Consider the following 228,461-nt stretch of genomic DNA (forward strand, 5'->3'; position numbering starts at 1 on the left):
CCGCCGTGCCCAATCAGGACCAGTGGACGGGGACCGGAGCCTTCGGCGGGCGTCCAGAGCACTCCAGGGATGTCGCCGACCATGAAGAGCTGTTCGCTTGCTCAACGCCCACACAAACCCGAGTAGTCGCGCATGCGTTCGACGTCCGGCCTCGTTCCTCCGGTGTGGGAAGCGCGGTCAGGACGGGCACGCTGCCGACCGAGTCGGTGAAGCCCGACGGGTCGAGGTTCGCGCTGATGGCGGTCACTGATCGCACCCGCCGCGGGTGTTCGAGGGCGAGCGGGAGCCCGATGATCGCACCGTCGCTGTAGCCGGCCACGTGCGCGGACCCCAGGCCGACGGCGTCGAGACAGGCCAGGGTGTCGGCGAGGCCGCGGGCGTAGCCGTACTCCCCCTCGATGTCTGCGGACCGGCTGTGGCCGGCCCGTTCGAAGGCGTGCACCCGGTGGCTCGTCACAAGGGCGTCGGACTGCGCCCGCAGCGACTCCAGCGAGCAGAAGCCGCCGTGCGGGAGAAGGACCGGCTCGCCGTCGCCGTCGATCTCCGAGTAGAGGCCGGCGTCGCCGATCCGCAGGTGACCCGTCTGCCCACGCCACCATTTTCGATCACCGACGCGGCAGCGGCCTGACCGGGTGAAGGTTCAGAGGATCATGGATGTCGGTGGCGGTGTGGTTCTGGCGGGGTAGGGCGGTCCCGATCCCGGCGTGCGGCGCCGGCGGGATGTCGGCGATGCTGTGAGCGTGGAGTACGTGTCCCGAGTGCCGCGACCGCCGCTGGACGGGCTGATCGACGACCTCTACTACCTGGAGGGCACACCGCCGTACGCCCGGCTGATGCTGCCGGCGAGTCCGGCGGCGTGGCTCATCGTCAACCTCGGCGCGCCGTTTCACATCCGCGGCGGCACCGACGTCGCGGCGGCCGAGTACGCCGACGGCTGCGTGGTCACGACGCCCACCCGTGCACTGGAGTTCGGCTACCCGGTCCCGACCCGGTCCGTCGGCGTGCACTTCAAACCGTGGGGGCCGGCGGCGTTCCTGCCGATGCCCGCGGCCGAGCTGTGCGACCGGCCGGTGACGCTGGAACAGGTCTGGGGCCGGCCCACCGTCGCCGAGCTTCGGGAGCGGCTGGCCGGCGCGGACCGGCCGGCCGACATGCTGACGTTGCTCGAGGAGGAGCTGACGCGGCGGCTGGGCGAGACCGCCGGCCTGGGGCTGGTCCGCCATACGAGCAGCATCATCACGGCGACCGGCGGGGCCGTGGCGATCGGCGATCTGGTGACGGCGGCCGGTGTCAGCAGCACCCATCTGGCACAGCGGTTCAAGGAGCTCATCGGCGTCACGCCCAAGCGGCTGGCACGCTCACACCGCTTCGCCGCCACCATGCTCGCGGTCGACCCCGCCGGACCGATCGACTGGAGCGAGCTCGCCAGTGGCGCGGGCTACTTCGACCAGGCCCACTTCGGCCACGACTTCCGGGCGTTCACCGGACTCACGCCGACCCGGTACGTCGAGGAGCGGCGCCGGTTCCTGCGCGAGCATCCCGGTCACGTGCTGGACGGCTGGCCACTGCCGGCCGATTGATTTCCTACAAGAGCGGCAGCCCACGACACGCTAATTTGAGGCGTTGCCAAGCAGAGGAGAGCCCCGTGGGCAAGGTCGTCATGTACAGCACGGTGTCCGTGGACGGCTTCATCGCCGACGAGAACGACCAGCCCGGACCGCTGTTCGACTGGTTGACCGGCGGTGACGTCCCGCTGGACGACAGCGGCTTCGTGAAGGTGTCGCAGGTCTCCTACGACCACACCCGGCCGTACTGGGACCAGATCGGGGTGACGATCGTCGGCCGGCACGTCTTCGACCTGACGGACGGCTGGGACGGGAAGCCGCCGAGCGGGGTCGACCACGTGGTCGTCGTGACGCACCGGCCCGCGCCGGAGGGCTGGGACCCCGGAGCGCCGTTCCACTTCGTCGAGGGCGTCGAGGCGGCCGTGGCCAGGGCGCAGGAACTCGCGGGTGACCGCGTCGTCGAGGTCGCCGCCGGTGACGTCGGTGGCCAGGTGCTCGCCGCGGGCCTGGTCGACGAGGTACGCATGGACGTCGCGCCCGTCGTGCTGGGCTCCGGCAAACGCTTCTTCGGTCCGGTCGGCGGGCAGCACCTGCTGGAGGATCCGGAGGTGGTGATCCGGGGCGACCGGGTGCTGCACCTGATCTATCGGGTACGCCGCTGACCGGGACCACCGGCGGGGGCGGGCGGTCCCGGTCGGCGTGGGGTCAGCAGGCGATGCGCGTACGCCCGGACTTGTTGCCCCACTTGCAGGTGTCGTGGGTCTTGCCGGCCTTCGTCCGCAGGGTGGCGGTGTCGCCGGTGTTGTTCCAGACGTAGTTGCCGGAGCCCCAGTACAGGTGGGTCTTCGAGTTGGTGCCCTTGCCGGTGTGCAGGTAGACCTTGCCGCCCTTGCCGGCGATGGTGACGTTGCCGATGGTGTAGGTCTTCGACTTGTCGATGATCTTCCAGCCGGACAGGTTCACCGCCGTGGAGCCGGTGTTGACCAGCGCGATCCACTCCGCGTTCAGCGAGGTGTTCGAGCGGGTGTCCTTGCCGGGCGAGTCGTACTGGGTGGAGTGGAACCGCAGGGCGGGCGCGGCCTGGGCGGGCGCGGCGGCGACGAGGGTGCCGGCGGCGATGGCCAGGGCGCTGATCGTCCCCAGCATGGTGCGACGCATGTGTGTGGGTCTCCTTGTTTCTCGGTGGGAGACAAGGATTCTTTCGCCTGCTCAGGCCGGATGGGGCCGGATCGGTTCGAGTGTCCGGTCAAGATCGTCAGCCACCCGGCGGCGATCGGCACACGATCGGCCGACCCCGGCCCGCCTGCGGGCCCGCTGGGTGGTGACGGGCTTCTCTTCGGCTCGCTTTCGGTGCCGGCTGGTGTTCTGGTCACCTCGGGCGCCCGGTGATTCTCCCCCCTCGAAGGCCGGGCGCCCGCCCGTACCGGCACGGCCGTGAGGATTTCGATGACTGACACGCAACTGCTGGAACAGACGCTGTTCGAGGTCAAGAAGGTGATCGTCGGGCAGGACCGGCTGGTGGAGCGGCTGATGACCGCGCTGCTGGCCGGCGGGCACTGCCTGCTGGAGGGTGTGCCGGGTGTGGCCAAGACGCTGGCCGCGGAGACGCTCGCGATCGCGGTGGGCGGCACGTTCCACCGCATTCAGTTCACGCCGGACCTGGTGCCGTCGGACATCCTCGGCACCCGTATCTACCGGGCCAGCCGGGAGAGCTTCGACGTGGAACTGGGGCCGGTGATGGCGAACCTGGTGCTGGCCGACGAGATCAACCGGGCGCCGGCGAAGGTGCAGTCGGCGCTGCTGGAGGTGATGGCCGAGGGGCACGTCTCGATCGGCGGGCGCACCCATCCGGTGCCGCGGCCGTTCCTGGTGCTGGCCACTCAGAACCCGATCGAGAGTGAAGGTGTCTACCAGTTGCCGGAGGCGCAACGCGACCGGTTCCTGATGCGGGTGGTCGTCGGCTACCCGAGTGAGCAGGACGAGCTGGGGATCCTCTATCGGATGGGCGGCGTACGGCCACACGCGTCACCGGTCCTCGACCCCGACCGGCTGATCGCGCTGCAGGAGCGCGCCCGCGACGTGTTCGTGCACCACGCCCTCGCCGAGTACGTGGTCCGCCTGGTCGTGGCGACCCGCGACCCGGCCCTGTCCGGTCAGCTCGCCTACGGCGCGAGCCCGCGGGCCACGCTCGGGCTGGTCGCGGCCGCCCGTGCCCTGGCCCTGCTGCGCGGCCGCGACTACGTACTGCCCGCCGACGTGATCGACATCGCGCCGGACGTGCTGGCGCACCGGCTGGTGCTCAGCTTCGACGCCGTCGCCGACGGCGTGTCCCCGGAGAGCGTCGTGCAGCGGGTCCTGCAGGACGTGCCACCGCCGGTGATCGCACCGGCCCAGGAGGAGGCGATGGCGGCGTGAACGAGGGTGCGTCGATCAACGAACTGGCGCCGCACCGGCGGCTGCGCCGTCTGGAACTGATGATCACCCGGCGCCTCGACGGGCTGCTGCACGGCGACCACCTGGGGCTGCTGCCCGGCATCGGCAGCGAGCCGGCCGGCAGCCGCGAGTACCGGGCCGGTGAGGACGAGGTCCGGCGGATGGACTGGTCGGTCACCGCCCGGACCACCGTGCCGCACGTGCGGACCGTCGACGCCGACCGGGAACTGGCCACCTGGGTGCTGGTCGACGCCAGCGCCAGCATGGACTTCGGCACGGCCGAGTTCGAGAAACGCGAACTCGCGGTCGCCGCCGTCGCCGCGGTCGGGTTCCTCACCGCGGGCTCCGGCAACCGGCTCGGCGCACACGTGGTCGCGCCCGACGGGGTCCGCAAATATCCGGCACGCGGAGGGCGTACCCACATCCTGGGTTTGTTGAAAGCCCTGCTGGAGGCGCCCCGGGCGACGCCGGCCACCGCCGATGTCGCGCTCGCCGACGCCGTCGACGCTCTCGCCCGGGGGGTGCCGCGCCGCGGGCTCATGGTGGTGGTCTCCGACTTCCTCGACGGACTCGACTCCGACGGTCTCGGACCGGAGGCACCACGGTGGGAGCAGCCACTGCGCCGGCTGGCGGCACGGCATCAGGTGCTGGCCGTGCAGGTGGGCGATCCGCGCGAGCGGGAACTGCCGGACGTGGGACTGCTGACGCTGGTCGACCCGGAGACCGGACGGCGGCGGGAGGTGCCGACGGCGAGCCGGAAACTCCGGGAGCGGTACGCGGACGCGGCGCGCCGCCAGCAGGAGGCCATCACCGCCGCACTGCGCCGGGCCGGGGCCGCACACCTGCGGCTGAGCACGGACCGTGACTGGGTGGCCGACATCGTGCGCCACGTGCACGCCCAGCGTCGCCTGGCACGGGCCCACCGCAAGGGGGTGACCGCGTGACGTGGCTGTCGCCGGAGCGGTTGTGGCTGCTCGCGGCAGTCGCCGCCCTCGCCGGCGCGTACGTGCTGGCCCAGCGCCGCCGCAGCCGGTACGCCGTCCGGTTCACCAACCTCAAACTGCTGGACCGGGTGGCACCGAAGCGGCCCGGCTGGCGCCGGCACGTACCCGCCGGGCTGTTCCTGGCCATGCTGGCCCTGCTGGTCGCCGGTTTCGCCCGCCCGCAGGCCGAGGTCCAGGTGCCCCGGGAACGCGCCACCGTGCTGGTCGCGGTGGATGTCTCCCGGTCCATGCTGGCCGCCGACGTCGCCCCGGACCGGCTCACGGCTGCGAAGGCCGCGGCCCGCGAGTTCGTGGCCGGGCTGCCCGAGGAGTTCAACGTCGGACTGGTCGGGTTCGCGGGTTCCGCGTCGGTGTTCGTGCCGCCGACCGTCGACCGGGCCGCCGTCGGCACCGGCATCGACCGGCTCTCCGAAGGCGCCGCCGGGCTGTCCGGCACCGCGATCGGTGACGCGATCGCCACGTCGCTCGGCTCGATCCGCAGCCTCGACGCGACCGCCGGCGAGGACATCCCGCCGGCCCGGGTGGTGGTGCTGTCCGACGGCGCCAACACCTCCGGGCAGGACCCGGGCGAGGCCGCCCGGCTCGCCGTCGAGGCGGCGGTACCGGTCGACTCGATCTCGTTCGGGACACCCACCGGGGTTCTCGGCGGCGGTCAGGCCGTACCGGTCGACGGGCAGACTCTGCAGGCCGTCGCCGAGGCCACCGGCGGCAACTACTTCGAGGCTGCCAGCGCCGACGAGCTGCGGGCCGCGTACGCCGACATCGGCAGCTCCGTCGGGTACCGGACCGAGATCCAGGACGTCTCCGCCCGGTTCATCGGCGGCGGGCTCGTGCTGGCCGTACTCGCCGCCCTGTTCTCCCTGCTCTGGTTCGCCCGCCTGCCGTAGAAGGGACCCGCATTGACCACCATCGGACTCGGCACCCCTCGGGGGCCGGAATTCGTGTCCCCGGTTCCCGGCCACCCGGCCCCGGCGGCCCCTCTCCCCCGCGCCGCACGACGATGGCCGGTCGCCGTCATCCTGCTCAGCGGGCTCACGGGGCTCGCCGGTGCCGGCGGCTACATGCTCGGACACGGCGACACCGAGCCGGCACCGGTGATCGGCAGCTCCCCCGGCCTGGTCGCCGCCGCCGCGCGTGCACTGCCCGGTGTCGTGTCGGTGCAGGTCCGCACCGGCTCCGGCGGGGCGTCCGGGTCGGGTTTCGTCTTCGACGACCGCGGCCACATCGTCACCAACAACCACGTCGTGGCCGGCAACGGCTCGGTCAGCGTCGTCGGCGCCGACGGCCGCCGCCTGGTCGCCGAGGTCGTCGGCACCGACCCGGCCAGCGACATCGCGGTCCTGCGGGTGCCGTCCTCGGCGGCCCTGCAACCCCTGACGGCGGCCGATCCCGCGACCACCCGCGTCGGCGAGCCGGTCCTGGCCGTCGGATCGCCGCTCGGGCTGTCCGGGACGGTGACCGCCGGGATCATCAGCGCGCTCGACCGGGAGGTACGCCTCGGCGGCAGCGCCCGCCAGACCGCCGTGCAGACCGACGCCTCGATCAACCCCGGCAACTCCGGCGGCCCGCTGGTCAACGCGCGTGGTGAGGTCGTCGGCGTCAACACGGCGATCGCCACGCTGGAGGGCGGCGGCAGCATCGGCATCGGGTTCGCGGTGCCGATCGACCGGGCCGGGCGGGTGGCCGCCGGCATCATCGGGCGTGGATAGTCGACAGATGCGGCTGCTGGTGGTGGAGGACGAAGAAGACCTGGCCGAAGGGCTGCGGGTGGGTCTGGCACGCAACGGTTACGCCGTCGACGTGGCCGGGGACACGACCCAGGCGTACGACCGGCTCACGGTCAACGAGTACGACCTGCTGCTGCTCGACATCAACCTGCCCGACGGCGACGGGTTCACGCTGTGCCGGGCGCTGCGCGACGGCGAGTTCACGACCCCGGGCGACACGGAACCGCGGGTACTGATGCTCACGGCCCGCGGCACCCTCGACGACCGGGTGCGCGGTCTCGACGGCGGCGCCGACGACTACCTGGTCAAGCCGTTCCATCTGGCCGAGTTGCTGGCCCGGATCCGGGCACTGCTGCGCCGCGACTCCGGCGGCGGCACCGCTGTCCTGACCGTCGGCGGCCTGGCGCTCGACACCGCCCGGCACACGGCAGCCGCCGGCGGGGTGCCGCTGGCGCTGACGCCGAAGGAGTTCGGCGTGCTGGAGTACCTGATGCGCCGGCCCGGCCATGTGGTGTCCAGCGAGGAGCTGCTGGAACACGTGTGGGACGCCAACGCCGACCCGTTCACCCAGACCGTGCGGGTGACCGTCGGCACGCTGCGGCGCAAACTCGGCGGCGGATCGATCGAGACGGTCGTCGGGCGCGGGTACCGGCTGCGGGAGCCGGCGTGAGGCGGCCCGAGATCTTCCGGTCGATCCGGTTCCGGCTCACGGTCGTCTACTCGACACTGCTGTTCGCGCTGGCCGGGGTAACCCTCGCGATCACGTATCTGGCCGTCGCGGAGACGACCCGCCCGCAGCCGGTGACCGAACGCACCGCGAAGGTCTACAACGACAACAAGCAGTACATCGGCACGATGACCGTCGCCGAGGTCAGCCAGATCGAGGCGGCGGTCAACTACAACACGCTGCGCGGGCTGCGCGACTACACGCTGATCGCGCTGCCCGCGCTGTTCCTGGCGAGCCTCGGCATCGGGTGGGTGCTGTCCGGGCGGGTGCTGCGGCCGGTCGGCGCGATCACCCGTACCGCCCGCGACATCCAGGCCACCGACCTGACCCGCCGGATCCGCCTGCACGGGCCCCGCGACGAGCTGCGGGACCTCGCCGACACCATCGACTCGATGCTCGACCGGCTCGACGACGCGTTCCGGGCCCAGCGGCAGCTCATCGACGACGCCTCCCACGAGCTGCGCAGCCCGCTCGCGATCATCCGGACGCATCTGGACGCGACGCTCACGACCCCGGACGCCTCCGGCGACGAGCGGCTCCGGGCGGTCGCGATCGTCGACCGGGCCACCAACCGGATGTCGCGCCTGGTCGAGGATCTGCTGGCGACGGCTCGGCGCGACGCGGACGCGATGAACGACGCCGACGTGGACCTGTCGGCGATCGCCCACGAGGCGGGCGAGGAGGCGTTCCTGCCGGACCGGCCGCTGCGGCTGCGCTACGAGACCCCGGACGGGCTGCGGTTGATCGGGGACGCCGACGCGCTGCGGCGGGCCGCGGCAAACCTTCTCTCCAATGCGGTACGCCTGGCGCCCGCCGCGTCGACGGTGACGATCGCGACCGGGCGTACCGGATCATGGCTGTGGCTTGCCGTCGCCGACCAGGGGCCCGGCATCTCCGCGGAGGATCTGCCGCGCGTCTTCGACCGGTTCTGGCGCGGCACGGCCAGCGCGGCAGCGAGCCGGGAGCGGCGTACCGGCCTCGGCCTGGCCATCGTGCGGCAGATCACCGAGTCGCACGGCGGGCAGGTCGCCGCATTCTCGCAGCTCGGAGTGGGTAGCACGTTCGTGTTGTGGCTGCCGGCCGCGGACCGTACCGGCCAGGAGCCCCCACCGGCCGTGACACCCTGGCCGTGATCGTCTTTGAAAAGGAGCAGAATGCGCAGAACCCTCGTGCCCGTCCTGGCCGTCGTCCTCGCCGCTGGCCTCGCCGGTTGCGGCAGCGATGACGCCGGCCGTGCCGCCGCCGCACCCGGGCCGATCTCTCCCGGGCCGATCTCTCCCGGGCCGGACGCGCCCGTGGAGCTCGCGCGGGGCCTCGACGTGCCGTGGGGGCTGGCGTTCCTGCCCGGCGGCGACGCGCTGGTCGCCGAACGCGACACCGGGCGGGTTCTGCGCCTGGCCGCGGACGGCGGTACCCCGGCCGAGGTACGCACGATCGACGGTGTGTCCGCGGCCGGCGAGGGCGGTCTGCTCGGCCTCGCCGTCTCCCCCGGCTTCGCGAACGACAACCTGGTGTACGCCTACCTGACAGCCGAGAACGACAACCGCATCGTCCGGTTCCGGCTCGGCGGCGGCGCCCAGGAGGTGGTGTTCGACGGCATCGAGAAGGCCGGTAACCACAACGGCGGCCGGATCGCGTTCGGCCCCGACGGCATGCTCTACGCCGGCACCGGTGACGCCGGCGACACCGCCACGTCGCAGGACCCGGCCAGTCCCAACGGCAAGATCCTGCGGCTGACGCCCGACGGTGACCCGGCGCCCGGCAACCCGTCCGCGAACTCGCCCGTCCTCAGCCTCGGCCACCGCAACGTGCAGGGCCTGGCCTGGGACACCGAGGGCCGGCTGTTCGCCGCCGAGTTCGGCCAGAACGAGCTCGACGAGGTCAACCTGATCCGTCCCGGCGCGAACTACGGCTGGCCGGAGGTGGAGGGCGAGGGCGACACGCAGGGCGGCCGATTCACGAACCCGCTGGTCACGTGGTCGACGCGGGAGGCATCCCCGTCCGGCATGGCGATCACCGGTGGGACCGTATACGTGGCGGCGCTGCGCGGTGAACGGCTGTGGACCATCCCGTTGCAGGGCGATCGCCTCGGCACCCCGGTGGCGGAGTTCATCGGCGTGTACGGCCGGCTGCGTACCGTCGAGGTCGCCCCCGACGGCGCCGTGTGGGTGACCACCTCGAACACCGACGGCCGGGGCGACGTCCGTGACGGTGACGACCGGATCCTGCGCCTACCGGCCCGCTGACTCCGGTGTCGGTGGCAGCGGGCCGGAGCCGCGGCCTCAGTCCGGAATCGGGCGGAACAGCTGCTTGATGTTGCCGTCGCAGTCGAAGACCCGGACCTCGTTCTTGTTCGCCGAGGTGTCGTTACGCATCGACAGACATGCCCCGCTGAAGTTCACCAGCAGGAACCCGCCGAACGGCTGCTCCTCCCACCGCCACCACTGCCGGGAGTCCTCGGCCAGGCACTCCTGGTTACTGGCGGTGATGTGTCCCCACACGTGCAGCAGGCACCCGCCGCTGGCCCGGTTGGCCAGCATGAAGTAGCCGTTGCCGAGATCCACCTGGCGCCACCGCTGGCGCGGGTCCTGTCCGCACCGATACATGCGGATGTTCACGCTGTTCACCTCGACGCAGCTGGAGGTGTAGATGGCGTGACGGATGGTGATGTCGCCGGGTGCGGCGGAAGCGGGTGCCGCTAACACGGCACCACTGATCGCCAGGGCGATGAAGGTGGCCGTGACGGTCAGTAGTCGTCGTAGTCTCATGACTCTCCTATCTGGATGGCTCGCTGTGCTGACGACCCTCCGCCAGGCCGAGGACTGCTGACAGAAACCCGGTCGAATCCGGTTGCGGACACTTCCGGACGCGCGGCTTCCGTACCGTCGAAGCCTTGTATCCGGTCCGGGAGGTCACCGTTGACGCAGACAGGGACGGCGGCCGGCGTCTTCACGGCACTTCCCGACCCGGGTACGGCCACCGGTCTCGACGACCTGATCGAGCGTCTGCGCCTGCTCAAGGTCTGGGCCGGTAACCCGTCGAACGGGTCGATAACCGACCGCGTCAACGCGGCGTGGGAACGCGCCGGACGGCCACCCGGCGACCGGGTCGCGCGTAACACCGTCACCGACTGCTTCCGCACGGACCGGCGGCGCCCGAACACGGAACTCGTCACGGCCATCGTGCGGGCCCTGCACCCCGACGAGGGCTACGTCACCCAGTGGCGACAGGCGTTACGCGTGGTCACCGGGCGCGCCGAGGCGGCCGCGCAGGTCCGCGTCCAGGACCGGCTCCCCGACGACCTGGCCGGCTTCACCGGCCGCTCAGACGAGACGGCCACCATGCTCACCTCGCTCACCCGGCCCGGCGCGGGGCCCTGCGCCGTGGTCGGGATGGCCGGGATCGGCAAGACCCGGCTGGCCATCCACCTCGGGCACCGGCTTCTGCGGGAGCGGGCCGCCGACCGGGTCCTGTTCGTCAACCTGCGCGGCTTCCACCCGGACCCGGCACAGCCGCCGGCCGACCCGGCCGCCGTGCTGGACGGTTTCCTGCGGCTGCTCGGGGTGTCCGGGCAGATGGTCCCCCACGGTCTGCGGGCGCGGTCGGCCGCCTACCGTGAACGGCTGGCCGGGACGCGGACGCTGATCGTGCTGGACAACGCCGCGGATGCCGAGCAGATCCGGCCCCTGCTGCCCGCGTCGGCGGACTGTCCGGTCCTGATCACCAGCCGCCGCGACCTCGGCGGGCCGCCCGACGGCGACCGGCTGAGGCTCGCGCCGTTCGCCACCACCGATGCCGTGGCGCTGCTGACCGCGGCCGCGCCCGGCATCGCGGCCGGGGACGATCCGCAGGCGGCGGCCCGCATCGCCCGGCGCTGCGGCCACCTGCCGCTGGCGCTGGGCCTGGTCGCGGCACACCTGCGCGACCGGCCGGACTGGACTCTCACCGACCACGCCGACCGGCTCGACCGACGCCATCATGACCGGCGGCTCGACGCCGGTGTCCACCTCGCGCTCGACGTGTCGTACCACCATCTGCCGGCGGATCTGCGGCGGCTGCTGCGGCTGGCGGCGCTGCACCCGGGGCAGGACTTCGACGCGTACGCCGCGGCCGCGCTGGCCGGGACCGGTCTGGACGCCGCCGAGGCGGGGTTGCACGACCTGAGCGCACACCACCTGCTCCAGCAGACGACCCACGGCCGGTTCACGCTGCACGATCTGGTCCGCGCGTACGCCAGCCTCCGAGCCGACGACGAGGAGCCACCGGCCCGCCGCCACCAGTCCCTCACGCGCCTGTTCGACTACTACCTCGCGGTCGCGGCCGACGCCATGGACCGCCTGCACCCCCACGAGGCCCACCGGCGGCCCGAGGTCCCGCGCCCGGCGACGCCGGTCCCGCCCCTGACCGACGAGGCCACCGCCCACGACTGGCTCAGCACCGAACGGCCCACGCTGGTGACCGCCGCCAGCGCCGACCGGCCGGTGCACACCGTCCGGCTGGCCGCGGTCCTGTTCCGCTATCTCATCGGCGGGCACCTGGCCGACACCCTGACCGTTCACGAGCACGCGCTGCGGGCCGCCCGGCACCTCGGTGACGACGCCGCGGAGGCGCAGGCGCTGACCGGCATCGGTGTCACCCATCTGCGGCAGGGGCGTCCCGGGGCCGCGGTGGAACATCTCGAACAGGCCCTGGACCTGCACCGCCGGGCCGGTGACCGGGCGGGTGAGGTCTTCGCCCTCAACTGCCTGGGTGAGAACGAGGCGCGGGCGGGCCGCCACGACAGCGCCGAGCAGCGCCTGCTGAGCGCCCTGGTGCTCAGCCGCCGGCTGCGTAGCCGTACCGATGAGGCGAACGTGCTGGACAGCCTCGGCTTCCTCATGGTCGCCTGGGGCCGGCCCGCCGCCGCCGACGCCCGGTACCGGCAGGCCCTGGTCGCCTTCCGTGCTATCGGCGACCGGGACGGCGAGGCCTGCGCACACACGGGCCTCGGCGGGATCGCCCTGGCCACCGGCCTGACCGCGGAGGCGCTCGCCCACTACGAGGCGGCACGCCGCACCGCCGCCGACGTCGGCGACCGCTACCGGCTGGCGCTGGCCCACGAGGGTCTCGGCCGGGCACATCACGAGCTCGGACGCCCGGCCGGCGCCCGCCACCACTACCGGCAGGCGCTGCACCTCTGCACCGAGCTCGGCCTTCCGGACGCCGACCGGATCCGATCACGTGCAGGCGCCGGGGGTGGCCACCCGACCACGACGGTCCGCATCGAGCCTGTCTGATGCCTGGTGATCATCTACCGAAGCCGTCCACCCGATCCGGTTCGGGTCCCTAAAGTCCAGATATGAATAGGAATCGGATAATCGGGGCTCTGGTCACCGCGACCACGCTGGGAACCGGGGTTCTCGCGGCCCCCGCACAGGCTGCGGCGGTCTACCACGAGATCGTCGCGCGGCACAGCGGCAAGTGTGTCGACGTGCGGGGCGCCAGCAGGATGGACGAGGCCGACGTTCTGCAGTACCGCTGCCACGGCGGGGACAACCAGCGATGGCGCCTGGTCAACCGCGGCGGCGGCTACTACGAGATCATCGCCGACCACAGCGGCAAGTGCCTCGACGTGTGGGGCTCGAGCCAGGCCGACGAGGCGGACGTGCGGCAGTACCGCTGCAACGGCGGAGCGAACCAGCGGTGGCGGCTGGCCCCACGCGGCGGCGGCTACCAGGAGATCATCGCCCGGCACAGCGGCAAGTGCCTCGACGTGTGGGGCTCGAGCCAGGACGATGACGCCGACATCCAGCAGTACCGCTGCAGCGGTGCGGCCAACCAGCAGTTCCGGCTCCGTTAGCGCACCGCCCTCAGCCGGGTGGCGAACCCGGCAGGGTCTCGCAGGTGCGGGAAATGCCCTTCACCGAGACGTACGTTGCGTGACCGCCGGCCGGTCGGCTCACCGCACCAGCCGTGATAGACCTCCAGCAGCGCCGGGTCGGGGCGGGCGACGGCGAACTGGCGGTACGCCTCGGGCACGCCGTCGAGCAGCGGATCCGGTGACGCGCCGCCCACGGTGATCACCGCGTGGGTGGCGTACCGGTCGGCGAACGACGCGGCGAAGCGGGCCGACTCGCCGTGGCCGACCACGATCGGGGCCCGGCGCAGATCGAGGCGGTGCACGAGCATCGCCAGATCGTGGGCGAGCAGTCGCAGGCCGGACCGGTCGCGGGCGGCGGACTGGCCGTGGCCGGGCAGGTCGACGGCCACGGCGGTGAAGTCGTCGCCGAGTTCGGCCGCGACCGGCCACCACATGGTCCGGTCGTAGCGCAGGCCGTGCAGCAGCAGGACCGGCCGGCCGAAGCCACCCCAGCGATCGTGCACGAGCAGGTTCTTCGGAGTGCCGTAGGCGTGGGTCGTACGCCGTGGTGGTTGTGGATGCATTTCGGGTCGTCTTTCTCATGCGCCGGGGAACGCGGATACGCGCCATCGGCGGCGGACGACCGCCGATCGCGAAGGTGGCTGAGGAGCGACCCGCTCCTATATCCGCAACAGTCCCAACCGGCTCAGGACGACGTCGGCGCGGGCGGTGTCGGCCGCGCCCGGCGGATCGACGCGAGCCGTCAACGGCGGCAGGCCCACGACCATGGGGAGCATGATGGCGCGCAGTCGCTGATTGAGCCGGGGCGACCAGCCGTTGCCGTGCTCGTGATCGTGTTCGCCGGCCAGCTCCGGCACCTGCGGGTGACCCGCCCGCGACTCGGCCGCGACCGCGGCGGTGGTGTCGCGGTGGTGGTGGGCGCTGCTCGCGGAGAACAGCGCGGTCGCGGCGAGCAGGAGCAGCAGCATGACCATGACCGCGGGCCGGGTGCGGCGGCTCGGATTCACGGTCACCACACAAGCCTACCGGTATTCGGTACTACCGAGTACCGGTATTCGGTGGTACGTTGTACCGGTACTCGGTGACACCGAATACCGACCGGGAGAGGAGCCGCCGTGGAGGACCTGACAGAGATGCTCAAGGGGACCCTCGAAGGCTGCGTGCTGGAGATCATCGGCGGCGAGGAGACCTACGGCTACGCCATCACCCGCCGGCTCAACGATCTCGGCTTCACCGACGTCATCGACGGGACGGTCTACACCATCCTGGTGCGGCTGGAACGCAACGGCCTGGTCCAGGTGACGAAGCGGCCGTCCGAGGTGGGACCGCCGCGCAAGTTCTACGCGCTCAACGACGCCGGGCGAAAGGAGCTCGCGACGTTCTGGGCCAAATGGGAGTACGTCTCCTCACGCATCGACAGACTCAAGGAGGGCGGGCGATGAGCTTCTGGGACACCGTGACCGGCAACGACCTCAGCCGGGACTGGAAGGCGTTCGAGACCCGGGCGCAGGCGCTACCCGACGACTACCGGGCGGCATGGGAACAGATCAAGGGCAACCTCTTCGCGTACGGGGACTTCTCCGGCCGCAATCTGACCCCCGTCGCCGACACAGCGCTGGGGTTGCTCGAGGAGTCCTCGGCCGAGGGGCAGAGCGTGCAGGAGGTGCTCGGCGACGACATCCCCGGCTTCTGCGCGGCTCTGGCCGGCGGCAACGGCGCTCACACCTACCGCGACCGGTGGCGCGAACAGCTGAACACCACCGTCGCCCGCAAACTGGCCCGGCTGGGAGGCTGACCATGGGGATCCACGACATCATCGAGGGCAAGCGGCACTGGCGGGCCCACGTGGCCCGGGTCAAGGCGCTGCCGCCCGACTACCGGATCGTCTACAACGAGATGCAGAAGTACCTGTTCAAGGTGGGTCCGGTCGACCTGGCCGACGGGAACCTGCTCGCCGGGATCGTCGACTTCTTCGCCGAGGGCGCCGCCGCGGGCAAGAGCGTCACACAGCTCATCGGCACCGACGTCGCCGCCTTCGCCGACGGCCTGATCAAGGACTCACGCACCTACGCGGAGCTCTACCAGGAGTCCCTCCGGGCGAAACGCTGAACCACCGGTCAGCGGCGGGCCAGCCGGCGGGCTCCGGAGACGCCGGCCTGGTACGGCAGTCCGTAGTGCGCGAACACGGCGGGCTCGTCGCCGGCCTCCAGTTCCCCGTCGACGCCGATACTGGGCGCGTCACCGACCAGCTTCTTGCCGTAGCGGACCCGTACCGCCTTGGGGCTGACGGTCGCTCCGGCGAGCGGGACGAAGACCAGCCGGTGCCGCCCGATGAATCCGACCCGGACCGTCGCGAACGCCGGCTGGTCGTCGATCGTGTCGACGTAGACGGCCTCGAGCTCACCGATCTTGTCGCCGTCCGGGTCGACGACGTTCTCGCCGCGCCACTCACGCAGATTCTCCGCAGGAAACATGCCGTCGGAATGCCCCGTGCGGCCCTCCGGAAACCGCGCTCACCCCGGCAACGTCTCCAGATCGGGCAAACGGCTGAACAGGTCGGGCAGGCCGCGCAGCCCGTTGCGGACGGCCTCGTGTGACAGCGCCAGGTCAGGCCCCGTGCCGGTCTCGACTCCGGCGAGGCAGCGCAGGACGTTCCACCTGGTGTGTCCCAGCCATCCGCTGATCATGAACACGAACCAGCTCGGACCCGGCGGCGGCAGCACTCCCCCGCCCGCGACGTAGCCGTCGAGGACCGTACCGAAGATGCCGGGGTCGATGTCGTCGAAGCCGGGTCCCTTCGCGAGGCCCAGCGCCGTCGAGCCGAGTTCACCGGACAGGTCGAGCATGCCGGAGAGTTCCCAGTCGAGCACCACCGGACGGCCGTCGCGGGCGAGCAGGTTCCACGGCTGGATGTCGCGGTGGGTCAGCACGACGGGGCCCGGCCGCTCGCATTCGTCGACGAAGCGGGCGATCGTGAGGAGCGTCCCGGCGTGGGAGGCGAGCTCGTCGGCCCACGGCTGCCCGGTCGCCGCAGCCCGCTCGGCGAGGTCGGGCCAGTCCCGTGCAGCCGGGCCCTCGGTCGCGGCGTCGTCCCACGTGACGTCGATGGCGTGCAGGCGCGCCAGAATCTCGCCGACCTCGAAGGCGTACCCGGGCGACACGGGCGATTCCGGGATCCTGTCGCCCTCGGCCCACCGGTGCACGAGCGTGTGCCGGTCGGCCGCGATCGGCTCCGGCATCGGAATTCCGGCGGCGAAGGCGGCCCGCTCGAACCGGAACACGTCGCCGGCCCGGTAGGGCCATCGGCGATCGAGGCCGTTCATCTCCTTGACCGCGAATGATCCCTGGTCGGTGTCGAGCCGGTACAGCCGGTTGGCGTACCCGCCGTGGATACGGGTCATCGGGCCGACCGGCGTGCCGAGGCGGGAGAGATCCATCCCTCGCAATCTATGACCGGGCAGCCGATCGGCGCATCCGCTTATCCGGACCTGCGTCCCGCCCGCACGGGCCGCCCGGCCCTGCCCGCCGCGCCTCGGCAGGCGTGCGATGGAAGGAGAACGGTCGGACCCGGCGCCGTGCTCCCGGCACGGCGAACGGCTCAAGGGAGGAGGTCCGTACCGTGCAGAAGAAGATCATCGTGGGGTACGACGGCTCGCCCGGCTCCCATGCCGCGACGGCCTGGGCGCTGGAGGAGGCGGAACGCGCCGAGGCACCCGTCGAGCTGCTCTACGCCGACGAGTGGCCGGTGTACGCACCCGCGGCAAGCATGATGCCGTCGCCCGCGCTGCGGCCGCAGAGCTACGTGGACGAGGTCATCACCGGCATGATGGACCGCGCGGTGGCCGGGGCGGTGAGCACGCATCCGCTGGTCGACGTGACGGCCACGACAGTCCGCGCGCAGGCCACCGCCGCTCTGATCGAACGCTCGCGGCACGCGCGCCTGATGGTTCTGGGCGTACGGGCGAACACCGTCGTCGCCGGACTGTTCGGGTCGGTCGTCTCCGCGGTCGCGGCACACGCACACTGCCCGGTCGTCGTCGTCCGTGGCGATCCGCCCGGACACGCTCCCGTGGTCGCCGGCGTGGACGACTCGGCCGCCGCGCCGGGCGTGCTGGCGTTCGCCGCACGGCAGGCCACGGCACTCAAGGTTCCGCTGCAGGTCATCCACGCCTGGCCGGCGGCGACCGGCACGGTGCCCGACGCGGATCGGCAGTCGTTCGCCGCCCTGGTCGCCGAGATGCGGGAGTCCTTCCCGGACCTGCGGATCGAGGCCGAGGCCGTGGTGGACGACCCGGCCGGCGCACTGACCGCCGCGGGGACCGCGGCGCAGGTCCTCGTGGTCGGGAGCCGCGGCCGCGGCGCGTTCCTCGGCCTGCTCGGCTCGGTCAGCCAGCACCTGATACGCCACAGCGCCTGCCCGGTCGCGGTGGTCCACGGCTGATGTTCCACGGCTAGGAAAAGGCGCCGTCCATGCGGGCCGGTGGCGGCGAATCACGGAAGGTGAGGGCGGACGACCCGCCCTCGTGACGAGGGCGAGGTACGACGATGTCCCGCTATGTTTTCGACTTCTCCGACGGCAGCAGGGAGCTCAAGGACCTGCTCGGCGGCAAGGGCGCCAACCTCGCCGAGATGACCCGGATGGGTCTGCCGGTGCCGCCCGGTTTCACCGTCACCACCGACGCGTGCCGCGAGTATCTGCTCACCGGCAGCCTGCCGGCGGGGCTCCTGGCCGAGGTCGAGGACCACCTGCGACTGGTGGAGGCGCGTCTGGGCAAACGGCTCGGCGACCGGCACGACCCGCTGCTGCTGTCGGTGCGGTCCGGCGCCAAGTTCTCGATGCCCGGCATGATGGAGACGATCCTGGACATCGGCCTCAACGATTCGACCGTGCCGGGTCTGGCCGCGGGCAGTGGTGACGACCGCTTCGCCTGGGACTCCTACCGGCGGCTGATCCAGATGTTCGGCCGGACCGTGTACGACGTGCCCGGCGACCTCTTCGAGGCGGAGCTGTGCTCCTCCCGTACCGCCGCGGGGGTCGAATCCGACGCGGACCTGGACGCCGCCGCATTGCGTGAGCTCGTCGTCTCCTTCAAGAAGGTCTTCGCCGCCCACACCGGCCGGGACTTCCCGCAGTCGCCGCACGAGCAGCTCTACGCGGCGATCACCGCGGTGTTCCGTTCGTGGAACGCCGACCGCGCCGTCCTCTACCGCCGGCAGGAGCGCATCCCGCAGAACCTGGGGACCGCCGTCAACGTGATGGCGATGGTGTTCGGCAACCGCGGATCCCGGTCCGGCAGCGGCGTCGCGTTCACCCGGGACCCGGCGACCGGCCGGCGTGGCGCCTACGGCGACTACCTGCCGTGCGCCCAGGGCGAGGACGTCGTCGCCGGGATCCGCAACACGATGAGCCTCGCCGACCTGGCCCGCATCGACCCGGCCTCGCACGTCAAGCTCCTGTCGATCATGGAGAAGCTGGAGCAGCGCTACCGCGACCTGTGCGACATCGAGTTCACCATCGAGGACGGTGAACTGTGGATGCTGCAGACCCGGGTCGGCAAGCGCACCCCGGCCGCCGCGTTCGTGATCGCCGCGCAGCTCGTCGAGGAGGGCACCATCACCCTCGACGAGGCGGTCAGCCGGGTCACCGGTGAGCAACTCGCCCACCTGATGTTCCCCGCTTTCGACGCCGGAGCCGCGCCGGAGCCGCTCACCACCGGGATCGCGGCCTCCCCCGGTGCCGCGTCCGGCGCGATCGTCTTCGACTCGGCGGCGGCAGCCGCAGCGACCGTGCCGGTCGTGCTGGTCCGGCACGAGACCAACCCCGACGACCTGCCCGGCATGATCGCCGCGCGGGGCATCCTCACCAGCCGTGGCGGCAAGACCTCGCACGCCGCCGTGGTCGCCCGCGGCATGGGTAAGACCTGCGTCTGCGGCGCGGAGGAGATCGTCGTGGACGCGGCCGCCGGCACGCTCACCGTCGGCGCGAACGTGCTGCGTGCCGGGGACGTCATCTCGATCGACGGCACGACCGGGCACGTGTACGCCGGTGCCGTCCCGGTGCGGCCCTCTCCCGTGGTCCGCTGGTTCGAGGGCGAACTGTCCGCCCTCGGCGACCCGCTGCTGTCCGCCGTCCAGCGGATCATGACCCACGCCGACCACCTCGCCCGGCTCGGCGTGCACGCCAACGCCGACACCGCCGACGACGCGCGCCGGGCCCGCCGGTTCGGAGCGACCGGCATCGGCCTGTGCCGTACCGAGCACATGTTCCTCGGCCCGCGCCGTGAGCTGGTGGAACGCCTCATCCTGGCCGAGGACGACGTCGGCCGCGAGGACGCGCTGGCGGCGCTGCTGCCGTTGCAACGCGACGACTTCACCGCCCTGTTCGCCGCGATGGACGGGATGCCGGTCACGGTCCGGCTGATCGACCCGCCGCTGCACGAGTTCCTGCCGCCGCTGGCGGAGCTGACCGCTGCCGTGGCCCGCGCCGAGGCGCTCGGTGCGGATACGGGACGCGACGGGCGGCTGCTGGCTGCGGTGCGGCGCATGCACGAGCAGAACCCGATGCTGGGACTGCGCGGCGTCCGGCTGGGCCTGGTGGTGCCAGGCCTGTTCGCGATGCAGGTGCGGGCGGTCGCGGAGGCCGCCGCGGCACGCGTCGCCGCGGGCGGCGACCCCCGGCCCGAGATCATGGTCCCGCTGGTCGGCTCGGTTCAGGAGCTGGAGATCGTACGATCGGAGGCGCTCGCGGTCCTGTCCCGCGTCGACGGTGCCCCGCCGATCCGGATCGGCACCATGATCGAGGTGCCGCGGGCCGCGCTGACCGCCGGCGACATCGCGCACGCCGCCGACTTCTTCTCCTTCGGCACCAACGATCTCACCCAGATGACCTGGGGTTTCTCCCGCGACGACGTGGAGTCGGCGTTCTTCGGCCGCTACCTGGACCTCGGTGTGTTCGCGGCATCACCGTTCGAGACCCTCGACACGTCCGGGGTGGGCGAGCTGGTCCGCATCGCGGTGGAACGCGGCCGCGCCACCAGGCCCGGCCTGACCGTCGGCGTCTGCGGTGAGCACGGCGGCGACCCCGCGTCCGTCCGGTTCTTCCACGACGCCGGCCTCGACTACGTGTCGTGCTCGCCGTTCCGGGTGCCGGTCGCCCGGCTGGAGGCGGGACGCGCCGCGAGCCCGGCGACCGGCTCGGACAGCCGGTAGGAGCAGGTCATGACCACCTCACTCGATGTCCGGCAGGCGGACGCGGTCAGCGTGACACCGGTTGCCGTCGGCGGTCGCGAGATCGGTGCCTGGATCACCGGCCCCTCGGGCACGTACTACCGGCCGGTCATCGACGTCACCTGGCTGGCCGGGGCGGTCCTCGCGGCCACCGCCACGGTGGCGGTCGCCGCCACCGTCGTGGCGGCCCGGCCCCGACCGGCCATCGGGCAGGTCACCATGGGTCCCGGCGGATGGGTGAGCCTCAGAGGACTGCCGCGTCCCCGCCCGCAGCCCGAGGCCCCGCGACCCTGGTGGGCGCACCTGCTTCGAGCACACCGCTTCACGGGCAGCCGATGACTGCTCTCCCGCCGCTGACCCGGCGCCGGCCTCGCACCGGCGCCGGGTCCGGGCGTACGGGATTCACGTGTAGATGACGGTGGTGGTCCGGGCCGCGCTGTTCCAGATGATCGCACCGTGCCGGAAGTTGCTGCGCCGGCCGACCGCGACCGTGTATTCGTCGCTGGTCGGCGGCCCGAGCCTGCTTCCGGTTCCGCCGAGAGCCAGATAGCGGGTCAGGATCGCACCGTGCACCTCGTGGGCCCCGTTGCTGCTGTTCCAGTAGACGTTGCCGTGCTGGAACCGGGAGGCCCGGCCGACCGAGACCGCAACCTCGTCGGACTGCGGATATCCGAGGATTCCCGCCTCGGCGCCGAGAGTGAACCATTTCGTACGGATCGCACCGTGCACCTCGTGTGCTCCGGTCGCCGGCAGCCAGTAGACCGACCCGCCCTGGAAGGTGCTGTAGTAGCCACCCGCGGCCCCGTGCCGTTCGTCGGCTGTCGGGTAACGCAGGAACGAGGTGACCGTGCCGAGAGAACGGTACTTGCTCAGAATCGCGCCGGTCACGAAGTGGGTGCCGCTGGCGGGCGAGTGGTAGAACCGCCCGCGCTGGAACCACTGCACCGCGGTACCGGCGGTCGTGGCCTGCATCGGTGCGGTCGTCGGCGCGCCGAACACCGACGAGGGCCCGCCCGCGCCGAAGTAGGCCGTCCGGATCGGCGCACGGGTCACCGCGTGGTAAGGGCTGGTGAAGCCGTACCCCATGCCCTTGAGCTTGTCGATGATCAGCTGGAGGTTGCCGGGGTCCGTGGACGGCGTGGTCACGTGCATGACGATGATCGCGCCGGGCACCGTGTACCTGTCGATACGGCTGCTGACCGTGGCCCAGTCCGCCGCCCGGTAGCCGGTGGTGTCGAAGGTCCAGTCCAGGTTGATGTAGTAGCCGCGCAGCGCCAGATCACGGTTGACGCCGGCGTTCATGTATCCGGACCGGTACGGTGTCCGGAACCAGCCCGCCGAGTTGACGCCCGCGGCCCGGAACGCCGCCTCGGCCTTGTCCAGCTGCGCCCACCGCTGAGCCCGGGTCAGGGTCAGGAAGTCCGGATGGCTGTAGCTGTGGTTGAAGATCTTGTGTCCACGCGCGGCGATGTCGCGCGTCTCCGCCGGGTTCTGCTCGGCGAACCGTCCGGTCACCCCGAAGCCTGCGGTGATGCCGTTGGCCGCGAACACCCGCAGGACGGTTTCCAGGTTGGTCCTGCTCACCGCGTTCTCGGCCGGAGTGCCGGTGCGCCAGTCCAGGTCGAACGTCAGCGTCGCCAGCTTCGTCGTGTCGTAGCCACGGGTGAACACCTGCGCCTGGTACGGGGAGCTGTCCGCCGCCGACGCGGGCCGCGCCACCGCCACGCCGATTCCGGTGAGGACCACAGCGGCCAGGACACTCAATCCGGAACGAAGCGTCGACCACCGATTGTTCATGGAGATCACCTCCGTGCGCGGGCACCGTTGCCCACGCCTCACCTCCACCGTCCGGCGGCACGCGGGTGCATCTCAGGGCCGTTGGTCCCGAATCGCCCAGGTGCGTTCGGGATTTCCGCGGAGACGGTACGCGGTGGCCGGCCATACGGCTTCACGATCGCGGGGGCGCGCGGCGGTCCGCCCCTTTGCGGCGCACCGTCCATCGTCGTCAACGGGGCGCGGGCAGGTCGGCGGGCAGCAGCACGTCGTTGAGCGGACGCCGCGGAGTACGTCCGGTCGTCTTGCCGTAGCCGACTCGCAGCACCATCTGTGCCGGCCGGCGGGTGAGCCGTTTACGGATCTCGGGCGCCTCGACCGGCTGGCTGATCGGTGTGGTGGCCAGGCCCAGCCAGGTCGCTGTAAGCAGCACGCGCTGCATGGCCTGCCCCGCTGCCAGCCAGTCACGTGCGGTGTCACCGTCGGTGGTCAGGATCATCACCGTAGAGTGCGGCTCGAACGGCTCACGTGGCCGGGGCAACGGCGTCAGACCGGCGAAGTCCCGGACCGGCATCACCTCGAGGGCATCCCACGGACCGGCCGCCCACACAGGAACGCCATGATGACGTACTCCTCGGCCGCTCCACCGGCTGATCTCCTCCCCGTAGTGAGGCCGTTCCCGCAGCCAGCGATCGGCGGCCCTGGCCAGGCCGAGAATGGCGTCGCGGCCGATCGGGTCCGCGACCGTCAATGCGGCGCCCTCGCCACGGGCCGCGGCTCGCAGCCTTTCGATGACGTCCGCCGGAACCGCAACCCGCGCAAACGGCCACCGATTGGTGTGCCGGTACGGAATCGCCGCGGCGAGCGCCTCGGTGACCTGGTCGGCAGCCAGCGGGCGGCCCGCGGTCACGCGGGCGGCCAGCAGAGGTTTGCCGGGATCCGGCAGAAGCTCGTACTCCACGTCGTAACCGGCGCGCCGGATCGCCAGGCGCAACGTGACGATCGCGGCCCCGACGCTGATCAGATGTTCCCGGCCGTCGGGGTCCACCACCGGCAGACGGCGGTCAGGATCGGCGTACACCCACACCGTGGGCGGCTCGACGCGGAACATCCACGGCTGGCTGTTGTGCAGCGACGGTGCGGTGATGGCCGACCGCACGCAGTCAGTCAGGACCGCCCGCGACGGCGGGACGAACGACGTGCCCATCACGGCTCCCTCCAGTCACCGGCCGGGTACGGCCGTTGTCTCTCCACCAGACCGCGATCAGAGGCACCGGGCCAGTGCCGTTGGTCCCGCTCAGCGGAGCCACGCGGCGCCGGCCGAATCGGCAGGCGGCCGAGAGGCTGGCTGATGTGCCGGCCGGCGGTACCGGGAGGACCTCGGATCGGCGCCCGGGGCCGTATCGAAATGGGTTCGGAGCACCGTGACCACGGCCGACCTCGGCCGCGGTCACGGTCGCCACAGCGGTACCCGCAGTCGCGGGCGAGCTGTCACCGGGTGAGCAGTACCTTCAACGCGCCGGTCTGGCCCGGCCGGGCGAACACGTCGTACGCCTCCTCGATCTCCTCGAGGGCGAACCGGTGGGTGACCAGTTGTGTGACGTCGATCTGCCCGGCCGCCAGCATGGCGAGCAGTCTCGGCGTCGAGTGGGTGTCCACCAGTCCGGTGGTGATGGTCAGATTGCGGATCCAGAGGTCTTCCAGGTGCAGGGTCGCGGGCTTGCCGTGGACGCCGATGTTCGCGACAGTTCCGCCCGGACGCACGAGCGTGGTGCACAGTTCGAAGGTCTCGGGGCTGCCGACGGCTTCCATGACGACGTCGGCGCCCAGCCCTTGGGTCAGCGCGCGGATCGCGCCGAGCGCGACCCGCTCCGGGGTCAGGGTGACGTCGGCCCCCAGGATCTTCGCTGCCTGCAGGCGGCTCTCCGCCTTGTCGATCACGACGATGTGGGCGGGTGAGAACAGCTTGGCGGTGATGATCGCCGCGAGCCCGATCGGCCCGGCCCCGACGACGACCACGGTGTCGCCGGGACGTACCCGGCCGTTGAGCACGCCGACCTCGTAGGAGGTGGGCAGGATGTCGGCCAGCATCACCGCGTTCTCGCTGCTGACCTGGCGAGGAAGCCGGTAGGTCGAGAGGTCGGCGAACGGGATGCGGGCGTACTCCGCCTGAACTCCGTTGATGGTGTGGCCGAGGATCCAGCCGCCGCCGGACAGGCACTGCCCGTAGGTCGCCTCACGGCAGAACCGGCAGCTTCCACACGCTGAGATGCAGGAGGCGAGAACGCGGTCGCCGACCGCCAGCCCGGTCACCGCCGGTCCCCGCTCGACCACAGTGCCTACCGCCTCGTGGCCGAGCACCCGCCCGGGTGTCACCTCGGGCACGTCGCCGGCCAGGATGTGCAGGTCAGTCCCGCAGATGGTGACCGCATCGATCCGGATCACCGCGTCACGCGGGTCACGGATGTGCGCGTCCGGGATCTCCGTCCAGGTTCGTTGGCCCGCTCCGCCGTACACGAGTCCTTTCATTTTCCTCTCCTTCTGGCGTCGAAGGAACCGCTACGTGCCGAAGGATGCGCCGGCGCAGAAGTATCGGTAAGGGCCGAAGGACCGGAAGCTGACGTGCCGTGGTGACGGCCGCGCGTTCCGGACCGAGGGCCCTCCCTCCGGGGTCCCACCGGCTGAGGCCCTGGAACGCGGCCAGGGCCTCAGGTGATCAGCGGCCGGTGGCGGCCATCTGCAGGGTCAGATCAACCAGCCGATTGGTGTAACCCCACTCGTTGTCGTACCAGGCGAAGACCTTGGCCAGCCGGCCGTGTGCCTGCGTCAGGCCCGCGTCGAAGACACAGGACGCCGGATCACCGACGATGTCGGCGGAAACGATCGGCGCCTCGGTGTAACGGATGACACCGCGCAGGTCCGGCTCCGCGGCGGCGGACGCGACGGCTTCGTTGATCGCAGCCGCGTCGACCTCCGCATCCAGGATCAGCGACAGATCGCTGATCGAGCCGTCGACGACCGGCACACGCAGGGCCACACCGTCGAGCCGCCCGGCCAGCTCGGGAATCACGGCACCCACCGCCTTCGCCGCGCCGGTGCTGGTCGGGATGATGTTGACGGCGGCGGCGCGGGCCCGGCGCATGTCCTTGTGCGGCGCGTCGAGGACGTTCTGGTCGTTGGTGTAAGCGTGCACCGTCGTCAGGAATCCGCGCTCGATGCCGAAGGCCGCGTGGAGGACCTTGAGCAGCGGTGCAACACAGTTGGTGGTGCACGAAGCGGCAGAAAGAACCTCGTGGCGCAGCGGGTCGTAGGTTCCCGCGTTGACGCCTGGCACCAGGGTGGCGTCGACGCCTTTGCCGGGCGCCGAGATGAGCACTCGTCTAGCGCCGGCCTTCAGGTGCAGGGCCGCGTCCTCCCGGGTACGCATCTTGCCGGTCGACTCGATCACCAGGTCGATACCCAGGTCTGCCCAGGGCAGCGCCTCCGGCGTGCGCGAGGAGAAGGTACGGATCCGCTGCTCGCCCACGGTCAGCGTACTGCCGTCCGCCGCGACGCCGAGGCCGAGACGTCCGAAGGTGGAGTCGTACTCGAGCAGATGCGCGAGAGTCGCCGGGTCGTACAGGTCGTTGACCGCCAGCACGCGCAGATCCTTGTCGGCGAGGTCGTCCCCGAGAAGACGGCGCAGATAGTTGCGGCCGATCCGGCCGAAACCGTTGATCGCAATGGAGAATGTCATGGCTTACCTCCTGTCATCGCTTCCAGCTGGGAGCCCGTCGGCCGTACGAAACAGGGCCGGACGGCATGTCCCGCCGCACCGGGCACCTGGTGAACGACCTCAGGTGGTGGCGTCAGGGCGGTCGTTGCCGGGCAACGGCATCGGATTGCGCTCATCGTCGCGGGCCGCGAGGCCGCCCACGGCCTGGTGATACTGCCCTCGGCTGATCTCACCGCGGAGCAGCTGTGCCACCAGGGCGCCCTCCAAGGTGGTGGGCACGCGCTCCCGCCGGCCGCCGTCGTCCCCGGTACCGGCGCTCGCCGCGACCTTGTCTGCCGCGGTGGCGTCGGGCATGGGCCAGAGAATCGCGGTGGTCACCACGAGCAAGAGCAACACAGTGATGATCAGGGCCACCATTGTCATCACCTCCGTGTCTGCATCGTCGTCCGCATGAGCGGCGACTCGGCAGGGACCAAGGTCCCGCATCGAGGTGCCGCGTGGCCGGCCGGACAGTCTCGCCGGCCGGCGAACCGATCAGAACCAGGACGTGCCCGCCACCGTCGCACGCGGAAGCCCCACCCCGGACCATCCCGGCGGGATGAGCAGGACCGGGCACAGCCGCCGCTCGCTCGGGGAGGACCGGCCGATGTGGTACAGCATCTCCACGAGCCAGCCCTTGTGGCCCCGGCCCGCCACCAGGAGCCGCCCGCGGCGTGACGCCCGTTCCACCGTGTAGGGCACGTCGGCGTCGCTGAGCAGGAGGCGGTTCACGATCACGTCGGGCCAGGTTCGGGCCGCGCGGGCGAGCGTCCGGCGCATTCGTTCCTCTGCCGACCGGCGCTCGGTGTCGTCGTCCCCGCTTCCGGTGGTCCACACATGGGCCGCCGCGAGGGGGCAGCCCGCACGGGACGCGGCTTCGAAGGCAGATCCCACCGTGGCGGTGGGCCGGCCGGAGGTCGCCACCACGACGGGGCCCTGGCCACCTGTCGCGCCGCGGAAGACGAGCAACGGGCAGTGACTGTGGTGGGCCACGTACGCCGCGGTCGAGCCCCATCCGTGCCCGAGCGTCGACTCGTCCCGATGTCTCAGCACCAGCAGGCCGGCCCGGCCCGAGTGCCGGATCAACGCCTCGGCGGCGCTGTCGTCGGCCAGCTCGGTCCGCACGGTGACCCCGGGCGCGACGCGCCGGGCCCGCAGCGACGCCAGATCCAGAAGGTGCCGGCCGTCTGCGGGGTCCGGCCGGAGGGCTCGATGCCGCGGCATTCCACCGTGGCGTCCGGGCCAGGCGTGCACGATCCTCAGCGGCACGCCGACACGCGCGGCCTCCGTGGCCGCGATATCGACAATCTGCAGTCCGTCCGGCACGTCGTCGACGCCGACCACGACGGGCAGCTTCTCCTCGACTGACACGACACTGTGCATACTTCGTACGCTAGGCACCCCCCTGGTCGGAACGGCACGGCTGACCGGAATCAGATCAGGGTCCTTGCGCCCGTCCCGCCGATCAGGACCAACGACCCTGGGCGCCGCCCCGGCGATGCGCGAGGCTTCAGCCAGACGCCCACCGCCGGACCTGGCTCACCGGCTCACGGCAGACCGAAACGGATGGCCGTCGCGCCACCAGACCCACCGTCGTCAAGACGGCACCGGATCCGGTGACCACGGTTCCGGCGATGGGCGTCCGAGGAACTCCGCCATTGCCGGCTCGTGACGACAACCGATCGGCGGCCGGCTGCCGCAAGCCCCACAACGACGGGACCTAAGACCCTGCCCCCGTACGTATCGACGGGTGTGCCATGGGTGGGAGCAGCGGTCGGACCCGGCGCAGCGCTCCCCGCGTGGCGCACGGCAGCGGAAAGGAGGTCCGTACCGTGCACAGAGAGATCATCGTCGGATACGACGGCTCACCGCACTCTCAGGCCGCCCTGTTGTGGGCACTGGACGAGGCCGCCCGCACCGGCGCCTCCGTCGAACTCGTCTACGTCGACGGGTCCCCGGTACTGGTGCCCGCCGCTCGGCTGATCCAGTCCCCGCCACTGCCCGCGGACCGATACCTCACGGAGGTCGTCAACGGCACGCTCGAGCGGGCCGTGGCCACGGCGAAGAAGACCCAGCCACGGCATCGACGGCTCGGCGGCGGCCGCGACGGTCCTCACCTTCGCCGCTGAGCAGGCGTGGGCCCGCAAGGCCCCGCTGCGGGTGATCAGGGCCTGGCAACCGGTGACCGGGCTGTGGGAGGAGACCCCGATGGTCACCAGGACGGTCACCGAACACGAACGCGAACCGTTCGACGCCCTCGTCACGGTCGTCCGTAACGCCTTTCCCGGGGTGGCTGTCGGGGCCGAGGCGACGGTGGCTCATCCGGCCGAGGTTCTCACCCACGCCAGTACCGGCGCGCAGCTGCTGGTGGTCGGCAGCCGGGGGCACGGCGCTGTCAGCGGCCTTCTGCTGGGCTCGGTCAGTCAGCATCTGCTGCGGCATTCCGCATGCCCGGTCGTGGTGGTCCGCCCGAGGACCTGAGACGACCTGAGACCCGGCGAGCAGGGAGGCGACGATGAACATGATCCCGCACGACATGACGCCGCTGCCCGACCTGCTGCACGACGACGCCGTGTTCGTGGCCGCTGGCGCCACCTGTCCCAGCGGATCGACATCCCGGCGCCCGGAGCCGGCTCGCCCGGGAGGAGGTGGACTGGCACTGGCAACTGTACGAGGAGATGGCGGCACGCGGCGTGGACCGGTTCCCCGCCGACGCCCGCCCGCACCGGTCCCGGATCACCAGGGGGAGCCATGGACAGGAATCTGAACAGCATCGCGGTCGACCGGCTGGCCGCCGCGGTCCGCGCACGCCTGCGCGACGACCTGGCAGACCATGTCCGCGGGTTTCCGGAGCACGGCGTCGTGGAGGTGACGACGCCGTCCCCGCCGCGCGGCGCGGTGGTCGTCGCCGCCGTCTCGGGGGACGCCGGCTCCTGCGCAGTCGTCAGGTATGCGAACCACCGGGCACTCGACCTCGGCGTGCCGCTACGGGTTGCACATGCCTGGAGCGGGCGATCCGCCATGGTGACCGACCTGTTGCTGACGTCGGTGCTGTTCGAATGTCTCGGTCCCCACGACGCGGCAGCCGCCGAGCGGGCGATTCTGCACGATCCCGATGCCGGAAACGCCCTGCGCGCCCTCAGCCACGAAAGCCGCCTGCTCGTGGTCTCGTCCGCGACGGGATTGACCGGCTCCCGTCTGCTGGGCGACACGGTGGTCTCGCTGATCGGGCACACCGCCTGCCCGCTGGCGATCGTGCTGCCTTCGGCGGGCACGTCCACGGCATCCTCATGGGCCACCAGGTCCGGGGCCGCAGGGCTGAACCTCTGATCGCGATGATCGACCCGGCTCGGCGGGACACGGGTCCCGCCGCCCGCACCCGCGGGACCAATCGCACTGCCCGAACACGTCGGGTCCGGCAACCCTGGAACCAGGGGCGATCAGGGAGGAATCATGCAGACCGGGACCGTTGTCACGGCTGGCGACGGCACCGTGCCCGGTGCCCGGAGCGAGCCGGTTCACGCGCTGACAGCCGACGGCGGCATCGTCGCGATCCGGCCGGTCAGGCCCGAGGACGCCTCGGCGGTCACCGGGATGTACGAGGCTGCCTCGGCCGCCAACCTGCGGCTGCGGTTCTTCGCCCAGCCCAGCCCGGCCACGCTCAGCACCGAGGTGAAGCGGCTGTGCCGGCCCGAATCCAACCAGCACGTCAACGTCCTCGCCTACGAAGGCGACACACTCGTCGGGGTCGCCTCCGCCGAGCGGCTCGGTGACCGCCCGGCCGCCGAGTTCGCGGTATTCGTCGCCGATCGGCAGCACGGCCGCGGCATCGGCACACTGCTCCTGGAGCACCTGGCCGCCCGCTGCCGGCGGCACGGGATCACCGAACTGATCGGCGAGGTGCTGCCCGGCAACGTCGACATGCTCCGCGTCGCCCGGAATCTCAGTTCGCACGCCCGCAACCACCTGGACCGCGGCGTCGTCGACGTGAGCGTGCGGATCGGCGACGGACTCGCCGACCCGATCGTGGACGAGCGCGAGCGTACCGCTGAACGTGCCTCGCTGCGCGCCCTTCTCAGCCCGTCGTCGGTGGCGGTGGCCGGTGCGGGCCGGCGGGCCGGCAGCGTCGGCCGGGAGACGCTGCTGTCGCTGGTGGAATACGGTTTCACCGGAACCCTGTACGCGATCAACGGCCGTGGCACACCGGTCGGGCCGGTGTCCGGCTATCGCAGCCTGCTCGACCTGCCCGGCCCGGTCGACCTGCTGGTCATCGCCGTACCCGCCGATCAGGTCGCCGGGGTGCTGGCCGACGGCGCCCGGGCTGGTGCGCACGCCGCTGTGGTGCTCAGCGCCGGCTTCGGGGAGGCCGGACCGGACGGCCGCGAACGGCAGGCCGACCTGGTGCGGCTGGCACGTCGTCACGGCATCCGCCTGGTCGGCCCCAACTGCCTCGGTGTCTTCAACTCCGATCCGCGGGTGCGTCTCGCGGCCGGATTCGCCCCGCAACTCCCGCCAACGGGCGGCCTGGCCGTCGCCGCGCAGTCCGGCGCTGTCGTGATCGCCGCGCTGGACCACGCCGTGCGGACCGGCACGGGACTGTCCACAGTGGTGTCACTCGGCAACAAGGCCGACATCAGCGGTAACGACCTGATCGCCTACTGGTACGACGATCCGGAGACCCGGGCGGTCGCCCTCTATCTCGAGTCGTTCGGCAATCCCCGGAAGTTCGCCCGCACCGTACGGGCTCTGGCCCGCCGCAAGCCTGTCCTGGCCCTCAAGAGTGGCAGCTCGGTGGCCGGAGGGCGTGCCGGCGCCTCCCACACCGCGGCGGCCGCCGCCCCTGCGGCCACCGTCGACGCCCTGTTCGCGCAAGCCGGCGTGATCCGTACCGAAACCCTCGGAGAACTGCTGGACACCGCACGGCTGCTGACCGCCGGCCCGCTGCCGGCCGGACCCCGGCTCGCGGTGGTGAGCAACTCCGGTGGGCTCAACGTGCTCTCCGCCGACGCGGCCGAACAGGCCGGCCTGCAACTACCGGTGGCCGGCCCCGACCGGCCGGAGAATCCGCTCGATCTGGGCGCCGGCGCCACACCGGACCAGTTCTCGGCCGCCACCGAGACGGCCGCCACCGCCGGCACCGCCGACATGCTGCTGCTCGTCGTGGTCTGCACACGGGCCAACCGGCCCGCGGACGTCCTCAGCGAACTCGGCCGCGTCATGGACCGCCATCCGGACCTGTGCGCCGCGGCGGTGGTCACCGGAGCAACCGGTTTGCCGCATCGAATCGGTGAGCGCGGTATGCCCGTCTACGAACTCCCGGAACAAGCGGTGCGGGCACTCGCCCACGCCGCGGCCTACGCCGCCTGGAGGCAGCGCCCGCTCGGCGGCTGGGCCGACCTGCCCGGCATCGACCGCGCACGCGCCCACACGCTCGTCGAGCAGGCCTTGGCCACTGGGCCGGGCTGGCAGGACTACGCCACCACCAGTGACATCCTGGCCGCCTACGGCATCGGGATAGTCCCCGCCGAGGTCGCCCTCGACGCTGGCGCCGCCGTGTCGGCAGCCGCGCGGATCGGCGGCCCGGTCGTGCTCAAATCCGCCGATCCGCAACTGGTGCACAAGAGTGACACCGGTGGCGTGCGGATCGGACTGGCCGACGGCGCCGCCGTCGCCGGGGCTTTCGAGACCGTCGCCTCAGCGGGCCGCCCCGGATCAGGTGTGCTGGTGCAGCCCCAGGTCGGTGGCACCGTCGAGCTGGTGGCCGGCCTGGTGCACGACCCTCTCTTCGGATCCGTGGTGCTGCTGGGACTCGGCGGGGTCCGCACCGACCTGCTCGCCGACCGCACCCTGCAACTCGTGCCCATGACCGATCTGGACGCCGGCCGGATGTGGCGTTCCCTGCGGTGTGCCGCACTGCTGACGGGCTACCGGGGCACGGCACCGGCCGACACCGCCGCGCTGGAGGACCTGCTCCTGCGGCTGGGCCGGCTCGCCGAGGAAAATCCCGAGATCGCCGAGCTGGACCTCAACCCGGTGTTCGCCGGACCGGACGGGATTCACGCCGTCGACGCCAAGCTGCGGCTGTCACCAGTCGGCGACGAGCCTGACCCCGTGCTGCGGAAGCTACGCGAACCCGGGTAGCGGTACGCACCGGTCCCGGTCGTGCCGCATCACACCCTCGGCGAGCACAGGCTCGACCGTTCGCCCGGTCTCCCCCGCAGCGGCAATCGTCGATCATTGCTCTCATGACACCGGCCCCGATCAGGCACCCCCGCGCCGTGCCGCCGGGCTATCCGACCGAGTACGAGCGGGACCTGCGCCTGCCCGGCGGCCGAACGGTCCTCGTACGCCCGATCATCCCCGCCGACCGCGGCCCACTGGCGTACGCGATCCGCACCGCCGACCCGGACACCGTCCATCGCCGGTTCCTCGGCTCACCGCCACGCATCACCCCACGCCTGCTGACCCACCTGTGCACTGTCGACTACCGGAAGCGCTTCGCACTGGTCGCCCTGGACCCGGCGACCGGCGCGGGAATCGGCATCGCGCGATACGAGGCGACCGAGGAGGACACCGCCGAGGTCGCTGTCGCCGTGACACCGGCATGGCGGCGCGCGGGCCTGGCGACCGCGCTGGTCGAGGTGCTCGCCGAGGCCGCGATGGACCGCGGGATCCGGGCGTTCAGCGCCTACTATCTCGCCGACAACCGCCCGGTCACCGCACTGCTCGACCTGGTCGGCTCACGCGATCGCACATCGGTCCATGAAGGGTTCGCAGAGGCGGCGGTGGCGCTGGACCGGGACAGCGTGACAGCGGCCGTCGAGAACCTCACCGCGGAGCCTCCGCCGAGCCGCGATCCGTGACCTAAGACCCTGCCGCGGCCGCCGGAAAGGGACTCTCCTGGAACTGATTCTGGGAGGTAATTGATGGACCTTTACCCGCTGCGGGTGGAGGCGCGCCGCGACGAATCCCTGAGCCGCTGGCTCTGGCTCGTCAAATGGCTACTGCTGCTCCCGCACTATCTGGCTCTGGCGGTCCTCTGGACCGGCCTGGTGGTACTCACCGTGGTGGCCTATCTGGCAGTGCTCATCACCGGCCGCTATCCGGAGCCGATCCGCGCCTACAACGTGGGTGTGCTGCGCTGGACCTGGCGGGTCGGCTACTACGGCTACCAGGCGCTGGGAACCGACGCCTATCCCCCGTTCACGCTCGCCGACGATCGGAGTCATCCGGCCCGGTTGCACCTGGACCCGCACGAGCCGCCGCCCCGATGGCTGCCGCTGGTCGCCTGGCTCCTGGTGGTGCCGCACCTGATCGTCCTCACTGCCCTCTACGGCGCTGCCAGCCGCCAAGCCGACACACCCACCCCGATCGGGGTGACTGCGGCACTACTGCTCATCGCCGGGATGGCGCTGCTGTTCACCGGCCGTTACCCGCGTGGCCTTCACGACCTGCTCGTCGGTGTGGCCCGCTGGAGCCTGCGCGTGACGGCCTACATCGTGCTGCTCGTGCCGCGCTACCCTCCGTTCCGGCTGGACCAGGGTGGCTCCGAGCCCGATCCGGCTCCGTCCGGCCCTGTCGCGGAACAACAACCCCGTCCGGCCCCGCAGTCGTCGATCGCCGGGTCGGTGATCGCCCTGGTGGGCGGTGTTCTGCTGCTCCTGCCGGCGGCTGGTCTCGGCACCGGCGGCGGGGTACTGCTGGCAGTGAACGCCGCACGCGACAGTGCGGGCTACGTGACCAGCCCGGTCGAACGGCTGGAGACGTCGACGTCGGCGATCACTGCCGAGCACGTCACGATCACAGGTGCCGGAAGGTGGACCCGGCAGACGACCGACCTCGGTGATCTGCGGCTCGAGGTGACCTCACCGTCCGGTCGTCCGGTGTTCGTCGGCGTCGCGCCCCAGTCCGCGGTGGATGCCTGGCTCGCCGGCACCGCACATGACGAGCTGACCGGTTTCGACTCGGGCACGCCCCGGTACGACCGGTCGGGTGGACAGGTCCGGCCGGTCTCCCCGCCGGCCGCGGAGTCGTTCTGGATCGCCGAGGCCACCGGCTCGGGCACCACGACCCTGCAGTGGACCGCAACCGGCGGAGAATACGCCGTGGTCGTGGCGAACGCCTCCGGAGCCTCCGCGGTTTCGGTCGACGTCCGCGGGGCGGCCCGGGTGCCCGACCTCACCGGAGTCGGCGGAGGACTGCTGGTCGTCGGCATTCTGATCGGCCTGATTGCTGTCGGCCTGATCGCCGTGGGCGGAATCGGACTCGGCCGCCGGCACGGCGGACCGCCGCCGGGAAGTCCACCAATCGGGCCGCCGCCGCGCCTCACTCCGCCGGTCGCCACGGGATCGTGAGCCGGCACCGTCCATGGCCCAGGGGTGAGCGCGGTCGCAGCGGCAGAGCGGCTCGGCTGTCCGGTGACGATCCGTCCGGCCGCCGGTTCGGCCACGCGTGCGCGCCGCGGTGGCGGCCGGGACGGACTGACCACCGCGGCCGCCGGACGTGAGACGTTCGACGCGGTGATCCGGTCCGGTGGGCCGGGTAACGGGGTACTGGTACAGCATCACCTCGAGGCCGCGATGGAACTGACCGACGGGATCAGGCGGATTCCCGGTTCCGGGCCCATCGTCGATGCCGGATCGGAACAGCACCGTGACGAGGTGCGCCCTGGCAGACGATCACCCCGAGATCGCCGAGTTTGAGCTCAGCCCTCTTGTGGCCGGCCCGAACGGAGTCGTCGCCACCGATATCCGGCTCCGCCTGGGCACGGCCGCAGCATGCCGCCCACCCGTGGCGGGCCGATATCAGGGCACAACGGCTCGCCCCGGCAGGCCGGGTCGCCCTGCCGTCACGCGTCGTCGCGAATCAGGCTGAAGGCCAGGACGGCAAAGGAGGCGTCATGGACACCCCGACGATCGTCGTCGCAGTCGACGGCACCGACCCCGGCATGACGGCCGTAAGATGGGCCGCGCTGGAAGCGCAACGCAGCAACCGGAACCTGGTGATCGTCCACGTTCTGGACTGGGACTGGGCCACCGCCCGGTACGAATCCGGCGGTCAGCAGTTCGCGCTCGCCAAGCAGCTGGCCGAGAGCCTCACCGCCCGTGCCGCCCACGACGCGAGGAACGCCGCACCGCCGATCGAGATCGGCACCGACGTACTGATCGGCAATCCGGTCGCCCAGCTCGTCGTCGTTTCCGAACAGGCGGACCTGCTGGTCGTCGGGAACCGGGGCAGCGGTGGATTCACCGGGCTCGGACTCGGCTCGGTCAGCCAGCGAGTGGCCACCCACGCGCACTGCCCCGTCGTCGTGATCCGCGGCCGCGCCGGCGCCGACGGGCCCGTCGCGGTGGGTGTCGACGACGCGGACACTGCCGACGAGGTGCTGGAGATCGCATTCACCGCGGCCCGGGAACGCGGCGCCAGCCTGATCGCGATCCGCTCCTACCTGCCGGTTCTCCCGCTCTACTACGACCGGTTCCCGCCCGCCGAGATCACCGCGCCGGAGCAGGACGCCACCGAACGCGCCCGCTTCCATGAGAAGCTCGCGCCGTGGCGTGTGAAGTACCCCGGCGTGCCGGTGGAGGCCCTGCTGTCACACGGCAGCGCGGCGAGCGTGCTCAACGGCGTCTCCCACACCGCGCAACTGATCGTGGTCGGCAGCCGGGGGCACGGCGTGCTCGCCGGCACCCTGCTCGGCTCGACGGGCCTGCAGCTACTGCACCACGCCGACTGCCCGGTGCTGATCGTGCGCCCGCACGGCAGGACGGCCGCACAGGCTCCGTTCCCGGAGCGGTGAGGCGGGTGGCGCAACAGGTCCGCCGGGATCTCCTGATCGGCGTCGCGGACGCGTGCTCCGCGCACTGATCAGGAGACGCTCGTCAGGCTGCCCCCGAACGGCGGCAAGGCCGGCACGTGACCGGCCTGACGGCCTGTGTCACGTGCCGGCCACGAAGGGCCGTCTCAAGTCAGCGTGAGACCTCGGCGAGTGGCCGTATTCCGTTGATGCCGGCGGCCTCCGGGCCGGGCGCGGCCTGGGCGGACTCACGGTCGGGCTCGGTGAGCCGGTCGAAGAACCGCAGCAGCTCCACCGGGAACGGCATCACGAGCGTGCTGTTCTTCTCCGCCGCCACATCGACGACGGTCTGCAACAGTCGCAACTGGAAGGCGCCAGGCGTGGCGGCCATCGCGTGGGCGGCGTCCGCCAGCCGCTTCGAGGCCTGGAACTCGCCGTCGGCCGCGATGACCCGCGCCCGGCGCTCGCGCTCGGCCTCGGCCTGGCGCGACATCGACCTCTTCATGCCGTCCGGCAGAGCCACGTCCTTGACCTCGACCCGCTCGATCAGCACGCCCCACGGCTTCTCGGTCGGGGCGTCGATCGCCGCCTTCAGCTCGGCGTTGATGCGCTCCCGGTCGCTGAGAAGCACGTCCAGGTCGGCGCGGCCGATCACCGACCGCAGCGACGTCTGCGCCACCTGCAGGACCGCGTCCCCGTAGGCGCGCACGTTGACGAGCGCGCGGATCGGATCCACGACCCGGTAGTAGACGACGGCGTCGACGGTCAGGGTCACGTTGTCCCGGGTGATGGCGCCCTGCGCCGGAACCGGCATGACCACCGTCTGCATGGTGACCTTCACCATCCGGTCCACCAGGGGGATGATGAACCGCAGTCCCGGTTCACGGACGCGGTCCTGCACCCGCCCGAACCGGAACACCACTCCACGCTGGTACTGCTGCACCAGCCGTACGCTGAGCCCGAACAGGATCAGCACGCCGAGAACGACGATCCCGGCAATTGACCAGCTCTCCATCTCTCCTCGATTCCCCGGCACGGCGAGGCATCGGGTACGACACCCGGTGTCACCTTCAGCCTCAGCGGTTCCACGGTGGCCGGACAGGGCCGATCGACCCGTCAAGCGGCTGCGAACCGCCATCCGGGCGGCACCAGAAGCACCGGGCACAGCAGACGACCACCCGTGGCGGCATTGGCGGCGCTGTACAGCTGCTCGACGAACCAGCCCTTGTGGCCCCGCCCGGCAACCAGCAGGCGGCCTCGCCGCGAGGCTCGCTCCGCGGTGTACGGGATATCGCTCTCCCTGATGAACAGCCGCTCCACGGTGACACCGGGCCAGTCACCCCGCGCCCGTTCCAGTTCATCGTCGGCACCGGGCTCGGCCTGCTCGCGAACATGAACCGCGACGAGCCCGCTCGAGAAGGACGACGCGGCGTCGAAAGCAGAATCGACGGTGGCGGTACGGCGGCCGGAGGCGGCCAGCACGACAGGTCCCTTTCCCGGCGACGGCCCGCGGTACACCAGCAGCGGGCAGGCGCTGTGGTGGGCCAGGCAGGCGGCGGTCGTTCCCCAGCCGTGTCCCGTACCGGCGTCGTCACGGTGTCCCACCACCAGCAGGTTCGCGTGCTCGGAGGCTCTCAGCAGCGCCTCGGCGGGACTGTCGTCGGACAGCTCGGTACGGACCCTCAGCCCCGGGTACGTGTGGCCGGCGCGGAGCGCAGCGAGTTCCAGCAGGTGACGGGGTTGTTCCGGGACCGACGCGACGAACCGCCGGTACGGATTCCGCGGATACTGGCCCGCCCACGCGTGCACGATCCGCAGTGGCAGCCTCCGGCGAACCGCTTCCGCCGCGGCGACGTCGACGACCTGCAGATCGTTCGGCGGGCCGTTGACGCCGACCACGACGGGCGGATTCTCTTCGATCGGGACGAAGGGTTGCATACCCGTACGCTAAAGAGCCTGCATCAGGCCCGGCAGGGCCGACCGGCATCGAACCGGAGCCCTGATGACCCTCTCGGCACCCGGACGGGGCCTCACCGGACGGCGTGGGAATCGCGGCGGGCGAGATCAGCCATGGCTGCCCGATACTGTTCCCGGCTGAGCCTGCCTGACGTCAATCGGCTGAGCAGGACCGTCTCCCCGTCCGGCCGGCCGGGCCGCGGTCCGGCCCCGCGCTGCGCCCCCGTGGCGGGTGGCAGGCCCTGCACCGGCCCCAGGCAGGGGTCCACACGCGGCGGGACCGGACCGGCCGTCGTGTCGGCCCGATCCGCCAGGATCAGCACCACGAGTCCGACGAGCCGCATGAACAGCAGCGCCCCGGCGATCACCAGCAGTGCGTCCATGATGTTCACCCCACCAGGAAGACCGGGCACCGGGCGTTCTGTGCCAGTTGGGCCGCCGCCGGGCGCAGCAGCGAGCCGGACCGGCCGCCGCGGCGGTAACGCCCGACCACGATCGCGGCGGCCCGGCCCGATTCCTCGATCAGCGCAGCGATCGGGTCGCCCGAGAGGATCCGGTGGTGAACCGGGACACCGTCGCGGGTCTCCAGCCGCCTTGCGAGATCCATCCGGTCTCCGACGACATGCAGCAGAGTCAGCTCACAGCCACGCACCCGGGCTTCGGCGAGCGCGAAGTCCACGGCCTCCCGCGCGGGCGCTGATCCGTCCACCGCGGCCACCATCGGCCGCCGGCCGAAGTCGGCACCGCCGGGCCAGCCGGGCATCCGGACGAGCAGGACAGGCCCGCGGTGATGACGTGCGAGACGGTCGGCGACGCTGCGTCCCAGCGCGGTCGTGGTGGCACCGTGCCGATGGCCGACCACCGCCAGCGCGGCACCGTCGGCCTCGGCGATCAGCACCGGCGCCGGACTCGGGGCGACGACGATCGCGCTGCTGACGGCCACCGTGGCGGAACTGGCGTGCACCCGCTCGGTCAGCCGCTGCAGCAGGGCCGGGCCGGTGTCGTCGGCGGCACGGTGCCGTACCGTCAGCAGCCGCAGATCCCAGCCGTGCAACTCGGCCTCGATCGCGGCGTGGTCGGCCGCCACAAAGCTGATCGGGCTGTCGTCGACGCCGGCGAGGACGAACCCGCGGGCCTCGATGGCCGGCGGGAGCTCCGAGATCGGGGCGGGCAAGGGCCGGACAGCGTACGGGTCGGGGTAGTTCACCGCCCCGAGATAGCGGTTGATGACCTGACTGAAGCGGTTCTCTCGCAGCACGGCGCCGGCGTGGCGGCGCGCTTCGGTCTCCGCCTTGAAGTTGCTCAGATCGCTCATGGCGGCACCTCCGGGCCAACGGCGGGAGCACCGGTGAGGCGCCGGCGCCCTCTCCCTCCATGGCACCACCCGGTGGCCTCCGGCGGCAGTGCCTTTGGACCCGCTCTGCGGCACTTCACCCCGGCACGATCGTCTCTGCACGCCCGGCCCGCAGGCGGGCCCAACGGCCCTGTCGATCACCTCACGCGGTCACGAGAGTGGGAAGGAGTGCGGGACCGCGCTGCCCGGATCTCCCGCTCAGACCGTGTGAGGGGAGGAATCATGCAGACTCCTGCCGTCGTCGTGGGCACCGATGGCACCGAGCCCGGCACTGCCGCCGTCCGCTGGGCCGCGACCGAGGCCGCGTACCGCCGACTGCCTCTACGGGTCGTACACGTCCTCGACTGGGACTGGTCGGTGAGCCGCTACGACTATCAGGGCGAATATTTCGACAGCGCACGCCGGCTGGCAGAGAGGACCGTCCGGGAGGCGGCCCGGCGGGCGAAGGACCTCGTACCGTCGCTGACGGTCGAGTTCCAGGTCGCCGTCGGGCGGCCGGTCACGTCGCTGGCTCGGCTGTCGAGATCGGCCACCCTTCTGGCGGTCGGCAGCCGCGGCGAGGGCGGATCGGCCGGCTGGTGGCTGGGGTCGGTGAGCCGGCGCGTCGTGGCCCATGCCCGCTGCCCGGTCGTCGTCGTGCGCGGCCGCCATGCCGGCCCCCGGGACCCGGTGGCGGTCGGTGTGGACGACTCCGGCGACGCCGAGCCGGTGCTGCAGGTGGCCTTCACCACTGCCCACCGGCACGGTGTCGGTGTGGTGGCCGTCCGCTCGTACCGTCCCGCACGGCTGCCCGCCGGCGATGCCGGGAGCCCGGAATGCGACAGCGTCGAGCGCGACCTCCTGACGGCCCGGCTCGTGCCGTGGCGGGCGAGGTTCCCCGACGTGCCGGTGGACACGCTGGTATCGACCGACAGTGTCGCCGCGACCCTCGCGGAGGTGTCGCACGGTACCCGCCTCGTGGTGCTCGGCAACCATGCGCACGGCCTGTTCAGCGCGGCGTTTCACGGCTCGGACGCCACCCGGGTGCTCCGGCGGGCGCACTGCCCCGTGCTGGTCGTACAAGAACCGAGAACGAGGAAGGACCATCATGAAAGCACGTATCGGTGACCGCGTCGTCGTGGAGGCTCTCCGCCTCGGCGCGGAACGGCGCATCGGCATCGTGACCGGTGTCGACCACGAGGACGGTAGCCCGCCGTACCGGGTGCATTGGCTGAGCGACGGCCGTATCACCCTGTTCTACCCGGGTCCGGAGACACATGTCGAACCAGGACACGGAAAACCGGGAATCGCGACCTGAGAGCCTGGCCGGGGCCGGGCCCCGTCTCGCCGCCCTTGCAGGCGGAATCACTGATAGGCCCTTCGGCCCGGTCGGCTCAGGCCCAGCGGCACAGGTGACCATGCGGACCGCAGCGAATAGTCAGCCATGTAAATCAATCGGTAAGGAGGCAACCATGACAGCCACCGGCCGTGAGACGGCCACCCCCCTGGACCAGGCTCCGGCCCCCGGCACCGCGCTCACCACGACGGCCGCCCGCGCACTCGCCGTCCTACGGATCTCGCTCGGATTCGTCTTCCTCTGGGCGTTCCTCGACAAGACCTTCGGCTGGAACTACGCCACCCCGGCCGAGCGCGCCTGGATCGAGGGCGGTTCACCCACCAAGGGCTTCCTCTCCGGCGTCGACGCCGGACCCCTCTCCGGGTTCTTCAACGACATCGCCGGACAGGCCTGGGCCGACTGGCTGTTCATGCTCGGCCTGCTCGGCATCGGCGTGGCCCTGATCCTCGGCATCGGCATGCGCATCGCCGCCGGCGCCGCCACCCTCATGATGGTCCTCATGTGGCTGGCCGAATGGCCGCCCGCCCAGACCGACAACGCCGGCGAGGCCACCCACTCCACGAACCCGTTCATGGACTACCACCTCGTCTACGCCCTCGGCACCATCGTCACAGCACTCACCTACGCCGGGCACACCTGGGGCCTCGGCCGCCGGTGGGCACACCTGCCGCTGGTCCAGCGCAACCCCTGGCTGATCTGACCGCCGGCACCACCTCCAACCCCTCCCGGACGGTCGCCACAGCGACCGTCCGGTTTCTGGTCCGGCCGATCCGCGTGAGGGGCGCCGCACCGTCCATCGCGAGCCGGTCGCCTGGGCTGAGGCCGTCCGACGGGTGCCGCGATGGGACCAACGGCCTGTCCGCTGTTCCCCCCGGCGCGCGACGCTTCGACCAGGCACCCCCGCATGGTCAACCGGGCGCCGACGCCATGACGACACGTCGGTCATGGTCATGACCGACCGGTACGGCCACCGCGAACGGCCGGAAGGGACGGCGATGATGACAAACCCGATCACGTCGGCCGACACCGCCGCACGGGGTCTGTCCGCCGCTCAAGCAGCCCGGCGACTGGCCGAGAGCGGCCCGAACGTCGTGACCGCTCCCCCGCGCCTCGGCATCGCCCGCCGGGTCGGCCGGCAGCTGGCCGACCCGCTGGTGGCCCTGCTGATGGCCGCCGGCCTGGTGACCGCGGCACTCGGTGACGTTCCGGACACCGTGATCATCCTGATGGTGGTCGTCGTCAACACGGTGATCGGCGTGGCGCAGGAGGTGCGCGCGGACGCCGCCATCGCCGCGCTCGACCGGCTGGCCGCCCCGTCCGCCCGAGTCATCCGCGATGGCCGTGACCAGGTCGTACCGGCGGCTGAACTGGTCCACGGCGATCACGTCCGCCTGGAGGCCGGCGACGTGGTGCCGGCCGACCTGGAACTCACCGAGGCGCAGCGCGCGACGTTCGACGAGTCCGCACTGACCGGCGAGTCGGTGCCGGTGCTCCGCGGCAGGTCGGAGCCGGCCGGCGCCGGAACGGTGCTGGCCGCCGGGCGAGCCGCCGGAACCGTGGTGGCCACCGGACCGGCCAGCGCGCTCGGCCGGATCTCCGACCTGGTGTCGCGAACCCGGCCGGGCCCCACGCCGTTGCAGCGCCGGATCACCGCTCTCGGACGGGTCCTGGGAGTGACCGCCGTGGTGGTGTCGTCACTGGTGTTCGCGGCCGGCGTGCTGGCCGGGCAGCCGGTGGTGCGGATGGCGATCACCGCGGTGAGTCTCGTCGTCGCCGCCGTCCCGGAGAGCCTGCCGGCCGTCGTCACGCTCGCGCTGGCACTCGGTGCCCGCCGGATGGCCCGGACCAGGGCGATTCCCCGGCGGCTGCACGCCGTGGAGACCCTCGGATCGGTCACCGTGATCGCCGCCGACAAGACCGGCACGCTCACGGAGAACCGGATGACCGTGCAGTACGCGATCACCGCGGACGGATCTCGGCACGCGATCTCCGGAACCGGCTACGACCCGACGGGAGACGTCGACGGTCGCGGCGGTGAGCCGTTGCGGACACTGGCACGGGCCGGTGCGCTCTGCAACGACGCCGCACTGCTGCCGCCGGACGCCGGCCACCCGGACTGGGCCGCGGCCGGCGACCCGATGGAGGCCGCACTTCTGGCCTTCGCCGGGCGCTGTGGCCTGGACGTCGACGCCGAACGCGCTGCGGCGGTCCGCGTCGCGGAACACCCGTTCGACCAGGACAGCCGCCGGATGGTCACCGTTCACCGGCTGCCGTCCGGCGGCTACCTGGTCGCCTGCAAGGGCGCCCCCGAAGCGGTGCTCGACCCCCGCACCGATGCCGGCCTGCTCGACGCCGCGGCCGAGCTGGCCGCCGACGGGCTGCGGGTGCTCGCGGTGGCGACCGCCGCCTGCGGGCAACGGCCCGACCCGGCAGCGCCGCCGCCGCTGACCGTGGCGGGAATCGTCGGCATCGGCGACCCGCTGCGCGCGACCGCGCGGGACACCGCCGAGGCGTTCACGCGTTCCGGCGTACGGCTGGTCCTGATCACGGGCGACCACCCGCACACCGCGTCCGCGATCGGACGCCGTCTGGGCATCCTCGGACCGGGCGACGTCGTCGCCCACGGCGACCAGGACGATCTCCGGGGTACGGACGTGGCACACGCCAGAGTGTTCGCACGTACCCAGCCGGAGCAGAAACTCGACATCATCAGCGCGTTGCAGCAGCGTGGCGAGGTGGTGGCGATGACCGGTGACGGGGTCAACGACGCACCGGCCCTGCGCCGCGCCGACATCGGTGTCGCGATGGGTGGCGGCACCGAGGTGGCCCGGCAGGCCGCCGATCTGGTTCTGTTCGACGACAACCTGGGCACCGTCGCGGACGCCATCGGTGAGGGCCGCCGCATCTACGACAACATCCGCCGATTCCTGCGCTACGGGCTGTCCGGAGGTGCCGCGGAACTGCTGGTGATGCTCGCCGGCCCGCTGCTGGGCATGCCGCTGGCACTGTTGCCCGCCCAGTTGTTGTGGATCAATCTGCTCACCCACGGCGTGCCGGGCGTCGCGCTCGGCGCCGAACCGGCCGAGGCCGACGTGATGCACCGGCCGCCGCGTTCTCCGCAGGAGTCCGTACTCGGCGCGGGCCTGCTGCGCGGTGTGCTGACCGGGGCCGGGCTGCTGGCGGCGGTGACAATGGCCGCCGGTGTGGTGGCGCAGCAGACCGGCCGGCCCTGGCAGTCGGTGATGTTCCTCGTTCTCGGGATCGCCCAGCTGGGAGTCGCTCTGGCGGTGCGGGCGAAGGCCGCGCCGGGAGCGGAACGGAACGTGCTGCTGCCGATTTCGGTGGGCGTCTGCCTGCTGCTACAGCTCGCCGGGGTGCTGACCGAGCCGCTGCGCCTGTTGCTGGGAACCGAACCCCTGGACGCGTCGACGATCGCGGCCTGCTGTGCCGTCGCGGCGCTGCCCGGGGTCGCGTTGCGTCTGTGGAACCGAAAGGCGTCCGGCGTGTAGTGACGCGGACGGCCGGCAACCGAGGTCCCGCCGGGGCCACCGGCACGCCTGGACGGGTCCTGCGTCACTACCGCTCGCCGCGGCGGCGGATGACGCTGGAGGTATGGCGGCCATCGAAGTCGGTGAGCTTTCACGGGCGTACGGCCCGGTCCGTGCTGTCGATCGGATGAGTTTCTCGGTCCGCGACGGCGAGATCTTCGCGCTGCTGGGACCCAACGGTGCCGGCAAGACCACCACGGTCGAGATCCTGGAGGGCTATCGGACCCGGGACAGCGGCACCGTGCGGGTACTGGGTGTCGATCCGGCGCTCGGCGGCTCGGCATATCGCGCACGGATCGGTGTGGTGCTGCAGTCGGCCGGGTTCGAGGAGGAGTTCACGGTCCGCGAACTGGTCCGGATGCAGACCCGCCTGTATCCGAGGGGCCACCACCCCGACGAACTGATCGATCTGGTCGGTCTCGCCGACAAGCGAGCGACCCGTGTCAAGAGGCTCTCCGGCGGGCAACGGCGGCGGCTGGACCTGGCGCTGGGTCTGGCCGGAGCGCCCGACCTGCTCTTTCTCGACGAGCCGACCACCGGTTTCGACCCCGCCGCCCGCCATCACGCCTGGGATCTGATCAGCGGGCTGCGGGACCGGGGTACAACGATCCTGCTGACCAGCCACTACCTCGAGGAGGCGCAGCAGCTCGCCGACCGGGTCGCCGTCATGCGCGACGGGCGGCTGGTCGCCGTCGGCACGCCCGACGAGCTGCGCGCCGGTTGTGACCTGCCGACGGTCATCGGTTTCGAACTGCCGGACGGGCTGACCGCCGCTGATCTGCCGTTGCTGAGCGCGGCGCCCTCGATGGCACGGCAGCAGGTGCGGGTGCCGTCGCGGGCGCCGGTCGAGGACTCGTGGCGGCTCACCGGGTGGGCCGGCGGCCACGGCGTCCACCTGCACGACTTCACCGTCGCCCCACCGACCCTGGAGGACGCGTACCTGGCGTTGACCCGGGACGGCTCACGATGAGCGGCCGGAGGGCGGCGCTCGCGCTGCGGGTGCTGACCGGGCACGCCGTACACGCCTTCTTCCGCAACCCGATGGCAGCGTTCTTCACGCTGGCCTTCCCGCTGGTCTTCCTGATCATCGTGGCGTCGATCGTCGGTGATCAGGACGCCGGCGGTGTTCCCATCGCCCAGTACCTGGTCGCGCCGTTCGCGGTGTTCGGGGTGGCGCAGGCGTCGTTCGTCCTGATCGCCGTGGACACCGCGTCGCTGCGCGACACCGGAGTGCTGCTACGGCTGCGGGCGGCACCGGTGCCCGCCTGGACGGTGCTCGGATCCCGGATCGGCGCATCGCTGGCCGTGTCGGGGCTCGCGGTCGCGCTGCTGGCCACGGTGGGCGTACTCGGCTACGACGTACAGATCATCTGGCGCAAGGTTCCGGCCCTGCTGGCGACGCTGCTGCTCGGCATCGCCTGCTGCGCCGCACTCGGCCTGGCCCTGGCCGCGGCGACCCGCACGGTCCTGGCCGCCCAGACCCTGGCACAGGGGTTGCTGATCAGCCTGGCTTTCATCTCCGACGTGTTCATCGTCGGCGCCGAACTGCCCCGCTGGCTGGACGTCCTCGGATCGCTGCTGCCGTTGAAGCACTTCGCCCTGGCGATGGCCGGGACGTTCGAACCCACGGGCGGGTCCGGGTTCGCCGCCGGGCACCTCGTGGTTCTCCTGGCGTGGACCGTCGCCGGGATGCTGGTGGCCCGCGCCCGTTTCTCCTGGCAGCCGGCCGGGACAACCGCCGTGCCCCGCCCGCCCCCGGCACCGGCCGCACCGCGGCCGGTGGGCCTGTCGCCGCCTTCGGTACGCCGTGGCGCGGAAGGTTCCCCGCTGGCCGGGCAGATCAGCTATGCCCTGCTCGGGCTGCGCCGCGATCCGTTGTCGGTCTTCTTCTCGATCGTCTTCCCCACGCTGCTGCTGGTGCTGTTCCCCACCGTGTTCGGCGACGGCCGGGTGCACGGGATGGAAATGGCTCAATACCTTTCGGCCGGCATGATCGCCTACACCGCGGCACTCACCGCATTCGTCGACATGCCGGAGTCCGTGGTCGGCGCCCGCGCCGCCGGGGTGCTCAAACGGCTGCGGGGCACCCCGTTGCCGTTGCGGTGGTACTTCACCGGCCGGGTGACGGCGGCCCTGATCGTCGCTCTGCTCGCGGCCGGTCTGCTGATCCTCGTCGGTGGTGTTCTTCTGGACGTACGTTTCGCGACCACGCGCATCCCGGCCTTGCTGCTGGCCGTCGTGACCGGCTCGCTGTGTTTCGGCGCGCTCGGCCTGGCGACCGTGGCCCTCATGCCGGCGGCCCGCTCGGTTCTGGCCGTCACTCTCGGAACGTTGCTGCCGCTCTGCTTCGTCTCGGAGATCTTCGTCGTCGGCGACCGGCCACTGCCCGGCTGGCTGACCACCGTCGCCGACGTGTTCCCGCTGCGTCATCTGCTGCGCGCGGTGCTGACCGCGACCGATCCCTCGGTCACCGGCACCGGGATCGCAGCCGGGCAGCTCGTCGTCCTGCTCGCGTGGACCGTGCCGGCCCTGGCGGTGCTGTGGCTCCGCCGGGCGGCGCTGACCTGACCGGAAGGACCCCGCACGGGCCCTTACGACCCTGCCGTGCCCGTGCATCCGCAAGCACAGTGGAAAGTGACGGGAAGGTGGTCATGATGACCGTCATCTGGCTGATCGTCTGGTTGATCCAGGGCACACCCTCGGTCCTGTCCTGGGGACCGTGGAACGGCTGGGGCGTCGCTCTCTTCGTCTGCCTCGCCATCGACCTGATCGGTGCTCTCGGCCGGGGTTCAGGTTCCCGTGCGTTGCGCCGGAACTGACCGTTGCATCAGCTTCCCGGCGGTCGCCACCGCACAACCCGCCGAGATCGCCGGCCGGCGTCACCGCGTACCCCACGCGGCGTACGGCTTCACCGAAGGAGGTCCGTACCGTGAACAAGAAGACGGTGTCCGCGGACGCAGCCGCGTCGCGGGCCTGTTCGGGTCGGTCGTCTCCGCGGTCACCGCTCGCGCCCGCTGCCCGGTCGTGGTCGTCCACGACCCGGTCGATGAGCTGTGACGGAAACAGCAGGGGGCGCCGGGTGTCCGGCGCCCCCTGCTGTTGCGTTCACGCGACAACCTCGGTCTCCGGTTCCAGGAGCACGGTGGCCACACCGGGGACGGTCCGGGCGAGCACGGTGACGACCGCCTGCTGCTGCTTGTTGGCGATTCGCCCGTGCACGGTGGCGACTCCGGAGACCACGTCGGCGGTCCACAGCCCGGGCCGGCCGGCGTAGTCGTCGAGGCGTAACTGCACATCGGCGGCGAGCGTACGGTCATCGCGGACCATCGCTTTGAGGATGTCACGGCGGCTGATGATGCCCACCAGCCGGCCGTCGTCGAGTACCGGCAGGCTGCGCACGTCGTGGTCGAGCATCAGCTGGGCCACGTCGGCGACGTCGGTGCGCGGTGCGGTGGTGATCGGGTACTCCGACATCACCTCCACCACCACGCCCGGCCGGCGCGCCGGCGGTACGGCGTCAGGATGGCGGCGCGGATCGCCGTGCGGCTCGGCCGGCACCCGGTGCCACAGCAGGTCGCTGTCGCTGACCATGCCGATCAGCCGGCCGTCGGCGTCCAGGACCGGCAGGGCGGTGACCGCGTGGGTGGTCATCAGTTCCGCCGCGCTCTCCACGGGCGCGTCATGGGCGATCACCTGGACGGGACTGGTCATGAGGTCGCGGACTCGCATGATGGTTCCTCCTTCGTGACATCGGCTCCGCGGCGGCGTGCCCGGGCGCGGAAGATCTCGTCGGCACCCCACACCAGCAGCGGGAAGGGCGTCAGGAACAGCAGTTCGGCGACACCGAGAGCAGCGGTGCCGAAGACCGCCTGCAACGGCGGCAGATAGATGACAGCGGCGGTGAAGGCCAGCTCGAAGGCGATTCCGCCGAGCAGCAGCGGGTTGCTGAACACCCCGATCGAACGCAGTGACGCATGATCGGTGCGGGCGGCGAACGCGGTGCCGATCTGGCACGCGACGATGCCGGCGAACGTCATCGTGGTGGCTTGCGCGTACACCGGATCCGGCATGTCGATGCCGGGCTGCCAGCCGGCCCGCCACAGGACCCAGAGAAACCCGGCCGTCACCAGCACAGCGGAGGCGACGCCCAGCACACCCCAGGCCCGCAGCAGCAGACGTGCGTCGATGACCCCGGCCTTCGGCGACCGCAGCGGCCGGTCCATCAGCCCGGGCTCGGCACGCTCGCGGCCCAGTGCCAGCGCGGGCAGGGTCTCGGTGCCGAGGTCGATGGCAAGGATCTGCAGGACGGTCAGCGGCAGCGGGACAGCCCCGCCGGACAAGGCGAAGATCAGGAAGGGCACGACCTCGGGTACGGCGTGCGCGAAGATGTACAGCACGAACTTGCGAACGTTGTCGTAGACGCGCCGCCCGGCCTCGACGGCCCGCACGATCGTGGCGAAGTTGTCGTCGGTGAGCACCATCGTCGCGGCTTCCCGGGCAACGTCGGTGCCGGAGCGGCCCATGGCGATGCCGATGTCGGCGCGGCGCAGGGCCGGGGCGTCGTTGACGCCGTCGCCGGTCATCGCCACGATGTGGCCCTCGGAGCGCAGCGCCTCGCAGATGCGCAGCTTGCCCTCGGGTGACGAGCGGGCGAAGACGATCTCCTGGCCGCCGGCGAGCAGCCGGTCCAGGTCGGCGTCGCCCATCTGCTCCAGCTCGGCGCCGGTGACCACCCGCTGGCGGCCGTCACCGATGCCCACCTGTGCTGCGATCTCAGCGGCGGTGGGCCCGTAGTCTCCGGTGATCACATGCACCCGGATGCCGGCCCGGTGAGCCGCGGAGACCGCGGCGGGTACCGCCTCACGAGGTGGGTCGACCATGGCCACCAGCCCGAGCAGCGTCAGTTCCCTCTCGGCGGCTTCGCGGCCGGCGGCGAGCAGGTCCGGCTCGGCGATGCGCTGGGCGACCGCTAGGACCCGCAGGCCGGTGGCGGCCCAGGCGTCGACCGCGGCACCCACCTCGTGGCGTACCGAGCCGGTCAGTGTGGAGAATCGGCCGGAGCCGTCGAGATACCTGGTACACAGCGGCAACACCGACTCGGGGGCTCCCTTGACGTGCAGGCGACCGCCGGTGACGGTGGACATGCGCTTGCTGCGCGGGTCGAAGGCGTACAGGACGCTCCGTGCGGAGTCACGGGAGTTCCCGCTCACCGGCACACCCAGCCCCGCGGCCAGGCGGAGCAGAGCCAGCTCGGTCGGGTCTCCGCCGGCGGCCGGCGCCCCGTCGCCCGGGAGGTGCGCCGTGGTGCAGGTGGCCGCCGCAACGGCGAGCTCACGGCACAGCCGATCCCCGCCCGCGGTGGCCGGCTCCCGCTGTCGGCCGGCCACCCACAGATGGGTGACGCGCATACGGTTCTCGGTGAGTGTCCCGGTCTTGTCGGTGCAGATGACGGTGGTTGAACCGAGCGTCTCCACCGCCGACAGGCGTTTCACCACCGCGCCGGACCGGGCGAGCCCCGGACACCCGCGGCGAGGGCAAGGGTGATCGTCGGCAGCAGTCCTTCGGGCACGTTGGCGACTATCAGGCCGATCGAGAAGGTGATCGCGGCCGCCCATCCGAGCCCGGCGAGCACACCGATCGGCAGGAAGGCCACACCGGCGGTGACCGCGACGGCCGCGATGATCCAGGTCGCCCGGCGCACCTGCCTCTCCAGAGGGCTCGGCTCGGTCTGCCCGCGCTGGGACAACGCGGCGATCCGTCCGATCTCGGTGCGCATCCCGGTGTGGGTCACCACGGCCCGGGCCTGCCCTGCCGTGCACGAGGTGCCGCTGAACACCAGCTCCCGGGCCTCCAGCAGGGGGCCGGGCACGTGTTCGGTGTCCGCGGCCCGGATCGCGGGCAGCGACTCACCGTTGAGGGTGGACAGGTCCACGGCCACCGACCCGTCGATCAGCCGTGCGTCGGCGCAGATCCGGTCGCCCTCGGCGATCTCGATGACATCGCCCGGAACCAGTTCCCGGCCCGGAGCCTCGACCAGTGCACCGTCACGCATGACCCGCGCGGTCAGGGGCAGGTAGGCGGCCAGGGCCTCGACGGCGCGTTCCGCTTGCCGCTCCTGGACGAACGCGAATCCGGCGTTGAGCAGGATGACCGCCACCACTGCCGCGGCCAGCGCCGGGGAGTGGCCGGCCCAGGCGAGTGCGGCGGCCACCATCAGCAGGACGGCCAATGGCTGGGTGAACTGGGCCACCAGTTGCCTGAGCCAGTCACGGGTCTGGTGGCGGAACAACTCGTTGGGGCCGTACACGGTCAGCCGGCGGGCCGCCTCCCGGGAACGCAGGCCGCGGGGAGTGGAGCGCAGATGCCTGAACAGTTCGGTCGGCGGCTGGCGTTCGTCGACCTCGGCCGGGGCCGTAATCGTCTGTGCCATACCTTCGAGCATCTGCTCGCCGCCGGGTCAGAGGCAGGGCCGGAAGGCCCGCGCGCCCGTGCCGGATGTTGCACCGGCCGGGCACGCGGGCCGGCCGCCTCGGTCAGGCGCCCCGAACCACCACGACCGGGCACCGCGCGTGCTGGACGCACTGCTGACTGACCGAGCCGATCAGCGTCCCGGTGAAGGCGCCGTGGCCGCGGCTGCCTATCACCAGGAGCCCGCCGTGAGCCGACATGTCGATCAGCACCTGCGCGGGATGGCCCGGCATGACGCTCTCGACGAGGTCGAGGTCCGTTCGATCATCGCCGAGCACGCTGTGCACCGCGGTGGTGAGAACCTTCCCGGCGGTGGAGGCCAGATCCTCCTCGTACGGCAACATGGGCGCCCAGCCGTAGTAGGACGGCATCTCCCAGGCGGTCACCGCGTGCAGGCGCCCACCGGTCAGCCTGGCCTGCCTCACCGCCCAGCGCAACGCGGCTTTGGCAGACGGTGATCCGTCGACCCCGACCACGATGTCACCGACACGCACACCGGAGGGACTTCCTTCTTCGAAACCGTGTCATCACCCACCTCCCGAGTTCCGGCTTTCCTCCACGATGCCCGTGGCGGCCCGCCCTGCGGCAGGGCCTAACGGCCCCGCTCGCTCACTGATCAAGGCAACCCCCGGGAATGCAGAACCGGCTTCACCGGCCGGTGCCGCGATGCGGCACGACCAGTACCGGCCGGCCGGCGTGATGGAGCACGGCCATGGTGACGCTGCCGAGGACGATCTCCAGCAGGGCCGACCGGCCGAGTGAGCCGACGGTGAGCAGGGCTGCACGTTCCGCGCGGGCCTGACCGGAAAGGGCGGCGGCGATCGCCCGGCCGTGCTCGGCGACGAATCCGGTACGCGGCAGCCTCGTCAACCGCTCGGGCGTCCGGCCTGACGGCGCGTCTCCGTCGTCGACGAGGACGGGCACGACGTGGTGGTGCGGGAACAGTTTCCCGGCCACCTCGAGCGCGGCATCGGATCCCACCGAGCCGTCCCAGCCGACCACGACCGGGCCGTCGGGGAGTGCCGACCGCTCCGGCTGCAGCAACGGATGCGGCACGACCAGCACGGGACACGAGGCGTAGTGCACGATGACATCGGAGACGCTGCCGAAGACGGCCCGCGCCCCGCCCAGCCCCCGTGCCCCCGTCACGATGAGGTCGGCTCCTACACGTTCCGCGGCCTGCACCAGATGCAGTCCCTCACCCCCGAAGGCCCGTTCGACCAGCGGCTCGGCCTTCCAGCCGTGCGCGGCTGCCACGGTTACGCCCATGGCGGCCAGGCGATGGGCTTCGGCTGCGCCTTCCCGTTCGATCGCCGCGACGAAATCGTCGATGCTGTCGGTGTCACGCCGAAGCCGGTGCCGTACCGGGTCGCTGGCGTACGGCGGTGTCCACGCCACCGTGACGACGGCGAACGCGTCCGGCAGGAGTGTGGCCGCGACCTCGATCGCGGCCGCCGCCGGGACGGATCCGTCGTAACACACCAGAACTCTGGAGGTGCCGCTTCCCATGACCGTGCCTCCTCTGCGACGCCGTTGCTCAGGCTACGAAGATCGCGGGGCCCGGCTCGACCAGCTTGCGGTCGTCGAAGTCGAACCTGACGTCGTCGATCACCTCGACGGCGCCGGGGACGAGGGCGGCCAGACGCGCGATCAGCACCTTCGTGGACCATCGATCCACCTGGCCCGCGAGGGTGACGACACCCCGTTCGACGGTGGTGCGTACGGTCGCCGAGTTCTCGGTCATCACGACCTCGCGAACCGCCGACCGCACCTCGGCGTCGATGTCGGCGTCGGCACGCAGGTGCTCCTTGAGCAGGTCGCTGCGGGTGACGATGCCGACGAGCCGGCCCAGGTAGTCCACGACCGGCAGCTGCTTGACGCCGGACTCGTCGAGAAGGCGCGCCGCGGTCCGGATGCCGGCGCCCGGTGTGAGGGTGATCGCTGGAGCGGTCATCAGCTCCCCGGCCGTGCGGGCGGCCGCCTTGTGGTGCTGCTCGCGGCGGCGCCGCTCGAACCAGCGAGGCTCGCCCTCCCCCACGAACTCGATCTTTCGGAGCAGGTCCGACTCGGACACCACCCCGATCACCCGGCGATCCCCGTCCACGACCGGAACGGCGTTGATCCGCCGGCCGATCAACAGGTCGACCACGTCCCGGTACGGGGTGCCCGGCCCGGCGGAGACGACATCGGCCGTCATCACGTCGCTGACATGCCAAGTCTTCATCTCAATACCTCCACCCCCAACGCTAGGGACGGCCGCTCCCGGCCGGCAGGGGCGATCATCCCGGCGAGGTGGGTCCACCGGCACTGCCGGAGTTCATGGTCCAGCCGGCCCGGTTCAGACCAGGGCGCGGACATCCTGCGCGACGAACCGCACGAAGCCCTCGAGGTCCGGTTCGTCGGCGGTGGGCTGCAGGATGACGGCGTCCGCGCCGGCGGCCTGGTAGCGCTTCACGACGGCTGCCACGGCGGCGGCATCACCGACCGCCGTGGTGTCGGTCCGCTCCGACTCACCCCAGGACTCCAGCTCACGGGCCATCCGCTCGGCCGCGTCGGGCCCGGTGGCCGCGTACACGTACACCGTGATGGCTTTCGCCGCCTCCCTGACGGCCGCGACCTCGTGCGCGTAGGTCCCGGCCGTCAGCAGGATGCCGTCGGCGACCTCGCAGGCCAGCGCGCGGGTCTTGGGGCCGGTCGCACCCGCGTAAACGGGAGTCGTTCCCAGCGGCGGGTAGTCGAGCTTGACCTTGTCGAGCTGCACGTAGCGGCCCGTGGTCGTGACGGTCTCGCCGGCCAGCAGCGCCTTCAACGCCTCGATGTGCTCGCGCAGCAGGGTCATCGGTGAGTCGACCCGTGCGCCGACCTGACCCATCCAGTCCTGGACGCCGTGGCCGAGCGTGATGATCGCCCGGTCCGGGAAGAGCCGCTGCAGCGTGGCGGCCTCCATGCCCATCACGGCGACGTTGCGGAACGGCACCGGCAGCAGGCCGATGCCGACCTTCAGCCGCTCGGTCCAGGCCAGGGCGGCGGTCATGGCGGCGATGCCGCTCTCCAGGAAGCAGTCCTCCCAGAGCCACAGCTCCTCGAGGCCCGCCTCGTCGGCGGCGCGGGCGACGGATCGGAGGCGTTCAGGCGGGTTCTGCGGACGGAAGACCACACCGAGAGTCGTCATGCATCCCGATACTAGGTCGCGGCCGTCATCGGCCGGTCAGGCACGCAACCGTACGGTGCCCGCCGTCGGTCTCCTCGGTGACGCCGTGCGTGATGCCCGTGAAGCCGGGCCAGCGTGCGGCGAGGATCTGCTCGTGGCGCAGGAAGCGAACGATCGACGCACTGATCCGCTCCCCCGGGACCAGCAACGGAATACCCGGCGGGTACGGGGTGAGCAGCACCGCGGTCGTGCGGCCGGCCAGCTTCTCCACCGGCACGTGCTCGACGCGCCCGGCGGCCATGGCGGCCCACGCCTCGGCCGGCGTGGTCACCTGTTCGACCGGTTCGGTGTAGATCGCGGTGGTCAGCTCGGCGAGGTCGGCGTCACGGTAGGTCGCGTGCAGGGCGTCGCAGAGGTCGCGGAGGCCGCGTCCGGCGTACATCGGGAAAGCGGTCGCGAAGGCCGGCATGAGCCGTTCGATGGTGGCGTTGCCGTCGTAGGCGCTCTTGAACCGGTGCAGCTCCGCGACCAGCGAGTTCCAGCGGCCCTTGGTGACGCCGATGGTGAACAGCACGAACAGCGAGTACAGCCCGGTCTTCTCCACCACGACCCCGTGCTCGGCCAGGTAGCGGGCCAGCACCACGCCCGGGATACTGGGCGTTCCCGGTGTGCTGAACTCGCCGTGGACCGTGAGGCCCGGCATGGTGAGCGTGACCTTGATCGGGTCGAGCATCGTGAAGCCGTCGTCGACCTGCTCGAAGCCGTGCCAGCCGGCGTCGCCGGTCAGTTCCCACTCGGACCGTTCGGGCAGCCCGGTGCGCGGTGGGGTGTCGGGACCCCAGACGCCGAACCACCAGCCGGAGCATTCGGTGCCGATGCGGATGACGGTGCGGCGGAACTCCATCGCCTCGGTGATCGACTCCTCGACCAGGGCGCGGCCGCGTTTGCCGGCCATCATCTCGGCCGACACGTCGCAGCTGGCGATGATGGCGTACTGCGGGCTGGTGGAGGTGTGCATGCGGTACGCCTGCGCGAAGACCCGCTCGTCGAAGTGCCCGCCGGAGGTGTCCTGGACCAGGATCTGCGACGCCTGCGACAGCCCGGCGAGCAGCTTGTGGGTGGACTGGGTGGCGTAGACGACGGTCCGCCCGGTGCGTTCGCGATCGTTGGCGACGCCGTGCATCCCCTCGTACAACTCGTGGAAGGAGCCGTGCGGCAGCCACGCCTCGTCGAAGTGCAGCGCGTCAACGACCCCGTCGAGGTTCGCGCGCAGCTCGTCGGCGCGGTAGATGATGCCGTCATAGGTGGACTGGGTGAGCGCCAGCAGCCGGATCCGCCGGGTCTTGTCGGCGATCAGCGGGCTGGCGTCGATCTTGGCCCGCAGTGCCTCGGGGGTGAACTCGCTGCGCGGGATCGGCCCGATGATGCCGGCCTTGTTACGGGTCGGCATGAGATAGATCGGTACGGCTCCGGTGAGCACGATGGCGTGCAGGATCGACTTGTGGCAGTTGCGGTCCACCGCGACGATGTCACCCGGCCCGACCAGCGAGTTCCACACGATCTTGTTCGACGTGGAGGTGCCGTTGGTGACGAAGAACAGGTGGTCGGCGCGGAACGTCCGGGCGGCCAGGCGCTCGCTGTCGGCGATCGGCCCGCTGTGGTCGAGCAGCTGCCCCAGTTCCTCCACGGCGTTGCACACGTCGGCGCGCAGCAGGTTCTCACCGAAGAAGTCGTGGAAGACCGTGCCGACCGGGCTCTTCAGGAACGCCGTACCGCCGGAATGTCCCGGGCAGTGCCAGGAGTAGGCACCGTCGTTGGCGTAGCGCATCAGCGCCGCGAAGAACGGTGGCGCGAGCTGGCCGAGGTAGTGCCCCGCCTCCCGTTTGATCTTGCGGGCCAGGAAGTCGGGGGTGTCCTCGTAGGCGTTGACGACCCCGTCGATGCGTGACAGCACCGACTGCGGCACCTTGCGGGCCGTCAGCTGCTCGCCGAAGAGCAGGATCGGCACCCGGTCGTTGTGGGTCCGGACCGACTGCACGAACTCGGCGGCCGCCCGGACCGCGCTCTCGTCGGACGGCTCCCCCGCGTTGAGGTGCAGGACGTAGAGGACCGCCGAACTGGACCGGGCGACATCGGCCAGCATGCCCGGATGCTCGAAGTAGCGTCCCTCGGCGTCGACACGCCGCAGGTCCAGGCCCGCCCGGGTCAGGGCGGACTCGAGCAGTTCCAGCGGCCGCCGCGCACCGGCCGGGCCTTCCACGGGTGTGACGATGGTGACCTGCAACGGCAAGGTGTGCGTCCTCTCGGCGGCGCGGCGCGTGCATCGCCGTGACCGTAGCCAGGACGGGTGCGGCCCGGGCCGGGAACGTCGGGAGGGTCCCCGAGCCGGGTGACAACGGGCGCTCACATCGGCAGCGCCAATGCCGATGGGCACCTCGATGATCGCGCGACGGCGGGGAGTTGACGGCATGTCGGTGCCGCGTGGAGTCCACGCGCTGTTGCCGGCCGGGGTGGTGGCCGCGGTCCTGGCACTGGCCGCAGCCGCGACGCTGCCGGCCGCGGTGGCCCGGCCCGCGATCGTCGTGGCCGATCTGGTGCTGATCAGCGCGCTGACCTGTGTCTTCCATCGCACCGCGCGGGCTCCCGGTCTGCCGGCTCCGGCCGCCCGATTCTGGACCAGCATGGTGTACGCGCTGCTGGCGTACACGATCGGCATGGCGGTCGACCTGACCGCGATGTTCGTGACCGCGGCAGGCGGACCGGCGGTGCCGATGTACGGCGCTCAGCTGATCTATCCGCTGGCCGGCCTGCTCACGCTGTTCGCCGTCTTCAGGTACCCGACGATCGCGCAGAGCGGGGCGGAGCGGCTGCGGGTCAGCCTGGACACCGGCATCGTGCTGCTCGGCGCGGCCTCGTTCGTCTGGTACTTCACGGTCAGCCACAGCTGGTCACCCGCTCGCGGATGGCTGTCGCTGTCGGAGGCCATGGCGCTGCCGGTGACCGTCCTGGTCGCCGGGTTCGGGGTGCTACGGGTCGCGTTCGTCGGCGCGAAACTGCTCGCCCGGCCGACGGTGGCCTGCTACGCCGCGTGCATCGTGCTGACGGCCGTCGCCACCAGCATGCCCGGCGACCCCGACCAGGTCCGGATGGCCCCCACGGCGCTGTTACTGCTGGCCCAGCTGTCGTCGCTGGCCGGAGCACTGATCCAGTACCGGGTCACCGTCGCGGGCACGACGCGGTCGCGGGGCGCTGCCCGCCGGCCGTTCAGCGTGCTGCCGTACGGCGCGTCGGCCGCCGCCTTCGGGCTGCTCGTCATCGTCGTCGGACCGGGCCTGGACGGGCGCCGCTGGGGGGTCGTGATCGGGGTCGGACTGTTGTTGTGCCTGGTGGCGGTCCGCCAGCTCGCCGCGCTGCGCGAGAACGGCCGGCTGCTGGCCGAGAACCGGGTCCTCGCCGAGCGCCTGCAGCACCAGGCGTGGCACGACGAGCTGACCGGGCTGGCCAACCGGGCATACTTCGCCCACCACGCCGACGCGGCGATCCAGCGGTACGCCACGACCGGCGCCGACAGCGCGCTGCTGCTCATCGACCTGGACGGCTTCAAGGCCGTCAACGACACCCGCGGGCACGCGGCCGGCGACCGCCTGCTGTGCGAGATCGCGGCACGGCTGACCCGCGAGGCCCCGGACGCCGTCGTCTGCCGTCTCGGCGGCGACGAGTTCGTCGTCCTCGCCGGACAGCCGGTCGAGGAGGCCGCGCGCCTGGCCGAACGCATCGTCCGGGCCGTCGCCGAGCCGGCCGTCATCGACGGGCAGCCGGCGCGGGTCGGTGCCAGCATCGGCATCGCACTGGTCGGCGACGGCCCGGCCGACCAGGCCGGCCTGCTGCGCCGCGCCGACGCGGCGATGTACGAGGTCAAGGCCGCGGGCCGTAACGGCTGGCGTCTGAGCGCCCACCCCGAGCCCACCGCCGGAACACCCCTCGGAACCTCGACCACGACCGGCTGAATCCGGCGACCGGGACGCACGTTTCACCGTCCTTAACAGGTACACCGGGCCCCGCCGACCAACTCGGTGTCGACCCGTTGAGGCGTTTTCGGTGGAGGACCGGGAGGTGCGGTGGCCAGCGGCGGTCACTATGCCCGCGACGAACGGGGTCCGGCCCGCCCAAACGTCTGCAAGAACCGATTCTCTCCAGGCGACCTCGATGACGGAGCCAATTTCGTCGTGACCGTGCAGGTGGCCCTGCTCTCTCTGGCCCGCCTGCGATCGTGCAGGCCGTCCTCGTCCTGCACGACGTCGAGCACCCGACCTGCTCCGGATGAAAAGGCTCACCCGAATGTCTGCCTCACGTGGGGTCGACGCGTTCGAGTCATATGCGATTCAGTCTATTTTGGGTCGCCAGTGCCTGACCGCCGTGAAGCACAGTTGTTGCGCTTACAGTTACGCGAAGATTCGGGATGACATCCAGCGGTTTAAGATCGAGATACTTGGCAAAGCGTACGTGCAGCTCCTTCAAGCTTTTGAGGGTTCGAATGTCTGCCAGGTCAACACCTGACGTAAAAGGCCCTTCCAGGTGGAGTTCTTCCAGTTTTGAAAGCTGACCCAGTGGAGCCAGATTCGGGCGGACATCGACATTGATCCGCAGCTTCTTCAACCCCTTGAGTCGACTGACGGCTTCCGTATCGCACCATTCGGAGGCAATCTCGAGTTCGGTCAAATTGGCCGACCAGGGGGCAAGGAAGTCGAAGTCAGCCACATCACGCAGGCCCAGAAGCTTTAATCGGCTCAGATTTCGGAGACTGGCCAGGTCAGCCATGTCTCGACCCGATACGCCCCAAAGGGTAAGGCTCCTCAAGCTTGTGCAGCTGCTCAGTGCGCTGAGATCGACTGAAGGGTATAGCAAATCCAGGGAGCGAAGCGTCGAAATATGACGCATCGACCCCACCGCCAAAGGCTCCGCAGATATCAGATGCTTGGCGTCTAACGTGATAGCGATTTCTTCAAGGCTCGTTGTCGATATCGGCGGTAGTTCGGCAACCGTGAACCCCGAAATTTGGATTACACGCAAGCTGCTCATGTCGCGGAGAAAGTCCATGCCGAGTTGTGGGACATGTCCAGTCCTATCGACCATGACCAGCGATTCCAGTCCCTTCAGATACTTGAGTGCTGTGGCGAAGGAAGGATCTCCGATGATGAGCCCGCCTTCGGGCGGAGGCAAATCCTTCAGTACGATCAGGGCGTATTCTTCAGCATCAAATCGGGGCCAGCTTTGATAGAGAAGTGAGCAAACTTCTACATCTTCAGTACGCGCGAGCCGACCTAGAAAGCTGAGTGCGGCCGGGTCTCCGATCGACACCGCGGCACGAATGCTGTTCAAGATCTCGTCCTTGCTGGCCGGATTGCTCACCGACAGGAGATCCAAGGCGAACGTACCGGCTCTGGCTAAAGAATCCGCGGCATCTGACGTCTTTGGCGGTATCAGGTTCGCGGCCGCGTCGCGAATTCTTTTATCCAACTCAGGTGATCGCTCCGCAGAGGTCTCCAGGCACGCCAATGCCACCAGATTCAGTGCTTCTCGATTTGGGTAGCTTTCTTGCCCACTTGCCCTTGTGAGAAGTCCCGTCAAGAGTTCAGAACGATCAGCGGGAGCGGCGTGACCGGCAGCCATGACGACCACTTCACGCCATTGGTCGAGGTGCGCATTTGAAACAAGATGGCCCAGATCGCGTTCCGCCATGGCCTGCTTGGCTGCCAGATACTCTTGGAAGGTCCGATGAATAAAGTCGGCACGTCCCTCCACCTGTTCACGAAGAAGGCCGGTGCGCTCCAGCAGGACGTGGTATGTGTCTTCGGGGGAGTATTGGATTTGCGGCATCACGGCGAGCCGCTGCGATAGCCGGTCAATTACTGTGGTTCGTAGTGCGTCCGACGCGTTATTACGGATCAACCAGTAAGCTATGTCCTGCAACAGGATGGTCTTCTCGGTTCGCGTGAGTTTGTCATTCAGCGCTACCCGGCGCTCACTGTCACGACGTTCAAGAAGCATCTGAAGAGCTACGTCGTAAAGTTCCATACGATTACCGGGAAGTTGAGTCTTGCGATCCCGGTGGAGTGCGCACAGCAAGGCGCACAGCAGCGGATAGCCAGCTAGTTGGCGAAGGTGACGTCGATTCTTGATCGCGCCGATCAGGTGGTCCCGGTAGCCGACCAGTTCTTCGCGTTCCTCAGGGCTCAGCCGTTGACTCGCGACGGCTTCATGCCATCTGGTCACAAAGATTGACACATCCGATTGATTCATTGGCTCCAGTTCCGCGAACGGGAACTTCTCATCCTCCAGCCAATCCTTCGCAGCTGCCGCCGGTCGCGAGGTTACTATGTACCGCGCGCGGGGAAAAGCGTCGATCAGGTCGGCGAGCCATCTCTTGACGTCGCGGCGCCGTGCGCTGGGCAGCTCGTCTACCCCATCGATCAGAACCACTGCCCGACCGCTCCGGAGCTGTTCGTGAACCCAACCTGGAGGCATCTCGTCCGCGATATGCTTACCTACCTCGTGCAGGAATCCTGCGGGCGTTGGCAACTCGGAGTCGACATAGCGCCTCAATCGCACGAAGAATGGGATGGTATCGTTCCAGCCAGCGCGTTCCAACTGTTCCGTAAAAGCGCGTCGAGCACTTTGGACTGCAATCCACTGGAGCAGTGTGGTTTTTCCGATTCCAGCTTGGCCCCGGATCAACAACCTTCGGGAGGGCAGTAGAGCATCCTCCACTGAGCTTAAAGCCGTATTGGCTTTAGGGGTTACGTTCACGTCGGCAGGAGCCACACGTTGAGAAAGCCCAAATCCAGCATTCCCGCTAACCGACAGGCTTAAATACGCCACCGACAATGGATATCGCTGAGAGACGTTCGACAGGGTTGCCCCAAAGAGTTCGACCTGATCAAGCCTATTGACGACAAGCTGTCGGTAGTTCCGCTCGAAATCAGATCCTCCCCGGTAGTTGGCCAACTGGACAAGTGCCTCCTCGAGCATGTCCAGGATTTGCGATGATCTGCGCAGCAATTCGGTAAGGGCCGAGATTCCAGCTGAGGGTAGCGTTCGCGCAAATTCCACTGCATACGCCGAGCTCTCATGCAACAGCATGTCGTAAAGACGCTCGCCGCCGGCGGACAGACCGGACTTTTCCACTCTCTCCGGATTGCGGTCCAGTATGTATCGCGCCAGGTAGCCGGCGTCGAGATCCTGACGAAAGAGGTCGGCTTCCGTCAGGGACGCCGAGTTGAACGCCATCCCCACCGCCTCGATCGCCGCTACCCGTTCGTTCTCCTCGACGTCCGCGAACTCATGGTCGATATAGGCCTCTAATTGCTCCGATACTTGCTCTACAGATTCCTTCCAGAATCGATCGAAGCGACGCTGATCGCGCGGCGCACCGACTTTTGCAGCCAGGCGGTCAATGACATCGTGGCCAAATTGTGTGGCCAGCTTGTTTTCGCCCAACCAGACGGTGCATGCTGTCTTCGCGATGGATTGACTCAGAGTGAGGACTGCGACTTCTACCAATCCCACTGCGCTTCTCCGTCCAGGCTCGACCGGGCGTCCTTATCGGATGGTCCCATGTCGCCTCAGGCATGGCAACAGGGATCAATACGCCCGAATGAGCTATGTTGCTGCACGTAAAAGCGCCGCCATACGGGCCTCGCCGGCCCAGCAGTCGCTCGTTCGGCATCGCTTCCCGCTAAATATCCCGGTAGCCCGAACTGAGCCCGATCGGGCGAGCTGCCCAAACTCGTTCAGGCTGACCTCCAGCTCATTCTTGCCGGCAATTGCGAGGAGGCGGCCGAGTAACGCTGGACCGCTGGAACGGCTGGGAGATCGCCGACACCATTCTCGACCGGCCTCGCACCACGATCGCTGAGCATCGGAAACGGTCAGCCGGCCGTGGCGGCCCTCAGTGCACCGGACGCGACGACGGCGCGGCTCAGCGGCCGGGCCAGTTCGGTGAAGCGCAGGCAACCGTCGACACCGAGTGCCGTGTAGGCGGGCGCGGCGAGCCGGTCGGTGGCCGCCTCGATCCACGCCCTCTGGGCGCGGCCGCGGTCGGTCAGGGCGGGCTCGTCGCCGTCGACGAGTCCGCGTCCGCGCAGCCGGTCGGCCGCCTCGGCCCACTGCTCGTCGCTCCAGCCGCGGCTGCGCTGCAGGAACCGGCGCGGCACCTCGCCGGAGGCGACGTGCAGGACCAGCGCCTCCAGCCCGGTCAGTCCGGCCAGCAGCAGGGCGGCCACGTGGCCGTCGCCGCGGAACTCGCGCAGGATCGTCTGGGCGTGCCAGAGGACGAGGTGGGGGTGGTCGGGCCAGGGCAGCGCGGCGTGCGCGGCGAAGATCGGGCGGCCCTCCGGGTTACCGGCGACGGACTCGGCGGCCCGGCGGGCCAGGTCGGCCGCCTCGCGGATCTCCGGGGTGTCGACCAGTCCGCCGAAGGCCCGGCTCAGCGCGGCTCCGGCGGCCTCCGTGCGGGCCGCCAGCACGGCCGCCGGTGTGGTCCGCTCCCAGGCCGCGGGCAGCGCCCGGGCGACCAGCGCCGGGTTGAAGTTGAAGAACGCGGCGACCACCGGGGCGGGTCCGACCGGTCCCATGGCCGCAGCCCGGGACGCGAAGTACCCGGACCGCGCGTCGATGCCCAGTGCCGCGTAGCGCTCGTGGGCCTCGGGCGCGAAGTAGATCAGCCCGTGCAGCGCCTCCGCCGACCGCCAGGCCTGGCGCACCACGCCCGGGTCGAGCACGGACGGTTCCTGCCAGTGGACCTCTGTCGTATCCGTCATCACGCCCGCTTCCCGCCGACAATGTTACCGACGGGTAGCTTCGCATGGCGGAACTGCTCCTGTCACGACCCGCCCTGTCACGACCCGCCGACGGCCTTCCGCGCATGGTCGGCGAACGCCTCGGCTGCCGGGTGGGTGGGCACGAGCGGCCGGAGCAGCCGGACGGTCACCGCTCCGGCGTCCGTGATGGGCAGATAGCGGACTCCGGGATGCGGGTGGCTGTGCCCGGTGCCCTCCGTGGTGACGCCGAGCGCCTCACCGATGGCGATCACGGTGAGCCACTCGTCGACGCCGTCCACCTCGACGATGTGCGGCTGCCGGCCCCGCACCCAGAATCCCGCCGTCGTCGCCGCGGTGGAACAGACGACCACCGGGTGATCGGCGAGGTCCGCCAGGCGCACACCGCCGGACAGCATCAGCGGATGCCCGTCCGGCACGGCGACCAAGCGGTCCTCGCTGTACAACTCCTCCGCGATCACATCGCCGTCCGGAGCTGGCATCGTGCGCACGACCGCCATGTCCAGCTCTCCGCGACGCAACGCCGCCTCGGGGTCGTCACGGCGGTACAACCGGACCGGAGTCTCCGGAAACCGCTCACGCCATGCGCGCAGCACGGCGGTCGTCCGTTCGCCGAGCAGCGCCCAGGCGAACCCGACACGCAGCGGGCGGGGCCCCGTGGCGGCCTGTGCCAGGGCGTCGTCGACCTGGTTGAGGATCGCGTGGCTGCGTTCGTGCAGGACCCGGCCGGCGTCGGTGAGTGCCAGGCGGCGGGTCGTACGCTCCACCAGCGGCGTGCCGATGCGGCTCTCCAGCTGCTCGAGGGTGCGCGAGAGCGCGGGCTGGCTGATCCGCAGCAGTCGCGCCGCGCCGCTGATGGTTCCCACGTCACCGATGGCGACCAGCGCCCGCAGGTGCCGCAGCTCCACATTCATAACCGGCAAGCATAGATGGCGTCATGAACGGCATTTCCCCGTCGCCGCGTCCGTACCTAGCGTGAGCGGCATGCGGATTCTTCTCGCCGGTGCCACGGGCACCCTCGGCACGTACGTTGGCAAGGAACTTGCCGCTCGCGGCCACGACATCCTGGCGGTCGCGCGCCGCAGCGGCGACCTGCGGTACGACATCACCGACCCGGCCCAGGTCAGCGCCATGTACGAGCGGGCCGGCCGGGTCGACGCGGTCGTCAGCACCGCCGGCCACACACCGTTCAAGGCGATCACCGAGCTGACCGCCGAGGACTATCTGGCGGCCTATCGCGGCAAGGTCGCCGGCCAGATAGAGCTGGTACGCCAGGGCCTCGCCCGGATCGGCGAACGCGGATCCTTCACCCTGATCAGCGGCGTGCTGGCCCGCGAGCCGATCCCGTCCGGCAGCGCCGCCTCGATGGCCAACGGCGCCCTGGAGGCGTTCGTGCGGGCGGCGGCCATCGAGATCGCTCCGCAGCGGATCAACGCGGTCAGCCCCACGGTCTTCACCGAGAGCCTCGGCACCTACGGCGACTACTTTCCCGGCATGGAACCGGTTCCCCTGGCCCGGGTCGCGCAGGCCTACGTGCGGTCGGTCGAGGGCGCACTGACGGGCCAGGTTTTCGTGCTGTGAGCAGGCTCCCCGCCCGCCACCTCCGGTCCGGGGGATTCCGCCGATGAAGTGAGCCGTGAAGAAGCCACGCATCGGCGATCGCAACCTCGCGATGACGGCAGCTCTGGGCGCCGTCCCGATCGCGCTGGCCGCCTTCGTCATCCAGGGCACGGTCCAGACGTCCAGGGCGGCCGACGAGCAGCACGGGGCGCTCGCCGTAGACCTGCTCTTCGCCGAGGTCCGCAACGCCGTCTCGATGCAGGAGGTGCACCTGCGCCACTACGAGAGCGGCGGCGGTGGTGTCGCCTGGCACGAGCCCCGCTCGATCGTGGCGGCCTGACCGTCACCTATCGCAGAGTGCGGCGCAGGAGGTCGATCAGGTACCCGGCGGCGGCCGCGGTGTCGAAGGCGGGATCCGTGAGGCTTTCCGAGACGATCGCGTCCAGGGCTCCGTTCATGATCACCGCGGTCAACCCGGGGTCGACGTCGGCCCGGTAGTCACCGGCGTCACGGGCCGCGGCGATCAGTGCCGCCACCGACTGCCGCCGGCTCGGGGCGCCCGGGGTGTCGTCGACAGCCGGAGCCTCCACGATCGCCTCGACGATCATGCGGGTGTGCGCCGGATTCTCGGCCAGGTAGCCGACCATCGAGCGGATGTACGCCTCGACCGCAGCGGCACCCGACTGGGCTGCGACGGCCGCTCCGACGCGTGCGGTCAGACCCTCCAGCACCGAGTCGTAGGCGGCCCGGACCACGGCGTCCTTCGACGGGAAGTGGTACAGCACGGCGGCCTTCGAGATGCCCGCAGCCTCGGCTATCCGGGCCAGTGACGTGCCGGCATAGCCGTGCCGGGCGATCAGGTCGATGGTCACGCCGATGAGCTGGGCACGGCGGGCCTGCTCGGTGAGGGTCAGAGGTTTCGCGGGCACCGCACCACCGTACCGATAACCGCTCGGTTGGAAAATCTACCGCGTGGTCAGTAGTCTGACCGTATGGTTAGGACGACGGCACGGAAGATCGGAAACTGGCTGCGCCGGCGCCGCCGCCCGCTCCTCTGGGCGGGGACCGTCCTCATGGTCCTGCTGGCCAGCGGCGCCTACGCGCTGCGCGACCCGGCACCGGTCGGCTACTTCACCTCGGCCGCGGCGCACGACCGGTTCCTCGCCACCTATCGCGAGGCGATGGCGGAACTGCCGGCCCCGGATCGCACACTCGACATCCGTACCGGGTACGGCGTCGTGCGCGTCTACCACTTCGACGGCACCGGCGAGCCGGATGCCGCACCGCTGCTGCTGCTGCCCGGGCGCGCCTCGGCGTCCCCGGTGTGGGCCGACAACCTGCCGTCACTGCTCCGGCTGCGCGACGTCTACACGGTGGACCTGCTCGGCGAACCGGGCCTCAGCGTCCAGCAACGCCCCATCACCGGCGACGCCGACCACGCGCGGTGGCTGCACGAGGTGCTCCTGGCACTGCCCGAGCCGCGGTTCCACCTGTTCGGCCTGTCGTTCGGTGGGTGGACGGCGATGAACCTGGCCCTGCACCAGCCCGCGAAGGTGGCCGGCGTCATCGTGCTGGACCCTGTGCTGACCTTCGCGGACCTGTCGGCAGCGGTGATCCTGCGATCGATTCCGGTTAGCGTACGGTGGGCGCCGCGCTCATGGCGCGACGACTTCGCGAGCTGGACCGCGAACGACGCACCGGTCGAGGACGTCCCTGTCGCCGACATGATCGAGCAGGGGCTTCAGGCGTACGTGATGAAGTTGTCCGCACCCACCCGGCCGGACCGGGACCGGCTCGGCCGCCTCGAACCGCCGGCCCTGGTGCTGCTGGCCGGGAAGTCCCGGATGCACGACGCCGCCGCAGCAGCCGCGTACGCCGGGGACGTGCTGCCGGCGGCCACGGTGAAGACCTATCCCGACGCCTCGCACGCGATCAACGGCGAATACCCCGACCAGATCGCCACCGATGTCGGGGCCTTCCTCGACGGGAAGGGCTGACCGGTCAGTCGAGCAGGTCTTCCCGCGGCGGCACCCACGGCGCCGGCAGACGGGGGCACTCGTCCTGGCCCGGGCCGACCTCGACCTCGGCCAGCCCGAGTCCCGGCTCGCGGTCGAAGCGCAGGTCGCCGACGATCCAGCCGTCGCCCTTCGGCACGACCCACGGCGCCCGGGCGAACTGGAGCAACGCGCCGACGGCGCAGTACTCGGAGCCGAGATCGGCCAGCAGGGTCGCGGGGATCGTCAGCTCGCCGGCCCAGTTCACCTCGTCGGTGGACGGCTGAGCGATCGGGGTGAGCCGGGCGGTCGGGTCGGGAGTGCCGCCCGGGTACATCTCGGCGCACCGGCGGGCCGGGATCCACCCGGGCGTCAGGGAGTGGAACGCGCGGCGCACGACGTACTGGTCGCCGGACCGCTGGACGGCCAGCACCTCACGGCACAGCGGGTCGGCGGGCATCGGCGTCAGGACTACGTCGAGGGTGCGGGTCTGCGGGAAGTAGTCGGTGAGCAGCGCCTCGAAGCGGCTCTCCGCGGTCCTCGAAGTGATCACGAACGTCGCGGTCAGCGCCAGCCAGGCGGCGACACCGGCAGCCAGCGCCACCCGCGGCGGCGCGAACCGGCTCGCCGCCGCGAGCCCCGCGGTCAGCACGGTCAGCAGGGCGGCCATCGACAGCGGCACGAACCCGCTGAACCAGCTCAGGCCGAGTCCAGCCGTCAGCACCAGGGCGATCAGGATGCGCCAGGTACGGCTGGGCAGCACGAACAGAAGCACCGAGCAGCAGGCCCAGAGCAGCGGCTCGATGATGAAGACGGCGTCGCCGTAGTACCAGCGGTTGTCGAGCGGCCAGAACGGGTGGACGCCGTAGTTGTTGGTCAGGTCGAGGGCGATGTGCAGCAGCGTCGCCAGCACCGACAGCCCGGCGAGGAACCAGGTGTCCGCCGGTCTCGGCGTGATCTTGCGACGCCACCACCACAGGCGTACGGCCAGGAAGAGCAGCAGCGACAGGCCGAGCGCGCCGGGGATGGTGTGGGTGTGGCCGCGATGGTGCAGCAGGTAGTCCAGCGTGGTGCCGGCCCACGTGGTGTAGAGGACGTCCGCGTCCGGCAGGTTGCCACCGACCACCATGACGGTGATGGCGACGGTCCGGCGGGCGCGGTCGCTGAGCACCGCCGACGGCGGCAGAGCCCGATGGACGGTCTCACCGACCATGACGCTGATCAGCGCGTGCGTCACATTGTCCATGTCCGGTGATCTTAGGCTCACGCTGATCGGAGCGTTTCCGCACCCGTACATGGGGGCATCGAAGCTCTCGATGAACCCCGGAGACCTGATGGACGGCCGGTTCCGGCTGCGCGGCCGGCTCGGCGCCGGCGGCATGTCGGTGGTGTGGCGTGCCCACGACGAGGTGCTCGGCCGTGACGTGGCGGTCAAGGTCCTCTCCCCCGGCCTGGCACGCGACCGGTCGCTGCTGGCCGACATCCGTGCCGAGGCGCGGGCGATCGCCCGGCTGCGACACCCCAACATCGTCGAGGTGTACGACTACGGCGAGGCCGGCACGCTGCCGTACCTGGTCATGGAGGTCGCCGAAGGCCGCACCCTGGCGCAGCTGCTCACCGCCGGGGCGCTGCCCTGGCAGACCGCCGTCGTGATCGGCACCCAGGTCGCCGCGGCACTGGCCGCCGCCCACGACCGCAACGTGGTGCACCGGGACGTGAAACCGGCCAACGTGGTCGTCTCCGGCGCCCGGGTGAAGCTGCTCGACTTCGGCATATCAGCGCTGTCCGGCGACGACGACCGCCGGACCGGTCACCTGCTGGGCACACCCGCCTATCTGGCGCCCGAGCGTCTCGAACACGGGGTGGTACGCCCGTCGACCGATGTGTACGCGCTGGGCCTGCTGCTCTACCGTGCGCTCGCCGGGCGGTTGCCGTGGGAGGCGTCGACCGCGACCCAGATGCTGCGGGCCCACCGCTACCAGGAGCCGGCCGTCCTGCCGCGCATCGCCGGGCTGCCGGCCGAGGTGGCCGACCTGTGCCGCCGCTGCCTGTCCAAGGACCCCGCCCGCCGCCCGGCCGCCGCCGAGGCCGCCGTGGCACTGGCCGCGGCGGCCGGCCTCGACCCGGTGATCCTCGCGCTTCCCGGCACGCCCGGCACCGCCCCCGTCCCCGCACCGGAGCGGCACACCCGGCCGGCGCCGACCGAGGCGGCCACCATGCCGGGCGGCGGCCCGCGACGGTCCCGGCGGGTCGCCGTCATGGGTGCGGCCGTGCTCGTGGCGGCCGGAGCGGCCGGCGCGGTGATGCTGCCCGACGACTCGCCCGGACCCACGACGCAGGCGCAGGCCGCCGCCCCGGTCCCGGCCGCACCGAGCACGGCCCCGCCTCGGCCGCAGTGCACGGTCGGGTTCGTCGTGGCAGCCGCCGACGGCCGGTTCACCACCAAGGTCAACGTGGCGAACTCCGGGCAGGTGCCCATCCCGGCCTCGTCGCTGACCTTCACCCTGGCCGCCGATCACCGGCTGGCAGGCGGAACCCCGGGCCGCTGGCGGCAGAGCGGCCGGACGGTCGCCGCCCGGGTCGCCGAACTCGCGCCGGGTCACGACCACACCGCGGTCGTGCGCGGCACCTACCGGGGTTCGAACACCCCGCCCGGCCACTTCAAGCTCGACGACACCGAATGCCGGATCACTCTGTCGGTGGCACAGACCGCCCCGCTGACCGCGTCCGCACCGAAGCCCGCGAAGGCCGAGCCGGCCAAACCGGCCCCGGCCGAGAAGAAGGTCAAGCCTCCGAAACCGAAGGACGAGGACGACGAGGACGACGGCGAGGAGTGACGCCACCGGGTCAGCGTGGCCCGTTGCGCTTGCGGAGCCAGACGAGCACGCCCGCGACCACCAGCAGCACCGGCAGGACGAGTCCCCACATCAGCAGACCGTTCATGTTCTACTCCCTGATCGGCGGCGCCAGCCCAGTTCGAGCGCGATGCTCAGCACCAGCACCCCGGCAAGGGTGACCAGTGAGGCCGGTTCGTGGATGAGCGTGGTGAAGGTGAAGGTCAGCAGCACGATGGCCGCCGAGCCGATGGCGAGGGTCAGGATCGCGGCGCTGGCGCCGGTCTCGGAGCGGACCCGGAAGTGGGCTGCGGTGATGAAGGTGAAGATGAGCAGGGCCACGGCGCTACCGATCGAGGCGATAGCGTCCAGGTCGAAGAACGCCGCCAGCAGCACGCAGGCCGCCGCCTGGATCAGCAGGCCGACCGAGGCGCGGCCGCCGAGGCGCCGGGCCATCAGCCCGGGGAACTGCCCGGTCTCGGCGAGCCGGTCGGACAGGCCGGCCGCCGGGTACAGGCCCGCGTTGGTGGCGCCCGCAGTGGCGAACAGCGCGGTGATCGCCATCAGCCAGTAGCCGGCGTCGCCCAGCGACGGCTGCGCGGCGACGGCCAGTGCCGTGTCGCCGGACTCGATCACCTGGTCGACCGTCAGGGTGCCGAAGACCCCCAGCGCGATGGCGACGTAGATGACCGTGGCGATGACCAGGGCCAGGTACATCGCCTTGGGCAGCTGCCGGGCCGGCTGCTTCAGATCCTTGGCCGTGAAGGTGATGATGCCGAAGCCGAGGAACGCGAAGAAGGTGAGCGCGACGCTGGAGATGATGTCGCGGAACGACGGGTAGCCGGAGAAGGCCAGCAGCGACGGATCCATGTTGGCGAGCGTGACCAGGGCGAACACCACGAGGATCCCGAGCACCAGGTAGACGATCACAGTCTGCGCCCGGGCGACGAGCGTCGAACCGGCGATGTTCACCACGGTCATCACCACGATGATCAGCACGGCGAAGGCCTTCGCCCAGACGGCGTTCTCGCCGGTGAACATGGCACTGGCGTAGCTGCCGAAGGAGACGGCCACCATCGCGGTGACGATGGCGTTGGCCGCGTACGTCAGCCACGCGGTGACACCGGTGACGTGCCCCGGCCCGAAACCCCTGGTCACGTATTCGAGGAGGCCTCCCGCGGAGGGGTAGCGGGCGCCGAGCCTGGCGAACGAGTAGCCCTGGAGCGCCGCGATGACACCGGCGATCAGGAACGACAGCCACACGGCCGCGCCGGCCACCTCACCGGCCGCGCCGAGCAGGGCGAAGATCCCCGCGCCGACCATTGCGCCGACACCGATGAACGCCGCCTGCCGTACCGTCAGGAATCGGGTTTGCAGGTCCGTCATGGCCTGAGTGTCGGTGTGGATCCGGCAACCGCCATCATCACCGGTGAATGAATTCGGCCGGTCAGCCGTTCCCGCGCAGCCAGGTCAGGACCGCCAGGACACGGCGGTTGTCGTCCTTGGCCCGTTCCAGCTGGAGCTTGCTGAGGATCATGGCGATGTGGCCCTCGACGGTCTTCGGCGCCAGGTAGAGCCGGCCGGCGATCGCGGCGTTGGAGCGGCCCTCGGCCATGTACGCGAGGACGGCCTGCTCACGTTCGGTGAGACCGCGGAGCAGTTCGGCGTGGCGATGGCGGTGCAGTAGCCGGGTGACGATCTCCGGGTCGACGACGATCTCACCGGCGGCTACCCGTCCGACCGCGTCACGCACGGCCTCGGCGTCGTCGACCCGGTCCTTGAGCAGGTAGCCGACGCTGCCGCCGAGGTCGAGCAGCCGTACCGCGTAGCCGGTCTCGCCGTAGGTCGACAACACCAGGACCCCGACCCGCGGGTGGGCGCGGCGCAGCCGTGCGGCCGCGGTGAGACCCTCGTCGGTGAAGGTCGGCGGCATCCGGATGTCGAGGATCACGGCGTCCGGCGCGGTCTCGGCGACCCTGCGGTCGAGGTCGGTGGCGTCCCCCGCCTCGGCGGCCACCTCGACGCCGATCTCGGTCAGCAGCCGGGCGAGACCGCCGCGGAACAGGGCTGAATCGTCACAGATCACGACTCGCATGGCAGCTCCAGGGTGAGTCGGGTGCCGCAGCCGGGTGAGCTGTCGACGTGCAATCGGCCGTTGAGGGCCGCCACCCGGTCGGCCAGCCCTGCGAGGCCTCCGCCCGGGGTCACCCGCGCACCCCCGGCGCCGTCGTCCGAGACGACCAGATCAACCCCTGATGTGGTACGCCGGAGCGCGACCCCGGCACGGCGGGCTCTGGCATGCTTCACCACGTTGGCCAGCGCTTCGCAGACGACGAAGTAGACGGCCGTCTCCACCATCGGGGGCAACCGCCCGGCGGTGTCGATCTCCACGTCGACCGCGAGTGGCAGCGACTCGGTCACCGCCTCGACGGCCGCGCCCAGGCCCACCTGCTCCAGGACCGCCGGGTGGATCCCGCGGGCCAGGTCACGCAGCTCCTTCAGCGCCGCCCGCAGTTCGGTGCGCGCCTGGCCGAGCACGGCCCGCGTCGCCGGATCGGCGGCGGCGTGGGCCCGGCCGATGGTGGCGGCCAGGGCCAGCAGGCGCTGCTGGGCGCCGTCGTGCAGGTCCCGTTCGACCCGGCGGCGTTCGGTGATCCCGGCCTCGACGATGCGGGTCCGGGACCGTTCCAGCTCCTGGAGCCGGTCGAGCAGGTCGGCGTGCAGGCGGGCGTTCTCCAGGCTCAGTGCGGCGGCGCGCAGTGCGGCGTCGACCAGGTCGGTACGGCGGTCGAGCGCCGGTTCCAGCAGCACCGTGGCCAGCGGCTCGCCCCGCGCGTCGGCGAGGTCCCGGCGTATCCGGCCGGCCTCCGGTGGCTGCTCGTAGGTGGCGTCGCCGTCGGTGTACAGCCGCCGCTCCGGCAGCCACACGTACACCGCGAGCGACGGATCCAGCAGCACCTGCCGCAGCGCGTCGCGAACCGTGTCGAGATCGGCCGGTTGCGGGATGCTCATCACGAGGTCGGCGACGGCGCTGCGGTCCAGCCATCGGCGTACCGCGGCGGCCCCGAAGGCGATCGGCACGGCCAGCAGCAGCAGGTTCTGCGGGGTGGCGAGGGCCGCGTCAAGATCGTTGGAACTCTCGGCGAGCAGCACCGACTGCGTGACGACATAGGCCAGCGCGACCGCGACAGCCGCAGCGAGCACCGGCCGCAGTTCGCGCCGCGCCAGGCCACGGCTGGTCGTGTACCGCCGGATGATCAGGCCGACCAGCACGGCGGGCAGCAGGATCGCGACGATCGCGTACACCGTGGTGATGGCCCTGGCCGCCGACATCGCCGTGACGATCGTGGGCCACCAGAACGTGTCGGGAAAACCGGCCTCGTCCGGGTTCCAGACCAGGTTGCCCGCGTAGTGCGGGACAAGCAGCGCGACGCACCCGGTGATCACGGCGATCCGGCTGATCCGGTCGGTGATCCGCACGCCGGGATAGCGCAGCAGGATCACCATCAGCAGGAGTTCGTCGAGTGGCCGGACCAGGACGGTCAGTGCCGGGAACGGCCCGGTCATCCGCGCGCCGAGGTCGTTCGACAGCCAGAGCAGCCCGGCTGCGACGAAGAGCCGGGCGTTGGGCCGCTGCCCGGGCTCCGTGCCGAGCAGCACTCCGGTGACCACCAGCCCGACACCGACCGTCGCGAACACCACCGAGGTCAGCAGGTACGGGGTGCCCACCGCCGGCAGTTCCAGCCACACCGCGTAGCCCGTGGCCACCAGGACGACCAGCGGGCCGCGTACGCCGCGAACCGGATGCATGCCGCTCAGGATCGGGGACCGCGCGGCAGGATCGGAAGAGGGATAACCCGGACGAGGCCGCCGGTGGGCGGTCAGCGGGAAAACCCGCATTCCGTTCCCGGGCAGGCACCGATGTGGCCGGCCGGGTGCGGCCACGAAGGTTTCGGCATGGCACAGTCGAATGTCTCCCGGAGAAGTCCCTGCCGCCGATGCGGCGGGCGGTACTACGTCAGCACCACCCATCTGGCCGCGGCGCTGCTCGCCACGGCCTCGGGACTCGGCGGTCTCGCGAAGTCGGTTCTGACCAGCGGCGCGCTGGAGCTGATCAGGAACGACCCGGCGGCCACGGGAACGGTGGTGCCCGACAGCCTGGACGTCTCGGCGCTGGCGTGGGCCGGGCTCGGCATGCTCGCCGCCATCGGCGTCGCCCGGCTCGGCGGTGGATACCGCTGCATCATCTGCGACACCCCGCGATAGCCGCCTCCCGGCCCGCCGTGACCTGTGGGTCCGGCGGGCCGGGCCGTCACCGCGGCTCGGTGACGGTGGCGATCAGCGCCAGCACGGAGGCGGCGTGGTCGCGGCGCTCGACCCGTTTGCCCGAGAGCAGCAACGCCGCCCGGCACGCCCGCGGTTTCGTGGCGACCAGGTCGCGCAGCACGTCCAGGGCCGCGACCCGGACCGGTTCGACGACGTCGACCGCGCGTTCGACCAGGAACGGCACGAACTCCGGCACCGGTCGGCGGCCCATCGCGCGCACCGCCCGCTCCCGCACGTACCCGTTGCGGTCCACGCTCGCCAGGGCGCACGCCAAGGGCGGAGCGCCGGGCACGACCGCCGCCGCGGTGAAGATCCGCAGCTGCTCGGTCAGGCTGCCGCGGCGGGCGTGGTGGAACAGTCCGTCCAGTACGAGCCGGTCGTCGCTCAGCCGCCGCAGCCCGAATCGCGCGGCGTCGCCGTCCAGCGGGGTCAGCTCGTCCAGGAGCCGCCGGGCGGCCCCGAGGTCCGGGCGGCGGGGAGCAAGCCCGGCCGGTAGCGGCGCCGCCGGAACCACCTCGTACGCGGTGGAGGTGTGTTTCTCCCAGGTATTGCCGACGGCTCGACGAGCCGCGCTGAGGAGAAGGTAGACGGCGACGGCTACGGCGATGCAGCCCGTGACGAGCAGCGGGTCGTCGACGGCGGCCACGTACAGGTCGATCGCGCCCCGGACCATGCCCGCGCCGATCGCGACGACGATTCCGCCGACGATGAGCCAGGCGATGACGTCGGTCGTGTCGAGACGGCGCAGCTTGCTGAGCATCCGCGGAACGTACCGGAGATGATCTTCACTACGTAGCGGGTTTCCGTGATGCCGGACGGGTGTGACCAACGCTACGAGTGGTGGTTCTCAGGGTTTCGACAGCGAGCCGCTGATAGCTTCGCCCGCAGTCGAGCGAAGGACCGCACCCCATCATGATCGTTATCGCCGTACTGGCGGCAGTTCTCGTCCTGGCCGTGTTCGGCGCGCTGAACTGGTACCTGTGGCGGCGGCTGGTGGCGGACACCACCGTGCCCGGTACCCGGTGGCGGCGGGCGGGGACCGCGCTGTTCGTCGCGGCGCCGGTGCTGGCCGTGGTGGCGATGACCGGCGAGTCGCTGCCGGTGCCGCTCGCGGTGAAGACCGTGCTGGCCTGGCCCGGCTACATGTGGATGGCGGTCTTCCTTTACCTGCTGCTCGCGGTGCTGGCCGGCGAGGTGGTCCGCCCGCTGCTGACCCGGCTGCTCAAGAGCCGCGCCGCCGAACCCGTGCCTGTGCCGGTGATGGCCGGGGCGGAGGGCGTCACCCGTACACCCGAGGTCGAGAAGGAAGACGACGAACCCGCCGCCGGACCGCCCGCCCTGTCGCGCCGCATGTTCGTCTCGCGGGTGGTCGGCGGAGCCGCCGCCGCGGCCGCCCTCGGCACCGTCGGCTACGGCACGGTGACCACCCTGAACGGCCCGTCGATCAAGCGGGTGACCGTGCCGCTGGCGAAACTGCCGCGCAGCGCCCACGGTTTCCGGATCGCCGTGGTCAGCGACGTGCACCTGAGCGCCATTCTGGGCCGCGGTTTCGCGCAGCGGGTCACCGACACGATCAACTCCACCCAGCCGGACCTGATCGCGGTCGTCGGTGACCTCGTCGACGGCGACGTCGACGAGCTCGCCGACTCGGTCGAACCGCTGCGCGGGTTGCGCTCGCGGCACGGCACGTTCTTCGTCACCGGCAACCACGAGTACTTCTCCGGTGCCGACGAGTGGGTCGAGAAGGTCCGTGAGCTGGGCTGGCAGCCGCTGGAGAACGCGCGGACCGCGATGCCCGCCTTCGACCTTGCCGGCGTCAACGACATCGCCGGCGAGGACTCCGGTGAGGGCCCCGACTTCGTCAAGGCGCTCGGCGATCGTGACCCGGCCCGGGCCGCGGTGCTGCTGGCCCACCAGCCGGTGGTGATCCACGACGCGGTCCGCTACGGCGTCGACCTGCAGCTGTCCGGCCACACCCACGGCGGCCAGATGTGGCCGGCCACGCTGATCGCCGACGCGGCGAACCCCACCCTGGCGGGCCTTGAGCAGTACGGCGACACGCAGCTGTACGTGAGTCGCGGCGCCGGTGCCTGGGGCCCGCCGGTCCGGGTCGGCGCGCCGTCGGACATCACGGTCGTGCAGCTGGCCTCGCGTCAGGCCTGACCGGCCCCTGACGTCTCATCGCCGTTCCGGCCGCGGGCTGTCCCTGGCGACGGTCTCGCGAAGCGGCCACCCGGCGCAGGCAATGCCACTGACGTGGTGACTTGCGGTCTACCGGTGGGCGCAGGTCACCACACTGCGGACCGGACCGCCACCCGTGGTGACCTGCGGCTCGCCAGTGGGCACAGATCACCACGCCGGCGCCGACACGCGGACGCGTGGTGACTCCCGGCTCGCCAGTGGGCACAGGCCACCACACTGCGGCCAGGCACGCGGACGCGTGGTGACTTGCGGTCTACCGGTGGGCGCAGGTCACCACACTGCGGACCGGACCGCCACCCGTGGTGACCTGCGGCTCGCCAGTGGGCGTAGGTCACCACGCAGGCGCGGGCTTGAAAACGGGTGGTGACTCCCGGCTCGCCGGTGGGCACAGGCCACCACACTGCGGACCGGACCGCGGACGCGTGGTGACTTGCGGTCTACCGGTGGGCGCAGGTCACCACACTGCGGACCGGACCGCCACCCGTGGTGACCTGCGGCTCGCCAGTGGGCGTAGGTCACCACGCAGGCGCGGGCTTGAAAACGGGTGGTGACTCCCGGCTCGCCGGTGGGCACAGATCACCACACTGCGGACCGGACCGCCACCCGTGGTGACCTGCGGCTCGCCAGTGGGCGTAGATCACCACGCTGCAGGGCGGCGTAGCGAGTTGCGGTGGATCGGACCGCGGGTCACCACGCGATTCGCGTGCGGTGACCCGCGGTCCGGGACATCGTGGCGTCAAGAACCGGAGAGCCGCTCGATCAGCGTGGCGGCGTAGCCGTCGAGGAGCGCGGCCTGGCCGCCGGTCACCGCTCCCCTGCGATGCAGCTGGGCGAGCTGGCCGCGGTAGGCGTCCAGCCACCGTACGGCCTGCGCGTAATGCAGCGCCCGGTGGGCCGGGTCGGTCTGGCCGCGCGCCACGGCGAGGGTCGCCCGGTCCAGGCTGTGCAGCAGCCGGTCGCCGCCACGCGCGTAGAGGAACGCCGTGTGGTCGCGCAGCAGCTGGGTGGACGGCTGGATCGGGAACTGCGCCACGTTGGCACACAGCTCCACGCACTCCAGGTCACGGCCGGCCAGGGACGCCCCCGCGTCGGCGAGCATCTCGCGGGCGTCGGCGGCCAGCACGTGCCCGTCGCGCAGGTTGTCGTGGACCGCCGCGGTGAACTGCCGCAGGTAGGTGCGCCGGTCGGGATACCGGGCAGTCAGGGTGGCCCGGTCGAACGGCAGGTGGGTTCCGTTGAGGAAACACAGCCCGGTCCCGCCGGGCGGGTTCTCGTTGACCCCGGTGTCGACGGCGACCGGCACCTGGAACGGCGCCAGGCGCAGCCCGCCGAGCGCGTTGCCGTGCCGGTCACGCTGCACGGTCAGGCCGTCGGCGCCCAGGGAGATCAGCGGCGCGACGGGTGGCGCGGACCGGTGCCGTGCCCATCGGGCCAGGTGATCGATCGACGCCGAAAGGGTGTAGCGGTCCGGGATGCGGCTGCGGCTGGGCCGCAAGCAGTTGTCCCGCAACGATGCGGTCGGCTGGTCGCGTTGCAGCAGGGCGTAACGCACGGCGAACGACGCCCAGTCGGAGTGCGACGTGCCGGCCACGGCCCAGGTACGCATCCGGCCGGTGTCGGGCTGCAGCGAGCTGATCTCGTTGGCGCCGGAGTTGGGCGGGGAGGCGAACTCGGTCTCGGACAGCACCTTGAACACGGGCATGGTGAGGTCGTCGCGCAGCCGCTCGCCGCCGACGTACAGCAGGGCGGCGTCGGCCACCGGGCGGGTGCGGGGCTGGATCGCGTTGGCGAACACCGAGACCCGGCCGGCGGACTGCGACACCCCGGCGGCGATCACGGTGCGGATCCGCGGTTGCAGACCACCGAGAACACCCGACTTGCGTACGGCCTGCAGGCCCTGTGCGTAGACGTCGAACGACAGGGGGTCACCGGTGGTGAGGGCGCCGCCGCCGGTGAGGTCGAGTTCGCCGTACCGCAGAGGATTGAAGGCCTTGAGGCCCAGGACCGGGTTGGTGATCGGGGCGCTCTGCGCGGTGATGCCGACCCACGCGTAGCCGTCGCGGAGCAGGAACTCGTGAGTGCGGAACCAGAGGGCCTCGACGTCGTACTGGCTGGTCGCGTTGAGCCATTCGACGACGACGGTGCCGTTGAACGCGGCCGGCCGGGCGGGACGGCGGACCACCATCCGGGTCCGGTACGGGTGACCGGCGGAGACGATGTTCGCGGTCGGTGAGGGTGTCGGCCGGGCGCCGATGCCGGGTGCCACGGTCGCGTCGTAGACGTTGGCCTCGCCGCTGTAGAAGTACTCCTGCTCCACGTATCCGCGGGCGGCCAGGTCGAGGTCGGTGGAGAAGAACGTCCAGTCGCTGCCGACCACGGACGGGATCGGCCCGGTGACCGCCGGGACGGGAACGGACGCGAGCGGTGGTGCCGCGTGGGCGACCGCCGCCGGCAGCGCCGCGAGTGCCGCCGTGACGAGTGCCAGGGATCGTGCTCGGATCTGCTGGAACATGCCGGCCTCCCTATGAGTCAGCGGAAGAACAGGAACGTGGTGGCCGTCAGCACCGGCAGCATGAGCAGCGTCGCGGTGGCGGCGTAGGCGAAGAAGTGCGGCATGGGTACGCCGCGGTGCTCGGCGACTTCCTTGACCATCAGGTTGGGCCCGTTGCCGATGTAGGTCAGCGAGCCCATCATCACGGCGCCGCACGCGATGGCGGCCAGGAGTTCGTTTCCGGTCGGGGCGGCGACAAGGGCGGCGAGATACTTCGGGTCGTCGACGCCGATGCCGAGCTGACCTGCAGCGACGGAGGTGAAGGCGAGGTAGGTGGGCGCGTTGTCGAGCGTCGACGACAGCGCCCCGGAGGCCCAGAAGTACTGCCAGGGCTGGTGTAGCCCGATGTCGGCGGCGTGGGTGTTGAGCAGTAGCAACGGCTGGGTCATGGTGACGAAGATCCCGGCGAAGATGACGGCGACCGACGCGATCGGGCCGAACGTGAAGTGGTTTCCGTCGTGGACGGCGCGGGGTGTGAGCCGGTAGGACAGGTAGCCGATCGCGCCGAGCGCCGCCTCCGGCACCCCGAACGGCACGGGGTGGGTGCCTTTGACCAGGAGTACAGCGACGACCGCGGCCAGCAGCGGCAGGTTGCGCTTCCCGGCGACGTGCAGCGGCTGGTGGGCGATGAGCTGGTCCATCAGTCCGGTGGCGCGGTCGCTCCGCTCCTCGCGGTTGACGAGGAACTGGTCGATCAGGTTGAACAGCAGGAGGAGGGTGCCGTTGACGAACAGCCACGGTCCCCAGAGCCGCAGCGTCCAGTCGAACGGCACCCCTTTGAGGAACCCGAGATAGAGGGGCGGGTCACCGATCGGGGTGAGCAGGCCACCCGCGTTGGCGACGATCAGGATGAAGAACACGACCAGATGTGCGCGGGTACGGCGTCGCGCGTTGGCACGCAGGAACGGTCGGATGAGCAGCATGGCGGCGCCGGTGGTGCCGATGACGTTGGCCAGCACCGCCCCGATGGCGAGCATGCCGGCGTTGGCCAGGGGTGTGCCGGCGAGCGAGCCGCGGATCTCGATGCCGCCGGAGATGACGAACAGGGCGGCGAGCAGGGACAGGAAGGACACGTACTCGGCGATCGAGTGGGTGAGCGCCTCAGCCTGCCCGGTCGTGAGCAGGTGGACCGTGGCCGGCACCGCGAGCGCCGCGACCACCAGCACCTTGTTCCTCAGGCGGCCCCACCAGTCGGCCGCGAACACCTCGAGCAGCGCGACGGCGGCCAGGAGCAACACGAACGGCGCCGCGCTCCACATCGGTTCAGCCGCCGGTGCGCAGCAGTTCGGCGGAGTCGGCGAGCATCGCGCCGGGGTCGGCGGGCACGCCGGTGAACAGTTCGAACGCGGCGACGGCCTGGTGGACGCTCATCGGCGCGCCGGGCAGGGTCGGTGCGCCGGCGGCGCGGGCGGCCTTGAGCAGTTCGGTGTCGGCGGGGCGGTAGACGAGGTCGGCGACCCACAGTCCGGGCCGCAGGTCGGCGGGGTCGACGGGGGTTCCGGGGTGGTGGGCCATGCCGGTCGGGGTGGCGTTGATGACGCCGTCGGCGCCGGCGAGCAGATCGCTCTGCTCGCCGGGGACGCCGGTGGTCACGCGTGCGGAGCCGAACCTGGCCGCGAGGGTGCGGGTGAGGATGTCGGCGCGGTCGGGGTCCACGTCGACGATCGTGAGCCGGGCCGCGCCGAGGGCGAGCATGGCGTGCGCGACGGCGGAGCCGGCCCCACCCGCGCCGAGCTGTACGACGTGCTCGCGCGGCGCGTGCGGGAAGTGTTCGGCGAAGCTCGTGCGGAAGCCGTACCCATCGGTGTTGTGGCCCTTGGTGGTCCGGTCGTCGAAGACGACGGTGTTGACCGCGCCGAGCAGCCGTGCCTCGGCCGACAGGTCGTCGAGGTGGCCGACGATGCTCTGCTTGAACGGGTGGGTGACGTTGAGCCCGCGGTAGCCGAGCAGGCGGGCCCAGCGCAGCAGACCGGGAAGGTCGTCGGCGTTCAGGCCGAGGTCGTGGGAGTCGATGGTGGTGTAGAGCAGACGGATCCCGTGCCGGGCGGCCTCGTGCTGGTGCAGCAGCGGGGAGTGGGACTGGCCGATGCCGGCACCGACCAGTCCGATCAGCACGTGACCCATCAGGCGGATGCCCGGATGCTCTGGTAGAGCTTCAGGTTGTCGCCGGTGTAGTGCTTGTTGAAGAACGCCTCGGCCTTGCCGATGAAGGCGGCCCGGTCGATCTGGTCGATCTCCACGACGGTACGGGTGGAGTCGGCGCGCCAGCCGGTGAGGACCTTCTCGGTCTCGTCGTCGACGCATTTGCGGTTCTCGGCGCGGATGTCGTGGACGGCCTTGGTGAGCGCGTCCTTCTGCGGCTGGCTCATCTTGTCGAGGGTCTTGTCGGAGACCACCACGAAGTGCACGCCGACCTGGTGGTTGGTGAGGCTGGCGGATTTGAGGATCTCGTCGAACTTCTGGGCGTGGGTGGCCACGACCGGGTTCTCCTGGCCCTGGGCGACGCCCTGCTGCAGGGCGAGGTACAGCTCCTCGACGGCGATGGCGACCGCGTTGGCGCCGAGCGCCTCGGCGTTGGCCAGGAACTGCGGGGTGTTCGGGAACCGGATCTTCAGGCCGGCCAGGTCCTCGGGTTTGCGGATCGGCTTGGTGGCGGTGAAGGTCCGCATGCCGAAGTACCAGGCGTCCAGGATGGTGGTGTTCGTGGCCGTGTTGAACTCGGTGAAGAAGTCCTTGCCGTTCTGGTCGACCCATTTGAAGAAGTGGTCGATGTCGTTGAAGGCGTAGGCGGCGTCCAGCACGCCGATCTTCGGGAAGGCGGTCGACATGGCCGAGCCGCCCTGCAGGTCGATGTCGATGTCACCGCTCTGCACGCCGGCGAAGCGTTCGGCGTCCGGTCCGAGCTGGCTGTTGGGGAACATGTCGATGGTGAGGTTGAGCTCCGCCTGGGCCTCGATGCGTTCCTTGAGCAGCTTCATGCCGCAGTGGAAGTTCGGTTGGGTCTCCGGCTGGGAGCTGCCGATCTTGAGGGCGAGGGTGGGGTTCGCGCCTTCCGGGGCGGGGGTGTTGCCGGCGGTGGTGCATCCGGCGGCGAGCAGAACGAACGTCAGGGCGACGGCTAGTCTTCTCATGACTTTCTCCCGAATCTCAGAATCCGAGCAGGTTGGGCAGCCACAGCACGACACCGGGAAGTGCGGTGACGACGATCAGGACCAGCAGCAGCGGTACGAGGAACGGCGCGACGCCACGGAAGATGACGTCGACCGGTTTTCCGGTGACCGAGCTGGTGATGTAGAGGACGCTGCCGACCGGTGGGGTGAGCAGCCCGATCATCAAGTTGATGATCATGACGACACCGAAGTAGATCGGGTCGATGCCGAACTCGATCGCGATCGGCAGCAGGACCGGCACCGTCACGAGGATGATCGCGGTGGCGTCGATCAGGCAGCCGAGCACCAGCAGGATGAGGTTCACCAGGATCATGAAGACCCACGGGTTGCTGGACACGCCGGTGAGGAACTCGGCGACGTCGCGGGACACGTGGGCCCGGGTGAGGATCAGCCCGAGCAGGGCGGCGGCGCCGAGGATGAGCATGATGCCGCCGGTGATGACCGCGGTCTCCCGGGCGGCCTGCACCAGCACGCGCAGCCGGGCCGTCCGGTAGAACACGCCGAGAATCAGCATGTAGAGGACCGCGACCGACGCCGCCTCGGTCGGCGTGAATGTCCCGGAGAGGATGCCGCCCAGCAGGATGACCGGGGTGAGCAGCGGGCCGACCGCACCGACGGAGGCCCGGGTGAACCGGGCCCGGTCGAACGGCACCGAGGTGAACTGGGGGCGGCGCGCGGTCCAGATGAAGATGTAGACGCACAGGCCGATGGCCATGGCGAAGGCGGGTAGCACCGAGGCGGCGAACAGCGCGCCGGTGGAGACGGTCGCGGTGGCCGCGTAGATGACGGCCGGGATGCTCGGCGGCATGACCGGGCTGATCAGCGACGACGCGGCGGTGAGCCCGGACGCGAAGCCGTGCGGGTAGCCGGCCTTGACCATCTGCGGGATCTGCATCTTGCCGAGGCCGGCGACGTCGGCGAGCGCGGAGCCGCTCATCCAGGAGAAGCCGACCGCGGAGCCGACGTTGACGTAGGCCAGGTTGCCGCGCAGCCGGCCCAGGGCGGCCAGGCAGAACTCGTAGAGCCGGTCGGCGATGCCGAGCCGGTTGGCCAGCACGCCGACGAGGATGAACAGTGGCACGGCCAGCAGCGGGAAACTGTTGAGACCGTCGAAGGTGGTCTTGAGCGCGAACCCGGCGGACCGGCCGTCGGCCAGGGCGTACCAAAGGCTGGGTCCGATGAAGGCGAGCCCGACCGGAACCCGGATGAACAGCAGCACGGCGATCGCGACGCCGACCATCCACAGTTCGAGGATCATCTCGCCTCCGCCGCGTCGAACGGGACATCCTCGTGGCCGGCGGCGAAGATCCGGACCACGGCACGGATGGCGCCGGAGGCGAATCCGATCAGCGGTACGGCGTACAGGATCCCGATCGGGATGCCGAGTGCGGCGGTACGGCGGCCGGAGTACGCCACGATCAGGTGGTAGGCCTCCCAGACGAGCATCGCGCAGATCACCGCCGTGCACGCCGCGGACACCGCCTTGACGACCGCGAACGCCCGGCCTTTGACCAGGTAATCGATGATCTGGATGGCGATGTGGCCGTTGTTGCCGATCAGGTAGCCGACCATGATGAAGGTCAGGACGATCAGCGAGTAGCTCGCCAGCTCACCCACGCCGGGCCAGTTGAGTGCGGGGACGAAGCGGCTGACCACCTGCCACAGCACGCTCACGAAGATCACGGCGAGTGCCACGACGGCGATCCACAACTCGACCGACCCCCAGGCGCGCAGGACCGCCGGTTCACGCCAGCCTTCCCTAGTCAACGAAAGCCCTCCGTCCGCTCAATGGACCACTAGTCGGACCATATGGACCGCTGTGTGGACTGCGTGTAACGTACGGGCGACCTGTTGTTCTGGCAAGAGTTCGAGTCCCGACCGTTACGGATGTGTGAATCCGGGCCGGGGGCGGGAGGATCGGGGCGACACGGCAGGATGGTCTGCGGCCGGACAAAGCCGACGCGAGGAGTGTGGGATCTGTGGAGTCGCCGGAGGCCGTCGACCAGCAGGGGGTGCGCAGCGTGCAGCGTGCGCTCGGGATTCTCGGCCTGCTGACCGACGACCGGCCCATCGTCTCGGTCCGCGACATCGTCGAGGCGACCGGGCTCGCCAAGACGACCGTGCTGCGACTCGTGTCGACACTGGAGCACAACGGCCTGCTCTGGGCCACCACGAACGGCTACATGGCCGGGCCCGGCCTGTGGCGGTGGGCGCACCTGGCCCGCAAGAGCTGGGAACTGCCACCGGAGACCCAGACCGGCATGCGCGAGCTGGCCACCCGCCAGCGCGAGACCGTCAACCTGTATGTCGCCCGCGACATCTACCGGGTCTGCGTCGCCCAGCAGGAGAGCCCGCAACCGCTGCGGCACGTCGTCCGCGTCGGCGACGAACTGCCGATGTGGGCCGGCGCCTCGTCCAAGGTGCTGCTGCGCGACGCCTCCCCCGGCCTGCTGGAACGCATCGCCAAGGGCTCCCCGCACGGCCCCGGCCACGCCGGCGTCATGCGCGAGTGGATCGACGCTGCCGCCGTCGCCGGATACGGCGAGAGCCATGGCGAACGCGAGGCCGGGCTGTCGGCGGTCGCAGCCCCGGTCCTCGGCCGCTCCGGCGGCGTCGTCGCGGCACTGGCGCTGAGCGGGCCGTCGATCCGGTTCACCCCCGACCGGGTCGCCGAGTTCGCCGACGACCTGAAGACGATGGCCCGGCAGATGTCCGAGCGGGGTTTCGACCGGCCGTTCGGCACGCCCGCCTGACCCGCTCGTCACAGCACGACCGTCGTGCCGGTACGCGACGACGCGTACACCGCCTCGACGATCTCGAGAGCGTGCACCGCGTCACGGCCGGTGACCGCCGGTTCGCGGTCCTCACGTACGGCCGCGACGAAATCAGCGATCTGCCGGGCGTGATACGGCGCCAGATGATCGTGGATGGCCGGCAGCGTCAGGTCGGGCCCGCTGCCCGGCTCGTAGGCGTGCACGGGTTCGGGCGGCCCGGGCACCGTCCACACGTCGGTGAAGCCGACGCCCTCGGGATACTCGGTCAGCCCCGCCGTGTGACCGTCCGCGTCCGACACCCACACCTGGATGCCCAGGCCGGGCCGGAACGTCGTAGCAGCCTGCACGGTGGCGATCGCACCCGAGGCGAACTCGATCAGCGCGCCCGCGGTGTCCTCCACGTCGATGACGCCACCGTGCACGAGCGTGGCGCAGTGGCCGGTCACCCGGCGGGCCCGGCCCAGATACCACTGCAGCAGGTCGATGTGGTGGATCACCTGGGTGATCAGCACGCCACCGCCCTCGGCTGCCCGGGTGCCGCGGCCCGGTTCGGCGTAGTAGGCGGCGTCGCGGTTCAGCCGCGCCACGATCCCGCCGGCGGTGAGCGTGCCGAGCCTGCCGTCGTCGAGGGCGGCCCGGATCCGCTGCGCCGCCGGCCAGAACCGGCGCTGAAAGACCACCCCGAACCGGATCCCGGCGTCACCGGCGGCCGCGATCATCCGGTGCGCCTGAGCCAGGTCGACGGCGATCGGTTTCTCGCACAGCACGTGGACGCCGTGACGCGCGGCCGCGAGCACCCCGGCCTCGTGGGCGGCATGCGGCGTGCAGACGGTCACCGCGTCCAGGCCGCTTTCCAACAGGAGATCAACGTCTTCGGAGGCGTACGGGATGCCGTGCGCGTCCGCGAAGGCGTGCGCCCGGCCCGGCACCGTGTCGGCGACGGCGGCCACCTCGACCCCGTCCACGGCCCGCAGTGCCGCCACGTGGTTGCGGGCGATCCGGCCGCAGCCGAGGATTCCCACCCTCATCGCCGGCCGGCCAGCCCGCGCATCCCGAGTTCGTACACGTCCGCACCGAACCCGGCCAGGAAACCCCAGGACGCGCCCGCGGTCAGCAGGTTGCGGTAGAGCGGCTCCCGGCCGAACACGTTCGTCAGATGCACCTCGACGATCGGCTCGGCCAGCATGCGCAGCGCGTCGTAGAGGGCGACCGACGTGGTGGACAGCCCGGCCGGGTTGATGATGACGGCCGCCTCGGCTTCGTACGCCTGGTGCACCCAGTCGATCAGCTGGCCTTCGGCGTTGGACTGGCCGAAGAACAGCTCGAAGTCCAGCTCGGCGGCCAGTGCCTCGCACCGCTTGCGGATCTCGGCGAGGGTGACGGGCCCGTACAGGTCCGGTTCGCGCCGGCCGAGCATGTTCAGGTTCGGCCCGTTGAGGATGAACAACGGCCCGCTCACGGCAGGTAGACCTCGACCTTGCCGGTGGACCGTGGACTGGCCGGATCGTTGAAGAAGTACTCCCCGGCCCGGCCGAACGTGTACATGAACGACTCCCCCGGCGCCAGCGTGACGTCGAACAGTCCCTCGAAGAACTGGGTGACACCGCGCGGGCCGGCGTTGCCCGGGTGGTTGGTGAACGTGACGGTCGTGCCCACCGGCACCCGCAGATGCGTAGGCGCCATGCTCGCCACCCCGAAGGACTCGGTGGTGCCCGTCGAGGTGCGGCCGATCACCACGGTGTTCGCCACGGTGGCCCCCTCGACCGGAGCGCCCGAGACGGGGCGGCGGATCACCGGAGGCGGCGGTGTGGCCGCCGGGCCGAGCGCGCCGCCGACCTCGAACGCCCACAGGAAGTCGCCACGGGGAGCCGAGTTGCCGTACGGGATGCTGGTCCCTCCGGCGAAGACCGCGAGATACTCCTTGCCGCCGGCCCGGTACATGATCGGGCTGGAGCTGATCGCCGCACCGGTCTGGAACCGCCACAGCTCCCGCCCGCTGCGGGCGTCCAGGGCGAGCAGGTTCCCGTCGGGCTGGCCGATGAACAGCAGGTCACCGGCGGTGGTGAGGATTCCGTTGCCGTGGGCCAGCGAGTACGGCATCCGCCGCTTCCAGCGCACCCGGTTCGTGCTCACGTCGACGGCGACGATCCCACCGGTCTGGTACTCGCCGGGCGGGCGCAGCCCGTTGGCCGCCTCGGTCAGTGAGTGCGCCGCGGCCACGTACCCGTAGCCGGTGTAGACCAGGCCGGTGCGGTGGCTGAACGACAGGTGCGACCAGTCGGCACCGCCACCGTGACCGGGAATGGACAGGATCGGCACGTCCCAGTGCGGGTCGTAGAGGGCGCCCTGCACGTAGTTGGGGACAGCCCGGTTCGGGTCGCCGGGCACCGACGTGCCGAGCGGCTGGTCGACGACGCGCTGCTCGGTCCAGCCGCCCTGGACCGGGAACGGCTGGGTGGGCCAGGTCTTCTGCCGGGGTTCCTGCGGCACGGGACGCTCGACGATGCCGAGTGGGGCGGTGCCGTCGGTGCGGTCCAGGATGAAGAACATGCCGGACTTGCTGCCGTAGACGACCACCTTGCGCTCGCGGCCGCGGATCCGTACGTCGGCCAGCACCGGCGACATGACGTTGTCCATGTCCCAGATGTCGTGGTGGATCGACTGGAAGTGCCAGCGATACGCGCCGGTGCGCATGTCGAGCGCGACCAGCGAGTTGGCGAACAGGTTCTGCCCGCCCCGGTTCGAACCGTCCTGCGACGAGTTGCTGCCGCGGGCGTTGCCGAACGTCCAGTACGTCAGGCCCAGCTCCGGGTCGACGGCCGGATGGATCCACGGGGTCGCGCCGCCCTCGGCCCACGACTCGCCCTCCCACGTGTCGTGGCCGAACTCGCCGGGGCCGGGTGTGCCCCAGAAGTGCCAGAGCAGGTCACCGGTGCGGGCGTCCAATGCCAGTGCGGCGCCGCGCGGGCCGTCGTTGGTGCCGCAGAACAGCAGGCCGTCGTGGTAGACGACAGCGACCTTCTCGATGTTGCCGAAGCCGTTGACCTGTCTCTCCCAGACGACCTGGCCCGTCTGCCGGTCGAGGGCGATGACGTAGTTGTCGTTGGACTTGGTGAACACGTGGCCGTCGCCGACCGCGACACCACGGCGGGTCAGCGTGCCGCGGGTCTGCTCGTAACGCCACCGGGTCTGCCCGGTGACGCCGTCGACGGCGATCACGTTGCCGAGTGCGGATTCGATGTAGAGGACACCGTCGACGGCGACCGCGGTGCTCTGGCTGTTACCGGTGCGCAGGCCGCCCTCGATCGAGTTCATCCAGCTGCCGCGCAGCCGCCGCACGTTGCCGTGGTCGATGCGCCGCAGCCCCGTGTAGTTCTGGTTGCCGAGGTTGCCGCCGACCTTGGGGAAGTCCTGGTCGCCGGGGGTGTCGAAGGCTTTCAGATCGGCGGCGCCGGGCGGCCGGTGAGCGAGTACGGGCGCGGGTGCGGACGCCGGGACCACCGCGGCGGCAGCGGCCCCTTTGAGCAGGGTTCGGCGGTTCATTCGAACACCCCCTGGTAGATGTCCTTGATGTTCCAGTGCCCGGGGGTGGGCACCGGCTCGTTGACCATCGGAACGTCGATCACCGCGGGCCGGCGGGCGGCGAGCGCCGCACGCAGCGCCTCGCTGAAGCCGCCGGCACTGGTCACGGAGTAGCCGTCGGCCCCGCAGGCGCGGCCGAGGGCGGCGAAGTCGGGGCTGTAGGCGGCACCGTCGGGCCCGGTGAAGTCACAGCCGTAGCTGCGCCCGAAGTTCGCGGCCTGTAGGTCGCTGATGGTGCCGTGGGAGCGGTTGTTCATCACCACGAAGATCACCGGGGCGCCCTGTTCGACGGCCATCGGCAGGGCCGGCAGCTGGGCGCCCATGCCACCGTCGCCGATCAGGGCCACCACGGTGCGGTCCGGATCGGCGATCTGCACACCGACCGCCGCGGCGGGCCCGAAGCCCATGGTGGAGGCGCCGCCCGGGGTGATGAACCGGCCGTCGGCGGGCAGTTCGTAGCACTGGGCGACGCCGTTCTTGTTCCAGCCCACGTCGGTGACCAGGACCGCGTCGGCGGGCAGGATCGCCCGCAGGTCGGTCAGGATGCGTTCGGGGCGCAACGGGAAGTTGTCGCTCGCACCGCGTCCGCGGCTGTCGGCGAACAGGCTGCGGCGGGCCGCGGTGATGGTGTCGCGCAGTCCGGCCCGCTGCCGTGGCTGGGACTGCCGGGCGCGTACCGCCTGGTCGACGGCGTGCACCGCGCGGCCGACATCGGCGACGGCTCCGATCTCGACCGGGAAGTTGCGGCCGATCTCGGCCGCGTCGATGTCGATCTGGATCAGCTTGCCGGGCGGGAACTGCCAGGTGTAGCGGCGGTCCCAGGAGCTGGCGTCGGTCTCGGCGAACCGGGTCGCGCAGGCCAGGACCACGTCGGCCTCGCGGGTGTACCGGTTGGTCATCTCCAGGCCCCAGAAGCCGGGCATGCCGAGCAGTAGCGGATGATCGTCGGGCAGGGTGCCCTTGGCCATCAGCGAATGCACGACCGGGATGTCGAGGTGTTCGACCAGCGAGCGCAGCGCGTCCAGGCCCGGGCCGCGGCGCAGCCCGCCGCCGATGTAGACCAGTGGGCGCCGGGCCTGCAGCAGCAGGTCGGCGATGCGGGCGGCGACGTCGGCGGGCAGATCCGGGCGTTCGGCGACGGCAAGCGGGTACGCGTGACCCGTGTCCGCCGCCACCGGCCGGGAGAAGTGGTCCATCGGCACGCTGAGCAGCACCGCGCCGGGACGGCCGGACGCCGCGGTCCAGAAGGCGCGTTCGGTGAAGCGGGCCAGGTCGGCGGCCCGGTGCACCTGCCAGGCCCGTTTGACGAACGGCCGGTAGATGGCCGTCTGGTCGGCGTCGGCGTGCAGGTTCACCTCCTGGTGCGGGTGCCGGCCGTGGTAGTAGGACGGGATGTCGCCGGCGATGGCGACCAGCGGCACGGAGTCGAGCGCGGCGGTCATCACCCCGGTCACGGCGTTGGTCATGCCGGGTCCGACATGAAGAAGCACCACGCCGGTACGGCCGGTCGCGCGGGCGTAGCCGTCGGCGGCGTGGGCGGCCGCCTGCTCGTGGCGGGCGATGACGAACCGGATCGAACTACGGCCGATCGCGTCGAGCAGCGCGATGTTGGTGTGCCCGCAGGTGCCGAAGACGTACTCGACGCCGTACGACTCGAGTTGCGTCACCATCGCCTCGGCCGCGGTGACCGTCGCCGTCGTCTCGATCTCGCCGACGCTCATCGGGCGTCCTCCCGGTCCCCGAACAGCGACAGTCCGCGCAGCATCAGCGTCTTCTCCACGGTGTAGTCGTCGATCATCCAGCGGGGTGACTCCCGTCCGAAGCCGGAGTCCTTGACGCCGCCGAACGGGATGTGGTCGAGGCGGAAGTTCGAGGAGCCGTTGACGATCAGGCCGCCGACCTCCAGTTCGCGCCAGGCGGTGACGATCCGGCGGACATCGTGGGTGAACAGTCCGGCCTGCAGCCCGTACCGGCTGTCGTTGCAGGTGGCGATGACGGTGTCGAAGTCGTCGAACGGCGTCACGCTGACGACGGCGCCGAACACCTCGTCGCGGATCAGCCGGGCGTCCGGTGGCGGGGCGGCCACGACGGTCGGGGTGACGACGGCACCGTCGCGGTCGCCGCCGGTGGTGATGGTGGCCCCACCGGCGGCGGCCTCGCGGGCCCAGCTGACCACGCGTTCGGCGGCGTCGTCGTCGACCATCGAGCCGACGGCCGTGGCCGGGTCGAGGGGGTCGCCGACACGCAGTTTGCGGACCGCTTCGGTGAACAGGCCGAGGAACTCGTCGTAGCGGCGCCGGTCGACGTAGACGCGCTGCACGGAGATGCAGCTCTGCCCGGAGTTGCTGTAGCCGGTCGCGGCGCAGACACTCGCGGCCGTGGCCAGGTCGGCGTCGTCGCAGACGATGGTGGCCGCGTTGCCGCCGAGTTCCATGACCAGGCGTTTCGCGCCCGCCGCGCGGGCCACGGCAGCGCCGGTGGCCGGGCTGCCGGTGAAACTGATGACGCCGATCTCCGGTGCCGCGCTGAGCGCCGAACCGACGCCCGCGCCGCCGTGCAGAACCTGAACCGCCTCGACCGGCATCCCGCAGTCGAGCAGCAGCCGCACGACGGCCACCGACGACGCCGGTGCCTGCGGCGGCGGTTTGACGATGGTGGTGTTGCCGGCCGCGAACGAGGCGGCGAGCTTGTGGGCCAGCAGGTTGGCGGGGGCGTTGAACGGGGTGATCGCCAGGGCGACGCCGACCGGGGCACGGTAGGTGAAGGCGGTGTTGCCGACGCCGCGGGCCCAGCCGGCGACCGGCAGCACCTCACCGCCGACGCGCCGGGCCTCGGCCGCCGACACGGCGAAGGTGTCGGCAACCCGGTCGATCTCGCCGAGTCCGTCGCGGACCGGTTTGCCGAGTTCGAAGGCGAGCAGGCGGGCCAGTTCGTCGCGGCGGCGCAGTGCCTCGGCAGCGGCGCGGTCGAGGATCTGCGCGCGGGCCGCCGGTGACATGCGCGCGACCGGCTTGGCGGCGGCGCGGGCGTAGCGCAGGGCGGTGTCGACGTCGTGGTCGTCGGCCTGGCGGGCGGTGGACACGACGGTGCGGTGCCACGGGCCGACGCGGTCGCGGCGTGTCCCGGTGGTCACCCATGAACCCGCGACCAGGCATCCGACCTCGGACAACTCGTGCTGGGGGACGTCTGGGCCGGGGCTGTCGGTCATCGCCACGCTCCTCCTGCGATCCGCTTGGTGGTCCTCATGGACCGTTCTGTGGACTAGGTGTAACGTACGGGCCGCCGGGTCTCCTGGCAATGACTCACCTCGATCGACCGCCTCCGGCCTCTGGCGACCGAAGGGCAGCCCCACATGGATGACGACCGACCGCTTTCCGGCGTCCGGGTTCTGGACCTGACCAACGTGCTGGCCGGGCCCTACTGCAGCTACCAGCTGATGCTTCTCGGCGCCGAAATCGTCAAGATCGAACGGCCGGGTGACGGCGACCTGGCCCGGTCGCTGGGCCCCGAGCCGGAGCTCAACCGGGCGGCGCTCGGCGCGTCGTTCCTGGCCCAGAACGCCGGCAAGAAGTCGGTCGAGCTCGACCTCAAGGATGCCGCCGACCGCGCGGACTTCGAGGACCTGGTCCGGGACGCGGACGTGCTGCTGGAGAACTTCCGGGCCGGGGTGCTCGCCCGCCTCGGCTACGGCTGGGAGGTGCTGCACGCGCTCAACCCGCGCCTGATCTACTGCGCCATCTCCGGGTTCGGGCAGACCGGCCCGATGCGGCACGCCCCCGCGTACGACCAGATCATCCAGGGCCTGTCCGGGATGATGAGCGTCACCGGCACACCGGACACCGCGCCGCTGCGGGTCGGCTTCCCCGTCTCGGACACCGTCGGTGGCCTGGTCGCGGCCATGTCCATCGCGGCTGCTCTGGCCGGGCGCAGCCGTACCGGCAAAGGGGTCTGCCTTGATGTGTCCATGCTGGAGACGTCACTCTCCGCGATGGGCTGGGCAGCCTCGAACTACCTGGTCAGCGGTGTCGCACCCGAGCCGATGGGCGATCAGAACGCCACCGCTGCCCCGTCCGGCACGTTCCGCGCCGCGGACGGCCCACTGAACATCGCCGCGAACCGGCAGGAGCAGTTCGAGACGCTGTGCCGGCTGCTCGAACGCCCGGACCTGGCCACCGATGACCGTTTCGCCGATCGCGAGGCCCGCAAACGCAACCGTCCCGCGCTGAACGCCGAGATCAACACCGCGTTGCGCCGGCACACGGCCCTGGAGTGGGAACGCCGGCTGGGCGCCGCGGGCGTCCCGGCCGCCCGCATCCTGACCGTCGCGCAGGCCGTCGAGCTGGAACAACTCACGCAACGCGGGTTCTTCACCGACGTCGAGTTCCCGGCCGACCCGCGGCGCACGCTGCGGGTCAGCGGCAACGGCGTGCTGGTCGACGGCGTGGCACTGCGGCCTTCGGGCCCGCCACCGCTGCTGGGCGAACACAACGCCGAGTACAGGACGTCCGGTTCCGAGGAGGTGACCGCGCCGTGAGCCGGGAGAACCCTGAGCCGACCGTACGCGACGTCGCCGACTGGTGGGCCACGTCGGTGTCCCGGGTCGAACCGAACCTGATCGAACTGCGCGGCCGGCCGGTGCAGGACCTGATCGGCTCGATCAGCTTCCCCGGCGTCATCTGGCTGATGCTGCGCGGCGAGCCCGCCACCCCAGGTCAGGAGCGGCTGCTGGAAGCCGCGCTGGTCTCCTCGGTCGACCATGGACCGCACGCGCCGTCGATCGCCGTCGCCCGGATGGCCGCGACCTGCGGCGTCGGCCTCAACAACGCGGTCGCCACCGGGGTCAACCTGCTCGGCGACGTGCACGGCGGCGCCGGTGAGCAGTGCATGCGGATGCTCTCCGAGATCGCCGCCGGTGCCGCCGCGGCGGAAGTGGTCGGCCGGTGGCGAGCCCACTCGAAGTACCTGCCCGGCTTCGGTCACCGCTTCCACACCGTCGACCCGCGCCGGGACCCGCTGCTCGGCCTGGTCGAGCGGGCGGTGGCCGACGGGACCGTCGAGGGCGCCCACCTGCGGGCCGCCCGCGCCGTCGAAGAACTGCTCGCCGACGGCCGCGACCGCCCGGTGCCGATCAACATCGACGGTTGCACGGCGGTCGTCTACGGCGAGCTCGGATTTCCGCCGCCTCTGGCCCGCGGCCTGTTCGTCCTCAGCCGCAGTGTCGGGATCCTCGCCCACGCCTGGGAGGAGACCGGTCAGGGCCGGCGCAACAAGGGACCGATGCCCCCGTCGATCCTGCCGACCCCTCTCGGAAGGGAACAGATCCCATGGCCTGGAGAAGATCCGGCGCCCTCGTGAGCGCCCTCCTCACCGCCGCCCTCCTCCTCACCGCGAACAGCGCCCTGCGGCCCGCCGCCGGCGGGGACCGCGACAACGCCGCCCGCAACCTCGGCCGGGTCGACTACGGCGTCTGCCGCGGCACCGATCCCGCCTGCTACCACGACTGGGGCAACTTCGACCCGGCCGTCGACGGTTACCGGATCCTCGTCTACAGCCGTACCGCCGGACCTCGCCACGCCCACCTCGGCCCGGCCCTGCCGACCGGCCTCAATCCCCCGCTGACCCCGGCCCACGCGGCCCAGAGCGCCCTGGTCAGGCTCGGTGCCGAGCACGGCTTCGCGGTCGACTGGACCGAGGACGTCACCCAGCTCAACTCCCCCGGCCGGCTGTTCCGGTACAACGCCGTGGTCTTCATGAGCACCACCCGCGACACCCTCGACGATCCGGCGCAGACCGCGCTGCGGCAGTACATCCGCGGTGGCGGCGGCTTCGTCGGCATCCACAACGCCTTCGGCACCGAGTACAACTGGGAGTGGTACGAAGGGCTGCTCGGCGGGGCCAACTACTACGATCACGGCCGCAACCAGGCCGGTACGGTCGTCACGGCCAGCCGGCGGGACGTCTCCACCGCCGGGCTGCCGGCCCGCTGGGATTTCACCGACGAGTGGTACAACCTGGTGCCGTTCCCCAGCGAGGTGCGAATCCTGGCCAGAGTCGACGAGGCCACCCTGCCGGACGGGGCCACCGGCGGCAGCGGGCATCCGGGGCACGGCCGCAACCATCCGGTGTCCTGGTGCCAGTACTACGACGGCGGCCGCTCCTGGGTCACCACCCTCGGGCACGCCGTCGAGGCGTGGACCGACGCGCCGACCACCGGGGACCAGTACTTCCTGCAACACGTTCTCGGCGGGATCGAGTCGGCCATGGGCCGCGAGCCGTTCTGTCGCTGACCTCGATCAGCCCGCCGCCACGGTGGTGTCCAGGCGCTTCCGGGCGGCGGCGATCGCGAGGCGGGCGTGCTCCTTGGCGCCGATCTGCGCCGACAGCTGGGCCTTGGGGATCTCGAGGGCGTACGGGAGACCCGCCGGCAGCGCCGACAGGATGCCGTCCAGGTCGATACCCCCCTCACCCGGGTAGAGCCGCTCGAACCGGGCGGTGTGGATCAGCTCCTCGTTGGTCGGCGGCACCCCGGGCGGCGCGTCACAGACGTGCGCGAAGTGGAACCACTCGGCCGGCAGTTCCCGCAGGTCGGCGATGCTGGACCCGGAGCGGGCGAAATGCAGCAGGTCGATGAGCATGCCGCCGTTGGGCTGACCGGCGGCCCGCAGCACCCGGGCCGCCTCGGTCAGGTCCGGCGTCTCCGTCCACGACGGGAACTCCAGGTCGACGGTGAGGCCCAGTGGCCGGGCCATCTCGCAGAGCAGCGCGAACCGGTCCACCTTGCGGCTGCGGTCCGGGTCGGGCAGTTGCGTGATCACGTGCCGGGCGCCGAGTTCCGCCCCGGCCTCGAGGAACCGCTGGAAGTCGCGGGGATCCTCGTCGGGGCCGATCCGGGCCAGCTCGATGTCGAGCACCTCGACACCGGCCGCGGCCAGGCGCACCTTCGTGGTGCGCATCAGCGCCGGGTCGGTGGCCAGCGGATAGTGCGGCTCCTGCGGGGTGACCCTGGTGAGCCGCAGCCCCACATAGCGGTAGCCGGCCTCGGCGGCGGCCTCGACCAGTTCCGGAGGCGACAGGCTCAGCGCGGTCAGGTGGGCCAGCGAGTAGTCGTGCACCCGGCCCTCGGGCCGCCCGGCGTCGTCGCGCAGGGCGAGCAGCCGCCGGTGGCGGTGCGCGGCCATCCGTACCGGCACGGTCGCGACGGCGCCGTAACCGGCGTAGCCACCGAGCCGCTGCACCACCTCGAAGAACAGCCGGGAGCCGAGCATCTCGGTGTAGAAGTGCAGGTATTCGCCGTCGTCGTCGCTGTCGTAGAGGATCGAGTGCTCCCGCAGCACGGCCAGCAACTCCGGCGCCGGAGCGAGCCGGGCGTCCAGATCGTCGTAGTAGTTGTCCGGGATGTGCAGCACCGGCGCGCCGAGGGCTCGCATGGCCCGCGCGCTGGCGATCACGTCGTCGCTGGTGAACGCCACGTGCTGCGGGTCCGGGATGGCCGGAGCCCAGCTGCCGCGGCGCAGCGGCGCGGTGTTCAGGGTGATCCGGACGGTGCCGGCCGCGTCGGTGGCCGACCGGCTGCGCAACAGCCCGAACGGGGCCGCGATCTCGGTGGCCGGCCCCGAACGCAGACCCAGCACCGACCGGTAGAACAGTGCGGTCTGGTCGAAGTCGTCGACCGGCTCGGTGAGCGCGATGTGATCGGTGGCGGTGACCAGCCCGTCACCACCCGCCGCTTCACCCGTCGCGTGGAAGTCGGCGAGCCAGCCCTCGCCGCGGCAGAAGAAGACCGCGGTGCCGTCGGGCGCCGCCACCGAGCTCAGGTCGGCCTCCCCCGGTTGCCGGACCCTCGGCAGCACCGGGGCGAGCAGGCGGTCGGCACGCTGAGCCGACCGGGGCGGGTCGTCGCTCTCCACGGCCAGGGCACAGATCAGCGCGGTGCCCGGTGCCACGGTCCGCTGCGGCGAGAAGTTCAGCAGGATCCGGGCCCGGCCCTGCTCCCACAGCTCGACCGGCTTGGACCGGTGCCGGCCGGTCCGGGCGAACCCGAGCGCGATCAGCGTCCGCTCGATCACCGGCCCGGAGACGTCGTCGACGGCGAGCTCGGTGAAGACATGCCCGCCGAGACGCGGAGCCGCCGGGAGTCCCACCGGTGGGCCGGCGCTCTCGCGCAGAGCGAGCAGCGACCGCATCCCATCGATCGCCGCCTGGCGTGGATCGGCCTGACGGTAGGTGTCGTTGACCACCTCGAGCGAGATCGGCCCGGTGTACCCGGTGTCCTGCACCCGGGCGGCGAACCCGGCCAGGTCGAACGAACCGAGGCCGGGGAAGAGCCGGTGATGGCGACTCCACTCGGCCACGTCCATCTTCAGGCGCGGCGCGTCGGCCAGCTGCAGGTGGAAGATCCGGTCGCCGGGGATCACCGCGATGCCGGCCGGGTCCTCGTCGCGCGAGAGCACGTGGAAGCTGTCCAGGCAAAGGCCGAGGGCGGGGTGAGCGGCGCGGCGCACGATCCGCCAGGCATGGGCGTACGTGTTCACGTGCCGTCCCCAGGCCTGCGCCTCGTAGGCGATCCGCAGCCCGCGCCGGGCGGCCCGGTCCGCGAGTTCGGCGAGCTGCTCGGCGGCGAGGTCGTCGTCGTCGACGCTGCCGGCCGAGGCGGACGAGCTGACCAGCAGGGTGCCCGCACCGAGCTGCTCGAGGACGTCGAACTTGTGCTCGGCCCGTCGCAGCCCGGAGCGCAGCAGGTCCGGCGGTACCGCCTCGAAGTCGCGGAACGGCTGGTAGACGTCGATGGTCAGGCCCCGGCGCGCACATTCCTGCCGGATCCGCGCCGGCGACCAGGCCGTGGCGATCAGGTCGCTCTCGAAGATCTCGACGCCGTCGAACCCGGCGGCGGCCGCCGCGGCGAGCTTGTCCTCCAGGGTGCCGGAGAGGCAGGCGGTGGCGATCGTGAGCCGTCGCTCGCCGGCGGTCGCCCCGGCCCGGCTGTGGGTCCTGTCATGTTCGGCGATGAGCATGCTGGTCCACCAGGTGGCCTAATCGATCCAAACTAATGTACCGGATAGTTAGTTATAGACGATGCTCGGCGACCTGGGAAGACTCGATTGCCCGGAACTAGAACGCGTTCTACTCTGGAGGCCCCGTCGGAGAGGACGCGCGATGACATCGGTGGCACTGACCGCCCGCGACCTGGCACGGCGCTCACAAGCGGCGGCCGGCGCGAAGGACCGCGATGCCTGGCTCGGCCTGTTCGCCGACGACGCGGTCGTCGAGGACCCGATCGGACCGTCCCCGCTCTGCCCGGACGGCCACGGGCACCACGGAGCCGAGGCCATCGCCGCGTTCTACGACACCGTCATCGGCCAGGTCGAGCAGATGCGCTTCGAGATCGAACGCTCCTACCTGTGCGGTGATGAGGTGGCCGACGTCGGCAGCATCCACATCACCCTGGCGGGCGGCCATGCGGTGCAGGTGTGCGGCGTCTTCACCTACCGCAGCGACGACTCGGGCCGAATCGCTGCATTGCGGGCCTATTGGGAGTTCGACAATCCGGGAAACGGTTCCTGAATCCGATCGGGAATCGTCGAACCGTAGACTCCCGCAGCGAACGACGGCGACGTCCGGCCGTCGTGCGACCGCGCGGGAGGAGATCGCATGCAACACCCTTCGGACTCGGTGGAGATCGACGAGCCTGAGGAGAACGGGCAGCTCGCGCCGGTCGCCGACGACACGGCTGAGCCATCGACGGTTCTCGCGGAGGTATTGCCGGGAATCGCCGTCGTCTTCGGCGAGGTGCCGGCGGAATTCAAGCTCGAAATGATTGACTTCGGGCTCGTTCCGGCCTCCGATCGGGGGCAGATCTCGACATTTCTCGCCACCATCGGGAACACCGCGACCGTGCTCGGCAATGCCGGAAAGGCGATGGCCGGCGCGCAGGGTCTCTACCGGCTGGGCGCCGCGAGTCAGGCATGGCTGGGAGCGGGCGGCGCCCTCGCGGTCAAGGACGGCGCGAACCTCGGCGCGGTGTTCCACAACGGGAAGATCGTTCACCAGGCCCGGTTCATCCCGGTGTCCGCGATCAACCCGGCGGAGCTGCTGGCCACGCTCGGCCCGGCGATCTCGATGATCGCCATCCAGATGCAGCTGAGTGAGGTGACCGGCCTCGCCCGTACGAACATCGCGCTGACCAACCAGGTCCTCACCGACATCCGCCACGAACAGTGGGCCGAGCTGGAAGGGCTCGTCGGCAGCATCGACCGTGCGATCACCCGGGCCCGGGAGATCGAGGCAGTCGCCCCGTCGCTGTGGGACGGCATCGCGGCCACCGAACCGGACCTGCGCAAACAACGCAATCTGTACCGGATGAACGTCAGCAACCACGTCCGGCAGATCCGCCACGACGAACCGGGCCGCCGCGCCTATCTCGAGACGAACGCCGAGGCGATCCTCTTCGACGCCCACGCCCTGCTGTCGTCACTCAAGGCGTGGACCGGGTACCAGGCGCTGCACGCCGCGCGGGCACGCGGCGCCGGGGCCGAGAACCCGGACGAGGCACGGCTCGTCGACGTCATCGCCCGCGACACCCGGGAGGCTCTCGAACCCGCTCTGGCCGACACCACCGCCCTGGTCGACGCGCTGACCCGGGAGCTGCGCATCATCGTCGAGCTGCCCGGACGCGCGACCCTGCCGCTGTCGAGCAGGCGTAAGGATTCGGCCGCGGTCCGCCGGACCGCCACCCAGCTGCTGGAGGCGATCCAGCCGCTCGCCGACGCCCTCCACCCGCCGGCTCCCGAACTGGAAGCGCCCGGCGCCGTCTGCGCGCCCGAGTCGCTGGACCTCGCACCGTACCTGCGGATCCTGCGCTGGTACCTCGACGACGGCGAGAGCCTGCGGGCCGTCGGCTTCGCGGACGAGCCGGACTCCCCCGACGCGATCTCCTCCGTGCTCAGCGGTGCGCGGGGCCTGTTCGCGGCCGCCATGGACAAACCCACGACCAGGACTCTCGTCGTGGTCACCGATCGCCGGATCATCATCGGCCGCACGGACACGTTCCTCGAGCAGGCCGAGATCCGCCAGGAGTTCCCGGTCGAGGTGGTGCGCTACGTGCGGGTGACGACAGGCCAGGACAAGAACTCGCGGTCGGCGATCGACCTGATCACCCGCGACGAGAACATCCGCTGGCAGTTCCCGTCCGACGTCGACAACACCCGGGTGGACACGCTCGCGGCCGTGCTCGCCGAGTCGATGACGATCCCGGACACCGAACGCGAGGAACTGCGGCGCCGCAACCACGCCCTGGCCGTGGCCGGAGCCGAGCGTGCGATCACGGAGACGGCAGACTGACGGAGAAGCGGTCGTGCAGGTCGGCGGCGGGCATCGGGCGCGCGAAGTGGAAGCCCTGGGCCTTCTCATAGCCGAGTCCGGTCAGCTGGGCGGCCTGCTCGGCCGTCTCGATGCCCTCGGCCACCGCGGCCAGACCGAACGCCCGGGCCATCTGCACGACCACTGTCGCGATCGCGTCGGAGCCACCGTCGGGCACGAAGGAGCGGTCGAGCTTGATCTGGTGGACCGGAGGCGGGGAAGCCGGGTCGGTCCGCACCCGGCGGCAGAGCACGAGCGCCGGGACGATGGCCGCGATCATCATCAGCCGGTCGACCGGCGACGGCCAGAACCGCCCGAGGTGCTCCTGGAGCGCGACGCCACGACATCGACAATCGTCAGCGCGGTGACGGCCTGGAATCCCCGATCGGCGAAGAGCGGCGGACATCCGGGCTGGTCGGGCACATTATCTCCATCGGACGCCACCCCGCCCGACTTGAGCGGCTACGCCTGTGCGCTGCGGCAGACTGACGTCATGAGGACGCGGTGGCTGTTCGCCGACCAGCTTGGACCGCACTTCCTCGACGACCCCGGGCAGCAGGTCCTGCTGATCGAGTCGAAGGCCGTCTTCCGGCGGCGCGCCTTCCACCGGCAGAAGGCGCACCTCGTGCTGTCCGCGCTGCGGCACCGGGCGCAGGACGACAGCGTGCGGCTGGTGCGCGCGGAGACGTACGCCCAAGGGGTGGGAAACCAACCGCTGACCGTGTGCCATCCCACCTCCCGTGCCGCCCGCGGCCTGGTCCGGCGTCTGCCGGATGTCGAGATGCTGCCGCCGCGGGGCTTCGTCACCGCACCGCAGGACTTCGTGGCGTGGGCCGGCGGGCGCGACCACCTGCGGCTGGAGGACTTCTACCGGCACGCCCGGCGCCTGCACGGCGTGCTGATGGACGGTGCCGAGCCGGCGGGCGGGCGCTGGAACCTGGACGCCGACAACCGGCAGCCACCGCCACGTGGCGCGCAACGCCTCGACGTGCCGGCGCCGCCGGAGATCGTCGAGGACGAGATCGACCATGAGGTACGCGCGGAACTGGACCGCTGGCAGCGCGAGGACGGCATCGAGTTCGTCGGCAACGACGGTCCCCGCCTGTTCCCGGCGACCCGGCAGGAGGCGCTGGCCCGGCTGCGCCACTTCATCGAGCACCGCCTGCCGATGTTCGGCCCCTACGAGGACGCGATGCTCGCGGGCGACCCGTGGATGGCGCACAGCATGCTCAGTCCCGCGATCAACCTGGGCCTGCTCGATCCGGCCGAGGTGATCGAGGCGGCCGAGGACGCCTACCGGTCGGGGGCGGCGCCGCTGGCCGGTGTCGAGGGCTTCATCCGGCAGATCCTCGGCTGGCGCGACTTCATCTGGCATCTGTACTGGTACTTCGAGCCCCGCTACCGCGCCGTCAACGAGCTGAAGGCCCGCAAGGAACTGCCGAAGTGGTTCGCCGACCTGAACGCCGACGCGGTCGAGGCGCGCTGCCTGTCCGACGTGCTGGCCGGGGTCCGCGACCGCGGGTGGGTGCACCACATCCCGCGGCTCATGGTGCTCGGCAACTACGCGATGCAACGCGGATGGCGGCCGGGCGCGGTGTCCGACTGGTTCCATCGGTGCTTCGTCGACGGCTACGAGTGGGTGATGACGGCCAACGTGGTCGGCATGAGCCAGTACGCCGACGGCGGGCGGATGAGCAGCAAGCCGTACGCGGCGGGCGGAGCCTACGTGCACCGGATGAGCGACTACTGCGGTGGCTGCCGCTACGACCCGAAGGTGCGTGCGGGGGACGACGCGTGCCCGTACACCGCCGGGTATTGGAATTTCCTGGCCCGCCACGAGCGGGAATTCGCCGGCAACCACCGGATGGCGCAGCCGCTGCGCGGACTGCACCGGCTCACCGACCTCGAGGCGCTGGTGGAGCAGGAGAAGGCGCGCGGCTCCCGGGCGCCGTGACGCCGCCTCACCCGGTGGTGCCGTGCACGCTGCCCGCATCCGCCGTCGGCGGGCTGGACGGTGGCGGCTCGTCCGCGCGAGCCAGGATGGCCGTAGCGGCGATCAGGGCGGCGACGCCGACGGCCGGCATGACGGCCAGGTACCCGCTGGACGTCGCGAGCAGCCCGGCGGCGGCTGACGGCGCGCCCGCCCTGGCGAGGGTGACCAGTGCGGCCAGGGTTCCGGCGATCCCGGCGTACGCCGTGGTGCCGTAGCGGTCCGCCAGCAACTGCGGGGTGGCAAGGCTCGCGATGCCGGAACCTAGTCCGAACAGCACCACGGCCAGGATGGCGCCCGGGCGGTTCCCGGCCATGACCGGCAGGAGGAACGCGGCGATCGCCTGCACGGCGAAGATCGCGGCGACGGCTCGGTGCAGGCGCATGCGGCGGCCGGCGGCCGTGAGCAGCAGCCGACCGGTGACCGACAGGACACCGGGCAGCCCGGCCACCGTGGCGGCGAAGGTCGCCGGGTGGCCCCGGCTGGTGAGGAAGCCGACCAGGTGCACGGTCAGGATCGCCGTGGTCAGTGCGCCGGTGACCGCGGCCGGTGAGGTACGCAGATCGGCGGCGACCGGGTGCAGGAGCACAGCGAAGGCGTAGTAGAGAACGCCGTACCCCATCGTCTGCGTGGTCGCGAAAGTCGCGACGATCCGCCGGCCACGAACCGCGGCCGGCGAACTCGGAACACCCATCGGTTTCAGCAGCAGGACCCCGCCTGCTCGCCGCCCGGCTTCTCGCCGAGGGTGATCAGCTGGACCGGGGAGGTCAGCAGGCCACCGGCGATTCCGGTCGCAAGGCCGCGGCCGGCGGGCTCGATCGTGGCCGGGGCGGCTGCACCGCAGCAGCCGCCGCCCGCGGTGACGGTGTCGGCGTCGACGATCGGATCGCTGTTGCAGACGCCGGTCTCCGGCAGGTCGAGCCGGACATCGCGGGCCGCCTCCCAGTCGCCGGCCAGGGCGGCGGCCACCGAGCGGGCCTGCTCGTAGCCGGTGGCGAGCAGGAACGTCGGCGCGCGGCCGTAACTCTTGACGCCGATGGCGTAGTAGCCGGGCTCGGGGTGGGCGAGTTCGTCGACGCCGTGCGGCGGGACCGTGCCGCAGGAGTGCTCGTTCGGGTCGATCAGCGGCGCCAGGGCCCGGGTGGAGCCGAGGATCGGGTCGAGGTCGAGACGCAGCTCGCCGGTGATGGTGTGGTCGGGCCGGAAGCCGGTGGCCGAGACGATCCGGTCGGCGGTGACGGTGCGTTCGCCGTCGGACACCCGCACCGCGTCGCCGTCGACGGTGACCCGCTGAGCCAGGAACCGGGTGAGCAGGGTGACGGCGCCGCGCTCGACGGCCTGGCGCAGGCGGGTGCCGAGGGCGCCGCGCTCGGGCAGGGCGTCGGCGCTCTGTCCGCCGTAGGTGCGGGTCGGGGCGCCGGCACGGACGGCCCAGGTCACCTCGGTACCGGGTACCTGTTCGGCGAGGGCGGCCAGAGCCAGGATGGTGTTGGCCGCCGAGTGCCCGGCGCCCACCACGAGGACGCGGCGGCCGGCGAATCGGTCACGGTCGCGGCCCAGGACGTCCGGAAGAGCACTCTCGAGGTACGCCGCCGCGCCGTCCTCGCCGTGGGCGGGGATGCCGTACGCGCCGAGCACGTTGGGGGTGCCCCAGGTGCCGGAGGCGTCGATGACCGCGCGGGCGTGGATGTCGGTGCCGTCGGCCAGCCGGACCAGGAACGGCGTGTCGTCGCGCCCGGCGCTGCGTACCCGGTCCAGGCCGAGGCGGGTGACCGCGGCGACCCGGGCGCGGTACCGGATGTGCGGCTTGAGGTCGGGCAGGTCTGCGAGCGGCTGCAGGTAGTCGGCGGCGAGGTCGGCGCCGGTGGGCAGCCTGTCGTCGTCGGGACGCACCCAGCCGGCGTCGCCGAGCAGGCGGGCGGCGGCCGGGTCGATGTTGTAGCGCCACGGCGAGAACAGCCGCACGTGACCCCATCGGCGGACGGCGTCGGCTGGTCCGTCACCTGCCTCGAGGACCTGGAAGGGCAGGCCGCGCTCGACGAGGTGCGCGGCGGCGGCGAGACCGACCGGCCCGGCCCCGATGACCACCACGGGAAGGTTGGAGAGCTGGTTGACCATGAGCGACACCGCTTTCGGTTTCGACAACTGTCGGATTCGATGGTTCTCGAAACCGAGACTTGCACGCGGATTCGATCGTTGTCAAACTCGACCCATGTCGAAACCGGCCGCCCCCACCGCGCCCTGCTGTCCACCGATGACGCAGCAGCGCCTCGACTCCACCGCGGCGGTGAACCTCTCAGCCGCCTTCAAGGCCCTGGGCGATCCGGTCCGCCTCCAGCTGATGTCGATGATCGCCTCGGCGCCCGGCGGGGAGATCTGCGTCTGCGACCTCACCCCCGCCTTCGACGTGTCCGGCTCGACCATCTCCCACCACCTGAAGACACTGCGCGAGGCCGGCCTGGTCGACGCCGAACGCCGCGCGAGCTGGGTCTATTACCGGCCCCGCCCCGACCTGATGCGGCAACTCGCCGTCCTGCTCACCCCCGACGCGGAGCCTTCTCCCGATAGTCGCGCGGGGAAAGGCCGTGGAAACGGGTGAAGGCGGTGCTGAACGCCGGCAGATGGGCGTAACCGACACGGCGGGCCACGGTGCCGGGCTTGGCACCACCGGCCAGCAGGTCGCGAGCGATGCGCATGCGGGCGGCGTAGCGCCAGCGGGCGAAGGTCATGCCGGTCTCGTCACGGAAGGCCTGACGCACCTCGGCGAGGACGTCGAACGCGGCCGATTCATGCGACACGTCGATATGGCGCAGGTAGTCCATCGCGACCGCGCGTGCACGCGGATCGGTGGGCATCGGCACCGACAGCGCCCGTTGCGTAGCGACCTGTTCGGCGAACAGGTCGAGGATGTGCCGGGGATCGTAGTCGTCGGGGTGCAGTCCCGACCGGGCGCTGATGGAGCAGTGCATCAGGTAGTCGTCCCAGGCGGGTGGGAACCGCACCTGCAGCGGCTCGGTCAGCTGGAGGTCGGCGGTGCCGGCGTTGCCGAGGGGCAGTGAGATGGAGTTCGCGCGCAGACCGGTGACGTGCTGCAGGCCCGCGGGGATCCACGTCGCGACGCCGCGGTGCCGCTCGTAACGGCTCTCGCCGATGTCAAGGTATCCGTTGCCGCGGTACATCCAGGTCAGGACGTGCATGTCGTTGGCGTGCGGTGAGGTGCGGGCGGCGGGCAGCAGATCGGACGCGGTGGCGAACGCACCGTCGCCGCGCACCATGCGCATGAGCTCATCGGTCTGACGCGCCAGCGTGGCGCGCGGCGTCAGGTCGGCACGCACGGAACCGGCGGCGAGCTTCCTGCCGAAGTCGTGGGGCGTCAGCCCGTACTGCTGCTTGAACGCGCGGGTGAAGCCGTTGCGGCTGGCGAAGCCCACGCGCGCGGCCGCCTGGTCGACGTCGTATCCCGCCACCAGGAGCTCGACGGCCGCGATCAGCCGGTTACGCAGCCGCCACTGCTCGAAGGTGAGCCCGGTGCCGGCGAGGAAGTCCCGGCGCAGGGTCCGCGGGCTGGACAGCGCCTTGCTCGCCCACTGCTCGACGGTGAGGTCGATCGCGGGATCGCGGAGCAGCTGCTCGGCCACCTCCCTGGCACCGGTGGCTCTCGGCATCTCCGGCAGCGCGACGGCACTCTCGCTCGGTGCGGTGCCGGGCGGGCGCCCTCGAAGCAGGAGATCGGTGATCGCGTCCGGGAGGCACCCGTGCCCGTCCAGCGGGGTGACCTGCAGGTTGAAGTGCTGGATCAGCCAGTCCTGCCAGCCGTCGGGCACCTCGAACCGGGTGGTCTCCGGCGGCCCGTCCGCACCGGGGTGGAGCCACAGGGGGAAGGCGACCGTGCCGGGCTCGGTGATGATCGCGCGGTGGTCCCACCCGGCCGCCGGAATCCAGGTGCCCTGCCCGGCGGTGAGGTGGAACACCGCGTCGCCGTCGATGCGGACGTGTGCCGTGCCGGTGCGGACCCAGATCAGCAGCGGGCGGCGGGGATGCCCCGTCGAGTCCGACCGCATCACCGGAATGAGCGGAGGGTCGCTCGCGTCGGCGGGGAACAGGGACGAGGGCGCCACGCCATAAACATTACGGCAGTCTGCGCACACCATTGCATGTAAGGCTTGCCTAACCTTACCTTTGCTCCGCCGCTCCGGTGGTGTGGTGCCGACTCTGCCGTACGACCAGAAGGGCTGTCCTCAGCATGCCGAAGACCTCACGCCGGCTCACCGTGCATCCCGTGACCCTGCGCGAGGTCGAGGTGCTGCGAGTGGTGGACCTGACGCCGGGGTTGCGCCGCATCACACTGGGCGGGGAGCAGCTGCGCGCGTTCACGTCAGCCGGCGGCTTCCCGCAGCCCGCCTTCGACTCGCCCGGTTTCGACGACGACATCCGCCTGGTGTTCCGCTACCCCGGCCACGCCGAGCCGGTGCTGCCGGTGCAGAAGGAGCGGGGCGTGGACCTGCCGAGGAACCCCCGGCCCCTGTCGAAGGCCTACACGGTCCGCCGCTGGGACGCCGAGGCCGGCGAGCTGGACGTGGACTTCGTCAAGCACGGCATCGGCGTGGGCACCACCTGGGCCTACCGCACGCGACCGGGCGACCGGATCCACTTCTACGGCCCGAGCACGTCACGCACGTTCCCGGTGGACGCGGACTGGCTGCTGATCGCCGGCGACGACACCGCGCTTCCCGCCATCGCCCGGCTGCTGGACGAACTGCCCGAGCACACGCGGGCCCGGGTGTTCGTCGAGGCCTCCCACCGGCTGGAGTTGCGCACGCCACCGGGGGTCGAGGTGACCTGGCTGGCACCCGCGGACACCGGGACGGCCCTGCTCGACGCGGTCCGCGACAGCGCCTGGTGGGACGGCCGACCGTTCGCGTGGCTCGCCGGGGAGCACACGGCCGTCCGAGATCTGCGCCGCCACCTGGTCGAGGACCGCGGGGTGCCGAAGGAGGACATCGACTTCACCGGGTACTGGCGTCGCGGCGAGGTCGTCGCCCTGGAGACCGACGCGGCGGTTCCCGACCCGGAGAAGTCGGCCACGCCGTTCGAGCGGCTCAACGCCATGGCCGAGCTGATCGCACCGCTGGCGCTACGCACCGCCGTCGAACTGGACGTGCCCGAGCTGATCTCCCGCGGAGTCACCGGCGTGACCGACCTGGCCGCCAGGACCGGCTGCGACGAACGGGCACTGGGCAAACTGCTGCGCTACCTGCACACCCTGGACGTCCTGGCCGCGACCGGACCCGGCCACTACCGGCTGACACCGGTGGGTGAGGTCCTGACACTCGAGTTCATCGCCGACAGGCTGCACCCCGCCGGGGTGGTGGGCCGCGAGATGCTCGGCATCGCCGGACTGACCCAGTCGATCCGCACCGGCCGGCCGTCGTACGCCTCGGTCACCGGCCGCACCTTCACCGAGGTGCGCGCCGAGCAGGATTACGAGGACCGCTACCTGGAACGCCTGGCGAAATTCCAGGCCGCGCTGGCCGAGCCGATCGCCAAGTCCGGCATCCTCGACGGCGTCGAGCACCTGGTGCTGCACTCCGGCGGCGCCGGCGCCCAGGCCCGGGAGTTCCTCGCCGTCCACCTCGGCCTGCGCATCACGGTCTGCGCCCTGCCCGCCCAGGCCGACTGGCTGCGCCGCGACCTGCCCGACACGATCCCCGACGACCGGCAGCGCGCACGGGTCAGCGTGGTCGAGCAGTCCGTCTTCGAGCCCAGTCCGGCCGCGGACGCCGTCTTCATCATCCGCGCCTTCAAGTCCCTGCCCGACGCCGATGCCGCCCATGCCCTGCGCCGAGCCGCCGAGCGCCTCCGTCCCGGCGGCCGCGTGCTGCTGGTCGAGGAGACCTTCGACGTCGACGCCCTGGACGAGCACGACGGCGAGGCGGATCTGCTCGGCCTCACGGTGCACGGCTCCGGCCTGCGTACCGCCGCCGAGCTCGACGCGGTCATCACCCGGGCCGGGCTCACCCGCAGCGCGACGCACACCGTCGGCTGGGGCACCGCCGTGCACGAGCTGGCGCCCGCCGCCACCCGCTGACTCCCCTTCGTACAACCAAGAAGAGAAAGAAGAACACGACCATGAACCGAAATTCTTCGAGACGACGCGGTACGGCCATCGCCGCCGCCCTTCTGAGCACCACCCTTGTCCTCACCGCCTGTGGCGGCGACAGCGAGGAGACCGCCGACACGGCTGCGGCTCCCCAGACACGCAGTGTCACGGGCGGCAACGGCACGATCCAGGTGCCCGCCGACCCGCAGCGCGTCGTCACGATCGGCAACACGACCCTTCCGTTCATCGACATGGGCGGCAAGCCGGTGGGCGTCACCGAGGTCGGCGCCTCCGAACTCGCCCTCATCCCCACGGACCAGAAGGCCACGTTCGACGCGGCCACCAATCTCGGCTCCAGCGGCGATCAGGTCGACATGGAGAAGCTCGCCGGCCTGAAGCCGGACCTCATCCTGGCCCAGCTCCCCGCCAGCGAGTTCGAGGGGATCAAGAAGCAGCTGGAGGCGGTCGCCCCGACGGTCTTCTGGGGGCTCGACGTCGAGTGGAAGGCCCTCGCCGACGGCGTCTCCCAGGCCGGCGACGTCACGGACGGGCTCGGCGAGCAGAAGGCGAAGTTCCAGGAGAAGATCGCCAAGATCCAGCAGACGTACAGCGCGATCATCGGCGGCACCAAGTTCGTCAATGTCGATCGCTGGGAGAGCTCCGACCCCGGGACGTTCTCCGTCGCGGACTTCGGTTGCGTCGAGATCGCCCAGGACGACCTCGGCATGAACTTCCCCAAGGCGGCCGCCGGTGAAGACCCCCTGGGCTGGACGTCCCTGCCGTACGAGCAGATCGCGGGGCTGTCCAAGTACGACGTGATCACCTACCCCGTCGACGCCGCGGGACAGCCGAAGGTGTCCTTCGCGCCGGTGGTCGCGACCAACACCTGGAAGGCCCTGCCCGCCGTGAACTCCGGTCGCGCGCTCGGAGTCTTCTGCCCCGGCAACAACTCCTACGGGCCCGTCCTGCAGTACCTGGACTCGCTCGACACCGCTCTGGCCACCCTGCCCGCCAAGCAGTGACGACTCTCGCCCAGCGCCACGACGGTCCGGGCACCGCGACGGTGCCCGGACCGCGTCGGCGCCTGACCGGGCTGGTCGTGGCGCTCGCGACGCTGCTGATCCTGCTGGTGCTGAGCGTGATGATCGGGTCGACGGCGATCGCACCGTCGGTGGTGTGGGACGCCCTGTCGAATCCCTCCGCCGACATCGACCAGTTCGCGATCCGTGACTACCGGCTGCCGCGCACCGTCGTCGGCCTCGTCGTGGGCGCGGCGCTCGGTGTGGCGGGCGCGTTGATCCAGGCGCTGACCCGCAACCCGCTGGCCGATCCGGGCATCTTCGGTGTCCAGGCGGGCGCCTCCTTCGCGGTGACGGTCGCCGTGGGGCTGCTCGGCGTCCGCGGCATCGGTGGCTACATGTGGTTCGCCTTCGCCGGGGCGCTGATCGTCACCCTCATGGTGCTCGCCCTCGGGTCGACCCGGCAGGGGCAGTCGCCGGTGGTCATGGTGCTCGCCGGGGTCTGTGTCAGCGCGGTGCTCGGAGGCGCCGGGTCGGCGCTCGAACTGACCAACCCCGACGCGTTCGACGCCATGCGGTCCTGGAATGCCGGTTCGATCGTCGGCCGGCCACTCGATCTGGTCTGGCCGATCCTGCCGTTCCTCGTGGTGGCGCTCGTCCTCGCCCTGGCGGTGTCCGGTTCGCTCAACGCCATGGCTCTGGGCGACGACCTGGCGGCCGCCCAGGGTGTCCGGCTGACCCGTACCCGCGTCCTCGCGATCATCGCGCTCACCCTGCTCGCCGGCGGAGCGACGGCGATCGCCGGGCCCATCGGCTTCGTCGGTCTCATGGTGCCGCACGTGGCGCGCTGGATCGCCGGCCCGCATCAGAGCTGGATCTTCGCCTACAGCGTCCTGCTGGCCCCGATCCTGCTGCTGGCCTCCGACATCCTCGGGCGCGTCCTCATGCGCCCGAGCGAGATCCCCGTCGGCGTCGTCACCGCGTTCGTCGGCGCCCCCGTCCTCGTCGCCCTGGTGCGGCGCAAGAACGCGAGCGCGCTATGACGCGTTCCCGGTTGCCCGGAGGGGAACGGATCGGCTCCGGGAGGCGGGCGCTGGTGCTGCGGCGCCGGAGGTTCGCGGTACGGCTCGAGTGGCGCCCGGTCGTCGTCTGTGCCGTTCTCGCGCTGGCGATCGCGGGCATGGCGGTGCTCGCGCTGATGACCGGCTCGTACCGGATCGGAGCCGGGCAGGTGGTCTCCGCGCTGACCGGCGGCGAGACCGGGCTCGTCCACGACATCGTGGTGGAGTGGCGGCTGCCCCGGGTGACCGCGACGGTGGTGTTCGGTGCCGCGCTGGGTGTGAGCGGTGCGGTGTTCCAGTCGCTGTTGCGCAACCCGCTCGCCGACCCCGGCATCATCGGGTTCTCCCAGGGCTCCTACACGGGCGCGCTGATCGTGATCCTGGTCGTCAACGGCACCTACCTGCAGCTGGTCGGCGGGGCGCTGCTGGGCGGGATGGCCACCGCCGTCGCCGTGTACCTGCTCGCCCACCGGCGAGGGGTGCAGGGATTCCGGCTGATCGTCGTCGGCATCGGCCTGTCGGCGATCCTGCGCTCGCTGAACACGTGGCTGATCCTCGAAGCCGATCTCGAGGTGGCGATCGCCGCCGCCGCGTGGGAGGCCGGCTCTCTCAACGGGGTCTCGTGGAATCAGGTGCTCATCGGCGGTGCCTGCATCACCATGCTGCTACTGCTGGCGGGCATGTTGAGCCGGCCGATGCGACAGCTGGAACTGGGTGACGACGCGGCCGCCTCCCAAGGGGTGCGGGTCGCCCCGGCCCGCCTGGCCCTGATCGTCGTCGGGGTCGCGCTGACCGCGACCGTGACGGCGGCATCGGGGCCGATCGCGTTCATCTCACTGGTCGCCCCGCAGATCGCCCGCCGGATCGCCCGCACCGCGGGGATCACACTCGCACCCGCCGCCTTCGTCGGCGCCCTGCTGTGCCTGACCGCGGACTACATCGCCCAGCACATCGCACCCACTCCCCTGCCGGTGGGGATCATCACCGTCATCCTCGGCGGCGGCTATCTCGGCTGGCTGCTGTTCACCGAAGCCCGGAGACGCCTGTGAGCAACCCGTTCGTCCAGAAGCTGTCCACCGGCGAGTGGAGTCCGGAGAGGTTCAGACGGCACCTCGCCGAGACGGGCGCTCCGCTCGTCGAGCGGGTCCTCGCGGATGAGGTCGAGGTGACGTTCGTCGACGAGCCCGGGGACGACACGACGGTCACCCTCTCGGTCGTCATCGGCCCCACCATCGGCCTCAACCGGATCGACACGCAGTTCACGCCGGTACCCGGGACACCGTTTCGTTCGCTCACCCTGCGGATGCGGTCCGATCTGCGTTTCTCGTACGTCTTCACCCGGGGTGGGCAACAGGTGCCGGACCCGTTCAACCCGCCACCGCGGTTCTCCGAGTGCTCTGTCGAGAGGTTCTCCGGGGCCTCGGTGGCGGTGCTGCCCGACGCGGTGCCGCTGCCCTGGCTGGATCAGGCCGAGGCACAGCCGGCCCCCGCGATGGAGTCCGCCGTGCTGGCCAGCGGGCTCCTGGGGAACGAACGCCGGATCTGGGTCTCGATGCCTCCCGGAGAGCTCCCGGACGGCACCGCACTGCCCTTCGTGATCCATCTGGACGGTACGCCGGAGCACAGCGCGCCGAGCGTCCGTGACGCCCTTGTCCGGGCGGGACTGATCCGGCCCTGCGTGGTGGTCCTCGTCGATCAGCTCGGATCGCAGCGCTACAAGGAGCTGCTCTGCGATCCGGTGTTCTCCCGGATGCTGGCCGAAGAGCTGGTGCCCTGGCTCCACGACAGGTATCCGCTCTCCCGCGATCCCGGCGACGTGGCGCTGGCCGGCGAGAGCTTCGGCGGCCTGTGCGCCGGGTGGACGGCGCTCCATCACCCGGCGACGTTCGGCAATGCCATCCTCCAGTCCCCGTCGTGCGGGTATCACCCCGGCCTCAGGTGGGGCACCGGAGCAGGTGAACTGCTACGCCGTACCCCCGTGCCGATGTTGATCGCCGACTGTCTGGCCGCGGAACCGGCACCGGTCCGTGTCTTCCACGACGCCGGCGAGCTGGAGAGCTCGAACACCCACAGCCGCTGGCTGGACCACGTGCTCACGCAGAAGGGCTACGACACCGTCTACCGGGAGTTCGCCGGCGGACACGACTACGCATGGTGGCGAGGACTGTTCGCCGATGCCCTGCGCTGGTGCTTCCCGTCCACGGTGGAAGCCGGAGCCACCAAACATTGAGAAGCACCGATCCGAGTGGGCTGGGGCGCGGGCCGCTGACGAGGTGGCTGCCGGTGCTGTGGCAGGCGACGGCCGAGCCGCCTGACGTCCGGCCGTTCGAGGCGAGTGCGGGTGACGGCCCGGGCCGGTTCGTGGCGCGCGTCATCTTCTCGCGGCCTCGGGTAACGGTCCCCGCGATGCTGCTGGCGATCGTGTGGCAGGTGGGCGAGTCGGCGGTCCCGGTGGTGATGGGCGTCGCGATCGACCGGGCGCTGGCGACGGGGGACGCCGGGCAGCTGGCGACGTGGATCGGTGTGCTGGTGGCGCTGTATGTCGCGCTGACGGGAGCGGCCAGGCTCACCAATCGTCTCAACGCCCGGGCGATCCAGTTGTTGCAGCACCGGCTGCGGGTCACCCTCTCGACCGGTGTGCTGCATCCCGGCGACGGTCTGGCGCGGGCACCGGACGGCGGAGTGGTGTCGGTCATGACCAACGACGTCGCACGCCTGGCCAACGCCGGCCTGCTCGTCGTCCTGCCGATCGCGAGGATCGCCGCCATCGGGTTCATCGGCGCATCGTTGCTGGTCACGCACTGGCCGCTGGGAGTGGTGGCGCTCCTCGGCGCGCCCGTGGCGGTCTGGTCGATGGGCATGCTCAGCGGACGGCTCTCCCGCGACACCCGCGAATACCAGGATCTCCTCGCCGGAACCGTGGGACGGGCCGCGGATCTGGTCGCCGGCTACCGGGTGATCAAGGGCGTACGCGCCGAGGCCGAGGCGACCAGGCGGTACAGGCAGGCCAGCCGGGAGACGCTCGCGGGCGCCGAGCGCAACGCCGGTCTGCTCGGCAGGTTCCTCATGGCCTCCGGCATGGTGAACGGTGTGTTCGTCGCCGCGGTGACGGGCCTGGCGGGCTGGTTCACGGTGAAGGGCCAGCTGAGCATCGGCGGGCTCATCACCACGGTCGGCCTCATCCAGGCGCTGCTGCCGCAGATGCAGGCGATCGCGAGCGTGTCCATCCCCAACCTCGCGAACTCCCGCGCGTCGGCCGCACGCATCCGCGACGCACTGCGCGGCACCGGCAGCACCGAGAGGGCCACATCGACGCCGGAGGTCTCCCCGGTGCCGGTGCTGGACGTGTCCGTGCCCGGCGCGTCGATCCGGGTGAAGCCCGGCGAGCTGGTCGGGGTACGCGCCGACGACCGGACCGCCGCCCATGTCGCCGACGCACTGCTGAACCCGCGGGCCGGCAACATCATCGAGGTACGCCTCGACGAACGACCGGCGCACGAGCTCACCTCACCGCAGTACCGCACCCTCGTCACCGTGGCACCCCACCGGGTGACGTTGTTCAGCGGAACCGTTCGCGACAACCTCGCCCCGTCCGCGAGTACTCCGGAGCTGCTGGAGGCGGCGGTCAAGGCAGCGGCCTGTGAGGACTTCGCCGCCGACCTGGACGGCCCGGTCGGCGAGGGCGGCAACCGCCTCTCCGGCGGCCAGCGTCAACGAGTCGCGCTCGCCAGAGCCCTGTCCACCGGCGCGCCGCTGCTGGTGCTGCACGACCCGACCACCGCGGTCGACCCGGTGACCGAGCAGAGGATCGCCGAGCGCCTGCGGGGCGTCCGCGCGAATCGGTCGACCCTGCTGCTCACCTCGTCCCCGGCGCTGCTCGGCTGCTGCGACCGCGTCGTCGACCTACCGGCGGCATCATGACCGGGACACACGCGGCCGCCGACGACGCGCTGCCGGTCGCGAACGGCCGTAAGACGGCCGGGGAGGTCTGGCGCCTCAGCCGCGGCCACCGGCTCCGCCTCGCCGTCGTCGCGATCCTCGGGATCGTGAGCACCACCGTCGACCTGATCCCGCCGGTGGCCATCGGGTTCTTCATCGACCGGGTACGGACAGGCACCGCCGGCCTCGGCACCGTGCTGACCGTCACGGCCGCCATGGCACTCTCGGCGGCCCTCGGCGCGGCGGGTACCGCCGTGACGATCGTGCTCGCCACCCGCGCCTATCACGCCATCCTCGCGGCGCTCCGCGAAGAGCTGGTCGCCCGCGCCCTGACGCTGCCGCAGCACACCGTGGAGCGGGCCGGCACCGGAGATCTGATCTCGCGGTCCAGTGACGACGTGACCGCCGTGGCCGATGCCGCGCCCGCGGTGATTCCCGTGGTGACCGTCACCGCGTTCACCATCGTCGTGTCGCTGGGCGGGCTGGCCGCGCTGGAATGGCCCTACGCGGTCGCGCTGGCCGTCGTGCTGCCCGTCCACGTGTTCGCGATGCGGTGGTATCTGCGCACCGGCCCCCGGGTGTACCGGGCCGAGCGGGCGGCGATGAGCGCCCGTGCCCAGCAGATCGTCGAATCTCAGCGCGGCCATGCGACCGTCCTCGGCTTCGGACTCGGCGAACAGCGTCACCGCACCGTGATGACCGCCTCCTGGGCCGTCGCGGTGCAGGCGCTGCGCGCGCGCACCGTGCAGAGCATGCTCAACGCCCGCCTCAACCTCGGCGAATGCCTGAGCCTGACCGCCGTCCTCGTGACCGGCTTCGTCCTGATCGGCCACGGAGCCTCGACCGTCGGTGGCGCGACCACCGCCATGCTGCTCGTGCTGCGCCTGCTCGGCCCGGTCAACCAGCTGATGTTCGTGATCGACACCCTCCAGTCCGCGCTCGCGTCACTGAACCGCATGATCGGCGTCACCACCATCGCCGTTGCCGACACCGCGGACGAGCCGCCGGCACCACGGGACCCCGCCCATGCAGTCCGGCTCGAGGACGTCACGTTCGGCTACGGGACCGGTCCTCGTGTGCTCGAGGGCATCACCCTCGACATCCCCACCGGGCAGCGCGTCGCCGTCGTCGGCGCGTCCGGTGCGGGCAAGAGCACCCTGGCGTCCGTGATCGCCGGCATCCACCCGCCCGGCACCGGAACAGTGGCCCGCCCCGCCAGCACCGTGGTGATCACCCAGGAGATCCACGTATTCGCCGGGACCCTGCGTGACAACCTCACCCTCGCCGCCCCCGACGCGACCGACGACCAGCTGCGCGCCGCTCTCGACACCACCGGCGCGGCCGGACTGCTGGATCTGCTGCCGGACGGCCTCGACGCGGTGATCGGCGTCGGCGGGCATCCCCTCACCGACGCCCAGGCACAACAGCTCGCCCTCGCCCGCCTGCTGCTCACCGACCCCGACCTCGCGATCCTCGACGAGGCGACCGCCGAGGCCGGCTCCACACAGTCGGGGCTGCTCGACCGCGCGGCCGATGCGGCACTCGCCGGCCGTACCGGCCTGGTGATCGCCCACCGGCTCACCCAGGCCGCCGCATGCGACCGGATCGTGGTGATGGAGCACGGCCGCATCACCGAGAGCGGGACGCACTCCGGCCTGATCGCCGCCGGCGGTGTCTACGCCGCGCTGTGGTCGGCGTGGGAGGCAGGACAGGGCACTTGACCTTCGAACATGACTCAGTGATTATTGAGTCAATGGATGCTGAATCTTCCTCCTCGGTGCGGGCACGGGCCCGGGTACACGCCGCGCTCGGCGATCCGGCCCGGCTCACGATCGTCGACACGCTCACCCTCGGCGACGCGTCCCCCGGTGAGATCGCCGCCGAACTCGGCATGCCGAGCAACCTGGTCGCCCACCACGTGAAGGTGCTGCAGGACGCCGGCCTGCTGGTGCGCGCCCGCTCCGAGGGCGACCGCCGCCGCACCTACCTGCGACTGGTGCCGGGAATCCTGTCCTCCCTGACCGCGCCGAGGCTGGACGCCGCGGATCGGGTGGTGTTCGTCTGCACCCACAACTCGGCCCGCTCGCAACTGGCCGCGGCCCTGTGGCGCGACCGCATCGGCGGCGAGGTCGCCTCCGCCGGCACCGCCCCCGCCCAGCGGGTCCACCCCCGCGCGGTGCGGGTCGCCCACGAGCACGGCCTGGCCCTGGACCCGGCCGGCACCCACCACGTCGACGACATTCTGCACGACGACGACCTGGTCATCGCCGTGTGCGACAGCGCCCACGAGGAACTCACCGGCCCGGCCCGGCCACGCCTGCACTGGTCGGTGCCCGACCCCGCCCGCGTCGACACCGACGAAGCGTTCGAAGCCGCCTACACCGATCTCGCGGACCGCATCGACCGGATCGCGCCCGTCTTCGCCACCCCCGCCGACTGAACCGGAGTCACGTCGACCCATGCACCAGATCACCCTGTGGCGGCGGCTGCTCGCCGAGTTCCTCGGCACCGCACTGCTGGTCACCGCCGTCGTCGGCTCCGGAATCATGGCCACCACGCTGTCCCCGAACGACGTCGGCCTCCAGCTGCTGCAGAACTCGGTCGCCACCGCGTTCGCGCTCGGCGCCCTGATCCTCACCTTCGGCCCGGTCTCCGGCGCCCACTTCAACCCGGTCGTCTCGGCCGCCGACTGGTTCCTCGGCCGACGCACGGGAACAGGCCTGAAGATCAAGGACCTGGGTGGGTACGCCGCAGCGCAGACCCTGGGAGCCGTCGCGGGGTCAATCCTGGCGAACCTGATGTTCGACCTGTCCCCCGTCACCCTCTCGACCAAGGACCGCACCGCCGCGAACCTGTGGCTCGGCGAGGTCGTCGCCGTCGCCGGGCTGCTCCTGCTGATCTCCGCCCTCGTCCGGTCCGGGCGCACCTCCGCCGCCCCGGCCGCGGTCGGCGCGTACATCGGCGCCGCCTACTGGTTCACCAGCAGCACCAGCTTCGCCAACCCGGCCGTCACCATCGGCCGCGCCTTCACCGACACCTTCGCCGGAATCTCCCCCGCCTCAGTTCCCGGCTTCGTCATCGCCCAGCTCGCCGGCCTGATCGTCGGGATCGCCGCCGTGCTGGCCCTGTACCCCGCCTCGGTTCCTCCTGAAAGGAAGACGACATGAGTGACACCAGACCGACCGTGCTGTTCGTCTGCGTCCACAACGCCGGCCGCTCCCAGATGGCCGCCGGCTGGCTGCGCCACCTCGCCGGTGACACCGTCGAGGTCCGCTCCGCGGGCTCCGCACCCGCCGACACCATCAACCCCGCCGCCGTCGAGGCGATGAAGGAGGTCGGCATCGACATCACCGACCAGACGCCGACCAGGCTGACCTGGGACACCGCCAAGGAATCCGACGTCATCATCACCATGGGCTGCGGCGACGCCTGTCCCGTCTTCCCCGGCAAACGCTACGAGGACTGGAAACTCGAGGACCCGGCCGGCATGGGCGTCGACGCCGTCCGCCCCATCCGTGACGAGATCAGGAACCGGATCCAGCTCCTGCTCGCCGATCTGTCCCGCAGAGCTTGAGGCCTGCCGCGGCCTCCCGCACGGCCGGGGCCAGCGCCTCGGCGATGACGGCGTAGCCGGCGCTCGACGGGTGGAACCGGTCAGCGCTGAACAGGGCCGGGTCGGCGCCGAACGCCACCGACGTGACGGCGCCGATGTCGGCGATCCGCGCCCCGGCCGCCGACGCGGCGCGGATCTGCTCCTGCCGCATCGTCCGGCTGCCGGTGCTCACGAGCAGCCGCATCTGCGGCGGCACCCACGGCACCACGCTCAGATCGGGTGCGGGCGCCACCACGACCTCGGCACCGGCGGTCCGCAGGCCGCGGACGGCGTCGCCGAGCAGCGTGGCGGCCTGCCGCGGCGGGACGAGGTGGGTGATGTCGTTGGCGCCGATGATGATCAGGGCCAGGTTCGGCGAAGTGGCGGCGGCCCGGCGGGCCTGGGCGGCGAGGCCGCGGCTGTCGGCGCCGGGTACGGCGAAGACGCGCAGGTCGACGGCATGGCCGTCACGGGTCAGGCCCGCGGTCAGCCGGGCACCGATGGTGTCGGCCGGCCGCGACGCGCCCTGCCCGTACGCGATGGAGTCCCCGAGGACGGCGAAGGCGAGAGTCACACCTGGATCAACGCCGGGTCGTGGACCCGCGTTCCAGATCGGCGGCCGTGGTGGCGGGCGTCACCGCGACCGGCAGACGATGATCGGACGAGAATGGGACACCACGGCACCCATCGTCAGGAGCAGCCATGCCCGTCCCCGCGGAGATCGCCGCCAGCAAGCAGATCAACCTCATCACGTACCGCAAGGACGGCGCTCCCGTGTCGACGCCGGTCTGGCACGTGGCCGACGGCAACACCGTGACCACGGTCTCGGCCGCCGACGCCTGGAAGGTCAAACGCATCCGCCGCAACCCGCGCGTCGAGGTCGTCGCGTGCGACATCCGCGGCAAGGTCGCTCCGGGCGCCCAGCCGGTCCCGGGCACCGCCACGCTGCTGCCGGATTCCGAGACCGAGTCCGCACGCCGCCTGCTGGAGCGCCGTTACATCAGCGCCCGCATCGGCGGAGGACTCTCCCGGCTGCTGCACATCAAGCGCCCGGCCGGCATCGGCATCGTCGTCACCCTCGACGAGCAGGCGTAAGGCTCAGGCTCCCCGCTGCCAGTCGCGGCGCGCCTCCGCCGCGGCCAGCAGTGCCCGGATCACCGGCAGCGCCCTCTCGCCCGCGTCGCGGCCGGCCTCCTCGAACTCGGGGATCCGGGCCAGCTCCCAGAACGCGTACGCGTCGACCTCCGGCTTGAGCACCAGGTCGGCGTCCTCCTCGATCGCGTCGCGGCCGCCGGGCTGCAGCGTGCTGACCGCCACCAGGATGTGCAGCACCGTCGTGGTTGGCCGGCGCGGCAGGGGGCCGGACACGTCGACCGCGATCACGATGTCGGCGCCCATCTGCCGGGTCAGAGCGGCCGGCACCATGGTCACCAGTCCCCCGTCGACGAGCAGGTGCCCGTCGCGTTCCACCGGTGAGAACACTCCCGGGATCGCGGCGCTCGCCAGGATCGCGCTGGCCACCGGGCCCGAGCGCATCACGACCTCGCGGCCGGTGGTCAGGTCGCAGGCGATCGCCGCGAACGGGATCGGCAGGTCCCCGAACTCCACGCCGCCGAGTGCGGTCTCCAGGAACAACCCGAGTTTCGACGTCTCGAACAGGGCCTTGCGCGTACGCCCGGGGCGCACCAGGCGTGCCCAGCGCAGCGTCTGCGCCACCTTGGCGATCTCGGTGGGGCTCATCCCGCTCGCGTAGAGCGCGCCCACCAGAGCGCCGGCACTGGTCCCCGTGATGATCGCGGGCCGCAGACCGGCACGGTCGAGGACGTCGAGGACGCCGATGTGTGCCGCGCCGCGCACCGCGCCGCCGCCGAGTGCCAGGCCGATCCGGATCGGCGGGGTGTCCTCATCCACGACCTTCACACTACGGCCACGACCCGGTCGTACGCTTTTACGTAATTACGTTATGGTGGAGGTGTGAGCGACACCGACCGCCTCGACGCGCTGGAACGACGCGTGGCAGAGCTCGAGAGACAGACCGCCCGTCCCAAACCGGCGGTCGCCTCCGATCCAGACCTGTTCTGGGCACTCGAAGGCCTGCTCGATCGGGTCGACGCCCCCGGAGCCGCGATGATCACCGGTCATGTGACGCTGCCCGACGGCCGTGCGGCCCGCTGGCAGGAGAGCGCCGGCACCGCCGACCTGCTCGACGACGACTGGTCACAGCACGTCGCCGCACTGGCCGCCCTCGCCCACCCCGTGCGGATCCGGCTGCTGCGGCACGTGCTGGGTGGCGCCTGCACCGCCCAGGACCTCACCCGCATCGACGGCATGGGCACCAGCGGTCAGGTCTACCACCACCTGCGACAACTCGTCGCCGCCGGATGGCTGCACACCATCGGCGGTGGCCGTTACGAGGTGCCCGTCGCTCGGATCGTCCCCCTGCTCACCACAATCATGGGAGCCCGCCGATGAAACGCGCTGTCGCCCGCCGGCAGACCTGGTGGCTACGACTGTTCATCGTCACCGTGCTGGTGATGCTCGTCCTGCCCGTGCCCAAGCCGTGGGACATCATGATCACCGCTGTCCCGCTGGCGCTCGCTCTCGTACGCCCGCCTCGGTCCGAAATGCCCCCGGCGGAGCTCACCGCACCCGTCCGGGGCCGGTGGATCGCCATCAACGCACCCGGCACCGCCGTCCCCAGCCACGGCGTCAAGGCCTACGGCCAGACCTACGCCGTCGACCTGCTCCAGCCGTCCGTGGACGCCCCGGAGAAGATCGGCTGGTCCCTGCACACTCGCGCGCCGGAGTCGTACAGCTGCTTCGGCGCCCCCGTCCTTGCCATGGCGGACGGCACGGTCGAGCGCGTCACCGACTTCTGGCGCGACCACCGCAGCCGCGACACCTGGCCGCCGCTGATCTGGATGATGACGGTCGAGGCGTTCGCCCGCGAGGTCGCCGGCGCCTCCGCCATCCTCGGCAACCACGTGATCGTCCGGCACGACGACAACACCTTCTCGGCGTACGCCCACCTGCGCCGTGGCTCGGTCAGGGTCACAGCAGGTGACCGGGTGACCGCCGGGCAGCAGCTGGCAGAGGTCGGCAACAGCGGCAACACCTCCGAACCGCACCTGCACGTCCAGCTCATGGATCACCCGGTCCCGACAGCGGCCGCCGGCGTCCCGATGCGCTGGCCGGACGTGATCACCGACCCCGCCGACCGGGACCCGCGCTGGTCCACCGGCGACCCGAAACCGTCCGCGCTGCCCGGCTTCCCGCAGAACGGCCAGCTGTTCGATGCGACCGACCGGCAACCGGGGGAGGTTCACTGAGCGACCGTTGAAGCAGACGCCGGCCGCCAGGTCGTAAGGGTCACGCTGCCGGCAATCCGGCACTATGTTCTTCGCTAAAGGTGTGAAATACCACCATGAAGCATCAAAGCGAGCTCGCCGGTCGTCCGCGCCTCTCGGTGATCGGATCGAGAGAGGGCAACCTTGGCGCGGGTGGCTTGGCGCCGCGTCACAGCTCCGCGGCTGTTGCCGGGCGCCACGCATGGCCGATGGTTCGTCTCTTCGTGCTGTCGGTGATCTGTACGCTCGTGATCGCCGGCAGCCCGGGCCGGGTTCTCGCCGGACCGGCTGTGGCACGCCCTCATTCAGCCGGCACCTCGTTGCCTGCTGCTGACGTCGCCCACCACGGGGGAATCGGGCCCATGGGCCGGCCGGCAGGCAACCTCCTCCTCGGGTTCTACCGGCGTTGCTCAGTCACCAGGAAGACCGCCCTGAAGAAGGTTTGTCGCAGCACCGCAGTGAGTCTCATGGCCGGCTGCGAGGACGCCGACAACTTCCCCGCGTACAAACGGTGTCGCGGTGACGGGTACCCCGAGATGGGATGCAAACCCAGCGGCGATTTCGACAGGTACATGCGGTGTGTAGCCATCACCCCGCCGCCCTGTGGGTGCGAACCAGCGCCATCACCGCCGTGTGGTTGTTCAGGTCCCGCACCTGTCGTCAAAGGGCTCTGGGAACTCCTCTTTCCGAACAAGACGAGGCCCGCAACCGGGTGACGGACGATCCCGGCCGGTCGGCCGGCGCGTGGTCTTGCTCGATTCACCCGGATCCGGAAAACCAGACGGTTCCTGTCAGGTTTTCCGGACAGCATCGGAGTCATGACGACGAAACCACTGACCGGCAAGGTCGCCCTCGTGGCCGGGGCGACCCGCGGCGCCGGCCGGCAGATCGCGGTGCAGCTCGGCGCGGCCGGCGCCACCGTGTACGCGACCGGCCGCAGCACCCGCGCCACCCGCTCGGACATGAATCGCCCGGAGACGATCGAGGAGACCGCCGAACTCGTCACCGCGGCCGGCGGCACCGGCATCGCGGTTCCCACCGACCATCAGGATCACGCGCAGGTCGAGGCCCTGGTCCAGCGCATCGACACCGAACAGGGCCGCCTCGACGTCCTGGTCAACGACGTGTGGGGCGGCGACCCGCTGACCACCTGGCACAAGCCGATCTGGGAGCAGCCGCTGGAGCCGGGCCTGCGTCTGCTGCGCCAGGCCGTCGACACCCACATCATCACCAGCCACTACGCGCTGAAGCTGCTGATCCGCCGGCCGGGCGGCCTGGTCGTGGAGATCGGTGACGGCACGACCGACTACAACGCGGTCAACTACCGGCTGTCGGCCTTCTACGACCTGGCCAAGTGGTCGGTGAACCGGCTCGCGTTCGCCTGGTCCACCGACCTGGCCGACCACGGTTCGACCGCGGTCGCCCTGACGCCGGGCTGGCTGCGCTCGGAGATGATGCTGGAGCACTTCGGCGTCACCGAGGAGAACTGGCGCGACGCCTGCGCCAAGGAGCCCCACTTCGCGATCTCGGAGACCCCGGCGTACGTGGGACGCGCGGTGGCCGCGCTGGCGGCCGACGACGACCGGGCCCGCTGGAACGGCAAGTCGGTGTCCAGCGGCGAACTGGCACAGGTCTACGGCTTCACCGACGTCGACGGCAGCCGACCGGACGCGTGGCGCTACCTCGTCGAGGTCCAGGATCCGGGCAAGCCGGCCGACGTCACCGGCTACCGGTAGAGCTCACCGAGGCGGCGCGCGGCGTCGGCGAGGCGTTTGCGCAGGTCCGGCGGCTCCAGCACTTCGGCCTCCGGACCCAGCCTCATGACGTACGTGTAGGCGACGTCCACCGATTCCACCGGCAACCGGGTCCGGACCCAGCCGTCCGGGTCCGGTTCGCCGGCCGCGGACATGGCCTCCTGCACGGCGTACGGCTCGGCGACGAACCGCAGCATGCGGACCCCGTCCGGGCTGAGCCGCAGCGTGATCGTCTCGCGCAGCATCTGCCGCACGAACTCGGCCGCCCGCTCCGCCCAGAACGAGGGCAGGTCGAACTCCGGGTCCCGGACGAACACGTCACCGGACGGCTCCACGGCGACGATCCGGTCCACCCGGTACGACCGCAGCGCCTCCCCCACTTTGCCGACCAGGTACCAGATCCCGTTCTTGAGCACGAGCCCGTACGGTTCGACCGTGCGGGTCACCTCCTCGCGCCGCCGATAGCGCATGGCCAGCACCCGGTCCTGCCAGACGGCCCGCGCCAGCTCGGCGAGCACCGGCGGCGGTTCCGTGTCGGCGAACCAGCCCGGCGCGTCGAGGTGGAACCGCTGCCCGGCCCGCTCGGACGCCTCCCGCAGCCCCGGCGGCAGCGCCGCGAGCACCTTGCGCCGCACCGCCCGCACCGGTTCGTCCAGCCCCATGTCGTGGGCCGGGCCCGGCAGCCCCGCCAGGAACAACGCCTCCGCCTCGCTGTGGCTCAGCCCGGTCAGGCGGGTCCGGTAGCCGCCGACCAGCCGATAGCCGCCGGCACGCCCCTGCTCGGCGTAGACCGGCACCCCGGCCGCCGACAGCGCCAGCACGTCGCGATAGACGGTCCGTTCAGAAACCTCCAGCTCGGCGGAGAGCTCGGCCGCGGTCATCATGCCGCGTGACTGCAGCAGCAGGACGATATTGATCAGCCGGGCAGCGCGCACGTACCGATTCTCCCGCGGTTGAGGTATTGACCTTGCCCCTGGGGCAACCTTCGAGCATCAATGCATGAACGAGACGGCAAAGCTCGACGACCGGGTCCGCGATTTCTGTGGGACCAACGGAATTCCCGGCTTCCTCGCCGGTGTCCACCACGCGGGCCGGCAGACCAGGATCAGCCACGGCATCGCGAACATCGCCACCGGCGAGCCGATGCGTGCGGACACCGGGTTCCTCCTCGGGTCGGTCACCAAGATCATGACGACGACGCTGGTGATGCGCGAGGTCGAGCGGGGCACCGTCGATCTGGACGCCCCGGTCACCACATACCTGCCGGAGTTCCGCCTGACCACACCCGGCGCGGCCGAACGCATCCGGGTCCGGCACCTCCTCAACCACACCAGCGGGATCGACGCGGACCTGTTCTTCCCCGACGTGGAGGGCCCGCACGCCCTGAAGGCCTACATGGGGCGGCTCGGGCGGGAATGCGGCGCGCTGTTCCCGGCAGGCGAGTTCGTCAGCTACTCCAACGGGGGCATGATCGTCGCGGGGCGCCTGCTTGAGGTGGTGACCGGTCTGCCGTACGACGAACTGCTGAACCGAGACATCCTCGGCGGTGCCGTCCCGCACTCCGTCGCGGTCGGCCACTTCCCCGGCCCGGCGACCGGCCAGGCACGGCCGACCGGCATGTTCCGGCTGCCGTCCACCTGGGCACCGGCCGGTGGGACGGCGATCGGGACCATCGAGGACCTGCTCGACTTCGGCCGCGTCCACCTCGGTGACGGGATGACGCCGTCCGGCCGGCGCGTGCTCTCCGCGGCTTCGGTCGCCTTGATGAGATCAAAATCCCACCACATGGGTACGCCCGACAGCTCCCCGGTCGGACTCGGCTGGCTGCTCCGCACGCTCGGCGGGACGACCGCGCTGACCATGACCGGAGCCTCCCCCGGCGGGATCGCGGTCCTGGCCGTGGTCCCCGAGCACGATCTCGTTCTCGCCGCCTACGGCAACGACCCCCGCGCGCTCGACCTGCACGAGGAGCTGCTGCTCGAACTGACCGGCGCCACCCCGCCTCCGGCACTGACCCCGGCGACCTTCGACCTTCAGCCGTACGCCGGCACGTTCCGTTCCGACCAGCTGCGTGTCGACGTGCGGGTCGTGGGCGATGAGCTGGAGGAGCACGTCGTCTACGAGCCGTCCGACGCCGACCAGGAGCGGATCTTCACAGGGTTCATCGGCGGGGAGTTCGCGGCACCTCCGATGCGATACGTGCCGGTCGGACCGGATCTGTTCGCGCCCGCGGGGATGCCGCTCGACGCTCTGCCGGCGCACTGTCTGGTCTCGTATCACGGCCGTGGGGACTACCGCTGCGCCGGTGGCAGGCTGACCCGGCGCGCCGGGGCCTGACAGGATGCGGGTCATGCGTGACGAGGCGGCCGATGGGCGGTATCTGCTGACCATCGGCCAGCTCGCCGGGTACGCGGGCGTGACGATCAAGGCGGTACGCGTCTATCACGATCGGGGTCTGCTGCCGGAGCCGCCGCGCGACTCGTCAGGCTATCGCCGGTACGGCGCGGAGCACGCCGTACAGCTGGTCCGGATCCGGACCTTGGCGGCTGCAGGGGTTCCACTGGCCCGGATCCGGGAGCTTCTGGCAGCCGGACCGGAGGCGTTCACCGCCGCCATCGAGGAGATCGACCACAACCTGCGGGAACGGGCCGCGGAGATCGAACGGACGCGGGTGCAGATCGCCGAACTCCGGGCCGGTGACACGTTGTTCGTGTCACCACCGGTCGCCGGGTATCTCGCGCAGCTGCGGGCCGCCGGGATCAGCGAGCGGACCGTACGCCTGGAACGTGACCTGTGGATCCTGCTGCAGTCGGTGGCCCCGCAGCACGCGGCCGCCTGGGTCGCCGACAAGCTCGACGCCATCGCCGACCAGGAGTTCCGGACGCTGTACCGGGAGTACGACGCGGCGTACGACTGGGCCCGCGACGATCCACGGCTGGCGGCCGTCGCCGAACGGACCCGCCGGTGGTACGCCGGACGCGAGACCGGCGTCGAGTCGGGCCCGCTGCCGGATGCCACGATCACCCGGCTCGCGGCGGCGACCGCGGCCGCATCGTCACCGGCGTGGGCCCGCATCGGCGAGCTGACCCAGCGCGCGGATGATAATCGGGCGGAGACCTGATCAACTCGTAGCGAAGGACATCGCATGGATCTCGGCATCGCGGGGCGTACCGCTCTGATCGTCGGCGGCAGTGGCCTGATCGGCCGGGCGGTCGCCGCCGCCCTGATCCGCGAGGACGTCCGGGTGGTCCTGGCCGCCAGGTCCGCGGACAGGCTCGAGGCGGCAGCCGCGGACCTCGCCGCCGAGGTCGGCACCATCACCATGGACACCCGCGACACGGCCTCGGTGACCGCCGCGGTCGGACGGGTGATCACCGCCGAGGGTGCCGTCGACATCCTGGTCAACGCAGCCGCACCGCCGGCGAGAACGCTCGACCCGGCCAAGGACCAGGACCCGGCACAGGTACTGGACGCCTTCGACGCGAAGACGGTCGGCTACCTGCGCGTCGTCGACGCGGTGCTGCCGTTCATGCGCAAGGCCGGCTTCGGCCGCATCGTCAACATCAGCGGCCAGAACGCGTTCCTGAGCCACTCGGTGACCGGCGCGGTCCGCAACGCCGCCGTGATCGTCGCCTCCAAGGCCCTGGCCGACTCGGTCGCCGGCACCGGCGTCACCGTCAACGTGGTCAATCCCGGCCTGGTCACGGCAACGCCGAACCCGTCCCCGCAGGCCGGTGCCCCCGGCGACTCCACACCGGAGCAGGTGGCCGCCCTGGTCACGTTCCTGGCCTCAGCCCAGGCAGCAGCCATCTCCGGCGAATCCCTGGCGGTCGGCCACCGGGTCCTCGGCGTGCAGTGAGCCATTCTCATGCCGAGGCGCCGCGGTCTGCGGCGGGAACCTTGACGTCAGCTGATATTTTCGTGGAAGAACTTGGTCGCGCATCCGCCGTGGTGGTCCGGCAGATTGTCTGCCGCTCCGCCCGCGTCCTGGGAGAGTTGCGATGACGAGCAATGACACGCCCCCGGGCGCGGTAAGTCCCGGGATCCGGGGAAATCTCGGAGTCTGGATCGCATTCGGCTCCGCATTCGGCCTTCTCTTCGGCGTCGTCGTCGGAGGCTTCTCTGCCAACCTCGCTCTCGGTGTCTCGCTGGGCCTGTCCCTGGGTGCGGGCCTGGGTGTGGCCGCTTGGGCCGTCTTCAGCGCGCGAAGGAATACCCGCGGCGAATGAACGTCGCACCCGCGGTGCGCAGCAGGCCGTCCTCGCCCTACACCACGTCGAGAGCCTCACGCACACAGGACGAAAAGGCTCAGCGAGAGATCAGCGGCAGATCGTGGGCGTGTTAGTGAATCCCGAGATGGTGATCCTGCCGGTCACACATTGCGAGTCATCGTCGAACCATTCATACGTGTGTGAATTGCCGGGTTGAACCTGAACTCTTTGCGGAGCGTCGAACCGGCGGCCGTTTCCGTCAAAATAGGTCAGCAGGATCGTGCCGGGAAAGTTGACGCGTCGCTGATATCGCACCTGCACGACGTTGTATCCGCTGTCTTTCCAGCGGATCGCCACCGCACCTTGGCCCGTCTTGGCCCAGTACCAGTTACCTGGTGTCGCCCCGTAGATTGGCCCTGGCGCAGCCTGCACCGAGGTGGCGCCGCTGAATACCGCGCAGCCGAGAAGACCGGCAGACAGAGCCAACCTTGCCAATTTGTCGATCACAGATCTTCTCCAATGAGTCCACTCATCAGCAGGGAAGGGTGTTGCAGTGTGACACCGTTCACGGTGCATCGCGCCCAGGATAGCCCGCATTTTCAACCACGCGTGGGCTTTCGGGAAACAGCATGATGGCGAAATGATGCGGGCTCGTCGACTCGCTCACGGCCTCGACCATTCCATTCGCCGATCGCCGCTGGGCACACCGGCCATGGCGTCCAATGGATCGTTCTCGGCGGCTGACGAGTTCGAGCGATCGAGCACTTGGCATGTCGAGGTGATCGTGGGGCGTCGCGGGGAACGGCAAGTGCTGGACGACCTTCTCAGCGAGGCGGCGGACGGTTCGGGTGGTGTCGTCGTGCTCCGCGGCGAGGCCGGCATCGGCAAGACCGCGCTGCTGGAGTACGCCACCGACCAGGCCGGGCGTCTCGGCATGCGGATGCCGTCCACCGCCGGCGTACAGGCGGAGGTGCATGTGCCGTACGCCGGGCCGCACCGCCTGCTGCGTACCGCACCCGAGTTGAGCCGGGCGGCGAAGTCGGTGCTCGATGCTCCGGACACGCTGCCGTATCGGGCCGCGGCGGCCCTGCTCGGCCTGCTCAGCGAGAGCGCCGCCGGCACCGCCCTGGTGCTGGCGGTCGAGGACGCCCACTGGCTGGACGCGGCGAGCTGCGACGCGCTGACGTTCGTCGCCCGCCCGCCGGCGTAATTACCTCCGATGCGGAGTCAGTTGATCGCGCGCAGTCCATGGTGGGGGAAGACGAGCGAGCGCAGCGCGTTCCCGGCGTTCGCGTCGGCCGACATCCCTGCGGCCTGACAGACATCGCGGGCCGCCCCCGCAGTGCACATGCACTGCGGGGGCGGGTCACGGTCACCCCTTTGCGCGCCTCCGCCAGAGCATCACGCTGACGATCGCGCCCGCTGCCAGTGCCACCAGTGCCCACGGGTTCGTTGCAGCAGCCTCGGGAACCGGTAGCGCCGCGGGCCCGGCGACTTCGCGTCCGCTGTTCTCTGATTCCGGCTGGGTAAGATCGCTCATGCCGGCGATCATAGAAAGCTGAGTCCACCCGACGTCATTCCGGCGGCGGTGCTCAACCTGGCGCACCCTTTTCATCGGTAAGGTTAACGGTTCAAGGGCGCTCGCTCCAGGGAAGTTTTTCGAGATCGACGATGAGGTCGGTCGAAGCGGGATTGTCGGGCGCGAGCAATGGGATTCGAATCACGAAAGGCTTCCCGAATTCACGTCGAAGCTCGAAGCCTCCCCACAGGTTAACCGGAACCTCGGCATCGGTACGAATCTTCTCGTCGTCGCGCCCCTTGCACTCGTAGTTGTTAGGGAAATATTGATCGTATTCCATCCGGTCGGCCGCCGAGTCGCGGGTCCGTGCGCGTGAAAGCGCGGGAATTGCCAGAGTCAAGTGCTGGCCCCATCGCTTGACGCCGGGTGGGGCACATATGACTTCCGGTGGGGTGACGATGCTTCCGGTGGTGATGTCGATGAAATGAAAATACACCCTCAATTCGTCGGGATCCTTCCGGACCGCGATGCCCTCGATGTAGACATTCGTGTTCGGCACAGCCTTCGTGACCGAATAATATCCGTAAGCCGGAGGTGAGTTGAGGACGTCGTCGCGCATCCAACCGTACAGCGCATAGACAAGTACGAAAGGCATGATCACCAATGCGATGACCACTAGTCCATAAAAGAAATTCCAGGCCTCAGAGATTTCTTCGACGATCCCGAAAAACGATCTACGCACGGATTCCTCCGTTGCATTCCTACACGTCGCCTGTAGCCGCTGATGCTACTGGTCGCATAGTGGGAAAGGTTCGGATGATCGTCCAGTCCGACATCCACTCATCGACATGGTCGCGCGTGGGTTGGTGTTTACGTTCCGGAGACCACGAAGACAGCCAGGACGTAGCCGGGGTTCTCGCGGACGCGGAGGTCCTCGACGTCAGGCCGCGGAGAAGTCAGCCAGTTCCCGCACAGCGGTCTCAAGGTTCGCGTCGACGCCGTTCGCGATCATCCGCGCGAAGGTGGGATCGCCGGCGGCCGCCGCCCGCCGGATGCCCTCGGCCGAGGCGTTCACTCGCTCCCGGACGACAGCGACGAAGTCGGTGATCGAGCCGCCCCACCCGTAGGCCTCCAGGAACAGCCGAAGCCGACGCGGTCGCTCCGCGAAAGCGGTGAAACCTTCCGCGGCCACCACGTGGCGTGCATGCAGAGGCACCCACCCGAAGGCGGTGAACGCCAGATCCCACTCGACCGTGACAGGCCCCGCAAAATCCCAGTCGAAGAATCCGACCAGACGCTCACCGACCCAGACCGCGTTGTACGGTGCCGCATCGTTGTGGCCGATGATCAGACCCGGCCGCCACGGCGCCCCCTCCCGCCAGATCGCACCAGCCGGAGGAACGAACCCGGCCGCAGCCGCGTGAAAGTCACGCAACCACCACGCGACCTGCCGCAACGCGTCGTCACTGTGGACCCAGCCCGGCCACGGCCGCGCTGCTCCGACCACGGTGCCCGGCATGAACGAGAGAACCTCACGACCCTGCTCGTCGAAACCCAGCGCCCGGGGCACCCGGCCGAAGCCCACGTCATGAAGATGCCGCAACAGAGCATGCACCGCAGGCGTCCAAGGCCCCGGAACGCGGCGCACCGTGTCACCGATGCGTACCGCACCACCATCGTTGCCACCGGAGAGACGCTGCGCTTCCACCACCACGACATCCTGCCCCGACCTGACCACCCCATGGCAACCGATATCCGCACATCGCGCTGAATCCTGGCGCCGCCGGCACCCTAGGATTGCCGCTGCGCATTAGCCACACTCAATCGCCACCGCTCCGTCCCGTGGACAGAGGCCGTTACGGTGGAGCGATGGAGCTGGTGAGAGTGCTCGGACCAACAATCGTGGCACTTATTGCTGTTCTGATCAGCGGTTACAGTCTCATGTCAACCAAAAGGCAGAATCGCCGATCCGTGTTCCTCGACATGCACGCGAGAATGCTCGATCCGGAAATCTTTCGTGGCCGCCGGATTCTCCTGGAGAAGATCAGCAGCCTTGAAGACGCACGCACGCTTCGCAAGGAGCAGCCCCACGAGTATGAACTCGTCAATCGAGCCCTTGCGATGCTTGAGGTGCTTGCCTGCTACGTGCATCGCGGTTACCTCGACAGGGACTTGGTGCTGGATGAGTGGGGATATCTGTATGCGGACGCTTGGACCCACGGTCGCCATTTCCTTCTCGCGCGACATGAGGATCTAGGACACGACCGTCTGCCTTGGCCACATCTACGCACGTTCGGCCCGGTGGCGATGGCATGGTCCCGAGATCGAAAGCGGAAGACTGAGAAGGCCCATCGTGCCGAGGTGCTCGCGTTGCAAACACTCGCTCCGCCAGATCCCGCGCCTTGAATCGAACGGGTCGTTCTCGTGGGCGGCGGCGTCAAGGTTCGCCTTCCACACCTTGGTGACCAAAATGGGCGCTTCTGGAGCTCCAGCTCTGGGTTACGGCTTTAGCGGACGTCCTCGGGCTGAAGGACGGTGTCAGGCTGCCGGGCCCTCCCCTGCAGCCGGCGGACAAGGAACGTCCTGCATGCCGACCAGCACTCGCCGTGGCTCACCCGCAGGAGCGACGTCGCCAGAAGGCCGGGTTGACCGCTGGATCCACCTCCTCACGGCGACGGATCCACCCGTACGGCGAAGAACGCGGACGGCCCGGCGGCAAGCAGTGTGTCGCCGGCCAAGGCCATGGTCGTGACCAGCGTGTCCACCGCCAGGTCGGTCGTCTCGTCGCGATCGGCGTCCCAGATCTTGATTGTCTGATCGTGGCTGGCGATGGCGAGCCTCGTACGGCCGTCCCGGGCTGGCAGCGCCAGGAGCGCTGAGATGGGAACACTCCGGTCGGTTCGGAACTTGCTGACGACACGGCGGCTACCGGGATCCCACACGCACACGGTGCCGTTGTCGCCGGCGGACGCGAGACGGTACCCGCCGCCGGGACCGGGCAATGCCACCAGCGCGTTGATCGGTCGCCTGTCCCCGATGAGCGGCGGCGCGGGCGGCTCGCCGGTCGCGGGGTTCCAGAACCGGATCGCGCCGTCGGCTCCGGCCGAGGCGAACATCGCCGCACCGTCACGGCCGTGTACCACGATGATCGCGCGGATCAGACCTTGGTGGCCGATCAGCGGCTTCCCGGCACCCCGGCCGGAGTCGACAGCCCGGATCCAGATCGTGTTCGAATTGGCGACCGCCAGCACGGTCCGCCCGTCGGGGCCGGCGAGGGCCGCCATCGCTCGGCAAGGGCCCGATCCGACCCTCCACGAGTTGTCCATCCGCCAGGCGGGATCCGGTTTCCAGATTCCCACATCGCCCTCGTCGGTGACGGAGGCGAGGCCGGCTTCACCCGGGAAGGCCACGAGCGCGTGGACCTGGCTGGCAGCGCCGTGACCGTCCCAGGGCGCCGCGGCGGGTTCGCCGGTGTCAGCGCTGATGATCTGGAATCTGCCGTGGTGACCGGCGGCGGCCACCTCTTGACTCCGGCCGGGCCCCGGCAGCACCGCGAGCGCCAGCGGCGGCCTCGTGGTGCCGGACCACGGTTGATCGACCGGCACCGTGGCATCGATGTGCCAGAGCCGGACGATGCCGTCGTTTCCCGCAGACACCAGCTGGACTTGCCCGTCGGGACCGGCGAACCCCGCCAGCGCCCGGATCGGGCCGGTGTGGCCGAACCAGTGGCGGAGGGGGTATCGCCCGTAGTTGGTCTGCTGGATCCGGATCCGGCCGTCCTCGCCGGCCGAGACCAGCCGAGGTTGGCCGGACTCACCGGCCAGCACCGCCACCGCACGCACCGGCCCCTTGTGTCCCGTCCAGCCGGTCGATCGAAACCCGCTCTCGGCATCCCAGACCGAGACCGTGCCGTCGGGACCGGCCGATGCCAAGCGAGTGCGCCCGGCGGCGCCGGGCAACGTCACCAGGGCCTGGATCGGACCGTCGTGGGCCTGCAACGGTTCCCCCACCTGCGCGCCCGTCATGGCATCCCACCTCAGGATCACACCCTGCCGGTCGGCGGAGGCCAGCCGGAGACGACCGTCATCGCCGCGGAACACCGTCAGCGCCTTGACGGCGCTCGTGTGCCCGATGCAGGTGACGAGGGTCTTCCGGGAGCGGACGTCCCACAGGCGGATCTCGGCGTCGTATCCGGCTGACGCCAGCCGGAGCCGTCCGTCCTCGTCGCGCCAGGTCTTCAGGGCCAGGATGCCGCGAGCATGACCCGTCAGGGGCGAACCGATCTGGGTGCCCGTAGCCGGGTCCCAGATTCTGATCACGCAGTCGTCTCCCGCGGAGTACACCCGGATGTCCCTGCCCGGCCCCGCCCATGTCGCCAGTGCCCACACGCCGCCGGCGTGGCCGGCCCAGGGGTGGCCCACGGGCTGACCGGTCGCCACATCCCAGACACGGATGGCACCGTCGACGCCGGCGGAGGCCAGCAGTGAACCGCCGGTGGCGTCGCTCAGCACGGCGAGTGCCTGGATCGGTCCGGTGTGCCCCCGCAGGGTCGCGTGGACAGGATGGTTCTCCAACCGTGCCCAGCGGAGATGCCAGTAGGAGCCGGGCGTCACCCGCTCATCCGCGAAGGATCTGCGGCCGAGGTACCGAGCCTCCGCCAGCTGGCGCGTGGCCTGACGATGGCCCGGCGGCGTGGCGACGACCTGCGCGCGGGCTACGACGATGCCGGCGAGCGGCGACGGAAGATCCCCCAGCGGCACGGCGCCGGCCGCGGTCACCACGCTGATCGGGTCCAGCCGGTCGACGACGTGCGGATACCCGGCCAGCTCACGGAGGCCGTCGATGCCCGCCGCTGCGGCGTGCTGTGCCAGGTGAAGCCGGACGTACGGGTTGAGCTCGTCCGGCGTGCGGCCGGCGTGCTCCAGAAGCGCGGCGAGGATGTCCGAGCGCTGGGCGCCGTGGTCGATGTCGGTCTCACCCAGGAAGTGCTCCTGGAAGGTCCGATGCGCCAGCCGGTAGACGGACTGCTCCGCCTCGGCGTCGACCATCAGGTACGGCGCCGCGTCGCGCAGCAGCCCGGCGACGGTGGCGTCGGTGACCCCGTTCACGGAGCCGATCGCCTCGCAGACGAGTGCCCAGATCCCGTCCCGGATCGGCAGCCCCCGTCCCAGCCCGAAAGCCAGCGCCCGCAGCAGCGTCGGATACGCCGGATGCCGGCGCCCGACGCGCCGCGCCGCGGTGGCGAACAGGGTCCGGTGGTCGCCACCGATCAGCTCGTCGAGCTCACCGGCCCGCTCGGCGCCCAGCAGCTCGGGACGCGCCGCGATCTCGTGGACCACGAGACGTGCGAAGAGAAATTGCGGCGCCCGGGTTCCGACGGCACCCGCGATCCTCTCGATGTCCATCGCCGGAGCGGCCGCACCGGCCAGAGCGAGCAGTCTGCGATGGACGTACCGGCCCAGCGCCACGGGTTCGCGGTCCACCGGGACGACAACGGCAGCGGCACCGCCCCCACCGAGTGCGTCCAGCAGGTTCTCATCGGATTCCGCGGGAAGGTCGGGGCCCTCGTTGGTGGAGCGACGGGTCCCCACGACCAGCCGTACACCGGGCACGCGTGCCGCGGCGAGCAACGCTCGTGCGACCTCGAACGGCTGCTGCGCCTCGTCGAGAGCGTCCACGAGCACCGTACGCCGGCCCGTGGCCGCCAGCGCCGACGTCAGCCAGTCGATCCGGCCGGCAAGTGTGTCCGTCTCGGCCGGCACGCCCAGCCCGAGGTCGTCGGCGAGGCGGCCGACGACCTGCTCGACGTTGAGGCCGGTCAGAAGCATCGCCGCGTCGAACACGTCGGCGGGAGGTCTCTGGTCGGCGGGTGGGCGACCGGCCAGGTGTTGCCGTTCGAGCGCGGCGGTCAGCTTCGGCTGCGACTGCGCGAGCACCTGGCCGAGCAGTGCGGATTTGCCGCTCCCGGGCGGCCCGGTGACCACGAGCATGCCGGTCTCGCTCGCCCGCAGCCACGCGGCGATCCGGCGCTGCTCGTCCGCGCGGCCCTCGAAGTACCAGGGCAGCTCACCGGTCTCGGCGCCCTGCGCCTTGGGCAGGAAGTGTCGCCGCTGATCCTCCGGCAGGTCCGCTAGCAGCAGTTTGAGCTCGTCGTCGATGTCGACGGCGATCGGCGGCATGGCGATCGGCGGAAGTTTCCGGACGAGCACATCGGTTTCCGGGAGCCTGCGGTAGACGACATGGCAGCCCGGCAACATGCGGTCGAGCTCGCGGCCGAGATCGAACAGCTCGATCTCCGGCTGGACACGGAAGGTGTTCTCGAGGCAGCGGCTCAACGCGTCCGTGAGCCGGCCGAGATCGGTCGCACCGTCGCCGGAGACGCCGACGAGCAGCAGCCGACGCGGGCTGTGGGGCATCGAGGCCAGCTCGGACTCGACCAGCTCGACGAACCGGGCGGAGTGGCAGGCCTCGACAATGACCAGCGACCAGGTCGCACTGCGGGCCTGCCGCTCGGCGACCTTGTCCGCGAGGACCTGCGGCTGGAGCCCGTCCACGCCGACCCGCGCGGGGCTGGACCAGTGCGCAAGCGAGGCGCTGACCGTGTCGGACCAGCCGTGACCGACCCAGTAGAGCACCGTGCTGCCGTTCGTGGCGGTGCTCGTCCACTCGTTGAGGCGTTCGCGTACGGAATCCGCGCCGCGCCGATCCATCGGGACCGGCCAATCGACGACGTGCCCTCCGAACGCCGAGAGGATGCCGCCCAATCGGTCGATCTCGGCCTCGACCTCCGGCAGATCGGGCAGTCCGGGATCGCGGTAGGCGGCAAAACCCATCGCGAACACCGCGAGCGGCGGCCGGCCCTCGGTCACAGGGGATCAGCGACCAGGAGTAGCTGGGTCACCGAGCTGTACCCGCCGCCGGCCAGCTCGACGCGGTAGAGCCCCGGCCCGGCCAGGGTGAGAACAGCGTGCCAATGGCCGTCGCGGGACACGATCGGGGCCATGCCGATCATGCGTCCGGTCGCCGTGTCGAGAACGCGGCACACGGCGTCGCGGGGCCCGTCGATGCCGGTCACCCGGGCCGTGACCGGCGCTCCCGCAAGGACCATGTCCGGTAGCTCCATGCCGAGCCCGCCGCCCGCGAGCGGCGGCCCGAGCCGGTCCAGGTCCTGTTCGGAGATCACTCCGCGGACCAGCGTGCAGGCTTCGTCGGTGCGTGCCAGTGCACCGTGCTGCTGCGGCAGGTACGTGTGGGCCGGGCCCGCGGCGTCGAGCGAGGCCGCACGGCGATAGACGGTGCCGTCGCCGCCCTCGTCGGCCCATCGGGCGCCGCCGGCCCCGTCGACCCACAGGCCCTCGTGCGCGGTGACCTCACCGTGGTCCAGGCGGATGCTCTGCCGGGTGGGCTGGAACGCACCGACCACGTTGCGATGACCGGGCAGCGGTACATCGCGCAGTTCTTCGTGCATGGCGAACGCGGCCCGGGTCAGCTCGGCGTCCGCGCCGAACGCCGAAGCGTCCGCCTCGGTCAGCCTGCGCCCGGATGTGCCCTCATCGACACACCGATAGGCGGGCAGCAGGTCGTGCAGGCCCGGAAGCGTGGATGCCAGGCGGCGTACGCCCTCGTCGCCACCGGTCCGCCAGGCTTTCGTGAGCGGCCGCCGGGCAGGCAGAGGCGTGCCTCGCCCGCTGTTGAGCAGCACGGCGGCCTTGACCGATCCGTAGAACGGGGTTCCCAGCGTCACCGTGGCGCGGACCTCTGCCGCGAGCGTCCGGTCATGGGCGGCGAGCCAGCGGGCAAGCAGGCCGCCCATCGAGTGCGCGACGATGACGAGTCGTGCTTCCCGGCCCGTCGGGTGCCCACGGCGGGCGAGGTCATGGCGGGGGTCGGCACGCCACGCCGTCAAGGCCTTGCCGGCCTCCTCCACGAGTCGCGCGCCGTTGTGCGCGACGGGGAGCCGCCAGTCGTAGCCGAACTCGACGATCTGCGAGTCGGGGAACATGACTGCCGCGCGGGCCGCGTCGATGAGTCGCTGATACGGCTCGAAACCCGCGAGGACCCTCGCGAAGGCGGGGAACCGCAGCATCCGGCCGGGAGCGACGCGGCCGTAGCGCCCTTGCCGTTCGTCGTCCGTCAGACTCAGCGCCGCCAGGCCGGCGCCGGTGCTCCACGCCCGCACGTACCAGTGAAGGTCGCGCAGGCCCCACAGCGTGGCACCGCTTTCCGCGTCGAGCAGTTCGCTTCCCATGATGCCGGGCACAAGGACCACGACATCGTGCGTACGGGCGCTCATGCTGTCGAAGATAACGGCCCGGACGTCCGTTTCCCGTCTCCGGAGCGACGTGGCGGACGGCCTGCCGACCAGGAACGGAACCGATGCCGATACGCCGCGGCGTGCACTGTCGCACGCCGCGGCGAGGGGCAACGGTCAGAGCTTGCCCCAGATCTGGTTGGCCGAGCCGGCGCAGTCCCAGAGCTGAAGCGCCGCTCCGTTGGTGCCGACCCAGTCCTTGATGTCGACGCAGCGGCCCGAGGAGACGTTCTGCAGGGTTCGGGCCGGGGTCAGGGTGAAGCGCTGGACCGGATTGGTGTTGCAGTCGGCCAGCTGGATGCGGGTGCTGTTGGTGAGGGCGCCGCCGGCCGGGTCCATGCATTTGCCCATGGCTCGGACCGTTCCGTCGGTGTGGAAGGTCCATTTCTGGGCGTCCGTGCCGTTGCAGTCCCAGGTCTGCAGCAGGGAGCCCGAGTTCGGGACACCGCCGGGGATGTCGATGCAGCGGCCGCTGAAGTTGGACTGCAGCATCGTCGCGCCGGTGGTGGGTGGGTTGGTCGGCGGGTTGGTGGGCGGCGTGCCGGCGTCGCAGTCGTTGGTGGCGACGACGTTGTCGGTGTGGGAGGTGCCGGCCGTGCGGTACGCGTTGACCGCGGCCGACGCCTGTGCGGGGCTCAAGACCTGCCGCTTGGCGTGGTAGACGTAGTCGACGGACTGGAGCCAGGTGCTGGCACCGCCGGTGTGCCCGGCCAGGTCGATGAACCACTGGTTGAAGTCGATCGACATGTTCTGCCGGGGGTAGACCTTGCCGGAGTGGTCGCCGACCAGCGCGCCGTCGATGTAGTACTTCACGTGCCCGCCGGAGACGGTGGCCATCACGTCGTGCCAGCCACTGATGCTGCGGGACTGTTTGCTGTGCACGTTGTCGGCGAACCAGGGGTCGGCGACGTAGGTGTACCAGGTGGTCTGGTAGTTGATCGGGCCGGGCTCGCCCCAGCCGCCGTTGGGCAGGTACTCGGAGAAGTCCATCTCGGAGTAGAGCGGGTCACGCGGGGCCGCCAGCGGGGAGATGGTGTAGAAGGTCTGGTTCACGTGGTCGCCGTCGGCGCCGCTGACGGGGGTGTCGGCGAACTTGATCCGAGCCATGTAGGTGCCCTCGAAGAAGCGGCGGTTGCTCAGCGAGAACTCGGCGTGCGAGGTGCCGGCCGCGGTGCCGTCGGTGACGGCGCGCAGCTGGGCGGCCTTCTGTCCGTCGACGGTCGGGAAGGACACGTTGTCGGCGAGCCAGCGGGCGCCGCTCACGCCGGGGCCGCCCGCGTTGGTGCGGATGCTCCAGCCGCGCTGGCCGAGGGCCGGGTCGGTGCGTGACGAGTAGTTGAAGTCGTCGAAGAGCACGCCGCAGCCGACGGCGGCGCTGCCGGTCGGGGCGACGGCGATGCCGATGCCGGTCAGGGCCGCCACTGTCGCGGCCATGGTCGTACCGATGGCGATCTTGCGAATGGGGTGTTGACCCATGGGGGTGGGCTCCTTCATGGAAGGGTTACCAGTGGTATGGAAGGCAACCGTGGGCCATACCAGTGGTAAACGTCAATACCCATCCCGAAACTTTCTTAACAGTGTGACATGTGGGCTCGACAGCGGGGCGTCCAGCGGCGAGACTGCTCGCGGCAGACCACTGGGCAATGCTGACCATGGGGCAATGGGGACGGTATGCGGCGCGCTGAAGTGCGGGACAGGCTGCGGGAGCTGATCGACGCGCGGGGGCCCGGTGACCCGATGCCGTCGGAGCGCACGCTCTCCGAGCTGCTGCAGGCTTCGCGACCTACCGTGCGGGCGGCCATCGACGACCTGGCCCGCACCGGGCTGCTCGTGCGCCAGCACGGCAAGGGCACGTTCACCAGCCCGCACAAGATCTCGCAGGAGGTCCCGTCCGGCTTCGGGGAGCCGGTGCCACCGGCCGACGGCGACTGGACCAGCGAGGTGCTCGACTTCCGCGTCGAACCGGCCGGCGCCCGGCTCGGCCGGCGGTTGCAGGTCTCCCCATCCGACGACCTGCTGTACGTGCGGCGGCTGCGGATCGTCGACGGCGAGCCGATGGCCATCGAGCAGATCCGGCTGCCCGCCACGGTGGCGCCCGGCATCACCGCCGGCGAGTTCGTGTCCGGTTCGCTGTACCGGCGGCTGCGCGAGGACTACGGCGTGAACCCGGCCGAGGCGGTGCAGACCGTCGAACCCACCGTCACCGACGCCGACGAGTCGGGGCTGCTCGGTGTGCCGCTGCATTCACCGGCGCTGCTGTTCGAGCGCACCAGCCGCGACGACGGCGGGCGGGTCATCGAGTTCACCCGCAGCATCTACCGCGGCGACCGCTACCGGATCACCAGTCACCTCAGGCTCGGGCCGAACTCGGGCTGACGCAGCAGCTCCGCGCACCGCTCGGGGCTCTCGACGTGGGCGTTGTGGCCGAGCCCGGGCAGCGTGCTCACCCGTACGCCCAAGGCTTTGATCTGGTCGTCGGTGTTCATGGGGTCGTTCTCGCCGCGAGCCAGCAGGAGCGGAGACGGTGAGCCGGCCACCAGTGCCGCCATGTCGGGCGCGCCCACGCCGAAGGCACGCGGATCGAGGGCGAGACGCCAGCGGCCGTCCTGCTCGCGGACGCCGTCGCGCGCCGCCGGGTGGCCGGGCTCGATGAGGCCCGCCAGGCCGGAGACCCGCAGGTAGCGGGTGATCGCCTCGTCCTCGGAGTCGAACCAGGTCACCGGCCGCCCGGCCAGCGCCCGCGCGCGGCCGAGCTCTTCGCCGGTCCAGTCGACCTTGATCCCCAGCCCGGCCACCCCGGCCAGCGGCACCTTCGCCGCCAGGGCCAGGGCCACCACGCCGCCGAGCGAGTGGCCGAGCACCACGGTCCCGCCGCCGGGGTCCACGAGCGGGCGGACCGCCTCGGCCAGGGCATCGAACGTGTACCCGGGCAGCTCCGGCGACCCGCCGTGACCGGGGAGGTCCGGTGCCGCCCACCGGCCGGGCCAGTGCCGTTCGAGGATCGGCTCCCAGCCGGACCAGACGGCGCCGGTCGCGCCGAGGCCGTGCAGCAGGAGTACCCGAAGACCGTTTGCCATGCCCGAATTCTGCCACCGTGCCGTGGTCGTTAGGTTGCACAGGGTCATCGGTCACGCCAGGAGGAATGTCATGAAGATCGCCGTTGTCGGTGCCGGGTTCGCCGGTGTGAGCGCGGCCAAGGTGCTGCGGCAGAGCGGCTTCGAGGTGACCGTGTTCGAACAGGCGCCCGACGTGGGCGGGGTGTGGAGCCGCACGCGCCGCTACCCCGGCCTGCGCACGCAGAACGACAAGGGCACGTACCACCTCAGCGACCTGCCGATGCCCGCGGGCTATCCGCAGTGGCCGACCGGGGAGCAGGTCCAGCAGTACCTCGAGCGGTACGTGGAGAAGTTCGCCCTCGGCGAGGTGCTGCGCCTGTCCACCGAGGTCGTCTCCGCCGAGCTGGTCGACGACGAGTCGGCGTGGCAGATCGTGTCCCGGCCCGCCGGGCAGGCGGAGCCGGTGACCACGGAGCGGTACGACCACCTGGTCGTGGCCAACGGCATCTTCAGCGACCCGGTCGTTCCCGCCTTCGACGGCCTCGCCGGCTTCACGGCCGCGGGCGGGCGGGTGCTGCCGGCGAGCGGGTTCCACGACGTGGAGGAGGCCCGGGGCCGCAACGTGCTGATCGTCGGGTACGGCAAGTCGTCGTGCGACGTGGCCGTGCCGGTCAGCGAGGTCGCCGCCCACACCGGTGTGGTGGCGCGTGAGCTGCTGTGGAAGATGCCCCGCAAGCTCGGCGGCCTGCTCAACTACAAGTATCTGCTGCTCACGCGCATGGGCGAGGCGCTGTTCCGCTACATCGATCTGAAGGGCTTCGAGCGGTTCCTGCACGGTCCGGGCCGTGCGGTGCGCGACGCCATGGTGCAGAGCGTCGGGTCGGTCGCGACGAAGCAGTTCAAGCTCTCCGAACTCGGCCTGGTGCCCCGGGGCAGCTTCGAGGACATCGCCCGCAGCACCGTCGGGCTGGCGACCGAGGGCTTCTTCGAGCGCGTCGCCGACGGCCGGATCAGTGTGCACCGCGACCAGGTGATCAGCGAACTCGTCGTCGACGGCGGGAAGCCGGCGGCACGGCTGGCCGACGGGACGGTGCTCCCGGCCGACCTGATCATCTGCGGCACCGGGTTCCGGCAGCACGTGCCGTTCCTCGACCCGGCCGTGCACGCGCGCCTCGAGGACGAGGCGGGCAACTTCCAGCTGTACCGGCACATCCTGCCGCTCGACGTCCCGCACCTGACGTTCGCCGGGTACAACTCGTCGTTCTTCAGCCCGCTCAGTGCCGAGATGGCCGCGGTCTGGACGGCCGCCCACCTGCGCGGCGGTGTCACGCTGCCGGCGGAGGAGAAGATGCGCGAGGACGTACGGGCACGCCTGGCCTGGATGACGAAGCGCACGGACGGCCGGCACGCCCGGGGTACCAACATCATCCCGTTCTCGATGCACAACATCGACGAGGTTCTCGACGAGCTCGGCCTCAACGTCGGTGGTGTCACCCGCGCGCTGCAGTGGCTGCTGCCGGTCGATCCGGGTTCCTACCGGTCGGTGACGCCGCGGATGCTGCAGCGTATCGGCACGCCCGATCGGTCAGGAATCGAGAAGCCCTCCCCGGCCCGCAGAAATTAGCCTGACCAGCGACAACAGCGTCTGGTCAGAGAGGTTCGGCGATGAACGGAAACAGGTGGGTACGGCAGGTTCACCGCTGGACGGCGGTTCTGTTCACCGTCACGGTCGTGGCCACTACGGTCGCCCTGACACAGGAGGATCCGCTCGTGTGGGTGTCGTACCTGCCGCTGTTCCCGCTGGCGCTGCTGTTCTTCACCGGCCTGTACCTGTTCGTGCTGCCGTACCTGGCCAAGCGGCGCGCGGCGCGCTGACACGCGCACCGCCGCAGCTTGTGACCGTCGTCACATTGGATCTTGAGCAACCGATCCGGGAGCCCCGACCACATCTGTTCGTCCATCCCCAAGCGCGACCACCCCCGGGGCGCGCGACGAAACAGGTGAACCGAAGATGAAACGATCTACCGTAGTGCAGCTGTCGGCGATCGCCGGTGTGGCGGCCGTGGGCGCCGCGGTCGCCCTCGGCCTGCCGCAGCCGGACGCGTCGGCCGCGACCAACGTCGCCTCCGGTTTCGCCAGTCAGAACGGCGGGACCAGCGGCGGCGCGGGTGGCGCCGTGGTCAAGGCCACCACCGGCACGCAGATCCACGAGGCGCTGTGCAAGCGGGCGGCGTCCGACACCCCGATCACGATCCAGGTCGAGGGCACGATCAACCACGGCAACACCACCAAGGTGTCCGGTGACAGCTGCAACACCGCCGCGGACCGGATCGAGCTCAAGGAGATCAGCAACGTCACCATCGTGGGTGTCGGCGCCGGCGCCACGTTCGACCAGCTGGGCATCCACATCCGCGACTCCAGCAACATCGTCGTGCAGAACGTGACGGTCAAGAACGTCAAGAAGTCGGGTTCGCCGCTGTCCAACGGCGGCGACGCGATCAGCATGGAGAGCACGGTCCGCAACGTGTGGGTGGACCACAGCACGCTCGAGGCGTCCGGCGGTGAGTCCGAGGGCTTCGACGGACTGTTCGACATGAAGGACGACACCCAGTTCGTCACGCTGTCGTACAGCATCCTGAAGAACTCGGGTCGTGGCGGCCTGATCGGCTCCAGCGAGACCGACACCGGCAACAGCTTCATCACCTTCCACCACAACAAATACGAGAACCTCGACTCTCGTACGCCGTTGCTGCGCGGCGGTGTGGCGCACATCTTCAACAACCACTACGTCAAGCTGAACGAGTCGGGCATCAACTCCCGTGCCGGCGCGAAGGCGAAGGTCGACAACAACTACTTCCAGGACTCCAAGGACGTGCTCGGCACCTTCTACACCAGCGCGGCCGGCACCTGGCACACCTCCGGCAACGTGCTGGACAACGTGACCTGGTCCGCGAAGGCGTCCGAGTACAACCCGGCCGGCCCGAGCATGGCGTCGACCACGAGCGTCAGCGTCCCGTACACCTTCGCGCTCGACACCGCGGCGTGCGTGCCGACCGTGGTCGCGGCGACCGCGGGCGCCGGCAAGGGGCTGAAGGTGTCCGACGGCAAGTGCGCCGTGACCTCGACCCCGACCACCGCCCCCACGACAGCTCCGGCCACCGTCCCCACCACCGCTCCGACGACCGCACCCACCACCGCGCCGACCAGCGGCCCCACCACCAGCCCGACCACCGTGCCGAGCGGCACCAATCTCAGCCTCGGCGCGGGAACCGACGGCTCCGGCAAGGCGAGCGGCACCAGCTACGGCAACGTCCGTGACGGCAAGGTGAGCACCTTCTGGTCGCCGAACGGCGCGACCGGCGACGTCTCGATCAAGTGGAGCACCGCCACCAAGGTCGCCAGGGTGAACATCGTCGAGGCGTCCGGTTCGTCGATCGGCAGCTACCAGATCCTCAACGGCACCACCGGCGCGGTCCTGAAGTCGGGCACGGGCCCGGGCGTGATCACCATCCCCGCGACGTCGCTGACCAAGCTGACTTTCAAGATCACAAGCTCTTCGGGTACGCCCAAGGTCGCCGAGTTCGAGACCTACGCCTCCTGATTCCGATCGTTACCGGGTCGGCCCCACGGGGGCCGACCCGGTTCCGATTAGCTACTTTTGCGCGGAATATCCAGGGAGTCGGTGGGTAACCCACTCGTCCGAGACCAGGTTCGGACGAGCGGGACGGAGGTCCGTTGAGCACTATTCTGGTGGTCGACGACGAGCCGGATCTCCGCTTCCTGCTCCGCCGGATCCTGACCCGGGCCGGATATCAGGTGACCGAGGCCGGCAACGGTGCCGTCGCGCTGGACGAGGTCCGCAGGTTCCGGCCGGATCTCGTGGTGACGGACCTGATGATGCCGGTGATGGGCGGGCTGGAACTCATCGAACGGCTGCGGGCCGACCCCGGGACCGCCACCATTCCGATCCTGTCGGTCAGCTCTGACTGGCAGCTCGCTGTCGAAGCTGACGCCGCCCTGCCCAAGCCGTACGAGCGTGCCGAACTGCTCGAGACCACCCAACGGCTGCTCAAGGGAAGGCATGACGGCCAGTGACTCATGTGGCGACCGGGCTTGCGGACCTGGACCTCATCCTCGGCGGCGGGCTGCAACCGGGCTCCGTGGTGGTCCTGTCCGGGCCGCCCGGCACCGGCAAGACGATTTTGGCGCAGCAGATCTGCTTCACCGTCGCCACCGCCGAGCACAAGGCGATCTACTACACCACCCTGTCCGAACCGCACGCCAAGCTGACGGATCACCTTGGCGGTTTCAGCTTCTTCGACGCCGGCGCCCTCGGAACGCGGGTCGAATACATACACCTCGGCGACATGCTGCGTGACAAGAGCACCACGGACCTCGACCCGCTCATCAACGAGGTGGTGGGCAGGGCTTTCGACGACGAGCCGGTGATCGTGGCCATCGACAGCACGCTGATGCTGCGTGACTTCGTCAGCCCCCGCGCGCTGCGCTCGGCGCTGTACGACCTGAGCAGCCGGGTCGCGCACAGCGGGGCCGTCCTGCTGCTGCTGGGCGAGTACAGCGATGACGACCTGCTGTCCGGAGTCGAGTTCTCGCTGGCCGACGGCATCGTGGTGCTGTCGCACCAGATCCGCGAACCGGTCGACCGGCGCGGGCTGCGGGTGCTCAAGATGCGCGGTTGCGCACCGCTGGGCGGCAACCACACCCTTCACATCACCGACGACGGCATCCGGGTCTACCCGCGGATCGAGTCGTTCCTGCCGACCGACATGCCGGAGCGCGGCGAACGGATCCGCTCCGGGATCCCCGGGCTCGACGCGTTGATGGGCGGCGGGATCCCGGACGCCGACGCCACCGTCGTGCTCGGCCCCACCGGTGTCGGCAAGACCATCGGCTGCCTGGCCTTCCTGGCCGAAGGACTCACTCAGGGACAGCGGTGTCTCTACGTCACCTTCGAGGACACCGTCGAGGAACTCCAGGAGATGGCCAGCCGGTTCGGCTGGGACTTCGCGGCCGCACGGGCACGTGACCAACTGGTCATCGCACACGTCCCGGTCGGCGCACTCGACCTGGACCTGGACGTGCTGGCCTCGCTGATCCGGCACAGCCTCGCCGACCGGTCGATCCGCCGCGTCATCATCGACAGCCTGGCCGAGATGGCCCTCGCCGCACGCGAGGCGGAACGCTTCCCGGCGTACCTGCGCAGCATGCTCGGTGTCGTCCGCGCCGCCGGCGCATCCCTCTGGGTCACCAGTGAGACCCGCATGGTCGGCCCGATCGAAGATCCGCTGACCGGGCTGATGTACCTGTTCCACAACATCATCCAGCTGCGTTACATCGAGCACTGTGCCGAGATCGGCCGCATCGTGAACGTCACGAAGATGCGCAACAGCGGCCACGACAACGCCATGTACGCGTGCCGCATCGAGGACAAGGGCGGTCTGTCCATCGGCGACCGTTTCGAGAGGGTCACCGGCATGCTGGGCTGGAGCGTCCTGCGTGACTGCCCGCCACTGTCCGGCCAGGACGGCTGTACGGCCGCCACGCGGGCGGGTGAATGACCGGGCGGTAAACCCACCGGCTGTGCCAGGGTTGTGCGGTGGGTCCACGGGTTCTCAATGATCGATACGACCTGCGGTCGCCGCTGGGCCGCGGTGGCACGGCCGAGGTGTGGCTCGGAGTCGACCGGTGGCTCGGACGGACCGTGGCGGTGAAACTGCTGCACGAGGACCTCCGCGCCGATCCGACGCTGGCGACCCGGTTCGAGCGCGAGGCCCGTACCGTCGCGGGCTTGTCCCACCCGAACATCGTGGCCGTCCACGACGTCGGCGACGACGACGGTGTCCTGTACCTGGTGATGGAGTTCGTCGAGGGCCACAGCCTGGCACGACGGCTGGCCGGCGGCCCGATGTCCGTGACCGAGGCGGTCGTCGTCGCCGTGCAGGTGTGCTCGGCGCTGGAGGCGGCCGCCGAAGCAGGCGTCGTGCACCGGGACGTGACACCGGCGAACATCCTCCTGACCGCGGACGGCCGGGTGAAGGTCTGCGACTTCGGTCTGGCCCGGCTGTCGGGCACCGCACGTGGATCGCTGAGCAGCCCCACACAGATGATCGGCACGTGCACGTTCATGGCGCCCGAACAGGTCACCGGCGGCACGGTCGACGCCCGCACGGATCTGTACGGACTGGGCTGCGTGCTCTACGCGATGCTGACCGGCATGCCACCGTTCATCGGCGACAGTCCCATGGAGATCGCCTGGCAGCACGTGGAGGACACCGCGCCACCGGCCTCCGCACGCCGCGACGGGATCCCCGCCGACCTGGACCGGCTGGTGACGGGCCTGCTGGCGAAGTACCCGGCCGACAGGCCGTCCACCCCGGGCGAGGTGCTGACCGCCCTGGAACGGCTCAGCCCCCGGCCGGACAGCGGTGGTCGTCCACAACTGCGGCCGGTCGCGCTGGCGTTCGCCGGTGTCACGGTGGTGGCCGCGGTGACCGCCGCCCTGATCGGCGCGGCCGGGCCGCAGCGTCCCGGCCCGCAGGCCGCACCGACCGTCAGCCCGGCCTCCCCGACGGCCGGCCCGGGCTCCCCGTCGGTGTCCGCACCAGCCTCGCTCCCGGCAGCCCCCGTCACGCCGTCCGCCACCCCGGCGGTCGAGCCGACGGTGACCGCCGCCTGCCGCACACGCGGCAATCAGGGCGCTGGTAACGGCCGGAAGGCCGGGCACCGGGTTTGCCCGCCGGGAGCCCGCGGCTGATCACCGGGCTCCGTAAATGGCGGCACCGGTCATGGCGCTCACGGTCTCGTCGGCGGCGGCCCCCCTCGCACGACGGCCCGGAATGGGCTCTATAACGTCGTAGATATCTGTCGCGCGATATGGGAATCGTATTTGTTCGCGAATATCGTCGCGGATGGCGCCGAGCCGCCTTCATTGTATTGACGTGAATCGAATTGATGCTTAGCGTTCAGGCACGCACGCCGGCGCGCGCCCCACCCCTGCCCGCGCCGGCTCCTCCGTGTGAAAGGGCGTTGACCATGCTCCGAGGAGTACGTCGCACGATGCTGGCGGCCACCGCGCTGTTACTGGTCGCCCTCGCCGGGCCACCGGCCACGGCGCACGACCCGGACACCGCGGAGGGCAGGGCCGAGCAGGCCGAACTGCTCCGCATCTACCAGCCGACCTGGAAGAGCGGGCAGGCCATCGCCGCCGCCGCGCCGATCTCCTGCGTCAACGGCATGGCCGACAGGTACCCGTGCAAGAACGTCGAACTGCTCAGCTTCCTGCCCCAGTCGGCACTGGGCGGCGGCAGCTCGTCGAGCATGTGGTTCTGGAAGGACACCAGCAACAGCAACGAGTACATCCTGTACTGCCGTTCCAACGGTGTCTCCTTCGTCAACGTCACCGACCCCAGCACCCCGCGATACCTCGGGAACCTTCCGTCCTCGAACGGTGTCAGCTCCTCCTGGTGCGACATACGCACCTACCGCAATTACGCGTACATCGGCAAGGATTCGGTCTCGCACGGCATCCAGGTCTTCGACCTCAACAAATTGCGCAACGTGACGACCCCGCAGACCTTCACGGCCGACGCCCGCTTCACCGGTCTCACGAACAGCCACACCCTGTGGATCAATCAGACCACCGGTTTCCTGTACGTCTCCGGCGCGAACACGTGCAGCAAGGGCCTGACCATCTACGACATCAAGACGCCGCTCAGCCTGCGGCAGGTGGCGTGCTACAGCCGTGAGGTCTACTCGCACGAGTCGGTCGTCGTGAACTACAACGGACCGGACACCCGTTACACCGGACGCGAGATCGCGTTCAACTACACCGGCCAGGGCAAGCGGTTCCAGATCCTCGACGTCACCGACAAGGCCAACATCAAGGTCCTGTCCAGCGTCACCCACCCCGGCGCCAGCTTCATCCACCAGGGCTTCGCCACCAGCGACTACAAGCACATGATCGTCAACGACGAGACGATCAGCACCGCCGGCGGCAGCCCCGACTTCGTCTACAACATCGAGAAGCTCGACGCCGCCCGCTACGTCGGTAAGGACGTCGCCGCCCGCGGTGTGTTCGTCAACCACAACGGCTACACCGTCGGCAACCGGCACTTCCAGGCGTCCTACCGTGGTGGCCTGCGGATCCTCGACACCACCAACGCGGCGACCGCCAAGCTGCCCGAGGTCGGCTACTTCGACGTCGACCCGTCCTCCAACGCCGCCGGCTACAGCGGTAGCTGGATGGCGCTGCCGTACCTCTCCAACGGTGTCGTCGCCGTCCAGAGCATCGGCGTCGGACTCTTCCTGGTCCGGCCCACCGGCGCGGCGGCAGTGAGCTGAGCACACCACCGACCGGCCCCCGTCACCGCCGTCTCACGGCGGCGGTGACGCTGGCCGGGTTCCTCGGGGCCGCCTACCTGTTCTTCGACAGCCGCGGCCCGGCACCGGCAGCACCTCCCGCGCCGGCCCCCTCCCCCGTGGCGTACAACAGCGACGGTCTCGCCGACGCCTACGACGGCTTCCGGGTCGAGCCGCTGGCGCTGCCCACCGGCCGCGGACCCGCCACCGTGTCCCTGCGCGTCACCGGCCCCGGCGGCCCCGTCACCGACTTCCAGGACGTGCACACCAAACCCATGCACATGTACGTCCTGCGCGACGACCTGTCGCATTACCAGCACCTGCACCCCGAGGTCGTCGACGGCGCCTGGACGGCGCCGGTCACCATCACCGACGGCGGCGCGTACCGGGTGTACATCGAGTTCGTACCGCACGGCCGTCCCGAAGGCCCGATGGGCGCCGAACCGACCGTGCTCGGGGTGCCGTTCGTCATCCCCGGCGACACCGCGATGATCCCGGTACCCGCCCCGGAGGCCGAGGCCCGCTCCGGGCCCTACACGGTGCGCCGCCTCGACGGCACCGTCGACCTGGCGTCCGGCACGCAGACGGCGCTGCAGTTCCAGGTGCTCCGTGACGGCCGCCCGGCGGTGCTGGAACCGTACCTCGGCGCGTACGCCCACCTGTCCAACTTCGAGGTGCGCACCCAGGGCCTCAAGCACCTGCATCCGCTACCGGCCGCCGACGCGACGCTCTCCTTTCACGCCGCCTTCGCCGAACGTGGCGACAAGCGGATGTTCCTGCAGTTCAAGGCCGGCGGCACGGTACACCAGGTGGCGTTCACGATCTTCACTACCTGATCCGCGCCTCGGTGCCCTTGCCCTCGTACATCGCCAGGTCGGCGCGGTGCAGCAGGTCGTCGGCGGACAGCTCGCCCGGCTGTGACAGGGCGACGCCGATGCTCGCGTTCGGCTGCACCGCGGTGGCGCCCACGTCGATCGGCGCGGACATCGCGTCACGGATCCGGCGGACCACCGCCTGGGCCTGCGACTCGTCGGTCAGATCCGGCAGCATGATCGCGAACTCGTCACCACCGAGACGCGCCACCAGGTCGGAACCGAGCACACACTCGCGCAGCAGACCGGCGAACCCGATCAGCAGCCGGTCACCGGCGCGATGCCCGAGGGTGTCGTTGACCTGCTTGAACCCGTTCATGTCGATCACCAGCACCCCGACGCGGGTGTTGTTGTGCACGGCCCGTGCCAGCGCCCGCGGCAGCGCCTCGTGCAGCTCCAGCCGGTTCGCCAGCCCGGTCAGCATGTCGGTCACGGCCATCCGCCGGTTCTCCCGCGCCGACACCATCTGCCGGCCGTACGCCAGCACCGAAACCAGGAACGCGCCGAGGATCAACCCCGCGGCCGGGAACGGCTGCTGCACCCCGACGGTCGCCATCAACAACAGATAACCAGGAACAACGGTGAGGTACGGCCAGCGCGGCGGCCGCGACGAACGACCACGCCCGCCGACCCGCACCGCCAGCGACGGCCGGCGCGACAGCCAGCCCTGCACATAGGGGGCGAGCATGAGCAGGAAGATGTTCGACGTCCAGAGCAGCTGCTGGAGCACCGACGGCATCACCGGACCGCCGTGGTTGAGCACGTACGCCCGCACCGTGTCCCCGAGCAGGCACATCAGTGCCGCGACCACGATGATCGCCAGCGGGACACGGTCCGCGGGAGCCGCACGGGTACCCCGGATCAGCACCACGCTGATCCCGAACAGCAGCGCCGTGTCGAGGATCGGGTGGGTGATGCTGGGAACCAGCTCCCGCCAGGTGGCACCATTGGCCACCAGCGCCGGGCTGACCACCAGATACCACAGCACCATCCCCGCCCCGAGACCCACGAGCCCCGCGTCCAGGCGCAGCTTGGCCCGCTCGGTGGCGGAGGCCGGCGGCCGGGTGAAGGCCAGGATGCCCAGCAGCGTCAGGGGCGTGATGAGCAGCCGCAGCACGTCCGGCACGCTGGGAAACGGCTGCCCCTGGAAGACGGCGTAGAGCGAGATCGTGAGCGGCCACAGGGCGTACGTCGGCAGCATCCACCGCCAGGCCCGCCGGGTCGGCGCGGGCAGCCCCGGCCGACGCACCACCCCGATGGCGAAGAGCAGCCCGAGCACCGCGAACCCCAGCTGGAAACTGCTGCTCGCCGTGATCGACCCGGACAGTGGGACCACCAGGAGCGCCGTGACGCCCAGCGTCACCAGCAGCACGAGTCCGGCCGTGTCCCATCGCCGCACGCGGGTCTCCACACCAAGGCTGATCGGACGAAACCGCGAAGGGCTTAGCGTCATCCCGTCGCCCGCGCGCCGACCTCGTCCACGCGGCCCGGTCCGATAGCCTGCTCATGCTGTGAGAGTCATAGCCGGGGAGGCCTTGAGTGAACTGGCAGACCGTCCTCGCCCAGGAAAACTACGGCGGTCCGACGTTCATGGGGCTCATCTTCTGGGCGGTCATCCTCCTCGGGGTCGTGACCCCGATCGTGCTGGCGGTCCGGTGGTTCCGCAGCCGCTCCGCGGCCCGCAGCCCCGGCGAGACGCCCTATCCGCTGCCCTACCAGGAGCCACCGCCCGGAAAACAGCCTCCGCGTCAGCCGTGATCGGCGCTTCCCGTCGGCAGACATCCGGCCCCGTGGATACGCCGCCCGGATCTGTGTTGGATAGGCTGCTGAGGCCCGGAGGGCTCACGCCCTGAGAGCAAGAGCTGAGGAGGCGTGGGAGTGAACTGGCAGAACGCCGTCGTGGCGGCGTCGTCCAACGATACGTCCTACAGCCTGGGATACCTGGTGGGCAGGCTGTTCTGCTGCCTCGTCGTCATCGGCGGCATCGTGACGGCGATCGTGCTGGCGGTCCGGTCGTCACGCAACCGGTCCGCGGCCCGCAACGTCGGCAAGGGGCCGTACCCGCCGCCGGGCTACCCACAGCAGGGGTACCCGCCGCAGGGTCAGCCACCGCAGGGGTACCCGCCGCAGGGTCAGCCACCGCAGGGCTACCCGCCGCAGGGTTACCAGCCGCCGCCCGGCTATCAGCCACCACCCGGTCAGCAGCCTCCGCCGGGCACGTACCCGCCACCGCCGTACGGCCAGAATCCGCCGCCCCCGCCTCCGCAGGATCCCCCGTACCCGCCGCAGCCGTGATCAGTTTCTCCCTCGATCAGGTTCTGGCGTGGCGGATGCACCGGCAGTTCCTCGCCCGGCCCGCGGACAACTCGGCCGAGGCGATCGTCGGACGGCTCTGCGGCGTGCAGGCCCAGGTCGCCTCGGCCGCGGAGCTGGCCGTCGCCGTACGCCATCCGTCCCCCACCGGCGGCGAGGCGGCCAGAGCTCTGCAGCAGCGCAGCCTGATCAAGGTGTGGGCGATGCGCGGCACGCTGCACCTGCTGACACCCGGCGACGCGCCCGCATACCTCAGCCTGCTGGCCGCGGCCCGCACCTGGGAGAAGGGCTCCTGGCAGAAGACGTTCGCCACCACCGCGCAGCTCGCCGCGATCACCGGCGCCACGCGCGAGATCCTGCCCGGCCGGGTCCTCACCCGTGAACAGCTGACCGCGGAGATCCTCGACCGCACCCGCGACGACGCGCTGGCGGAACTGCTCCGCTCCGGCTGGGGCACGGTCCTCAAGCCGCTGGCCTGGCAGGGCTTGCTGTGCAGCGGCCCGAGCGACGGCAACAGGGTCACGTTCACCAGCCCCGAGACGTGGATCGACGGCTGGGCCGGCCTGCCGGACCCCGGCGAGGCCGCCGAGCGGGTCATCCCCGCGTACCTCGGCGCCTTCGGTCCCGCCACGATGGAATCGTTCGACCAGTGGCTGATCCGCGGCACGTCGAAGAAGGCGTCGCTGCGCGGGTGGTTCGCCGCTCTGACCAGCTCAGGCGTCCTCACCGAGGTGGAGATCAACGGCCGGCCGGCGTACGCCCGGACAGCCGACCTGGACGACATCGCCGCCACCGAACCGGCGTCTCCCGTACGGCTGCTCCCGGCGTTCGACCAGTTCGTGCTCGGCCCCGGCACCAGGGAGGAGCACATCATCGCCCCGCACCGCCGCCCGCTGATCAGCAAGGCGGCCGGCTGGATCTCCCCCGTCGTGGTCGCCGCCGGCCGCGTCGCCGGCACCTGGGAATCCACCGACGGCGGCATCGCGGTCACCCTGTTCGCCGAGGCGGACCCCGTACCCGAGAAGGAACTCGCCGCCGAGGCCGACCGCCTCGCGGAACTCACCGGAAGCCGTCCCGGCCTGACCGTGACCACCATCTGACCGGAGAACGGCCGGCCGCTGTGGTCGAGGCCGGGCACGCCGGAGATGTGGATACACCGCTGATCAGTCGTCGCCGCAGCCTTGGCCGTCGCCGTCCCGGTCGAGGTGCCGGGCGTAGCCGGGATCGCCGCGGCGGATCGGGGCCGCTCCCGCGGCGCGGACGGCGTCGCAGTTCTTGTAGTACACGGACTTGGGACTCTTCGTCGTCGGCTTCGGCGTGCTGGTGGTCCGCGTCGGGCTCGGCTTCCTGGTTCGCGGGGCGGTCGTCGTCCTGGCGGGCGCCGGCTTACTGCGCACGGTTCCGGGCGAGGTCGAGCGAGCCGGCTTTCCGGTGGCGGTGGCCGTCTCGCCGGTGGCGCCTGTGGGAGCGGTCTCGCTGAACGACGCGGCCCGGTTGCCGTCGGTGTCGTCGGCGAAGTATCCGATGGCCGTGAAGCCGCCACAGCAGAGGACGAGAATGCCGGCGGTCAGGCCGCCGATCACTTTCCAGGGAGCCGGTTTCGGGGCGGGCGGACTCGGTGGGTACGGCGGACGGTATGCCATCCGACAACCTTGGCCGCGCGGGTGATCGCCGTCGATTCCACATTCGGACGGAGCTCGGGGATGTTCGGCCGCACCGGCACTACAGTGGAACGAGGCGTTCCGGCTGGAACAGGATCGGCATCTTTCCGGGATGTAACTGAACCGCATTCAGGGCTCACGATGCAGGCAGGCGCCACGGAACCACAGTCGACTTTCGGCGCCGATCCACTGTCACCCGTACGGCGGCCAAGCCGTGGGTGCGTGAAACCTGGAGGGGCCGACCATGATGTTCTCCCACCGATGGGCCATAGCGGCCGCGACCGTCCTACTCCTCTCCCCCGCCGTTCCGGCGTCGGGGGCAACGGCAGACCCGGGTCTGAGTACGGCCTATCTCGGCGACTGGGGCCACGGCGGCTACGTCAACAACGCCAACGAGCGCGGCGACGTCATCGGCGCCCTCAACGACGAGAACGTCAATCCGCAGCCGGTGCTGTGGCCGCGCGACGGCGCCCCGATCCGGATCGACGTCGACCGTGGATCTCCGTCCGCCGTCAACGAGCGCGGTGACGTGGTCGGCGACAACTGGCTGTGGAGCGACGGCCAGGTGCGAACACTGGCCGACATCTCCCAGCGGATGCGGTCGGTGGACATCAACGACCGCCGGCAGATCACCGGCACCGTCGCGGATCCCTCCGGGGTGGAGCGGATGTTCGTGTGGCAGGACGGGCGGTTCACCTACTTCAACGCACCGGCCGGCCTGCACGGCGGTCCGCGCAGCATCAACAACCGCGGTGAGGTGCTCGGCTCTCTCACCGACGCGAGCTGGTCGGTCCGGTACGGATTCGTCTGGCGCGCCGGCCGGATGACCATCCTGAAGCCTGTCGGCGGCAACGTGCTGGAGCCTCGGGCCATCAACGACCGCGGTCAGGTCACCGGCTACACCAGCCTGGCGGGTTCCGAGGTGCTGCACCCCTTCCTCTGGCAGGACGGCCGGATGCGGGACCTGCTGGCCGGACGCCCGGACGTGAGCGGGCGGGCCTGGGACGTCAACAACGCGGGTGACGTCGTCGGCAACGTCGGGAACAAAGCCGCCGCGTGGCGGGGCGGCCGCCAAGTCGATCTGGCCGTTCCCGGTCGGTACTCCGATGCCCGTGACATCAACGAGCGCGGCGATGTCACCGGCACGACGATCGCAGGAGAGCCGTCCCAGGGCCACGTCTTCCGCTGGCGCGAGGGTCGTGTGCTGCTCTCCGAGGGTCATTCCACCTACACGAGCCTGCAGGTCACCCGGATCGACGGTCACGGTCGCGTCGCCGGGCTGATCGATGACATGGTCGTTCCGCCGCGTCCGACGCGCTGGGTGGCCGGCTGAGCTCCCGGGGCGCCCGGGACGCGTGGTCACCAGCCTCGCGTTCCCGGGCCACCCTTGAACGGGCCGATGATGTCCGGGGTGATCCAGCCGCCGTAGAAGTCACCCTCCTGCGGCTCGACCAGCACACCGGCGACCCGGCACTCGTCGACCCGGCTCGGGTAGAAGGCGACGGCTCCCACGATCTCGGCGTATGCGGGTGACGGCCGCTCGTACGACCAGCCGACCTGCCGCACCCGGCTCTCGCCGACGACGAGATCCCAGTAGGTCGCGACACCCTTGAACTCGCAGTACGACCGCCCGTCGCCGGCTTCCAGCACACCGTCGGCGATGTCCTCCCGGGGCACGTAGTAGACCGGCGGATGCGAGGTCTCGAGCACCCGCCAGCACCGGTCGCTGTCGACGATCGTCCGCCCCGCATGCATCACCAGCACGCGCGCGGAGATGCGCTCCACCCTTGGCGGACGCGGATAGTCCCAAACCGACTCCATCACCCCAGTCTGCCCGCTCTCCCCCGCAGACCCTGTGCTGTTCCGCCCCGACAGCAACCCAAAACACACAAGAACGCGCGGCACACGGAAGGCGGCGGCCGGAAGGCTCCCACCCACCACAGCAGATCTTGTGCCGTTCCGCCCCCACAGCAACCCAAAACACACAAGAACGCGCGGCACACGGAAGGCCCCACCCACCACAGCAGATCTTGCGACCTCCCGCCCCGACAGCAACCCAAAACACACAAGAACGCGCGGCACACGGAAGGCCCCACCCACCGCAACAGATCTTGCGACCTCCCGCCCCGACAGCAACCCAAAACACACAAGAAGGCGCGGAGCGCGGAAGGCTCTCCAGCACCGCAACAGATCTTGTGACCTTCCGCCCCGACAGCCGCCCAAAACACACAAGATCGCGCGGCGCACGGGAGGCGGCGGCCGGAAGGCAGAAGGCGGAGCACGGGAGGCGGAAGCCGGAAGGTGGAAGGCGGAGCGCGGAAGGCGGAGGCGGGAGGCCGACGCGGAACGCGGTAGGCGGGAGGCCGACGCGGAACGCGGTAGGCGGAGGGGCGGCGGAGGGCGGCTGTTGGAGCTTAGATTGATGGGCATGGCTACCGTCGCGTTCTTCGCTCCGGCTGCCGCCGGGCATGTCAACCCCACGCTGGGGCTCGCCGCCGAACTCGTGCGGCGTGGTCACCGGGTCACCTACGCCACCACCGGAACGTACGCGGAGCGGGTCGCCGAGACCGGCGCCGAGGTCGTCCCCGTCACCTCCACCTGGGAAGGGGGCGGCGACGCGGACATTCCGCAGTTTCACGGCCGGGAGCTCGTACGAGCGATGGATGTGCTTCTGAAAGAGACGAAGTCGATGCTGGCGCAGCTGCACGACACGGAGCGGCCCGACGTGGTGGTCCATGACGGGACGATGGGCTGGTGGGGCCGGATCCTCGCGCGCCGGTGGCAGGTGCCGTCGGTGGAGACCTGGCCGAACCTGGTCAGCAACGAGCACTGGGCGATGTCGCAGAAGTACACGACGTTCAATCCGCTGAGTCCGGCGTTCCTGCTGATGGCCGTCCGGCTGAGCCGCTTCCTGAAGAAGCAGGGAGCGGAGGGCATGCAGGCGTTCATGAGCGGCGACGCGGCGGTGGTGCGGCTGGTGACGCTGCCGCGGGCCTTCCAGTACGCCGGGGAGACGTTCACGGATCGGTACGAGTTCGTCGGCCCGCTCATCAACGAGCGGAATTACCAGGGCGGCTGGGCGCCGGCCGGGAAGGGTGGTCTGCCGGTGCTGCTGGTCTCGCTCGGCACCGCCTACAACGACCGGCCCGAGTTCTACCGGACCGTGCTGGGTTCGGCGGCCGACCGGCCGTGGCAGGTGGTGCTGGCCGTCGGCGGCGCCGACCTCGACGCGCTCGGTCCGGTGCCCGCCAACGTGGAGGTGCACCGGCAGGTGCCGCAGCTGGCGGTGCTGCGCCACGCCAGGGCCTTCGTCACGCACGCCGGGATGGGTAGCACCATGGAGGGCCTGCACTTCGAGGTGCCGCTGGTGGCGATACCGCAGATGGCCGAGCAGCGGGCCAACGCCGACCGCATCGCCGAACTCGGTCTCGGCGCCGTGCTGCCGCCGGAGGGGATCACCGCGGACGCGCTGTGGACCGCCGTCGAGCGCGTGGCCGGCGACGAGCGCATCCGGGAACGACTGGCCTGGATGCGCGGCGAGATGACGGCCGCGGGCGGCGCCCCGGCTGCGGCCGACGCTGTCGAACGGGCACTCGGCAATTAGGTTCTGACCGTTTCTGATCTCTCAGAGATTGACGCAGCGGACCACTGGCCAGTGGTGATTGCCACATTCGGTTACGGTGTCGGAATGCCAATCAGCCCGGAATCCGGTGGCGACATGCGCGTGAAGATCATCATTGACGGCGACGAATCCGGCGATTCGGCAGTCGAGCTGCGGAAATGGCTGCGTACCGATGAGGATCTGACCGGCGTCGAGGTGGATTTCGTGGCGCCGGATGTCCGGCCGGACGAGATGTCGGGCGGCATCGCCGAGGCGCTGATGGCGACGGCCGGGGATCCCGGTGTCCTCGGGGCGCTGATCGGAGCGGTGGGTGGATGGGTCACCGCGCGGGCGTCGGCCCGCCGCACCCGGATCCGGGTGAAGGTCGGCGAGCGCGAGATCGAGATGGAAGGCCCGGCGCTGCAGGATCCGGAGGGTGTGGCCCGCCGCCTGCGCGGCGAGCTGGGCGAGGCGCCGTGACATGCGGCTACCAGACTTCACGGAGTCGCGCGCCGTGCTCATCGGCACGGCGAGGTACGACAACCCGTACCTGGCGAATCTGCCCGCAGCCGCCAACAACGTCACCGAGCTAGAGTCTCGCCTGACCGATTCTGCATATTCCGGCTTCCGCCGTGAGAACTGTGCCAGCGTCGTGAATCCGCGAAGTGACCGCGAGGTTCTTCTCCCCTTGGCGAAGGCGGCGGAAGAGGCGCGCGATCTGCTGTTCGTCTATTTCGCCGGGCACGGGATCCTGGGTGAGAACGGTGGCCTGCGGCTGGGCCTGCGAATCTCCCAGCGCAAGCCTCCGACGATGTCCGTGCGGTTCGACGAGTTCTCCGAGTTGATCCTGGGTAGCTCCGCCCGTACCAAGGTCGTCGTCCTGGACTGCTGCTACAGCGGTCGAGCGACAGCGGACCTGCACATGTCCGGCGAGGCCGACTCGCCTGACGACGAGGCCGTCGAGCAGGCCGCGGCGCAACTCGACACCCGTGGCCTGTACGTCCTCACGTCCAGCGCCGGCAACAAGCCCTCACTGGCGCCGGAGGGCGAGAGGTTCACGGCGTTCACCGGCCGGTTGCTGGACCTCATCGACTCCGGCATACCGGGTGGACCGGAACTGCTCACAATGCAGGCGCTGTACGCGGCGGTCGACGAGGAGTTGCAGCACCGCAAGCTGCCCAGGCCGCAGCAGTACAACAGCAACCTCGCGGGCGAGGCCGCACTGTTCCGCAATCGCGCGCTGTTGCGGCCCGCGGCGACCACCGAGGTGAAGAGGGTCGTCGGCCGTCATCGGCGTCCGTGGCGGCCACCGACGGACCCCGCGGCGCGCGGATGGCTCCGGGCGGCCGGCGGCGGTCTCTGCCTCGTCCTGGCGGCGGGCGCGATGGCCGCGTCGGAGAGCGTCGCACCGGTTCCGGCGCCGTGCGCCGCGCCGACCGCGATCCGGATGCTGGTGCCGCTGGACGCGGTCGAGATGTTCACCGGCATCGCCGACGACTACGAGTACGCCACCCGCGGCGGCGGCTTCTGCCAGCGGGTGCGGGTGAACGTCTCCGGCGCGTCCCGCGACGACGCCGCGCGGGCGTTCGCGCTGTCCTGGCGTACCCCGCCGGACGCCTCCGACCAGGACCGGCTGCTGCTGCGCCGGGTCGGCCTGCCGCCGGACGTGTGGGTCGCCGACCTGGGCGTCGACATGGCCGCGGTGCAGGCCACCGTAGCCGGGATCGACGGCGCCGAGGTGAGCATCCCGGGCGACCCGGAGCGCTGGTCGCTGGCCGAGTCGCCCATCGTGCTGGCCGAACCGGGCGTACCGGGTGACGCCCCGACCAACCGGGTCAGCCTGGAATGGAGCGAGATCGTGGCGGGCCGCGACACCGGCCGCCGCATCACCGGTGTCGTCCGCCCGGATCCCGACACCACGACGGTCGGCCGGCTGGTCAACGCGTCGCTGTACCGCGAGGACGTGGAGTCGCCCGCGGCACACAGCCGGGTGCAACGACTGCTGGACATCGCCGCGGTGAACGCCGGGCAGGGCATCGGCGCGCCGGACGTCGCCGGGCTGCTGTGCCGCCCGGACCGTACCGCCCTGATCGTCGCCGAATGGCAGCTGGTCCGGCACAACGCGAGCCGGTGCGGCGACACCGGGCAGGCCCCGTGGAACTACCTGTACCCGTCGGACACCCGCTGGCTCGACTACCCGATGGTCCAGCCGGCGTGGGCGCGGGAACAGAGCGATCGGATCCGGCGTACGGCCGACGACTTCACCAGCTGGCTGCGCACCTCGGCCGGCGACCGGGCACTGGCCGGCAACGGGCTGCGCCCGCGAAGTGTCGGCCCGGACGCCGGGATGATCGGCCGCAACGGCGCGCAGACGGGCTGGTTCATCAAGATGCCCTATCGGACGGGCACCGCGGATCTGGAGCGGGCGGCCACGGCGTACGAGACGGCCAGACAGCCGGCCACCGTCCTGGTCGCGATCGACGGCTCGGGGTCGATGACGGCGCGCAGCGGCGGGCGGACCAGGTTCGACGCTGCTCTCGACGGCATCGCCGCGTCGGTCGCGGCGATGGGCCCGCGCGACGACTTCGGGCTGTTCGTCTTCTCGACGGCGATCAAGGGCGGGATCACCGAGATCGCCGGGGACGCGGCGAGGGCCACCCAGCAGGCACGCGGCTACCCGCCGGCCGGTGGCACGCCGCTGTACCAGGCCGTGGACCACGGGGTACAGAGGCTGCGCGAGGGCAAGGGCGCGGCACCGGGCACCGACCGGCACCGGATCCTGGTGGTCCTGACCGACGGCGAGGACACGACCAGGCACGCGCTGCCGCAGCTCACCGACGACTCCGTCCAGGTCGTGATCGTCAACGTGGGCATGTCCGGATGCCCGGACGCCAAGCTGTCGGCCCTGACGAAGCGGCACGGTGACTGCATCGGCGTGCCGTCCGGGCTGGTCGATGTCAAGGTCACCGAACAGATCGAACGGCTGTGGCAGAAGGAGGCGGCGCGATGAGCATCGACGTCCGGCGCTCGCCGGGATGGCTGCCTCCGCTGGTGGCCGTCCTGATGATCGGCGCGCTGGTGGCCGGCACCGCCCCTGCCGTGCTCGACGGCTTGCGGGACGCGCCGGCCGAGCTGGTGATCGTCAGTGGTGTCGAGGACGGTGAGGGTGGCGCCCGGCAGGCCGTGATCGACCTGTGGAACCAGTCGCATCCCGACAAGCGGGCCCGGATCGAACTGGTCGCCGGCAGCGCCGACGAGCAGCACGGCGCTATGGTCCGTTTCGCCAAGGGCGAGGAGGACGTCAAGGCGGACATCCTCAATCTCGACGTGACGGCGGTCGCGGAGTTCGCCGAGTTCGGCTACATCGCCGAGTGGCCTGCGGGCGAGGCGCCGCGACGGGTGCTCGCCGATCTGATGGCGAAGCCGCGGGAGAGCTGCTACTACGACGGCCGGCTGTGGGGTCTGCCGTTCAACAGCGACGCCGGGGTGCTGTTCGCGCGGCGGAGCCTTCTCGTACCGACACCGGCGACCACACCGACCGCGTTCTCCTGGGACGAGATCAGTGGGCAGCAACCGGCACAGGGGTCCACCCAGCTCTCAGCCGCGTACGCGGGCCAGCTGGACGGCTACGAGGGCCTGACCGTGAACGCCGTGGAGGCACTCTGGGCGGCGGAGCCCGCGCGGGCCAGGCCGGCGCCGCTGGGGGTGCCGACCGATCCGGGAGTCTGGTCGGCGGCCGTGAACCGCCTGTACGGGCAGTCCGGTGAGCGGGTGATCGATCCGTCGTCGACGACGTACCGGGAGACCGGGACCAGCGACCAGTTCCTCCGCAAGAAGATCGTGTTCATGCGGAACTGGCCGGTGGCGTACCGGAGCCTGGTGGAGGCCAGTGACCAGTCGGCGGCGGTCGCGGCGGCGGACATCGTGATGACGCCGCTGCCGGGCCCGGCCGTGCTCGGCGGGCAGAACCTGGCCGTGGTCGCCGGTTCCACCCGCGGCGACGACGCCCGTGAGCTGATCGAGTTCCTGGCCGGTGAGCCGTCGCAGCGGCTGCTCATGCAGATCGGCGGTTTCGCCGCGGCCACCGGTGCCACCTACGACCGGCCGGAGATCAAGGCGGCCCATCCGTACGCCGAGACGATCCGCTCGGCGATCGCGACCAGCCGGCAGCGGCCGCAGACGCCGTACTACCCGCGGTTCAGCGAGGAGCTCCGGAGGATCGTCACCGAGATCCGGGCCAAGCGCGACCGAGCGGTGCCGGAGGATCTGGAGCAGCGGCTCACCGACGCCGCGGAGGGCCGGCTTCCGCCCCGATGACGGCCGTGTTCGTTCGGCTGGAGCCCTCAGCTATTTGACTACGCACAGTCAACCTTCGTGGTATCGCTCCCACGGCGACGATGCGCAGGCGAAGCGGGGGGCGATCGATTCAAGTGAATGACGATCGCGTCCAATGTCGATCGACGCAACGTCATCGAAACAAACATCACAGCCTCCGACCGAACATGCGCAACGCTCTGAAGTGCGAATACTCCTCGGGCTTATCGCTTAGGGACCTTTACTTTCGTCGATGTGACGCATAGCTTGGGTCCATCCGGCAAAAGTTCTGGATTCCCGAGCCGACAACGCGACATCACCTCATCGCGGTCCGATGGCTGCTGCCTAGACGAACGGCGTGCCAAGCGGGACGACCTCCCGCGACACTCCGTGATGTTGTGCTGCCGTCTTTGAGCGAATGGAGACGCATGGACGACACCGTCGACAGGCCACGGTCGGCCTTCTCCCGCCGTTCCCTGATAGCCGCCGGCACCGCCGGACTCGCCGTGCCCGCGATCGGCGCGGGCGTGGCACTGACCGGCGGCACCGCGAAGGCCTTCGCCGGGGTGACAAAGAAGATCACCATCTACGCCGAGGCTCTCCCCGGGGGCCTGTTCGGCTACGGCCTGGAGCCCGGCAAAGCCACCGTGCCCGGCCCGCTGCTGGAGATGTACGAGGGCGACACCCTAGAGATAACCCTGGTCAACACCACGACACAGCGGCTGTCGATCCACCCGCACGGTGTCGACTACAGCACCGATTCCGACGGCAGCCCGTTCAACGACTCCTTCAACGACCCGGGCGAGACCCGCACCTACGTGTGGCGCTCGCGGGAGATGTTCGCCGCCGCGGGGCGCCGGTTCATGCCGGGCAGCGCCGGCTACTGGCACTACCACGACCACGCGATGGGCACCGACCACGGCACCGGCGGCGTCGCCAAGGGCCTGTACGGCGGCCTGATCGTGCGCCGGCGCGGTGACATCCTGCCGGACAAGCAGTTCACCGTGGTCTTCCACGACATGACGATCAACAACAGGATGGCGCCGAACACCCCGATGTTCGAGGCCAACCTCGGACAGCGCGTCGAGTGGGTCGCCATCGGGCACGGCAACCTGTTCCACACCTTCCACCTGCACGCGCACCGCTGGGTCGACAACCGCACCGGCATGCTGGAGAGCGTCAGCGACCCCAGCCCGACGATCGACAACAAGGACCTCAACCCGGGCAGCTCGTTCGGATTCCAGGTGCTGGCCGGCGAGGGCGTCGGGCCGGGCGCCTGGATGTACCACTGCCACGTGCAGAACCACTCGGACACCGGCATGTCCGGGGTCTTCCTGGTCCGCAACGCCGACGGCACCATGCCGCCGGGCGCGCAGGAGGCCATCGACCGATTCCGGGGCCACACGCACACCACCACCACGTCGAAGACCAACGACGCACATGGGGGGCATGGCTGATGAGAAAGACCAATCTTCCGGTACGACGAGCGCTGGCCGCCGCGGCCGCGGTGCTCACCGCCCTGACGGGATCGGCGCCCGCCGTGGCGTCCCCGGCGACGGCGTCACGCGCCGCAGTGGCACCGCCAGCACAGTCGGTGCTCGTCTTCCACGGCGAGGCGTCCGAGCAGGACGACCCGGTCGCGAAGGCGGCGGCGACCATCGACTCGCTCGCCGACGCGGCCGGCCTCACCGCCACCGAGACCACCGACCCGGCCGTGTTCACCGCCACCGAACTGGCCAAACACCGAGCCGTCGTGTTCCTGTCGTCGGCCGGCACCACACTCAGCCGTGACCAGGAGAGCGCGCTTCAGACGTACATCAAAGCGGGTAATGGTTTTGTCGGTATCGCCGACGCCGCGAAGGCGCAACTGGACTCGACCTGGTTCACCGGCCTGATCGGCACCCGTCCCGCGGGCGCGATCCCCGCGGCCGAGCCGGTCAGCAAGGTCACCGCGAGCGGCGAGAACGCGCCCAACGAGACCAAGGAGAAGCTCACCGACGGTGATGCCAACACCAAGTGGCTGGTACGCACCGCAACCGGGTGGGTGACCTACGAGCTGGCCGCCGCGAAGGCGATCACCGGTTACGCCCTCACGTCGGCGAACGACTTCGTCGGCCGGGATCCGAAGGACTGGACGCTGAAGGCGTCGGCCGACGGCGAGACCTGGACCGACGTCGACCGGCGCACCGGGCAGACGTTCCCGGACCGGTTCCAGACCCGCCGGTTCGACCTGCCGTCGCCGCAGAACTTCCGGTTCTTCCGGCTGGAGATCACCGCCAACAGCGGGGAGCCGCTCATCCAGCTCGCCGACCTGCGGCTGTTCACCGCCGACGCCGTCGCTCCCCCGCCGCCGGGCGTGAACCGGTCCGTGATCAACGTGCTGGACACGAAGCACCCGGCCACCGCGGGCCTGCCGCGCACGATCACCCGGTCGGACCGCTGGTACAACTGGGACCCGAACCCGCTCGGCAACGTGCACACCCTGGCGCAGGTCGAGGAGCGGCACTACAACCCGGGTACCGGCGCGAACGGCGCGTTCCACCCGGTGTCCTGGTGCCGTGACTACGACGGCGGCCGGTCCTTCTACACCGGCATGGGCCACACGGCCGGCAGCTACGACGAGGACGCGTTCCGCAAGCACCTGTCCGGCGCCCTGAAGTGGACGTCCGGCATCGTGCGCGGCGACTGCCAGGCGACCATCGCCGCCAACTACCGCACCGAGCGGCTGACCGCGGCGAACCAGACCGGGCAGCTCGACCAGATCGGCGAGTCGCACGGGCTGACCATCGCCGCCGACGGCACCGTGTTCTACGTCGGCAAGGCCGCCTGCCCGAGCGGGCCGGTCGTCAGCTGGGACGACCCGAAGGTCGGCCTGGGCTGCGGCACCATCCACTCCTGGAACCCGCGCACCAAGCAGGTGAAACTGCTGACCACGCTGCCCGTGATGGGCAACCGGGGCAGCGGCAGCGAGCTGGTGAAGAACGAGGAGGGTCTGCTCGGCATCGTGCCGGACCCGAAGTTCGCCGAGAACGGCTGGCTCTACGTCTACTGGATGCCGCACGACTCGGTCGACCGCACCAAGCGGGTCGGTGAGCGGACCGTCAGCCGGTTCACCTACGACCACGCGGCGCAGACCATCGACCAGGCGACCCGCAAGGACCTGCTGAAGTTCCCGGTGCAGATCCACAGCTGCTGCCACGCGGGTGGTGGCATGGCCTTCGACAAGAAGGGCAACCTGTACATCGGCTCGGGTGACAACAACTCGTCCGAGGGTTCGCAGGGCTACTCCGGCAACAACTGGACCCAGGAGTACGCCGGGATCTCGTTCCAGGACGCGCGGCGCACCTCGGGCAACACCAACGACCTGGCCGGCAAGATCATCCGCATTCACCCGGAGGCGGACGGCACGTACACGATCCCGCCGGGCAACCTGTTCCCGCCGGGCACCGAGAAGACCCGCCCGGAGATCTACGTGATGGGCGTCCGCAACATCGCCCGCCTGCAGATCGACGCGGAGACCGACTGGCTGACCGCCGGCTGGGTCGGCCCGGACGCCTCCAACCCGAACCCGGAGCTGGGCCCGGCCAAGTACGAGACGGCCACCATCATCACCTCCGCCGGCAACCAGGGCTGGCCGTACTGCATGGGCAACCGGCAGCCGTACCGCGACCGCAGCAGCACCGACGCCACCCAGCTGACCGGCTGGTACGACTGCAACAACCTGAAGAACAACTCGCCGCGCAACACCGGCCTGGTCGACATCCCGCCGGCCCGCGACAACATGATCTGGTACGCGCCCGGCGGTGGCGGCCCGGTCTTCCCGACGCGCACCGACGGCAGCGGCCTGCCGACCTACAACGCGGCCGACGCCACCTACACCCAGCCGTACCTGCGCGGCGGCGGCCAGGCGATCATGTCCGGCCCGACCTACCACCACGACCTCGCCGACCCGGCCAGCACCGTGAAGTGGCCGTCCTACTGGGACGACAAGTGGTTCATCGGCGACCAGTCGAACGCCGCCAACCGGGTGGCGATCACCGTCGACCCGGCCGGGGTCCCGGAGCAGAAGCCGCCGCTGTTCGGTGAGACGCTGCGCGCCATCCTGCCCGGCGGCAACGCCGACAACCGGCTGATGAGCTGGATGGACGCTAAGTTCGGCCCGGACGGCGCGCTCTACCTGCTCGACTACGGCGGCGGTTTCTTCAGCCTGCACCCGGCGCAGAAGCTGCTGCGGGTGGTCTACACCGGCGGCGCGGCCACCCCGGCTCCGCAGGCGACCTCGACGGCGGTGCAGAACAAGCCGCTGACGTACGCCTTCACCGGCTCGAAGTCCGGCGGCGTCAGCCACCGCTGGGAGTTCGGCGACGGCACCAACTCCACTGACGCCGACCCGCGGCACGTCTACGCCAAGCCCGGCACCTACCAGGCGCGGCACACCGTCACCTACGCCGACGGCGAGACCGTGACCACGCAGGTTCCCGTCGAGGTCGGCTGCGCGGTCCCGGACACCCGGGCCAACGTGTGGCTCGCCGACACCGACACCGGCGTGCCGAGCAAGACCGTCGGCGGCGGCTGCACGGTCAACGACCTGATCGACGACGAGAGCACCTGGCCGGACCACGACAGTTTCGTCCGGCACGTCACCGACGTGGTTCGCCCCGTCTACGACGCCCGGCAGGCCGGCACGCTGACCCGCGCCGCGTCCGCCTCGCCGATCGGCCGGCAGGGTCACACCGGATACGAGCCGCTGTTCGACGGCACCGCCGCGTCGCTGAGCGGCTGGCAGCAAGCGCCTTCGGGGCAGTTCGCCATCCGGCCGGACGGCTCGCTGCGTCCCTCGGGCGGTCTGGGCATGCTCTGGCACACCAAGGAGCTCGGTGACTTCTCGCTGAGACTCCAGTTCAAGGACATCGCACCGGGCACCGGCCGCGCCAACAGCGGCGTGCTCACCCGATTCCCGGACCCGCGGATCCCGCTCGCCGACCGCCCGGCCGGCAGCTGCGGCACCGTCGGCAACGCGCGGAGCTCGGCCGCCTGGGTGGCGATCTACTGCGGTCACGAGGTGCAGCTCTACGACGGTGACACCGGTGAACCGCAGAAGACCGGGTCGATCTACAACTTCGACCCGAACCCGCTCGACGCCGCCCGCGTCACCGCGAAGAACGTGTGGAACGACTACGAGGTCCGCGTCGTCGGCCAGCACTACACGATCCTGCGCAACGGCGTCGTCATCAACGAGTTCGACAACACGCCCGGCAAGCAGTCGTCGCGGGCCGGCGATCCGCCCACCGACCTGCGGCAGTTCCTGCGCGGGCACATCGGGCTGCAGAACCACGGCGACAGCGACCTGATGGAGTTCCGCAACATCCGGGTCCGGTCGCTGTGACCACAGTCAGGAAAGGTGCCATGTCTCAACCCACCGTTCTCCGGCGAGCCGGGTCGGCGCTGATCGTCATGCTGCTGACCCTGCTCGCGGGGGCGGCCTCGCCCGCACCCGCGGCCGCCGCGCAGACCCTGACCTGGACCGCCGACGACGACATCACCAGGTACAAGTCCGTGCCCACGACGGCGGTCGCCGGGGCCACGACGATCGTGTTCGAGAACAGCGCGGCCACCGGCAACACCACCGGCATGCCGCACACGCTGACCTTCGACACCAGCGCCGAGGGCTACAACCACGACGTCACGCTCAACATCCTGGCCAGCCCGTTCGACACCAACAACGGCCGCCACCAGGCGAACGTGACCCTCACCCCGGGCAAGTACCGGTTCTTCTGCACCATCCCGGGGCACAGCACGATGGTCGGCGAGCTGACCGTCACCACCGGCACCCCGGACCCGGACACCACGGCTCCGACGGTCACCGGCGCGGTCAGCGGCAACCGCGACAGTCAGGGCGCCTACCTCGGTTCGGCGACCGTGACGGTCACCGCCACCGACGCCGGATCCGGGGTACGCACCGTCGAGTACCAGATCGACGACACCAGCTGGCAGGCGTACTCGGCCCCGGTCGCGGTCACCGCGATCGGCGACCACTCGGTGCAGTTCCGCGCCACCGACAACGCGGGCAACACCTCGACGGTCGGCTCGGTGTCGTTCCGGGTGGCCCAGGCCCAGCAGCAGGACACCACTCCGCCGGTGGTGGCCGGGCAGACCGCAGGCACCCGCGACAGCGCCGGCAACTACGTCGGCACCGCCACCACGACGCTGACCGCGACCGACACCGGCGGCTCCGGGGTGGCCCGCATCGAGTACCAGCTCGACGGCGGCGCCTGGACCACGTACAGCACCCCGGTCGCGGTGACCACCGTCGGCGCGCACATGCTGCACTACCGGGCCACCGACAACGCCGGGAACACCTCGGCCGAGCAGATGGCCCACTTCACGATCGTCGCGCCGCCGGTCGAGGACACCACCCCGCCGCAGGTCACGGCAGCCGTGACCGGTGAGCGGGACGGAAGCGGCAACTACCTCGGCTCGGCGACCGTCACGCTCACGGCCACCGACACCGGCGGCTCGGGGCTGAAGTCGTCGGAGTACCGCCTCGACGACGGCGCGTGGACCGTCTACACCACCGCGGTGGCCGTCTCGGCGATCGGTGCCCACACCGTCCGCTACCGGGCCTCGGACAACGCGGGCAACACGGCCGCGGAGAAGTCGGTCACGTTCACGGTCGCCGAGCGGGGCGCGGACGCCTGCCCCGACTCCGACACCCGCGACACGGTCGTCATCGACGGCTACGACACCCGGATCCCGAACACCGACACCGGCAACGGCTGCACCGTCAACGACCTGATCGCGGAACGCGCCGGCTACCCCACCCACGCCGCCTTCGTCCGGCACGTGGAGAACGTGACGACCACGCTGGTCGCCGCGGGCAAGCTCACCCACCGGCAGGCGGGGACGATCGTCCGCGCCGCGGCGGCATCAGACAAGGGAGAAACTCGATGAGGCTCATCGCCGCCACCGTCACGGCCGTGCTCGTCACGACCGCCCTCACCGGCACGCCGGCCGGCGCCGCGCTGGTCACCCATTGCATCGGCACCGGGGGCGCGGTGACCGTACCCAATGATCTGTATGTTCCGGCCGGGGAGTCCTGCGACCTGACCGGCACCACGATCACCGGCAACGTCAGCGTCGCCGCCGGCGCCAACCTGGTCATCGACGGCGGCCGCGTCGACGGCGAGGTCCGGGTCGCCGCCAACGGCTACCTCGACGCCTCGAACAGCACCGTCGGCGGCGTGGTCGTCCTGGCGGCCGGGGGCTACGGCCTCTACCTGCGGCAGGCGGAGACGGGCGCGGTCACGGTACGGCCCAAGGGCACCGCCACGATCGACGGTTTCCTGTTCGCCGAGGACACGAAGATCACCGGCTCGGTGAACGCGCAGGCCGGTGAGGTGCGCCTCGACAAAGGCAGCGAGGTGTCCGGCGGCCTGAGCACCAACGGCACCCACTACACCGACCTGCACGACTCGTTCGTCGACGGCACCCTGTCGATCCTGAACAGCTCGACCGGCAGCGTCGTCTGTGGCAGCGCCGTCCGCGGCCGGTCGACGTTCGCCGGCAACCTGGGCGGCGTGCAGCTCGGCCCGAACGGCACCCTCGACAGCTGTGCCTCCGGCGGCTACTTCGGCCGGGACGTCAGCGTCACCAACACCACGGGCGGCGTCTCGGTCGAGGACACCATCATCGATGGCTCCCTGACCGTGAACAGCAACAGCCCGGCCGCCCGGGTCGCCGCGAACAACCGCATCCGCGGCGGCGTGGCCGGTGACACGGCCACGGCGGCGGCAGCGGCGCAGCGGCGTGCCGCGACCGCCGGGACCACCCGCGACGACAAGGCCGAGCAGCGCGGCGAGCAGCGTCGTACGGCGGCCGAGCAGGAGGCCGCCGCGGCGGGTCCGGCCGACCTGTAGGCATTCGCTGATCGGGCCGGGAACCATCACCGTTCCCGGCCCGATCCACGTCCAGTGACACAAATCACCCATATCGACGGACTGCGATGTCACCCCACGGATTCTCCGCCGGCCCTGACGATCATGCTGACGGGCGAAACCCCCCAACCCCATTCCTGTGTACGACGACAGGCGCGCGCCCCTCCTGCCGCCCGTTCAGAGCCCGGCCGTCGAATACGCCCGCCGCGCCGATCCGCACTCCGTCCTACGGTGTCGGCCATGGAATCACTGCTCACGGAGCTCGGCCTCGGATCGCTGACCCTCGTGCACAGCCTGTCGCACCAGGTCTATCTCGGCCCCGACGTCGTCCTGAAGGTCATCGACGCCGATCGTCACACCAGGCTGGACCGGGAGATCGCCCTGGCTCCCGACCTCCCCGCCGGCATCACGGCACCCCTGCTCTCCAGCGGTCTGCACACACTGGACGGCCGCGAGGTCCGTTACGCCTGCTACACCCGGATGCCCGGCAGCCCGCCCGGCTGGGGCCTGCCCGGCCTCGACGCCCGGGCCGCGTGCTCCCTGGCGGAGCAGGCCGTTCAACGACTCGGCAGGCTGCACACCTGGACTCCCCCGGACCGAGCCGCGGACGTCCTCCGCCAGCCACTCGACCACGGCGGTTTCGCCGGTCGCGACGCCCTGCTCACCCTGCTCGACGACCTGGCTGCCGCCGACGATGACTCCGTGGTACCGCCCCCGCTGCTCAACGGTCTCACCGCGATCGCGGCGAACGCCCCTTCGCACGCCGGCACCGGGGTTCCCGTGCACGCCGACTGCCATTGGGGGAACTGGCTGGCCACCGGCGACCGCCTGACCGCGCTGCTCGACTTCGAATGGGCCCGCTTCGGCGAGCCCCTCGACGACTGGTTCTTCGTGATCTCGCTGAGCGGCCCGCACCGGAACGCGGTCCTGGACGTGGTGGCCCGCGAGACGGCGATCTCCCCCGGCGACCTCCGGGCCGCCTGCGAGGTCCGGCACGCGACCTACCTGGCGTCCGACATCCTGCTGGCGCTGACCGCCCCCGGCGACGTCCCGCCCACCCTGCTCAGCGATCGCCGGACCGGCCTGGAGGAACTCGTCAACGATCGCTCGTGGCGCCGATCAGGCAGGTGAGAGCTGGTCAGAACTGGTCGATCCTGGTCAGCGTCGTGAGCTCGCCGCCGGTGGTGGTGACCGCGACCAGGCCTCCCTCCTCCTTCCCGGCCAGCCACTTGGTGAACTTCGACGCGGAGATGGACTGACCGGTGCCGGCACGGACCGAGACGACGCCTTCCCAGCCCCCGGCACTCTCCCACGACGTCAGCTTCGGCGCGGAACGGACCGGGATGGTCACCTTCGTGCGGCTCTCGACGACCTGGAACGGGTCGCTGCACTTGATGTCGGCCGGGTCGATCTTGAACTGCTTGCAGTAGTCCGCACTGTCCATCAGGAGAATCGGCTCAGCCACCGCGGAGTGCGCGACCGGATCGTACGAGTAGAGCCTCACCACCGACTGGCTGGACCCGGTCGTCGGGTCGGTGAAATGCGCCGGCTGCCCCGCCACCGGCGACCGGAGATCGACGTTCGCGAAGGCCACCGTGGCGTCGCCCTGACTCGCGTCGTTGAGCGCCCCGAGCACGACCCGGCCCGAGACCAGCTGCGGGTCGGTGACCGGCATGCTCAGTACGGGCTTGCCGTCGACCGTCACCTCAGCCGTGCCGTTCTGCACGGTGATGCCCGTCCGGTGCGTCTGCCCGACCCGGAACGCGCTCACGGCGACCCGCTGCTCCGAGTTGAACCCGTTCCCGGCGCTCTCGTCGAGCCCCAGCCGGACCTCGTTCTCGCAGAACGAGGCCACGTAGCCGCGCTTGTCGACCGACCGGAACCAGACCAACGCGCAGGCACCCTTGGTGACGATGCCGACGTCGACCCCGATCGTCTGGTCTCCGGCGAACAAGTCCTGTGGCCCCCTGCACCGATGGAGGACGGAATCGTGGGTTGTCGCCAGCATCCGCTCGTCGAAGGTGCACCACCCGCCGGCGCTGCCGGAAGCCCGGTCGGCTTTCCACAGGCCGCGCCGGTCGAGACGGTCGGACACCCCCGGCCCCTGGATCCGGCTCTTGCCCGAGGCGGCCGGCGCCGACGGCGAGGAGCTGGGCGCGAACGACGCCAGCTCCTCATCCACGTCGTGGCGTGACAACGCGAACCCGATGCCAGCACACACGACGGTCGCCACCGCGCCCACGGCCACCAGGCGTGTCATCCGCTGACGACCGGGCGGAGCCGGCTCACGTACGTCGGAAAGCGGCACCCGGCCCGTGTGCTGTACCGCCTCGGCGGCCCTGAGTAGCTCCGGCCGCTGGGCGAGCGATCCCCCGGTCTCCGCCTCCAGCAGCAGGTCGAGCAGCTGATAGGCGGTCGGCCGTTCGTTCGGATCCTTGGCCAGCGTGCGGCCCACCAGCTCACGCAACGACCCGTCGAGCCCGGTCAGATCGGGCGGCTGGGTCAGGATGCGAGCCGCCGTAGCGGCCGGCGAATCAGCCCAGAACGGGGTCCGCCCGGTCGCCGCGTAGGCCACCACCACACCCCACGCGAACACGTCCGCCGCCGGCCCCACCGTACGATCCGCGTCGTTGTCGAACCGTTCCGGCGCCATGTACGCCACCGTGCCGACCATCTGGTCGGTCCTGGTGTGCCGGCTGGTCACCTCGAGCGCCCGCGCGATCCCGAAGTCGATCACCTTGGGCGTGCCCAGCGAGAACAGCACGTTCTGCGGCTTCAGGTCCCGGTGGATGACCCCCACGCCGTGGATCGCCGCCAGCGCCGTGGCCACCCCGACCGCCACGCTGTGCAGCGTGCCGCCGTCCAGCGGTCCCCGCTCCCGGATCACCTCGGAGAGACTCGGCCCGTCGACGTACTCGACCACCAGATATGGCGTCTCGTGATCCGGGTCGGCGTCGAGCACCGCCGCCGTGCAGAAACCGGGCACCTCGCGTGCCCGGTTGACCTCGCTGCGGAAGCGGCCCCGGAACTCGGTGTCCCACGCGTGCTCGGCCCGCAACATCTTGACCGCCACCAGCCGGCCGTCCGGCGAGCGTCCAAGGAAGACGGTGCCCATGCCACCCTCGCCAAGACGCCCGAGCAGCTCATAGTCACCAAGAGACCGCGGATCGTTCGGCATCAGTGGATGGGTCACGCCCGGCAGGATAGCGGCCCCAAGATTCGAACAGCGCGCTGACCGGGCTCGCGATCGGCGAGTGATGAGTTCCGGGTCCTGCGGGAGTCACAACATGCAGGAGTGCCCACCGGCGGGCGCAGCGGACCCGGAGGAGACACATGGCCAAGCTCATCTACTCGATGATCACCTCGCTCGACGGCTACGCCGAGGCCGCGGAGGGCGGCCTCGGCACCGGTGCCGAGGATCAGGAGGTTCACACGTTCATCGACGACCTCTTCCGTGGCGTGGGCACGTATCTCTACGGCCGGAGGATGTACGAGACGATGGTCTTCTGGGAGACCGCGGACACCGTGCCCGATCATCCGCCGCACATCGTGGAGTACGCCCGCGGCTGGCAGGCGGCGGAGAAGATCGTGTACTCGACGACGCTGGAGTCGGTGTCCAGCGCGCGGACCACGATCGAACGGACCTTCGATCCGGGGGTGGTGCGCAAGCTGAAGGCGGAGTCCGAACACGACCTGACCGTCGACGGCCCGAACCTGGCGGCGCAGGCGATCAGGGCCGGGCTGGTGGACGAGTACCACCTGTTCATCACCACGAGCGTGGTCGGTGGCGGCAAGAGGTTCTTCCCCGACGGCGTACGCCTGGATCTCGACCTGGTCGAGGAGCGTTCCTTCAGCAGCGGGCTGATCTACGCGCGCTATCGGACTCGCCCAGCTGGTTGATCAGCGTGTTGTCGAGGGCCCGCGGGACGGTCTGCGGCGCGTGCAGGATCCGCAGGACGGCCTGGCCGATGGCGTCGGTCGTGGTGACCTGCCGAGGGAACAACCGCTTGAGCAGGGGGTGGAACGGGGTCAGCACGGCGTAGACGATCCGCTGCGCACGGGTGGCGGGGCGGGCACCGCGACAGGGACGGATCAATCCCGGGCGTACGAGGAAGACGCGCGGATGCACCGCGGAGAGTGCCTCCTCGGCGCGTCCTTTGACCCGGATCCACATGGTGCGGCTCGTGCTGTCGGCGCGGTTGGCCGACACGTAGACGAACAGCCCGCCGGGGCCGGCCGTCGCTGCGGCCACCGCGTAGTCCCGGGTGATCCGCGTGTACTCCGCCTCGCTCTTCCCGGTGGAGGGCGTACCCAGGCAGATTGTGGCCTGGGCGGACGCGAAGACGGATGCGAGGTGGCGGTAGTCGGCGAAGTCGGTGTGGATCACCTCGTGCAGCTTGGGGTGTGAGCGCCCGGACCGACGGCGCGACACCGCCGTGACACCGGCGATGGCGGGGTCCTCCAGCAGGGCGGTCAGCACGCCGTGCCCGACCATCCCGGTGGCGCCGAAGAGCACGACCTGCATGGCGGTCCTCACTTCCCGAGGGCGAGCAGGCTCTCACCCGTCTCGGCGATGGTGTCCTCGATCGGCCGGGGCTTCCAGCCGAGGAGACGCTCGGCCTTGGCGGACGTCGCGTCGAGATTGCGGCCGAGGATGGCGCGCAACGCCCGCATCTCCGGATTGACCTTGGCCAGACCGCGCGCCACCAGGAGCGGCATCTCCCGGGAGGGGACCTTGGCGGCCCGTTCGCCGAGCCGTTCGCGCAGCACGGCGGCGACGTCGCGCTGCCACAGGCTGCGGCCGGCCGTGGCGATGAACCGCTCCCCGGCGGCGGCCGGCTCGGTCATGGCGAGCAGGTGCAGTGCCGCCACGTCGCGGACGTCGACGTAGCCGGTCGCGAACGGCAGCAGTGCCGGCAGCTGCCCGTCGAGCATGCGGGCGATGCCGTTGAGCGACGGCGAGTAGTCGGGCCCGAGCACCGGCCCGAGCACGGCGGCCGGGTTGACGGTGACCAGCTCGGGGCCGCCGCCGGCCACGTAGTCCCAGGCCGCGCGTTCGGCGAGGGTCTTGGACTTCTGGTACGGCGCGATGTCGGCGTCCACGTTCGTCCAGTCCCGTTCGGTGAACGGGGTGTCGCGTGGCTCGTGGCCGTAGGCGACCGCGCCGATCGCCGAGGTCATGACGACCCGCCGGACACCGGCGTCGCGCGCGGCCCGCAGGACCCGCAGTGTGCCGTCGACGGCGGGCCGGATCATCTCGTCGTCGGTGCGCGGCTGGTGGGTCAGGGTGGGTGAGGCGACGTGCAGCACGTAGTCGCAGCCGGCCACCGCCTCGTGCCAGCCCGCGTCGCCGCCGAGGTCGGCGCGGAGCACCCGGAGCCGGTCGCCGGGCTCGTGCAGCATCGTGCGCACCTGCGGTTCGCGGGCCAGGTCGCGGACCGTCGTGCGGACCGTGTGACCGGCGTCGAGCAGCGCGAGCGCGCACCATCCGCCGATGTAGCCCGAGCCGCCGGTCACCAATACGTCAGCCATGAGTGGCCCTCCGTTTCGTTGTACCCGAAACGGTAGTGGAGAGCTCTCCGCTTAGTCAACGGGAAGCGGAGAATTCTCCGTTTGCACCCTCAGGCCGTCGAGGATCAGCGCGAGCATCGGCTCCGAACGGTCCGGCGCGGCTCGCCAGAGAGCACCTGTGAGCTGCAGGAAGTCAACCGGCTCGGCGTCGGCCCGGATGCTGCCGTCACGCTTGCCGGCCTCCAGCAGCTCGGCGATCGCGGCGATCACGGGTCCGTAGCTCCGCTCGGCCATCGACTTGTGAGCGTCCGGACTCAAGGCAGCTCCGAGGGCGTGCTTCTTGCGCATCGCGTCGACCAGGGCGACGGTCCAGCGGCGCAGCGCCTCGCGCGGCGCGAATGCGGTGAGCAGCTCGGCGACCGTCGCGACGAGCCTGCCGACCTCGTCCTGATAGATGTCCAGGATGAGCGCCTCACGTGACGGATAGTTGCGGTAGAGGGTGCCGGCGCCGACGCCGGCCAGCTGCGCGATCCGGTTCATCGAGGTGTCGTCGTCCTCGGCGAACGCCTGACGGGCGGCCGCCAGGATGCGGGACCGATTCTCGCGGGCGTCTGAGCGGACCATGCCCCTCCTTGTCATCCGGAGAGGTCTCCGCTAGCTTGTGGAGACCTCTCCACAACAATAAAGGAGCAGCGTGCGCCGCATCAAGCTCACCAACCGACGCCGCTGGGCGCTCCGGATCATCGGCGGCCTGGCCGCCCTGCTGGTGCTGGCCGTGGCGGGCGGGCTCGCCTACGTGCGCACGGAACCGTTCGGCGCCTCCCCGTCCGGCGAGCGGCAGGCCCGGATCGAGGGCTCCCCGCAGTGGCGCGACGGCGAGTTCCGTAACCCGCAGCCGCAGTGGCTCTCCCTGTGGGAGGCGAGCACCTCGTCGCTGCTCACCGGCAGCGACTTCAGCAGCCCGGACCCGGCCCTGACCATCACGCCGACCGACACCACCAGGTACGCCACCCCAACGGCGTCGGGCCTGCGCATCACCTGGTTCGGCCACTCGTCGGCCCTCGTGGAGATCGACGGGTCACGCGTACTGCTCGATCCGTTCTGGGGCGAGCACTCCGGGCCGTCCGGCCTGCTCGGCACCGCGCCGTTCTACCCGCCGCCGGCCGCGCTCGCCGACCTGGGGAAGATCGACGCCGTGCTGATCTCGCACGACCACTGGGACCATCTCGACCAGGCGACGATCACCGCCATGGCCGGCTGGCCGACGCTCTTCGTGGTCCCGCTGGGGATCGGCGCCCACCTGGAACGCTGGGGTGTCTCCCCCGACCGGATCCGCGAGCTCGACTGGTGGCAGAGCACCACGATCGGCGCCACCGAGCTCACCTCCACGCCCGCCCGGCACAGTTCGGGCCGCGACCCGCTGCACAGCAACGAGACCCTATGGTCCGGCTGGTCGCTGCGCGGGCCGCAGCATCGGGCCTGGTACTCCGGCGACTCCGGGCACTTCCCCGACCTCGAGCAGATCGGCAAGCGCCTCGGCCCGTTCGACGTCACGCTGATCGAGTCCGGGCAGTACGACCCGCACTGGCCGGACAACCACCTCGGCCCGGAACTCGCCGTACAGGCGAACACCCTGGTCGGCGGCAAGCTGATGATCCCGGTGCACTGGGCACTGCTCAATCTCGCCCCGCACACCTGGACAGAACCGGTCGAGCGGGTACGCGCCGAGGCGCGCTGCCGCAATCAGAGTCACCTCGTGCTCGTGCCGGGCGTCCCGACCGAGCCCACGCCCGACGCCGTCGCCACTCAGCGGCAGTGGTGGCCCGACCTGCCCTGGCGCACCGCGGCACAGGCTGCCGTCAATCCCACCGCCGACGGCGACCCGGACCGGCGGATCGACTTCACCCCCTGCGTGGCCACCGGCCGATAGATCTACGGCCTGTGTCACGCGGAGTGGCCGAACGGGACGAGACCCAGGTCGGCGAGCGTGGTGGCGAAACCGTCGTCCTCGACGCTCGCCGTCTCCGTCGTCGCCGCGCGCAGGACCTCGTCAGGCGCGTCGCCCATCGCGACGGAGGCACCCACGACCGCGAACATGCTGATGTCGATCGGCATGTCACCGAACGCGATCGCGCGTTCCGGCGCCCGGGATGGCAGACGACCATCGAGCAGGGATCCACCGCCGTGAGCTCCGCTGTCGCCACGACCGAGACGGGTCCTTTGTGGCCGGACAGCCGCATCGTCCGGTAGGCCTCGGTCATCCGCCACCGCACGCCGTCGTACACCGCCAGTCCCGCCGAGGGCAGGTCCCGCGCGAACAAGAGCATCAGATCGGCCACCACCTCGGCGGGTATCGGCTCGTACCAGGCGGTCGCCGCCGTTGCCGGGTGGTATCCCACCGCCCCGCTGCAGCACACCGCGAAGTCCAGCAGCGGCGACAACGTGGGCAACGCGCGCACGCCGGCGGGTGTACGGGCGGTGGCGGCGAGCAGCGGGACGCCCTGCCTCCGGAGGACACGCGCGGCGTGCAGCGTCGCCTCGCTGACGGTGCCGTCGCGCCGGATCACCGTGCCGTCGAGGTCCGTCACGACCGCGTCGATTCTCGTCATGGCAGCCGGTGCTTCAGGAGGCGACGACGAAGAGGCGGTCGGCGGTACGGCGGCCGACCCCGCCGCTGACCTCCGCGTGATGCAGGCCGCTGTCGCGCAGCACCGCGCGCAGCTCCGGTTCCGTCCACGGCCGCATGGTGAAGTCGTACCCGGCCCGCTGATCCGGTGCACCCGGGCGGGTCACGTCGTACCGCTCCTCGACGCGAAGCGTTCCCTGCTCCCACGTGGTACGGGTGGTGAACGTGAGCTTCGCACCGTCGCCGAGATCCGCCTGCCGACGCTGGAGAGTGCCGTCGGCCCGCTCCCGTGATGCCCGTTCCTCGCGGACGTCGAGGAACAGCAGGCCGCCGGGCCGCAGGCACCCGGCCAGGGAACGGACCGCCGCCGCCCGGTCCCGGTCGGTGATCATGTCGTTGAGGACGCCCCGGCAGGTCACCGCATCGTAGGCCGGCGGCAGCGTCATCTCGCACAGGTCGGCCCGGATCGTCCGCGCCGACGGACAGCGCCGCGCGGCCAGCGACAGCAGCTCCGCGGAGGCGTCCACGAGATCCACCCGGTGCCCCTTGGCGATGAGGCCGGCGGCATGGCGGCCGGTGCCGCAGCCGGCATCCAGGATCGAGGCGGGCGCACGACCCGCACCCGTCAGCCGGTCGTGGACCGCGTCGGCCCACGGGTCGACGGGATCGGTGATCAGCAGGTCGTAGGCACCGGCGTGCAGGGCATAGAACGGACGCTCGGAACTCGTCTGCGCCGATGCGGAAACCACCACCGGACCCTACCGGGATTCAAGGGCTCGTGAGATGGCCCGTGCGCTGGAGAGCAGCAGCGGCGAGAGCGCGTGTGCCGAGACCGTGCCGTACCGCACCACCAGCGACACCGCCGCGACGACGGCGCCCGCCGGGTCGCGGATCGGGGCGCCGACCGAGAGGGCGTCGTCGGTGACCTGGCGGTCGCTGACCGAGAAACCGTTGGTACGCACGTCGGCCAGCATGCGGCGCAGCGCCTTCGGGTCGGTGACGGTGCGGGCGGTGAACCGTTCGATCGGGCCGCCGATCACCTGTTCCTGCACGTCGTGCGGCGCGTGCGCCAGCAGGACCAGGCCCACCCCCGTGGCCGACAGCGCGAACCGGCCGCCGACCCGGGTGTGCACCGGCACCGCCCGGCTCCCGGCGATCCGCTCGACGAACACCACCTCGGCGCCCTCGCGTACCGCCAATTGCACGTTCTCGTGGGTGACCCGGGACAGGTCCTCCAGGTAGGGCAGGGCTCGTTCCCGCAGGCCGAGGCCGCGCGGCGCCAGCGAACCGACCTCCCACAGCCGCAGCCCGACGCTGTACCGGCCTCCGGCGTCGCGTTCCAGGGCACCCCACGTCACCAGTTCACCGGCCAGCCGGTGCACGGTGGACAGCGGCAGCCCGGCACGCCGGGCCAGCTCCGTCAGGGTGAGGGAGGTGTGCCGCGGGCCGAACGCCTCGAGGATCAGCAGGGCACGGCCGAGGACGGGTCCGGTCGGCGCGCGCCGTGCCATCATCGGTTCCTTCCGTCATTCGGAAACCTAGGATGACCCGTTGCGACCCAGGTCACAAACTCGCCGGTATGACGACGGCATTCGTGCGGAACCAGTGGTACGTGGCGGCCTACGGACGCGAGATCGGGCGGGAGCTCTTCACCCGTACCGTATGTGGTGAATCGATCTTGTTCTGGCGCACCGGGAACGGTGCCGTGACCGCCATGTCGGACCGGTGCGTGCATCGCCGTTTCCCGCTCTCGGAGAAACCCAGCCACCTGGTCGGCGACACCGTGGTCTGCGGCTATCACGGCTTCACCTACGGCGCCGACGGCGTCTGCGTCGCCGTGCCCGGCCAGACCCGGGTGCCTCGCACCGCCCGCCTGCGCGCCTATCCCATCGTCGAGCAGGACTCCTTCGTATGGGTCTTCATCGGCGATCCCACGCTGGCCGCCACCACCCGGATCCCGCGGGCGCCGTGGCTCGACAAGCCCGGCTGGACCGTCGTCGCCGGCATGGAACCGCTGGCCGCCCGCGCGAGTCTGCTGGTCGACAACCTGCTCGACCTGTCCCACGAGACGTACCTGCACGGCGGTTACATCGGCACGCCCGAGGTCGCCGAGACGCCGATCACCACCGAGGTCGACGAGGAGGCCGGCATCGTCTACGTGTCACGGCGCATGGCCGACGCCGCGTGCCCGCCGTTCTACTCGAACTCGACCGGCCTCACCGGCCGGATCACCCGCTGGCAGGACATCGAGTACACGCCGCCGTGCCTGTACCTGCTGCACAGCCGCATCGCGCCGGTCGGGGTGCTGCCGAACGACGACGGCTCCGACCCGGACGCCTTCCACGTCGAGGTGGTCTACGCCATCACGCCGGAGACCGAGCACTCGACCCACGACTTCTGGGCCGTGGCCCGCGACTTCGCCCTGGACGACCAGGAGGTCAGCGACTACCTGGAGAAGAGCAACCGCACCGTCGTGTTGCAGGACGTCGCCGCCCTCGACACTCTGGAGCAGGTGATCGCCACCGAGCCCGACGGCTACCAGGAGCTCTCCATCAACATCGACACCGGCGGTCTGGCCGCCCGCCGGATGCTCGCCCGGATGCGGGCGAAATGAGCGCCGGCCTGCTCCGCGTCACCTGGCTGCCCGGCGACGACATCCTGCGAGGCCGCTGCCACTGCGGTGCCGAGACCGAGGCCGACGACCCGGTCGCCATCTGGGAGTGGCTCCTCGCGCACCCCGATCACCCGGGAAAATCATGACAAACCTTCATCCGGTACGGGTGAGCGAGCGCATTCCGGTGGCCGAGGACGTCGTGGCGCTGGAGTTACGACATCCGGACGGCCGCCCGCTGCCCGCCTGGTCTCCCGGCGCCCACGTCGACGTACTGCTCTCCCCCGGCCTGACCAGGCAGTACTCGCTGTGCGGTGATCCCCGCGACCGTTCCGTGTGGCGTATCGCGGTCCGTCTCCAGCCGGGTGGCCGGGGCGGCTCACAGCACGTGCACGACCGCCTGTCGGCCAGCGACGTGATCGAGGTGAGCGAGCCGCGCAACCACTTCGAGCTCCTGCCAGCGGCGCGCTACCTGTTCATCGCGGGAGGCATCGGCATCACCCCGATCCTGCCGATGCTGGGCGCGGCCAGAGAGGCCGGCGCCCGGTGGGAGCTGCACTATGCCGGTCGTACGGCCGCGTCCATGCCGTTCCGCGAACAGCTGCTCACCGATTACGGCAGCCGGGTCACCCTGTATCCGGAGGACGAGCGCGGCCGCATCGACCTCGACCTGCTCATCGGCATGAACCCTCCGGACACGATGATCTACTGCTGCGGCCCGTCCGGCATGCTGGAGGCCGTCGAGGCCTGCTGCGCCTGGTGGCCGGGCCGCCGCCTGCACGTCGAACGCTTCACCCCCGTCGAGCGTGACTCAGCCGCCGACGACCGGGAGTTCGAGGTGGAGCTGGCCCGCAGCGGCCGGACCCTGCGGGTGCCCGCCGACCGGTCGATTCTCGAGGCCGTCGAGGAGGCGGGCGTCGGGGTGCTGTCCTCCTGCCGAGAGGGCACCTGCGGCACTTGTGAGACCACGGTCCTGGAGGGCCGGGTCGACCACCGGGACAGTCTCCTGACCGCGGACGAACGGGCCGCCAACGACACCATCTTCCTCTGCGTCTCCCGCGCGGCCGACAACCGTCTGGTCATCGACCTGTGACCCGCGGTCCGACTCAACGCCTGGTCGTCCTCGTGCCGCCTACCCTCCCACCCATCCTCTGCAACGCCAACTTTCGGATCTCCGCCGCCCGCCGAGTGTCGGGATGCTGAGCACCGAGCGCCTTCTGTAAGCCTTTCCAAGCCTGCTCAGCGAATCGGCGGGCGGGCAGGATCCGGCTGCCGTTCCAGTAGTTGATCGCGAGGTTCAAGGCCGACCTCAGTGTGTCCGGATGTTCCTCACCCAACACCCGCCGACGCTGCTCCCACACCTGCTCGTGCAGCGCCAAGCCGTCCCGAGTCCGGCCCACCGATATCAACGACGACGCCACGTTGTTCGCCGACGTCAGCGTCTCCGGATGCTCCTCACCCAACACCCGCCGACGCTGCTCCCACACCTGCTCGTGCAGCGCCAGGCCCTCCTGATGCCGGCCCACCCCTCCCAACGACGACGCCACGTTGTTCGCCGAACTCAAGGTGTCCGGATGCTCCTCACCCAACACCCGCCGACGCTGTTTCAACACCTGTTCGTGAATCGCGAGCGATTCCTGATGCCGCCCCATCGATGCCAACGATGACGCCAGGTTGTTCGCCGACGTCAGCGTGCTCGGATGGTCTTCACCCAGCACCCGCTGGCACTTCTGCCACTCCTGCTCGTGCAGCACCAACGCCTCAGGCCCCCGCCCCAGCTCCCTCAGGGTCGACGCCATGTTGTTCGCTGAGATCAGTGTGTCCGGATGTTCCTCACCCAGCACCCGGCGACGTCTCTCCAACGCCTGCTGATGAACCGCCAGCGCATCCCGATGTCGCCCCAGCTTCCGCAACAACGACCCGATGCCGTCAGTGGAGATGAGCGTGTCCGGATGTTCCTCACCCAGCACCCGCCGACGTCCCTCCCACACCTGCTCCTGGAGCGCCAGCCCTTCGCGATGCCGCCCCAGTTCCCTCAGCGACGACGCCAAGTTGTCCGCCGACCTCAGCGTGTCCGGATGCTCCTCACCCAAAACGCGCCGGCACCGCTCCCACACGTCACGCCCGATCTTCTCACCGTGCTGATGATCACCCAGGACGAAGAAGACGACCGCGAGATCGGCAGCACTGCGAAGAGTGTCGAGATCGTCGGATCCCAGTGCTTCGGTCTGCCGGGCCAGCGTGTCCTCGACAAGCGGCCGCAATCGGCCGAACTCACCTAGGTCGCGGAACGTCCAGACCAACTCGGTTGCTGCTCGCAACGTGTCCCGGTGGTCGGGGCCGAGTCGTTGCTTCCATCCCTCGTACAGATGCTCGGCCACCTGCCTGGCCGGTTCGGTGTCACTACGGCTGATCAGGTAGACCACGGCGTCACGCGCGCACTCCCGCAGGACGGGGTCGCTCGTCTGCGCCGGATCGACCGCGAGCAGGTGGGGCAACAGGCGGCCCCACGCGGGCCAGATCGCCGGATTCCTCGGATCGCCCGGGTTCATCCGGCCGAGGACCGACTCCAGATGAACGGAAAGTTCAGCAGATGCGGACGGATCGATCTGGCTTCGGATCACGGCTTGCGTCAGCCGGTGGACCGTCACCGTTCCCGAGCCCAGCCGCGCAAGTCCGTAGGCGCCGAGGCTGCGGATCGACTCCTGCCGTACCAGAGGCCTCCCGATCACCTCCCGGAGTGTTTCCAGGACCTGGGGGTACAGGTCTGTCGGCCGGGCTACCTCGACGATCACGTCCACCGGGATCGGCTCTGGTGCGAGCAGCGCGCACAACCGCAGGATCGCCACCGCGGCGGGGTCCGCCTCCGACAACGCGGCCACGTTCAGCGTGATCGCCGCCGCCAGCGACTGCGGGTAGTCGATCGGCCGGCCGAGTTCCAGCACGGCCTGCGTCTCCTCGACCAGCAGCTGCCGATACTCGGCGACCGGCATACCCGTCCCGGACAGATAACCGGCGGCCTGCGCCAATGCCAGCGGAAGATCTCCCAGAGCTTCCGCCAGCTGGTCCGCTTCACCGGGTTCCAGACCGGGACGCTGCTCGGTCAGGAACCGCACGGCGTCCTCACGAGGCAGGACGTCGAGTTCTACCGCGTGGGCGATCTGCTGCCAGTTCCCGCGCCGCGACGTGATCAGCACATGGCCCCTGCCTCGGGGGAGCCACGGCAGAATGTCCTGGCCGTCGGCCACGTTGTCGAAGATCAGAAGCCAACGCCGGCGTCCCGCCAGGTAGCCCAGCACCTTGCTCTTAGCGACCGTCGAATCGGCTTCCGCGTCGATGATCCCGAGTTCCGTGCCCAGAGCCACGAACCGCTCACCGATCAGGCTGGTCTGTTCCGCCGAGATCCACCACACCAGGTCGTACCCACCGGCGAACCGGTGGGCGTACTCCAGAGCAAGCTGCGTCTTCCCGACACCGCCCATGCCGTGCACTGCCTGCACCGCGACCCGACCGTCACCGGACAGGCCGTCATGCACCCGGTTCAGGATGTCGTCGCGGCCGGTGAACGCCGGGTTCCGCCGGTCCACATTCCACACCGGCGGCAGCGATCCCGGCAGGCGTGGCCCGGTGTCGGTGCTCGCAGCAGACTCGGGGACGCCCCTGTACACGTCAGGCATCGGCGGTCCGAGCACCCCGTTGACGGCCTCCAGCAGCGCTTTTGCGGCTTCGTCAGTGGCCAGCCCGCTCAGGCTGGGCACGTTGATCGGCGCCCAGATCCCCGGCGACAGGTCGACGCCGTCGATCCGGATCGGGATCATCCTGGCGTCCGGATCGCTGCGCCGCTGCGCGAAGCGGGCCGTCCACTGGTCGGTCGTGTTACGCCGCGGATCCAGATAGGCCGACGACAGCAGCGCCAGCATCGGGTTTGCTCGTCCCAGCGCCTCGTTGATCCTCTCGATCACGTTGTCGCCGGCTTTCCAGTCGGCACACTCCAGTTGCGTGTCGTAACCGGCGTGCTCCAGATGCCACCTGGCCCACTCCGCCCACGGCAGATCCGCACCGGCGTACGAAATGAAGATCCGAGACTCGTCACCCACGGGTACACCCTGCCCGGCGCGTCACACGGACGACCACCCCCGAACGGGCGATCACCGGCGAAACCACGCGCCGCGTCGGCTATCGGTCGTCGTCCCAGGCGACCGCCGTCATCCGCCAGCCCCGTGGCGTGCGCAGGAAATGGATGCTCTTGGTTCCGGCGCCGGTGAACGGCTCACCGAGGTGGAGGCCCTGTTTGGAGTACCGGCACAGCCGGTACTCCACGTCGCCGAAGATCTCGGTGCGTTCGCTTGTCTCCTGCTCGCTGAACTCGGTCAGTTCGCCGGAGGTGAGCCGCGGTCAGTTCGTCGATGGCCGCCTTGTCCTCCTTCTCAGAGGTTGCGTCCCCGCCCATGGTCAAAGGCCCATCTGCTGCCTGATACCGCTGATGAAGGTGGCGTCGTCGCTCGCGGCGCGGGCGGCGAGCAATTCTTCGGCGTACGGGCCCGCGGTGTACCGAAGCCGGTCGGTGCCGTCGGTCGCCGCCCGGTAGACGGTCTCGGCCACCACCTCGGGCTGGTCGCCGCCCTCGCCCATCCGGGTCATGGCGGTGAGGAACCCGCCGACGAACTTCTGGTACTCGGCGAGGTTCTCGTCGTTGGTGAAGTCGAACGAGCGGCCCGCGAAGTCCGTCTCGACGAAGCCCGGCTCGACGATCTTGACGGCGACGCCGATCGCCGCGAGTTCGTAGTGCAGGGCCTCGCTCAGCCCTTCGACGGCGAACTTGGTGCCGTGATAGAGGCTACCGAGCGGGAAGGTCACCTTGCCGCCGATCGAGGAGATGTTGACGACCGTGCCGCGGCCGTTGGCACGGAAGTGCGGCAGGACGGCCTTGGTCGTCTCCAGCAGGCCCAGGACGTTGACGTCGAACTGGCGGCGGATCTTCTCCGCCGGTGTCGCCTCGAGCACGCCGTACGCCCCGTACCCGGCGTTGTTGAGCAGGACGTCGATCCGGCCGAACCGCTCGAGCCCGGCGGCGACGGCCGCCGTGATGGAGCCGGAGTCCTGCACGTCGAGCCGGGTGACGTGCACACGTTCGAGGCCGGTGAACTCCGTCTCGCGTTCGGGGCTGCGCATGGTGGCGATCACGTTCCAGCCCTGGTCGTGGAAGTGCTTCGCGGTCGCCCGGCCGATACCGCTGGAGCTTCCGGTGATGAGGATCGTTCCGGTCATGATGATTCTCCTTCTTAGCGTCGTGTTCTTCCGGCTCAACGCTATGGACGGCGTCCCGCCGGATCACTAGCGAATGACGCCGAGCTGCTTGCCGATCGCGCCACCCAGCTGATGGCGCGATCGGCGAGCGCTACCGTGCGGGGATGAGATCAGGGCGGTTCACCGTCGACCCGGGCACCCGCGCTCTGCTGCACGACCTCGGGATCCCGGTGTCCCGGGTGCTGCGCCGCGCCGAGTTGCCGCCGGGGATCCTCGCGGACGGCCCGGTCACGATGACGGTCGAGGAGTACTACCGGTTCTGGGAGGCCACCGACGCCGAGGCCGCGGATCCCGACCTCGCGGCGAGACTCGGTCACGCGTTGTCGGTCGAGGCGTTCAACCCGCCGTTCTTCGCCGCACTGTGCAGCGCGAATCTGCGTACCGCAGCCGAGAGAATTGCCGCCTTCAAGCCGCTCATCGGCCCCCTGATCCTCGACATCACCGCCGATCGGCGCGGATTGACGCTCGCCGTCCGCTGGCCCGAAGGGCCGCCGCCACCCCCTCTGCTGGTAGCGGGTGAGCTCGCCTTCTGGGTCGCGCTGGCCCGGATCGGCACGCGGCACGAGATACACGCGACCCGGGTGACGATGCGGCGGCCGCCGGCGTACTCGGCCACCACCACGTCCTATTTCGGCACCACGATCGGCAGAGGCCGGGCCGACACCATCATGTTCTCCGCCGAGGACGCCGCCCGCCCGTTCCTCACCGAGGACGCGTCGATGTGGGCGTTCTTCGCACCGGAGCTACGCCGACGGCTGTCCGAACTCGAGGCGTCGGCCACCACGGTGGACCGCGTGCGGGCCGCACTGCACGAGCGGCTGCCCGCCGGCGAGAGCTCCATCAACGCCGTCGCCGCCCAGCTCGTGCTCAGCCCGCGCACGCTCCAGCGCCAGCTGCAGGCGGAGGGGACCAGCTACCAGGCCGTACTCGCCGGCACCCGCACCGAGCTGGCCCGCCGCTACCTGACGGATCGCAACCTCACCATCGCGCAGATCGCCTATCTGCTCGCGTACGAGGACACGAACTCGTTCTATCGGGCGTTCCGGAGCTGGACCGGTACGACACCCGAGGCCACTCGGGAGCTTCAGTCGTGAGGGGTGAGACGCTGCAGCGCCTTCTCCGCCGACCGCCGGATACGGTCGTCGGGATCGTCGAGCATGATCCGTAGCAGCGGCTCCGCGGCCGGCTCGGCCCGGATGCCCAGCCGCAACGTGATGACCGACCGCACGTCACGATCGGGGTCGGCCGTCAACGGGAGCAGGGCCTCGATGTATCCGGGTCTCCGCAACCACAGGACGAGGCCGGCGGCCTTGGACCGCACCATCGGATCCGGGTCGTCGAGGAACGTACGGGCGATCCGGTCGGTGTGGTCGCGGTCGGGCTGGTTGCCCAGCGCCTCCAGCGCGGTGAACCGCAGGTCCGGATCATCGAGAGCGGCGACGAAGCGGTCACGGTCACGTGGGTCGCCGATCAGGCCGAGCGCCCAGATCCGCATCTCCTCGTCACCGGTGTAGGCCAGCGTCTCCGCCCGGCTGGCCTCGGGTTCATGCTCGGCGAGATGCTCGATGTCGTCCTCGAGGTCCCGGAAGTCGGCCCCGCGATCCGCCGCGGCCCGCAACGCATGCAGCAGCTCACCGAAGGTCATGCCGCAGACGCTACGCCGGGATCGCTCATCGTTTGCCCTTACCTTTCCTGGCGCCTGTTCGTCCGCCCATCTTCAGCGCCACAAGGTCCCGGAACTTCGCGGCCTCCTGCACGTCCGGGTGCTCAGCGCCGAGATGCCTGCGCAGACCCTTCAACGCCTCATCAGTCAGTTGTCGTGCAGGAATGATGCGGCCAAGGCCCAGGTACATCTTCGCCAGAATCAGGGCAGACCTCTGCGTGTCCGGATGATCGTTGCCCAGCGCCCGCCGCCGCTGTTGCCATACCTGTTCACGCAGCGCCAACGCCTCTCCGTGCCGACCCAGGGACCACATCGACGAGGCCACATTGCTTGCCGACCTCAACGTTTCCGGGTGCTCCTCACCCAGCACCCGCTGGTGCTGCTCCCACACCCGTTCGTGGAGCGCCAACGCCTCCGCATGCCGGCCCAGGGACCACATCGACGAGGCGACGTTGTTCCCCGACTTCAAGGTGTCCGGATGCTCCTCACCCAACACCCGCCGATACTGCTCCCACACCTGTTCCTGGAGCTCCAACGCCTCTCCGTGCCGGCCCAGGGACCACATCGACGAGGCGACGTTGCTCGCCGCCGCCAGCATCTCCGGATGGTCCTCACCCAGCACCCGCCGACGTTGCTCCCACACCTTCTCCCGGAGCGCCAGCGCCTCTCGATGCCGCCCGAGTCCGCCCAGCGAGGAGGCGGCGTTGCTCATCGACTTCAACGTGTCCGGATGCTCCTCACCCAGGACCCGCCGTTGCCGTTCGTGAACCTTCTCCTTCAGGGCCAACGCCTCTCGATGCCGCCCCAGGTTCCCCAGCGCCGATGCGGCATTGTTCGCCGACCGCAACGTGGCCGGGTGCTCCTCACCCAACACCCGCCGATACTGGTCCCACACCTTCTCCATCAGTTCCAACGCTTCCCGATGCCGCCCCAGGTCACCCAGCAACGAGGCGACATTGCTCGCCGACATCAACGTGTCCGGATGCTCCTCACCCAACACCCGCCGGCGCTGCTCCCACGCCTGTTCGTGAAGCGCCAGCGACTCCCGAAGCTGCCCCAGATCTCCCAGCGACGAGGCGACGTTGCACGCCGACATCAACGTGTCCGGATGCTCCTCACCCAACACCCGCCGGCGCTGCTCCCACACCTTCTCCTTGAACGCCAACGCCTCCCGATGCCGCCCCAGATCCCCCAGCGACGTCGCGATACCGGCCGCCGACATCAACGTGTCCGGATGATCCTCACCCAACACCCGCCGTTGCCGTTCCCACACCTCCCGTCCGAGTTCCTCGCTTCGCCGATGGTCACCCAGAACGTCCAGGACGATGGAGAGGTCGGCGGCGCTGCGCAGTGTGTCGGGATGGTCCTCGCCCAGGGTCTTGATCTGACGCGTCAGAGTGTCATCGACCAATGGCCTCAACCGGCCGTACTCACCGAGGTCGCGTAGAGCCCACAGCACCTCACCGGCCACCCCGAGCGTGTCTCGATGATCGGGTCCCAGCCGGGCCGCCCATTCCGCATGCAGGTTCTCGGCGAGTTGCCCGGCCGGACCGGCGTCTCCGCGGTTGATCAGGTACACGATGGCCTCACGAACGCACTGCCGGAGGACCGGACTGGACGTGTGGGCAGGGCCGACCGCGAGCACGTGCGGCAGCAGACGCGCCCATGCGGGCCAGTTCGCCGGATCTCTCGAGTCTCCCGGGTTCATCCGTCCGAGGGTCGGCTCCAGATGCGCCGACAGTTCGGCTGACGCGGCCTGTTCCATCTGGCTTCGGACAACGGCCTGGGTCAGCCGGTGGACGGTCACCGTGCCCGGTCCGAGCCGGGCGAGGCCGTATGCGCCGATCCGCCCGATCGACTCCTGCCGCGCCAACCGCTTGCCAATGACCTCCCGCAGTGCCTCCAGCACCTCCGGGTAGGGATCGGTAGGCTGCGCGACCTCGACGATCACATCAACGGGAATCGGCTCCGGCGCCAGCAAGGCGCACAATCGCAGGATCGCCACCGCCGCCGGATCCACCTCGGCCAAAGCGGCCACGTTCAGCGTGATCGCGGCCGCCAGCGACTGCGGATAATCGATCGGCCGACCAAGCGCCAGCACCGCCTGCGTCTCCTCGACCAGCAGCTCCCGATACTCGGCAACCGGCATCCCCGTCTCCGAGAGGTACCCGGCCGCCTGCGCCAGCGCCAACGGCAGGTCACCCAGCGCATCCGCCAGCTGGTCCGCCTCACCGGCATCCAGACCGGGCTGCTGCACGATCAGGAACCGAACCGCCTCCGCACGGGGCAGAACGTCCAGTTCGACCGCATGCGCGATCCGCTGCCAGCTGCCTCGCCGCGACGTGATCAGGACATGACCACCCCCGCGCGGCAGCCACGGCAGAACGTCCTCACCGCTCTCCACGTTGTCGAAGATCAGCAGCGAGCGGGGCAGGCCGGCCAGGTGACCCAGCACCTTGCTCTTTGCCAGCGTCGAGTCGGCCTCCACGTCGATGATGCCGAGCTCCACGCCCAGAGCCACGAACTGCTCACCGATCAGGCCGGTCTGCTCCGCCGAGATCCACCACACCAGGTCGTACTCACCGGCGAACCGGTAGGCGTACTCCAGAGCAAGCTGGGTCTTCCCGACCCCGCCCATGCCGTGCACCGCCTGCACCGCGACGCGCCCGTCCCCCGACAGCCCGTCATGCACCCGGTTCAACACGTCGTCACGGCCGGTGAACGCCGGATTGCGACGATCCACGTTCCACACCCGCGGCAGGGATCCGGGCGGACGTGGGCCGGGGTCGACGCTCGCGGGGGCGTCGCGAGACTCGGGAAAGCGCGGCTGCACACCCGGCATCGGCGGTCCGAGCACCCCCTGAACAACCTCCAGCAGCGACTCGGCCGCCTCCTCCGGAGCCAGTCCGGTCAGACTCGGCACCACGATCGGCGCCCAGATCCCCGACTGCAGATCAATGCCATCGATGCGTGCGGGGATGAGCTTCACATTGGAGTCGGCGCGCCGCTGCGCGAACCGGGCCGTCCACTCGTCCATCGTGAAGCGGCCCGGGTCGAGGTACGCCGAGGACAACAGCGCCAGCATCGGGTTCGTCCGCGCCAGCGCCTCGCTCATCTTCTCGACGCGGTTGTCGCCGGCCTTCCAGTCGACGCAGTCCAGCTCCGTGTCGTATCCGGCGTGTCTGAGATGCCAATGGGCCCACTCCGCCCAAGGCCGGTCCACTCCGGCGTACGAGATGAAGATCCGCGAAGCTTCGACCACGCGTACACACTGCCCGGCAACCCGACCGGACGACCACCCCCGAACGGGCGATCAAGGACCAAACCGGGACTCCCGGCTTTCGTTCCGATGGCGGTGGACGTGTGCGCACAATGGGACATGTTCATCGAGAAGATCCCCGAGGACGCCGCGGCAGGGGCTACCGCTGACTACTACCGGCAGCAGCGTGAGGCGTGGGGATTCCTGCCGAACTATGCCGGCGCTTTCGGTCATCGGCCCGACGTGGCCCAGGCGTGGAACGGGCTCAACGTCGCCATCCGCAACGGTATGGACCGGCGCCGGTTCGAACTGGCCACCATCGCGGCTGCCCGGGCGCTGCGTTCGACGTACTGCACCGCCGCCCATTCGAAGTTCCTTCGTGACGTCTGCGGCGACGAGACCTCGCTGCACCGCATCGCCGAGGCACCGGACGGCGACACGCTCGATGAGCGGGATCGTGCCGTCTACCGGTTCGCCGCGAAGGTCGCTACCGATGCGGCGTCCGTGGAACAGCACGACGTCGATCAGCTCCGGTCCGCGGGACTCTCGGATGCCGACATCGCCGACGTCGTGTACGCGGCCGCCGCCCGATCGTTCTTCACCCGGGTCCTCGACGGCCTCGGCGCCAAGCTCGACGCCCAGACCGCCGGCGAGTTCGCCCCGGACCTTTACAGCTCGATGGTCGTCGGCCGCGAAGCCGCCGAGCGGTAGCACGCCGACGACGGCTGGCCCGCGATGCCGAGGGAACCGTGCACGCCCTCGGAGAGTTCGGCCGCCGCCTCGAGGGCCGGCCGTCGGGCGGGCGGCTGGCCCTCGAAGCGGCGGCTTTCCGTCAAAGGCTGACGGTGATCTGCTGCATCAGACCCATCATGTCGGGTGACACCCACTCCTCCGCGATCTTGTCGCCTTCGACGCGGTAGATGTCGACGCTGGTGAACCTGACCTGACGGTGGGTGGCGGGTACGTCCTGGAACGTTCCGGTGTGGGTGCCGCTGAAGTGCAGACGCACCGCGACCCTGTCGTCGGCGCCGAAGATGTCCTCGATCGCAATCTGAAGGTCGGGGAATCCGTCGCGCATGGCCTGGACGCCGAATTTCCAGATCTCCCGTCCATGGAGGGGTTCGGGCAGCCCGGGGAGGTTGACGATGAAGTTCTCGGTCAGCCGCTCAGCGCACGCGTCGGCGTCGCCCTGCTGCAGTCTTTCGAAGGCCTCGCGTACCACCGCTACCGGGTTCGTCATCGTGATCGCCCTCCCTCGTGGCATCGGCTCCGGAGCCGGCCGTTTGCAATACGACTGCACTGTATACGTGGACGAGGGCCTGTAGCAATACGACTGCACTGTAAAACTCGGGTGGGCATCCGTACATGCACGCGAGCCGATACGCTGAGGGCGATGTCCCCATCTCGGCGCGACGACTACCTCATCCTGTTCTACCTGTTCCTGCTGCTGACCTGCGTCGCCGGACTGGTCGTCGCGCTCTTCGCCGGCCTTCGGCCCTACGGCCTGATCGCTGCCGGCGCGGCGATCACCACCTTCCTGGCCGTCATGGGAGTGGACAGCTGGTTCGAGGTGGCGCGTGAGGATCGGACCGGCGTCAACATGGTGCTGGCGTTCGCCCTCGTCCTCGCCATCGAACTCCTGACGATGGGCGGCCTCGCCGCGCTGCACGCCCCGTGGCGGCCGGTGGGATTCCGGCTGCTCCCGGCCGGTGCCGTGCTGCTGGTCGCGGTGTTCGCCGCCCGCTACCTCCGGACGCCCACAGTGGAGGAGCCGCCCACCCCGGAGGTGGAGACGGCCGAGGCGGTGCCCGTCAAGGATCCCGAGAAGGAGGCGGCTGACCGGTTCGACGAGAAGGTCGGCCTGGTCGTACTCCCCTTCCTCATCGCCGGCGTGGTGTGCGTGTGCGTGCCGTCGTGGCGAGACGGTGCCCTCATCGCGATGGCCATCGGCGCGTCGATCCTGTGGTGGGCGGCCTGCGGCGGTCTCGTCATCGGCTGCTGGCAGGTCCGGAAAGCCGGTCCACGCACTGTCGCCCGGTGGGCGGGCCTGGCGGTCGCCGTGGCGGCTGCGCCGGTCGCCGCGCTGCTGCCGGCCGCCCTCGCGCGAATGTGGCCCGAGATGCCCGGCGGACGGTGGGGTGGCGTAGCGGCCGGGATGGCCGCGTTTGTCGTCCTGGTGGCGGTCAAGATGGTCATGACACCGACGCCGGCCGCTCCGCGTATCGAACCATCGCCCGAGCCCACGCCGCCGCCACCGCCGGTGTACCAGGCACCACAGGTCGTCGAACTGTCGTTCAGCTCCCGGGCGGAGCGGGGCATTCAGCTCGCCGTCGCCGAGATGTCCGCCGGACAGCAACTGACCACCGGCCGGCTCCTGGCCGCACTGGTACGCGCCGACCCCCTGCTCAGCTGGGAACGGGTCTGGCTCCACACCGGAGGATTCGACCCGGTACGTCTGGCCGGTGCACCGGATCGGGCCGACGAGACCGGGGATACGCCGACCTGGCGCGGCGTGCCGGTGTCGGGCCGGCTGGAGTACAGCATGCGCGTCGCCCGGCGGATCGGCGACCGCTACCGCCTGCGCTCCGGTTCGACCGGCGTCCTCACGCTCGCGCTGCTGGCCGAGCGGGGAAACGGTGCCACGGAGGTGCTCCTGGGCAGCGGCGAGCTGAGTCACGCGGCGCTGCTGTCGCGGATCCAGCTGGAGATCCTCGAGATGACCCTCGACAATCTGCGGGCGATCATTCCCGCCGCGGAGAACTAGCGGAGAGCCAGTGGAGGACTAGTCGCCGCGCAGGTAGCGGGTGACCATGTCGGCCAGCTCGGCGGCGAACGTCTCGACCGGTACCGAGCCGGGAGCGGCCATCATCTTGTGCGTGTTCATCTCGATGGTGAACAGGATCAGGTCGGCGGCCGTGCCGACGTCGCCGACGCGGACGTCCGGGTGGCGGGTGAGCAGGTCGCGGATCTGGGCGGTACGGATCCGGCCGTGCCGGTCGATGGCGTCGAGGAGGTCCTGGGACAGCGGTGCCTCCTCGATCATGATGCGCAGCAGCTGCGGATCCTCACTGTGGCTGTCGATCGCGTCGCGGACCAGGGCCTGAACCGTGGCTCGCAGGGTGCCCGGGGAGAGGTCGAGCCGGTCCGCCCCGGTCCACGTGCCGCGGTCGATGTGGCGGATCAGCAACTGGGCGAGGATCGCGTCCTTGTTCGGGAAGTACTGGTACAGCGAGCCGATCGAGATGCGGGCACGCTCGGCGATGCGGTTGGTGGTGCCGGCGGCGTAGCCGTACTCGGTGAAAACGTGAGCAGCCGCGATCAGGATGCGCTCGCGGGTCAGCTCGGCGCGTATCTGACGGGGCTTGCGACGTGGTTGAAGACGGCGGTCGGACGACGGCATCGTGATGTCCTTCGGTGCGGCGGAAAGCGAGTAGCAGAATAGCTGAGCTATTGCTCACAATTACGTAATGAGCTGGGAGAACGCAAGGTCTCTGTCCACCGTCGATGAGGTTGAGGCGCTCGTGGGCACGCCTCCCGCGCCGGTGGTGAGGAAACAGATCAGTGCCCTCGACGAGGGTTGCCGGGCGGTGCTGGCACGCAGCCCGATCGCCGCTCTCGGCTACCGCGACGCCGACGGGACGAGCACGACGGTGTTCGTCGGCGGCCGGCCCGGGTTCGCGCGCCTGCTGTCTCCGACGCTGATCACGTTCGCCGTCCCGCCGGCGGCACGCGGGCCGGTTTCGATGTTCTTCCTGCTCCCGGGCGTCGGCGAGGTCCTGCGCGTCAACGGCTCGGTGATGACCGGAGGCATCGGCGTGGACGAGGCGTTCGTGCACTGCGCGCAGGCCGTACTCCGGTCCCGGCTCTGGCAACCGCCGGGGCCCGCCGGGCCGATCCCCGACGTCTGCGGTGACGGCCCGCTGAGCCGCCCCGGCGTAGCCGCCTTCCTCGGCGCCGCCCCGTTCCTCGCGCTCTCGACCTGGGACGGAGAGGGTGGCAGCGACACCAGCCCGCGCGGCGATCAGGGTTCGGTGGCGCTGATCCTCGACGGCCGCACGCTTCTCATCGCCGACCGCAAGGGCAACAAACGCGCTGACGCCTTGCACAACCTCATGTGCGACGACCGGCTGTCGCTGGCCGGGCTGGTGCCGGGACGCACCGACGTGCTGCATGTGCGTGGCCGGGGCCGGGTCACCACGGACCCGGAGCTGCTGCGGAGGCTCGAGCTGCGCGGCTCGCCACCGCATGCGGCACTGCTCGTCGACGTCGAACACGCCGCGCTGACTACCGGTACGGCGGTGACCGGCGCCCGGCTGTGGTCGCCCGCCGCACACGTCCGCCCGGGTGAGGCGCCGGACCTGATGATGCTGGCCGGGGAGCACCTCGCTGCCAATACGGCGCCCCGGTTCGTACTCACCCTCGTCCGGGCGATCCCGGGGCTGGACCGGCTGTTGCGGCGGGTGATGAACCGGGCGTACCGCTCGGGGTTGCGCAAGGAGGGTTACGCCGACGGCGTACTGCGCGAGGTGCGGGTCGCCGAGGTCCGCCGGGAGACACCGACCGTGGTCACCCTCGTGCTAGAGGACGGTCACCCGTTCGACTTCCGGCCCGGTCAGTTCTTCACGCTCGTCACCGAGGTGGACGGCCGTTCCGTACGCCGTGCCTACTCCGCCTCCTCGGCACCCGGTGCGGCCCGGCTGGAGGTGACCGTCAAGCAGGTCGACGGCGGGCTGTTCTCCACGCACGTGCACCGCAGGGTGCGTGCCGGGGACCGGCTGGCGGTACGCGGCCCGTCCGGCACGTTCCACCCGGGGTCCCCGGCCGAGATCGTGCTGATCGCCGGGGGCAGTGGTGTCACCCCGATGATGAGCATGATCCGTTCGCGGCTCGCCGGGCCGCACGGTGGCCGGATCGACCTGCTCTACAGCAGCCGCGACGAGGCGGAGATCCTCTTCGGGGCCGAACTCGACCGGCTCGCCGCGGCTCACCCGGACCGGCTGTCGGTCACCCACGTGCTGACCCGCCGGGACGGCCGGATCGACGCCGACGGCATCCGCCGCTGGGTCGCCGGGCTGGCACCGGGCCCGCACGTCCACTACTACGTGTGCGGGCCCGAGGCTCTGGCGGACACCGTCCGGATCGCTCTGACCGGCATGGGCGTCGCCGCCGGCCGGGTGCACAGCGAACGCTTCCGCAACGTCCCGGACAGCGTGACCACCGAGCCGCAGGAGCTGACCGTGACCGAGAACGGCCGTCCGGTCGGCACGGCGGTGGTGGCTCCCGGGCAGACGCTGCTGGACGCGGGGCTCGCCGCCGGGCTGCCGCTGCCGTACTCGTGCACGGCCGGCGGCTGTGGCTCCTGCGCCGTCCACCTGACCACCGGCGACGTCACCCTGACCGAGCCGGACGGGACCGTGCTGACGTGTGTGGCCTGCCCGATGTCCGCCCTGACGCTCGACATCCGGCGATGATCCGCCCTCAGACGCGCGCCGTGTCCGCCACGACATCGGCCGTCGTGTGCCGGCGGCGGCTGGGCATGAGCATGGTGGGGTGGCCGATTCCCCAGGCCGCCCCGGAGCAGACCATCTCCTTGAGCCGGGCCGCCGGGCCGCCGACGATCGCCTTCGGCGTGGCCCGGTCGTCGGCGGTGACGAACTGGAGGATGCCGTCGCGGCGGCCGAGGCTGATGCACTGGGCGTAGAAGCGGATGTTGTTCTTCGGGACGGTTCCGCCGGTGAGGCGGGCGGCGATCGCGTCGGCGGCCTGCCAGCCCATCGGGGTTCCGGTGGCGCAGGCCATCCGCAGCGGATCGCCTCCGGGGCCGGTGGCCGATGCGGCGTCGCCGACCGCGTACACGTGCGGGTGCGACACCGATCGCATGGTCTCGTCGACGACGATCCGGCCGCCGGCGACGGTGAGACCGGCCTCCGCGGCGATGGGGTGTGCGCTGAATCCGGTCGCCCACACCGTCGCGTCGGCGGTGAGCCGGGTCGCGTCGGTGTGCTCGTGGACCGTGATGCCGAGCCGGTCGGCGACCCTGTTCAGGTGGTGGCGGGCCCGGTCGCCGAGCCAATCGCCGAATCCGCCGCGGACGGCGATCGCGACGTCGAGGTCGGGGCGGGACTCGGCGATCTCGGTGACCGCCTCGATGCCGGTGAGCCCGCCACCGGCGACCAGCACGGTCGCGCCGCCGGTGAGCTCGCTCAGACGGTCCCGTAGCCGCAGTGCACCCTGCTCGCCGGCGACGTGGTGACCACTCGCGGCCGTGGCGGTGCTGCCCAGGGCGTACACCAGTGTGTCGAAGTCGATCTGAATGCCGTCCTCACAGGTGACGGTCCGATTGCCGGGATCGACGGCGACGACGCGGGCTTGACGGAGGGTGACGCCGGTGCCGGCGAAGACGTCGCTCAGCGGGCGGCGTGCCACGGTCTGGCCGGTGGCGACCTGGTGCAGGCGGATCCGCTGGATGAAGTACGGATCGGCGTTGACCAGCGTGATCTCGGTGTCGGCGGGGTGCAGGCGACGGGCCAGGCGGCCGGCGGCGTGGGCTCCGGCGTATCCGGCTCCGAGGACGACGATGCGGTGCTTCATGGGTGCGCTCCTGTCCCGGTGGGCGACGGTCACCACTTGAACCGGGCGGGCACGCGAAAGCTGACAGTGAGCTGGGTCACACGGCGTTGGCGGCCGCCCAGTCGCGGGTCAGGCGCTCGAGTTTCGACGGGCTGGCCTGGATGTGCAGGGCCGCGATGCCGTCGGCGGTCGTCTCGAGGCAGATGACGCCGGCGACCCGGGTCCCGGCGACCGCCAGGATCGCCGGGCCACCGTTGACCACCGCCGCGTGCAGGGTGAACCCGCCCTCGGGGAGGAACCGGTCCACCGCGCCGGGCCGGAGGATGCCGCGCAGCACGCGCGCCAGCTGGAGGCCGCCGTGGATCGGGGTGGTGCGGGCCGGGACCTCGCCGCCGCCGTCGGTGAGGCCGACCGCGTCGCCGGTGAGCATCCGGACCAGCGGTTCCACCTCGCCGCTGAGGGCGGCGGCCAGGAACTCGTCGGCGATCCGGCGGGCGGCGGCGGTGTCGGTCACGGTCCGGACCCGGCCGGCGGTCATGTGCTGCCTGGCCCTGCGGTGGATCTGCTGGCAGTTGGGTTCGGTCAGGTCCAGGATGCCGGCGATCTCGGCGTGCGGGTATTCGAACGCCTCGCGCAGCACGTAGACGGCGCGTTCGTTCGGGGTCAGGCGCTCCATCAGGGTGAGCACGGCGATCGACACCGAGTCGCGCTGCTCGGCGGTCTCGGCGGGGCCGAGCATCCGGTCACCGGTGAGAACCGGTTCGGGCAACCACGGACCGATGTACGTCTCGCGCCGCGCCCGTGCCGAGGTGAGCTGGTTGAGGCACAGGTTGGTGAGCACCTTGGTCAGCCACGCCTCGGGAGTCCCGAACCGGTCGCGGTCGGCGGCCTGCCAGCGCAGGAACGTTTCCTGAACGACGTCCTCGGCGTCACCGGCCGAGCCGAGCAGCCGGTAGGCGATCGCCTCGAGCCGCGCCCGGGACCGCTCGAACACCTCGACATCCGCGCTGCTGACCGCCATGACTCGACAATCTAGCGCGGCCGGTCCTAGCATCGAACCCACCCCATAGATGCTCGTCGAGGTCTTCCATCCCCTAATCGAAGCGCTTCGACGATCACTCTCCTCCCCCACAGATTGGAACGGCGAATGAGAAAGCGAACTGCCGTCGCTGCCGCCGCGTCTCTGATCACCGGCCTGGGCATGGTCGTCGCCCTGCCGGCCTCGGCCGCCGCGGGCTGCAGCGTCGCCTACACGGTCAGCAGCTCGTGGCCGGGCGGCTTCGGCGCCAACGTCACCATCACCAACCTGGGCGACCCGGTCACGGCGTGGACGCTGGTCTGGTCGTACCCGTCCGGCCAGAAGGTCACCCAGGCCTGGAACACCGCCCTGACCCAGAGCGGCACCACGGTCACCGCCAAGAACGCCGGTTACAACGGATCGATCGCCACCAACGGCACCGCGTCGTTCGGGTTCAACGGCTCGTCGACCGGCAGCAACCCCGCGCCGGCGTCGTTCACCCTGAACGGCACCGCCTGCACCGGCGGCGTGACGCCGACGAGCCCGACGGGCCCGACACCGTCCTCGCCGGGCACCGGTGTGCCGTCGGACGCGGTCTGGTCCGGCTCCGGCCAATGGGACAACTGGACCACCGGCGGCTACACCATCTACAACAACATCTGGGGTACGGGAGCAGGCACACAGACGACGTGGGCGCGGTCGACCAGCAACTGGGGCGTCGTCGCCAACCACCCGCGCACCAGCGGCATCAAGTCGTACCCGAACGTCAGCTACACGCTCAACCGCACCCTGAGCTCGCTGAACACGCTCAGCAGCTCGTACAACGTGACCGTTCCGGCCAGCGGTGACTACGTGACGTCGTACGACATCTGGGCCAACAACAACGCGTACGAGATCATGATCTGGACCAACAAGCAGGGCGCCGTGGGTCCGATCGCCGAGCAGTACGACGCGAACGGGGCGGTCCCGACCGCCCGGGACGTCAACGTCGGCGGCGCGACCTGGAACATCTACCGCGGTTCGAACGGCGCCAATGCGGTGTTCTCGTTCGTGCGCACGTCGAACAGCAACTCCGGCACGCTCAACGTGCTCGCGATGCTGAACTGGCTGCGCACCAGCAACTGGTGGGGTGACGTGACCCTGGGGCAGTTCCAGTTCGGCTACGAGATCTCCGGCACCGCCGGTCAGTCCGCGTTCACCACCAACAGCTACAACCTCAGCTTCAGCTGATCCACTCGGCCCGCGGCGCCACGGCGTCGCGGGCCGGCACTTGCATCCATCGGGAAGAATCGCTTTCTCATGTCGGCCGTCCCAGCGCCGCCATCAGAAAAGGGGAGGCGATCACATGGATTCTTTTTCGAACGTCGAGAAAAGCGAGGCGATCATCCTTTACACCGGCCGGGGCCGGAGCCCGGTCCCGCAGGGTGACCTCGAAGCGGTCCGCGCCCAATCGGAAGGGCTGGCGGAATATGTCAAGAAAGTCCGCGAGGATTTCTGGACCAATTTTCCACTCGACTGGGGTCGACGGAACAACATCCCTGAGAGCCAGGTGACGACGGCACTGGAATCGGCGGTCGCCGCACGTTACCCGGAATTGAGCTCAACGGCGGTAAGGGCATTGATCTCCAACTGGAGCTACAGCTCCTGGAAGTGAACATATCAGCAATTGAGCATAAGTTGAATTCCAGAGAGGATCTTGCGCATTCGCCGCCGACGGGTAGATTGATTGACGGCCGTGACTATTCCGGTCGTCGGGAAGATCCCCGTGGCGGAATGGGAGTGCATTGTTGAACCCGCTCGAGACTCGCGCGCGCCCAGAACCGGCCGCGACCGCCGAACCGGCCGGGGGCCGGCGTCCCGGATCCGTCGAAGCCCTGGCGCTGCTGCTCATCCTCCTCGTGGTCTTCCGGAACCCGCTCGCCGACCTGGTCTCCGATCCCCGGCTGCAGACCTGGACCACCGTGTTCGTGTCGGTGCTCGTCCAGGCCGTCCCGTTCCTCGTCTTCGGGGTCGTGCTGTCGGCCGTGATCGCGGTGTTCGTACCCCGCTCGTTCTGGGCGAAAGCCCTCCCCCGCCACCCGGCGGCGGCCGTCCCCGCAGCCAGCCTGGCGGGCGTCGTCCTGCCCGGCTGCGAGTGCGGCGCCGTGCCGATCGCGGGCTCGCTGATCCGGCGCGGCGTGACCCCGGCCGCGGCGCTGGCGTTCCTGCTGGCCGCGCCGGCGATCAACCCGATCGTGCTGACCGCGACCGCTGTCGCCTTTCCCGGCAATCCGGAGATGGTGCTGGCCCGCGCGGTGGCCAGCCTGGTCGTCGCGATCGCGATGGGCTGGCTGTGGCTGCGGCTCGGCAAGACCGACTGGATCCGGCTGCCGCGCCGCTCCGACCTCGACGAGAGTTCCAAGTCCCGGGCGTTCTGGGCCGCCTGCCGGCACGACGTGATGCACGCCGGCGGTTTCCTCGTGGTCGGCGCCGCGGCCGCCGCCACGATCAACGTCGTGGTCCCCGAGGCCTGGCTGCAGACACTGGCCGAGAATCCGGTGCTCTCGGTGCTGGCGCTGGCCGTACTCGCCGTGTTGTTGTCGATCTGCAGTGAGGCCGACGCCTTCGTCGCCGCTTCGCTGTCGCAGTTCTCGCTGACCTCGCGTCTGGTGTTCCTGGTGGTGGGGCCGATGGTCGACCTGAAGCTGATCTCGATGCAGGCCGGGATGTTCGGCCGGCGGTTCGCCGTCCGGTTCGCCCCGGCGACGTTCGTGACCGCCGTCCTGGTGGGCACCCTGGTCGCGGTGGTGATCTGGTGAACCGGCAGGCGCAAGCGGTCGTGCTGGTCCTGTTCGGCGGGGCGATCCTCAAGGCCAGCCTCACCGACGTCTACCTGCGCTACGTCAAGGAGGGGCTGCAGCCGTTCCTGATCGCGGCCGGTGTGCTGCTGCTGGCGGCCGCCGTGATGACGCTCGTCCACGACCTGCGCGGCACAGCCGGTGGTCAGGATCACGGACACGGGCACGGGCACGGACACCACGAGCCGCGGGTCGGGTGGCTGCTGATCCTCCCGGCCGCCGGACTGCTGCTGATCGCGCCGCCCGCGCTCGGCTCGTACGCCGCCGGACAGTCCGGCAGCGTGCTCGCCTCGACGCAGATCGAGTCGGAGTTCTCGCCGCTGCCGCCCGGTGATCCGGTGCCGCTGAGCCTCATGGACTACGCGTCGCGGGCGGTGTTCGACGCGGGCAAGAGCCTCGAGGGCCGCACCGTGCGACTCACCGGCTTCGTCACGCCGGGACCGGACGGACGCCCGATGCTGGCCCGGATGGTGCTCGCGTGCTGCGCCGCCGACGGCCGCCCCATCAAGGTCGGCCTGACCGGTGGCGCGAACGTCGACGCCCCCGTCGACACCTGGGTGCAGGTCGTCGGCACCTACAGCAGCCGGATGGACAAAGACCCGGTCAACGGTGCCGAGGTTCCGTACCTCGAAGTGAAGACCTGGGAGAAGACGACGGCACCGAGGCGGCCGTACGAATGAGCACCGCACCACGGCGAAGCCGCACCCTCACCATCGTCGGCCTCACCGCCGCCCTGGGCGCGACCGGCGTCCTGATCTTCCGTGGCAGCCCCGCCGAACCCGGACCGGCACCGAGCGCGGAGGCTCGCAGCCCCCGGCCGTCGGTGACGACCGCCTGGCCGGCGGCGCAGTACAGGACGCTCGGCGCCCTGCCGCTGCGGCCACTGCTGTTCCTCGACACCACCACCGCTGTCGGTGTCGCCACCAGCAACGACGACAAGTTCCTGCGTCTGCTGCTGCGCGCCGGTGACGGCACCACGCGCGAGCTGCGCCGCCTGGACACCGCCGCGAACCCCCGATTCGAGAACGTGACTGCGGCCGGCGACGACATCGTCTGGACCGAGTTCAGCGACAGCGGGCCTCCACAACTCTGGGCCGCGAACACGGTCGACGCCGCCCCGGCCAGGCGCCTGACCGCCGACCTCGGCAACGTGGTCTTCTTCGGCAGCCAGTACGACCTAGTGCACCAGGCCGGCCGGGTGTACTGGACGGCCGGCTCGGAGGACGGCTCCGTGACGGAGGTCCGCTCCGTGCCCCTGACCGGCGGCCCCGTGCAGGTCACCCGCCAGCCCGGCGAGTGGACGATGGCGTCGTGGCCGTGGCTCGACGACGGCGCCAGCGGCGGCGCGGCCGCCACGCTGCTGCGCAACATGAGCACCGGCCGCGAGATCACGGTGCCGACCGACGGCGGCGAGTTCGCGGCGTGCAGCCCCTCCTGGTGCCGGGTCATGGTCGTGAACGGTGACGACCTGACCCGCATCGACCTGATGCGCCCCGACGGTTCGCAACGGCGCGAGATGGCGACCGGCGCGGCCCGCACCGCCGTGCCCGACGTGGCGGTGCTCGACCGGTTCGAGATCCTCGCCGAACCCGGCCGATACTCCGACACCAGCGGCACCGCGGGCCTGCTCGTCTACGACATCAACACCGGCGACACCGTCGAGCTGGCCACCGCCGCCAACGACACACAGAGCCGCAACGGTCTCGTGTGGTGGTACACCAGCAGCGCCGGCGCCGCCGACTGGCACGTCCTGGACCTGCGCACCATCTGAGTCACCGGCCGCCGGTGACGAAGGTCAGGATGTCGTCGATCAGCTTGCCGGTCGACTCGCTCGGCAGCGAGTAATAGACCCGCTGGCCCCGGCGGCGGCGCAGGATCAGGCCGGCGTCGGCCAGGTGACGCAGGTGATGCGAGATGGCGGTCGGGTGCGCCGGCACCACCTCGCACAGCTCCGCCGGTGTCGCCTCACCGGCGCGCAGCACCATCAGGATGTGCAGGCGGTGCTGGTACGCCATGCCACGCAGCACCTGAACCGCACGGTCGAGATCGCTCTGCTCCACACTCATGCCCGGACCGCCCGCCGCAGGCCCCACGACAGCACCAGCACGGCGGTCGCGGCCAGCGAGATGCTCGCCCCGGCGGCGACGTTCCACCGGCTGGACACCCAGAGACCGGCCAGCCCGCTGGCGACTCCGAACGTCGCCGCCAGCACGGTCGCCACCGGCAGACGGTCCGACCACAGCCGTGCCGCCGCGGCCGGCGCGACGATCAGCGACAGGGCCAGAATCGTGCCCACTGCCGGGACCACCGTCACCACGACCAGCACGATCGTCAGCAGCAGCACGACGTCCCACCCCCCGGCCCGGATCCCCGACGCGCGGGCACCGACCGGGTCGAAACCCGCATACAGCAGCGGCCGGGCACAGAACACCAGCACCAGTGCGACCACCGCCAGCACCGCCACCGTCACGACCAGGTCGGACGCGCTCACCGTGAGGATCGAGCCGACCAGGAACGACGACAGGTCCCGGCTGAACCCGCTCTGCGTGGCAACCAGCGCGGCCCCCAGCGCGAACCCACCGGATACCAGCACACCGGTCGCGGCCGCCGCGTCCTGACCCCGGCGGCGGGTCAGCGCGGCCACTCCGAGGGCCACGACCGCCCCGGTCACCACGCCGCCGAGCAGCAGGTTCACCCCGATGATCGAGGCGGCCACCACGCCGGGAAACGTGGCGTGGGTCAGCGCCATCGTGAAGAACGACAGCCGCCGCACCACCACCTGCACGCCGATCAGCCCGGTCAGCGCGCCGACGAGGACCACCTCGGCGACGGCCCGGTGCATCACGTCATCCCACCAGTTCATGCGGTGACGGCCTTCCTGTGAAGGCGCGATCGCGCCACCGGCGCAGAGGCAGGAGCAGCACGTACGCCAGGACGAGCATCAGCACCACGGCGGACGCCGATGTCAGCGCGACCCCGTACCGCAGTGACGCGGTCCAGCTCAGCAGCAGCCCGAAGTAGCCCGCCGCGAGCACCAGCCCGGTCCCGGCGACGGCCATCGGCACGAGCCGGTCGGTGACCATCCGGGCGGCGGCGGCCGGGACGACCAGCAGCGCGACGACCAGGATCGTGCCGACCGCACGGACGGCGGCGACCACCACGAGCGCGAGCAGGATGTTGAGCCACAGATCGAGCCGGCCGATGCGCAGGCCGGCCGCCGCGGCTCCGGCCGGGTCGAAGGCCCGGAACGTCAGCGCCCGCGCCCCGATCGCCAGGGCGATCAGGATCACCGCGGCGAGAACGGCGGTCTCGGAGATCTGCCGCGGCGTCACGGTCAGCAGCCGGCCGAAGAGAAAGGCGGTCAGATCGGAGGTGTACGACGTGCGCCGCGAAACCAGGATGACGCCGATCGAGAACATCGCGGTGAGCACGACCGCGGTGGCGGCGTCGTCGGTGAGCCGGGCACTGCGGGTCAGCACGGTCAGCACCACGGCGGTGAGCACTCCGGCCACGAGCGCCCCGGTGAACAGGCCGTCCATTCCACCGGCGACGAACCCGACCACGACACCCGGGAACACCGTGTGGGTGAGCGCGTCGGAGACGAACGACAGGCGGCGCACGAAGACGAACACGCTGATCGGGCCGCAGATGAGTGCCAGGAGCGCGATCTCGGTGAGGGCGCGGCCCATGAACGGTACGGTGAACGGTTCGATCACGGCTCGACCAGCACCATCCGGCCGTCGGCCAGATCGATGGCGGAGCTGCCGTACGTCTGGCGCAGTGGTTTCGCCGTGAGGGTCTCGGCGGGCGTGCCCACCGCCCACTGCCGGCCGTTGATCAGGCAGACCAGGTCGGCGAGGTCACGGGCGACCGCCAGATCGTGGGTGCTGAGCACCAGCGCGGCCCCGGCGGCGGACAGTTCGCGCAGTACCCGCACGATGGCCTCCTGGCTGACCGCGTCGACGCCGTTGAACGGCTCGTCGAGCAGCAGCAGCCGCGGCTGGGCGGCGATCGCGCGGGCGAGCAGCACCCGCTGCCGCTGGCCGCCGGAGAGCAGCCCGAACCGGTGCCCGGCCCGGTCGGCGAGACCGACCCGGTCGAGAGCCTCGGCAACGGCCCGCCGGTCGGCGGCGCGGGCCGGGCGCCACCAGCCGAGCTGCCGGTAGCGGCCCATCATCACGACCTGCCGGACGCTGACCGGGAAGTCGGGGTCGAGGTTGCCGGTCTGCGGGACGTACCCGGTGAGAGCCCGGGCGCGGGCCGGTGTCCGGTCCAGGACGGTGGCGGTGCCCTCGAGAATGGCGGCGAGGCCGAGCACGGCCTTGATCAGGGTCGACTTGCCGGCGCCGTTCGGGCCGACCAGGGCGAGCCGCTGCCCCGGCCTGAGTTCGAGGTCGACGCCGGTGACCACGGGGGTGCCCGAGTAGCCCACGCTGACCCCGGTCAGGCGCAGGGCGGCGGTCGCCATGTCAGCCTGCCAGCGCGTCGACGATGACCTGCGTGTTGTGCCGCTCGGCGCCGAGGTAGGTGCCCTCCGGGCTGTCCGGCGCGCCGAGGCTGTCGCCGAACAGGGCGTCCTCACCGGCGACGACCTTGACACCGGCCTGCTGGGCGATGGCCTCGGCGGTCTTGGGCGGCAGGGAGCTCTCCGCGAAGATCGCCTTGGTGCCGGTCGCCTTGATCGTGGCGACCAGGTCGGTGAGCTGCTTGGCCGACAGCTCGGCGGAGGTGTCGAGGCTGGGGATGACCGAACCGACGAACTCCAGCTCGTAGCGGGCGATGTAGTAGCCGAACGCGTCGTGGTTGGTGACCAGCTTGCGATCGGTCTTGGGGATCTTCGCCCAGGCGGCGGCGTTGTCGCTGTCCAGTTTGTCGAGGTCGGCGGTGTAGGCGGTGAGGTTCTTGGCGAACGCGTCGGCCTTGGCCGGGTCGGCGGCGGCGAGGCCCTTCTGGATGTTCGTCACCATGATCTTGGCGTTGCGCGGGTCGTGCCAGATGTGCGGGTCGTGCTCCTCCTCGCCGGCGTGCTCCCCGGCCTCCTCCTCCGCGTGCTCGCCCTCTTCCTCGTGGTGGCCGCCCTCGCGCAGGGTGACGCCCTGGCTGGAGTCGACGACCGTGCCGGTGAACCCGGCCGACTCGATGGTGCGGTCGAGCCACTCCTCGAGGCCGACGCCGTTCTTCACGACCAGCTTGGCGGTGGCGATGGCCTGCAGGTCGGCGGGCGTGGGCTCGTAGTCGTGCGGGTCGACGTTGGGCTTGATGATCTGAGTGACGACGACGTCGGATCCGCCGACGTTGCGGACGAAGTCGGCGACCTCAGGCGTGGTGGCCACGACGGCGAGCTTGGGGCCGCTCGTCGCGGACGAGGCGCCGGGTTCGGGGGTTTCGGAACCGCAGGCGGCTATCGCCGTGGTGGCCGCGGCGATGGCGGCGGTCCAGACCAGACGGTGGGCGTACTTCATCGATCTCACTCCTGTCGCTGAGGAGTGGAACGATAATCATTTTCGAAATTTATCGTCTAATGGCAAATTGACGATGTATGCAACCCGCGCAGCTCCGCGACCTTCGGTGACAGTCCCGATACTCGGATTAACCGCTACGGGGCGGGCCGATGGCGAGGGGACGACGAGAGGCACGGACAACCGGGCCCCGCGCCTCCTGGGGACCGGCACTCCAGCCGGAGATCCGTTCTGAGCTGCTGTGACGGTTCGGGCGGAGAGACCGCCACTCAGGCGATGGCCGCCAGGGCCGCGTGGGCGCCGCAGCGCCAGACGACACCCGACCGGCCGAAGCCGGCCTGGCGGGCGGCCGCTCGGTGCCAGGGCACGGGCGGTGCGAATTCGGCCGGCACCCGGTCGGCGAAGATCGCCTGCCGCTCGTCCAGCAGCGGCCGGAGTGACTCCTGGCAGCGCAACTCCTCCCACCAGCGGATCCACGCCAGCCCGGCGGAGGCCTCGCCGGGTGCCGCCAGGCGATCCGCGAACGCGACGAGCCCGCTGTCCGGCATCAGGTCGGCGACGACCAGCAGACCGCCAGGGCGCAGCACCGACCGGGCGGCGCGGTAGACCGCCCGGGCCCGCTCCGGCGCGAGGTAGTGCATGGTCATCACTATGGTGACCAGGTCGTACGGGCCGTCGGCCACGACCGCGCCGGACCAGGGTGACTCCAGGTCGCCGGAGTGGACGCGGACCCGGCCGCCCGCCCCGGCGCGGGCGAGCGCCAGCAGCACCGGGTCGAGGTCCATCATGCCGACGTCCGCGGCCGGCCAGTGTGCGGCCATCCGTTCGGCGAAGACTCCGGGGCCGCCGCCGAGGTCGAGCACCCGGCGCGGTTCGCCGCCCGCCAGCGCCTCGGCGACGACCGGCAGCGTCGCCTCGAAACTCGCCACTCCGGGCAGGAAGCCGGCCATCATGCCGTCCCATGATCGGCGCCACTGGTCGACGGCCGTCCGGTCGAGTGCGGGTGCGACGGCTGGCAGCTGGGGCATGGCCGATACTTTAACGGAATTCGTTTTCAATAAGGAGGAAGAGGGCAAGGTGAGCGGCAGGGGTCAGAGGCGGGTCAGCAGGTCCAGCAGGCGATCGATCTCCTTGGTCGTGTTGTACGCGTGCACGCTCACCCGTACCGACGTGGTCTTCTCCCCCGCCTCGGCCTGGCAGTGACCGTCGGCACGGACCATGAAGCCCTCCGCCGCCAGGACGAACCCGAGGTCGTTGGAGCCGATCCGGTCGTGCCGGAAGGTGACGATGCCGTGGCGCTGCTGCACCGGCGAGTCGGCCGCGAGACTGCGCTGGCAGCCGAGGATCTCGTAGGCGGGCAGCCGCCGCAGCCCATCGGTGAGCCGGGCAGCCAGCGCGACCGTCCAGCGGGCGATCCGGTCGGTGCCGGCCTCGTCGAGCCAGTCCAGCGCGGCCGCGAGACTGACGATGCCGCTGGTGTTGGGCGTTCCGGCCCAGCCACCCGGCGCGAACCGCGCTCCGCGCCGGTTGGCGGCCCAGATAGCGCCGGTGCCGGGCAGTGCCATCGCCTTGTGGCCGGAGAACACCAGGAAGTCGACGTCGAGCTCGGTCAGGGACACGGGCAGGTGCCCGATGCTCTGGGCGGCGTCCAGGCAGATCACGACGTCCGGTCCGGCGGCGGCGCGGATCCGGTGGATGTTCATGTCGCCGCCGTAGACGTGGTGCACGTGGGTGACGGCGATGAACCGGGTCCGCTCGGTGACGATCGACGGCAGCAGCCGGTGGTCGTAGTCGCGGGCCGGGTCGTACGGCATCTCCCGGATCCTGACCTTGACGCCCTCCCGGGCGAGCTGGGCGGCGGCCTCGTGCCAGGGCAGGCTGTTGGCCGAGTGGTCGGCCGCCGGCACGATGATCTCGTCGCCGTCGCGCAGGTGACCCACCAGCCAGTCCCGGGCTATCAGCCGCAGACCTTCGGTGGTGCCGCTGACGAAGTGGACGCCGGAGCGGTCCGGTTCCGGGTCGCCGAGGAACTCACGGGTCCGCTGGGCGGCCTGCTCGATGAGCGCGGTGGTCCGGTTGGCCCACGGGTAGGTGCCCCGGCCCGCGTTCGCGTTGCCGCTGGTCAGGTATTTCGTGACGGCGTCGAGGACGGCCAGCGGCTTCTGTGACGTGGCGGCGCTGTCCAGATAGACCTGATCGGGGTGGGCGGTGAGGATCGGGAACTGTTCGCGCAGGCGGGACTGCCAGTCCCGCAGGTCGTCGGGGAACACCCGCGTCAGTCCCGTACCAGCTCGGCGCCCGCGTCACGCCAGGCGATCACCCCACCGGCCAGCGACCGGGCATCCGGGTGGCCCATCCTGGTCAGCAGGGCCGCGTACCGGGCGGACTTCTCCCCCACCGGGCAGACCAGCAGCACGGGTTGGCGGCGGCTGAACGGCAGCCCGTCGTGCAGCATCTCACCGAACCGGTCGTCGACGATGTTGATGGACCGGTCGATGTGCAGGGCCCGGTACGCGAACGGGCTGCGCAGATCCACGACCAGCGGATGGTCGGTGACGATCCAGTCGCGCGCCTCGGCCACGCCGATGCTGCGGGCGCCGGCCAGGTCCTCGCCGGTGAGGTGACGCACCGAGTTGGCGCGGGCCGGCTGCTGGAACAGGGTGGGACGCCGTTCCCGCAGGTAGCTCATGTAGCTCTCGACCCGGTCGCAGACGATGAACACCGCCGTCCGGCGTTCGGTCAGCTCGGCGTCGACACCGCGCAGGTAACGCACCGCACCCTGGTAGGCGCCACCCCCGGTCGGCCCGGCCAGGGTGCCGCATCGGCGTACCAGAGTGAGAAGGCCGTCGATCGCCTCGTCGGAGCTGACCGCCTCGATGGCGTCGTAGACGCCGGGGTCGAACAGGCCGACCTCGTGCACCTCGTCGATGTCGCGGATGCCGGGGATGAAGTCGGACTTCTCGGCGACCAGGCCGACCACGGTGACGCCCGGATCGCGCTCGCGCAGCACCCGCGCCACCCCGCTCGACGACCCCGCGGTGCCGACGCAGGCGATGAAGTAGTCGGGTGCCCGGCCGCCCAGGTCGGCGATGATCTCCGGCCCGGTGCCGCGCACGTGCGCCTCGACGTTGAGGTCGTTGAAGTACTGGTCGGTGTGCAGGTAGCCGGCACCGTCGGCGGACACCGCGTGGTACATCCGGGTCAGCGGGTCGTCGGTGTCGTCGGGGTCGAGGCACTCCGAGCGGCCCGGCAGCTCGTCGATCTGCGCGCCGAGCAGCAGCAACAGGTCCTTGATCTCGGGCACCCGCATGCGATTGGTGACGCTGCGGAACGGCAGCCCGTGCATGCCGGCGATCACCGCGAGCGCCTTGGCCGTGTTGCCGCTGGACAGCTCGACGACGGTCTCACCGCGTTCGGCGGCGCCGGTCAGGCGACGGCGGGACATGTTCCACGCGGCGCGGTCCTTGACCGAGCCGAACGGGTTGAACAGCTCCATCTTCGCGTACAGGTCGATGTTGCGCAGGCCGTGCACAGCCGCATCGATGCGCACCAGTGGCGTGTCGCCGATGACGTCGGTGACGCTGTCGTACCTCACCCGTTGTTCTCCTCCCGGCCCGTGACGGGCCAGTACCGCTCGTCCAGGCACCACTGCCAGTCGTCGCCGGTCCGGTAGGCGGCGATCGTGCGGGCGGTGGGCTGCATCAGCGCCTGCCCTGCGCTGAAATCCATGAGGTAGGCGGCCGTGTTGGCGAAGACCAGCAGGTCACCGGCACGCGGCAGCCGCGGCAGGAAAACCTTGCGGCGGGTCACCAGATCGGCCTCCAGGCACAGGTTCCCGGTCAGATACACACCGGCCGGCCCGTCCGGTCGCGGTTCACCCCGCGAGATCAACAGCGGATCCATGAGTACGCCGTGCTGCTCCAACCCGAGGTCGGTGCCATTGCCGGCCACCCGGACGAGCGTCTCGCCCCGCCCGTCGTCGCGGACCTCCTCGACGCGCAGCAGCACGGCCCCGCACTGGTCGAGCAGCGCCCGGCCGGGTTCGGTGTGCAGGTCGTAGAGGCTGTCGAGCACCAGCGTGCCGAGCGGCCGCCGGTGCGTGGCCGAGGCGGTCGCCAGCAGCCGGTCCAGATAGTCCGGTCCGGCGACGGGCCGGTGCGCCGGGTAGACGCTGAGTGCCCCACGGACCGTGCCGCCCTCGTTGCGCAGCCCGTAGCCGTGGCCGTTCCAGGTCAGCGGCGCCCGTCTGCCGAGCACCGCGGCGGTCTGCTCGGTGGTCCACGCCTCCCACTGCTTCTCGTCGTCCAGGTAGTTGATCCCGAAGCCGCCGCCGACGTCGATCGCGCGGGGGGTCAGTCCACGCTGGACCGCCTCGTCCATGGCGTGCAGGCAGCCTTCCAGCGCGGCGGCCTTCTCGGGCAGCCCGACGGTGTCGAGGTGGTAGGCGACGCCGTGGAAGTCGAGCTGGTCGCGGTGCTTCTCGAGGGTGTCCCAGAGCGCGGCCGTGCCGTCGGCCGGGATGCCGAAACGGCTGGCCCGCGACATCACGTTGGTCCCGCTGGTGGCGAAGCCGGACAGCCGGGCCATCACCCGGATCTTGGGCAGACCGTACGCGGTGACGAGCGCGGCCGTCTCGGCCAGCTCGCCGATCGAGTCGGCGTTGACGATCACTCCGGTACGGGCGGCCAGCCACAGGTATTCACGGCTCTTCGGCCCGGTGGCCATGATGCGGCCGGGCCCGAAGCCTGCGCCGAGCGCGTGCTGCAGCTCGCCCAGCGACGCGACGTCGATGCCGGCGTCGGTGGCGGCCAGCGCCCGGATCAGGGCCGGCGAGCGGTTGGCCTTGTGTGCGAAGTAGATGCCGCCGGTGAGGTGGTGTGTCCGGTACACGTCCCGGAACCGGCTCACGTTGCGGGCCAGCTGGTCGGGCAGCACGACGTTGACCGGTGAGCCGAGCGCGTCGACGACCCGGTGCAGCCAGGCGGGATCGTCCAGCAGGGACCCGAGATCGCCGTCGACGCGCGGTCGCAGGAACAGGACCATGTCACCCCCGTGTGGACGCCGGCTCAGCCCGAACGTAATCCATGAATCGGACACAGCCAAGAGGATCATCACCACTACGTGATGACTCGACTACGCCATGCAACATTGCGCATATCGCCATTCTTCTATCTATCCTTCCCCTCGTCTCCCGACTTTACAATGAAAACCATTTCCAACAGGATGTGTCGGCAACAGTTCCCACGAACGAGGAGACACACCCATGGCCGTGGACACCACGACCACCACCGAGCGGCTGCCCGTCACCGTCCTGTCCGGCTTTCTCGGCGCCGGCAAGACCACGCTGCTCAACCACGTCCTGGCCAACCGCGACGGCCTGCGCGTCGCGGTGATCGTCAACGACATGAGCGAGATCAACATCGACGGAGCCCTGGTACGCGACGGCGGGCAGCTGTCCCGGACCGAGGAACGCCTCGTCGAGATGACCAACGGCTGCATCTGCTGCACACTGCGCGACGACCTGCTCGACGAGGTCGCGCACCTCGCCCGGCAGGACCGCTTCGACTACCTGCTCATCGAGTCCAGCGGCATCTCCGAACCACTGCCGGTCGCCGCCACCTTCGCGTTCGGCATCGACGAACAGGACCGCGTGCTGGCCGACATAGCCCGGCTCGACACCATGGCCACGGTCGTCGACGCACCCCACCTCATCGCGCGGATCAACGCCGGGGAGACTCTCGAAGGACGCGGCCTGGCGGCCTTCGAGGGCGATGATCGTACGATCGCCGATCTCCTGATCGACCAGTTGGAATTCGCCGACGTCATCGTGATCAACAAGACCGACCTGGTCTCCGCCGCCGAACTCCGGCAGGTCGAGGCCCTGGTCACCCGCCTGAACCCGAGAGCACGGCAGATCCGGGCGACGTTCGGGCGCGTCTCCCCCGCCGCCCTGCTGAACACCGGCAGCTTCGACATGGACGCCGCCGAGACCGCGCCCGGCTGGGTCGCCGAACTCAACGGCGAACACATTCCCGAGACCATCGAGTACGGCATCGACAGCCTGCTGTTCCGCGCCCCGGAGCCGTTCCACCCGCAACGGCTGTGGGACTTCCTCGAGAACGCGATCAGCGCGTACGGCGTACTGCGCTCGAAGGGCTTTCTCTGGCTGTCCACCCGGCCGGGCATGGTCGGGCTGTGGTCCCAGGCCGGTCCGAACGGCCGTTGCGATCCCGCCGGTGTCCCCGTCGCCGTCAGCGGCGCCTGGCCCGACGACCCGGACGAACGCGCCGACCTGGAGCAGCGATGGCACCCGCGGTTCGGCGACCGCCGGCAGGAACTCGTCTTCATCGGCGTACGGCTACCCGCCGACGACCTGCGTGAAGGCCTGCGCGCCTGCCTGCTGACCGCCGAGGAGCTCGCGGAGGGCGAGGACGTCTGGCGCACCTGGCCCGACCCGTTCCCGGCGTGGGACGAATTCGATGACCACCAGCACTGACGTGGTCCTGTGCGGGTTCTGGCCGCACGCCGTCGCCGAGGTTCCCGGACGCTTCGCCGTACTGCCGGAGACCGCCGAACCCGACTCGGTCCGCACTCGTGGGCGGCAGAACCCGGCCGTGATCACCGTCGTCCCCGCCGACCTGCTGCTCGACGGCCTCACCGACGACCGGTCGCTGCACTCCGTCGGCCTGCCTTCCCGCACCGCGCGTGTTCTCGACGCCGCGGGCTTTGCCGGCATCGGCGGGCTCACCATCGGCGATCTGGTGGCCCGGCAGATCGAGCAGGCCGACGCGGTCCTGCTGACCGGGGAACTCGACGAGGAGTGGGAGACCGAACAGCTCCGGATCCTGCTGCGGCGGCTCGCACCGTGGGCGAGTCACCCTCGCCCCGGTGACCCGCTGAGGCCCGTGCGCGCCCGCACCGAACCGGTCTCGGCGATCACCCGTGGCCTGCGAGGGCATGCGGTCGGCGTGCACGAACCGCTGCCGGCCCGTGGCGTGACCGCCTGCGTGTTCCGGGCCCGGCGGCCGCTGCACCCCGCCCGGCTGCACGACGCCCTCGGCGAGATCACCGCCGGCGTGCTGCGGTCACGCGGCCACTTCTGGCTGGCCAGCCGTCCCGATGTGGTCATGACCTGGGAGTCCGCGGGAGACCTGACCATCACGCCACATGCCGGATGGCTGGACGGCCAGCCCGGCGACCACTGGGCGGAGGCCGACCCGGAACGCCGGCTGGCCGCCGCGCTCGACTGGGACCCCTACTACGGCGACCGGCACCACCATCTCGCGTTCGTCGGCATCGACGCCGACCCGGTCCGTATCCACCGCCTGCTGGACGGCTGCCTGCTCACCGACGACGAACTGTCCCGCGGCGAAGAACACTGGCGACGGCTGCCGGACCCGTTCCACCGCACCGGGCAGGCCGCCTCTCCGGAACCGCGGCCGTGACCGCACAATCTCGTGCTGGCCGACCTGGAGCAGGAGGGCGCGGCGCGGGGGGCGTTCGCCCTGGTCACCGACACCGACGCGCCCGATGTGGGTAGCGGTCGCCGGGTCGGCCCGCCGATCTGGCTTCCGAAGTGGCGGATGCCACAAGAAATCGGCAAAGCCTGGCGACGTTCCCGCCGAGTGGTGACCGCATGATCACCTACCGTTTTCGCCGCAGGTTGGAGCCTCCAGATCCCGCCGGGCGGGTGTTTCACAGCTGAGACACAGATGGCGACCGATTTGACCGCGGGAGCGACAATCCCACCGATGAACACCGATAGGCCCACCCCTGCATCCCGGCCAGGCACGACCGCGGAACCCGCCGCCGTCGATGAGTCGGCCGAGCCCACGGTCGCCCTGAGCGACACCGGCGACGGCGAGCCGACGGTCAACCTGGCCGCCACCGAGCTCTCCGAGAAGACAGTCGACCTGTCGTCTTCGGCGCAATCCGAACCGACTGCCGACCCGTCGGCGGTCCCGCCGGATGCAGACGCCTCATCGGAAGACACCGAATCCGAGCCGACCACGCTGATCACCGGACCGCCGGCTGAGCCGCCGACCGCGAACATCAACCCTGAAGACAACGAGTCCGAGCCCACCGTGACTCTGTCGACGACCCCGATCGCTGACGAGGACGACGCCGAAGAGACGGCCGCCCTTCCCGCAGCGGACGAATCCGAGCCGACTGTCACCCTGGCGGCGGTCACTCCGGAGGCCGACGTCCCGGAAGGGAGCGAGCCCGAGCCCACCGCGACCTTGCCGACGGCTGCGGAGGACACCGACGAAACAGTCGCGCTCTCGGCGGCGGACGAGGCGGAGCCGACCACGGCCCTGGTCCCGGCTGCGGAGGACACCGACCAAACGGTCGCGCTCCCGGCGGCGGACGAGGCGGAGCCGACCACGGCCCTGGTCCCGGCTGCGGAGGACACCGACCAAACGGTCGCGCTCCCGGCGGCGGCGATTGCCGCGGCGGCGGACGAGGCCGAACCGACCACGGTCATCATCGCCGGGTCCGAGCCGACGATTGCGCTGCCCAAGCCCCGGGTCTCGCCGGAGTCGACGGTGGCACTGCCGGTCAGCCGGGTGTCCCCGCCGGACGCGGATCCGACGGTCGCCCTGCCGATCCCCGCCAAACCGGCCCCGGCGGCCGCCCAGCCGGGTGCGGCGTCGAGGGTCACCCTGCCCTCGGTGCCGGCGCCTCGGACGGCGCCGACCGTTACCCCGCCGCCCTCGGAGCCGACGATCGCTCTGCCGGCCGCGCCGGTGACGCCTGTCGTCGTACCCCCGCAGGTAAGGCCTCTGTCTCGCCGTCGCCTGCTCTGGGCGATCCCCGCCGTAGCCGGGACCGCCCTCGTGGGTGGCACGATCGCCGCACTGGCCGGACGCGACGAACCCGAGGCGGCCAAGGGCCCCAAGACTCCCAACCTGCAGGTCAGCGAACCCGCCCCGTCGCAGTTCCCGAGTCCGAGCCCGACGCCGAACACACCCCAGCCGACGGCCCCGATCGTCAAGGACCCGGTGCACACGCTGGCGGACTTCCGCAAGCTGGTCCCGGGTGACCCGTTCCCGGCGGACTCCATCGCCCTCACCATCGACGACGGGCCGCATCCGGTCTGGACGCCGAAGATCCTGCGCCTGCTGGAGAAGCACCACGTCCCGGCGATGTTCTTCATGATCGGCAATCAGGTCCTCGGCCACGAGTCCACCGCTCGTGACGTCGCCACCGACGGTCACCTGATCGCCAACCACACCTGGAGCCACCCGATCAACCTGTCGAAGCTGCCGCCCCACAAGTCGCTCAAGGAGATCCACCGGGCCCAGGACAAGATCTACAGCACCACCGGAAAGACTCCGAGCCTGTTCCGGGCACCCGGCGGCGCCTGGTCCAAAGGCCTGTCGCAATCGGTCTCCCAGAGCAACGTGATCCCGATCGACTGGACCAACGACCCGCGCGACTGGGCGCAGCCCGGCGTCGCCCACATCACCAACCGCATGCTCGCCGCCCAGCCGGGCCAGATCCTGCTCATCCACGACGGCGGCGGCGACCGCTCTCAGACGCTGGCCTCCCTGCGGACCGTCATCCCGGCGCTGCAGGCCAAGGGCTTGAAGTTCGTCGCTCTGATGTGAACGTCAGGCCCGGCGGTCAGTCCGCCGGCGGTGAGATCATGTAAACGACGCCTGTGACGATGAAGACCAGGCCGACGACCATGAATCCACCGCCGGCGAGGAACCGCCCCACACCGAACCCGCGCTTGAAGTCCTCGCTGTTCCGATACTCCTCGGCGGTTCCCGTTGTGCCGGCCGCCAGAGGGCTGACGCGGCTCTCCGAGATCTGCTTGGCGTGTTCGTCCGCGACGCCGAAGAGATTGGCGACCCAGATGAGCCCGACGAAGCCGAGGAGCAGGCCCACGCCGATGAGAGCCAGGCCTCTCTGTATGTGCAACGGCATGGCAGCCCCCGTGTGACGATCCGTCAATCCTGGCGCGCAGGACGCCAGGGTAACGACGGACAACGATGTCAGGCCAGGAGTGGATTCGCCTGCCGTCCGGGGCCCGTCAGAGGCCGGGGGTTGTGGCGGGCGGCAAGAATGATCCGGTGATCGGAATCAGGGCCCGCCGCCTCGTCGTCTCACTGACCGCCGTCGCGCTGCTCGCCGGCTGCGCCAGGCCGGTCAGCGGCTACGAGTCGCCGCCGGATCCGGCACCCGTTCCGTACGGGAAGGCGACCCCGTCGGCGACCGCCGCGACGTGCCCGCCCGAAGGTGTGCGACTCGAGGTGGGCGGGGGTGACGCCGCGATGGGACTGCGCGTTCTCAGTATCACGCTGGTCAACTGCGGTCCACGGACGTACCGGCTGAACGGCTACCCCGCTGTGCGGCCGCTCGACGAGGACCGGGCGGCGCTGAGGGTCCAGGTCCTGCACGGTGTCAAGGAGATCCTCGGCTCGATGCCGTGGGACGGACCGCCGGCGCCGGTGACGCTGGAGCCGGGACAGCGGGCGGGAACAGCAGTGGCCTGGCGCAACACCTACGACGACATTCGCGAACCACCGGTGACGGTCACGTTCCTGGACATCACCCCGCAGGCCGGTCGTCCTGCGCAGACCGTCGAGCCGACCGGCGGTCTCGACCTGGGCAGCACGGGACGGTTCGGTGTCAGTGCCTGGAGCGTGCTGCCCGACAGTGACACCACCGGGGCACCGACCGATCCGCCGGTCCCCGGCGCGTCCGCCTCCGAGCCGGTGGAAACCATCCCCCCGCTGCTGTAACGCCCGTCCTCCGGCAGCCATTCATCCCCATCTACGATCTTTCGACGAGGGCGCCCGATGTCTCCGGGCGGCCACCACGGGGGAGGATTCAGGATGGTGCAGGATCATTCAGGCGCAGGCTCGTTCGGATACGACCAGCGGCCCGCCACACCACGCAGTGTGCAGATCGTCGCGGCGGGTGTGGCGCTGCTCGGTGTGCTCAACATCGTCCGGATCGTCGTTCAGACAGTCATGACGTTCGGCGGTGACGGGTGGTCCACCGGGGCACGGACGGTGTTCCTGGTCCTCAACGCGATCCCGTTCGCTGTGTCGGTGTTCTTCCTGCCGCTCGCCTACCAGCTGCTCCGCGGCCGGTCGTGGGCGTGGGTGACCGCCATCGTGCTGGTGTCGCTGAGCACCGCCATCGGCACCTTCATGCTGCTCATCACGGTCACCTCTGGCGGCTTCCCGCTCGGGCCGGTCATGTTCGGCGTACCCCTCGTCGTTCTTCTGGGGTTGATCGTTCCCCGCTCGGTTCGCGCTTTCTTCAGCAAGCCGGCGCCGGTTCCGTATCCCACATACCCCGCCCAGGGGCCATGGACCTCCTGAAGCGGAGCCGGCGGTTCACCACCAGTAGTTGTCCTGCGGCCGGTACGGGGTCTCCAGCTCGGCGATCTCGTCGGCGGTCAGCGTGAGGTCGAGGGCGGCCACGGCGTCCTGCAGGTGGTTCGGCTTGGTGGCGCCCACGATCGGGCAGGAGACGGCGGGTTTGGACAGCACCCAGGCGAGCGCGACCTGCGCCATCGGTACGCCGCGGTCCTCGGCGACCTTCTGGATCGCGTGGACCACCGATTCGTCGGCGTCGCGGTCGAAGGCCGTGGCCACGCGGTCCGCCGACGACCGCTCGGTGGTGCGGCCCCACGGGCGGGCAGCCCGGCCCTTGGCCAGCGGTGAGTACGGCGTGAGGCCGACACCCTGGTCGAGGCACATCGGGATCATGTCGCGCTCTTCCTCGCGCTTGAGGACGTTGTACTGGTCCTGCATCGCCGCGAAGCCGGTCCACCCGTTCACGACGGCGGTGTGCTGCAGCTTGGCGAACTGCCACGCCCACATCGACGACGCGCCGAGATAGCGCACCTTGCCCGACCGGACCAGGTCGTCGAGTGCGCGCATGGTCTCCTCGACCGGGGTCTCCGGGTCGAAGCGGTGCAGGTAGTAGACGTCGATGTAGTCGGTGCCGAGCCGGCGTAGTGAGGCGTCGGCCTGCTCGAGGATCGCCCGGCGTGACAGGCCGCTGCCGCCGGGGCCGTCGTGCATCCGCCCACTGACCTTGGTGGCGAGCACGATGTCCTCCCGGCGCGAGAACCGTCTGATCGCCCGCCCGACGAACTCCTCCGAGGTGCCGCCCTGGTAGACGTTGGCGGTGTCCCAGAAGGTCACGCCCAGCTCGGCTGCCTGCCGGAAGAACGGCGCGGCGGCCTCCTCGCCGAGTGTCCAGGCGTGCATGCCGGCCGTGGCGTCGCCGTAACTCATACATCCGAGCCCGATCCGGCTGACCCGCAGTCCGGTCCGTCCCAGTCGTGTGAACTGCACGAGGTGCCCCTTTCTGTCGCGGCGCGACCAGCCTAGGCGGGCGGGATCAGGAAAGGTCGACGGTGCGCAGATATCCGAGCCGGTGGTACGCGCTCGGCTCCAGCGTGGCGACGACGCAGCGGTACGACAGCGCGAGCAGTGCGGTGTGCGCGATGTCCGGGCGGTCCTCGATGTCGAGCGCGGCGAGGACGGTGGCGGTGTCGCGCTCCAGCTCGTAGACGTCGATGAACGGGAATTCGTCGCCCTCGGGCCGCCGGTCCATCAGGCGCAGCAGGCGGCCGTACGCTCTCGTGCCGTAGATCCGCGACGCCGCGCGCAGGTAGGACAGTGACGAGACGATGATGTTGCAGCTCGTGTCGGCCACCGCGTCGACCAGGGCCGTTCCGACCGTCTGGTTGTCGAGCCGCGCGTACGAGATCAGCACCTCGGCGTCGAGAATGAGGTGCGGAAGCGGAACCGCGGAAAGCGAGAAACGATTGTTCGTCACGCGCCGGACGGTCCTGAGGAATCCTTCCGTCTGCGTTGTCTCCGGATCGGACCTCCTATTCTCGCGCAAGCGCGGAAGGAGATTCCGGTAGATGCCGTCGAATGTGTTGCCGGTGGCGTGGTATTCGCTGACGATGCGATGCGCCTCCGCGGATCGCCAGCGATTTCTGTCGTTCACGATCGGCGATGCTAGGCACGGCCTCGGGACGTCCGCAACCGCCCCGAATCGACTCGTCGCACCAGGTGAGACACCCCCGTCACCATCTCAACGCCGACTGGCGGGCGGAGTTTACGACCCTGCTGACCGTTTTGATCGCATCATTTCACGCATTTTTTCAACTGGCAGTGCTGCCGGAAGGGCGACGAGCCGCCGGGAGCACTCCCGACGGTCACGAAACGGACGGAAATAAATCTCGATCGCCCGCATCATGAGACGGCATTCCGGCTCGCCCGGCCGCCGTACTCGACCGATCGCCGTTTCGCGTGTCGTCTCGCCGCGATGTTGAATGGCGCCCATGCCGAAAGTGAAGATCAACCACGACGACCATGCGACGTTCACGGAGGCCGCGGCTTCGGCAGGCCTTTCCGTCGGCGAATGGCTCGCGATCGCGGGCCGGCAACACGCCGCCGCCTGCACGGTCGTGGGGGACCGGCCCGGCGTCCGGATACTGCACCTGGCCCTCGACGCCGGCACCGCCGCCTACCTGGACCGGGAGGCCGGACGCTCAGGCACCGGCGACCGCGCCTACCTCACCCGGTTCCTGCAGGACCTGGCCGCCGGCAGCACCGTCGACCCGGATCAACTGTGGGTCGACGCGATGACCGCGATCAGCTTCGACATCGCTTCCCACCGCCAGCGCTCCTACCTGGACCAGGCGAGGATCGACACGATCGTCGGAGACACGGTCCTCATCGCCGTCCCGGACTCGTACACCCGCGACGTCATCGAGGCCCGGCTGCGGCCGCTCCTCACCGAAACACTGTCCGGGCTCCTGCGGCGCAGAGTCCAGATCGCCGTCACCATCGACGCGCCGGACCGCCACCGGCCACTGCCGCCGCCCCAGCACCCGGCGGCCGGGCGTGATCTCGACGAGCTCCGGCGGCTGCTGGACCGGCTGTCAGCCGGCCGGGCGCCACGGCGATGAGTCCTGAACCACCGCGTCGTCCGGCTACGTCCAGATTTCGCGGAGGCGGTCCGCCTCGGTGGCGGCCTGGGCGTAGCCGGCCTCGGCGGCCGGGCGGCGGCGGGCCGGGTCCAGGACGTTGGCGCCGATCGCCCGGACGGCCGCCGCGTCCGGCGACACCACGACTCCCCGTACATCGGCTCCCAGGCTCTTGAGCTGCACGTCCGGGCGTCCGTCACGCCTCGGCGAGCGGGTCGTCGGGGCCAGCACCGCCACCCGCCGGCTGCCATCGGCCAGGTCGACGTTGGCGACCGAACGCACTCCCCCGTCGACGTAGCGGACGCCGCCGATCGTCACCGGCGGCCACACCAGCGGTACCGCACAGCTGGCGGCGACGGCGTCGACCAGCGAGACGCCACTGTCGGCGTCGAATATCCGTACAGCTCCCGTCTCCGCCTCGACCGCCGCGATCCGCAACCGGACCGCCGGCCAGGCACCGTCGCCGATGCGCCGGGCGATCACCTCGCGCCGTTGCGCCTCCGGGATCGTGCGGGTGCGTAGCGCCCTCCGGCCGAGCCAGGCGCGGCCCTTGGCGGGATCGCCCGGCCAGAGGCCGGCCACCGCGAAACCCAGGATCACTCCGGGGCCGATGCGGGCGGACAGCTCACCCGTGGCGTCGGCGAGCTGTGCGTCGAAAAGATCCTTCAGCGGTACGCCGGACAGCACCTGAGCAGCCACGGAGGAACCCGCCGACGTCCCGACGAACAGACCGGCGTCCGTCAGATCGACACCCCGTTCGGCCAGACCGTGCAGAAGCCCGATCTCCCACGCGACACCGGTGACACCGCCGCCGCCGAGCACGAGAGCCTTGCCATCAACACCCATACATGTGATCCAAGCACGAGAATCGGACCATGACAGCCACCGGAACACTGATCGGCGACTCGCTGCGCCCGGGCGCCGAGTTCGCACCGCGCGGCGCCCGGATCCGCCGCGTCTACCGTCTCGACCTGGAAGGCACCGGGACCGCGACACAGCCGCCCGTCTGGACCGTGATCGAGTTCGAGACCGACGACACCGAGGCGGCCGTCGAGGCGCTGGCGGCCTCGCTGAACCCCGGCGGCGGCTGGTACGCGGACATGCGCGACGGCCGGGACCGGATCATCGTGTTCGCCGGTACGGTCTTCCGCTACCGGCCCGGCGACGCCGAGGGCCGGGCGGCCGCGATGGCACACGGGCGGGCCGCCGGTGTCCCCGAGCATCAGCTGGACTGGCCGGACTGATCCCGGCGTGGCGTGCGCACGATCGGCTGCCTGCCGCCCCACATCTCCACGACAGTTCCGCCCACACCGTGCCGGACCAGGTCCAGGACGACGGCCACGACCTCGGACGGCGGGATCAGCGGGCCCGAGCGGTAGCGTTCGGCGACGCTCATGCGCTGCCACTGGATGTGGGCGCGGTCCAGGCCGATCCAGTCCGGTGCCACACACATCACCCGGATCCCGTCGAGTGCGGCCAGACTCGAAGTGAAGCGGATCAGACCGGCTTTGGCGGCCCCGTACTCGGGCGAGCCGTAGGCCTCGAACCCGACGCCGCCGCTGGAGGCGATGTTGACGATCGCACCGCCGCCGCGTTCGCGCATGGGTTCGAGCACCCGCTGGGTGAGACGCATCGGCGCGAGGAGGTTGAGGTCGACCGTCGCGGCCCACTCGGCGGCGCTCGCCTCCGGGTACTGCTGCTCCGGCGTCCACCCGCCGGCATTGTTGACGAGCACGTGCGGGCCGCCGAGTTCCCGGGCGGCCTGCACGACGAGATCAAGATCATCACCTTGGCGTACGTCAGCGCGCACCGCCCGGGCCGGTGTCCCGTACTCCCCGAGCCCGGCGACGCAGGCCCGCGCGGCCCGCTCGTCGACGTCGGCCACGACGACGCCGTATCCCGACCGCGCGAACCCGTACGCGAGTTCCCGCCCCAGCCCGTCACCACCGCCGGTGATGATCGCGATGCCCGTCATACCGAGCCCGTACCCAACGGCCGGATGTCGCATACCGGCCGGGTGACCGCCCCGCGTGCCCGAGAATGAATCCGGTGGAGAGAGGAGGGCCGGTGTGACGGCCATTCCGCAGGCGTACCCGCTGTGGTGCGCGACCCTGGACGGCGACGAGGTGCGGGTCGGCCGGGTCTTCGGCTGGATGTCGGACCTGCTGACGCCCGAGCCGGTCGCCGCCGAGAAGATCGCCGACTCGTCGGCCGCGACCGGGGCGGACGCCCGGTTCTCCCCGCTGGTCACGTGGGACCCACCGCGCGGCGGGCTCGTGGCCGGCGGCCTCGTGCGCTGCGGCCGCGACGCGAAGAACCAGTTCGTGCCGCTGCGCTTCGGCGACACCCGCGAGGAGGCGGTCGCCGCTGTGCGAGCGACCAGAACCTGACCGGGCCGGTCCGACGCTGCGGCGAGCCGCCGTGGCGCGGATCGGTTCTCGCCACGGGCCCGTCGACAGCGGTTCCGGTACGGTCGGCGCATGCCCGTGGAACTGCGGCCCGCCCGCGACTCCGACGCCACCGCGGTCGCGGCGCTCTGGGAGTCGGCGTGGCACGACGGGCACGCCGGCCACGTGCCGGACGAGCTGACCACGCTGCGTACGCCGGAGACGTTCCGCGCCCGCGCCGCCCGGATGGTGCCGCGCACCACGGTGGCCACCGCGAACGGCGAGATCACCGGCTTCGTGACCGTGTCCGGCGACGAGGTCGAGCAGGTCTTCGTGGCCGCCGGCAGCCGGGGCACCGGGACGGCGGGCGTGCTCCTGGCCGAGGCGGCGCGGCAGGTCGCGGCCGCCGGGCACGAGACGGCCTGGCTGGCCGTCGTCGCCGGCAACGCCCGCGCCCGGCGCTTCTACGAGCGCAGCGGCTGGTCCGACGGCGGCCCGTTCTCCTACGCCGCCGAGGGCTCGATCAACGTCCCTTGCCACCGCTACGTCAAGCGCGTGGTCGGCGCATGACGCCCGACGACCTGATCAAGGCCGCGATCGGCGTCGCCGAGGAGGGCATGGCCGGGGGCGAGGCCCCGATCGGTGCGGTCGTCGAGATGGGTGGCCGGATCCTCGCCCGGGCCCACACCCGCGACGTGTCGCTGGGACGCCGGCTGGTCCACGCCGACCTGCTGGCGATGATCGAGGCGGACGAGGCGCTCGGCTGGGGGCCGCGCCCGCATCCGGTACGGCTCGCCGTCAACCTGGAACCCTGCCTGATGTGCATGGGCGCGGCGATGGCACTCAAGGTGGACGAGGTCTACTACGCCCTCGAGTCCCCCGCCGACGGTGGCGCCGCGGTCGGGGCGTCCTGGCCGGTCAGCCCCGACCTGCCGTGGTACCGGCCGCCCGCGATCGTCGGCGGTGTCCGCCGGGCGGAGGCCCGCGATCAGTTCCGCCGTTTCCGCGACAGCGCGCCGGACTCGGGTATGCGCACCTGGGCCGCCACCCTCGCAGCACTCTGACCTCGTCCGGCCGCGGTTCTCCAGCTGTGTCGCGGTTCTCCAGCTGTGTCGTGTCGCTGTCTCACCGGCCCTGTCACGGGACGAAGGTGAACAGGCGGTCCGGCGGGTCACCCGATCCGGTGCGGGCCAGGCGGTGCATGCCGGCCCGGAAACGGGCGTCCGGCGGTCTCGTGAACGCCAGCTCGTGGAAGCCGTGTTCGGTGAAGCACGCGGCGACGCCGGCGCTCGGGTCCGGCCCGTTGTCGTCGCCTCGGCCGCGGGTCCAGATCACGATGCCGCCGGAGACCATCAAAGACGACAAGGCCGCGATCGTACGGCGTACGTCCTCGGTGGTGATGTTTCCGAAGACTCCGCAGGCCAGCAGCACGTGGGCGGGTGCCGCGTCGAGGTAGGTCTCCGTCCGGCCCGCGTCGCCGGTGCGCACGTCGACGCCGGGCAGGTCCAGCTCGGCGGCCGCCGTCCGGGCCCGGCCGGTCAGCTCGGGGTCGAGCTCGGCGAGCACCGCGCGCACGGTCCGGCCCTGATCGTGGCGGGCCAGGACCGGCAGCATGTCCCGGCCATCGCCGGCGCACAGACTGATCAGGCGGCGGTGCCCGTCCGGGTCGGCCGGGGCCTCGGTCAGGGCCCGCTCCAGGTAGTCCTGGACGACCCGCAGACGCCGGGACAGCGAGGAGCCGGCCGTGTCGTAGTCCGCGTGCCACCGCAGCCAGTCACGTGTCATCCGATCATCATGCCTGTGAGGTCGAGGGCTACCTGGGTCGACGAGCTGCTGCCGTCGGTCACCTGGAAGGAGCGGCTGGAGTGGCCGGTCACCGAGCCGGTGCTGCTGTTCGACTCGGTGTACACGGGCACCGACGCGCTGGCCGAGGAGCATCTGCGGATCGAGCTGGAGCCGGGTGAGTATCTGGTCGAGGCCGCCCACGCGGAGCACCCGGACGCATACCTGATCCTGGTGCGGCTCACCGCTCGTCCAGATACTCCAGCAGCTCGTAGGCGGCCCGCATGACGTCACGGTGCCGCCACTCGGCCGCCCGGTACAGGCAGGCGATCAGGCCGCTGCGGTGCACCCGGCGGAAGTCGCCGTAGACGAACGCGTGCCGGGCCTTGGTCTCGTCGTTGGCGCCTTCGGTGAGGCCGAGATGCCACTGGGCGTACTCGTCCCAGGTGTGTGATTCCAGGTACGCGTTGCCGGCTGCGGCGTTCGGCTGCACGTCGCCCCAGTCGCTGTCGAGGACGTACTGCCGGGCGTCGATGAGCTTGCGGGCGTGGGCGACCGCGGCCTTGTTCACGTCGTAGGACGCCATGCCGGCCGGGTACCCGCCGCACGCTCCGGCGAAACGACGGTTGGCACGGCGATGGCCAGGGAATGCCGTGGGCATCGAGTGAGCCGAAGGAGATCGAGATGCGTGCTCTGCTGACCACCCTGGCCGTCTTCGCGGTGGTGCTGATTCTGCTCGGGCTGTTCCTGAAGGCCGTGAAGTGGCTGCTGATCATCGGCGTGCTGGCACTGGTCGCCGTGGTGGTGCTCGGGGTGGTCAAGGGACGGCGGACGCTGCGGTAACCGTTGATCGAACGCGAGGGCTGCCAGTAGCGTCCCGGAGCATGACGAAGGTCGATCTCCAGGACGTCAAGGACATCGGGTCCGGGTACGACCCGGATCCGGCCCGCTCGATGTCGTTGCGGGCGGCGGCGTACCTCGATCCGAAGTGGCTGGAGCTGGATCAGCGGGCGATCTTCGGCCGGACGTGGCAGTGGGTCTGTCATGTGGAGAAGCTGCGGGCGCCCGGCGCCTACGTGGCGACGACCGTGGCGGGCATGCCGATCGCCGTGGTCCGGGACCGGGCCGGAGAGCTGCGGGCGTTCTTCAACGTGTGCAAGCACCGGGCGCACGAGCTGCTGTCCGGTTCGGGAACCACGGGAACGATCGTCTGCCCGTACCACGCCTGGGTTTATGATCTTGATGGTTCTCTGCGCCGTGCCCGGCACACCGATCGGATGCCCGATTTCGATCGCACCGGGATCCGCCTGGACCGGATTCAGGCGGAGGAGTTCGGCGGGTTCGTCTACGTCAACCTGGACCCGGGTGCGCGGCCGCTGGCCGAGCAGGCTCCGGACCTCGCCGCGGAGATCGCCCGGTGGGCGCCGGACGTCGCGGAGCTGACGTTCGCGAAGCGGCTCACCTACGACGTGAAGTCGAACTGGAAGAACGTCATCGACAACTTCCTCGAGTGCTACCACTGTCATGTGGCGCACCGTGAGTTCGTGGCGCTCGTCGACATGGACACCTACGAGGTGCGGACGCACGGCATCTGGTCCAGCCACTTCGCCGAGGCCGGCAAGGTGGACAACCCGGCCTACGACGTGTCCGGCGCTTCGGTCACCCAGCACGCGGTGTGGTGGCTGTGGCCCAACACGTGCCTGCTGCGCTATCCCGGGCGCGGCAACTTCATGGTGTTCCAGGTGGTCCCGGACGGGCCGGATCGCACGCTGGAGACCTGGGACTTCTTCTTCGAGACGCCCGAGCTCGAGGAGGCCGAGGTCGAGGCGGTGCGCTACATCGACGACGTGCTGCAGCAGCAGGACATCGCGATCGTGGAGAGCGTGCAGCGCGGCATGGCGACGCCCGCGTTCGATCAGGGCCGCATCGTGTACGACTCCGCGGGGCCGGGCCTGTCCGAGCAGGGCGTGCACCATTTCCACGGTCTGGTGCTCCAGGCGTACGAGGACTTCGTGCTCAACCGGTGACGCCGGGGCTGTCGTCACAGCCCCGGCGCCGTCAGGTCGTCGGCTCAGTCGATCAGCCCCAGTATCCGGTGGACCAGTCGTCGCTGGCCCAGAACCGGCCGGTCCAGGTGCCGGCGGCCCAGAAGCGGCCGTTCCACGTGCGGCCGCTCCAGGCCGGGTCGGTCCAGCTGTTCGTGCCGCCCCACGCGCCGCCGGCCCAGGTGGCCGAGCCCCACGTCTTGGAGGCGAACGAGGTGCCGTTCCAGCCGTCGGCGGCCATCCGGTGACCCATCCACACGCCGCCCGACCAGGCGGTCTGCGCCTTGGTCTTCGCGGCCCAGCCGGCGGTGTCGAACGGGCCGAAGATGGAGTTCTGGCCGGTCAGGGTGACGTTGTTGGCGACCACGTGGCTGGAGCCGCGGGTCGCTTCGAGCGTGCCGCTGCCGTCGGAGTCGCCACTGGTCCAGGTCTGCCCCGGAGTGGCGGCGAGGGCCAGGTTGACGTCGAGCTGCTTGGCGCCCTGCCCTTCGGAGACGAGTTTGGGCAGCCAGGTGCCCTGCATGAGGACGTTCTTGAGCTGGCCGGAGGTCAGGGTCGGGCGGGCCTGCAGGACGAGTGCGGCGGCGGCCGCGGTGACGGCCGCGGCCTGTGAGGTGCCGCTGCCGCGGAACAGGGTGTCGCCGACGCGGGCGGTCGGGAAGCTGTTGTCGACGTTGGAGCCGGGGACGCGGAGGGACGGGATGGAGGTTCCGGGGGCGAGTACGTCGAGCGGGCGGCCGTTGGTGGACAGGTTGGTGAAGCTGGTCAGGGTGTCGTCGGACGGGTCGGTGGTGCCGTTGGAGGCGGTTGCGCCCACGGACAGTGCGTAGTAGTCGGCGGCCGGGTGGGTGAGTTTGCCGTAGCCGTTGCCCTGGTTGCCGGCGGCCGCGACGACGGTGATGCCGGCTTTCGCGGCCTGTTGCACGGCCAGGGACAGCGGGTCGTTCCACACCGTCGGATTGCCGCCGGTCCCGTACGAGAGGCTGATGATTCTGATCGGATTCGACGGGTCGTGGTTGCGGTTCTCGACCACCCAGTCGATCGCGGCGATCATCTGCGTGACGTCGACGGCGCCGTTCGCGGTGCCGACCTTGATCGAGGTGAGCTTGGCTCCGGGTGCGATGCCCTTGGTGCCGGTCGCGGTGTCGTTGCCGATGATGATGCCGGCCATGTGCGTGCCGTGGCCGTAGGTGTCGAGGTAGCGCAGGCTGCTGCTCTGCGACTCGAAGGACAGGTCGGGGCCGTTGACGACCTGGGCGGCCGGTATGCCGGGGACGGGCGCCACGCCGGTGTCGATGAGGGCGATGCCGACGCCCTTGCCGGTGAGGCTCTTGGCGGCTCCGGTGTCGGCGCCGATCGTGGTGCGCACCTGGGCGAGCGTGCTGGTCGTCGAGGTGGTGCCACCGTTGCTGAGCCAGATCCCGGACCAGTCGTCGGCACCCAGGCCGGCTCTGCTCGGGGCGGCTTGCGCCGGGGCGGCTGCCGCCAGCGCGAGCGGGAGGACACCGGCCGCGATCGCGGCGGTGGCCATCCGCGCACGTCGGCGCAGGGGGTTACGAGCACGCATGTACTGCGCCTCCTTGTGGGTCGTTCCGGGCGAGTTTCACCCGGCTCGCAACCGAGAGTGACGGCACAAGTCGGAAAAGTCTGTAGTCTCCGGACGGTTGCAGCGGGTCCGGCACCTGATCAGGACCGGACGTCGGCGATCGACGGAGCCGCTCGGGCAGATCTCGCGGATTCGTCTTCAGATCGGAGTCCGGCCGACGATGTGGGCTACCGCTCCAGATCGAGGACCTGGTCGATCACCAGGTCGGGGGACGCGCCCCGGCCGGCCGCCGCGAACACCCGCTCGCCGAGCGCCGACCGGGCCGCCGCCAGGATCGACTCGCGTTGCGGGCGGCTCTCCGGCGGCATCGGCAGCCGGAACCTCTCCCGCAGGGCGTCGGCGACGGCGAGCAGGCGTACGGCCAGCTCCGGCTCCCGCTCCACGATCAGGTCCCCCACGCTCTCCAGCGAGATGGCCAGCCCTTCGTGGTCGCCGACCTCCTGCCGCCGCTGGATCGACTCCTGCAGCAGCCGCAGCGCCCCGTCCCGGTCGCCGGACGCGGCGGCCACCGTGCCCAGCTGGTGCAGCGCCATCGCCTCGCCGAACACGTCGCCGAGGTCGCGGCTCAGCGACAGGCTCTCGGTGAGCACCTCGCGGGCCTCCGGCAGCCGGTGCTGGGCGCGCAGCACGTCGCCGAGCACCTCCAGGCCGAGCAGGATCCCGCCGCTGTTGCCGGCCGCGCGTTCCAGCGCCAGGCAGTCGTTGATGAACCCGCCGGCCTCCTCGACGCGGCCGACGCGCAACGACAGCTTGGCGAGGTTGCCGAGCGCCATCGCGGTCCCCCGGTCCTCGCCGAGCTCGTGCCAGATGGCCAGGCTCTGCCGGAAGTGCTCCTCGGCGCCGGGGTACTGCCCGGCGGCCAGCCGCGCGGCGCCGAGCACGTTGTGCGCCTGGGCGGTGGCCACCCGGTCGCCGGCGGCCCGGGCCAGCTGCAGCCCGCGCTCGCCCAGATCGGTAGCGGTCAGATGGTCGTCCTGCGTGGCGGCCAGCACGGCGGCCGGGTAGTACAACCGCGCGTCACCGGCCGCGGCGAGCACCCGGTCCAGCCACTCGCGTCCCTCACGGATGTGGCTGCCCTGACGCCAGTACCGCCACAGGCCGAGACAGATCCGGGCGGCACTGTCCGGATCACCCCGGCGCAGCGCGTGGTCGATGGCCGAGCGCAGGTTGGGGTAGTCGCGTTCCAGCCGGTCCACCCAGTCCAGCTGTTCGGGCGACTCCATCCCGGCGGCGGCCTGCTCCGCGAACGAGGCGAAGTACGCGGCGTGCCGGGCCTCCGCGTCGTCGTCCGGGTAGGCGGCGGCACGCACCTCGGCGGCGTAGGCGCGAACCGTCTCGAGCATCCGGTAGCGGCGGGCGTCACCGGTGACCTCGACGGCGAGCAGGCTTTTCGCCGCCAACATCGCCAAGACCGCGGCATCGGTACGGCAGACCGCGGCAGCCGCCTCGACGCTGCAGCCGCCGGTGAACACCGACAGCGTGACCAGAACCTTCTGCTCCCCCTCGGCGAGCAGGTCGAGGCTCCAGTCGATGGCGCCGCGCAGGGTCTGCTGGCGCCGCGGCCGGTGCCGTGGGCCGTCGCCGAGCGCGGCCAGGCGTCCGCCGAGGCCGGCCAGCAGCGCGGACGGTTCGGCCCGGTCGACGCCGGAGGCGGCCAGCTCGATGGCCAGCGGCAGGCCGTCGAGCAGGCGGCACAGCTCGACGACCGCCGGCAGGTTCTCCGGAGTCAGCTGGAAGTCCGGCCGGGCGGTGGTGGCCCGCTGCTCGAACAGGGCGAGAGCCGGCGACCGCAGCCGGGCCTGCGTCACCCCGGCCACGCCGGGCGCGAGTCCGGCCGGGTCGGGCACCCCGAGCGCCGGGACCCGGTAGACCTGCTCGCCGTAGAGTCCGAGCGCCTCGCGGCTGGTGACCAGCACGGTCACCCCGGGCGCGGCCGCGAGCACCTGCTCGACCAGCGGCGCCGCCTCGATG

At 70.6% G+C, this 228,461-nt stretch carries 213 protein-coding genes and 1 pseudogene (1 of these 214 running past the window's edge); 115 read left to right on the forward strand and 99 right to left on the reverse strand.

Features of this window, described 5'->3' with window-relative positions; genetic code table 11:
• Window positions 1-13 precede the first annotated feature (13 nt).
• Window positions 14-574, reverse strand: coding sequence for an alpha/beta fold hydrolase (locus CLV67_RS52675; RefSeq protein WP_106318253.1), 561 nt, complete (start codon window positions 572-574; stop codon window positions 14-16).
• Between the two features lie 166 nt (window positions 575-740).
• Here CLV67_RS52675 and CLV67_RS13880 point away from each other — a divergent pair, with 166 nt between their 5' ends.
• Window positions 741-1,580, forward strand: coding sequence for an AraC family transcriptional regulator (locus CLV67_RS13880; protein ID WP_239166224.1), 840 nt, complete (start codon window positions 741-743; stop codon window positions 1,578-1,580).
• A gap of 65 nt (window positions 1,581-1,645) precedes the next feature.
• Window positions 1,646-2,227, forward strand: coding sequence for a dihydrofolate reductase family protein (locus CLV67_RS13885; protein WP_106318255.1), 582 nt, complete (start codon window positions 1,646-1,648; stop codon window positions 2,225-2,227).
• A gap of 43 nt (window positions 2,228-2,270) precedes the next feature.
• Here the strand turns inward: CLV67_RS13885 and CLV67_RS13890 are convergent, their stop codons facing one another.
• On the reverse strand, window positions 2,271-2,723 hold the full coding sequence (locus CLV67_RS13890) for a lamin tail domain-containing protein (protein WP_106318257.1): 453 nt from the start codon (window positions 2,721-2,723) through the stop codon (window positions 2,271-2,273).
• A gap of 288 nt (window positions 2,724-3,011) precedes the next feature.
• On the opposite strand from CLV67_RS13890, the gene CLV67_RS13895 reads away from it, so the two are divergent.
• From CLV67_RS13895 to CLV67_RS13925, 7 genes are read left to right on the forward strand one after another with little or no spacing between them, the layout of a single operon-like run.
• On the forward strand, window positions 3,012-3,980 hold the full coding sequence (locus CLV67_RS13895; protein ID WP_106318259.1) for an AAA family ATPase: 969 nt from the start codon (window positions 3,012-3,014) through the stop codon (window positions 3,978-3,980).
• On the forward strand, window positions 3,977-4,942 hold the full coding sequence (locus tag CLV67_RS13900) for a DUF58 domain-containing protein (RefSeq protein WP_239166223.1): 966 nt from the start codon (window positions 3,977-3,979) through the stop codon (window positions 4,940-4,942). The genes CLV67_RS13895 and CLV67_RS13900 overlap by 4 nt, the downstream gene beginning before the upstream one ends.
• On the forward strand, window positions 4,939-5,889 hold the full coding sequence (locus CLV67_RS13905) for a VWA domain-containing protein (protein WP_106318261.1): 951 nt from the start codon (window positions 4,939-4,941) through the stop codon (window positions 5,887-5,889). The genes CLV67_RS13900 and CLV67_RS13905 overlap by 4 nt, the downstream gene beginning before the upstream one ends.
• A gap of 12 nt (window positions 5,890-5,901) precedes the next feature.
• A complete protein-coding gene (locus CLV67_RS13910; RefSeq protein ID WP_239166222.1) occupies window positions 5,902-6,711 on the forward strand; it encodes a S1C family serine protease in 810 nt (269 codons plus the stop codon).
• A gap of 7 nt (window positions 6,712-6,718) precedes the next feature.
• Window positions 6,719-7,399: a response regulator transcription factor gene (locus CLV67_RS13915; protein WP_106318263.1), complete on the forward strand. Its 681-nt coding sequence runs from the start codon at window positions 6,719-6,721 to the stop codon at window positions 7,397-7,399.
• Entirely contained in the window at window positions 7,396-8,589 is a 1,194-nt protein-coding gene (locus CLV67_RS13920) for a sensor histidine kinase (protein WP_106318265.1), read from the forward strand. The genes CLV67_RS13915 and CLV67_RS13920 overlap by 4 nt, the downstream gene beginning before the upstream one ends.
• Window positions 8,590-8,610: 21 nt before the next feature.
• On the forward strand, window positions 8,611-9,702 hold the full coding sequence (locus tag CLV67_RS13925) for a PQQ-dependent sugar dehydrogenase (protein ID WP_106318267.1): 1,092 nt from the start codon (window positions 8,611-8,613) through the stop codon (window positions 9,700-9,702).
• A gap of 36 nt (window positions 9,703-9,738) precedes the next feature.
• On the opposite strand, the gene CLV67_RS13930 is transcribed toward CLV67_RS13925, so the two are convergent.
• Entirely contained in the window at window positions 9,739-10,224 is a 486-nt protein-coding gene (locus tag CLV67_RS13930; RefSeq protein ID WP_106318269.1) for an RICIN domain-containing protein, read from the reverse strand.
• Window positions 10,225-10,374: 150 nt separating this feature from the next.
• On the opposite strand from CLV67_RS13930, the gene CLV67_RS13935 reads away from it, so the two are divergent.
• Both CLV67_RS13935 and CLV67_RS13940 read left to right on the forward strand, forming a co-directional pair.
• Window positions 10,375-12,732, forward strand: a complete 2,358-nt coding sequence (locus tag CLV67_RS13935; RefSeq protein WP_239166221.1) for a tetratricopeptide repeat protein — start codon at window positions 10,375-10,377, stop codon at window positions 12,730-12,732.
• Between the two features lie 62 nt (window positions 12,733-12,794).
• A complete protein-coding gene (locus CLV67_RS13940) occupies window positions 12,795-13,295 on the forward strand; it encodes an RICIN domain-containing protein (protein ID WP_106318274.1) in 501 nt (166 codons plus the stop codon).
• Here CLV67_RS13940 and CLV67_RS13945 read toward each other — a convergent pair.
• Window positions 13,292-13,879, reverse strand: coding sequence for an alpha/beta fold hydrolase (locus tag CLV67_RS13945; protein ID WP_106318276.1), 588 nt, complete (start codon window positions 13,877-13,879; stop codon window positions 13,292-13,294). The two genes, CLV67_RS13940 and CLV67_RS13945, sit on opposite strands and share 4 nt — an antisense overlap.
• Before the next feature lie 96 nt (window positions 13,880-13,975).
• On the reverse strand, window positions 13,976-14,329 hold the full coding sequence (locus tag CLV67_RS13950; protein WP_146169122.1) for a hypothetical protein: 354 nt from the start codon (window positions 14,327-14,329) through the stop codon (window positions 13,976-13,978).
• A 102-nt stretch (window positions 14,330-14,431) separates the two neighbouring features.
• Here CLV67_RS13950 and CLV67_RS13955 point away from each other — a divergent pair, with 102 nt between their 5' ends.
• From CLV67_RS13955 to CLV67_RS13965, 3 genes are read left to right on the forward strand one after another with little or no spacing between them, the layout of a single operon-like run.
• Window positions 14,432-14,758: a PadR family transcriptional regulator gene (locus CLV67_RS13955; protein ID WP_106318281.1), complete on the forward strand. Its 327-nt coding sequence runs from the start codon at window positions 14,432-14,434 to the stop codon at window positions 14,756-14,758.
• On the forward strand, window positions 14,755-15,111 hold the full coding sequence (locus tag CLV67_RS13960) for a DUF1048 domain-containing protein (protein WP_106318283.1): 357 nt from the start codon (window positions 14,755-14,757) through the stop codon (window positions 15,109-15,111). Before CLV67_RS13955 ends, CLV67_RS13960 begins: the two co-directional genes overlap by 4 nt.
• A gap of 2 nt (window positions 15,112-15,113) precedes the next feature.
• Window positions 15,114-15,425, forward strand: a complete 312-nt coding sequence (locus CLV67_RS13965; RefSeq protein ID WP_106318285.1) for a DUF1048 domain-containing protein — start codon at window positions 15,114-15,116, stop codon at window positions 15,423-15,425.
• A gap of 8 nt (window positions 15,426-15,433) precedes the next feature.
• On the opposite strand, the gene CLV67_RS13970 is transcribed toward CLV67_RS13965, so the two are convergent.
• Together CLV67_RS13970 and CLV67_RS13975 are read right to left on the reverse strand one after the other, a co-directional pair.
• Entirely contained in the window at window positions 15,434-15,790 is a 357-nt protein-coding gene (locus tag CLV67_RS13970) for a PRC-barrel domain-containing protein (protein WP_106318287.1), read from the reverse strand.
• Window positions 15,791-15,829: 39 nt separating this feature from the next.
• The gene (locus CLV67_RS13975; protein WP_106318289.1) at window positions 15,830-16,753 is read right to left on the reverse strand and encodes a phosphotransferase family protein; all 924 of its coding nucleotides are present in this window, start codon (window positions 16,751-16,753) and stop codon (window positions 15,830-15,832) included.
• 182 nt (window positions 16,754-16,935) lie between these two features.
• Here CLV67_RS13975 and CLV67_RS13980 point away from each other — a divergent pair, with 182 nt between their 5' ends.
• From CLV67_RS13980 to CLV67_RS13990, 3 genes are all read left to right on the forward strand, one after another.
• Entirely contained in the window at window positions 16,936-17,757 is an 822-nt protein-coding gene (locus tag CLV67_RS13980) for a universal stress protein (protein WP_239166220.1), read from the forward strand.
• Between the two features lie 104 nt (window positions 17,758-17,861).
• Window positions 17,862-20,525: a pyruvate, phosphate dikinase gene (gene ppdK, locus CLV67_RS13985; protein WP_106318293.1), complete on the forward strand. Its 2,664-nt coding sequence runs from the start codon at window positions 17,862-17,864 to the stop codon at window positions 20,523-20,525.
• 9 nt (window positions 20,526-20,534) lie between these two features.
• A complete protein-coding gene (locus CLV67_RS13990) occupies window positions 20,535-20,882 on the forward strand; it encodes a hypothetical protein (RefSeq protein WP_106318295.1) in 348 nt (115 codons plus the stop codon).
• Window positions 20,883-20,945: 63 nt separating this feature from the next.
• On the opposite strand, the gene CLV67_RS13995 is transcribed toward CLV67_RS13990, so the two are convergent.
• The 6 genes from CLV67_RS13995 to CLV67_RS14020 all read right to left on the reverse strand — a co-directional run bounded on the left by CLV67_RS13995 (window position 20,946) and on the right by CLV67_RS14020 (window position 27,453).
• Entirely contained in the window at window positions 20,946-22,340 is a 1,395-nt protein-coding gene (locus CLV67_RS13995; RefSeq protein WP_106318297.1) for a polysaccharide deacetylase family protein, read from the reverse strand.
• 208 nt (window positions 22,341-22,548) lie between these two features.
• Window positions 22,549-23,523 (reverse strand): Acg family FMN-binding oxidoreductase, encoded by a 975-nt coding sequence (locus CLV67_RS14000; RefSeq protein ID WP_106318299.1) that lies wholly within the window; start codon window positions 23,521-23,523, stop codon window positions 22,549-22,551.
• A 284-nt stretch (window positions 23,524-23,807) separates the two neighbouring features.
• The gene (locus CLV67_RS14005; protein WP_106318301.1) at window positions 23,808-24,845 is read right to left on the reverse strand and encodes a zinc-dependent alcohol dehydrogenase family protein; all 1,038 of its coding nucleotides are present in this window, start codon (window positions 24,843-24,845) and stop codon (window positions 23,808-23,810) included.
• A gap of 187 nt (window positions 24,846-25,032) precedes the next feature.
• Window positions 25,033-26,052 (reverse strand): type I glyceraldehyde-3-phosphate dehydrogenase, encoded by a 1,020-nt coding sequence (gene gap / locus CLV67_RS14010; protein WP_106318303.1) that lies wholly within the window; start codon window positions 26,050-26,052, stop codon window positions 25,033-25,035.
• Between the two features lie 99 nt (window positions 26,053-26,151).
• Window positions 26,152-26,448, reverse strand: a complete 297-nt coding sequence (locus CLV67_RS14015) for a hypothetical protein (protein ID WP_106318305.1) — start codon at window positions 26,446-26,448, stop codon at window positions 26,152-26,154.
• Window positions 26,449-26,565: 117 nt separating this feature from the next.
• Window positions 26,566-27,453, reverse strand: a complete 888-nt coding sequence (locus CLV67_RS14020) for a universal stress protein (protein WP_106318307.1) — start codon at window positions 27,451-27,453, stop codon at window positions 26,566-26,568.
• Window positions 27,454-27,902: 449 nt separating this feature from the next.
• Between CLV67_RS14020 and CLV67_RS14025 the strand changes: the two genes are divergently transcribed.
• The 7 genes from CLV67_RS14025 to CLV67_RS14060 all read left to right on the forward strand — a co-directional run bounded on the left by CLV67_RS14025 (window position 27,903) and on the right by CLV67_RS14060 (window position 35,869).
• Window positions 27,903-28,199: a universal stress protein gene (locus CLV67_RS14025; RefSeq protein WP_106319066.1), complete on the forward strand. Its 297-nt coding sequence runs from the start codon at window positions 27,903-27,905 to the stop codon at window positions 28,197-28,199.
• Entirely contained in the window at window positions 28,153-28,551 is a 399-nt protein-coding gene (locus CLV67_RS14030; protein WP_106318309.1) for a universal stress protein, read from the forward strand. Before CLV67_RS14025 ends, CLV67_RS14030 begins: the two co-directional genes overlap by 47 nt.
• A gap of 270 nt (window positions 28,552-28,821) precedes the next feature.
• Window positions 28,822-29,400 (forward strand): adenine nucleotide alpha hydrolase family protein, encoded by a 579-nt coding sequence (locus tag CLV67_RS14035; protein ID WP_106318311.1) that lies wholly within the window; start codon window positions 28,822-28,824, stop codon window positions 29,398-29,400.
• Between the two features lie 123 nt (window positions 29,401-29,523).
• Window positions 29,524-32,211, forward strand: a complete 2,688-nt coding sequence (locus tag CLV67_RS14040) for a bifunctional acetate--CoA ligase family protein/GNAT family N-acetyltransferase (protein WP_106318313.1) — start codon at window positions 29,524-29,526, stop codon at window positions 32,209-32,211.
• Window positions 32,212-32,315: 104 nt separating this feature from the next.
• Entirely contained in the window at window positions 32,316-32,933 is a 618-nt protein-coding gene (locus CLV67_RS14045) for a GNAT family N-acetyltransferase (RefSeq protein WP_106318315.1), read from the forward strand.
• 63 nt (window positions 32,934-32,996) lie between these two features.
• On the forward strand, window positions 32,997-34,424 hold the full coding sequence (locus CLV67_RS14050) for a DUF4389 domain-containing protein (RefSeq protein WP_106318317.1): 1,428 nt from the start codon (window positions 32,997-32,999) through the stop codon (window positions 34,422-34,424).
• Between the two features lie 545 nt (window positions 34,425-34,969).
• Window positions 34,970-35,869 (forward strand): universal stress protein, encoded by a 900-nt coding sequence (locus tag CLV67_RS14060; RefSeq protein WP_106318321.1) that lies wholly within the window; start codon window positions 34,970-34,972, stop codon window positions 35,867-35,869.
• A gap of 169 nt (window positions 35,870-36,038) precedes the next feature.
• On the opposite strand, the gene CLV67_RS14065 is transcribed toward CLV67_RS14060, so the two are convergent.
• From CLV67_RS14065 to CLV67_RS14080, 4 genes are all read right to left on the reverse strand, one after another.
• Window positions 36,039-36,881 (reverse strand): SPFH domain-containing protein, encoded by an 843-nt coding sequence (locus CLV67_RS14065; protein WP_106318323.1) that lies wholly within the window; start codon window positions 36,879-36,881, stop codon window positions 36,039-36,041.
• 101 nt (window positions 36,882-36,982) lie between these two features.
• Window positions 36,983-37,804 (reverse strand): universal stress protein, encoded by an 822-nt coding sequence (locus tag CLV67_RS14070; RefSeq protein WP_106318325.1) that lies wholly within the window; start codon window positions 37,802-37,804, stop codon window positions 36,983-36,985.
• 92 nt (window positions 37,805-37,896) lie between these two features.
• Window positions 37,897-38,205 (reverse strand): hypothetical protein, encoded by a 309-nt coding sequence (locus tag CLV67_RS14075; RefSeq protein ID WP_106318327.1) that lies wholly within the window; start codon window positions 38,203-38,205, stop codon window positions 37,897-37,899.
• A gap of 5 nt (window positions 38,206-38,210) precedes the next feature.
• Window positions 38,211-39,137 (reverse strand): universal stress protein, encoded by a 927-nt coding sequence (locus CLV67_RS14080; RefSeq protein ID WP_106318329.1) that lies wholly within the window; start codon window positions 39,135-39,137, stop codon window positions 38,211-38,213.
• Between the two features lie 261 nt (window positions 39,138-39,398).
• On the opposite strand from CLV67_RS14080, the gene CLV67_RS14085 reads away from it, so the two are divergent.
• The 7 genes from CLV67_RS14085 (at window position 39,399) to CLV67_RS51890 (ending at window position 46,879) form a co-directional block, all read left to right on the forward strand.
• Window positions 39,399-40,283, forward strand: a complete 885-nt coding sequence (locus CLV67_RS14085; RefSeq protein ID WP_106318331.1) for a universal stress protein — start codon at window positions 39,399-39,401, stop codon at window positions 40,281-40,283.
• The gene (locus CLV67_RS14090; protein ID WP_106318333.1) at window positions 40,264-40,473 is read left to right on the forward strand and encodes a DUF1918 domain-containing protein; all 210 of its coding nucleotides are present in this window, start codon (window positions 40,264-40,266) and stop codon (window positions 40,471-40,473) included. Before CLV67_RS14085 ends, CLV67_RS14090 begins: the two co-directional genes overlap by 20 nt.
• A 154-nt stretch (window positions 40,474-40,627) precedes the next feature.
• A complete protein-coding gene (locus CLV67_RS14095) occupies window positions 40,628-41,212 on the forward strand; it encodes a DoxX family membrane protein (protein ID WP_106318335.1) in 585 nt (194 codons plus the stop codon).
• A gap of 250 nt (window positions 41,213-41,462) precedes the next feature.
• Window positions 41,463-44,021 carry a cation-translocating P-type ATPase gene (locus CLV67_RS14100; RefSeq protein ID WP_239166219.1) on the forward strand — a complete coding sequence of 853 codons (2,559 nt, stop codon included), beginning with the start codon at window positions 41,463-41,465 and terminating at the stop codon, window positions 44,019-44,021.
• Between the two features lie 103 nt (window positions 44,022-44,124).
• Window positions 44,125-45,030, forward strand: a complete 906-nt coding sequence (locus CLV67_RS14105; RefSeq protein WP_106318339.1) for an ABC transporter ATP-binding protein — start codon at window positions 44,125-44,127, stop codon at window positions 45,028-45,030.
• Entirely contained in the window at window positions 45,027-46,628 is a 1,602-nt protein-coding gene (locus CLV67_RS14110) for an ABC transporter permease (protein ID WP_106318341.1), read from the forward strand. Before CLV67_RS14105 ends, CLV67_RS14110 begins: the two co-directional genes overlap by 4 nt.
• Window positions 46,629-46,711: 83 nt before the next feature.
• Complete coding sequence (locus CLV67_RS51890) at window positions 46,712-46,879, forward strand: hypothetical protein (RefSeq protein ID WP_170153848.1); 168 nt, start codon at window positions 46,712-46,714, stop codon at window positions 46,877-46,879.
• A gap of 286 nt (window positions 46,880-47,165) precedes the next feature.
• On the opposite strand, the gene CLV67_RS14120 is transcribed toward CLV67_RS51890, so the two are convergent.
• The 8 genes from CLV67_RS14120 to CLV67_RS14150 form a co-directional block, all read right to left on the reverse strand.
• Window positions 47,166-47,789 (reverse strand): CBS domain-containing protein, encoded by a 624-nt coding sequence (locus CLV67_RS14120; RefSeq protein WP_106318343.1) that lies wholly within the window; start codon window positions 47,787-47,789, stop codon window positions 47,166-47,168.
• The gene (locus CLV67_RS14125) at window positions 47,768-49,555 is read right to left on the reverse strand and encodes a cation-translocating P-type ATPase (RefSeq protein WP_203737021.1); all 1,788 of its coding nucleotides are present in this window, start codon (window positions 49,553-49,555) and stop codon (window positions 47,768-47,770) included. Before CLV67_RS14125 ends, CLV67_RS14120 begins: the two co-directional genes overlap by 22 nt.
• Window positions 49,549-50,490 carry a P-type ATPase actuator domain-containing protein gene (locus tag CLV67_RS53335; RefSeq protein WP_203737019.1) on the reverse strand — a complete coding sequence of 314 codons (942 nt, stop codon included), beginning with the start codon at window positions 50,488-50,490 and terminating at the stop codon, window positions 49,549-49,551. The genes CLV67_RS14125 and CLV67_RS53335 overlap by 7 nt, the downstream gene beginning before the upstream one ends.
• Window positions 50,491-50,593: 103 nt before the next feature.
• Window positions 50,594-51,022 (reverse strand): universal stress protein, encoded by a 429-nt coding sequence (locus CLV67_RS14130; protein ID WP_106318345.1) that lies wholly within the window; start codon window positions 51,020-51,022, stop codon window positions 50,594-50,596.
• 154 nt (window positions 51,023-51,176) lie between these two features.
• Entirely contained in the window at window positions 51,177-52,037 is an 861-nt protein-coding gene (locus CLV67_RS14135; protein WP_106318347.1) for a universal stress protein, read from the reverse strand.
• 28 nt (window positions 52,038-52,065) lie between these two features.
• On the reverse strand, window positions 52,066-52,752 hold the full coding sequence (locus CLV67_RS14140) for a CBS domain-containing protein (RefSeq protein ID WP_106318349.1): 687 nt from the start codon (window positions 52,750-52,752) through the stop codon (window positions 52,066-52,068).
• Between the two features lie 114 nt (window positions 52,753-52,866).
• Window positions 52,867-53,700 carry an LLM class flavin-dependent oxidoreductase gene (locus tag CLV67_RS14145; RefSeq protein WP_106318351.1) on the reverse strand — a complete coding sequence of 278 codons (834 nt, stop codon included), beginning with the start codon at window positions 53,698-53,700 and terminating at the stop codon, window positions 52,867-52,869.
• Window positions 53,701-53,725: 25 nt separating this feature from the next.
• The gene (locus CLV67_RS14150; RefSeq protein WP_203737018.1) at window positions 53,726-55,969 is read right to left on the reverse strand and encodes an Orn/Lys/Arg family decarboxylase; all 2,244 of its coding nucleotides are present in this window, start codon (window positions 55,967-55,969) and stop codon (window positions 53,726-53,728) included.
• A 178-nt stretch (window positions 55,970-56,147) separates the two neighbouring features.
• Between CLV67_RS14150 and CLV67_RS14155 the strand changes: the two genes are divergently transcribed.
• Window positions 56,148-57,686 (forward strand): GGDEF domain-containing protein, encoded by a 1,539-nt coding sequence (locus CLV67_RS14155; protein ID WP_170153849.1) that lies wholly within the window; start codon window positions 56,148-56,150, stop codon window positions 57,684-57,686.
• A gap of 364 nt (window positions 57,687-58,050) precedes the next feature.
• Here CLV67_RS14155 and CLV67_RS14160 read toward each other — a convergent pair whose 3' ends face one another.
• From CLV67_RS14160 to CLV67_RS14170, 3 genes are all read right to left on the reverse strand, one after another.
• Window positions 58,051-61,245 (reverse strand): NACHT domain-containing protein, encoded by a 3,195-nt coding sequence (locus tag CLV67_RS14160; RefSeq protein WP_106318355.1) that lies wholly within the window; start codon window positions 61,243-61,245, stop codon window positions 58,051-58,053.
• Window positions 61,246-61,607: 362 nt separating this feature from the next.
• Window positions 61,608-62,498: an SCO6745 family protein gene (locus CLV67_RS14165; protein ID WP_106318357.1), complete on the reverse strand. Its 891-nt coding sequence runs from the start codon at window positions 62,496-62,498 to the stop codon at window positions 61,608-61,610.
• 77 nt (window positions 62,499-62,575) lie between these two features.
• Window positions 62,576-63,430, reverse strand: a complete 855-nt coding sequence (locus tag CLV67_RS14170; protein WP_106318359.1) for a LysR family transcriptional regulator — start codon at window positions 63,428-63,430, stop codon at window positions 62,576-62,578.
• Window positions 63,431-63,500: 70 nt separating this feature from the next.
• Here CLV67_RS14170 and CLV67_RS14175 point away from each other — a divergent pair, with 70 nt between their 5' ends.
• A complete protein-coding gene (locus tag CLV67_RS14175) occupies window positions 63,501-64,097 on the forward strand; it encodes a short chain dehydrogenase (protein WP_106319070.1) in 597 nt (198 codons plus the stop codon).
• Between the two features lie 55 nt (window positions 64,098-64,152).
• Entirely contained in the window at window positions 64,153-64,416 is a 264-nt protein-coding gene (locus tag CLV67_RS14180; RefSeq protein WP_106318361.1) for a hypothetical protein, read from the forward strand.
• A gap of 7 nt (window positions 64,417-64,423) precedes the next feature.
• Here the strand turns inward: CLV67_RS14180 and CLV67_RS14185 are convergent, their stop codons facing one another.
• Window positions 64,424-65,005: a TetR/AcrR family transcriptional regulator gene (locus tag CLV67_RS14185; RefSeq protein ID WP_106318363.1), complete on the reverse strand. Its 582-nt coding sequence runs from the start codon at window positions 65,003-65,005 to the stop codon at window positions 64,424-64,426.
• Window positions 65,006-65,068: 63 nt separating this feature from the next.
• Here CLV67_RS14185 and CLV67_RS14190 point away from each other — a divergent pair, with 63 nt between their 5' ends.
• Window positions 65,069-66,073, forward strand: coding sequence for an alpha/beta fold hydrolase (locus CLV67_RS14190; protein ID WP_106318365.1), 1,005 nt, complete (start codon window positions 65,069-65,071; stop codon window positions 66,071-66,073).
• A 4-nt stretch (window positions 66,074-66,077) separates the two neighbouring features.
• On the opposite strand, the gene CLV67_RS14195 is transcribed toward CLV67_RS14190, so the two are convergent.
• Window positions 66,078-67,316, reverse strand: a complete 1,239-nt coding sequence (locus CLV67_RS14195) for a metal-dependent hydrolase (protein WP_170153850.1) — start codon at window positions 67,314-67,316, stop codon at window positions 66,078-66,080.
• A 70-nt stretch (window positions 67,317-67,386) separates the two neighbouring features.
• On the opposite strand from CLV67_RS14195, the gene CLV67_RS52680 reads away from it, so the two are divergent.
• Window positions 67,387-68,907, forward strand: a complete 1,521-nt coding sequence (locus CLV67_RS52680) for a serine/threonine-protein kinase (protein ID WP_203737016.1) — start codon at window positions 67,387-67,389, stop codon at window positions 68,905-68,907.
• Window positions 68,908-69,009: 102 nt separating this feature from the next.
• Here the strand turns inward: CLV67_RS52680 and CLV67_RS14205 are convergent, their stop codons facing one another.
• The 3 genes from CLV67_RS14205 to CLV67_RS14215 form a co-directional block, all read right to left on the reverse strand.
• Window positions 69,010-70,290 carry an APC family permease gene (locus CLV67_RS14205; RefSeq protein ID WP_106318370.1) on the reverse strand — a complete coding sequence of 427 codons (1,281 nt, stop codon included), beginning with the start codon at window positions 70,288-70,290 and terminating at the stop codon, window positions 69,010-69,012.
• 61 nt (window positions 70,291-70,351) lie between these two features.
• Window positions 70,352-70,999 (reverse strand): response regulator transcription factor, encoded by a 648-nt coding sequence (locus CLV67_RS14210; RefSeq protein ID WP_106318372.1) that lies wholly within the window; start codon window positions 70,997-70,999, stop codon window positions 70,352-70,354.
• Entirely contained in the window at window positions 70,987-72,714 is a 1,728-nt protein-coding gene (locus CLV67_RS14215; RefSeq protein WP_170153851.1) for a sensor histidine kinase, read from the reverse strand. Before CLV67_RS14215 ends, CLV67_RS14210 begins: the two co-directional genes overlap by 13 nt.
• 147 nt (window positions 72,715-72,861) lie before the next feature.
• On the opposite strand from CLV67_RS14215, the gene CLV67_RS51060 reads away from it, so the two are divergent.
• Window positions 72,862-73,170 (forward strand): hypothetical protein, encoded by a 309-nt coding sequence (locus CLV67_RS51060; RefSeq protein ID WP_146169124.1) that lies wholly within the window; start codon window positions 72,862-72,864, stop codon window positions 73,168-73,170.
• 46 nt (window positions 73,171-73,216) lie between these two features.
• On the opposite strand, the gene CLV67_RS14220 is transcribed toward CLV67_RS51060, so the two are convergent.
• Window positions 73,217-73,990 carry a hypothetical protein gene (locus CLV67_RS14220; RefSeq protein WP_106318376.1) on the reverse strand — a complete coding sequence of 258 codons (774 nt, stop codon included), beginning with the start codon at window positions 73,988-73,990 and terminating at the stop codon, window positions 73,217-73,219.
• A gap of 152 nt (window positions 73,991-74,142) precedes the next feature.
• Between CLV67_RS14220 and CLV67_RS14225 the strand changes: the two genes are divergently transcribed.
• A complete protein-coding gene (locus CLV67_RS14225) occupies window positions 74,143-75,393 on the forward strand; it encodes a metallophosphoesterase (RefSeq protein ID WP_203737014.1) in 1,251 nt (416 codons plus the stop codon).
• A 775-nt stretch (window positions 75,394-76,168) separates the two neighbouring features.
• On the opposite strand, the gene CLV67_RS14230 is transcribed toward CLV67_RS14225, so the two are convergent.
• From CLV67_RS14230 to CLV67_RS14255, 6 genes are read right to left on the reverse strand one after another with little or no spacing between them, the layout of a single operon-like run.
• Window positions 76,169-77,944: an alpha/beta hydrolase domain-containing protein gene (locus CLV67_RS14230; protein WP_106318380.1), complete on the reverse strand. Its 1,776-nt coding sequence runs from the start codon at window positions 77,942-77,944 to the stop codon at window positions 76,169-76,171.
• Window positions 77,945-77,961: 17 nt separating this feature from the next.
• On the reverse strand, window positions 77,962-79,242 hold the full coding sequence (locus CLV67_RS14235; RefSeq protein WP_106318382.1) for a sodium:proton antiporter: 1,281 nt from the start codon (window positions 79,240-79,242) through the stop codon (window positions 77,962-77,964).
• 4 nt (window positions 79,243-79,246) lie between these two features.
• Window positions 79,247-80,107 carry a shikimate dehydrogenase gene (locus CLV67_RS14240; protein ID WP_106318384.1) on the reverse strand — a complete coding sequence of 287 codons (861 nt, stop codon included), beginning with the start codon at window positions 80,105-80,107 and terminating at the stop codon, window positions 79,247-79,249.
• Complete coding sequence (locus tag CLV67_RS14245) at window positions 80,107-81,114, reverse strand: DctP family TRAP transporter solute-binding subunit (RefSeq protein WP_106318386.1); 1,008 nt, start codon at window positions 81,112-81,114, stop codon at window positions 80,107-80,109. The genes CLV67_RS14240 and CLV67_RS14245 overlap by 1 nt, the downstream gene beginning before the upstream one ends.
• Window positions 81,115-81,130: 16 nt before the next feature.
• Window positions 81,131-82,411: a TRAP transporter large permease gene (locus tag CLV67_RS14250; RefSeq protein ID WP_106318388.1), complete on the reverse strand. Its 1,281-nt coding sequence runs from the start codon at window positions 82,409-82,411 to the stop codon at window positions 81,131-81,133.
• Window positions 82,408-82,920 carry a TRAP transporter small permease gene (locus CLV67_RS14255; protein WP_106318390.1) on the reverse strand — a complete coding sequence of 171 codons (513 nt, stop codon included), beginning with the start codon at window positions 82,918-82,920 and terminating at the stop codon, window positions 82,408-82,410. Before CLV67_RS14255 ends, CLV67_RS14250 begins: the two co-directional genes overlap by 4 nt.
• Window positions 82,921-83,132: 212 nt before the next feature.
• On the opposite strand from CLV67_RS14255, the gene CLV67_RS14260 reads away from it, so the two are divergent.
• Window positions 83,133-83,906 (forward strand): IclR family transcriptional regulator, encoded by a 774-nt coding sequence (locus tag CLV67_RS14260; RefSeq protein WP_203737009.1) that lies wholly within the window; start codon window positions 83,133-83,135, stop codon window positions 83,904-83,906.
• An 8-nt stretch (window positions 83,907-83,914) separates the two neighbouring features.
• Here the strand turns inward: CLV67_RS14260 and CLV67_RS14265 are convergent, their stop codons facing one another.
• Genes CLV67_RS14265 through CLV67_RS14285 form a run of 5 tightly spaced genes read right to left on the reverse strand, consistent with a single transcriptional unit; the run spans window position 83,915 to window position 90,717 of the window.
• On the reverse strand, window positions 83,915-84,955 hold the full coding sequence (locus CLV67_RS14265; protein ID WP_106318392.1) for a Gfo/Idh/MocA family protein: 1,041 nt from the start codon (window positions 84,953-84,955) through the stop codon (window positions 83,915-83,917).
• Window positions 84,952-85,386 carry a type II 3-dehydroquinate dehydratase gene (locus tag CLV67_RS14270; RefSeq protein WP_106318394.1) on the reverse strand — a complete coding sequence of 145 codons (435 nt, stop codon included), beginning with the start codon at window positions 85,384-85,386 and terminating at the stop codon, window positions 84,952-84,954. The genes CLV67_RS14265 and CLV67_RS14270 overlap by 4 nt, the downstream gene beginning before the upstream one ends.
• Window positions 85,383-87,470 carry an outer membrane protein assembly factor BamB family protein gene (locus tag CLV67_RS14275; protein ID WP_106318396.1) on the reverse strand — a complete coding sequence of 696 codons (2,088 nt, stop codon included), beginning with the start codon at window positions 87,468-87,470 and terminating at the stop codon, window positions 85,383-85,385. Before CLV67_RS14275 ends, CLV67_RS14270 begins: the two co-directional genes overlap by 4 nt.
• On the reverse strand, window positions 87,467-89,230 hold the full coding sequence (locus tag CLV67_RS14280; RefSeq protein ID WP_106318398.1) for a thiamine pyrophosphate-binding protein: 1,764 nt from the start codon (window positions 89,228-89,230) through the stop codon (window positions 87,467-87,469). The genes CLV67_RS14275 and CLV67_RS14280 overlap by 4 nt, the downstream gene beginning before the upstream one ends.
• Entirely contained in the window at window positions 89,227-90,717 is a 1,491-nt protein-coding gene (locus tag CLV67_RS14285; RefSeq protein ID WP_106318400.1) for an aldehyde dehydrogenase family protein, read from the reverse strand. Before CLV67_RS14285 ends, CLV67_RS14280 begins: the two co-directional genes overlap by 4 nt.
• 144 nt (window positions 90,718-90,861) lie before the next feature.
• Here CLV67_RS14285 and CLV67_RS14290 point away from each other — a divergent pair, with 144 nt between their 5' ends.
• The 3 genes from CLV67_RS14290 to CLV67_RS14300 are packed head-to-tail and all read left to right on the forward strand — an operon-like array spanning window position 90,862 to window position 93,796.
• The gene (locus tag CLV67_RS14290; RefSeq protein ID WP_106318402.1) at window positions 90,862-92,043 is read left to right on the forward strand and encodes a CaiB/BaiF CoA transferase family protein; all 1,182 of its coding nucleotides are present in this window, start codon (window positions 90,862-90,864) and stop codon (window positions 92,041-92,043) included.
• Window positions 92,040-92,864, forward strand: coding sequence for a citryl-CoA lyase (locus CLV67_RS14295; RefSeq protein WP_106318404.1), 825 nt, complete (start codon window positions 92,040-92,042; stop codon window positions 92,862-92,864). Before CLV67_RS14290 ends, CLV67_RS14295 begins: the two co-directional genes overlap by 4 nt.
• Window positions 92,834-93,796, forward strand: a complete 963-nt coding sequence (locus CLV67_RS14300) for a ThuA domain-containing protein (RefSeq protein ID WP_106318406.1) — start codon at window positions 92,834-92,836, stop codon at window positions 93,794-93,796. Before CLV67_RS14295 ends, CLV67_RS14300 begins: the two co-directional genes overlap by 31 nt.
• 6 nt (window positions 93,797-93,802) lie before the next feature.
• Here CLV67_RS14300 and CLV67_RS14305 read toward each other — a convergent pair whose 3' ends face one another.
• Complete coding sequence (locus CLV67_RS14305; protein WP_106318408.1) at window positions 93,803-96,520, reverse strand: TIM barrel protein; 2,718 nt, start codon at window positions 96,518-96,520, stop codon at window positions 93,803-93,805.
• A 142-nt stretch (window positions 96,521-96,662) separates the two neighbouring features.
• On the opposite strand from CLV67_RS14305, the gene CLV67_RS14310 reads away from it, so the two are divergent.
• The gene (locus CLV67_RS14310) at window positions 96,663-97,070 is read left to right on the forward strand and encodes a nuclear transport factor 2 family protein (protein WP_106318410.1); all 408 of its coding nucleotides are present in this window, start codon (window positions 96,663-96,665) and stop codon (window positions 97,068-97,070) included.
• Between the two features lie 87 nt (window positions 97,071-97,157).
• Window positions 97,158-98,846 (forward strand): hypothetical protein, encoded by a 1,689-nt coding sequence (locus CLV67_RS14315; protein WP_106318412.1) that lies wholly within the window; start codon window positions 97,158-97,160, stop codon window positions 98,844-98,846.
• On the opposite strand, the gene CLV67_RS14320 is transcribed toward CLV67_RS14315, so the two are convergent.
• Complete coding sequence (locus CLV67_RS14320) at window positions 98,827-99,147, reverse strand: EAL domain-containing protein (protein WP_106318414.1); 321 nt, start codon at window positions 99,145-99,147, stop codon at window positions 98,827-98,829. The genes CLV67_RS14315 and CLV67_RS14320 overlap by 20 nt on opposite strands.
• 210 nt (window positions 99,148-99,357) lie before the next feature.
• Here CLV67_RS14320 and CLV67_RS14325 point away from each other — a divergent pair, with 210 nt between their 5' ends.
• Entirely contained in the window at window positions 99,358-100,818 is a 1,461-nt protein-coding gene (locus CLV67_RS14325) for a cryptochrome/photolyase family protein (RefSeq protein ID WP_106318416.1), read from the forward strand.
• Between the two features lie 7 nt (window positions 100,819-100,825).
• On the opposite strand, the gene CLV67_RS14330 is transcribed toward CLV67_RS14325, so the two are convergent.
• Together CLV67_RS14330 and CLV67_RS14335 are read right to left on the reverse strand one after the other, a co-directional pair.
• Window positions 100,826-101,548 (reverse strand): MFS transporter, encoded by a 723-nt coding sequence (locus CLV67_RS14330; RefSeq protein WP_146169126.1) that lies wholly within the window; start codon window positions 101,546-101,548, stop codon window positions 100,826-100,828.
• Between the two features lie 5 nt (window positions 101,549-101,553).
• Entirely contained in the window at window positions 101,554-102,972 is a 1,419-nt protein-coding gene (locus tag CLV67_RS14335; RefSeq protein ID WP_106319075.1) for an NAD(P)-binding domain-containing protein, read from the reverse strand.
• 94 nt (window positions 102,973-103,066) lie between these two features.
• Between CLV67_RS14335 and CLV67_RS14340 the strand changes: the two genes are divergently transcribed.
• Window positions 103,067-103,453, forward strand: a complete 387-nt coding sequence (locus CLV67_RS14340) for an ArsR/SmtB family transcription factor (RefSeq protein WP_106318420.1) — start codon at window positions 103,067-103,069, stop codon at window positions 103,451-103,453.
• On the opposite strand, the gene CLV67_RS14345 is transcribed toward CLV67_RS14340, so the two are convergent.
• Window positions 103,392-104,972, reverse strand: a complete 1,581-nt coding sequence (locus tag CLV67_RS14345; RefSeq protein WP_203737007.1) for a helix-turn-helix transcriptional regulator — start codon at window positions 104,970-104,972, stop codon at window positions 103,392-103,394. The two genes, CLV67_RS14340 and CLV67_RS14345, sit on opposite strands and share 62 nt — an antisense overlap.
• Before the next feature lie 125 nt (window positions 104,973-105,097).
• On the opposite strand from CLV67_RS14345, the gene CLV67_RS14350 reads away from it, so the two are divergent.
• Genes CLV67_RS14350 through CLV67_RS14395 form a run of 10 tightly spaced genes read left to right on the forward strand, consistent with a single transcriptional unit; the run spans window position 105,098 to window position 116,547 of the window.
• Window positions 105,098-106,942, forward strand: coding sequence for a siderophore-interacting protein (locus tag CLV67_RS14350; RefSeq protein WP_106318422.1), 1,845 nt, complete (start codon window positions 105,098-105,100; stop codon window positions 106,940-106,942).
• A 41-nt stretch (window positions 106,943-106,983) separates the two neighbouring features.
• Window positions 106,984-107,976, forward strand: coding sequence for an ABC transporter substrate-binding protein (locus tag CLV67_RS14355; protein ID WP_106318424.1), 993 nt, complete (start codon window positions 106,984-106,986; stop codon window positions 107,974-107,976).
• Entirely contained in the window at window positions 107,973-109,016 is a 1,044-nt protein-coding gene (locus CLV67_RS14360) for a FecCD family ABC transporter permease (protein ID WP_239166216.1), read from the forward strand. The genes CLV67_RS14355 and CLV67_RS14360 overlap by 4 nt, the downstream gene beginning before the upstream one ends.
• Entirely contained in the window at window positions 109,013-110,083 is a 1,071-nt protein-coding gene (locus tag CLV67_RS14365; RefSeq protein ID WP_106318426.1) for a FecCD family ABC transporter permease, read from the forward strand. Before CLV67_RS14360 ends, CLV67_RS14365 begins: the two co-directional genes overlap by 4 nt.
• Window positions 110,080-111,264 carry an alpha/beta hydrolase gene (locus tag CLV67_RS14370; protein WP_106318428.1) on the forward strand — a complete coding sequence of 395 codons (1,185 nt, stop codon included), beginning with the start codon at window positions 110,080-110,082 and terminating at the stop codon, window positions 111,262-111,264. The genes CLV67_RS14365 and CLV67_RS14370 overlap by 4 nt, the downstream gene beginning before the upstream one ends.
• A gap of 53 nt (window positions 111,265-111,317) precedes the next feature.
• Window positions 111,318-112,955, forward strand: a complete 1,638-nt coding sequence (locus CLV67_RS14375; protein WP_106318430.1) for an ABC transporter ATP-binding protein — start codon at window positions 111,318-111,320, stop codon at window positions 112,953-112,955.
• Window positions 112,952-114,694 carry an ABC transporter ATP-binding protein gene (locus CLV67_RS14380; protein WP_106318432.1) on the forward strand — a complete coding sequence of 581 codons (1,743 nt, stop codon included), beginning with the start codon at window positions 112,952-112,954 and terminating at the stop codon, window positions 114,692-114,694. Before CLV67_RS14375 ends, CLV67_RS14380 begins: the two co-directional genes overlap by 4 nt.
• 32 nt (window positions 114,695-114,726) lie before the next feature.
• A complete protein-coding gene (locus CLV67_RS14385; protein ID WP_106318434.1) occupies window positions 114,727-115,413 on the forward strand; it encodes an arsenate reductase/protein-tyrosine-phosphatase family protein in 687 nt (228 codons plus the stop codon).
• Window positions 115,414-115,432: 19 nt separating this feature from the next.
• Entirely contained in the window at window positions 115,433-116,140 is a 708-nt protein-coding gene (locus CLV67_RS14390) for an aquaporin (protein ID WP_106318436.1), read from the forward strand.
• The gene (locus CLV67_RS14395; protein WP_106318438.1) at window positions 116,137-116,547 is read left to right on the forward strand and encodes an arsenate reductase ArsC; all 411 of its coding nucleotides are present in this window, start codon (window positions 116,137-116,139) and stop codon (window positions 116,545-116,547) included. The genes CLV67_RS14390 and CLV67_RS14395 overlap by 4 nt, the downstream gene beginning before the upstream one ends.
• Here CLV67_RS14395 and CLV67_RS14400 read toward each other — a convergent pair.
• On the reverse strand, window positions 116,498-117,139 hold the full coding sequence (locus CLV67_RS14400) for an SGNH/GDSL hydrolase family protein (RefSeq protein ID WP_106318440.1): 642 nt from the start codon (window positions 117,137-117,139) through the stop codon (window positions 116,498-116,500). The two genes, CLV67_RS14395 and CLV67_RS14400, sit on opposite strands and share 50 nt — an antisense overlap.
• Before the next feature lie 128 nt (window positions 117,140-117,267).
• Here CLV67_RS14400 and CLV67_RS14405 point away from each other — a divergent pair, with 128 nt between their 5' ends.
• The gene (locus tag CLV67_RS14405) at window positions 117,268-117,660 is read left to right on the forward strand and encodes a PPOX class F420-dependent oxidoreductase (protein ID WP_106318441.1); all 393 of its coding nucleotides are present in this window, start codon (window positions 117,268-117,270) and stop codon (window positions 117,658-117,660) included.
• A gap of 3 nt (window positions 117,661-117,663) precedes the next feature.
• Here the strand turns inward: CLV67_RS14405 and CLV67_RS14410 are convergent, their stop codons facing one another.
• Complete coding sequence (locus CLV67_RS14410) at window positions 117,664-118,476, reverse strand: patatin-like phospholipase family protein (RefSeq protein WP_106319082.1); 813 nt, start codon at window positions 118,474-118,476, stop codon at window positions 117,664-117,666.
• Between the two features lie 63 nt (window positions 118,477-118,539).
• On the opposite strand from CLV67_RS14410, the gene CLV67_RS14415 reads away from it, so the two are divergent.
• The 3 genes from CLV67_RS14415 (at window position 118,540) to CLV67_RS14425 (ending at window position 121,648) form a co-directional block, all read left to right on the forward strand.
• A complete protein-coding gene (locus CLV67_RS14415) occupies window positions 118,540-119,037 on the forward strand; it encodes a winged helix-turn-helix domain-containing protein (RefSeq protein WP_106318443.1) in 498 nt (165 codons plus the stop codon).
• Window positions 119,034-119,894: a M23 family metallopeptidase gene (locus CLV67_RS14420; protein ID WP_170153852.1), complete on the forward strand. Its 861-nt coding sequence runs from the start codon at window positions 119,034-119,036 to the stop codon at window positions 119,892-119,894. The genes CLV67_RS14415 and CLV67_RS14420 overlap by 4 nt, the downstream gene beginning before the upstream one ends.
• A gap of 836 nt (window positions 119,895-120,730) precedes the next feature.
• Window positions 120,731-121,648 (forward strand): SDR family oxidoreductase, encoded by a 918-nt coding sequence (locus tag CLV67_RS14425; RefSeq protein ID WP_106318447.1) that lies wholly within the window; start codon window positions 120,731-120,733, stop codon window positions 121,646-121,648.
• Here CLV67_RS14425 and CLV67_RS14430 read toward each other — a convergent pair.
• Window positions 121,639-122,601, reverse strand: coding sequence for a helix-turn-helix transcriptional regulator (locus CLV67_RS14430; protein ID WP_106318449.1), 963 nt, complete (start codon window positions 122,599-122,601; stop codon window positions 121,639-121,641). The genes CLV67_RS14425 and CLV67_RS14430 overlap by 10 nt on opposite strands.
• A gap of 64 nt (window positions 122,602-122,665) precedes the next feature.
• On the opposite strand from CLV67_RS14430, the gene CLV67_RS14435 reads away from it, so the two are divergent.
• Genes CLV67_RS14435 through CLV67_RS14445 form a run of 3 tightly spaced genes read left to right on the forward strand, consistent with a single transcriptional unit; the run spans window position 122,666 to window position 125,525 of the window.
• On the forward strand, window positions 122,666-124,003 hold the full coding sequence (locus tag CLV67_RS14435; protein ID WP_106318451.1) for a serine hydrolase domain-containing protein: 1,338 nt from the start codon (window positions 122,666-122,668) through the stop codon (window positions 124,001-124,003).
• Window positions 124,004-124,016: 13 nt separating this feature from the next.
• Complete coding sequence (locus CLV67_RS14440) at window positions 124,017-124,787, forward strand: MerR family transcriptional regulator (RefSeq protein ID WP_239166215.1); 771 nt, start codon at window positions 124,017-124,019, stop codon at window positions 124,785-124,787.
• A 24-nt stretch (window positions 124,788-124,811) separates the two neighbouring features.
• The gene (locus CLV67_RS14445; protein WP_106318453.1) at window positions 124,812-125,525 is read left to right on the forward strand and encodes an SDR family NAD(P)-dependent oxidoreductase; all 714 of its coding nucleotides are present in this window, start codon (window positions 124,812-124,814) and stop codon (window positions 125,523-125,525) included.
• Window positions 125,526-125,985: 460 nt separating this feature from the next.
• Here the strand turns inward: CLV67_RS14445 and CLV67_RS51065 are convergent, their stop codons facing one another.
• On the reverse strand, window positions 125,986-126,384 hold the full coding sequence (locus CLV67_RS51065) for a hypothetical protein (protein WP_146169128.1): 399 nt from the start codon (window positions 126,382-126,384) through the stop codon (window positions 125,986-125,988).
• Between the two features lie 205 nt (window positions 126,385-126,589).
• Between CLV67_RS51065 and CLV67_RS14455 the strand changes: the two genes are divergently transcribed.
• Window positions 126,590-127,087, forward strand: a complete 498-nt coding sequence (locus tag CLV67_RS14455) for an ATP-binding protein (RefSeq protein WP_275414895.1) — start codon at window positions 126,590-126,592, stop codon at window positions 127,085-127,087.
• A 162-nt stretch (window positions 127,088-127,249) separates the two neighbouring features.
• Here the strand turns inward: CLV67_RS14455 and CLV67_RS51895 are convergent, their stop codons facing one another.
• The 3 genes from CLV67_RS51895 to CLV67_RS14465 all read right to left on the reverse strand — a co-directional run bounded on the left by CLV67_RS51895 (window position 127,250) and on the right by CLV67_RS14465 (window position 128,981).
• Window positions 127,250-127,417, reverse strand: coding sequence for a hypothetical protein (locus CLV67_RS51895; RefSeq protein ID WP_170153854.1), 168 nt, complete (start codon window positions 127,415-127,417; stop codon window positions 127,250-127,252).
• Window positions 127,418-127,508: 91 nt separating this feature from the next.
• The gene (locus CLV67_RS14460; RefSeq protein WP_146169130.1) at window positions 127,509-128,138 is read right to left on the reverse strand and encodes a hypothetical protein; all 630 of its coding nucleotides are present in this window, start codon (window positions 128,136-128,138) and stop codon (window positions 127,509-127,511) included.
• Between the two features lie 198 nt (window positions 128,139-128,336).
• Window positions 128,337-128,981, reverse strand: a complete 645-nt coding sequence (locus CLV67_RS14465; protein WP_239166214.1) for a phosphotransferase — start codon at window positions 128,979-128,981, stop codon at window positions 128,337-128,339.
• 284 nt (window positions 128,982-129,265) lie between these two features.
• On the opposite strand from CLV67_RS14465, the gene CLV67_RS51070 reads away from it, so the two are divergent.
• Window positions 129,266-129,802, forward strand: coding sequence for a DUF4760 domain-containing protein (locus CLV67_RS51070; RefSeq protein ID WP_146169132.1), 537 nt, complete (start codon window positions 129,266-129,268; stop codon window positions 129,800-129,802).
• Between the two features lie 260 nt (window positions 129,803-130,062).
• Here CLV67_RS51070 and CLV67_RS14475 read toward each other — a convergent pair whose 3' ends face one another.
• The 3 genes from CLV67_RS14475 to CLV67_RS14485 form a co-directional block, all read right to left on the reverse strand.
• Window positions 130,063-134,265, reverse strand: coding sequence for a hypothetical protein (locus CLV67_RS14475; protein ID WP_106318464.1), 4,203 nt, complete (start codon window positions 134,263-134,265; stop codon window positions 130,063-130,065).
• A complete protein-coding gene (locus CLV67_RS14480; RefSeq protein ID WP_106318466.1) occupies window positions 134,262-135,689 on the reverse strand; it encodes a lipase family alpha/beta hydrolase in 1,428 nt (475 codons plus the stop codon). The genes CLV67_RS14475 and CLV67_RS14480 overlap by 4 nt, the downstream gene beginning before the upstream one ends.
• A gap of 135 nt (window positions 135,690-135,824) precedes the next feature.
• Window positions 135,825-137,183 carry a ricin-type beta-trefoil lectin domain protein gene (locus CLV67_RS14485; RefSeq protein WP_239166213.1) on the reverse strand — a complete coding sequence of 453 codons (1,359 nt, stop codon included), beginning with the start codon at window positions 137,181-137,183 and terminating at the stop codon, window positions 135,825-135,827.
• 195 nt (window positions 137,184-137,378) lie between these two features.
• Here CLV67_RS14485 and CLV67_RS14490 point away from each other — a divergent pair, with 195 nt between their 5' ends.
• Window positions 137,379-138,083 carry a GntR family transcriptional regulator gene (locus CLV67_RS14490; RefSeq protein ID WP_106318470.1) on the forward strand — a complete coding sequence of 235 codons (705 nt, stop codon included), beginning with the start codon at window positions 137,379-137,381 and terminating at the stop codon, window positions 138,081-138,083.
• Here the strand turns inward: CLV67_RS14490 and CLV67_RS14495 are convergent.
• Entirely contained in the window at window positions 138,053-138,784 is a 732-nt protein-coding gene (locus tag CLV67_RS14495; protein ID WP_106318472.1) for an alpha/beta fold hydrolase, read from the reverse strand. The genes CLV67_RS14490 and CLV67_RS14495 overlap by 31 nt on opposite strands.
• 70 nt (window positions 138,785-138,854) lie before the next feature.
• Here CLV67_RS14495 and CLV67_RS14500 point away from each other — a divergent pair, with 70 nt between their 5' ends.
• The 8 genes from CLV67_RS14500 (at window position 138,855) to CLV67_RS14535 (ending at window position 147,978) form a co-directional block, all read left to right on the forward strand.
• On the forward strand, window positions 138,855-140,387 hold the full coding sequence (locus tag CLV67_RS14500) for a flavin-containing monooxygenase (RefSeq protein WP_106318474.1): 1,533 nt from the start codon (window positions 138,855-138,857) through the stop codon (window positions 140,385-140,387).
• A 41-nt stretch (window positions 140,388-140,428) separates the two neighbouring features.
• Complete coding sequence (locus tag CLV67_RS14505) at window positions 140,429-140,638, forward strand: hypothetical protein (protein ID WP_106318476.1); 210 nt, start codon at window positions 140,429-140,431, stop codon at window positions 140,636-140,638.
• A gap of 136 nt (window positions 140,639-140,774) precedes the next feature.
• A complete protein-coding gene (locus CLV67_RS14510; protein ID WP_106318478.1) occupies window positions 140,775-142,364 on the forward strand; it encodes a pectate lyase family protein in 1,590 nt (529 codons plus the stop codon).
• A gap of 134 nt (window positions 142,365-142,498) precedes the next feature.
• Complete coding sequence (locus CLV67_RS14515; protein ID WP_106318480.1) at window positions 142,499-142,858, forward strand: response regulator; 360 nt, start codon at window positions 142,499-142,501, stop codon at window positions 142,856-142,858.
• Window positions 142,859-142,863: 5 nt separating this feature from the next.
• Window positions 142,864-144,342, forward strand: coding sequence for a DUF7125 family protein (locus tag CLV67_RS14520; RefSeq protein WP_307833858.1), 1,479 nt, complete (start codon window positions 142,864-142,866; stop codon window positions 144,340-144,342).
• Between the two features lie 38 nt (window positions 144,343-144,380).
• Window positions 144,381-145,538: a serine/threonine-protein kinase gene (locus CLV67_RS14525; RefSeq protein ID WP_106318484.1), complete on the forward strand. Its 1,158-nt coding sequence runs from the start codon at window positions 144,381-144,383 to the stop codon at window positions 145,536-145,538.
• Between the two features lie 302 nt (window positions 145,539-145,840).
• Window positions 145,841-147,124: a choice-of-anchor B family protein gene (locus tag CLV67_RS14530; RefSeq protein ID WP_170153855.1), complete on the forward strand. Its 1,284-nt coding sequence runs from the start codon at window positions 145,841-145,843 to the stop codon at window positions 147,122-147,124.
• 44 nt (window positions 147,125-147,168) lie between these two features.
• Entirely contained in the window at window positions 147,169-147,978 is an 810-nt protein-coding gene (locus tag CLV67_RS14535; RefSeq protein WP_239166212.1) for a hypothetical protein, read from the forward strand.
• Here the strand turns inward: CLV67_RS14535 and CLV67_RS14540 are convergent.
• A complete protein-coding gene (locus CLV67_RS14540) occupies window positions 147,971-149,413 on the reverse strand; it encodes a GGDEF domain-containing protein (RefSeq protein WP_146169134.1) in 1,443 nt (480 codons plus the stop codon). The two genes, CLV67_RS14535 and CLV67_RS14540, sit on opposite strands and share 8 nt — an antisense overlap.
• Before the next feature lie 140 nt (window positions 149,414-149,553).
• Here CLV67_RS14540 and CLV67_RS14545 point away from each other — a divergent pair, with 140 nt between their 5' ends.
• The 3 genes from CLV67_RS14545 to CLV67_RS14555 all read left to right on the forward strand — a co-directional run bounded on the left by CLV67_RS14545 (window position 149,554) and on the right by CLV67_RS14555 (window position 151,427).
• Entirely contained in the window at window positions 149,554-149,772 is a 219-nt protein-coding gene (locus CLV67_RS14545) for a hypothetical protein (protein ID WP_106318492.1), read from the forward strand.
• Between the two features lie 120 nt (window positions 149,773-149,892).
• Entirely contained in the window at window positions 149,893-150,309 is a 417-nt protein-coding gene (locus CLV67_RS14550) for a hypothetical protein (protein WP_203737006.1), read from the forward strand.
• Window positions 150,306-151,427, forward strand: coding sequence for a winged helix DNA-binding domain-containing protein (locus CLV67_RS14555; RefSeq protein WP_239166211.1), 1,122 nt, complete (start codon window positions 150,306-150,308; stop codon window positions 151,425-151,427). Before CLV67_RS14550 ends, CLV67_RS14555 begins: the two co-directional genes overlap by 4 nt.
• A 63-nt stretch (window positions 151,428-151,490) precedes the next feature.
• Here the strand turns inward: CLV67_RS14555 and CLV67_RS52685 are convergent, their stop codons facing one another.
• Window positions 151,491-151,970 carry an excalibur calcium-binding domain-containing protein gene (locus tag CLV67_RS52685; protein ID WP_211304153.1) on the reverse strand — a complete coding sequence of 160 codons (480 nt, stop codon included), beginning with the start codon at window positions 151,968-151,970 and terminating at the stop codon, window positions 151,491-151,493.
• A gap of 262 nt (window positions 151,971-152,232) precedes the next feature.
• On the opposite strand from CLV67_RS52685, the gene CLV67_RS14565 reads away from it, so the two are divergent.
• The gene (locus tag CLV67_RS14565) at window positions 152,233-153,321 is read left to right on the forward strand and encodes a hypothetical protein (RefSeq protein WP_106318494.1); all 1,089 of its coding nucleotides are present in this window, start codon (window positions 152,233-152,235) and stop codon (window positions 153,319-153,321) included.
• Window positions 153,322-153,347: 26 nt separating this feature from the next.
• On the opposite strand, the gene CLV67_RS14570 is transcribed toward CLV67_RS14565, so the two are convergent.
• Entirely contained in the window at window positions 153,348-153,809 is a 462-nt protein-coding gene (locus CLV67_RS14570) for a DUF427 domain-containing protein (protein ID WP_106318496.1), read from the reverse strand.
• A gap of 607 nt (window positions 153,810-154,416) precedes the next feature.
• On the opposite strand from CLV67_RS14570, the gene CLV67_RS14575 reads away from it, so the two are divergent.
• The 9 genes from CLV67_RS14575 (at window position 154,417) to CLV67_RS14615 (ending at window position 168,968) form a co-directional block, all read left to right on the forward strand.
• Entirely contained in the window at window positions 154,417-155,592 is a 1,176-nt protein-coding gene (locus CLV67_RS14575) for a macrolide family glycosyltransferase (RefSeq protein WP_106318498.1), read from the forward strand.
• Window positions 155,593-155,676: 84 nt separating this feature from the next.
• A complete protein-coding gene (locus tag CLV67_RS14580; protein ID WP_106318500.1) occupies window positions 155,677-156,069 on the forward strand; it encodes an effector-associated constant component EACC1 in 393 nt (130 codons plus the stop codon).
• A gap of 1 nt (window position 156,070) precedes the next feature.
• Window positions 156,071-158,599, forward strand: coding sequence for a caspase, EACC1-associated type (locus tag CLV67_RS14585; RefSeq protein WP_146169136.1), 2,529 nt, complete (start codon window positions 156,071-156,073; stop codon window positions 158,597-158,599).
• Window positions 158,596-159,906, forward strand: a complete 1,311-nt coding sequence (locus tag CLV67_RS14590; RefSeq protein ID WP_170153856.1) for an extracellular solute-binding protein — start codon at window positions 158,596-158,598, stop codon at window positions 159,904-159,906. Before CLV67_RS14585 ends, CLV67_RS14590 begins: the two co-directional genes overlap by 4 nt.
• Before the next feature lie 425 nt (window positions 159,907-160,331).
• Window positions 160,332-161,360 (forward strand): multicopper oxidase domain-containing protein, encoded by a 1,029-nt coding sequence (locus CLV67_RS14595; RefSeq protein WP_106318507.1) that lies wholly within the window; start codon window positions 160,332-160,334, stop codon window positions 161,358-161,360.
• On the forward strand, window positions 161,360-165,289 hold the full coding sequence (locus CLV67_RS14600) for a ThuA domain-containing protein (RefSeq protein ID WP_106318509.1): 3,930 nt from the start codon (window positions 161,360-161,362) through the stop codon (window positions 165,287-165,289). Before CLV67_RS14595 ends, CLV67_RS14600 begins: the two co-directional genes overlap by 1 nt.
• A 68-nt stretch (window positions 165,290-165,357) precedes the next feature.
• Window positions 165,358-166,854 (forward strand): OmpL47-type beta-barrel domain-containing protein, encoded by a 1,497-nt coding sequence (locus CLV67_RS14605; protein WP_428839481.1) that lies wholly within the window; start codon window positions 165,358-165,360, stop codon window positions 166,852-166,854.
• Complete coding sequence (locus CLV67_RS14610) at window positions 166,851-167,819, forward strand: hypothetical protein (RefSeq protein ID WP_106318513.1); 969 nt, start codon at window positions 166,851-166,853, stop codon at window positions 167,817-167,819. The genes CLV67_RS14605 and CLV67_RS14610 overlap by 4 nt, the downstream gene beginning before the upstream one ends.
• Before the next feature lie 258 nt (window positions 167,820-168,077).
• Complete coding sequence (locus CLV67_RS14615) at window positions 168,078-168,968, forward strand: phosphotransferase (protein ID WP_170153857.1); 891 nt, start codon at window positions 168,078-168,080, stop codon at window positions 168,966-168,968.
• Window positions 168,969-168,975: 7 nt separating this feature from the next.
• Here CLV67_RS14615 and CLV67_RS14620 read toward each other — a convergent pair whose 3' ends face one another.
• Window positions 168,976-171,030 (reverse strand): serine/threonine protein kinase, encoded by a 2,055-nt coding sequence (locus tag CLV67_RS14620; protein WP_106318517.1) that lies wholly within the window; start codon window positions 171,028-171,030, stop codon window positions 168,976-168,978.
• Between the two features lie 140 nt (window positions 171,031-171,170).
• On the opposite strand from CLV67_RS14620, the gene CLV67_RS14625 reads away from it, so the two are divergent.
• Window positions 171,171-171,737 carry a dihydrofolate reductase family protein gene (locus CLV67_RS14625; RefSeq protein ID WP_106318519.1) on the forward strand — a complete coding sequence of 189 codons (567 nt, stop codon included), beginning with the start codon at window positions 171,171-171,173 and terminating at the stop codon, window positions 171,735-171,737.
• Here the strand turns inward: CLV67_RS14625 and CLV67_RS14630 are convergent.
• Genes CLV67_RS14630 through CLV67_RS14640 form a run of 3 tightly spaced genes read right to left on the reverse strand, consistent with a single transcriptional unit; the run spans window position 171,688 to window position 173,972 of the window.
• Entirely contained in the window at window positions 171,688-172,362 is a 675-nt protein-coding gene (locus CLV67_RS14630) for an NAD-dependent epimerase/dehydratase family protein (protein ID WP_106318521.1), read from the reverse strand. The genes CLV67_RS14625 and CLV67_RS14630 overlap by 50 nt on opposite strands.
• An 8-nt stretch (window positions 172,363-172,370) precedes the next feature.
• Window positions 172,371-173,369 carry an SDR family oxidoreductase gene (locus CLV67_RS14635; protein ID WP_106318523.1) on the reverse strand — a complete coding sequence of 333 codons (999 nt, stop codon included), beginning with the start codon at window positions 173,367-173,369 and terminating at the stop codon, window positions 172,371-172,373.
• A gap of 51 nt (window positions 173,370-173,420) precedes the next feature.
• On the reverse strand, window positions 173,421-173,972 hold the full coding sequence (locus CLV67_RS14640) for a TetR/AcrR family transcriptional regulator (protein WP_106318525.1): 552 nt from the start codon (window positions 173,970-173,972) through the stop codon (window positions 173,421-173,423).
• Between the two features lie 70 nt (window positions 173,973-174,042).
• Here CLV67_RS14640 and CLV67_RS14645 point away from each other — a divergent pair, with 70 nt between their 5' ends.
• The gene (locus CLV67_RS14645) at window positions 174,043-175,278 is read left to right on the forward strand and encodes an MBL fold metallo-hydrolase (protein ID WP_203737003.1); all 1,236 of its coding nucleotides are present in this window, start codon (window positions 174,043-174,045) and stop codon (window positions 175,276-175,278) included.
• 14 nt (window positions 175,279-175,292) lie between these two features.
• Here the strand turns inward: CLV67_RS14645 and CLV67_RS54230 are convergent, their stop codons facing one another.
• The 4 genes and pseudogenes from CLV67_RS54230 to CLV67_RS14665 form a co-directional block, all read right to left on the reverse strand.
• Window positions 175,293-175,616, reverse strand: coding sequence for an HAD family hydrolase (locus CLV67_RS54230; protein ID WP_275414894.1), 324 nt, complete (start codon window positions 175,614-175,616; stop codon window positions 175,293-175,295).
• Window positions 175,617-175,639: 23 nt separating this feature from the next.
• A pseudogene (locus CLV67_RS54735) lies at window positions 175,640-175,957 on the reverse strand (HAD family hydrolase); the annotation flags it as partial.
• Window positions 175,958-175,970: 13 nt separating this feature from the next.
• The gene (locus tag CLV67_RS14660) at window positions 175,971-176,723 is read right to left on the reverse strand and encodes a class I SAM-dependent methyltransferase (protein WP_170153858.1); all 753 of its coding nucleotides are present in this window, start codon (window positions 176,721-176,723) and stop codon (window positions 175,971-175,973) included.
• Between the two features lie 9 nt (window positions 176,724-176,732).
• Entirely contained in the window at window positions 176,733-177,488 is a 756-nt protein-coding gene (locus CLV67_RS14665; RefSeq protein ID WP_106318531.1) for an IclR family transcriptional regulator, read from the reverse strand.
• A 65-nt stretch (window positions 177,489-177,553) separates the two neighbouring features.
• On the opposite strand from CLV67_RS14665, the gene CLV67_RS14670 reads away from it, so the two are divergent.
• Genes CLV67_RS14670 through CLV67_RS14675 form a run of 3 tightly spaced genes read left to right on the forward strand, consistent with a single transcriptional unit; the run spans window position 177,554 to window position 179,678 of the window.
• Window positions 177,554-178,588, forward strand: a complete 1,035-nt coding sequence (locus CLV67_RS14670; RefSeq protein ID WP_106318533.1) for an aromatic ring-hydroxylating oxygenase subunit alpha — start codon at window positions 177,554-177,556, stop codon at window positions 178,586-178,588.
• A complete protein-coding gene (locus tag CLV67_RS51900; RefSeq protein ID WP_170153859.1) occupies window positions 178,585-178,734 on the forward strand; it encodes a hypothetical protein in 150 nt (49 codons plus the stop codon). Before CLV67_RS14670 ends, CLV67_RS51900 begins: the two co-directional genes overlap by 4 nt.
• Window positions 178,731-179,678: a PDR/VanB family oxidoreductase gene (locus tag CLV67_RS14675; protein ID WP_106318535.1), complete on the forward strand. Its 948-nt coding sequence runs from the start codon at window positions 178,731-178,733 to the stop codon at window positions 179,676-179,678. Before CLV67_RS51900 ends, CLV67_RS14675 begins: the two co-directional genes overlap by 4 nt.
• Window positions 179,679-179,691: 13 nt before the next feature.
• On the opposite strand, the gene fxsT (CLV67_RS14680) is transcribed toward CLV67_RS14675, so the two are convergent.
• From fxsT (CLV67_RS14680) to CLV67_RS14685, 3 genes are all read right to left on the reverse strand, one after another.
• Window positions 179,692-182,682: an FxSxx-COOH system tetratricopeptide repeat protein gene (gene fxsT / locus CLV67_RS14680; protein ID WP_106318537.1), complete on the reverse strand. Its 2,991-nt coding sequence runs from the start codon at window positions 182,680-182,682 to the stop codon at window positions 179,692-179,694.
• A gap of 79 nt (window positions 182,683-182,761) precedes the next feature.
• The gene (locus CLV67_RS51905) at window positions 182,762-182,905 is read right to left on the reverse strand and encodes a hypothetical protein (protein WP_170153860.1); all 144 of its coding nucleotides are present in this window, start codon (window positions 182,903-182,905) and stop codon (window positions 182,762-182,764) included.
• A gap of 132 nt (window positions 182,906-183,037) precedes the next feature.
• Entirely contained in the window at window positions 183,038-183,853 is an 816-nt protein-coding gene (locus tag CLV67_RS14685) for an SDR family oxidoreductase (protein ID WP_106318539.1), read from the reverse strand.
• Between the two features lie 143 nt (window positions 183,854-183,996).
• Between CLV67_RS14685 and CLV67_RS14690 the strand changes: the two genes are divergently transcribed.
• On the forward strand, window positions 183,997-184,986 hold the full coding sequence (locus tag CLV67_RS14690; RefSeq protein WP_106318541.1) for an AraC family transcriptional regulator: 990 nt from the start codon (window positions 183,997-183,999) through the stop codon (window positions 184,984-184,986).
• Here CLV67_RS14690 and CLV67_RS14695 read toward each other — a convergent pair.
• Together CLV67_RS14695 and fxsT (CLV67_RS14700) are read right to left on the reverse strand one after the other, a co-directional pair.
• Window positions 184,977-185,537, reverse strand: coding sequence for a HEAT repeat domain-containing protein (locus CLV67_RS14695; RefSeq protein ID WP_106318543.1), 561 nt, complete (start codon window positions 185,535-185,537; stop codon window positions 184,977-184,979). The genes CLV67_RS14690 and CLV67_RS14695 overlap by 10 nt on opposite strands.
• Window positions 185,538-185,562: 25 nt before the next feature.
• Complete coding sequence (gene fxsT / locus CLV67_RS14700) at window positions 185,563-188,817, reverse strand: FxSxx-COOH system tetratricopeptide repeat protein (protein WP_106318545.1); 3,255 nt, start codon at window positions 188,815-188,817, stop codon at window positions 185,563-185,565.
• A gap of 117 nt (window positions 188,818-188,934) precedes the next feature.
• Between fxsT (CLV67_RS14700) and CLV67_RS14705 the strand changes: the two genes are divergently transcribed.
• Entirely contained in the window at window positions 188,935-189,525 is a 591-nt protein-coding gene (locus tag CLV67_RS14705) for a carboxymuconolactone decarboxylase family protein (protein ID WP_106319097.1), read from the forward strand.
• Between the two features lie 121 nt (window positions 189,526-189,646).
• Here the strand turns inward: CLV67_RS14705 and CLV67_RS14710 are convergent, their stop codons facing one another.
• Window positions 189,647-190,054: an ester cyclase gene (locus CLV67_RS14710; RefSeq protein ID WP_106318547.1), complete on the reverse strand. Its 408-nt coding sequence runs from the start codon at window positions 190,052-190,054 to the stop codon at window positions 189,647-189,649.
• Window positions 190,055-190,207: 153 nt separating this feature from the next.
• Between CLV67_RS14710 and CLV67_RS14715 the strand changes: the two genes are divergently transcribed.
• Window positions 190,208-191,578, forward strand: a complete 1,371-nt coding sequence (locus CLV67_RS14715; protein WP_106318549.1) for a hypothetical protein — start codon at window positions 190,208-190,210, stop codon at window positions 191,576-191,578.
• Window positions 191,579-191,596: 18 nt separating this feature from the next.
• Here the strand turns inward: CLV67_RS14715 and CLV67_RS14720 are convergent, their stop codons facing one another.
• Window positions 191,597-192,214 carry a TetR/AcrR family transcriptional regulator gene (locus CLV67_RS14720; protein WP_106318551.1) on the reverse strand — a complete coding sequence of 206 codons (618 nt, stop codon included), beginning with the start codon at window positions 192,212-192,214 and terminating at the stop codon, window positions 191,597-191,599.
• 67 nt (window positions 192,215-192,281) lie between these two features.
• On the opposite strand from CLV67_RS14720, the gene CLV67_RS14725 reads away from it, so the two are divergent.
• Window positions 192,282-194,285 carry a 2Fe-2S iron-sulfur cluster-binding protein gene (locus CLV67_RS14725; RefSeq protein WP_106318553.1) on the forward strand — a complete coding sequence of 668 codons (2,004 nt, stop codon included), beginning with the start codon at window positions 192,282-192,284 and terminating at the stop codon, window positions 194,283-194,285.
• Between the two features lie 7 nt (window positions 194,286-194,292).
• Here the strand turns inward: CLV67_RS14725 and CLV67_RS14730 are convergent, their stop codons facing one another.
• Window positions 194,293-195,405, reverse strand: coding sequence for an NAD(P)/FAD-dependent oxidoreductase (locus CLV67_RS14730; protein WP_106318555.1), 1,113 nt, complete (start codon window positions 195,403-195,405; stop codon window positions 194,293-194,295).
• Between the two features lie 76 nt (window positions 195,406-195,481).
• Window positions 195,482-196,405 carry an RNA polymerase sigma factor SigJ gene (gene sigJ / locus CLV67_RS14735; protein WP_106318557.1) on the reverse strand — a complete coding sequence of 308 codons (924 nt, stop codon included), beginning with the start codon at window positions 196,403-196,405 and terminating at the stop codon, window positions 195,482-195,484.
• Between the two features lie 126 nt (window positions 196,406-196,531).
• Between sigJ and CLV67_RS14740 the strand changes: the two genes are divergently transcribed.
• From CLV67_RS14740 to CLV67_RS14755, 5 genes are all read left to right on the forward strand, one after another.
• Window positions 196,532-197,632 carry a glycoside hydrolase family 12 protein gene (locus tag CLV67_RS14740; protein ID WP_106318559.1) on the forward strand — a complete coding sequence of 367 codons (1,101 nt, stop codon included), beginning with the start codon at window positions 196,532-196,534 and terminating at the stop codon, window positions 197,630-197,632.
• Between the two features lie 115 nt (window positions 197,633-197,747).
• A complete protein-coding gene (locus tag CLV67_RS51075) occupies window positions 197,748-198,056 on the forward strand; it encodes a hypothetical protein (RefSeq protein WP_146169138.1) in 309 nt (102 codons plus the stop codon).
• A 133-nt stretch (window positions 198,057-198,189) separates the two neighbouring features.
• Entirely contained in the window at window positions 198,190-199,200 is a 1,011-nt protein-coding gene (locus CLV67_RS14745) for a permease (protein ID WP_203737002.1), read from the forward strand.
• On the forward strand, window positions 199,197-199,919 hold the full coding sequence (locus CLV67_RS14750; RefSeq protein WP_106318563.1) for a TIGR03943 family putative permease subunit: 723 nt from the start codon (window positions 199,197-199,199) through the stop codon (window positions 199,917-199,919). Before CLV67_RS14745 ends, CLV67_RS14750 begins: the two co-directional genes overlap by 4 nt.
• Window positions 199,916-201,010 carry a hypothetical protein gene (locus CLV67_RS14755; protein WP_106318565.1) on the forward strand — a complete coding sequence of 365 codons (1,095 nt, stop codon included), beginning with the start codon at window positions 199,916-199,918 and terminating at the stop codon, window positions 201,008-201,010. The genes CLV67_RS14750 and CLV67_RS14755 overlap by 4 nt, the downstream gene beginning before the upstream one ends.
• A 1-nt stretch (window position 201,011) precedes the next feature.
• On the opposite strand, the gene CLV67_RS14760 is transcribed toward CLV67_RS14755, so the two are convergent.
• The 9 genes from CLV67_RS14760 to CLV67_RS14800 all read right to left on the reverse strand — a co-directional run bounded on the left by CLV67_RS14760 (window position 201,012) and on the right by CLV67_RS14800 (window position 209,741).
• The gene (locus CLV67_RS14760) at window positions 201,012-201,305 is read right to left on the reverse strand and encodes an ArsR/SmtB family transcription factor (protein WP_106318567.1); all 294 of its coding nucleotides are present in this window, start codon (window positions 201,303-201,305) and stop codon (window positions 201,012-201,014) included.
• Window positions 201,302-202,102, reverse strand: coding sequence for a metal ABC transporter permease (locus CLV67_RS14765; protein WP_106318569.1), 801 nt, complete (start codon window positions 202,100-202,102; stop codon window positions 201,302-201,304). The genes CLV67_RS14760 and CLV67_RS14765 overlap by 4 nt, the downstream gene beginning before the upstream one ends.
• On the reverse strand, window positions 202,086-202,955 hold the full coding sequence (locus CLV67_RS14770; RefSeq protein ID WP_106318571.1) for a metal ABC transporter permease: 870 nt from the start codon (window positions 202,953-202,955) through the stop codon (window positions 202,086-202,088). The genes CLV67_RS14765 and CLV67_RS14770 overlap by 17 nt, the downstream gene beginning before the upstream one ends.
• Window positions 202,952-203,707 (reverse strand): metal ABC transporter ATP-binding protein, encoded by a 756-nt coding sequence (locus CLV67_RS14775; protein ID WP_106318573.1) that lies wholly within the window; start codon window positions 203,705-203,707, stop codon window positions 202,952-202,954. The genes CLV67_RS14770 and CLV67_RS14775 overlap by 4 nt, the downstream gene beginning before the upstream one ends.
• Before the next feature lies 1 nt (window position 203,708).
• Entirely contained in the window at window positions 203,709-204,701 is a 993-nt protein-coding gene (locus CLV67_RS14780; RefSeq protein WP_106318575.1) for a metal ABC transporter substrate-binding protein, read from the reverse strand.
• 266 nt (window positions 204,702-204,967) lie between these two features.
• Window positions 204,968-205,726, reverse strand: coding sequence for a class I SAM-dependent methyltransferase (locus tag CLV67_RS14785; protein WP_106318577.1), 759 nt, complete (start codon window positions 205,724-205,726; stop codon window positions 204,968-204,970).
• A 63-nt stretch (window positions 205,727-205,789) separates the two neighbouring features.
• The gene (locus tag CLV67_RS14790) at window positions 205,790-206,968 is read right to left on the reverse strand and encodes an aminotransferase class V-fold PLP-dependent enzyme (protein ID WP_239166208.1); all 1,179 of its coding nucleotides are present in this window, start codon (window positions 206,966-206,968) and stop codon (window positions 205,790-205,792) included.
• Between the two features lie 5 nt (window positions 206,969-206,973).
• Window positions 206,974-208,293: a pyridoxal-phosphate dependent enzyme gene (locus CLV67_RS14795; RefSeq protein WP_106318581.1), complete on the reverse strand. Its 1,320-nt coding sequence runs from the start codon at window positions 208,291-208,293 to the stop codon at window positions 206,974-206,976.
• Window positions 208,290-209,741, reverse strand: coding sequence for a Y4yA family PLP-dependent enzyme (locus CLV67_RS14800; RefSeq protein WP_106318582.1), 1,452 nt, complete (start codon window positions 209,739-209,741; stop codon window positions 208,290-208,292). Before CLV67_RS14800 ends, CLV67_RS14795 begins: the two co-directional genes overlap by 4 nt.
• A 220-nt stretch (window positions 209,742-209,961) precedes the next feature.
• Between CLV67_RS14800 and CLV67_RS14805 the strand changes: the two genes are divergently transcribed.
• From CLV67_RS14805 to CLV67_RS14820, 4 genes are all read left to right on the forward strand, one after another.
• A complete protein-coding gene (locus tag CLV67_RS14805; protein WP_106318584.1) occupies window positions 209,962-211,194 on the forward strand; it encodes a GTP-binding protein in 1,233 nt (410 codons plus the stop codon).
• Entirely contained in the window at window positions 211,178-212,143 is a 966-nt protein-coding gene (locus tag CLV67_RS14810) for a GTP-binding protein (protein WP_106318586.1), read from the forward strand. The genes CLV67_RS14805 and CLV67_RS14810 overlap by 17 nt, the downstream gene beginning before the upstream one ends.
• A gap of 12 nt (window positions 212,144-212,155) precedes the next feature.
• Window positions 212,156-212,338, forward strand: a complete 183-nt coding sequence (locus tag CLV67_RS14815; RefSeq protein ID WP_106318588.1) for a hypothetical protein — start codon at window positions 212,156-212,158, stop codon at window positions 212,336-212,338.
• A gap of 111 nt (window positions 212,339-212,449) precedes the next feature.
• The gene (locus CLV67_RS14820; RefSeq protein WP_106318590.1) at window positions 212,450-214,309 is read left to right on the forward strand and encodes a polysaccharide deacetylase family protein; all 1,860 of its coding nucleotides are present in this window, start codon (window positions 212,450-212,452) and stop codon (window positions 214,307-214,309) included.
• Between the two features lie 16 nt (window positions 214,310-214,325).
• On the opposite strand, the gene CLV67_RS14825 is transcribed toward CLV67_RS14820, so the two are convergent.
• Complete coding sequence (locus CLV67_RS14825; RefSeq protein WP_106318592.1) at window positions 214,326-214,631, reverse strand: hypothetical protein; 306 nt, start codon at window positions 214,629-214,631, stop codon at window positions 214,326-214,328.
• Between the two features lie 146 nt (window positions 214,632-214,777).
• Here CLV67_RS14825 and CLV67_RS14830 point away from each other — a divergent pair, with 146 nt between their 5' ends.
• Entirely contained in the window at window positions 214,778-215,449 is a 672-nt protein-coding gene (locus CLV67_RS14830) for a DUF4232 domain-containing protein (protein WP_170153861.1), read from the forward strand.
• Between the two features lie 93 nt (window positions 215,450-215,542).
• The gene (locus tag CLV67_RS14835; protein ID WP_106318596.1) at window positions 215,543-216,037 is read left to right on the forward strand and encodes a hypothetical protein; all 495 of its coding nucleotides are present in this window, start codon (window positions 215,543-215,545) and stop codon (window positions 216,035-216,037) included.
• 15 nt (window positions 216,038-216,052) lie between these two features.
• Here CLV67_RS14835 and CLV67_RS14840 read toward each other — a convergent pair whose 3' ends face one another.
• Both CLV67_RS14840 and CLV67_RS14845 read right to left on the reverse strand, forming a co-directional pair.
• Window positions 216,053-217,021 carry an aldo/keto reductase gene (locus CLV67_RS14840; protein WP_106318598.1) on the reverse strand — a complete coding sequence of 323 codons (969 nt, stop codon included), beginning with the start codon at window positions 217,019-217,021 and terminating at the stop codon, window positions 216,053-216,055.
• A gap of 46 nt (window positions 217,022-217,067) precedes the next feature.
• Window positions 217,068-217,508 carry a hypothetical protein gene (locus tag CLV67_RS14845; protein WP_106318600.1) on the reverse strand — a complete coding sequence of 147 codons (441 nt, stop codon included), beginning with the start codon at window positions 217,506-217,508 and terminating at the stop codon, window positions 217,068-217,070.
• A gap of 514 nt (window positions 217,509-218,022) precedes the next feature.
• Here CLV67_RS14845 and CLV67_RS14850 point away from each other — a divergent pair.
• On the forward strand, window positions 218,023-218,652 hold the full coding sequence (locus tag CLV67_RS14850) for a hypothetical protein (protein ID WP_106318602.1): 630 nt from the start codon (window positions 218,023-218,025) through the stop codon (window positions 218,650-218,652).
• A gap of 24 nt (window positions 218,653-218,676) precedes the next feature.
• Here the strand turns inward: CLV67_RS14850 and CLV67_RS14855 are convergent, their stop codons facing one another.
• Window positions 218,677-219,516 carry a patatin-like phospholipase family protein gene (locus CLV67_RS14855; RefSeq protein WP_106318604.1) on the reverse strand — a complete coding sequence of 280 codons (840 nt, stop codon included), beginning with the start codon at window positions 219,514-219,516 and terminating at the stop codon, window positions 218,677-218,679.
• Between the two features lie 29 nt (window positions 219,517-219,545).
• Between CLV67_RS14855 and CLV67_RS14860 the strand changes: the two genes are divergently transcribed.
• Window positions 219,546-219,914 carry a hypothetical protein gene (locus tag CLV67_RS14860; RefSeq protein WP_106318606.1) on the forward strand — a complete coding sequence of 123 codons (369 nt, stop codon included), beginning with the start codon at window positions 219,546-219,548 and terminating at the stop codon, window positions 219,912-219,914.
• Here the strand turns inward: CLV67_RS14860 and CLV67_RS51910 are convergent.
• The gene (locus CLV67_RS51910) at window positions 219,893-220,645 is read right to left on the reverse strand and encodes an SDR family NAD(P)-dependent oxidoreductase (RefSeq protein WP_170153862.1); all 753 of its coding nucleotides are present in this window, start codon (window positions 220,643-220,645) and stop codon (window positions 219,893-219,895) included. The two genes, CLV67_RS14860 and CLV67_RS51910, sit on opposite strands and share 22 nt — an antisense overlap.
• A 94-nt stretch (window positions 220,646-220,739) precedes the next feature.
• On the opposite strand from CLV67_RS51910, the gene CLV67_RS51915 reads away from it, so the two are divergent.
• From CLV67_RS51915 to CLV67_RS14875, 3 genes are all read left to right on the forward strand, one after another.
• A complete protein-coding gene (locus CLV67_RS51915) occupies window positions 220,740-221,060 on the forward strand; it encodes a hypothetical protein (RefSeq protein WP_170153863.1) in 321 nt (106 codons plus the stop codon).
• Between the two features lie 90 nt (window positions 221,061-221,150).
• On the forward strand, window positions 221,151-221,627 hold the full coding sequence (locus tag CLV67_RS14870; protein ID WP_106318610.1) for a GNAT family N-acetyltransferase: 477 nt from the start codon (window positions 221,151-221,153) through the stop codon (window positions 221,625-221,627).
• Window positions 221,624-222,121, forward strand: a complete 498-nt coding sequence (locus CLV67_RS14875) for a nucleoside deaminase (protein WP_106318612.1) — start codon at window positions 221,624-221,626, stop codon at window positions 222,119-222,121. Before CLV67_RS14870 ends, CLV67_RS14875 begins: the two co-directional genes overlap by 4 nt.
• Before the next feature lie 73 nt (window positions 222,122-222,194).
• On the opposite strand, the gene CLV67_RS14880 is transcribed toward CLV67_RS14875, so the two are convergent.
• The gene (locus tag CLV67_RS14880) at window positions 222,195-222,842 is read right to left on the reverse strand and encodes a class I SAM-dependent methyltransferase (RefSeq protein WP_106318614.1); all 648 of its coding nucleotides are present in this window, start codon (window positions 222,840-222,842) and stop codon (window positions 222,195-222,197) included.
• A gap of 15 nt (window positions 222,843-222,857) precedes the next feature.
• Here CLV67_RS14880 and CLV67_RS14885 point away from each other — a divergent pair, with 15 nt between their 5' ends.
• On the forward strand, window positions 222,858-223,127 hold the full coding sequence (locus CLV67_RS14885) for an Imm21 family immunity protein (protein WP_170153864.1): 270 nt from the start codon (window positions 222,858-222,860) through the stop codon (window positions 223,125-223,127).
• Here CLV67_RS14885 and CLV67_RS14890 read toward each other — a convergent pair.
• Window positions 223,081-223,500: a hypothetical protein gene (locus tag CLV67_RS14890; protein WP_239166207.1), complete on the reverse strand. Its 420-nt coding sequence runs from the start codon at window positions 223,498-223,500 to the stop codon at window positions 223,081-223,083. The genes CLV67_RS14885 and CLV67_RS14890 overlap by 47 nt on opposite strands.
• 23 nt (window positions 223,501-223,523) lie before the next feature.
• On the opposite strand from CLV67_RS14890, the gene CLV67_RS51920 reads away from it, so the two are divergent.
• Window positions 223,524-223,682 (forward strand): hypothetical protein, encoded by a 159-nt coding sequence (locus tag CLV67_RS51920; RefSeq protein ID WP_170153865.1) that lies wholly within the window; start codon window positions 223,524-223,526, stop codon window positions 223,680-223,682.
• A gap of 41 nt (window positions 223,683-223,723) precedes the next feature.
• Window positions 223,724-224,866 carry an aromatic ring-hydroxylating oxygenase subunit alpha gene (locus tag CLV67_RS14900; RefSeq protein ID WP_170153866.1) on the forward strand — a complete coding sequence of 381 codons (1,143 nt, stop codon included), beginning with the start codon at window positions 223,724-223,726 and terminating at the stop codon, window positions 224,864-224,866.
• 52 nt (window positions 224,867-224,918) lie between these two features.
• On the opposite strand, the gene CLV67_RS14905 is transcribed toward CLV67_RS14900, so the two are convergent.
• Window positions 224,919-226,451: a S8 family serine peptidase gene (locus tag CLV67_RS14905; RefSeq protein WP_106318622.1), complete on the reverse strand. Its 1,533-nt coding sequence runs from the start codon at window positions 226,449-226,451 to the stop codon at window positions 224,919-224,921.
• 206 nt (window positions 226,452-226,657) lie between these two features.
• Window positions 226,658-228,461: the 3' portion of a diguanylate cyclase gene (locus tag CLV67_RS14910; RefSeq protein ID WP_106318624.1), read on the reverse strand. 1,472 nt of this gene lie beyond the right edge of the window; only the last 1,804 of its 3,276 coding nucleotides appear in the window; its start codon lies beyond the right edge, outside the window — the gene reads right to left on this strand; its stop codon occupies window positions 226,658-226,660.

The sequence above is a fragment of the Actinoplanes italicus genome (genome assembly GCF_003001815.1).
Lineage (GTDB): Bacteria > Actinomycetota > Actinomycetes > Mycobacteriales > Micromonosporaceae > Actinoplanes > Actinoplanes italicus.

Bases quoted from the DNA above. Each gene is read 5' to 3' on its own strand.
- CLV67_RS13890 (WP_106318257.1), bottom strand. From the start codon at position 2,723: ATGCGTCGCACCATGCTGGGGACGATCAGCGCCCTGGCCATCGCCGCC.
- CLV67_RS13895 (WP_106318259.1), top strand. From the start codon at position 3,012: ATGACTGACACGCAACTGCTGGAACAGACGCTGTTCGAGGTCAAGAAG.
- CLV67_RS13915 (WP_106318263.1), top strand. From the start codon at position 6,719: ATGCGGCTGCTGGTGGTGGAGGACGAAGAAGACCTGGCCGAAGGGCTG.
- CLV67_RS13925 (WP_106318267.1), top strand. From the start codon at position 8,611: ATGCGCAGAACCCTCGTGCCCGTCCTGGCCGTCGTCCTCGCCGCTGGC.
- CLV67_RS13930 (WP_106318269.1), bottom strand. From the start codon at position 10,224: ATGAGACTACGACGACTACTGACCGTCACGGCCACCTTCATCGCCCTG.
- CLV67_RS13940 (WP_106318274.1), top strand. From the start codon at position 12,795: ATGAATAGGAATCGGATAATCGGGGCTCTGGTCACCGCGACCACGCTG.
- CLV67_RS13945 (WP_106318276.1), bottom strand. From the start codon at position 13,879: ATGCATCCACAACCACCACGGCGTACGACCCACGCCTACGGCACTCCG.
- CLV67_RS13960 (WP_106318283.1), top strand. From the start codon at position 14,755: ATGAGCTTCTGGGACACCGTGACCGGCAACGACCTCAGCCGGGACTGG.
- CLV67_RS13965 (WP_106318285.1), top strand. From the start codon at position 15,114: ATGGGGATCCACGACATCATCGAGGGCAAGCGGCACTGGCGGGCCCAC.
- CLV67_RS13970 (WP_106318287.1), bottom strand. From the start codon at position 15,790: ATGTTTCCTGCGGAGAATCTGCGTGAGTGGCGCGGCGAGAACGTCGTC.
- CLV67_RS13975 (WP_106318289.1), bottom strand. From the start codon at position 16,753: ATGGATCTCTCCCGCCTCGGCACGCCGGTCGGCCCGATGACCCGTATC.
- ppdK (WP_106318293.1), top strand. From the start codon at position 17,862: ATGTCCCGCTATGTTTTCGACTTCTCCGACGGCAGCAGGGAGCTCAAG.
- CLV67_RS13990 (WP_106318295.1), top strand. From the start codon at position 20,535: ATGACCACCTCACTCGATGTCCGGCAGGCGGACGCGGTCAGCGTGACA.
- CLV67_RS13995 (WP_106318297.1), bottom strand. From the start codon at position 22,340: ATGAACAATCGGTGGTCGACGCTTCGTTCCGGATTGAGTGTCCTGGCC.
- CLV67_RS14000 (WP_106318299.1), bottom strand. From the start codon at position 23,523: ATGGGCACGTCGTTCGTCCCGCCGTCGCGGGCGGTCCTGACTGACTGC.
- CLV67_RS14005 (WP_106318301.1), bottom strand. From the start codon at position 24,845: ATGAAAGGACTCGTGTACGGCGGAGCGGGCCAACGAACCTGGACGGAG.
- gap (WP_106318303.1), bottom strand. From the start codon at position 26,052: ATGACATTCTCCATTGCGATCAACGGTTTCGGCCGGATCGGCCGCAAC.
- CLV67_RS14015 (WP_106318305.1), bottom strand. From the start codon at position 26,448: ATGGTGGCCCTGATCATCACTGTGTTGCTCTTGCTCGTGGTGACCACC.
- CLV67_RS14020 (WP_106318307.1), bottom strand. From the start codon at position 27,453: ATGCACAGTGTCGTGTCAGTCGAGGAGAAGCTGCCCGTCGTGGTCGGC.
- CLV67_RS14035 (WP_106318311.1), top strand. From the start codon at position 28,822: ATGGACAGGAATCTGAACAGCATCGCGGTCGACCGGCTGGCCGCCGCG.
- CLV67_RS14040 (WP_106318313.1), top strand. From the start codon at position 29,524: ATGCAGACCGGGACCGTTGTCACGGCTGGCGACGGCACCGTGCCCGGT.
- CLV67_RS14045 (WP_106318315.1), top strand. From the start codon at position 32,316: ATGACACCGGCCCCGATCAGGCACCCCCGCGCCGTGCCGCCGGGCTAT.
- CLV67_RS14050 (WP_106318317.1), top strand. From the start codon at position 32,997: ATGGACCTTTACCCGCTGCGGGTGGAGGCGCGCCGCGACGAATCCCTG.
- CLV67_RS14060 (WP_106318321.1), top strand. From the start codon at position 34,970: ATGGACACCCCGACGATCGTCGTCGCAGTCGACGGCACCGACCCCGGC.
- CLV67_RS14065 (WP_106318323.1), bottom strand. From the start codon at position 36,881: ATGGAGAGCTGGTCAATTGCCGGGATCGTCGTTCTCGGCGTGCTGATC.
- CLV67_RS14070 (WP_106318325.1), bottom strand. From the start codon at position 37,804: ATGCAACCCTTCGTCCCGATCGAAGAGAATCCGCCCGTCGTGGTCGGC.
- CLV67_RS14075 (WP_106318327.1), bottom strand. From the start codon at position 38,205: ATGGACGCACTGCTGGTGATCGCCGGGGCGCTGCTGTTCATGCGGCTC.
- CLV67_RS14080 (WP_106318329.1), bottom strand. From the start codon at position 39,137: ATGAGCGATCTGAGCAACTTCAAGGCGGAGACCGAAGCGCGCCGCCAC.
- CLV67_RS14085 (WP_106318331.1), top strand. From the start codon at position 39,399: ATGCAGACTCCTGCCGTCGTCGTGGGCACCGATGGCACCGAGCCCGGC.
- CLV67_RS14090 (WP_106318333.1), top strand. From the start codon at position 40,264: ATGAAAGCACGTATCGGTGACCGCGTCGTCGTGGAGGCTCTCCGCCTC.
- CLV67_RS14095 (WP_106318335.1), top strand. From the start codon at position 40,628: ATGACAGCCACCGGCCGTGAGACGGCCACCCCCCTGGACCAGGCTCCG.
- CLV67_RS14100 (WP_239166219.1), top strand. From the start codon at position 41,463: ATGACCGACCGGTACGGCCACCGCGAACGGCCGGAAGGGACGGCGATG.
- CLV67_RS14105 (WP_106318339.1), top strand. From the start codon at position 44,125: ATGGCGGCCATCGAAGTCGGTGAGCTTTCACGGGCGTACGGCCCGGTC.
- CLV67_RS14110 (WP_106318341.1), top strand. From the start codon at position 45,027: ATGAGCGGCCGGAGGGCGGCGCTCGCGCTGCGGGTGCTGACCGGGCAC.
- CLV67_RS51890 (WP_170153848.1), top strand. From the start codon at position 46,712: ATGATGACCGTCATCTGGCTGATCGTCTGGTTGATCCAGGGCACACCC.
- CLV67_RS14120 (WP_106318343.1), bottom strand. From the start codon at position 47,789: ATGCGAGTCCGCGACCTCATGACCAGTCCCGTCCAGGTGATCGCCCAT.
- CLV67_RS53335 (WP_203737019.1), bottom strand. From the start codon at position 50,490: ATGGCACAGACGATTACGGCCCCGGCCGAGGTCGACGAACGCCAGCCG.
- CLV67_RS14135 (WP_106318347.1), bottom strand. From the start codon at position 52,037: ATGGGAAGCGGCACCTCCAGAGTTCTGGTGTGTTACGACGGATCCGTC.
- CLV67_RS14140 (WP_106318349.1), bottom strand. From the start codon at position 52,752: ATGAAGACTTGGCATGTCAGCGACGTGATGACGGCCGATGTCGTCTCC.
- CLV67_RS14145 (WP_106318351.1), bottom strand. From the start codon at position 53,700: ATGACGACTCTCGGTGTGGTCTTCCGTCCGCAGAACCCGCCTGAACGC.
- CLV67_RS14155 (WP_170153849.1), top strand. From the start codon at position 56,148: ATGTCGGTGCCGCGTGGAGTCCACGCGCTGTTGCCGGCCGGGGTGGTG.
- CLV67_RS14165 (WP_106318357.1), bottom strand. From the start codon at position 62,498: ATGACGGATACGACAGAGGTCCACTGGCAGGAACCGTCCGTGCTCGAC.
- CLV67_RS14170 (WP_106318359.1), bottom strand. From the start codon at position 63,430: ATGAATGTGGAGCTGCGGCACCTGCGGGCGCTGGTCGCCATCGGTGAC.
- CLV67_RS14175 (WP_106319070.1), top strand. From the start codon at position 63,501: ATGCGGATTCTTCTCGCCGGTGCCACGGGCACCCTCGGCACGTACGTT.
- CLV67_RS14190 (WP_106318365.1), top strand. From the start codon at position 65,069: ATGGTTAGGACGACGGCACGGAAGATCGGAAACTGGCTGCGCCGGCGC.
- CLV67_RS14195 (WP_170153850.1), bottom strand. From the start codon at position 67,316: ATGGACAATGTGACGCACGCGCTGATCAGCGTCATGGTCGGTGAGACC.
- CLV67_RS52680 (WP_203737016.1), top strand. From the start codon at position 67,387: ATGAACCCCGGAGACCTGATGGACGGCCGGTTCCGGCTGCGCGGCCGG.
- CLV67_RS14205 (WP_106318370.1), bottom strand. From the start codon at position 70,290: ATGACGGACCTGCAAACCCGATTCCTGACGGTACGGCAGGCGGCGTTC.
- CLV67_RS14210 (WP_106318372.1), bottom strand. From the start codon at position 70,999: ATGCGAGTCGTGATCTGTGACGATTCAGCCCTGTTCCGCGGCGGTCTC.
- CLV67_RS14215 (WP_170153851.1), bottom strand. From the start codon at position 72,714: ATGCATCCGGTTCGCGGCGTACGCGGCCCGCTGGTCGTCCTGGTGGCC.
- CLV67_RS51060 (WP_146169124.1), top strand. From the start codon at position 72,862: ATGGCACAGTCGAATGTCTCCCGGAGAAGTCCCTGCCGCCGATGCGGC.
- CLV67_RS14220 (WP_106318376.1), bottom strand. From the start codon at position 73,990: ATGCTCAGCAAGCTGCGCCGTCTCGACACGACCGACGTCATCGCCTGG.
- CLV67_RS14225 (WP_203737014.1), top strand. From the start codon at position 74,143: ATGATCGTTATCGCCGTACTGGCGGCAGTTCTCGTCCTGGCCGTGTTC.
- CLV67_RS14230 (WP_106318380.1), bottom strand. From the start codon at position 77,944: ATGTTCCAGCAGATCCGAGCACGATCCCTGGCACTCGTCACGGCGGCA.
- CLV67_RS14235 (WP_106318382.1), bottom strand. From the start codon at position 79,242: ATGTGGAGCGCGGCGCCGTTCGTGTTGCTCCTGGCCGCCGTCGCGCTG.
- CLV67_RS14240 (WP_106318384.1), bottom strand. From the start codon at position 80,107: ATGGGTCACGTGCTGATCGGACTGGTCGGTGCCGGCATCGGCCAGTCC.
- CLV67_RS14245 (WP_106318386.1), bottom strand. From the start codon at position 81,114: ATGAGAAGACTAGCCGTCGCCCTGACGTTCGTTCTGCTCGCCGCCGGA.
- CLV67_RS14250 (WP_106318388.1), bottom strand. From the start codon at position 82,411: ATGATCCTCGAACTGTGGATGGTCGGCGTCGCGATCGCCGTGCTGCTG.
- CLV67_RS14265 (WP_106318392.1), bottom strand. From the start codon at position 84,955: ATGAGGGTGGGAATCCTCGGCTGCGGCCGGATCGCCCGCAACCACGTG.
- CLV67_RS14275 (WP_106318396.1), bottom strand. From the start codon at position 87,470: ATGAACCGCCGAACCCTGCTCAAAGGGGCCGCTGCCGCCGCGGTGGTC.
- CLV67_RS14280 (WP_106318398.1), bottom strand. From the start codon at position 89,230: ATGAGCGTCGGCGAGATCGAGACGACGGCGACGGTCACCGCGGCCGAG.
- CLV67_RS14285 (WP_106318400.1), bottom strand. From the start codon at position 90,717: ATGACCGACAGCCCCGGCCCAGACGTCCCCCAGCACGAGTTGTCCGAG.
- CLV67_RS14290 (WP_106318402.1), top strand. From the start codon at position 90,862: ATGGATGACGACCGACCGCTTTCCGGCGTCCGGGTTCTGGACCTGACC.
- CLV67_RS14300 (WP_106318406.1), top strand. From the start codon at position 92,834: ATGGCCTGGAGAAGATCCGGCGCCCTCGTGAGCGCCCTCCTCACCGCC.
- CLV67_RS14305 (WP_106318408.1), bottom strand. From the start codon at position 96,520: ATGCTCATCGCCGAACATGACAGGACCCACAGCCGGGCCGGGGCGACC.
- CLV67_RS14310 (WP_106318410.1), top strand. From the start codon at position 96,663: ATGACATCGGTGGCACTGACCGCCCGCGACCTGGCACGGCGCTCACAA.
- CLV67_RS14315 (WP_106318412.1), top strand. From the start codon at position 97,158: ATGCAACACCCTTCGGACTCGGTGGAGATCGACGAGCCTGAGGAGAAC.
- CLV67_RS14320 (WP_106318414.1), bottom strand. From the start codon at position 99,147: ATGATGATCGCGGCCATCGTCCCGGCGCTCGTGCTCTGCCGCCGGGTG.
- CLV67_RS14325 (WP_106318416.1), top strand. From the start codon at position 99,358: ATGAGGACGCGGTGGCTGTTCGCCGACCAGCTTGGACCGCACTTCCTC.
- CLV67_RS14330 (WP_146169126.1), bottom strand. From the start codon at position 101,548: ATGGGTGTTCCGAGTTCGCCGGCCGCGGTTCGTGGCCGGCGGATCGTC.
- CLV67_RS14335 (WP_106319075.1), bottom strand. From the start codon at position 102,972: ATGGTCAACCAGCTCTCCAACCTTCCCGTGGTGGTCATCGGGGCCGGG.
- CLV67_RS14340 (WP_106318420.1), top strand. From the start codon at position 103,067: ATGTCGAAACCGGCCGCCCCCACCGCGCCCTGCTGTCCACCGATGACG.
- CLV67_RS14350 (WP_106318422.1), top strand. From the start codon at position 105,098: ATGCCGAAGACCTCACGCCGGCTCACCGTGCATCCCGTGACCCTGCGC.
- CLV67_RS14355 (WP_106318424.1), top strand. From the start codon at position 106,984: ATGAACCGAAATTCTTCGAGACGACGCGGTACGGCCATCGCCGCCGCC.
- CLV67_RS14365 (WP_106318426.1), top strand. From the start codon at position 109,013: ATGACGCGTTCCCGGTTGCCCGGAGGGGAACGGATCGGCTCCGGGAGG.
- CLV67_RS14380 (WP_106318432.1), top strand. From the start codon at position 112,952: ATGACCGGGACACACGCGGCCGCCGACGACGCGCTGCCGGTCGCGAAC.
- CLV67_RS14385 (WP_106318434.1), top strand. From the start codon at position 114,727: ATGGATGCTGAATCTTCCTCCTCGGTGCGGGCACGGGCCCGGGTACAC.
- CLV67_RS14390 (WP_106318436.1), top strand. From the start codon at position 115,433: ATGCACCAGATCACCCTGTGGCGGCGGCTGCTCGCCGAGTTCCTCGGC.
- CLV67_RS14395 (WP_106318438.1), top strand. From the start codon at position 116,137: ATGAGTGACACCAGACCGACCGTGCTGTTCGTCTGCGTCCACAACGCC.
- CLV67_RS14405 (WP_106318441.1), top strand. From the start codon at position 117,268: ATGCCCGTCCCCGCGGAGATCGCCGCCAGCAAGCAGATCAACCTCATC.
- CLV67_RS14420 (WP_170153852.1), top strand. From the start codon at position 119,034: ATGAAACGCGCTGTCGCCCGCCGGCAGACCTGGTGGCTACGACTGTTC.
- CLV67_RS14425 (WP_106318447.1), top strand. From the start codon at position 120,731: ATGACGACGAAACCACTGACCGGCAAGGTCGCCCTCGTGGCCGGGGCG.
- CLV67_RS14435 (WP_106318451.1), top strand. From the start codon at position 122,666: ATGAACGAGACGGCAAAGCTCGACGACCGGGTCCGCGATTTCTGTGGG.
- CLV67_RS14440 (WP_239166215.1), top strand. From the start codon at position 124,017: ATGCGTGACGAGGCGGCCGATGGGCGGTATCTGCTGACCATCGGCCAG.
- CLV67_RS14445 (WP_106318453.1), top strand. From the start codon at position 124,812: ATGGATCTCGGCATCGCGGGGCGTACCGCTCTGATCGTCGGCGGCAGT.
- CLV67_RS14455 (WP_275414895.1), top strand. From the start codon at position 126,590: ATGGCGTCCAATGGATCGTTCTCGGCGGCTGACGAGTTCGAGCGATCG.
- CLV67_RS51895 (WP_170153854.1), bottom strand. From the start codon at position 127,417: ATGAGCGATCTTACCCAGCCGGAATCAGAGAACAGCGGACGCGAAGTC.
- CLV67_RS51070 (WP_146169132.1), top strand. From the start codon at position 129,266: ATGGAGCTGGTGAGAGTGCTCGGACCAACAATCGTGGCACTTATTGCT.
- CLV67_RS14480 (WP_106318466.1), bottom strand. From the start codon at position 135,689: ATGAGCGCCCGTACGCACGATGTCGTGGTCCTTGTGCCCGGCATCATG.
- CLV67_RS14485 (WP_239166213.1), bottom strand. From the start codon at position 137,183: ATGGGTCAACACCCCATTCGCAAGATCGCCATCGGTACGACCATGGCC.
- CLV67_RS14490 (WP_106318470.1), top strand. From the start codon at position 137,379: ATGCGGCGCGCTGAAGTGCGGGACAGGCTGCGGGAGCTGATCGACGCG.
- CLV67_RS14495 (WP_106318472.1), bottom strand. From the start codon at position 138,784: ATGGCAAACGGTCTTCGGGTACTCCTGCTGCACGGCCTCGGCGCGACC.
- CLV67_RS14500 (WP_106318474.1), top strand. From the start codon at position 138,855: ATGAAGATCGCCGTTGTCGGTGCCGGGTTCGCCGGTGTGAGCGCGGCC.
- CLV67_RS14505 (WP_106318476.1), top strand. From the start codon at position 140,429: ATGAACGGAAACAGGTGGGTACGGCAGGTTCACCGCTGGACGGCGGTT.
- CLV67_RS14510 (WP_106318478.1), top strand. From the start codon at position 140,775: ATGAAACGATCTACCGTAGTGCAGCTGTCGGCGATCGCCGGTGTGGCG.
- CLV67_RS14530 (WP_170153855.1), top strand. From the start codon at position 145,841: ATGCTGGCGGCCACCGCGCTGTTACTGGTCGCCCTCGCCGGGCCACCG.
- CLV67_RS52685 (WP_211304153.1), bottom strand. From the start codon at position 151,970: ATGGCATACCGTCCGCCGTACCCACCGAGTCCGCCCGCCCCGAAACCG.
- CLV67_RS14565 (WP_106318494.1), top strand. From the start codon at position 152,233: ATGATGTTCTCCCACCGATGGGCCATAGCGGCCGCGACCGTCCTACTC.
- CLV67_RS14570 (WP_106318496.1), bottom strand. From the start codon at position 153,809: ATGGAGTCGGTTTGGGACTATCCGCGTCCGCCAAGGGTGGAGCGCATC.
- CLV67_RS14575 (WP_106318498.1), top strand. From the start codon at position 154,417: ATGGCTACCGTCGCGTTCTTCGCTCCGGCTGCCGCCGGGCATGTCAAC.
- CLV67_RS14580 (WP_106318500.1), top strand. From the start codon at position 155,677: ATGCCAATCAGCCCGGAATCCGGTGGCGACATGCGCGTGAAGATCATC.
- CLV67_RS14585 (WP_146169136.1), top strand. From the start codon at position 156,071: ATGCGGCTACCAGACTTCACGGAGTCGCGCGCCGTGCTCATCGGCACG.
- CLV67_RS14590 (WP_170153856.1), top strand. From the start codon at position 158,596: ATGAGCATCGACGTCCGGCGCTCGCCGGGATGGCTGCCTCCGCTGGTG.
- CLV67_RS14595 (WP_106318507.1), top strand. From the start codon at position 160,332: ATGGACGACACCGTCGACAGGCCACGGTCGGCCTTCTCCCGCCGTTCC.
- CLV67_RS14600 (WP_106318509.1), top strand. From the start codon at position 161,360: ATGAGAAAGACCAATCTTCCGGTACGACGAGCGCTGGCCGCCGCGGCC.
- CLV67_RS14605 (WP_428839481.1), top strand. From the start codon at position 165,358: ATGCTGCTGACCCTGCTCGCGGGGGCGGCCTCGCCCGCACCCGCGGCC.
- CLV67_RS14610 (WP_106318513.1), top strand. From the start codon at position 166,851: ATGAGGCTCATCGCCGCCACCGTCACGGCCGTGCTCGTCACGACCGCC.
- CLV67_RS14615 (WP_170153857.1), top strand. From the start codon at position 168,078: ATGGAATCACTGCTCACGGAGCTCGGCCTCGGATCGCTGACCCTCGTG.
- CLV67_RS14625 (WP_106318519.1), top strand. From the start codon at position 171,171: ATGGCCAAGCTCATCTACTCGATGATCACCTCGCTCGACGGCTACGCC.
- CLV67_RS14630 (WP_106318521.1), bottom strand. From the start codon at position 172,362: ATGCAGGTCGTGCTCTTCGGCGCCACCGGGATGGTCGGGCACGGCGTG.
- CLV67_RS14635 (WP_106318523.1), bottom strand. From the start codon at position 173,369: ATGGCTGACGTATTGGTGACCGGCGGCTCGGGCTACATCGGCGGATGG.
- CLV67_RS14640 (WP_106318525.1), bottom strand. From the start codon at position 173,972: ATGGTCCGCTCAGACGCCCGCGAGAATCGGTCCCGCATCCTGGCGGCC.
- CLV67_RS14665 (WP_106318531.1), bottom strand. From the start codon at position 177,488: ATGATGGCACGGCGCGCGCCGACCGGACCCGTCCTCGGCCGTGCCCTG.
- CLV67_RS14670 (WP_106318533.1), top strand. From the start codon at position 177,554: ATGACGACGGCATTCGTGCGGAACCAGTGGTACGTGGCGGCCTACGGA.
- CLV67_RS51900 (WP_170153859.1), top strand. From the start codon at position 178,585: ATGAGCGCCGGCCTGCTCCGCGTCACCTGGCTGCCCGGCGACGACATC.
- CLV67_RS14675 (WP_106318535.1), top strand. From the start codon at position 178,731: ATGACAAACCTTCATCCGGTACGGGTGAGCGAGCGCATTCCGGTGGCC.
- CLV67_RS14685 (WP_106318539.1), bottom strand. From the start codon at position 183,853: ATGACCGGAACGATCCTCATCACCGGAAGCTCCAGCGGTATCGGCCGG.
- CLV67_RS14690 (WP_106318541.1), top strand. From the start codon at position 183,997: ATGAGATCAGGGCGGTTCACCGTCGACCCGGGCACCCGCGCTCTGCTG.
- CLV67_RS14695 (WP_106318543.1), bottom strand. From the start codon at position 185,537: ATGACCTTCGGTGAGCTGCTGCATGCGTTGCGGGCCGCGGCGGATCGC.
- CLV67_RS14705 (WP_106319097.1), top strand. From the start codon at position 188,935: ATGTTCATCGAGAAGATCCCCGAGGACGCCGCGGCAGGGGCTACCGCT.
- CLV67_RS14710 (WP_106318547.1), bottom strand. From the start codon at position 190,054: ATGACGAACCCGGTAGCGGTGGTACGCGAGGCCTTCGAAAGACTGCAG.
- CLV67_RS14715 (WP_106318549.1), top strand. From the start codon at position 190,208: ATGTCCCCATCTCGGCGCGACGACTACCTCATCCTGTTCTACCTGTTC.
- CLV67_RS14720 (WP_106318551.1), bottom strand. From the start codon at position 192,214: ATGCCGTCGTCCGACCGCCGTCTTCAACCACGTCGCAAGCCCCGTCAG.
- CLV67_RS14725 (WP_106318553.1), top strand. From the start codon at position 192,282: ATGAGCTGGGAGAACGCAAGGTCTCTGTCCACCGTCGATGAGGTTGAG.
- CLV67_RS14730 (WP_106318555.1), bottom strand. From the start codon at position 195,405: ATGAAGCACCGCATCGTCGTCCTCGGAGCCGGATACGCCGGAGCCCAC.
- sigJ (WP_106318557.1), bottom strand. From the start codon at position 196,405: ATGGCGGTCAGCAGCGCGGATGTCGAGGTGTTCGAGCGGTCCCGGGCG.
- CLV67_RS14740 (WP_106318559.1), top strand. From the start codon at position 196,532: ATGAGAAAGCGAACTGCCGTCGCTGCCGCCGCGTCTCTGATCACCGGC.
- CLV67_RS51075 (WP_146169138.1), top strand. From the start codon at position 197,748: ATGGATTCTTTTTCGAACGTCGAGAAAAGCGAGGCGATCATCCTTTAC.
- CLV67_RS14755 (WP_106318565.1), top strand. From the start codon at position 199,916: ATGAGCACCGCACCACGGCGAAGCCGCACCCTCACCATCGTCGGCCTC.
- CLV67_RS14760 (WP_106318567.1), bottom strand. From the start codon at position 201,305: ATGAGTGTGGAGCAGAGCGATCTCGACCGTGCGGTTCAGGTGCTGCGT.
- CLV67_RS14765 (WP_106318569.1), bottom strand. From the start codon at position 202,102: ATGAACTGGTGGGATGACGTGATGCACCGGGCCGTCGCCGAGGTGGTC.
- CLV67_RS14775 (WP_106318573.1), bottom strand. From the start codon at position 203,707: ATGGCGACCGCCGCCCTGCGCCTGACCGGGGTCAGCGTGGGCTACTCG.
- CLV67_RS14780 (WP_106318575.1), bottom strand. From the start codon at position 204,701: ATGAAGTACGCCCACCGTCTGGTCTGGACCGCCGCCATCGCCGCGGCC.
- CLV67_RS14785 (WP_106318577.1), bottom strand. From the start codon at position 205,726: ATGCCCCAGCTGCCAGCCGTCGCACCCGCACTCGACCGGACGGCCGTC.
- CLV67_RS14800 (WP_106318582.1), bottom strand. From the start codon at position 209,741: ATGGTCCTGTTCCTGCGACCGCGCGTCGACGGCGATCTCGGGTCCCTG.
- CLV67_RS14805 (WP_106318584.1), top strand. From the start codon at position 209,962: ATGGCCGTGGACACCACGACCACCACCGAGCGGCTGCCCGTCACCGTC.
- CLV67_RS14810 (WP_106318586.1), top strand. From the start codon at position 211,178: ATGACCACCAGCACTGACGTGGTCCTGTGCGGGTTCTGGCCGCACGCC.
- CLV67_RS14820 (WP_106318590.1), top strand. From the start codon at position 212,450: ATGAACACCGATAGGCCCACCCCTGCATCCCGGCCAGGCACGACCGCG.
- CLV67_RS14825 (WP_106318592.1), bottom strand. From the start codon at position 214,631: ATGCCGTTGCACATACAGAGAGGCCTGGCTCTCATCGGCGTGGGCCTG.
- CLV67_RS14835 (WP_106318596.1), top strand. From the start codon at position 215,543: ATGGTGCAGGATCATTCAGGCGCAGGCTCGTTCGGATACGACCAGCGG.
- CLV67_RS14850 (WP_106318602.1), top strand. From the start codon at position 218,023: ATGCCGAAAGTGAAGATCAACCACGACGACCATGCGACGTTCACGGAG.
- CLV67_RS14855 (WP_106318604.1), bottom strand. From the start codon at position 219,516: ATGGGTGTTGATGGCAAGGCTCTCGTGCTCGGCGGCGGCGGTGTCACC.
- CLV67_RS14860 (WP_106318606.1), top strand. From the start codon at position 219,546: ATGACAGCCACCGGAACACTGATCGGCGACTCGCTGCGCCCGGGCGCC.
- CLV67_RS51910 (WP_170153862.1), bottom strand. From the start codon at position 220,645: ATGACGGGCATCGCGATCATCACCGGCGGTGGTGACGGGCTGGGGCGG.
- CLV67_RS14870 (WP_106318610.1), top strand. From the start codon at position 221,151: ATGCCCGTGGAACTGCGGCCCGCCCGCGACTCCGACGCCACCGCGGTC.
- CLV67_RS14875 (WP_106318612.1), top strand. From the start codon at position 221,624: ATGACGCCCGACGACCTGATCAAGGCCGCGATCGGCGTCGCCGAGGAG.
- CLV67_RS14880 (WP_106318614.1), bottom strand. From the start codon at position 222,842: ATGACACGTGACTGGCTGCGGTGGCACGCGGACTACGACACGGCCGGC.
- CLV67_RS14890 (WP_239166207.1), bottom strand. From the start codon at position 223,500: ATGCCCACGGCATTCCCTGGCCATCGCCGTGCCAACCGTCGTTTCGCC.
- CLV67_RS51920 (WP_170153865.1), top strand. From the start codon at position 223,524: ATGCGTGCTCTGCTGACCACCCTGGCCGTCTTCGCGGTGGTGCTGATT.
- CLV67_RS14900 (WP_170153866.1), top strand. From the start codon at position 223,724: ATGACGAAGGTCGATCTCCAGGACGTCAAGGACATCGGGTCCGGGTAC.
- CLV67_RS14905 (WP_106318622.1), bottom strand. From the start codon at position 226,451: ATGCGTGCTCGTAACCCCCTGCGCCGACGTGCGCGGATGGCCACCGCC.